We start from the raw sequence: 217,763 nt of genomic DNA, 5'->3' as shown, positions 1-217,763 counted from the left end.
CGACCGACCCCGGACACCAACCGCGAACCGTGCCCCGACTGTGGCCGAGAAACCAGGCACGCCGTCAGAGTGGAGATTCGGACGGAGAACCCCGCCTCGGCGAACGCGGCGTTCTCGCGCGAGCCGTATCGGGTCGCGGTCTGTGCGGTCTGCGACGCGGAGTCGATCCAGCGGATGAACGACGCCTAGGCGGTCGTGATCTCACACCCGTCTTCGGTGACGACGAGGGTGTGTTCGGCCTGGCTGACGAGGCAACCCTCCTCCTCTTTCAACACCGGATAGCCGTGGATGACGTCCTGCTGTTTGAGGCGACGGAGCGCCATCTCCGCGCGCGGCACGTCGAACCACCGGGCGGCGAAGGGGAGCGTCCGGTACTCCTCCGTGATGGTCTCGAGGATCTGTCGGGCCTGTCGGTTGCGCACCGAGCGTTCGCGTTCGAGCCCGTAGATCTCCTCCGTGTTCCCCTCGCTCACCTTGCCGCGGCCGTCCGTGGCGAAGGGTTCGATGGCGATGACGTCGCCGACGGCGAGTTCGGCCCCGTGTTCGACGCCGCGGTTGGGGACGCTCGGCGCCGTGTGGGCGTCCCACTGCTCGACGCCGTGTCCCGAGAGGTTGAGGACGGGCGTGTAGCCGTACCCCCGGATCACGTCCTCGATTTCGGCGCCGATCGTGCCCGTGTCGACGCCGGGGGCGACGGCGTCGACGGCGACGTCGAGTGCCTCCTCGGCGGCCTCCACGAGTTCGGGGTTGCCCGAGAGGTCGACCGTCGTCGCGGCGTCGGCGATGTAGCCGTCGACGTGGACGCCGACGTCGAGACAGACCATCTCCTCGCCGAACTCGGCGTCGTCGTCCCGGCCGGGCGTCGAGTGGCTGGCCTCCTCGTCGACGCTGATGTTGACGGGGAAGGCGGGGCCGTCGGCCAGTTCCTCGATCCGTGCCTCGGCGTGTTCCGCGACTTCGAGGTGGGTCACGCCCGGTTCGATCATCGCCGCTGCCTCGTCGAGGACGGTTCGCAGCGCGTCGCCGGCCCGACGGTACTTCTCGACGGTCTCCTCGTCGAGGGATCCAACGCTCATGGGCGACGTTGGCCCGAGTCGGGCAAAGAGGTTGCGGCACGGCCGTGCGCCATACATAGACATGGAGACGACAATTAGCGCGGTTTATGTGTGTCCGCCGACCAGTCGACGCCGATGATCGACACCGCCGGGCTGAACGCCGCGCTGGGGGACGCACACCACCGGGTCGACGCCGACGCGTGGGACGGCATCTACGTCGTGGGCGACGTCCACGGCTGTCTGGCCGAACTCGAGGGGCTGCTCGACCGCCTCGCCCCCGGGGCCGACGACCTCGTGGTCTTCGTCGGCGACCTCGTTCGCAAGGGACCGGACAGCGCGGGCGTGGTCGACCTGGTCCGGTCGCGGGACAACTTCCTGACGGTCCGCGGGAACAACGAGGAGAAACTCCTGCGCGGGGAGAAGGACATCGGCCTCGACGACGACGCCCTGGTGTGGATCGCCGACCGCCCGGTGGCCATCAGCTGGGACGGCGCCCTGGTCGTCCACGCGGGCGTCGATCCGCGCAAGCCGCTGGCCCAGCACACCGTCGACGACTTCGAGACCGTGCGCGAACTCGGCGACGGCGACTACGAGCCGCCGTTCTGGTACGACGCCTACGAGGGCTCCGAACGCGTCTTCTTCGGTCACACGCCGCTCGACGCGCCGGTCGTCCGGGAGAGCGCCGTCGGCCTCGACACCGGCTGTGTCTACGGCGGCGAACTCACCGCCTACGACCGGGGGCGCGACCGGTTCGTGAGCGTCGCGCCCGACCGCACCGTACGGGAGCGCCCCGCCAGGAAGTTCGTCACGCCGCGGTCCCCGGTCGTCCACTAGTCCTCGGCGACGCGAACCGGCATCGACTCGGCGTCGAACGCGGACCCGACGCCGTCCGCCAGGTGGTCGACCGCCCGCCGGGCGAGGGCGAGGGCGAGGGTGACGCGGGCGGCGTCCTCGCGCGCCGGTGGCGCTCGCACCGCCCGCGGGCGCACAGGGGGACCCGGCGCCACCGTGGACGACGAGGCGCATATCGGAGCGAGGGCGGGCGGACGGATCGTCCCTCGACCCCGGCCCTGCGCCGGAATAACGGCAGTTCTTTCACGCTGGTCGGAGAAACCGGCGACGACATGAGCTACGACAGAGTCGAGGTTCCCGACGACGGGCAGGCGATCACCGTCGACGAGGACACCGGCGAACTCGCCGTCCCGTCGAACCCGATCATTCCGATCATCTACGGCGACGGCATCGGGAAGGACGTCTCCCCGGCGGCCCAGCAGGTTCTCGACGCCGCCGCGGAGGCGACCGGGCGCTCGATCAACTGGATGCGGCTCTACGCCGGCGAATCCGCCCGCGAGCGGTACGACGAGAACCTGCCCGAGGAGACGGTCGAGGCCATCCGCGAACACCGCGTCGCGATCAAGGGGCCGCTCACGACGCCCGTCGGCTCCGGGTTCCGGTCGCTGAACGTCGCGCTCCGGAAGAAACTCGACCTCTACGCGAACATGCGGCCGACCTACCACCTCGACGGCGTCCCCTCGCCGGTCACCCACCCCGAGAAGATGGACATGGTCAACTTCCGGGAGAACACCGAGGACGTGTACGCCGGCATCGAGTGGGAGGCCGGCACCGAGGAGGTAGAGCAGGTCCGCGAGTTCATCGAGGAGGAGATGGGCCAGACGGGGATCATCCACGACGGTCCCGTCGGCATCGGGGTCAAGCCCATCTCCGAGTTCGGGAGCAAGCGCCTGATCCGGCAGGCCATCGACTACGCCATCGAGAACGACCGCGACTCCGTGACGCTCGTCCACAAGGGCAACATCATGAAGTTCACCGAGGCGGCGTTCCGCGACTGGGGCTACGAACTCGCCGAGGAGGAGTACGGCGAGGCCGTCATCACGGAAGACGTTCTCTGGGACGAGTACGACGGCGAGGCGCCCGAGGGGACCGTCGTCGTCAAGGACCGCATCGCGGACAACATGCTCCAGCAACTGCTCACCCGAACCGAGCAGTACGACGTGCTGGCGATGCCGAACCTCAACGGCGACTACCTCTCGGACGCCGCCGGCGCACAGATCGGTGGCCTGGGCATCGCGCCGGGCGCGAACCTCGGCGACGGGCGCGTGCTGGCCGAACCCGTCCACGGCTCCGCACCGAAGTACGCCGGTCAGGACAAGGTCAACCCCACCGCAATGATCCTCTCGGGCCGGATCATGCTCGAACAGCTGGGTTGGGAGGACGCCGCCGACCTCGTTCGCGACGCCGTCGAGGCGACCATCTCGGCGGGCGAGGTCACCTACGACCTCCACCGACAGATCGAGGGCGGCACCAAACTCGCCACCAGCGAGTACGCCGACGCCGTCGTCGGCCGGATCGAGGAACTGGCGTAGTTCCGGTTTCGACAACATCGCGGGCGTTCCTTCACTAATTTATACCCGGAGGGGGAGGTGAGAATATGAGCGAGCCACACGTGCTGTTGCTCGGCGCACCGGGAGCGGGGAAGGGGACCCAGAGCAAGCGCCTCGCCGACGCGTTCGACATCGAACACGTCACGACGGGCGACGCGCTCCGCGCGAACAAGGACATGGACATCGGCCACATGGACACGGCGTACGACACGCCGCGGGCGTACATGGAGGCGGGCGAACTCGTGCCGGACGCGGTGGTCAACGAGATCGTCAAGACCGCGCTCGACTCCGCGAACGGCTACGTCCTCGACGGCTACCCCCGGAACCTCGAGCAGGCCGAGTACCTCTCCGAGATCACCGACCTCGACGTCGCCGTCTTCCTCGACGTGAGCGAGCCGGAACTCGTCGAGCGGCTCACCGGCCGCCGGGTCTGTGACGAGTGTGGCGCCAACTACCACGTCGAGTTCAACCCCCCCGAGGAGGCGGGGGTCTGCGACGAGTGTGGCGGCGATCTGATCCAGCGCGACGACGACACCGAGGAGACCGTCCGCGAGCGACTGCGGGTGTACAGGGAGAACACCGCACCGGTCGTCGAGCACTACCGCGAGGAGGGCGTCCTCGTCGAGGTGGACGGCGAGGGCACGCCCGACGAGGTGTTCGAGGCGATCCGCGAGGAAGTCGACGCGGCGACGTAGCCGGCCGAAGCTATATTTCCCCGGCGACCGGAGCCACGCGCGTGGACACGAACACGCACCGACGGCTGTGTGGCGTCCTCGGCGTCGGCCTGCTGGCGTTGGCCGGCGGCGGGGTCGCCCTCGTCGGCGCGGCCCTCTTTCGCACGCCGACGACCGCCGTCCAGGTCGTCCTCATCGGCGCCGCCGGCCTCCTCGACGCCGTCGCCGCGTTCCGGAACCCCGTCACCGCCCGGATCGACTGGTTCCGGCTCGGCGGGCTGGCGAACGTGGCGCTGGGACTGGCACTCCCCGTCGGCGTCCTCGGGTGGGGAGGCGGGGGACGCGGAACCCTCCTGCTCGCCGTCACGGCCCTCGGCGGCCTCTCGCTCGCGGCGATCGGCGTCGACATGGCGCTCTACGCCGGCGCGCACGTCTACGAGCGGCCGCTCGACGCCGCGAACAGAGTAAAAGGTTCATAACCTGCGGGTGGCTACTCCTCCTCAATGGCACGGATCGAGCAGCGAGTGCGGGACCTCGTCTCCGACGACGCGGAGATGGAGTCGGTCGTCCGGACGGTCCTCGACCGCGCGGAGGACGGCGAGGTCAAGTGGGTCGACGTCCGCGACGAGCTATCCAGCGGGCAGTGGGGCCGCCTCATCGAGAAGGGCGTGCTGGTCGACGGGGACGCCGGCTTCCGGCTGGCCGACGCCGAGGCGACCCGCGAGGCGCTCGAAAACGGGACTGCGGGAACGTCGACCGTCTCGGCGTCCGCCACCGGCTCCGACGACGACGAGGACTCGTCGTGGTCGATGTGGGACAAGGGCGCAGCGGTCGTCAGCGTCGGGCTCATGGCCGGCTACTCGTGGCGACCGATGCGGGACATCATCGGCACCGCCATGGACGTCGCCCTCGGGCCGCTGAACGCGGCGCTCCCCTTCTACGCCGTCGTCATGATCCTCGCGGTGGTGACGGGGCTGTACTCGACGCTCCTGCAGGCGAACCTGATGGACACCGAGAAGATGGGGGAGTATCAGGAGAAGATGAAGGAGATCCAGGAGCGACGCAAGGAGGCCAAAGAGCGGGGCGACGACGAGGCCCTCGACCGCATCCAGGACGAGCAGATGGAGGCGATGGGCGACCAGATGGGCATGTTCAAAGAGCAGTTCCGCCCCATGGTGTGGATCATGTTCCTCACCATCCCCGTCTTCCTCTGGATGTACTGGAAGGTCGGCATCGGCGACCCCAGTAGCGGCCAGTTCGGGACGATGGTGTTGCCCTTCCGGGGCACCGTCGCGTGGAAGGACAAGGTCCTCGGGCCGGTGCAGGTGTGGATCATCTGGTACTTCATCTGCTCGATGGGTTTCACCCAGATCATCCGCAAGGGGCTGAACATCGACATCAGCCCGACCGGAAGCTGATCGACGCGAGCGGAAGTGAACATACTCTTTTAGGCGGCCGCTCTCAGTAGCGATATGTTACTCACCGTGTCCGGGCCGGCGGGCAGTGGAAAGAGCACCACTGCCGCCGGTCTCGCGGAGGCGCTCGACCTGGAGCACGTGAGCGGCGGCGACATCTTCCGTGAACTGGCCGCCGAGCGCGGCTACTCCCCGGTCGAGTTCAACGAACTCGCCGAGGAGGACGAACGGATCGACCGCGACCTGGATCGACGCCTGTACGAAATCGCCCGGGACCGGGACGGACTCGTCCTCGAATCCCGGCTCGCGGGGTGGCTGTCGGGCGATCACGCCGACTTCCGGCTCTGGCTCGACGCGCCGGTCGACGTCCGGGCCGCCCGCATCGCCGACCGCGAGGAGAAGCCCGTCGAGCGCGCCCGCGAAGAGACGCTCCGGCGCGAGCGCAGCGAGCAAAAGCGGTATCACGAGTACTACGACATCGACATCGAGGACCTCTCCATCTACGACCTCGCGTTGAACACCGCCCGGTGGACCGCCGGGGACGTGCTGGCGATCCTCACGGCCGCCGTCGAACGCTACGACCCCGCGGCCGACGAGGGGCGCTACCCCGTCGCCGTCGTCGACGACTTCCAGTCGTGAGCCTGCGCGACCCCCCGGGCGACCGCTCGCTCGACGACCGCCTCGCCTTCGGCGTCGTCAACCTCGACAAGCCGCCCGGTCCCTCCGCCCACCAAGTCGCTGGCTGGGTGCGCGACATGGCTGGCGTCGATCGGGCCGCCCACGCCGGGACGCTCGACCCGAAGGTGACCGGCTGTCTGCCGATCACTCTCGGCGACGCCACCCGCCTCGCGCCCGTCTTCCTGGAGGGGCGCAAGGAGTACGTGGCCGTCCTCGAACTCCACGGCCGCCCACCCGCCGACATGACCGACGTCCTCGCCGAGTTCGAGGGCGAACTCTACCAGAAACCGCCGCGCAAGAGCGCCGTCTCCCGACGGCTCCGCACCCGCCGGGTCCACAGTCTCGACCTCCTCGAAACCCGCGACCGGCAGGCGCTTCTCCGCATCGAGTGTGCCAGCGGGACCTACATCCGAAAGCTCTGTCACGACCTCGGGCTCGCCCTCGGCACCGGCGCGCACATGGGCGACCTCCGGCGGACGGCCACCGACCCCTTCGACGACCGCGACCTCGTGACCCTCCAGGACCTCGCCGACGCCCTCGCGTTCGCCGAGGAGGGCGACGAGGCACCGCTCCGCGAGGCGGTCACCCCCGCCGAACGCGTCCTCAAGGACCTGCCCGCGGTCACCGTCGCGCCCAGCGCCGCCGAACAGGTGGCGACCGGAGCGCCCGTCTACGCCCCCGGGGTGCTGGAGGCGGACGACGCCCCCGCGGACGCGCTGGTCGCCTGCTTCACCCCCGACGGCTCGGCCGTCTGCCTCGGGCGACTCGTCGGCGATCCCGACGCCGAGTCGGGCCTCGTCGTCGACCTGGAACGGGTGCTGGTGTGAGACGGAAACGACACGCTTAACCCGGATACGGTCCTCGCTCGAAACGTGGGACCGTGGGGTAGTGGTATCCTCTGCGCATGGGGTGCGTTGGACCCGTGTTCGAATCACGGCGGTCCCATCCCACTTCCGACACATCTCATGACCGAGATAGTGTCGACACCGCCGAATTAGCAGCCGGCGACGTGGTCGTCGTCGACCGCAGTATTGGAGAAATCCATGCGTTGACATACGCGACCGTCGTCGCCGTCGACGGTCGTGGTCCGCGGCTCGGCGGCCCGGACTATCCGAGTCCGACGTACGCGAACGCGCTGCGGATCGACCGCGTGACGCCGTACGAACGCCTCGTCGGTCGCGACGCCGACGGGGCGTATCATCTGCTCCGGCGTGATCCCGGCGGCCACCGCGTCCTCGACGTGATCGAGGCGCCCGGTAGTGACCCCGAGTACCAGCAGGCCATCGCCGATGACGAAGTGCTGGTGCTGTGGGTTGAGCACGTCGACGAGCGACGCGGCTGGGACAGCGTGTGCGGAGAGTACGCTCGTCTCGTCGATGGAGGTGACCGGCCGTGATCTCCGAGGAGATCGACGCCGAAGAGTTGCGGAGCCGCCAGCACGGCCCGCTCCCAACTGACGGCAAGGGTGAGTTCCGGTGCGACGTGTGTAACGCTCGCTGCACCCGGTCGTCGACGAAGGACATCGAGTACGGGCATCGGAGTCGGTGTCCGCGGCGCCCCGATCACCTCCCCTACGGTAGGCCCGACTACCACGTCGGCGCACCGGTCGCGACCGACGGAGGTGAGGATACGTGACCCTCGATGCCGCGCTCCCGGAGTGCCCGCAGTGTGGCGAGTCGATCCGGCAGGCCGAGCGGATCGGCGTCTCGGCGTTCGTCGAGCCCTGCGGGCACTTCGTCGCTGCCGACGTCCTCCAGCCCGCACACGTCGACGAGTCGCTCCAGGAGACGCTCGTCGCCGACGGAGGTGTCTGGGTTTGAGCCGCACTCAGCCCGTTGCCGCGAACAAGGCGGCCGGCGAGGACGTCGAACGCGCGGTCGCCAGCGCCGTGCCCCAGCTTGGACTCGTCCCCGACGACGTCGCGCTCGCGTACGACGCCGTCGCGACGAGTGCCGTCTTCCCGGGCGCCGACCTGCCAATGGTCGGGCTGTGTGTCGTCGAGCGCGGGACGCCCGTCGAGATCAAGAGTTGCCAGCGTCGCTACTCCCAGCGACAACGTGGCCGGTACTACCTCCGGCCCGAGCAGCACGGAGCGCTCGTCGAGACCGGCGGCGTGTACGTGTTCGCGGTTCGGGACCAGTCGGACGATCTCCTCGCGCTGAAGGTCGTGCCCGCGGTCACGGTGGGCGATCTCATCCCTTCGTGGCTCGACGGCGGTGACGGCCGGAGTGACTACGCGCAACTGGCCTGGAGTCGGCTGTTCCGTCCTGCTGCGGTCGACGGGGGTGCGTCGCCATGACCCCCTGCGACAACTGCGGGTCGCGACTCCGAGCCGGCCGCGTCCGCGTCTACATCCCTGAGCGCGACCACGGCGCCGAAGTCGCCATCGCGCTGTGTGTCGGCTGCTCGACGCGGAAGCCGTCGGACAAGCTGTACACGCCGACGGGCATCTCCGACCGCTCCCGGACGGACCTCTCGGGGCGTGGGCGCCCATGATGGGCGGGAAGACACGCGACCGCGAGCGGTTCCCCGGCGCCGTCGAAGACATCAACGAGGACCCAGGCCGATACCTGGACGTCGACCGGCTTGACGACCTGAAGTTGGCGAAGGCCCGGATACGTGGGATCGACTACATCGCCGTGCTTCGCTGCTGGGGAGCAGTCGAGAGACAACTGCTTCACGAGCGCGACGCCGTCTCCGAGCATCACTTCGAGCAGGTCATGGAGTGGCTCGACGAACGCGAAGTCGAGCTCGAGGAGATCGGCGATCGCGACGAGCGCGTCGAGGCCGGTGGACGCGAGCCCTCGCCGCCCGCGACGTGGTCGTGGCCGGATCGGGACGGCGAGTATCCGTTTACGAACACGGTCGATTCCGGTCGGTACGCGGCTGATGGGGGTGAGGAACGATGAGCTTCGAGGAATCGAACCAGGTGACAACGCTGCGGCGCCGGGAGAAACGTGCCGTCGCGACCATCGAGGTCACGTTCGACGAGAAGAGCACCTACGAGTGCCCGGTGTGTGGCGACGAGGAGCGGATCGGCATCTACGGGCGCGACTACGACGAGCCGTCCTTCCTCCCGTGTTCGGCGTGGGACTGTGACGCGCTGTTGAAGTTCGTCGACTACGGCGATCGCGAGGTGCTCGAGCCGTCCGGGCAGGTCGGTCTGGAGCAGTTCGTGGGTGGTGGTGAGGCGTGATCGAGGACCACTTCGATCCGATGAACGTCTGTCGGCGGTGTAACCAGCCGACGCCGCAGTGCATGTGTGGCCTGACGCGGCGCTGTCCGGCCTGTTCCGGCCGCGGATTCAACTGCTGGGACGATATCTGCCGTGGCCGCGGGCGCTGTATGCACGGCGACTCGTGCTCGTACTGTCACGGCGAGGGGTACGTCCGGCCCGAGGAAGTGCTGGTCATCCCCGACCAGACCGCCTTCGAGATTCGGCAGTACCTCCGCGAGCATCCCGAACTCCGGAAGGACGAGTACGCTACCGACGATGGCGATCCGCTCGGGCAGCTGTGTTATCCCGCAGCCGAGGCCTACTACCACGCGACCGACCGCGAGCACGAGATCTACTGTCTGTCCTGGAGCGACGTCGACGCCGACCTCGAGGACACCCACTGGTACCTGCGGGAGGCCGACGGCGAGCAGCGCTGGATCGATTTAAGTCTGCCGCTGATGCCGCCCGTCGACCTCCCGCCGTTCGCGGAGGGCACGCATCGCGGGTTTATCACTGGCGACGAGCCGAGTGAGCGAGCCCAGCAAGTGCTCGACGCGGTCGAGGGTGGTGAGTCGGCGTGATCGAGGCCGAACCGACACGCGACACGCCCGGTCTCGACTCGCCGTACCGGCATCTCCGCGTCGACGGCGACGAGCACGCTGACCACGTCGCGCCCGTGCCTCACGAGACGCGTGGGAACCTCGTCTTTGACGAGCATGATGACCGCCCGTACTGGGCGCTCGCGTCGCTGTTCTTTAGTTTCGAGGAAGGCTCGAAGAGCTTCGAGATCGACATCCCGCGCTGGCGCGGCGAGGGCACCCGTACCTGGAGCGTGACGTTCAGTTACCACAAGTCAGGGATGGAGCCACGTCCCTCCGACGGCGTCGACCAGCTTTACGAGTTCGACATCACCGCCCACGCTGAAGAGGAGCGGAAGCTCCCGATCCAGGTGAAGCCCCGTCTCGGCTGGGACGAGTGTCCGGAGCGGCGCCCGCAGTCGGTTCCGAACGATCTCGGCGAGGCGGTGACCGTCCATATCAACAACTCGGTGAATATCGAGTTGGACCAGATTCGCTATCTGGTGCCGCTGCTCCTCCGAGGCATCGCAGAGGGGCTTAGTCAGTCATGGGACGAGAGCTACTTCTGTGGCGACGTCCATCCGTACTCCGCGATCACGCAACACGAGCGGTACGTCCGTCCCTCGAGCGACGCCGCTGAGAAGATCACGCGCTCGGACGGAGTCTTCAAGAGCCTCTTCGAGTTGCTGGCCGACGAGGAAGGATCGAAGATCGTCTACTCCGCGGACAATCGGAAGGTCGTCGGGTGGAACCACCAACTCAAGTTCACGAAGACCGCGGTGCGGAAGGCGTTCGATCCTGGAGACCACTCGACCTCGGCCGGCGCACCCGAAGCTACCGACGCCGAGCGCCGGGAGGATGACCTCGACGCCGACCACGGCGCCTACGGGATGCAGGAGAAACTCTACGAACCTGAGCATCCTGGCGGTCGCGAAGAGGGCGACCCGCTCGCCCATCCGAAACTCGGTGCTTTGTTTAAGAAAGGACTGAACGGCGCTGAGTCTGTCGCCTGGAACCGCCGGTACGAACTGATCCAGGCGCTCGACTCCTACGTCCTCAACGTCGCGTCGTGGGCAGGGATCGCCGTCTCGCCCGGCCCGTGGTGGGTGTCGGACTGGCACTTCTCTGGAGACCGATACGCCGACCAGCGCCGTCAGATCGCGCTGATCGACGACCCGACGCCGGAGATCGAGCAGCGCCAGGAGGCGACGATCATCTCGCTGTTCCAGCAGATCGACGCTGACAGCGCTGCCGAGGAGATCATCGAGCAGGCCGCGATGACCGACGGCGGCACCAGCGTCGACGAGGTCGACCGCGAAACCGACTGGAGCCGGTCGACGATCTACCGCCACCTCTCGAAGCTCGACGAGGTCCTCCGCCTCGAGAACGGCTCGATCAAGTTCATCAGTGGGAAGGTGCGCGACGAGATCCGCGACGTCCTGGACGTCCTCAACAAGAGCGTCGATGCGGCGACCACCGCGCTCGCCCGCATCGCCGACATGGACCCGCGCGATCTCGACCGGAAGGGCAAGGCCTGGCAGAAGTGGGTGAACCGCTACGCCGCCGAGATCGAGGACGCCGTCGACGGCCAGCAACTCCGGCTGCGGAGCGCCCTCTCGATGGCGAAGGCTGATTCGCATCCGTGGGCGCCCGAAGTGATCCGGGTCGGCCGCATCGCCTGGCGTGAATCCGGGCGCCCGCTGCATCGGTTCCCGGAGAAGGTCGCGTTCGAGACGCCGTTCGGAGAAACCGTTCGCGAGAACGCCGAGCGGATGGCGCATCGCGCCGACGGGTAGCGCCCGACTGCTGAGAGGCATCACCGGCGTTCGTTCTTGTTTTCACAACTCCGCTTTCGCTCGATAGCGATTGCTGTAAGGTCTGGTTGTGTTCGGCGTGCCGTTCATACGCCGGGGTGCCGCCCCGCCGACCGCCCCGCTGCGGGTCTTGTCCCGCGGGGCGGGACAATCCCCTTCGTCTGTGTGACGAAGGTCACAGAATCCAAAATACACCGCACACCTCAAACCGCACCTGAAGCGTCGCTCGACTTGAAACAGATGAAACGGAGGTTCATCGGCGGTAGTTTTTCACGCCACTGACCACTACGCCAGCGTATGCGCTGGCGACAGGTCGTCCTCGCTGCCGCGCTGGCGGTCGGCGCCGCGTCTGCTGCCGCCCGGTTCGAGGGCGCGACGCCCACGGAGTCGCTCGCTGTCGCCCTGCTCGTCTACGTCGGCGTCCGCGTCCTGATCGGGACGTACTACCGGACTCGATACTGGTACGGGCGCTCGGGGCGCAACACACGCAAGTGCCCGCAGTGTGGTCGCCGAATCTCGCGCCGTGCCGGTGATCTCGTCACGAAGTGTTATCACACGACCCAGCAGCACCATCACAAGCCGCCTGACGAATGTGGATATATTGCTGGGTTCCCAGTCACACGTCTGTTCACGCAGTCGGTGGTTACCCGACAGGTCGTTCGGTCAGTTACGTGGGAACGACTCGGCGTGATCGCGCTGGCTGGTGTGTTGCTGTTCGCACCCGTCTCAATTTCGGCCGGCGGGACGTTGGCCGGCGGTGCTGGCGGTGCGGCTGCTGCGACCGGCGGGACAGCGACGGCGACGCCCGCGGCGACTGCGAGTGCGCGTCCGACCGCGACCGCAACCTCGACGGCGACAGCGACGCCGAACCCGCCCCCTCCTCGGCAGAAGTACGATCTGTCGGAGGTCGAAACAGTATTCATTGAGATGTTGAACACCGAACGCGAATCCCGTGGCCTCCAGCCAGTGACGCAACGTGACGTACTGACGGAGATGGGCCGGTCGCACAGCGCAGATATGGCCGAACATGACTACATCGGGCACGAGGAGCCGGATGGCTCGACGATTAAAGACCGATACCGCGAGCGAGGGTTACTGCCAGAGTGCCGGCTTCCCATCTCCGGATCTGGTCGCTACTACGCGGGCACGGAGAATGCCGCTCACTTTTGGGTGAACAAGGACGTGCGTACTGCTAATGGAACCATCCACGTTGACAGCGAGCGCGATATCGCTCAGGGGTTGTTCGTTATGTGGATGAACTCTCGTGACCATCGCGAGGCGATGCTCGTCTCGTCCGCTGACGAAGCGGGACTAGGGATATACATCGACGGCCGTGGGAAAGTGTATGCGAGCCTTGAACTCTGTTAGCCCTACAGATCGACGTTGAAGCCGAGGAACTCGTAAGGGTTGTCGACCGGATTCTCGAAGCGCTGCGGGTCGGTTTCGAAGCTGTTGGGATACTCCTTGTCATCCCAGTCCATATCCCACTCTGGTGGCCGAGTCGGCGGTTCTGTCGGTGTGGTCGGTGGTGGACTCGTCGGCGGATTCGACGGCGGGTCGTACGGTGGATTCGACGGTGGTTCGTAGGGGGGACTCGACGGTGGTTCGTAGGGGGGACTCGACGGTGGTTCGTAGGGCGGACTCGACGGCGGGTCGTACGGTGGATTGTTGATACCGCTCGTGGGGGGCGATCCGCTACCGAACCCGGTGCCACCAGACGGCGACCCAGAAGATGCCGGCGCCGACGAGGGCACGTTTGAGGGCGCAGTACTCTCGATCGGTGAGGATGGCGCGTCCGACGGCGCGACACTCTCGACTGGCGACGACACGCCGGACGGCGCGACAGACTCGACAGTCTCGCTGGGCGATGCGAACCCAGACGATGGCGCCGCTCCCGCTGGCGAGTCGGGGTCACTGCCGGGCATCGAACTGCCTGAGGCAGGGAAGCCACTCGCCGGCGGGCCAAGCGGCGTCCCGGGTTGGCCGCCGGGGCGATATCCGGGCTCGCTGTCGAGATCGTCCGAGCGAGTGCGCCGAGCCGACCGACCTGCCCGCCGACGCCCACCGCCGCCGACCATCCCGCGGTCGTCTTCGAGGAACGACGAGAATCGCCCCGTCACTCCAGCGGAGGTGTCGAGGTCGCCAGTATCCTGTCGGAACACTTGGATCGGGACCCGCTCGCCACCCACCTTCGTGACAGCAGGATCGTTGACTTCGACGAACTGCGTCGCTTCGCCTTCGTCGACGCGGCCGGCGCCGCGCCACGGGTTGTCCTTTCCCTCGCCGGAGGCAGACACGATCGCCTCTGCCTCGCCGGATTGATTGTCTGACTGCCGAACGAAAAACTCGCCCGTGTTACGGCGCTCTTGCAGGTAGTCCGTGATCTCGCCGCGGGTTCGCACATCGTCCGGCAGCGTCCGAACGTCGCCAGCAGTGGCGACGATGTTTGGCGTGTCTTCCTGTTTCACTGCATCGACGAGGCTCTGGATCGCCCCGGTGGGGTTGGGCGCCCGCACGCCGCCAGACTCAGGCGTCTCGTCAACATCAAGGAAGTTCCGGGACACAGACCCCGAGAAGAATCCGGCGTCGGGGTCGTAGTTGCGCTGTGACCGCGGTTCGAAGCGGTCGCCTTTGATCCCGCTTCGGGCAGAGAACAGCGTCTGCTCCCCTGGGTCGGCATCGAGCGCGTCCCGGATCGCCGGATCGTCGTACTCGTCGGCGAGGTTGCGAAGTTCTGCGCCCGGATCGCGCGGCTCCGTCTCTACTGGGAACGTGTCGGGGTCGGTGCTCCGTTTGCCGCCAGGGACCGCCTCCTCGCTGAAAGTCGTCAGCCGATTCTCACCGGACCGCACGTCTGGACGTTCGATGTTTTCGAACTCGACGCGACTTTCGAAGTCGAGTCCTCGGGTTGCCAACCGGCCGCGGGCGCCGACGAAGGCCCGCTTGCCGAGGGCGCCGACCGCGGGCGCACTCGCCGCGGCTACTGCCGTGCCAGTGATAAGTGAGGCCCCAACCCGCCGCGGGTTATCCCCGGCGAAGTCGGCGAACTGACGCCCGGCAGCAGCCGCCTGTCCGGCAGCGATATTCGTCCGGTCCTCAGCGTCGAGCCCTTCGGCATCCGCAGTCGTCCCGGCGGCGAACGCAGCTGTCTCGCCGATCTCTTTCGCCCCGGCGGCAATACCGAACGGGTTGACTACATCAGCGACCCCTTCGGCTGTGGCGCGGGCAGTTTCGTCTGTCCCACCCGTGATCGCCTGCTGGTCCTGGGCAGCCAGCATGGATTCGGTCGTCGCGCTGACTTCATACTCAGGTTGGAGGCTTGCCCCAATATCGCCCGCGTTTGCGGTGAGTTCCTCAGCTTCGCGGTTCAGTAGCGTTTCGAGACGTTCGGTCTCGCCAGTTGCTTGGATTCGCTCACGCGTCCCGGTTGAGAACTGATCTTGGGCTGTCAGCATCTGCCCCTCGCGCTCAGTGACCGGGACGTTAACTGGCGTATCGCCCAGATCGATCGGCGGACCAGTCGGAGCAGAGTTTGCGACGACCTCGGCGCGGCCGGTCGAGAATTGGTCTTGGGCAGACAGCCTCGTCGTCGTCTCCTGCACTAATCGCTCGTTCTCGAAGTTACCCACTTCGCGGTTCTGCGCGTCGAGTTGTCGCTGTCCGTAGCGATTCACGGCAGCGCGCTGCTCCTGTTCAAGGAACGGGATACTCGTCTGCACCTCACCATCGACGATCGTCGCCTCGACATCACTCGGCTGGACGTTTTCGCGCCCCGCGGCCGTCTCCTGGCGCGCCATCCGCTTGAGCGCCGGCTGCTCGACGCTGGCCGAGACTTGCCCATCCTCGACGCTGGTTGCGACATCCTCCGGAGAGAGGAACTCCGACTGCCCAGCGACCTCTTGCCAGGCTTCCTGCCGCGCGGCCTCCAGCCCGGCCGTCACACCGGCGCCCGTGCCCGCATCCCCGACCGACCGGCTGCCGTCGAAGGTCGCATCGGTCGGCGACCGCCCGGGCGTCCCGCCACCGCTGCCGGGCGAGGTGATCGTCCCGCCGCCCGGGCCGACGATCTCGGTGCCGCTGCCGGTCGCGACGATGTCCAACTCCTCGGCGCTGACGCCCTCGATCTCGGCGGCGATATCCTCGCGGATGGCCTGGTTCTGGTCGGCATCGGCGATGTTCTCGGGCGCGGACACGTCGGGCTGGGTCAATTGGAGCGAGCCGCCTTGCTCGATGGTCGCGGCGATCTCGGCGCCCTCGCGCTCGCTGATCGGGTTGATCTCGCTGAGTGTCTCGGGTGTCACGCCGGCCTGGAGTGCCTCGGCGGCGCCGGCGCCCGCGACCACGTCCTCGTCGACCGAGGCCGGCGTGTAGCGCTCGTCCGGGTCGTACGCCGCCTGTGCGACCGAGCCGGTGCCAGCGGACTCGTCGATACTGATTACGTCAGCGTTCCAGCCAGCGGGCACGTCGGCCTGGTAGGTGTCGCGGGTGGCGCCGACCGCACCCACGTCGACCGTCTCGACAGTCTCGCCGCCGACCTGGAGGCGCCACTCGCCGCGTTGATCCGGGACATCGACGTAGGCGGAGTACGGGTCGTCGTCGGTCCACTGGGCGTCGATCCCGGTCGCGATGCGCTCGCCATCCGGGCCGACCCACGCGATCTCGCCGGTCGGGTCGCTTCCTGGGGCACCCGGTGGACCCTCGTTCGCGATCCCGAGCCCGATGCTGACGGCCTCGGGTGACGGCGTGTCGCGCTTGGGTTGGACCTCGCCGTCAACGACTTCGAGGTCGTCCGCGCGGAAGACATCCGACTCGCGGGCGGCGAGTTCCCGCGTGGCCGCATCACCGAGTTCGACGCTGGGTTCGGGGGCGTCGAGTACTTGCTGGAGTTGCTGCTGGGTGATCTCGCCCTCGTTTTTGTCCTTGATGGCCTCCAGTTTCTCCTGCATCCCGATCTGGCGGTCGTTGTTGGCGTCGAATTGCTGAGTCGTGGCGGACAGTTCGGGTAGGTTGACGGAAACTTGTGACTCGGCGATGTCGTGTTGCTCGGCGACCTGCTCGCGGTAAGCCTCCCGAAGTTCGCGGCGCTGAGCGTCCTCGGCGACGGTGGCGGTCAGTCCGTCCTCACCCTCTGAAATCGTAAAGTCACTTGGCTTGTAAGCATCGGCTTCGCTGGCGGCCTGCTCCCGGAGTTCGCGGCGTTTGGCCTGTTCCGTGACGACTGGCTCAAGCGTGCCATCCTGCACGGTGACACGGATGTCACTCTCACTGTATCGGTCAAGCTCTGACGCAGCCTGCTCGCGGACAGCTGCTTTCGAGGGGCGCACACCGCCGTCATCGGTGACGACGTACTCCGAAGGATCGTACGGAGATTGACTGGCTGCCTGCTCACGGAGTGCTGGCTCGGCGACCTGGGCGGTCAGTCCGTCCCCGGTCTCAGTGATCTCGAAGTCTTGTGGTCCGTAGGCATCGGCTTCGCTGGCGGCCTGTTCCCGGAGTTCGCGCCGCCGCGCCTGTTCGGCGACCTGGGCGACGAGGCGGCCGTCCTGTCGAGCGACCTCGAAGTCCGAGGGTGCGTAGCGATCCGACTGGCTGGCCGCTTGCTCGCGGAGCGCTGGCTCGGCGACCTGGGCGGTCATGCCGTCCTCGCCCTCCGTGATTTGGAAGTCCGTCGGGTCGTAGGCGTCGCTCTCACTGGCGGCCTGTTCGCGGAGTTCGCGCTCGCGAGCGGCGGGTTTGACTTCAGCGTCGAGTTGCCCATCCTCGGCCGTGACACGGAGATCGCTCGGGGCGTAGCGGTCGAGGTCGCTGGCCGCCTCCTGGCGGAACTCGCTGGCTTGCTCGCGATACTGTTCGGGGAGGTCGTCCGGTTGAGCCGTGGTGCCGGCACCTGCGGAACCGTCGAACGCCGAGGATTGCGCGTCGGCGTTGTTGCTCCCTGACTGCGCGCCGCTGGCTGTCGTCGTATCGGTGGTGCTGTCGGTGCTGGTGTCGGTCGTCGATGTCGTACTCGGCTCGCTCGTCGTGGAGTTCTCCTGGGTGGTGTCGGTTGTCGTGGTGGTGTCCGTGCTGCTGGTGTTGGTCGTGTCGGTGCTACTGTCCGTCGTGGACGTTGTGTCCGTCGACGAACTGTCGGTCGTGTCGCTGGTGTCGTTCGTGCTCATGCATGATCAACTCCAGTGCTGGTTCGCTGGCGGTACCACAGGTACGCGTAGACGGTCGCCCGATGCAGGTCGACCGCCGAGGCGACCGTGTAGATCGCGAGGTTGAGGATGGCGTACGCCGAGACGGCGAGGCCGATGATACTCCCCGGCCGGCCGGCGACCGTCAGCCAGAGGCCAACGGTCAGGGCGCTCCCCACGACCAGCGGGGCGATCGCGGCGACGGCCCGCCCCAGATAGTCGTCGCCATCCCACTCGATATCGCAGGCGACCTCGTCCCAGTTGAGCCGCGCCGCGCCCCACGGCCGGGCGACCAGCGCATGCGTCAGCTCGTGAGCGACGGCGCCGGGGAGCCACGCCGAGAGCCACAGGGCCTGAGCCCACGTCGGGAGCGCGCGCCACCAGCCGGGCGTCCGGCTCATCGCTCACCCCCGAAGATCGACCGGTAGGCCACCGCCGTCGCGACGACGATAATGAGGTAGCCGCCGATGGTCGCGCCCGCCGGGGCGCCGCCGAGCAGGAGGCCCATGAAGAGCGTGAGCATCACCGCTGGCGGGACGACGCTCTCTGCCTGTTGCCAGAGCGCCATCGTGAATGGGGCGCCGATCAGCAGCCCGATGCCGGCCCGGCCAAAGCGCCAGATCAGTGGCTCGAAGACGGCTTTGAACCACTGCATGTCTTTCCAGTACTGGAACCAGTCCGGATCGGTCGCCTGGAGAAGTTGCTCGACCATGGTCAGAACTTGAACCTCCCGAGAATCTGGAGTCCGCCGATGGCCATCGTGAAATCAACCATCGCCTGGACGCTCGCGCCGATCACTGTCGGGACGCCGTAGGCGCCGAGGATCAGATGCAGGCGCGTCGTGATCGCCCACAGCTGATCCAGCGTCCGCTTCAGCGCCACCGCGACGCCGAAGAACCCGGGGTCTTGCTGGCCGATGCCCTGCACCTCGGGCTGTTGGAAGTTCTGGGTCTGTTGGTTGAGTGCCTCGGTATCGACGCCGCTGGCGCCAAGACTGATGCCGACCCCCGCACCGACCGCAAGGGCGTTAACCGTGGTCAGCGCGAGGATAAAGGCGACCATCGTCGCACCGATCCGGACTGATTGGATGCGTGTCATTGGCCTGGTCTCTGGGTTGTTTTGAGGTACCCGCCGACGGCGATCAGGGCCGCAAGCCACCACAGCGGCGGGTAGATGTTGACCGCCTGGAGTGCCATCAGCAGCCCTGCCATCACGACCGCCGACATGGCGACGTAGGCGGATTTGCGGACGCCCGCCAGCGACAAGGTGAACACGACGGAGAGCATCCCGAGCGTCCCGAGCCAGTCGCTATCCAGCGGGATGTCGATGCCGAGGTCGCCGCCACCGACCGGCCGCGTCTGACCGATGGTGTCGCCACCACGGGTGGCGTTCCACTCGACGACATACTCGGTCTCGTTGTCGAGTGGAACGCCATAGACGGCGTAGTTGCCCGGGTCTTGGACTGAGTCCTGATAGACGACGGTGCCGTTGGAGCTTCGGATCGAGACATTTAGCGACGAAGTGGCGTCGCTCTCGTCGATGTACTTCCAGGTGACCGACCGGCGTCCTTCGGTTGAGACGTTGAGGTTTGTGGTCCAGCCCTTCCCCTCGGGCGGCTCAAAGGAGAGGCCACGCACGGACAGTTGCTCGATGGCGTCGCGCGTCGGCGTGTACGAGCCGAGCATCCGCACGTCGCCATCGTTGTTGACGAGTCGGAGGCGATAGCGCTCGTTGGTCGCCAGCACCGCCGGGAAGCCGCCCGAGGAGCCGAAGGTATCCCCGAGGACGACCTGGTACTGTGTCGTGTTGCTACCGTCGCCGTTGAAGTCCTTGGTAATCGCACGCTCCACATAGAGGCGTGTCGAGGGGGCATCGAACTCGCCGCCAGTAAAGTCGTTGAGGCGGAACTCGACCTCGTTGGCGTCGGCGCTGCGCGGGAGGAGATAGATCTCCTTCTGCTCGTAAATCGAGTCGATGATGATCCGCCGGTAGTAGTAGTCATCATTCTCGTCGCTGACAGTGACGACAAAGCGCTCGTTGGCTGGGACCCCGGTCAGATTGAGCGTGCCGTCGGCGGTGGATTTCGTGACGACAGTGTCGCTCTCGCCGAAAAAGCGCACGCGGAGTTCGCCTGCGTCATCGACGACCTGGCTGGGTGCCGACTCGTTGTAGAGTGTCAGCGTGCTCGGCGTCGTGAACTCGTGGGTGAACGAGTCTTGGTTGTCGTAGCCATCAGCGGCTGTCCACTCAACGGTATTCGGGCCCGGTATCGCGGCGTAGTCGAAGGCAACAGTCCCATTGCTACTGACGGTTTGGCTGCCGATCGTGTTGCCGTCGGTGTCAGTGGCCGTCACCGTGACCGAATCGCCCTGCCGCGTCGCGAAATCCGGATCGGAGACGTTGATGCTAATGTCGCCGTCGTAGCTGTTGGTCTCGGCGCCGTCGGCTGGGTCTGCCCCGGACAGCGTCGGTGCGTCGGCCTGGAAGAGCACGACCTGAGCGTCAGTGGCACTACTGACCGAGATGGTCGCGGTGCCGCTGCTATCGCTCGTGGTCGCCCCGAGTTCGGTGCCGCTCAGTGTTGCGGCGGCGATCTCTGTGTTCGCTGGGAGCCCACGGAGCGTGACCGAGCCGCTGCCGGAGGCCGAATAGACGAAATCAGCCTGTCCGTCACCGAGTGTCGTCTCACCGGCAGTGTAGTACTCCAGCGCAGTCACGCCGCCGTCGATCGTCGTCGCGGGCGTCTCCCCTGTCCGAACCGTCAGCGCCGCCTCCGTCGTATTGATCTCGGTGAGTGAGGTTGTCGTGGCATCCAGCGAGGATGCGTCGATAGTAGCAGCCGCCGCGCCGCTGGCCTTGAAACTCGCGTTCCCGGCGGTCGTGTTCCACTGGACTGTCGAGGAGTCGACGCTGCCTGTCTCGGTGTACATCGTCGTGTCTCCAGTCAGCGTGATCGAGGGGCCGCCCGGTTCCGTGAGCACGATTCCATTGTCGTTTTGGGAGATTGGGATCGTGCCCGCAGCGGCCGTCCCGACGGCACTCGTCGATAGCAGGAGCGCGATGATGAGGACGATGCCGCGGGACGGTTTGGAGTTCATCTATCTGATTTTATTTCGTGTTTTTATTTTTGAGCTGAGTGGTCACTATACGTCACTATCGTAACTCGTTCCAATTGTTGATCGTATAAGATCCGGAATCTCCGAACGCCCGCAGCTCGTAAGAGACTCCAGCTGGAATACGATAAACTGGAGTGAGCACACGGTCCCCGGAATCAACAGACTCTGATGGGGACACCCGGAATGATCCATCGATATAGACTCCGAGATTGACAAGTGTGTTATCTGCCTCTGCTTCGGCTGATACGACAAAATAAATATCTTTGTCAGATGGGGCGTTATAAACAGTATCAAATGATCTGTCCTCGGCGCTCCAGCTATATCCCGGACTGCTATCTATCTTCTCTGTACTGACCGCATTCGCGTCGAGCTCGTCCATCCAGGCATCCCACCGATTCGACGACGAGCCGAGCACCGTGTCACCGTCGTCCCCGGGCGCCGCCACTGCTGATTGGGTCAGCGCCGTCGGGAGCGCCATGCCGCCGGCGATGAGGCCGAGCGCCGTGACGGCTTGGCGTCGCGTCAGTCCGAGCGAGAGGAAGTCGCTCACCGTCCACGAGCGCCCCTGCGCGTCGGTGGCGCCTTGGGCGAGTTGTTCCTGCTGGTCTTCGAGCTGTGCAACACGGTCGCGGAGTGCTTCGAGTTCGGTTTGGTTGTCGGTCATGAGTTAGACACCTCGGCGGAGCATGTCGTTGCGAATCGGGCTGGAGAGATACCAGCCGTCAGCGATCACCAGCAGGACCGACGGCAGGATGCCGATCCCCCACTGGTAGGCCAAGTCAACAGCCAGTGCAAGCCCGTCCATCGACTGGAGGGCGCCGCTGAAGTCGTTGGTCGCGAGTGTGAGCATCTCCTGGGCCATCTCGGGGATGGTCAGCATCCACAACACGAGCAGGATGTGGATCGACAGGAGCACGAGCGTCGCGAACGGCAGCATCGTCGTCGCGCCAGTCAGTCGGGAGGCCACGAGTGCCTCGATGCCGACCCGGAGGACGACGATCAACAGGAACCAGTTCCACGCGAGGATGACGTACTGGCGCCCGACCGCAAGCGTCGAGCCTTGCTCGGCGCTCCAGCGGTCGGTCGCGATGAGTGTATCGAGAAACTGCGAATCCAGCACACCCCACATCGCGGCGGCGATGCCGATGCTCACGGCGCCGGCAAGCACGACCCAGGCGAGCGATCCCGACCGGGCCGCCATGGCTACCTGCCTCCGGTGCCCGGCCCGAGACGGGTTAGTCCCCGGGTGAGAACGGCGAGAAAGCCGTTCCAGTAGGCGCTACTGCTGTGCATACCTGGCCTCCCGAAGCGTCCGGACTGCGCCCGCCAGTCGGTCAGTGTACCAGTACAGTAGCAGCAGAACCGGCGCGGCGGCCGCGATCCAGTGGAGCAGCCCGACCACGGTCGCCAGTGGCACCGACTGGCCAGCCACCCACAGTGGCTCGCTCGCGACTGTCGGGTGGGTGCCGAACCACTCGCCCCAGAAGACGGCGCTGGTCAGCAGCATGAGGCAGTACCCGATCATCGCTGTCGCGGCGCTCAGTCCCAAGAGGATGCCGCGGAGAGACGCCAGCGCGAACTGTCGCGGGTGGCGGCGAATCTGCTCGCGCATCTGCTCCAGGTCGGCCTTGAGCTCGTCACGGGCGCGACCGAGTCGCGGCCCAGCCAGCAACAGCAGCGACCCGAAGACGAACCCGCCGCCCCCGCCACCGGAGCCACCGCCCCCACCGCCACCGCCGAGGACGGCGCCGCCGATGATGTACAGCAGGGCGATGATGATGAGCGTCCCCAGGATCATCCCGCCGCCATGCAGCAGGCCCTTCATGTACAGCCCTTCGTTCCGGGCTTTCTCCTTGCCGTACTCCACGGCCCGGCGGATCATATTCGCGCTGATTGCGTTCGGCGCGCGCTGTTTCGCCTGGGTCAGCGAGAACGAGTAGCCCACGGCCCCAGCGGGCGGGCGCAGGTCATACGACCTGACCATCTCCTCGCCACCGTCGGCCGTCGCCTGGCCGTTCGCACCGTTGCCGGCGCCGGGCTGGTCGGCCTGGGGCTGGTCGGCCATATCGACCTCAACGACCTGCTGGGTCGTGCCGTCCTCGCGGTCGATGTTGTACTGGAACTGCCCCGCCTCGTCGAAGTCGGCGGCGAGACACGCCTCCGTGCTGAATGGGCAGGCGATCTGGCTGTGACAGCGGATCGTCGGGACGCCGTAGTAATCGACCGGATCAGCGCCCTCGCCCGCTGGCGCGAACACGAGGCCGTTGGTCGCCTCGTACCACCCATCCATCTCGGGATGCACGTCGGCGCCGAGTTCGGTCAGCTTGCCGTCCTCCCACTCGACGAGCAGGAGGGCGTCGTGGCCGCGGGCTTTCTTCCGGAGATACTTGACGTGATGCTTGCGACTGTACCGTGCGGTGCCGGGGATCAGGCCCTTGATGAACCCGAACATCAGTCATCCCCTCCGATCCCGAGCGCGCCACGGATCGAGTCCATCAGGCCGCCCCCATCGTCGTCGCTGGCCGCGCCTTCGGTTTTGACGACGCTTTTGACCTGGGTGGCGCCCTTGAAGGCCATTCCCTCGACGGATTTGGACTGCATCATCGTCCGCGTTCCCTCCTCGCCGAGCGTCGAGTCGACCTCGCGGGCCTTGTCGTCGGTCAGCACGACCTTGTCCTCGCCGTACATCTCCCGGCGGTACTGGCCCGTGCATTTCGAGGACGGGCCAGCCTTGCGCGGGTGTTCGGCTTTGACCTGCATCGCAAGCCCCTGATTGGTGATCTTGAGCCCCTCGAAGTCCTCGCGTGTGATGTTGCCGAAGACGTGATGGTGGGAGAGTTCCGGCGCCAGCATCTCCTCGAAGTTGCTGGCGTCGGCCGGCGCGGAGATGTCCGGGTCGCCCATCTCGCGGATGAACGTCTGGGGGCGCCCGCGAGCGGCCTGATCGAGCTGGGCCGACTGCGCGGCCTGCCCGATCGCGCCCTCGCGGAGTTGCTGTTCGCGTCGTTCGTCGGCGATGTCTTGTGCAGTTTGACTCATGGGTTGGGAAGGTCGTCGTCAGTATCGCGCAGTTGCTGGATCGGGTCGAGAGCCATCGCGTCCTCGTCAGCGTCGCTCATCACCGCCTGGAGATGCAGCGCCAGCCGCACCGCGTGCATCCCGGCGTTGCCGAAGCTCAGCCACGCCAGCGCCGGCGACGCGACCACGTCGGCCTGGGCCGGCTCGACGGCCAGGCTGGCGAAGCCGATGATGATCCAGACGAACACGCCCGCGCCGGCGCTGAAGCCGGCGGCGTGGTCGGTCCACGCGCCGGCGGTCAGCGCACAGCCGGCGAGAAACAGGAGGATGTACTGGGTTTCGTACATTATCGACTCAGCCCCCCTGACGACCGTCTGACGTACGCGATGCCACCGAGCGAGAGGATGCCGAGAATCCCCATCGGGACGGCGACAAACGCAAGTAACGGCAGCATCGACGAGAGGCCGCCACCAACCTCGCGCCCCGTTTCGAGGGCGGGCGGCGTCGGGTCGGCGATGCTCGCCGAGGCGTTGCGCGTCTCGCGAGTCTGCTGATAGGCAGCATCCATCGCGAGCGTCCCGGCGGCGCCGAAGACGACGAGCACGCCCAACAGCGCGAACGCGGCAGTCCATTTGCTCATATTTTGTAGGGTTCTGCGGTCATGGAAAATGCGGGAAACGGCTGTGTGAAAGCCGCTATCGGGTCATGCCGCCCGAGATGAAGCCGCCGAGGCCACTCCGCATGAAGTAGCCGACGATGGCGACCACCGGAACGGCGAGCAGCGCGACGGCGAGCAGGATGAACGCCGTCCCACCCACACTCTCGACCTGCTGGATGGACTCGCTGAACGCGCCGTCACTGGGGGCTTCGGCGACGAAGTAGCCAGCGACGATCGCCATCAGGATGAGCAGGATGATCGAGAGTCCGAGTGTGATGGCTGCCCCGATGATGTTGTTGAACTGCGATTCCTCGCGATCGACGTACTCCGACACGTAGGCGTCGGCCGTCGAGAACGCGAACTCGCCGAGGTCCGTTACCTCGCCGATCTTGTCGGTTGCAGCTGCCTTGAGCGCCGCGAGGCGCGAGGGCGTCGATGCGTCGTCGTGGTCGAGGCCGAGTCGGGCGGCGGGCTCTGCGCCCCGCGTCGCGGCCGCCATCGTCGGCGTGTCTGCCGTAACAGGCATTACCTGCGGATATATCCCCAGAATGCCATAATACGAGAGTAGTATCCTATGGCTAACCCTAGGGTATGCTACAGGGTTTTTACTAGGATAGCACCTATCGATTAGTAATGGCCCAGTCGACACGTTTCGACCGGCGCACCCAAGCGCAAGCGGCCGTGAACAGAGCAATGGCAGGTGAACTCGTCGAGCTTCGCGACTACAGTCTCAGGCGAAACAAAGGCCAATATCTGATCGGCGTCCCGCCGGAGGGCCCGGATAACCTGGCCGTAGGGAAAGGCGACGAGCTGACGCCGTACATCGACTTCGAGAACGGCTTCCTCGTGTTCGACCTCTGTGGGGGTGGGGATACCCATGGCGACGACTGAGCAACAGCAACAGGGCAACCACTCGAATATCCGGCGCGCATACCGCGAGTGTCTCGACGCCCGGCGACTGTGGCTCTCGGTTCGGAATCGCACCGCGGAGGACGTGCCGAAAGAGGCCGCTCACAGTAACCTCCACGAATCGGTGTTGGCGTGGTTCGAGGCGCTGGTGCCGTATATCTCTGAGCGCCCGGGCGAAGTCAAACAACTCTGGGAGTCGGCGCCACTCTGGCCCGAAGACCGCGCGACCAAGCGCGTGTGGGCGTGCGCGAGCGGCCACGTCCACGATCGCGAAGAGCACGATCTCAGTGGCGGCGGCCCGTGTCCCGGCTGCGGGATGCCCGTGGAGCCGACCACGCAGGGCGTGACTGACGACGAGGGGCGGCCGTTGTACGACTGGGCGTGTGGCCTCAAACGACTCTCTGCGTGGCAAAATCGGACGAAAACACAGACCGTCGAGGCCGATGGCTGGAGTGCCGAGCAGCAGACGGTCGAAGTGCCTCAGCGCCTCGGCCCGACGATCCTGATGCGGGCGGCCCGGTATCTCGACCTCGCCGCCGAGCAGTGTGGCTTGCTCGAAGAAACCGACCGTGCACTGCCGACAGGAGAACTATGAGCGACTGGAAAAATTACCGCGGGCCTGCTGGTATGGCGCCGTTGGCATATCGTGGCGGCCTTCGGAGTGATCGATACCCGCCGACTCAGGGTCCAGAGTTCCCTGATGGGTGGTCGATGAATGAATGGATTACCGATTTCGAGGAGACGCCGTTTTACGAGCAGTATGAAGACCGCGTCGAACAAGGGCGCGAACTGACAGCGATCATCAGCGACTACTACGCTGACCGGGGGACCGGTAAGACCACCCTCGCAGTCAAATTCGCCCGCGCATTTGACCGCACTGATGACGGGCTCACTCCAGACAAAGTCACGAATACGCCAGAAGAGTTCACCGACGCCTACGTTGAGAAAGAGAAAGGCGCCGGGCTCGTCTTCGACGAGGCTGAGGCAGGCGTCAACGCTCGCAAGGCGATGACGAATGTCAACCAAGAACTAAACGAAAAGGTTGCGATGGGTCGCGTCGGCGAGAAGTACAGTTTCTACACGCTACCAGATATCAATCAGATCGACAAAGAGATTCGCCAGATGGCCCACTACTGGGTCCTGATTCGGCGCCGTGGCCGTGCTCGTGTCTACAAGCTTGAGAACAATCCCTTCCAAGATGAGACCTACACTAAACCGATCTGTGACGTGACATGGGGCGCGCTTCCCGATGATGACCCTGTCTTTGCCGAACTGCACGAGCAGAAGTGGTCCAAGCTAGAGGATGAAGAAGACAAGTATGTTCCTCAGCACGAGGTCGACGAGCGAGTTGAAAAAGAACGCAAGCAAGCACGGAAGGAAGCACGGAATGAGTTCATTCGCGCCGTGGATGCACGCGGCTTACTAAACAAAAAGGAAATCGCAGAGGTCGTTGATCTTCATCGATCGACAGTGAGCAGAATCGCCTCGGGAGAGGTTACTGTGGGTGATTAACGCTATGCAAAACAAAATCACCAGACGGCGTTGTGGTTCGAAACGGTGTGCGTGCGTGCACGCTGAATCCCGACTATACATACGCGAAACACGTTGGGACAGAATCTCTGACCGAAACCAACGCGATACGTGCGGAGGTGCCTGTTGATGGCGTCACGAGCCGAACTGCTCGGCGAGATCAAGCGACTTGCCGCGATGAACGGAGCCGTGCCACGGCTTAGAGACATGAATGAGCAAGGCAGATTCAGCGAGCGACCGTACTGGGACGAGTTCGAGTCGTGGACTGCGGCAGTTGAAGCCGCGGACCTCGATGTCGACGACACTCGTGGGGCGACCTACTCTGACGACGAGCTGCTTCGCGATCTCCAAGCTGTCGCAGACGAAGACAAGTCTGTCACGCGCACAGAATATCGGCGGCGCGGGGCGTACAGCGCCGGGGCGCTTGAGGATCGGTTCGGTTCATGGAACGGAGCGCTGCGAGCAGCGGGGTTGCCAGTAAATCGCCGTAGCGCTGTTGAAGTGACCTGCGACGAATGCGGCGAGACATTCACCCGACCGAAGTGTCATCTTGAACGTGAGTGGACGACACACACCTTTTGCTCACCGGAGTGCCACGGAGAGTGGCGCGAGGGACGGATCAAAGGGCGCGAGCATCCTCAGTTCGATCCCAGTGCTCACGACGATTACAGCGAGAACTGGGGCGTCCATCGGAAGCAAGCGATCCGGAGAGATGACGAACAGTGCGTGCGCTGTGGGATGGGCCGCGATCAGCATCGCAAGCGGACTGGACGCGATTTGCACGTTCACCACATTACGCCTCGATCTGCATTCGACGAAATAGCGGACGCGAACCAGATCGACAATCTCATCACACTCTGTGCCAGCTGCCACGCGGATGTCGAACACGGCAGTGTAGAGGTGAAAGCATGACCCGTTCGGTGTCGGTCGTGCTACCGACCTTCGAGGAGCACCAGACCATCGGCGGCGTGATCGAAGCCGCACGCGAGGCTGTCGCCGACCGCGACTACGAGATCGTCGTCGTCGACGACTCCGAGACGCGGCGGACGGTCGACGCGCTCGTCGATCGCTACGGGACTGCCCAGACTCGCGTCCGCTGGATTCGTCGCCACGACGAGACCGGGCTGGCGAGTGCTGTCCTGGAGGGCTTCGAGATCGGGCTTGGCGACCGCTACGTCGTCCTCGATGCCGACGGCCAACATCCCCCGCGACGCATCCGCAACCTCCTGTATCGGCTCGACGACGGTGCGGATCTGGCGGTCTGTTCGCGCCACGTCGACGGTGGCGAGGTCGCGGGCGACTGGCCCACCCATCGCCGCGTGATCTCGATGGGTGCCGAGACGCTCGCCCAGCTGGCCGTGCCGACCGCCCGGAAACTCTCCGATCCGATGAGCGGCTACTTCGCCGTCGAGGCTGACGTGGTCGATCCCGTGCGCGAGCGGTTGCGGCCGCACGGATACAAGATCCTCCTCGAACTCGTCGCGCGCTGTCCGATCAGTCGGATCGACGAGGTTCCGTACACGTTCGCCGAGCGTGAGGAGGGTGTGTCGGGTCTCGGACCGCGAGAGTATCTAAAATATGTCAAACATCTGATACAATTGACAATCCCGGCTCGTCGAGAGAGCGTTCAGGTCGTCTCCCCGGAGGTGGAGCATGTCGACGGATGAGTTCGACCTTCCTTTCGATGAAGAAGAGATGCTTGAGGGTATTCAAGAGGAGTATCTCGAGGAGACAGGGCACGAACTGCCCGATCACGTCCTCGAAAACTACCAGACGTTCTTCGCCCTCGGCCCGTCGGCAGAGGACATTCGGCGTGTTTATCGAAACGCCGAGAAGGCGAGGGAAGGCCGTCGAGGAGCTCCCGACGATGAGTGCACAGAAAAGAGTCAGCCACTCATCAGCATCACGATCAACCTTCCGTTCGGAGGTAACGATGTCGACAGATGACCGGGGGCAGATGATGGGGCCACGCATCTCTGCGGCAGTCTCGACAGTCGTCATCCTCGTGTCGATTGTCTTGAGCCAGTTCCAATCGGAAAGTACATCCTTCCGAAAGGCCACGCGCGAGATCACAACCAACGACCCAGGCGGAACACTACTGTTACTCGCTGTCGCAGCCTTCGTCGCTGGCAGCACCGCAGTGATCTCGTGGTGGCGAGGGGGTGAGTCGAATGTCGACGGATGATGCCGACAGCCTACTCGACCGATTTCCCGAGCCCGATCTCGACGTCGAGGCACCCGACGCCTACGCGCTGCTGGCCGGCGTGTTCACGCTCCACCTCGGCGCCGAGATGAGCTACGCTCGCGAGCCCTCGATCATCTGGGGCATTGCCTCCATGTACGTCTTCGCGACGGCCCTCGTCCTGATCGGGTCCGGCGTCTCGACCGTCGACGTTCGACGCTGGGGGCGCCCACTTTCCGGCGCGGCCTTCCTCGCGATCATGAGCGCTCTCGGCGTAATCTACCTGATGATCCACGGGAGTCCGATCAACACCGACGCGCTCGACTTCGTGAACACGGCTGCCGGAACGTTGCTGTCCGGGCAGTCACCGTACATCGTGTCGATGCACTCGGGTGGTGAGTTTCCGACGCCGATGGTCGGTGGCGGGCACGTCAACCAGTACAGCTACCCGATCGGAAGCGCCGTCGTGGCGGCGCCGTTCGTCGCCATCGCCGAAGACGGCAGTCGGATCGCTGTGTTGCTGTTCACGTTCCTCGCTGGTGTGGTCCTGATCGGGTCGGCCCCGCACGAGTTGGCGCCGCTCGCACTGTTCTCGCTGCTCGTCGGCGACTTCATCACCTGGGGTGTTTCGGATCTGACCGATCCACTCTGGGTCGCGCCGCTGCTGGCGGCGATCTACTTCTGGCCCTGGAGTCGCGTCGGTCGCGACTCGCTGCGGTGGAGCGCCGTCCTGTTCGGCATCGCAATGGCGATGAAGCAACAACCCTGGTTCTGCGCCCCGTTCCTGATGCTCTGGGTCTGGCACGAGCGGGGGCGCTGGACGGCCGCGAGGTACGTCGGGACTGTCGCCGGTACGTTCGGCCTAATCCACCTTCCCGTGTTCGTGCTGGCGCCCGAGGCGGCCGTCGTCGGACTGCTGACGAACCTCTACGGCCCGAGCGGGACGCTGGTCCATCTCGGCGTTGGCCTCTCCGCGCTGACGCTGTCGGGCGCGTTCCCCATCGCGAAAGGTGCCCATACGCTGTTGATGGCGCTCGTCGGTATCGGCAGTGTCGTCGCGTACTGGACGTATTTCGACCGGCTCCGGTGGCTCGCGTGGCTGGCGTGGGCACCGCTGCTGTTTTTCAACTACCGAAGTCTCGCCAACTACTTCATCGTCTGCGCGCCCATCGCGGTGATGCTGCTGAACGGCCGCCTCGGCCGTGAGACGGAGGTGAGCACCAGTGCGTAGGGGCGTGACGATCCTCATCGCAGTCGTCGTCACGGTGCTGGTCCTCGGCAACATCGTCATGAGCGGCCACGCGGCGGCGACGCTCGACGGCGACGTGGAAGTCATCGGTCAGACCTGCGAGGACGGCGCTGTCACCGACCTGCGGCTCCACATTTCCCAAGAGTCCGCGCCGAGTCTCACCCTCACCCCGCACGTCTGGAGCTCCCGGCAGCACGTCCAGTTTACGTGGGAGCCCGCGTCGATCACCGTCTACGACGGCGGCCGGAACGTCTCCATCAGCGCGCCTGACGAGCGTGCGGTCATCGAGGGCGACCGGGCGCAGGTCTACCTCGCCGCCGGACAGCAACGCGCCATCGAGAACTTCGAGGTGCGATCATGCAACTGACCAAGCCCGCGACCTACCTCGCCGTCGGCGCGACCGGCGTCCCGATCGACATCGCCTTTACGACACTCGCCTCCATCGGCGTTGGAATCGTCGCCGCCCAAGCGGTCGGCTGGGTCGTCGCGGCGACGTGGAACTGGACGTGGAACCGGCGGAAGACGTGGGCGAGCGACGCTGAGCCGCTGCGCGAGTGGGCGCGCTATCTCGGCGTCGATGCCGGCCGCCTGGCGGTTCGGGTCGGCGTCGTCGCCGTCGTCGCCAGCGCCGTCCCAGGCATCATCGCGACCGTGCTGGGGATCACGGCCGCGGCGGCGCTGGGCTTTGTCGGCTTCGACAGGATGGTGTTTTCCGATGCGTAGGGTACTCGCCGCGGTGCTCGTGGTCGCGTTGCTGGCGCCGACCGCCGTCGCGCAGGGCGAGGACACCGCCGAGCCCCGCATCGAGTGGTCCTCGCCGTGGGAGCGCGGGCCCTACGAGGGGCCGCCCGAGGCCGAGGACGATGCCGATCCGGACTGGACGGCCGCCAACGGCACGATCGACCTGGTAGCGACGATCCACGACGAGAGTGCCATCGAGAGCGTCGAGCTCGTCCGCCGCTACGAGGGCGCCGTCAACGGTCGGGTCGAGACCGACCGCCGGACGATCTCACTGGGCGCGACCGAGCGGATCGACGAGACGATCCATCTCGGCACGCACGGCTGGACGACGCTCACGATCACCGTCCGCGACGTGGCCGGGAACACCCACGTCAGCCGGATTACGGTCGCCGTTGACGATACGGCGGCGCCGACGGCCACCCTCTCGGCGACGCCGGCCGGTGACGGCATGGTGCGGGTTCGCGGGACTGTCAGCGACGACACGCAGGTCGATACGGTGCGGCTCCACGCTGTCAGCGCGACGAAGATCGTCAACCCACGCCAGGGCAGCCTCGACATCACCGACAACAGTGTCACCATCGACACGCGCGTCCAGGCGCCGCCGAAGGGTGTCGACGGCGCCGTGACGGTTGATCTGGTGGATCGCGCCGGCAACACGCGAACGATCAAGGTGCCAGTCGGCGGCGCCGAGACGCCGACGGCCACCGCAGCGCCGACGCCGCGGCCAACGGCGACGCCTCGGGCGACGCCGACCGCCACGCCGCCGGCGACCCCCGACACGATCGCGCCGACCGCCACGGCGACGCCGATCAATCTGACCGGCCTCCCGACACAGACGCCCGAGAGTTCGGGCAGTGGGTTCGGTATCCTCGACGGGTTGAAACTCATCGCCGTGGGCATCGGCGTGCTCGCCGGCGTCGTGGTCGTGGCGAGTCAGGTCACGGGAGGGCGATACTGATGTCGCCGACGTGGATGGCGATCCGGATCGGCGCGACGCTGTTCCCGTTCGTCCTCGCCGAGATCGTGATTCTCGCGATGGTGAAGCCGTTGCTCGAAGAGGCGATCGTCGAGTACACCAACAAGACAGAGGAGGAACCATGAGCCCGCTATCGTGGCTCGTCCTCGTCCTCGGGATGGTATTCGGGTCACTCATCGTCTGTGCAGTTGCCGGCGCTGTCGCCGCGTCGGCAACGGTGCAGGGTGTCGGGAGCGATGTGACTACCACTGATGAACGTGCGCACAGCCCGCAGTACTCCACGAATCCGCCGCCTGCCATCTCTGCAATCGAGAAGATGAACCGGCGACTCCCTCGGCAGTCGCCGGTTACCCGGTGTGTCGTGCCATGGCCGCCGTTCGAGGGCGTGCGTGTCGATCTGGGAGAGAATGACACCTGACCCACTTGGAGAACGCCGGTTCGACTCCGGCGGTGGGCATCCCCGCGAGGGGAACTGATAGCCATGATCTGTCCCGATTGCGGAGCCGAACTCTCGAACCAGATTCGCGCCAGCCACCCGGACGAGGAGTACCAGTGTGAGTGTGGCGTGGCCATCAGCATCCGCCGCGACCGCGATCTGGGCCGCGACGACCTGCGGCGCTCGCTCCAGTGGGACGAGATCGACGAGCGCGTGCGCGAGTAAGGAGACACGGATCGATCTATCGACATCGTCAGCCCACTCCGGAGCAACAGCTAAGCTCGTGTGTGACGACATGTCGCAGTACCCGTTCACGTGAACGGGCGACTCAGTAGCCCCTCCTCACGGAGGATTCCATGGCGTCACTGCCTGTCGGAAACGGGGGGTTGAGTTTTGACCCTCGTGTCCGGCTTCCGATGGGGAGTCGGACGTTCAGGATAGCCCGGCGTCCTCGAAAGCCTCGTTCACGACCGCCGGCGTGGGCGCGTTCAGGTAGGGCTCGATCGCCGCGAACGAATCCCAGCCGCCGACCTGCATCACCACGCGCGGGTTGACCTGCTCGTCGACGAGGAGTCGCTGCGCGAACCGGCGCCGGAGGTCGTGGCTGGAGACGTAGCGAAAGTCGTCGTCGCCCGTCTCCTCGGCCGCGCGCTCGGCCGTCCGCTTTACCACATCGCGGACGCCGCGCTCGGTCAGCTGCACGAACGGCGCACCTCTATCGATGTCTTCGGCGTTCTGGTAGCGGTGGAGATCGCCCTCGACATCGGCCGGGAGGTAGGCATCGCGAGGCTTTCCGCCGTTCCCGGTCGTGTCCTTGCCCTCGGGGACGCGGAGCCGATAGTGCTCGCCGTCGTCGGTTCGCTTCACGTGTTTCGGCATTACTTGCGGAATCTCGAACGCCCGCAGTCCGACCCGGCCGCCGAGGCGGATGATGATGTGGTCGCGCTGACTCGCGGCGACGCGCTCCAGGTCTTCGAGTTCGGCGTCAGTCATCCACACTTTGAATTGATCCTCGGCGCCGGTCGCTTCGAGCCTCATGTAAGGTTGTTATGAGAATCATGCACTTCAAGACGGCGGGTGCGGCGTGATCGAGGCGGATAGCAGGGGCATTCGTGGGTTTCGTTTCCGACTTGTGTGAGAAGTCGTCACCCTACATTCCGCTGACCACTTTCACCGATACCTCGAAAACCCGACACCCGTCAGACGATTTGCGTGCGTCGAAATTCGGTATCACGCGTACTCTCCCGTCCGTGTTTACTTTCACCGCGTTGCAGAAAACGAATTATGTCAGTCGCGCTCGTCGCCAGTCTCGTATGGCACTGAAAGCCGATGGCAGCGCCGCCGCCGACGCGCCGGATCCAGTCGTGATCGACCGCTCCGACGACGCGGATCGGCTGCGGTACGTCTGTCCGAACGGCCACACCACGTGGGATCGGACGAACAATCACATCTGGTGTCGGATGTGTCGCCGCGCGTCCGAGCACGGCGAAGATCTCGATCCCGAGCACTACGAACTGCTCGATAAGAAGACCGACGAGACGATCCCCTGGTCGGCCGTGCGCCTGGCCGCCGACGAACCGCATCGCCACGTCAAGTAAGACCGCGACGACGACCCCATCCCAGTTCCAATGTTCCGAGTTCGCCGCCGCGGTAGGCAGTCGTATCGCCCGCTCCCAAAAATCAGTGTCGGCCTCAGCCGTCGCAGTCGTGGACGGCGATCTGGTTCGGCACGCCGACGCGCCCACAGACTGGGCACTCTTGGAGGCCAGTCGGCGTCATCGCCCGAATCGCCTCACGGGCCGCGCGGATGTGTTCCCGCGCGTCAGCGTTATCGGCTCGCGTCTCGGCCTGGGCCAGCTGCATCAGCGCGCGCTCGCGGTCAGTGGGCATCTACCTGGGGGCCGCATCTTCGCGAGCCATGCAAGTCGTGCAGATCGGCGCCTCGCCCGGCCCGCGGAGCATCACCGCCCGACAGCTTGCGCAGGTGGTGCCGTAGACGCGGGGCATCAGCGATCCCTCCCGAAAAAGTCCCACGTCGCGGCCTGCTTGCGGTCGGTCCAGCCGATTTCGTCAGCGACGAACGCCAGATAGTCGTCGAGGTGGGCGTCGCCCAGGGGCGTCACCCGCTCGCGCTCGCCAGCGTCCTCGACGCGGTGGACGGCGTTCGCGTCCCGGTCGAGGTGGTGGACGTAGCCCTCGCGGTCGCGACCGAGGTAGACGTGTTGGGGCAGCAGCTTGGTCGTGTAGTCGGTACAGTTATCGGTCGTGTCGCCCGTAGTGGGCGATGGGTTCGCTTTCGACATCGTTCGAGCGAGAACCCACGGTCGCGTGTTACAGCACGCGGCCGAGATTTCCTCGGCGTCGTGGCGTCCTCATGCTATACCACGGTCTGTAGCCACTTAGAAGTTGCGCAGTTCTGTGAAAAAATACTTAGTTCAAAGAAATATTCATGCTTCGATAGACTCTCTACCTTTGTTAGTTATCTGATAGAGCGTATCCCCACTCTCGAACTCCAAGCGTTCAACACGGCTCTCGTCAACGAGTTCTTTGAGGTAGTTTCCGAGCGTCCGCCGCTCGAACGTCGCGCCGCGCATCTTCAAATTTCGGAAGAGGACGTAGGGCGTAAGAGCCAGATCCGACTGAGCCAAGATCTGAAGCACCTGCTCTTTCCGCTCCTCTTTGCCCATGCCATCCCCGTCCGTAGCGAGAATAATAGAACCGCCGGAACTGTCATTTCCTTGAACGTCGCAAGTTGGCTGATTACGTTTCATGATTGCTTAGTACAGGGCAAACTATTTGTATCCACCGCCCAACGACTTGCGATGACGAAGGCCACTCGCGGATCCGTCGCTCGGCGATGGGTCCTCCCGCGAAAACCAAAGCGGACCCCGCTGTCGAGGCAGCGGGTCCGCGCGGGCCTTCGTGAAACAGGCACGAAAGCCATGTTCGACAATGCTACGCGGGGGCAAGAATCCCCCGACCGACAGACGACTCGACTCCTGACCGACGGCGGCGCGACGACGGACGACGGCTCGCTTTACCCCGACGTGAATCCAAACACCGGGAGCAACGCGTGGCTGATCCGACAGATCGCCGTCGACCTCGGCCTCGTGACGTACTGGAACGGCGACTGTCCGGACGCGCTGACGAACCACCACCGGCGAGTCGGGATCGGCCACATCGTCGGTGAGGGGTCGTCTGCGGTGTCACGCTTTCAGAAAAGCGACCTCGTCGCTATCGCCGCGTATCTCACGAACCGTCCGAAGCGCGGGTTCTACGATCAGACCACGAGTGAACTGCGCGCGCTGATCGCCGAGGAAGTCGGCGTCGAGTACGATCCCGACCGGTCGACGACGCCGTTCCGGAAGGACGAACTCGGCGCCGTGCTGATGGAGTGTGCTCGAATCGACTTCCGACAGGACGGTGGTCCGCAGTGAGCGACCTGATTACCGTCTGTCCGGCGTGCGACTCCCCAGCGATCAAGCCGCGCACGCCGGCGAAATTCGATTCGCCGGACCACCAGGCATCCGAGTGGTATTGTAACGACTGTCAGCATCAGTTCGACGAGCCCGTCCGTCGCGAGCGCCGCGGCGGTGGCGGGCGCAACGGACTCGCCGGCAAGCTCGTCGACGCCGACCCGGACGATCTCCGCGCCGACGGCGGCCGCGAAGAAGTGTTCGTCGTCGACACTGTCAGCGGCGAGCCCGAGGCCTTTCATCTGTTTCGGTCCTGCTGTCAGGTCCAGCAGGCCGTCCACGGCGCCGAGCGCGTCCCTCGCGAGCGCGTCGACGAGGGGTTGTCGCTGTGTCCGACCTGTCGGAAGCGCCAGGACGACTACCGCGCGCCGACGAGAGGCCTCGCGAAAGATCTCGTCGAGGCCGATGCCGGTGATCTCGTGACTGACGGTGGTGAGTCGTACTGCGCCGAGTGTCACCGTGCGGTCGCTCGCGAGGACCGCGTCGAAGTCGGCGGCGAGGTGTACCACCGGCAGTGTGCGCCCGATGAGGCAGTCGCGAACCGGCAGGTCGACGAGTTCAGCTCCGACGGCGGGGCGCCGGCGGCGACGTGTACGCACTGTGGCGTGTCCTTCCCGCCGGAGAGTGCCTGTGGGTCTGGGAAGGGCCACAATTTCGTCGCGTTCGACGGCGGGCAGCCACGTCCCGAGACGCCGTGGAAGCCCATCGACGCCGAGCGCATCAACGGCCGCTGGGTCATCCTGGTGGCGAAGTGGACGCCCGACGGCTGGACGTTCGCCGAGCGCGTCGAACGCGATCTCCCCTCGTATCTGGAGGTCCGGGATGGGCCAGGCCCGAGCGACGAGCCGGTGGCCGACGGCGGGCGCCCACGCCACGACCACATCGTCGCCGCGATTCTCGAAGGGCGCCGGCGTCCGAGCGACCGCCTCCGCGATGGCCTGCGCGCCGACGGCGGCGGGGAGCTTCCAGCCCCTGACCGTCGCGAGCAGGAGCGACGCGCCCGGCAGGCCGCTCGCTCGCTGGTCGCTTGGTGTGAGCGCGCGGGATTCGATCCTGTCCTGGTGCTCGCGTCCGAGCGCGAGAGCGTGCCGCGGGCGGATGGCGGTCGAGGGCGTATCTGGGATCATGAGGACTGCCCCCGTGATGCCTGTGACGGCGAACTCCAGCAACAGGACGACTTCAACGTGATGTGTCTCTCCTGTGAAGAGGTCTGGGGGCATCACAAGAACGACGAGGAACACTACCTCGTCTCGAAGGAGTCGAACATCGTCGCCCGGAAGCCGCGTGATGAGGTCTCGGATCACTACTGCGAGATCTGCTCGACTGAGTTCCAGACTATCGCGCGGTTGATCAAGCACGACTGCGACGACCAGGAGGACGCGCGGCTGGTGACGGATGGCGGGGCGCCGGAAGATCCTACCGAACCGTTCGGTGACGAGGACGCCGCCGCGCTCCATGCGCGAAAGACCAGCGATCACGTTCAGATCCAAGTCGTCGCGGGCGAGGAAGTGGTGTTCCACGCGAGGCCGCGCGTCGAAACCGCACTTCGAGTGTTCCGTGCGGCAGTCCAGGTGTTCGGATCTCACGGGTGGCCCGAGAAATACGGTGAGAGTAGCGATAACGGAGGTGACGCGTTCCAGTGAGCCTCGATTGGCCCGAAGAGTTCGAGCGGACGCCCGAGTCCGACCGCCGGCCGTACCCCCACGGCTTTCAGCAGTATCCCGCTCAAGACTCGGAGAGGCGTTGGGGCTGCCCGGTCACGAAGGGGGTCGCGGTCATGGTGAGCGAGCCACTCGTCGAGATCGAGGACGGTGTCGTCTGGTACTTCGAGGGCGAGGACCGGGACATGAAGGGCAAGTTCGAGGGCTCGATCACGGTGTATCCCGACTGGGTTCGGACTGGTGGGCTCGCCGTGCCGACCTGGATCCCGCGAGAACGCGTCGAGCAGGTCCACGAGCGATGAGAGAGTCAGTCGGCGGCGCACGCGAGGATCTGACGCCGATGCTCCCGCGGGACGCGCTCGAGGAGTGGCTGGACGTCGTCCGACAGAATACCGAGGGATCAACTCCCGATACCTACGAGCGCCAGGTCGGCCGGTTTATCGACTGGTGCGAGGAGCGCGGGCTCCTCAACATCAACGAGGTGACCGGCCGGCACATCAAGGCGTTCCGTGACGACCTCGTCAGCGATCTCAGCAAGACGACGCTGACGAATACGCTGCGGACCACGCGGCAGTTCCTTCAGTTCGGGGTTGCTCTGGAGGCGGTCGAGCCGGTCCTCCCGGAGGCGATGGGGCAGATCATCCCCGCACTCACGAAGGGCGAAGAGTCGAGCGACCTCCTGCTCGGCCAGGAGCGCGCCCACGCGATTATCGAGTATCTCGACGAGTATCGGAAGGCCAGCCGCGAGCACGCGCTCTTCCTGCTGCTGTGGGATACTGGGTGTCGGATTAGTGGGTTGCGGGCGCTCGACGTCGACGACTTCGATGCTGAGGCTGGGACCGTGACGTTCCGCAGCCGGCCTGACTCGGGGACGCGGCTCAAGAACGGCGCCGGGAGCGAGCGGATTAACGTCCTCGACGACGAGACGGTCGACGTCGTCGACACCTACGTCCGCCTGCATCGGCTGGATCGCGAGGACGACTACGGGCGCGATCCGTTGCTGACGACGAAATTTGGTCGGCACGCGACGACGACCGTGCGGCGGCTGACCTACGAGCTGACCCAGCCGTGTCTCCGTGGCGGCTGCCCGCACGACGAGGATCCGGAGACCTGCCAGTTCCGCGAGCATGGCCACGAGAGCAAGTGTCCGTCGAGTCTGAGCCCGCATCCCATCCGGACTGGGCGGATTACCGATCTGCGTAACCAGGGCGTGCGGATCACCCACGTCGCCGGTCGGGTCGACGCGATCCCGGAGACGATCCGGCGCTACTACGACAAGCCCGACCTCGGGCAGGACCTCGACCGGCGGCGCCGTGCGATGGAGGATTTAGGACTATGAGAAAACACGAGATCGACAGCGAGAGCGACGAACGAAGCCGCATGGCAACTTCCAATCAGGAGACGTTTCCACGGCGGTCCCATCCTTTTAAATACCGAACGCCAACATCTCTACTCTCAAGTGGGCAAAGCACCAATTTACTCCTCGAAGTAGTCTGTAATAATCCTGAAAACGGGGGGTTAGCGTGACTCCCTGCTACTGCCGTGATCCCGAGCCGGTGTTTCGCTTCGTCGGTCGGAGAATCCACGGCAGCCCCGCGTGGGAACGCCGCTGCGCTAACTGCGGTCGAACGCTTCCACCGGCTAAGGAGGCGAGCGCGTGAACTCCTATGCCGTCTCTCTATCGTCTCCCTCTCGGTCGGAACGCACCCGCCCTGCTCTCTCCCCTGACGAACTCGCCCGGCCCGACCGCTCCGCCACGATCTCGACGGCGGCCGACCACTGCAACTCCCTCACCAACCCCGCTGTGGTGGTCGAACGCTCGTCGAGGACGGGAGGACTGGCCGATGACGTGGCCCGAGTCCGTCGCCTACGTCTGCGGCATCTGCAAGGGTCACGCTATCAGTCTCGCCGGGAAGCCCTGGACGGAAGAGCGCGAGTGTCGATCCTGTTACGAACTCCCCGATCTCGACCGAGCGCCGGCCCCGTCAGCTGACGCGAGCGCCGGAACGCCGTCGACGAAGCCCGCAGTCGCCAGGGCGCGACACCGACGCTCGATCCGGCGCCGGTCGCCATCGACACCCTGCCCGTACGCGACCTCCCACGCCGTCGACGATGCGGTGCGTCGGTGGACCGGCCGACGCCGCCTCGACCGTGCCGACGCGACGGTCGCCTCGTACCGTCGTCGTCTCTCGCACTTCCTCGAGTGGTGGGACGAGCGCGGTAGAAGTGGTCGGCGAACTGACGGCGTGGGACGTCGACGAGTTCGCCATCCATCGCCCGTCCCGACTCACTCGTCGGCGAGTCGTCGGAGCGCGTTCCGCAACAGGAGGACGCCGTCGTACCGGTCGGCTTTCTCCTTCGCGAGCGCGGTCAGGAGGACCTCGTCCAGTTCCGGGGGGACGTCCGCCACCTCGCTCGGCGGCGTCGGCTCCTCGTCGAGGACCCGGCGCATGACCTTCGTGGCCGTCCCCTCGAACGGCGGTCGACCGACGAACAGGTCGTAGAACACGGATCCAAGCTGGTAGACGTCGGTCATGTCGTCGGTCGATCCGTACGCTTCGTCGAACTGTTCGGGTGCCGCGTACTGCGGGGAGAGGCCTTCGAGGCTCTTCGAGTGCTCCAACAGGTGCCGCGACAGGCCCCAGTCGGCCACCTTCGGCACGTCCCACGCGTCCTCGACGTCCCGGAACAACACGTTCGCGGGCTTGAGGTCGAGATGCGCGACGCCCCGCCGGTGGGCGAAGCGGACGCCTTTGGTGATCGCGATGGCGGTCCACAGCGCCTGGTCGAACGCCATCGCTCCGGTTCGATCCGCGAGGTCGCCCGCGTCCATGTACTCCATGGCGATCCACGGCATCGGCTCGGCGTCGTAATCGACCACGCCGACCACGTGGTCGTGGCCGTCGAGTTTGTCCCACGTCTCGGCCTCCCGCATCAGACGGTCGACGGTCTCGACGTGGAGCGTACCCCCGACGCGTGGCTCCTTCACCGCGAGTTCGTCGCCGGCGGGCGTCTCCACGAGGTACACGTCGGCGTTGCCACCCTTGCCGAGAAGCTGCCGGCGCTCTAGCTCCCCGTACGTCACGTCGAGGTCCGGTGCGTCGGGGATCGACCGCGGCGGGCGGTCCCTGACCAGTTCGACCGTCCGCTCCAGCCCCTCCCGACACCGGTCTCGAAGCGTCGCCACGGCCGCGTCCAGCGTTCCGACGTCCAGCCCGTCGACCCGGTCGGCGAGGTCGGCGAGGTCGTCGTCGACGGCCTCGAACCGGTCGATCGCCGCCTCGTACGCCCCCTCGTCGAGACGGTCGAACGCCGCCGCGACCCGGTCGCGGTGGGTGTCGAGCGTCTCGCGGGCCTCGATGCCCGCCCGACAGGTCGTCACCTCGGACCGTACCGTCCCGATCCGCTGCCGGAGGTCCGCCGCCCCGGTCCGCTCGGCGGTCGCCTCGACGGCGTCGAGAGCGCTCGCCGCCTCGTCGAGCCGCGACCGGAGTCTCGACGTCGCCGTGTCGGGGAGGTCGCTGCGGATTCGGGCCAGTCGCTCCTCGACGGCGTCGAGGCGGCCGTCCAGACGCTCGACGGCTCGCCGGTCGAGGCGACGTCTCGCCGCCCGTCGCCCGGCCCGGCACCGTCCGGCGAGGGACTCTATCTCGGCTCGCAGTTCGGCGTCCTCGTGGTCGCTCCGGTCGGCCAGGGCTTCGGTGTCGGCCGCCACGCGGTCGAACGCCGAGAGCGCCGCCAGGGGATCGCCGCTCTCGAGGCGATCCTCGGCGGTTTCGACCCGCTCGCGAAGCCGGGAGACGGCGTCCCGCGTCTCGCGTCGCGCCTCGACCGCCGACCGGAGGTCCGCGAGGTCCTCGCGCAGCGCCGTCGCCTGGTGGCGGTGGACGTCCCGACCGTGGTCGCTCGCCCGGTCCCGAACCGCCTCGATCCGTTCGATCAGTTCGTCGGCCTGCGTCTCGGCGGCCTCGATTGCCCCGTCGTCGAGGCGGTCGCGGGCCGATTCGACCCCGCGTCGCACGTCCGCCAGCTCCCGCTCCAGATCGGTCTCTCGCCCCTCGCGAGCGGCCGTCCGTACCGTCGCGGTGCGATCCCGAAGCCCCGCGATCCGCGAGGCGAGGTCGTCGAATCCGCGGTCGGCGACCCGGGAGTCGAGGGCGGCGAGGTCGTCACGCAGATCGTCGAGGTCGGCGAGCGTGGCCTCGGGATCGTCGTCGACGCGCCCCCGGAGCGCGTCGAGGCGGTCCGCGAGGCGATCGGTCTCGTCCGCGAACTGCTCGTGGGCGTCGCGTCGGTCGGCGATCCGCTCGCGCTCCGCGCGCAGGTCGTCGAGGGCGCCCTCGGCGCCCGAATCGAGCGTCTCGATCGCGGCGTCCAGCCGGTCGAGTGCGTCGTCGAAGGCCCCCGCGGCGGCGGCGGTTTCGGCCTCGTCGAGGACGTCCCCGACCCGATCCGGGGGAGGCGTTCGGGACGGCTCGGACCCGGAGCCGACGCCGGGCGGCGGGTCGACGGACAGCCCCGGTCGTGTCCGCAGCAGATCGCGGGCGAACGCCGCCGGCTCCGCACAGAGTTCGTGCGTCGACTCGGCACCGCCCTCGTGTTCGAGTCGAACCCGCGGGACGCCGTCGTCCGTCCTCCCGAAGACGACCCGGACGAGGTCGCCGGCAGTCGACTCGGTCACGTCGTAGAGGTTGTCGTCGACGGCGACGAGCCGATCCGACGTGAGGACGAGCCACGTGTTGGCCCGCACGCTTCCGAGCGTCTCGACCGCCGAGACGAACCGCTCCCCGTCGACGAGTCCGTCCTCGAGGTGGCCGCGAACCTGCGCGGGAAGCGACTCCATGGCCGTCGCGTACCCCGGCTCGTCGGAACGCTGTCGGTCGACGGCCGGAGGCGGGGACGGCGGTGGATCGTCGGGGGACGGGTCGGCCGGCGCGGAGTCGGGGTCGTCGCCGTTGCGACGGAGATACCAGAGGCCGCCGCCCGCGCCGAGGGCGCCGAGGAGGCCCGCCACCGGGAGCATCGCGTTCGCGTCGGTGGGGGCGTCGCCGAACGCATCGTCGCGGCCGCCGCCGGCGCCGGAGACGTTCCCCGACCGCGAAGTCGGCGTCGACGTCGACGTCGGCGTCGGAGTGGCCGTCTCGCCGAGGATCACGTACAGGTTCCCGTCGTTGCTTCCGACGTAGACGGTGCCGTTCGCCACCGCCGGCGACGAGTAGACGAAATCGTCGGTCTCGACTCGCCACCGTTCGGTTCCCGCCGTCGCGTCCAGCGCGTAGACGGTGTTTCCGCCCCCCACGTAGACGGTCCCGTCGACCACTGCCGGGGAGGCCCTCGACTCGCCCGTCCGGAAGCGCCAGCGCTGCTCCCCCGACTCCGCGTCCACCGCGTACACGTTGGAACCGCGACTCCCGACGTAGACGGTGCCGTTCGCCACCGCCGGCGACGACTGTACCTTGCCGTCCGTCCGGAAGTGCCACCGCTCGACCCCCGACCCCGCATCCAGCGCGTACAGGTGACCGTCGTTGCTCCCGACGTAGACGGTGCCGTCGACGACCGCCGGCGAGGACAGTAGCCTGCCGTCCGTCCGGAAGCGCCACCGCTGCTCCCCCGACTCCGCGTCCACCGCGTACACGCTGTGGTCGCTGCTCCCGACGTAGACGGTGCCGTCGACGACCGCCGGCGACGAAAACACCGTCCCGTCGGTCCCGAATCGCCACCGTTCCGTCCCCGAATCCGCAGCCAGCGCGTACACGGTACCGTCGGTACTGCCGAGATAGACTCCGCCGTCGCTCACCGCTGGCGCCGAGTCCACTCGGTCGCCGGTCCGGAACCGCCACCGCTCCTGCCCCGACTCCGCTGCCAGCGCGTACAGGTGGCCGTCACCGCTCCCGACGTAGACGGTGCCGTCGGTCACGACCGGTGGCGCATCCACCGAATCGCCCGGCTCGAAACGCCACCGCTCGGTTTCGGATCGGGCGTCCAGCGCGTACAGGGCCCCGGCGGAGGGGTTGCCGCCGACGGATCGTGACGCGAAGACGGTGCCGTCGACCACCGCCGGCGGCATCCGCACCCATCCGCCCAACTCGATGCGCCTGACCGCCGCGAACGCATCGCCGGGGCCCGTGTTCCCCGACGCGTGGCCGCTGCGCGCGTCGTCGTACCCGAGCTGTGGCCACGACTCCCCGCCCTGTCCGGTCGCGACGCCCGTCGTCCCCGAGGCGACCGTCCCGCCGACGACCGCCACGCCGACCGCCCGCAGGGCGTTCCTCCGGGTCCATCCCCTCCCCGAATCGGCCATTACCTGCGTGTGTCACACGAAGATAATAAGCGGTTCGCCGCGGGCGGCGGCTCCGTCTCCGAGCGCAATTATCATCGCTGATGCGGGCGACACAACCGCTATTAGCCGTTCGACTGAGTTCGTCCGTATGGCAGGGGCGAACGCGGGCGAGTCGGCCGGCACGACGGCGTCCGGACTCCGGCAGCGGATACACCGGGACTACGTCAGATACATCCCCAGCGGGGACAACATCCCGGAGGAGACGTGGCAGGCGCGCCACAGGGGGATCGTCCTCCTGTTGCTGGCTCACGCACCCGTCCTGTTCCTGCTCGGACGCTTCACGGGCACCGATCCGTACGTCACGGGCGCGGAGTTCACCGCCGAGCCGCTGGCGATCGTCGTGGCGGAGGTCGGCATGCTCGTCGGGCTCGGGCTGTTGGCGAGTTACTCGGGACTCGGGCGGCGGGTACGGACGGCGCTCGCGTCGGTCGGGCTGATGACCGCGTCCGCGATCGTCGTCTACTTCTCGGGCGGGTTCATCGAGGCGCACTTCCACTTTTTCGTCATGGTGGCCGTGGTCGCCATCTACGAGGACTGGGTCCCCTTCCTGCTGGGCGTCGGATACGTGGCGATCCAGCACGGTTTCTTCGGGATGATGAACCCGGCCGCGGTGTACAACCACACCGCGGCGGTCCAGAACCCGTGGGGCTGGGCGCTCGTCCACGCGGTCTACATCCTCGCGCTCTCGGGGGCGCTGATCCAGAACTGGATCTCCATCGAGCGCTCCCGCGAGGAGACGGAACGACAGATCGAGAACGTCGAGGAGAGCGAGGGCCTGATCGATGACCTGGAGGAGAAGCAGGCCGAACTCGAGGAGGCGAAAGCCGAGGCCGAGGCGCGGCAGGCGGAGGTCGAACGGCTGAACCGCGCGCTGTTGACGCAGGCCGACGACGTCGCCGCGGCGATGGACGCGGTGGCGAACGGCGACTTCACCGCCGAGTCGCCCGCGGAGACGGACATCGAGGCCATCGCGGAGATCAGCGAGGCGTTCGGGGAGATGACGACGGAGCTCTCCGCGACCGTCCTCGACCTGCGGGAGTTCGCGGCGACCGTCGAGGGGACGACCCGATCGGTCCACGACGACGCGGAGACGCTCGAGCGCACACAGCAGGAACTCGCCGGCGACGTCCGCGAGTTCGCGAACTCGCTCCGCGAGCAGGCGGGGGAACTCGAATCGACCACCGACGACCTGAGCACGCTCTCGGCCACCATCGAGGAGATAGCGGCGAACGCGGGCGAGGTGTCCGAGGAGGCCGGCAACGCGGCCGACGCCGCCGAGACGGGGACGGCGACCGCCGCCGAGGCCATCGAGGCCATCGAACACGTCGAGCGGACCGTCGATGAACTCGGGGACCTGGTCGCGTCCCTCGACAGCCGGATGGACGACGTCGCGGAGAGCACCGACCTCATCGAGGAGATCGCCGAACAGACGAACATCCTCGCGCTGAACGCCAACATCGAGGCGGCACACGCGACGACGGACGGGGAGGGGTTCGCGGTCGTCGCCGACGAGGTCAAGTCACTCGCCAGCGAGACCCGGGAACACTCCGCGGCCATCGAGCGGACGATAGCCGAGACGATCCGGGACGTCGACCGGGTGCAAGCCGAGATGGAGGAGACCAGAGCGCAGATCGAGACGGGCAAGGCGACGATGAACGAGGCCAGCGACGCGTTCGCGGCGCTGACCGAAACCGTCGCGGACGTCGACGCCTCCGTCGACGAGGTGGCCACGGCGACCGACGACGGCGCGCGGACGACCGAGGAGGTCGTCGCCGCCATCGAGCAGGTGGCGGAGCGCTCCCGGACGATAGCGGACCGGAGCGAGTCGCTCGCGGAGCGGGCGGAGACGGGCGCGACCACCGTCTCGGAGATCCGGTCGCAGCTCGACGGCCTCACCGAGCAGACGGCGACCCTGAGAGAGCGCCTCGACACCTTCACGTGCGAGACGGGCGAGGCGGCCGGGCGCTGAGTCGCCCACGCCACGGCCGTTGCCCCGCCGAACGACGGTCAGGCCGTCCGCTCGAATCGGTGACGGACGACCGTCGAGTCGTCTTCCCACTCGAAGTCGTCGTGGGCGCGCTCCAGGATCTGCCGGTAGTGATCGAGATCGCGCGCGCCCTCGGCGCGGGCGTCGGCGTCGGTCAGGTCGCCGAGGGTCCGTTCGTCGACGGCGACGACCTCGAAGGTCGTCCCGTCGAGGTCGAAGGTGTCACCCACCGCCGCGTACTCCTGCCCGCGGTGGATCCGTGTCACCTCGCCGTCGAGGGCACCCTGGCGCAGTCCGTCGTTCGGCAACAGCGTCTCGGGATCGATCTCGGCCATACCTGGAGGCGGGACCGGAGCGTGAAAACCCTTGGCAGGCCCGTCGGAACGCCCGGGACGCGAGCCACGACCGACGCGAGTCAGTCGTCGGCGTCGGGAAACACGAACCCGTCGCCGTCCGGATCGTCCGGGTCCGCGGAGACCCAGACGTCCGTCACCTCGGTCCGCTCGACCGGAACCTCCCGCCGGCTCCCCATCGCGCCGACCTCCTTGGTCGGGAACTCGCCGTCGGGGGCGGCGACCGTCAGCTCCGAGTGGGCGAACAGATACTGGGGCGTGAGACAGACGTCCCCGGAGAGTTCGCCGCGGATCACGCCGTCGCCGGTGAACGTGATCGCCCGCCGATACTCCCGTTTACACGCCGGGCACGTGCCGTCGTAGGGGCGCTCCTCGGCGTCGCCGGTCATGATTCGCTCGGTCATATCGCGTACCAGGGCGTGGCGGAAGTATATCGTTTGCGACCGCGCCGCCATCGCGGTGGCCGTCGCTCGCGGACATGGCGTCGAAAAAATGAAGCCACACCGCGTGACCGCTTTCGGCGGTCAGTCGTGATTCAGTCGTCGCGCCGGGTCGCGAGCAGCGCGGCCGCGAGCAGCGCGATGACCGCGACGATGGCACCGAAGCCGGGACCGCCGCCCTCGGTGGGCGTCGGCGTGTCAGTCGGCGTCGGCTCCGGCGTCGGTTCGGGCGTCGGTTCGGGCGTCGCCGTCGGCGTCGGTGCCGGCGTGTCCGTCGGCGTCGGTGCCGGCGTGTCCGTCGGCTCCGGCGTCGCCGTCTGCACCTGCTGGACGATCTCGACCTCGACGACGTCAGTGTTGTAGCTGTCGTCGGCCTCGAGGATGTACGAGCCGGTCTGCACGTCCTCGAGCTCCAGCGAGACCATCCAGGTGCCGTCGAAGGACCACTCCTCGGTCGTCGTCAGCGCGACCGAGTCGCCGTCCTGCGTCAGCAGTTCGACGGTGATGGAGTTGTCGTCGGGGCGCAGGTTCGTGCCACCCTCGGCGACCAGCGTGTCGTCGACACCGACCGGGTTGACACCCGAGGCTTCCATGCCTTCGGGGTAGACCGTGTCGACGGTCGTCTGCGCGTCCGCGTAGCGGAAGCGCGTCGTGACCATCCGGTCGTCGCTCGCGACTTCCTCGGTCGTCGCATCGAGGATGCGCGAGCGGACCTGCTGGCCCGTCAGACCCGAGTTGTCGTTGTCCAGCTCCGTCACGAAGGTGTCGAAGCTGGTCGTCGAGCCGACGTTCGGCGCGTCGAAGCTCCCGTCACCGAACTGGTCGTCGCGGCCGGGGATGAGGACGTGACCGCTGACCTCGCCCTCGGCGAGACCGCTCCCGCCGATCGACTCGGAGACGGTGAGGTCATCGTCGTCGAACGTGTTGTCGTCGTCGACGCTGACGGAGTGAAGCGCCACGTTCCCACGCTCACCGACGAAGAGGACGGTCGCCTGCTGCGAGCCGAAGGCCGTCCCGGAGACGTTGACCTCGTTGTCCTCGACGGCCACCTGGCCGCCGACGGTCTTGAAGCTCGCCTGCAGTTCCGTGTCGAGCACCCGCAGCGACTTCTGGGAGCTCGTGTTCGTGTTGAACTCCGAGGTCGTCAGCCGCGAAATCTCGCCGGAGCCCAGACCGATGGTGCCACCGACGCCGCCGGCGTCGATCACGCCGAGGCGGTAGGTGCCGGGCTGGGACAGTTCGTTGTTACCGGGACCGTTACCCTCCGAGAGGATGACGTCCTCCTCCTCGAAGGTGCCGTCCGCGTCGACGGTGATCGTGTCCTGGCCGTCGATCTGGAGCAGCTGGTAGTCGTTCTGTCGGCGGACGAAGAAGGCGACGTCGTCGATGCCCTCGGAGGCCGTCCCGTTCACGTCCACCTCGCTCCCGACGACGTACGTGCTGCCGGGCGACTCGATCGAGAGGTCACCCTGCTCGATGGTGAGGGTCTGGTCGTCCGTCTCGTTGTCCTCGGCAGCCTGGCCGTTCTGGTCGAACGGGACGAGGAAGCCCTGCTCGTACAGGAAGACGTCCACGTCCGAGTCGTCGAGGTACTGCGTCTCGATCTGACCGACGCCGACGCCCGTGTCGTCGTCGATGGTCACGTTCGCGTACGCGTACTCGATCGTGCCGCTGGGCGTGGTGCCCCGGGGCACGGCCGTGTTGCCGTTGTCGGTGACGACACCGACGCTGTCGGTGTCACCGACCTGACGGAAGATGCGCTGGGCGTTCTCGCCCGTGACGCCGTCGCGGAAGTCGTCGGATTCGATCAGGACCGTGTGCCGGTCGCCGGCGTCGGAGCCCTGAATCTCGAAGCGGACGTCCTCACCGCGGACGACGTCGTCCTCGTCGATCTCGAGGTTCGCGTCGTCGTCGCCGGTGACCGTGATGGTCGTCGACTGGGTCGCCTCACCGAAGCCGAGGTCGTCCGAGCCGGCGACCGAGATGGTGTACGTGCCGGTGCCCTGGTCCGAGAGGTCGAGGTCCCAACCGACTTCGTTGCTCGAGACCTGGATCTCGGTGGGTTCACCGTCGCGGACGTCGACGCCGCCCTCGACGTCGAAGTCGGCAACCGCGCCGCCCAGGATGACGTCACCGGTCACGTCGAGACCGGTGTCGTCCTCGACGGTGACTTCGAGGTCCTCGGCTTCCTCGTAGTTCCAGGCAGCGACGACGGCGAGTTCGCCGGCGCCGGAGTCGGCGTCGCCTTCACCGACCGAGCCGCCGGCGATGTCCTCGCCGTTCGTGTTGACGATCTCCAGCGTGGTGACACGCGGGGTCGTGACCGTCACGCCCGGGGCGCCCGTGGCGCCGGTGGTCGTGTAGCGACCCGTCTCCTGGGTCTGCGGGACGTCCGGGAGTTCGAGGGGCACGCCCTCGGCGTCGCCGGCCGTCTTCAGGAGTTCGTTGTTCGCGAGCGCGCCACCGAGCTGGAGGTCGGACTCGCCCTGGAAGACGGTCGCGCCGTCGAAGATGTACCCTTCGCCGTCCTCGGTGTTGAAGTCGCCGGTGCCGTCGGCGTTGAGGGCACGGCTATCGGCGCCGGGATTGGGCGAGACGAGAGCGACCGAGGTGCTCGTACTCGCGCTGGCGTTGTTCGCAGCGTCGATGTTGATCGTTCCGGACCCCGAACTCGCACCCTGGGAGTCGACGGTGACGTCGATGAACAGCGTGGCGGTGGCGTTCGTGTTGTCGGTGTTTGTGTCGTCGATCGGAACGCTGACCGTACTACCCGAGACGGTGCCCGACGAGACGGACGCACCACCCGATGCGCCGACCAGCGACTCGTTGCTCACCGACTGGGGATCGACGTTGGACACGCCCGAGTAGTCGAACTCCAGCGTGTCGCTGGTGGAGTTGTTCAGTTCGAAGTCGACCTGTACCGTATGCGTCGTGCTAGCGACACTAGTGGTAATGTCGGTAGCGGACGCGTTCTGAAGGTTCGCCGCTTCCGCGGCGGCCGTCCCGGAGAACGCGACGGTGCCAGCGAACACGCTGAACACCATCAGCGCCGCGAGTACGACCGCGCGGACTTTCTGGTTATAGTCTGTCATGTGTTGCGATTGGATTCGCTGGCAATCCGGAGGGGACCTCTTTCATGCCGGGTTCGTGGCCCGACCGGGGACGGCCAGACCACTGGTAGGGGTGTCTGGATCTGTTACTCAGATAAGGTAAATACTTTGTGTATCTAACTTATCTAATCTCACATTTTTTTCCGCGTGTCTCCCTGAAGGCAAAAATATCGGGTGTCGAGGCCTCATACGCCGGATCCGATATCCGCGTGGACGACAGCCGACCGGCGGGAGGGCGGACAGAGGTGGCGCCCGACCGGCGGGCCGTCGAGGGGCGACCACGCCCGCCGTCGCGGGCGGGGGACGTTGTCCTCAGTCGCGCCGCCGTCGGAGCCGCTCGATCCGCTCGGTCATCGGCGGATGCGACGCCAGCAGGTCGGTGACCGGTCCTTCCTCGTCGCCGTGGACGAGCAGCGGCGACAGCACGCCGTCGGGGGTCGCCGCGCGGTCGATCTTCTCCAGCGCGCTCGCCAGCGCCAGGGACCCCGTCAGCCGCGCGGCGGCGTCGTCGGCCGCGTACTCCCGGTGTCGCGAGTACGCCTGCACGACGGCGGTGAGCGCGAACAGGCACACGGCGACGAGGCTCGTCATCGCGGCGTCGGCGACGCGGACGGTGCGGCGGAACTGCACGGGGTCGTCGCCGCGGAGGAGCGCGAGCGCACGGGCGACGCCCCCGACGAGCAAGGCGAGCGGCAGGACGAGGAGCCAGACCACCCCGGTGACCGTGCGGACCAGGCTGTAGCCGAGGGTCTTGACCAGGCTGTCCCGTCCCTTCAGGTGTGCGAGTTCGTGGGCGACGATGGCCTCCAGTTCCGCGGCGGTCAGCAGCGAGAACAGCGACCGGGCGAGCACCACGTCGCCGTCGCGGGCGCCGCCGAGGGCGAGCGCGTTGGGCTGTGGCATCGGGGCGACGAGCAGGCGCGGCGGCGCGACGCCCAGGCGGTCCGCGAGGGTCTCGACCCGCCGATGGAGTTCCGGCGCCGCCGACCGCGGCAGTTCGTCGGCGTCGAGGGCGTAGCGGATCCGGGCGGTCCCCAGCCGATAGCTCGCGTAGCCGAGGGCGAGGGTCAGGGCGGCCCCGAGGACGACGGTGACGACCGGGTCGGGGCGCCGGGCCCACAGGACCAGCAGCGCCCAGTAGGTGAGCAGGGCCAGCGTCCCGTAGGCGAGGAGGGTGAGGACGGCCAGCAGCGCGAGGAGGATCTGACCGGACCGTCGCATCCCCTACTCGGAGACGGCGGTGACGGTGCCGACGCCCTTGCTTCGCCCCTCGCGGAAGACGAACCGCTGTCCCTCCTCGATCAGGTAGGGGCGGAACTTGAACTCGATCGCCGTGGTCCCGCGGTCTCCGGGGAGGAGGTGACCGCCCTCGGGTCGGAAGACGGCCGCCTCGCTGATCGTCTCCAGGTGGACGACGGGTTCGTACCCCGTCCCGATCCGGGTGGGGTGGTTGAGGACGACCACCTCGGCCTCGAACTCGCGGACGGGCGTGGGGTCGGCGTCCGCGGGCAGGAGGACCATCCCGCGCTCGATCTCGGCCTCGGCGACCCCCTTGAGCGCGATGCCGACGATGCGCCCGGCCTCGGCCCGGTCGACCCGGTGGTAATGCATCTCGATGGAGCGCACCTCCACCTCGCGGAAGGAGCCGTCGGTCATCGGCCCGAGGAGGAGGTCGTCGCCGGCCTCGACGGTCCCGGAGTTGACGGTGCCGGAGGCGACGGCGCCGACGCCGGTCACGGAGTACGTCCGGTCGATGTACATGCGGAAGTCGCCGCCGCCGCCGGTGGTCTTGGGCAGGCGCTCGAACAGGTCGTCGAGGGCGTCAAGCCCCGTACCCGCGACGGCGCTGGTCCGGAGGACCGGCACCACGTCGCCGATCTCCTCGGCGGCGGCGCTCACCCCGTGGCGCTCGATCCGGAGCGGCGTCTCCTCGACGTCGCGGAGGAGCCGTTCGACGGCGCGTTCGACCTCCTGGACGCGCTCCTCGCCCACGAGGTCCGTCTTCGTGATGGCGACCATCGTCGGCAGTTCCGTCGCGAGCAGGATGCCGAGGTGTTCCCGGGTGGTCTTGGTTGGGCCGTCGTCGGCGGCGACGGTCAGGAGGCCGTAGTCGAGTTTCTGCCCGACCAGCCCCCGGATGGTCGTCCGGAGCCACGGCTCGTGACCCACCGTGTCGACGAACGAGACCAGCCGATCCGACTCCTCGACGACGCGGGCACGGTCCGACTTCCGGTGGGGGTTGTCCATCCGCACCGGGCCGTCGCCGTCGAACCCGTACACCGCATACGAGAGGTCGGCCGAGAGGCCGCGTTCGACCTCGTGGGGCTGGACGTCGAGATACGAACGGGTGCCGCCCTCGCCGTCGTCGGCCTGTCCCGTCACCAGGGTGCCGACGAGCGTGCTCTTGCCGTGGTCGACGTGACCGGCGGTGCCGACGACGATGTGGGTGTCGTCGGTGTCGAGGATGGCCCCCTCGCGGATCGTCGCCACGCCCACCAGCCCGTTCTCGTCCTCGCGACCCACGCCCCACGTCTCCACGTCCTCGATGTGGGCGCCCGCCTCCTCGGCGAGCAGGGAGAGAACGTCCATCGACTCGGAGAACGACGCCGGTTCGATGCCGGCCACGTGGCCGTCGTCCGTGACGCCGACGACGTAGGTGGCCTCGCCGTCGCCCGACAACACCCGGTGGCGCAACTGCGCCGCCAGGCTCTCCATCCGCCCATCGACGAGGTGGACGTCCCGGGAGAGACGCTCCTTGAACTCGATTGGGCCGCCCTCCTCCTCGCCGCGCTCGAGGGCCCGGTCGAGCAGGGCCCGATCGGCGGTCATGGGGCGTGATAGGCGACGACTCGGCAAAACGCTTTCCGTCGTATGGGTATTGTTGTCACACGGTGTCCCGGAGGGGGTGCCGCGACCGGATCCCGGCGGGCCGCCGGACGGGCGGCGGGAGACGGCGACTCCGGGTCAGTCGGTGAGCGTCTCGTAGGCGCGGTTGACCCGCTTGAACGCCTCCTCGTCGCCGCCCTCGGTGTCGGGATGGACCTCCTTGACCTTCGTCCGGTAGGCGCGACGCACCGCGTCGTCGCTCGCGCCCGGATCGAGCCCCAGCGTCTCGTAGGCCTCCCGGCGGCTCTGGCCGGCGTCGGAGGCGGTACCGGCGGTCCGACGGCCACCCGACCCCTCAAACGGTCCCGACGCCCCGCCGGCCGTCGCGCCGAAGCCGCCGGGGGGTGTCCGCCGGGCCCGTCGCCGGGTGCGCTCCGCCAGTCGGCCCGTCGCGTGGGTCCACATGATGTACGTCGTCGCCGCGAAGGGCAGGGCCAGAAACAGCAGGAACAGCTGCCTGACGAAGGCGAGCACCACCAGTACCACGGTGACGCCGGCGAACACCGCCGCCAGGCCGAGCACGAGTCGATCCCGGTCCACGTCACCGAGTCGGTCGCCCACCGTTGTAAGCGTCTCGCCCGGGGCGGCCGTCGCCGAGCGCGCGACGCGGCGAAAGGTTCAGGGCGATTCGCCGACGAGGGGAAATCGATATGTCCCTCCACGTCGGCGCCGCCCTGAAGAGCGGCGGCTATCGGCTCGCCAGCCGCACCGGCGCGCTCCTCACCGTCGGCTACCTCGTCCTGTACGCCGTCTACCAGACCGGCTTCAACGTCCTGATGAACGCGCTCTACGCGCGTGCGGGCCTCGACGCCGAAATCCCCGCCCCCGTCGCCCTTCCGCTGCCGGCCGCGGCGGCCGTCGTCGCGGCCTGCCTGCTCGTGCTCACGTACCTGAGCGTCGTGGCCATCCGCACCTTCGTCGCCGGGGAGCGCGACGCCATCCCCGGCGAGTTCTGGACCGACGGGGTGGCGTGGGCCGTCGCCAACCTCCTCGTCGGCGGCCTCGTGACCACCGTCCTCCTCACGGTCGGCTTCGCACTCCTGCTCCTCCCCGGTCTGGTCCTGCTCGTCGGGCTGGTGTTCATGGCGATGTTCGTCGCCGTCGAGGGCGAGAACTTCGTCACCGCGATGCGCCGAAGCTGGGCGCTCGCCCGCGGCAACCGCTGGTCGATCCTCGGCCTCGTCCTCGTCGTCGCGGCCGTCGGCCTCGTGATCGGCGTCGCCTTCGGCGCCGTGAACGTCGCCCTCTCGCTCGCCGGCCTCGGGAGCCTGACGCCCCTGCTGGCCGCCGTCCTCGTCGCGCCGATGACGATGTACAACGTCGCGGCCGTGGCGGCGGCCTTCGACCAGCTCCGGAGCCGACCCACAGCCTGAAGCCGCGAAGCGCCGTACACCCTCGCATGAGCGTGACGACCATCTGTCAGGTGTGTGAGGCGGCGACGGCCAGTCACACCTGCGACGGCTGCGGGGCGTCGGTCTGTGCCGACCACTACGACCGGGCGACCGGACTGTGTTCGACCTGTGCCGCGCGGGCCCGCGGCGGGGGCGCCTGATTACCGGTACTCGTTGAGGCGCGCCTTGAGTCGCTTCGCCGCCTCGCCCGCGGCTCCGAAGTAGGCGGCCTCGGCGTCCCCGGACTGCGAACGGGAGCCCTGCTCACCGGCGAAGATGATCCCCCGCGAGGAGTTGACGAGGCCCACCCCGTCCGCGAGGCCGTACTCCACGGCGGCCTCGGCGTCGCCGCCCTGTGCGCCCACGCCGGGGACCAGGAAGGGGAGGTCGGGCACCTCGGCCCGCAGCGTCTCCAGTTCCTCGGGCGCCGTCGCGCCGACGACCAGCCCCACGTTTCCGTTCTCGTTCCACAGGTCCGCGAGCGCCGCCACCCGCCGGTAGACCGGTTCGCCCGAGGCGAGTTCGAGGTCCTGGAGGTCCGCGCCACCCGGGTTCGAGGTGCGACAGAGGACGAACACGCCCGCCTCCTCGCGGGAGAGGAACGGCTCCAGCGAGTCCCGACCCATGTAGGGGTTGACGGTGATCGCGTCCGCGGCGTCGAGCAGGTCCGCGTACCGCCGGGAGGTGTTGCCGATGTCGGCGCGCTTGGCGTCGAGCAGGACCGGGACGTCCTTGCCGTGCGCGTAGGCCACCGTCTCCCGCAGCGCCCGCCAGCCGTCGGCGTCCTCGTAGAACGCGGCGTTGGGCTTGTAGCAGGCGGCGTGCTCGTGGGTGGCGTCGATGATCCGGCGGTTGAACGCCCAGCGCGGCAGGTCACGGTCGGCGAGGAAGTCGGGGATCCGATCCGGGTCGGCGTCGAGGCCGACGGAGACGACGCTGTCGACGCGGTCGATCCGCTCGCGCAGGCGGTCGAAGAAGGCGGTCATGGGTGGACTGGTCGGGGCGCGGAGTTATACGGTTTATTATAACCCAGTACCGGTGGTTCGCCGAGACGATCCGGCGAACCAGCGGTAACCAGGTACAATACTCCGTATGAGGGTTATCGTCCGTCGTACACCACCGCGCCGTCGACGACGGTCAGCGACACGTCGACGGCCGCGATGTCGTCGCTCTCCCACGGCGACTCGTCGAGGGCGACCAGATCCGCGCGCTTGCCCGGTTCGACCGTCCCCAGCCTCCCCTCGTCGAACCCCGCGTAGGCGCCGCCGAGGGTGTACGCCCGCAGCGCCTCGGTCACGCCGAGCCGCTGGGACTCGGTCGGCGCGCCGACGGCGTGCGCGACGCCGGCGAGCGGATCGAGGGGCATGCAGTCGCTCCCGAACGCGAGGTGGACGCCCGCGTCCGCGAGCGCACCGAGCCGGTTCGTCCCGGTCCGCCGGTCACCGAGGCGGTCGGCGTACAGCCCCGACTCCCCCGCCCAGCGGTGGAAGTTGGGCTGGACCGAGGCGACGACGCCCAAATCCGCCATCCGGTCGATGGCCTCGTCGCTCGCGAGTTCCGCGTGTTCGATCCGGTGGCGGGCGCCGGCGGGGTCGTCGGCGTCGCCGAGGGCGGCCACCACCTCGTCGACCGCCTCGTCGCCGATGGCGTGGGCGGCGACCTGGAAGCCCGCCGCCTCCGCGTCGTCGAGCAACGCCCGGAACTCGGCGGGCGGCACGGTCCACTCGCCGCGTTCGTCCGGGGCGTCCGCGTAGGGGTCCGAGAGCCTCGCCGTCCGCCCACCGATGCTGCCGTCGGTGAACGTCTTGATCGCCCCCACCCGGACCAGGCCGTCGCCGTGGCCGGTCCGCAGCCCCGTCTCGACGAGGGCGTCGAGGTGGTCCGCCCAGTAGTTGAGGCGGACCCGCAGCGTCAACTCGTCGGCGGCGGCGAGGTCGCGGTACACCGCCGGCGCGTGCGAGCGCCGCACCATGTCGTGAACCGCCGTGACCCCCTGCTCGTTCGCGTACGCCTGCGCGGCCCGGAGGAGTGACTCGGTCCCCGACTCGTCCGGCGCGAGGGCGTCGAGGACCGCCGCCGCCCCCCGCTCGACGACCACGCCCGTCGGCTCGCCGCCCTCGCGGCGGACGCTCGATTCGGGCAGGTCGTCGCCGAACCGCTCCAGCGCGGTCGAGTCCAGCGAGACGACGTGGAGGTCCTCGCGGACGGCGACGACGGGGCCCGCGGCGTCGACGGCGTCGAGGGCAGTCCGGGTGAGGTAGTCGTGCTCCCCCCACGCGCTCTCGTCGTAGCCGAACCCGAGGACCGGGTCGCCGGCGTCGACGGCGGCGGCGCGTTCCCGGAGGGCGTCGAGCGCCTCGGCCCGGCTCTCCGCCGCCGAGAGGTCGGCGTTGACCAGCGTTCGGCCCACCACCTCTAGGTGGGTGTGGGCGTCGACGAAGCCGGGCAGGAGGACGCGACCGTCCAGGTCGACGACCCGGGTGTCGACGCCCGCGAGAAAGTCGAGTTCGTAGGCGTCGCCGACGCGGACGATCCGGCCGTCGCGGACGGCGACCGCCTCGGCCGTCTCGTCGGGGCGCGCCAGCGTGTGGACCTCCGCGTCCGTCAGGAGGAGGTCGACGGCATCGGTCATGCCGGATGGCCGCGGGCGAGTGACGTAACGCTTGTCCCTACCGCCGCAGTCTCCGGACGCCGTAGGCGATCCACTCGGCGCCGTAACAGAACACGCAGCCCCGGAACCGGGGTCGCGTGAGGTCTTCCTCCTCGGCGTCGGCGTCGGCGTCGGCGTCGGTGGTGGCGGCCATGGTCGGACGTTCGACCGGAGCGACAAACCCCCGAAGCGGTCGTGTGCGAACCGCGCGCAACCGCCTACGGCGCGTAGTAGTACTCGCCCTGTCGCTTCTGCTCCCGGTCGAGTTGGCTGTCGGGCTTGTTGATTCGGGGGCGGCCCGTCCGCTCGTCGCGCCGGAACGTGATGTCGAGGTCCGCGAGGAAGTCGTTCATGCCCGAGCGCATGTCCTGTGGCGTCGAGGCGTGACCGTGCGCGGCGGGTTCGCCGTCGAACACCATCAGGCGGTCGGCCAGCAGGTCGATCATGTAGATGTCGTGGTCGATGACCATCGCGGTGGCGTCGTGGTTCTCGGCGTAGCGCCGGATCGCGGTGGTGGCCTGCACCCGTTGCTCGACGTCGAGATGTGCGGAGGGTTCGTCCAGCACGTAGAGGTCGGCGTCCTCCGAGAGACAGGCCGCGATGGCGACCCGCTGGCGCTCCCCGCCCGAGAGGTCCGTCAACTGCTGTTCCATGATCCGCTCCAGTTGCAGGGGCTTCGCGATCTCCGTGTTCCAGAAGGAGGTGCCGAAGTCGTCGGTGATCGAGGAGAGGAAGGTGTCGACCCGCATCGGCTGATCCACCTCGACGTACTGCGGTTTGTACGCGATGTCGAGGCGGAACTCCAGGTCGCCCTCGTCGGGGTCCAGCGAGCCCGCGAACAGTTTCGCGAGCGTCGACTTGCCGATGCCGTTCGGCCCGACGACGCCCAGCACCTCGCTCTCGTAGATGGTCCCGCCGTCGACGGACAGCGAGAACTCGCCCTCGCCGTAGGATTTCGTCAGGTCGGGGTAGTCGATCAGCGGCGATCCGGTGGTCGACTGTCGGGGGGCGTGTTCCTCGAACGTGATCTCGTCGGGGCGGATGCGCATGTTCTCGTTGTCGAGGTAGCCCCGGAGGTACTCGTTGATGCCGTTGCGGACGGACTTCGGGTCGGTGACGACGCCGTACGCCCCCGGTTCGCCGTAGGCGACGTGGAGGCGATCGGCCAGCAGGTCGAGGACGGCCAGGTCGTGTTCGACCACGAGCATCGAGCGGTCCTCCTCGTCGGCGAGTTCGCGGACGAGTCGGGCCGCCGCGACGCGCTGCCCGATGTCGAGGTAGGGAGTGATCTCGTCGAGGAAGTAGAAGTCGGCGTCGCGGGCCAGCGTCGCCGCGAGGGCGACCCGCTGGAGTTCGCCGCCCGACAGCGTGTCGATGGACTGGCCCATCACCGGCCGGATCGACAGGCGGTCGACGAGTTCGTCGACGACGCCCCGTTCGTCGGTGCCCGCCAGCAACTCGCGGGTCTCGCCGTCGAACTGGTCCGGGATCCGGTCGACGTACTGGGGTTTGCGGGCGACGCGCACCTCGTCGTTCATCAGGCGTTCGAGGTAGCTCTGGAGCGCCGTCCCGCGGTAGCGGTCCAGCACCGTCTCCCACCCCGGTTCGTCGTCGTACCGACCGAGGTTGGGGACCATCTCGCCCGCGAGGGCGTGGACCGCGGTGGACTTCCCGATGCCGTTCGGGCCGAGCAGCCCGGTGACCGTCCCCGACTCGGGCACCGGGAGGCCGTACAGCGCGAAGGCGTTCTCGCCGTAGCGGTGGACCGGATCGTCGTTCAGTTCGGAGGGGAGGTTGATGATCTCGATGGCGTCGAAAGGGCACTTCTCGACGCAGATGCCGCAGGTCTCGCCGAGACAGAGCTCCTCGGAGATGCTGATCTGGTCGGGGCCGCCGTCGTAGAGGTCCGGGTCGCCGTGGCGCTCCTCCAGCGTGACGATGCACTCCTCGCCCGTCCGGTTGGGGGGACAGAAGTTCGCACACTCGTAGTTGCAGCGGTCGGGCTGACACCGGTCCAGGTCGACGACCGCGATGCTGTCGTCGGCCATGTTAGAGGGAGGCGCCGGTGGTGAGGAGGATCGCGAACGTGATGAACCAGAGCGAGAACGTCATGAACGCGATGTAGAGGTGGTCCTTGGCGCCGAAGTCGGAGACGTCGACGCCGACGGCCTTCAGCAGTGGGTACTGGCCGGCGACGGCGGCCACCAGAAAGGCGAGCGCCCGAACGTCACTCGCCGCTTCGGGGCCGGTCCCGACGACGACGCCCGCGGCGACCGCGGCGAGGAGGCCGCCGAGGCAGGCGAGCGTGGTGACGGTCACCCCACGGACGTGTCCCGTGAGTCCCGTCTGCGTTTCCGTAGCCATACGGAACCCTCCGGCACCGGGCATCAAAAGGCGTTCGATACGGGGAACCCGGCGGCGCCGTGTACCCGCGCCTCTCAGGACGTGTTCGCGTACAGCCGCGACACCTGGTCGCCCGACAGCGCGGTGCCGTAGATTCGCAGGTCCGCCAGCTTTCCAACCAGCAGGTCGTACCACGCGGGCGACTCGGTGCCGTACCAACTGCCGATGGTCTCCTGTGCCCAGTACGACGAGTTCGTCGGACTGGCGGCGTCCATCCCGTCGTCGTGGAACCGGCGAGCGCCGTCGACGTAGGCGGTCAGCGAGCCGTTGGGGACGGCGACGAACGCGACGTGGTGCCACTCGCGGGTCGACACGACGAGGTCGTCGTCGGTCCGGTCGACCGTCGCGTACCTGCTGCCGCTCTGGCCGGAGACCGTGAAGGTGAGTTCCACCGCGCCGGCGGCGTCCGCGGGACGGGCCGAGAGGTTGTACTCCGCGTCCTTCCGGAAGAGGTGGTGGATCGGGGACGTGCCGTCGGCGTCTCGGGCGCCGGTCGGGCGGTCGAAGTAGACCCAGGTCGCAACGGTTCCCGGGCCGTGGTCGGGGGAGAGAATGCTCAACTCGGCGTGTGCCCCCGAGGAGACGATGACACCGACCGACCCGTCGAACGCCGCGGCGGGGCGGCCGTCGAACTGCCCGAACGCCGCCTCGCCGCGCCGGGCCTCGGCGTGGTTGTCGCCGACGGCGTCCCGAAAGCCGCTCCGGAGGGGCCAGCGACTCGTCAACTGGTCGGTGGCTACCGAAGCCGAGACCGGGTCGGCTCCCGGGGTCGCCGTACGGGTGGCCGTCCCGCGCGGCGTCGTCGTCGCGTCGCCGCCGGTCGCCCCGTCCGTGGCGTCGGCGGACGCCGAGGACGGGTCCCCGGTCGAGCCGTCCGGGGAGGGGGCGGGTCCCGTAGCCCCGTCGTCGGTCGAGAGCCACCAACCACCGAGGCCGAGGACGCCCGCACCGAGCACCCCGAGCGCCGTGCGGCGGGTCGGGGTCGCCGACCCGGTCCCTCCGTCGTCGGGGTCGGTGGGTGCGGACGGAGCGGGACCACCCCCCGGCGCCCCCGTCCCGCTGGCCGCTCCGTCGGTCCCGGACGCGACCGCCTCGAACAGCCGGTCCAGTTCCTTCCGGAAGCCGACGACCGTCTCGTACCGGTCGGCTTTCGCCGGCGCCAGCGCCCGCAACACGGCGTCGTCGACGGCCGGGGGGAGAGCGGGGACGACCGCCGACGGCGGCTCGGGGCGACCGTGTAACCGCTCCCGCGTGACCGGGGCGTCACCCCCCTCGAACGGCGGTCGTCCCGTCAGTAGCGCGTAGACGAGCGCGCCGAGTTGGTAGACGTCGGTGTAATCGTCGGGGTCGCCGAACCGCTCGGCGTCGAACTGTTCGGGGGCGGCGTACCGCGGCGAGAACCCACCGACCGAGCCCGAGCGGTCCAGCAGGTGTTCGGCGAGCCCCCAGTCGGTCACCTTCGGGTAGTCCCACGTCCCCGGGCCGGTCTCGAACAGGAGGACGTTGGACGGCTTGACGTCCAGGTGGGCGACGCCGCGGCGGTGTCCGTGCCGGATGCCGTCGGCGACGCGGCCGCCGACCCACAGCGCCTCCGCGGGGTCGACCCCGCCGAGCCGACCGGCGAGCGTCCCGGCGCCGGCGTACTCGAGGGCGATCCACGGCACCGGCGTCGTGTCCCACGCGTGGACGGTGACGACGTTCGGATGGTCGTCGAGGGCACTCCAAGTCTCGGCCTCGTCGTGAAACGTCTCGAGGAGGTGGCTGTGGACCGTCCCGTCGAACCGCGGTTCCTTGACTGCGACCCAGTGTCGCTCGCCGTCGTGTGTGACCGACGAACGATACACGTCGGCGTCGCCGCCGCGGCCGATCCGCTCCCGGCCGTCGAGGTGGGCGTACTCGAAGTCGGGGAGTGCGGGTGCCGACACCGGTTCCGGAATCCGCGGGTCCGCGTCGGGGTCCGTCATCCGTGTCCACCCGACGTTCGTGTCCGTTCGATAATAAAAGGCGGGCGTGGCCGCCGGCACCCCGGTCGGTGAACATTTATGCCGGTGGCCCCGCTTTCCTTACACGATGGCTGGAACTGAAGAGGAGGGTCTGGACGACCTTCCCCCGAGCGCGAAACTGGTTTTCAAGGTCCTCGAATACAACGGGTCGCTGACCCAGAAGGGGATCGTCGAGGAGTCGATGCTGTCGGCCAGGACGGTCCGGTATGCGCTCGAACGGCTGGAGGACATCGGCGTCGTCGACGAGGACGTCTACTTCGCCGACGCGCGGCAGAACCTCTACCAGCTCAACGAGGCGGCGCTGTCGAAGGAGGGCGGCGAGGCCGACGCCGCCTGCGTCGAGTGCGACTAGGCCGGAACGACCGTGATCCGCCGTTTGTGGTCGATTGCGTCCTCGAGTTCGTCCGCGATGGCGCTCCCGCGTGACACCTGAATCTCCCCGCCACGGCCCACCGTCGCGGTGAAGAGGTAGTCGCCGTCGGCCCGCACCTCGACGGTCTGGCCCACCTCCGCGGCGTCGGCGGCGTCGACGACGACGTGTCTGGAGGTGACTTCGGGAGTGACGACGGTCCCCTCGCGGTCCCGGGAGCCGCCACCCGTGCCAGTGCCACCGCCCGATCCACCGCCGGACGGCCGTTCGTCGAGCGTCCGCACGTCGATGTCGATGCCGAGGCGGTCCTCGACGTCGCTGATCCGCCCGCCGCCCTTGCCGATCACGGCGGAGATGTCGTCCTCCTCGACGTAGACGACGGCCTCGTTCCCGCCCTTCAGTTCGACCTGGACGTGGCCGCGGGCGATGGAGCGAATCTCGCGTTCGACCTCCTTGCGCGCCAGGCGGGAGACCCCCGTCTCGCTTCCCTCGTCGCCGTCGAGGGGGACGGTCACGACCTGTCGGTTGAACGTGTAGATCTCGTAGGCCGGCTTGCCCGTCTCGAAGTCGGTGATCTGGATGACCGGACGGGCGAGGTCCTCGGCGGTCAGGCCCTCGGGCACCTTCACCTCGGTCTCCACGTCGTAGACGGTGTCGACGCTGCCGGCCTCGATGAACACCACCGTGTCGACGACCTGCGGGATCATGCCGAGTTCGACCCGGCCGACCAGTCGCTGGAGCGCGTCGATGGCGCGGGTGGCGTGGACGACGCCGACCATCCCGACGCCGGCGAGGCGCATATCCGCAAAGACCTCGAAGTCGTCGGTCTTTCGCACCTCGTCGTAGATGGTGTAGTCCGGACGGACCAACAGCAGGGAGTCGGCGGTCTTGGCCATGTCGCCCCCGAGCGCCGTGTACTGGGTGATGTCGGGGCCGACCTGCAGGTCGCGGGGTTTCTCCATCGTCTTGACCGCGTTGTCGTGGTCGGAGAGGAACTCCGCGACCGCCTGGGCGAACGTGGACTTGCCGGCGCCGGGCGCCCCCGAGATGAGGACCCCGCGCTGGCGCTCCAGCAGCCGATCCTTGAGGTCCTCGGCGAACTCGTAGTCCTCCAGGTCGGTCTTGACGATGGGGCGGACGGCGGTGATCTCGAAGCCGTCGGCGAAGGGCGGGCGCGCGACCGCGATGCGGTACGAGCGGTACTGGACGATGCTCATGCCGGGTTCGTCGAGTTCGACGAAGCCGTCGGGGCTGGCACGCGCCGTCTCCGCGACGTCGTGGGCGAACTCCTTCATCTCCGCCTCCGTGGTCACCTCGTCGCGGATGACCTCGTAGTGCATGTCGCCGATCTCGCCGCGCTTGGCCTTGGGCTTCGACCCCGCGCGGAGGTGGACGCTCATCGTCGTCTCGTCGAAGAAGGACTCGATCTCCAGCCCCTCGGCGTCGCGGCCGCGGGGTTCGACGTACTCCACGTCGAGGCCCTTCGCCCGACTCACCTCCGCCTGCACGACGTCGCTCGTCAGGAGCGTGGCGCCGAGGTCGGCGGCGGCGTCGCGGACGATGGCGTCGATTTCGCCCTCGTCCGCGCTCCGCTTCTGCCCGGCGTCCGGGCGGTGGCCGTGGTACTCGACGGTCACCGCGCCCTCGTCGGCCAGTTCGACCAGTCGCTGGAGCTCCTCGATGCCCTCCCAGCCGGTGTCGTGGCCCTCGTTCGCCTGCCACTCGAGTTCGCCGACGACGGCCTCGGGGACGGTGACCGTCGCCCCCTCGTAGGCCCCCGACTCGACGCGTTCGGACACGCGGCCGTCGATGACCGCGCTCGTGTCCGGTACGACGTTCATGGGCGATTTCGGGGGGCGAGACGGATAAGGGTATTCAAGCGGGGGCCGCCGAGCGGCCGGGTATAAGGCGCCGGCCGCCACACGACTCGTCCATGAGCGACGTTCCGGATCTGACGCGCCGGCTGGTCTCGATCCCCAGCCACGAGGACGAATCGGCGGCCGGCGACGCCATCGAATCCTGGCTCCGCGAGGAGACGGACGCGACCGTGGAGCGCGACGGGAGCGGCAACGTGATCGCTCGGCGCGGATCGGGCCCCCGGTCGCTCGCGCTCGTCGGCCACCACGACGTCGTGGCGCCGGCGGACGAGCAGACGAGTGACGGCGAGTACGCCATCGAGGAACGCGACGGGCGCCTGTACGGCCGCGGGACCGCGGACATGAAGGGCAGCCTCGCGGCGGCGATGGTCGCATTCCGGGACGCCGACCTCGGGTCGCCGGACGCCCCCGCCGACCCGGTCGACGAACTCGTCTTCGCCTCCTTCGTCGGCGAGGAGGAGGGCGGCGTGGGCGCCCGCGCCGCTATCGACGACGGCTTTCGCCCCGACTACGCCGTCGTCGGCGAGGGATCGACGGGCTACTCCGCGCCGGGCGTGACGGACGTCGCCGTCGCCCACAAGGGCCGACGCGGGAGCACGATCCACGCGAGCGGCGAGAGCGCCCACGCGAGCGAACCCGAAGCGGGCGAGAACGCCGTCTACCGCGCCTGCGACGCCGTCGACGTGGTGCGTGACCTCGACGTCCCCGAGACGACGGTCCTCGGGCAGGAACTGCGGGGAAGCGTCGCCGTCACCGAAATCGAGGGGGGGTCGGCGTGGAACGTGATCCCCGAGGCCTGCGAGGCGACGGTCGACGAGCGGACGGTGCCCGGCGAGCGAGTGGCCCTGGAGCGAGTGGAGTCCGTCGCGGGCGTCGAGTGGCGCGTCGATCAGGACCTCCCCCCGATGGCCTGCGACGACGCCGCCTTCGCCGAGACGGTCCTCGCGGCGGCGACGGACGCCCAGGACGGGACGCCGGAGCGGGTCGCCAAGCCCCACGCCACCGACGCGGGGTGGCTGGCGGCCGCCGGCACCACGTGCGTCGTCTGTGGCGCCGCCGAACCGGGCGAGGCCCACACGGCCACGGAGAGCGCCGACGTCGAGGTTCTGGACCGGTGCGAGCGCCTCTACCGGCGGGTCGCCGAGGCGCTGGTGGGGTGATCCACCTCGCCGACGCGCTCGCCGCGGGACGGCGCTACGCCTCGCCGTCCAGTCGCACCACGTGGTCGGCGCGCTCGCGGAAGGCCGCCAGCGTCCGGCGCTCCGCCCGCGAGACGGGATCGGAGCCGACGATTTCGTCGGCCTCCAGCGCGTTCAGGACGGCCACCTCGGCGCCGGCGCAGTAGTCGAGCAGGCGGGCCGGGTCGGCGTCGGGCGTCCCGAAGGGGATGGTGGCGTCGTTGACGAAGACGGCGCGGGGGTCCGCGGGCGCGGCGTCGAGGAGTTCGGCGGCGCGGCGGGCGTTGTCGGCGGCGAGGTCGGCCGCCTCGGCGTCGGAGTCGGCGGTCGCCCGCGGCGCGTGCGCGTCGAGGACGCCCCGCCACACGCCCGCCGGCGGGGTGACGAAGCGGTCGAGGCGGCCGCCGAGGACGCGGTCCTCGCGCTCCACCTCGGGGGCGAACTCGAGGACGACGACCCCCTCGGTCCCCTCCCGGTCGAGCCACGCGGTCAGCGCGTCGGCCGTCAGGCGGGTCTTGCCGACGTTCGAGGGGCCGACGATCAGGGTCGTCCCCGAGAGCGGGACGTCGGTCACGCGCCGAATTCGTCGCGGGCGTACTTGCCGCCGAGGCCGACCGTGGCGACGCCGAGGGCGACGGCGAAGACGAGGACGAATCCGGAGAGGGAGCCGACGCCGCCGGCGACCTGCTCGCGGACGAAGTTGGCGGCGAGCGCGCCCGTCACCAGCAGGAGCGCGACGCCGCCGGCGTTCGCGAGCGTCGAGTTGCGGTCCGGAACGGCCCCCGAGTTGAGCAGGTAGAGGACGACGGCGATGGCGAAGGGGGTTCCGACCGTCCCGAGCGCGAGGACGAGGACGAGCTGGCCGAGGACGGCGCCGCCGATGAACGCGCCGGGCGCGGAGAGGAGGGCGACGGCGACCAGGAGGCCGCGGTAGCGGTCGTCCTCGATGGTGGTCCCCCAGCCGAGTTTGTCCGCCAGCAGGAAGGGCGGGACGATGGTGTTGCCGCCGAGGGTGGAGACGGCGGCCCCCCAGAGGCCGAGCAGGAACAGCCACTCCGCGCTCGGACCGACCAGCGGGCCGAGCGCCTGGGCGGCGCCGACGGCAGAGAGGTCGCCGGAGGTGAGGACGCTGGCGGTGACGAGGAAGATGGCGAGGGAGTAGACCCCGAAGGCGACGAGCATCGACGCCCCGACGTCGAAGGTGGCGGCGTCGTAGTCGTCGCGGGTCCAGCCCCGCGAGCGCATCGTGTAGGAGTGCATCGTGATGAGGGTGATGTGGACGGCGCCGCCGAGGATGCCCGCGGCGACGAGGGCGCCGCCGGCGGGGACGCTGGGGACGAGACCGGCGACGGCCGCGCCGGCGTTGACGGGGACGACGAACAGGCTGGCGACGAAAGCGACGACCACGAGCGAGACGAGGAGTTTCGCCGCGAGTTCGAGGAACCGATACCCCCGGCCGGCGAGGCCGGCCGCGAGGACGAGCGCCCAGGCGACGCCCCAGATCCGGGCGTCGACGCCCGTGATCGTCGCGGAGACGGTGGCGACGGTCTTCATGATGACGAGTTGGGCCACGCCGGCGGCGACGACCGCATCGGCGACGAGCAGCCACGCCCAGGTCTCGCCGAGGTGGTCCTCGACGACGGCGACGATGCCCCGCTCGGTCAGGAGGCCGAGCCGCATCGCGAGATACTGGGCGAGCGCCCCGGCGCCGGCGGAGAGGACGACCACCCACAGGAGTTGGTAGCCGAACGCCGCCCCGGCGGTGACGAGGCTGGCGATGGTCGCCGGGCCGGCCGCGATGGCGCCGGCGACCCACGAGGGCCCCATCTCGGAGAGGTACCCCTCGATCCGCGCGGTGACGTCCGGCGAACGGCCCACGTCCGTGTCGGTCATGCACCCCGGTCGTCGCCTCGCCCGTATAGGTGTTACCACTCCGTGGTATCACCCGGGGACGTCACGGGGTTGATTACGTCGCGGGCCGAGGTCCGAGCATGAGCGACACGGTGCCGGCCGCCTACGACGACCTGCTCGACCGGGTGGGTCGCGTTGCGAACGTCTCGCACGCCGAGGAACTGCTCTCCTGGGACCAGCAGGTGATGATGCCCGAGGAGGGGACGCCCGCCCGGTCCAGACAGCTCTCGGCGCTCTCGGCGGTGCGCCACGACCTGCTCACCGACGACGAACTCGGCCGACTGCTCGACGAACTGGCGGCGAGCGAACTGGACGGCGACCGCCGGGCGGTCGTCCGCGAAGTGCGGCGGGAACGGGAGCGCGCCGTGTGCGTCCCCACGGCCCTGGTCGAGCGGATCTCCGCGGCGTCCTCGGAGGCGCTGACGGCGTGGCGCGAGGCGAAAGCCGAGGACGATTTCGACGCCTTCGCCCCCCATCTGTCGGAACTGATCGACCTGAAGCGGCGGTACGCGGACTGCGTCGATCCGGACCGGGATCCCTACGAGGTGCTGTTCGAGGAGTACGAACCCTGCCTGCCCCTCGATCACGCCGAGGCCGTGCTGACCTCGCTCCGGGAGGCGGTGGTGCCGCTGGTCGACGACGTTCGGGCCTCGGAGGCGGACCTCGCGACCGACGCCTTCGCGGGGGCGTTCGCGGCGGAGAAACAGGAGGAACTGATGCGTGAGACGCTGGATATCCTCGGCTACCCGTGGGAGCGGGGCCGCCTCGATTCCGCCCCGCACCCGTTCTCGACGGGGACGGCCTACGACGCCCGGATCACCACCCGCTACGACGAGGACGACCCCATCGGCGCGCTGCTCTCGACGGTCCACGAGTTCGGCCACGCGACCTACACGCTCGGCCTACCGGACGACGCCTACGGGACGCCGCTGGGCGAGGCACGGGACCTCTCGATCCACGAGTCACAGTCCCGTCTGTGGGAGAACCACGTGGGCCGGTCGCGGGCGTTCTGGGAGGGGTTCCTCCCGCGCGTGGTCGAGGCCTTCCCGGGCATCGGCGACCCGAGCGTTCGCGAGGCCTACGAGGCGGTCAACGCCGTCGACCCCGCGAACCCCATCCGCGTGGAGGCCGACGAGTTGACCTACCACCTCCACATCGCCCTCCGGTTCGAGATCGAGCGGGACCTGATCCGCGGCGACCTGGACGTGGCGGAGGTGCCCGCCGTCTGGAACGAGAAGATGGAGTCCTACCTGGGCGTGCGCCCGGAGACGGACGCCGAGGGGTGTCTGCAGGACATCCACTGGTCCCACGGCAGTTTCGGCTACTTCCCGACCTACTCGCTGGGGAGCGTGATCGCCGCGCAACTGTTCGACGCCGCCGAGCGGGAGATCGAGGGGCTCGACGGCCGGATCCGCGAGGGGGAGTTCGACCCCCTGCACGAGTGGCTGACCGATCGGATCCACCGCCACGGCAAGCGCTTCGAGACGAACGAACTCGTCCGGCGAGCGACGGGCGAGGACGTGTCGGCCGACGCCTTCGTCGACTACGCCACCGAGAAGTACGGGGAGCTGTACGGGCTGTAGCCTCGGGGCGTGTCATCACGTCACAATTACCCACACCAGTACTCCTAAGTGATGGTATGTCGTACCATGGTGTGTATGGCAGCCGGACCCAGCGAACACGACGACGAACTGTTCGACCAGTTCCTCGCGGACAACGGCCACGAGACCACACCGGTACGCTGGGAACGATCCTATAACAAGCTGCAGTGCCCGGACTGTGGGGCGCTGCACGAGGAGTCGGCCGCCGACTGTTCGGTCTGCGGGTGGGACCCGGCGTCCTGACCGGGCGGCCGAACGAGCGAGCCACGCCGTTTATCATGCCTGGGGGCGTGTACGTGGACAATGAGCGACGACGCCACGGTCACCCGTCTCTTCGGGGGCCCCGGTAGCGGGAAGACCACCGCCCTCCTCGACCGCGTCGACGACCTGCTGGAGGACGACGACGTGAGCGTCCGCGACGTCCTCGTCGTCTCGTACACGCGGGCCGCGGCCGCGGAGGTGCGGGAACGGCTCGCGGAACGCCTCGACACGTCGCCGCGGGCGCTCCAGGGCAACGTCTGTACGATGCACGCGAAGGCGTACGAACTGCTCGACCTCTCGCGTGGCGACGTGGTCGGCGAGTCCGACAAGCAGGAGTTCTGCGAGGAGTACGGCGTCGAGTACGAGGACGAGTACGGCGGCGCCGGCCGACGGACGGCCCGGTCGACGACGCTGGGCAACAAGATCATCGCGACGAGTCAGTGGCTCCAGCGCACCCAGCGCGACGTCGCCGACTGGTACGACGTCCCCTTCCAGTGGGACGTGGAGACGGTCCGCCTCCCGCCCGACGAGGACCCGAACGCCCAGGAGGGGAACAAGTACACGCCGACGTGGCCCGCCGACGACGAACGGATCGACGTGCCGGAGGTGATCCGTGCGTGGCGCTCCTACAAGGGGGAACACGACCTGGTCGGCTTCGCCGACATGCTCGAACGAGTGGCACAGCGGTCGCTGGTCCCCCACGTCGACTACCTCGTCATCGACGAGTTCCAGGACATCACCACCCTCCAGTACGAGGTGTACGAGGAGTGGAAACCCCACATGGAGGGAGTCCTCATCGCCGGCGACGACGACCAGGTCGTCTACGCGTGGCAGGGCGCCGACCCCAACATCCTGCTCGACGCGACGGTCCACGAGGACAACGTCCTCCCGAACTCCTATCGCCTCCCCTCGCGCATCCTCAACGTCGTCAACCGGGAGATCCGCCACATCGACAAGCGCCAGGAGAAGGACCTCAACCCGCGCAAGGAGGGCGGCGTCGTCGAGGGCATCCAGAGCCCCTCGATGTTCGAGGTGGTTCGGAACGTCCAGCACACCGTCGACACCACCGACGAGACGATCATGGTCCTCTTCCGTGCCCGGTATCAGATGTTCCAGTTCATCGACGACTTCCTCCCCAAGGGCGTCCCCTTCTCCGTGATGACGGACCAGCGGATGTGGACCGACCGCCTCACGCAGTACGTCCGCGCCGTCGAGAAACTCGACGACGACGACCCCATCACGGGACTGGAGGCGCGTCGCCTCGCGGACATGCTCCAGGACTCGGCGTTCGGGACGAACGACCGCGACGACCTCTACGACCACCTCGACGACGCGGAGGAGGCCGCCGACGCCGACGACGTGGCGGAACTCACGGTCGACCCGGACGTCGTGGCCGACCACGTGCCGTTCATGCCGGATCCGCCCGCCGCCGGCGACATGGTCCGCAAGGTGACGAGTTTCCAGCGGAAGGCGGTCGACGCCTACTTCGGCGGCGAGTACGCCGGCATGGACCCGAGTCGGGTCCGCGTCGGCACCATCCACTCCGCGAAGGGCCGCGAGGCCGACCACGTCTTCGTCTGTACCGACCTCACCGAGAAGGTGGTCGAACAGATGGCCGCGAGCGTCGACGACCCCACCGCCGTCGACGGCGTCGAGGAGTTCACCGCCCACACCAGCCCCGTTCCCCTGCTCACCGACAACGAGCGCCGCGTCTTCTACGTCGGCATGAGCCGTGCCCGGGAACGGCTCGTCCTCCTGGAGAACCTGATCGGCGGCGCCCCCACCCTCCCCATCAGCGTCCTCCTGCACAACGAACTCCGGGAGGAGGACGCCGAGGAGATGCTGGAGGAGGCACAGTCGACGCCGGCGCCCGAACCGGAGCCGTGAGGCCGTGAGCGACGCGGCCGACGTGCGGGGCGTCGAGCGTGCGCTCGCGGCCGGCGCCGCCGGCGTCCGCGCCGTCGCGGCCCGCCTCGACGCCGCGACGCCCGCCGAGGGGCGCCTCCGCGCCGACGGCGACGCCCTCACTCCCGGGCGACTGGAGTGCGTCGCCGACGCCGCCGTCGCCGACGCCGGCGGCGCGGATCCGGGGACGCGAGTCGAGACGCGCGACGGGACGCTCCGGCCGGGCGCCCCCGTCGTCGTCGCGCTCGAACCGACGGTCGAGGGCGTTCCCGGCCCGTGGTCGCGCACGTTCGTCGTCGACGGCGCTGGCGGGTGGGAGCGGCGCGCGGCCGTCGCCGTCGAGATGGCCCACGACGCCGTCGTCCGCGCCGCGGAACCCGGGGTTCCCGCCCGGCGGGTCGTCGACGAGGCGGTCGCGGAACTCGGCGCCTACGGCCTGGGGACGGCCGAGGTGCCCGTCGCGTGGTCGGTCGGGGAGGGGCCGGCGTTCCCGTCGGAGACGCCGCTGGCGGCGGGCGAGACGTTCGCGCTCGCGCCGGCGGCAGTCGACCCCGGCGGCGACCGCGGGCGGGTCCGGATCGGAACGTGTTACGTCGTCACCGAGTCGGGCGTCCGTGCGCTCGGCGACCTCCCCACGTCGCTGTCGCCGGGCGCGTACTGAGCCGCAGGGGTCACTCCTCCTCGTCGGGGTCTGTCACCGCGTCGCCGACGACGCGTTCGGCGACGGCGCCCGGCAGGTCGGACGGCGTGGTGAGCCGCCGCGGCAGGACGACCATCAGGACGGCGACGACGACGAGGCCGACGCCGAGGGCCGTCCGGCCGGCGAGGAGGCTCTCGACGCCGTAGACGCCGACCGGGATGGCGAAAATCAGGGTCGCCGCCAGCCCGACCGTCTCGAGGATCCCGAGTCGCATACCCGGCCGTTGACCCCGCCGCCTCAAAAGCCCGCCGTCAGTCGACCACCTCGGCCGGGAGTTCGTCCACGTCGTCGACGCTCAGCCCCGTCGTCACGAGCAGCCTGAGCCCCCGGCGGACGGACATATCAACCTCGTGAACGTCGGCGGCGGGGACGAGTGCGAGCGTCCCCGCGGTCGGGTTGGGGCTGTTGGGGAGGAAGACGGTGTGGAGGTCCTCGTTCGTCGCGCGGCGCGCGGCCCGTGGGGCCTCGTTGGTGACGAAGCCGACGGCGTAGACCCCCTCTCGGGGGAACTCGACGAGGACGACGGCGTCGTAGCCCGCCGACCGCTGTGCCAGCGACTCGCTCACCTGCCGGACGCCGAAGTAGACGGTCCGAACGAGGGGGACGAGGCGGACCGCCCGCTCGAACCCGCCGAACAGGCGCTCGCCGAGGCGGCGCGAGGCGAGGTAGCCGAGGAGGGTGATCGCCGCGGCGATGGAGAGGGCCGCGAGCAACTGGGCGACCACCTGAACGTTGCCGGTGTAGTTCGTCAGCCGCGTCGCCCGCACCAGCGGATCCAACAGCCCGGTCGTGCGGACGAAGACGAACTGGAGGACGAACACCGTCACCGCGAGGGGCGCCACCAGGAGGAGTCCGGTGACGAAACTGGCCCGGAGCCGGCCGCTGAGGCTCATGTGGGACGTGGCGAGCGGCGGAGGGATAAGCGTACCCCGCGGATCGCAACGGCTTACACCGGCGACCGCGAAGGGCCGGTATGTTCACCGGCATCGTCGAGGGGACGGGCGACGTGATCGACGTCGACGACGCCGACGGGGGACGCCGCCTCCGCGTCGGCCACGGGTTCGGCGACGACGCCCTCGCGGAGGGGCAGTCCATCAGCGTCTCCGGCGTCTGCCTCACGGTCGAGCGGTACGGCGACGGGTGGTTCGAGGCCTTCCTCGCGAGCGAGACGGTCGCGAAGACGTACCTCGGCGAGGTGGGCGTCGGCGACGCCGTCAACCTGGAGCGGGCGATGCCCGCCGACGGCCGGTTCGACGGCCACATCGTCCAGGGCCACGTCGACGGCGTGGCGACCGTCGCGGGGATCGACCGCGTCGGCGACGACTGGGCGTTCACCTTCGACCTGCCGCCGGACCTGGGACGGTACGTCGTCGAGAAGGGATCGGTCGCGCTCGACGGGATCAGCCTGACCGTCGCCGACCGGGCCGAGGACCTGATCTCGGTCGCCGTCATCCCGACGACGTACGACCTGACGACGCTCTCGGCGAAGGACCCCGGCGATCCGGTCCACGTCGAGGTCGACGTGGTGGCGAAGTACGTCGAGCGCCTGGTCGAGTGAGCGCACGCGCCGGGGGGCGGGCCGGTGACCGTCCCGGAACGGCCACACGGAACGGAAACACCGGCCTTACCCGCCGCGGGAACCGACGGGCGGCCACGACGGAGTCCACTCGTGAGCGCACAGTCCGACGAGCCCGAGGAGGGGTCGACCGAAGGGGGCCGAGCCCCCGACCACACGCCCATCTCGCAGGAGGAGACGCTCCGCGCACAGCTGGAGCTGGGCAAGGAGGAGCTGTCGCGGCCGACGCGGGGGCTGGCGCTGTCGGGGCTCTCCGCGGGCCTCGACATCGGCTTCGGGCCGCTGTTCATGACCGCCCTGATAACCGCCGGCGCGGGGGTCTGGACCGAGCCGACCCTGCGTATCGCGACCGGCGTTAGCTACGCCATCGGCTTCGTGTTCGTCGTCCTCAGCGGGACGGAGCTGTTCACCGAACACACGACGCTCGCGGTGTTGCCCGTGTTGAACGGGGAGGCGACGGTGTTCGACCTGCTACGGCTGTGGGGCGTGGTCTACGCGACGAACCTCGTCGGCGGCGCCGTCTTCGCGGCCGGGATGGTCCGCTTCGGACCGGCCTACGGGATCATCGACCCCACGGCGTTCGTTCGACTGGCCGGGCCGCTGGTCTCCCACTCCGTCCTCACGACGCTCGCCGCGGCGGTGCTCGCGGGGTGGCTGATGGCGCTGCTCTCGTGGATGGTCACGTCCGTCAAGGGGTCGAGCGCCCGGATCATCCTGGTCGTCGCCGTCACCGCCGTCATCGGGTTCGGCCACCTACCCCACTCCATCGCCGGCAACGTCGAGGTCCTTGCCGGCCTGCTCGTCTCGCCGGCCATCACGGCCGCCGACTACCTTCGGTTTCTGGCCGTCACGACCGTCGGGAACGTCCTCGGCGGGACGGTGTTCGTCTCGTTGCTGAAGTACGGCTACGTCATCGGCGGCCTCGATGGCTGAGACGGGGAGAGACGACGGTCCGGACGAGTGCCCGCGCTACGACTCGAACTCCGTCGGCTCGACGTCGAAGGCCGACTCCTCGGCGGTTTCGTCCTCGTGGACCTGGCGGTAGGTGTGGCTGTACCGCCGGATCTTCCGGAAGAGGATGAGCCCGAAGACGCCGTCGTAGATCAGGACCCAGACGAAAAACGAGGGGAGCTGTCCGAGCCCCGTGGCGAGGCCGACCAGCCCCGAGCCGATGCCGACCGTGGTGTTGTAGGTGGCGTGGATGAGCGCGGCGACGAGCAGCCCCTTGACGATGATCGGCCCGCGGTTCTCGCGGTTGAACTTCGCGAGGCCGAGGTAGTAGCCGGCGAAGGCGGAGTAGATGACGTGACCCGGCCCGGCGAGGGCGCGGATGGCGGTGATGTTGTTGCCGGCGCCGATGAGTCCGAGGCCGCTCGCCATCGTCGCCCCGTCGAGGTTCTGGGTGATGTAGAGGGCGTTCTCGATGGTGGCGAAGCCGAGGCCGGCGACGGCGCCGTAGACGGCGCCGTCGACGACGGCCTGGAACCGGTCGTCGCCGTAGGCGTAGAGCCGCACCGCGAGGAGCTTCACCGTCTCCTCGACGGGGCCGACGACGACGAAGAAAAAGAGCGCGTTGCCGAGGAAGCCGAGGCCGGCGAAGACGCCCTGCGTGTAGGTGTTGAGCACCGCCGCGAAGTTGGCGGTCAGGACGCCGAGGAGGAACGTGGCGACCAGCAGGGAGAGCGGTTCGCCGTCCGTCGCGTCCGAGCGGCGGACGTAGACGGCCAGCCCGAGCGCCGGGAGCGCCGACAGGGCCGTCAACACGCCGATCTGTGGGTCGGTCAGCGCGCTCAGGCCACCGATACCGACCAGGATGAGCAGCGCGACGCCGACGACGAAGATGCGGGTCGACGCCACGAGGACGCGATAGATGCCCGACGCGACCCCGTCGAGGAGTCCCCGCCGTTCCCAGGTGGCGATGTCGTAGAGGTCGACGTCGTCGCCGGCGCGCTCCTCGACCGGGTCCCGTCTGCGCGACATGGGACACGCCTCGGCGTCCAGCGGTTAATTTCTTGGCCTCCCGGCACTCGGGAGGCCGACGACCGCCGAGTATTTGTCCCGCCGCGCCGGAACGGGCCACATGTACGATTTCGTCGTGGTCGGCGTCGGCCCCGCCGGGGCACGGCTCGCCCGCCGGACGGCGGCAGCCGGGTACGACGTGCTGGCCCTGGAGAAGGGCACGGTCGGCACGCCGCTGGCCTGTTCGGGCCACGTCAGCACCGACGTCTGGGAGTACGTCCCCGACGGCGCGAGGGCGGACCTCCTCCAGAACCGGGTCTACGGCGCGAACTTCCGCCTCGGCGGGCCGGACTCGCGGTCCTACCCCTTCTACAAGTCCGAGGAAGTGTCGAACGTCATCGACCGCGTGGCGCTGGATCGGACGCTCGCGGACGCCGCGCGGGAGGCCGGGGCGGACGTGCGCGAGGGACACACGGTGACCGGGGTGGAGGTGGGCGAGGACCGCGCGACGGTGACCGCCCGAACCGACGGCGAGACGGTCAGCTTCGAGACGCGACTGGTCGCGGGGTGTGACGGCCCCGTCTCGCGGGTGCGCCGCGAGGCCGGGCTGCCGGAGCCGGGCGAGACGCTCCACGGCGTCCTCGCCTTCGATCCGACGCCGGATCACGGCGACTACGTCGACGTCCACCTGACGGTGCCGCGCTTTTTCGCGTGGCGCATCCCCCGCGGCGAGGCGGGCGTCGAGTACGGCCTCGCGGCACCGCCGGGCGCCGACGTGACCGAGCGGTTCGAGGCGCTGACCGACGCCTACGGCGTCGAGACGGCCCGCCGCTGTTCGGGTGGCATCCCCATCGGCCCGCCGGATCGGGTCACGGGCGAGCGCGTCCTCCTCGTCGGCGACGCCGCCGCCCAGACCAAGCCCTTCACCGGCGGCGGCATCCTCTACGGCATGACGGCCGCCGACTGCGCGGCCGAGACGGTGGAGCCGACCGACCCCTCGACGCTCGCGGACTACGAGGCGGCGTGGCGCTCGGAACTGCGGCGGGAGATCCGCCTCGGCGGCCTGATCCGGCGGGCGTACTCGCTGCCGACCCCGGTCCAGCGGCTCGGCCTGCGGGCGCTCGACGGCGAGATCGGCGTCCACATGGACCGCCCCACCTCCTTCTTCTCGGCGAGTCACCTGCGGGCGCTCGCGACGAACCTGCTGCCCGGGGGCGACCGGGAGCGCGGTCAGTCGTAGCGGGGGAGTCGCGCCGAGCGGCCGCTCCCCTCGACGAAGGGGAGGTCGGTGACGGTCGCCGCGACGTCGGTGCCGTCGACCCGGACCGCGAGGTCCGGCGCGTCGTCGGCGACCCCGTACTCGACGTACGCGAGCGCGACCGGCCGGTCGCACGACGGCGTCTCGGCGGCACGGGTGACCTCGCCGACGGCGGCGTCGCCGTCGAACACCGCCGCCCCCGACTCGGGGACGGCATCGAGCGTCAGGCCGACGAGTCGCTCGCTCGGCCGCCCCTGGTTCTCGACGCGGGAGACCACCTCCTGGCCGACGTAACAGCCCTTCTCGAAGTCGAGCGCGTTGCGCACGCCGGCGACGTTCGGAATTCGGCCGACGAGTTCCGTCTCGAAGAGCGGCGTCCCGGCCTCCAGCGTCAGGGTGTCCCAGGTGTGATAGCCGACGGGGGTGGTGGGCGACCCGCGGGTGAGCAGGGAGTCGAGGACGTCCTCGGCGGCGTCGGCGGTACAGACCACCTCGTACCCGGTTTCGCCCGTCGGGTCGTCCGCGGAGACGACGGTGACGCCGGCGTCGGCGATGGATCCGCGGACGAACGTGAGGGGGGCCTCGGTTTCGGGGACGCTCGCGCCGGCCAGGAGCGTCGCCAGCGTCTCGGTGGCTGAGGGGCCGTGGACGCCGAAGACGGCGAACGCCGAACTGGCGTCGCGGATCGACACGTCCTGGATGAACACCTTGTCGCTCCACTCGTCGGCGAGGGGGTCGGCCCGCTCCGGCGGGGTGAAACAGAGCAGGCGTTCCCCGGCGTTGTAGACGTAGCAGTCGGTCTCGATGCCGCCCTGCGGGTCCAGTAGGAGGGCGTAACAGCCCTCGCCGTCGGCGTCGGGGACGCGATTGGAGACGGCGTTGTCGACGTAGTCGACGGCGTCGGGGCCCTCGACGACGACGACGCCGTAGCCCATCTCGATGACGCCGACGCCGTTGCGGACCGCGAGGTGGGTCCGGTCGGGCCGGCCGTAGTGGGCGACGACGTCGCGCCCGCCCCGCGTCTCGAACTCGGCGCCGTAGTCGGCGTGGAGACCCCGTGTCATCGGGGAGTCGTAGGCGGGGCGGAGGAAAAAGCGCCGCGGTCAGAGACCGAGGCGGTCCCGGACGGCGTCCAGCAGGCTCCCCTCCTCTTCGGGGGCCTCGCCCGGGTCGGGGACGACCCGGTCGTCCGGGAGCACCACGGTCCGGCCGTCGCTCGACTCGACGGAGATGAGCGAGTCCTCGTTCAGTTCCGCCAGGGCGGCTTCGAGCGTGTCGATGTCCTCCTCGACGGCCGCACGGAGTTCGAAGACGGTCATGCCCTCACCCCCGCGGTCGACCAGCGCGTCGAGGATGGCCACCTCCACGTCCTCGCGGTCCCGGAACTCCCGTTTGGCCTTCATGCGCGGGACGTACGAACGCGGACGGTTTACCAGTACCGCCCCCGCCGAACGGCGTCGAGACCGTCGGACGGGCGTCTGACGGAGGCTTTTGGTGGTGCCACCGCTACCCCCACGCAATGGGACTCAGGTGCCTACTGGGACACGAATACGCGAACCGCGAGGTGGAGCGGGAGCGGGAGGAGCGCGGCGACGAGGTGGTCGTGACGTACCGCACCGTCGAGACCTGTGACCGCTGTGGCGAGCGGCGGATCGTCAGCGAGAACAAGGAGGTGCGGCCCGTGCGGAACCCGGCCGACGAGTCGGTGACGACTGGGCTGGGCGACGACGGGAGCGTGACGCCGGACCTCGGGGGCGACGCCGACGCGGAGGCGGCCGCCGCCCCCGACCCGACGCCCGACGCCGGCGCCGAGGGCGGGGTCGACGTCGAGTCGGCCGCCGAGGCCGAACCGGACGCCGTCGACGACGGCGACGAGGACGTGGACGTGGACACCCCGACCCCCGACGAGGACGTGGACGACGCCATCATCCTCGACGACGACGACGACGGGTCGGACGCCGACCGGGGACGCGGCGAGTGGCCGGACGCCGAGGGCGACGACGACGCCGGCGACGCCGACGGCGAGGGCGAGGGGCCGGAGAGCGTTCCGGACGCCGCCGACGACGGGACGACCGTCGTCAGCGGCGGCGAGGAGTGGCCCGACCCCGAGGGCGACGACGAGGGGTTCGACGCGGCGCCGAGCGACGGGGAGACGGCCGACGTCTCCTTCGGCGGGGGGCTGACCCCCGAGGAGGCCGCCGGCGGCGACGCCACGAACGGGTCGACGGCCGCGGCCGACGGGACGGCGACCGGCAAGCAGTTCGTCGCCGCCGAGGAGGTCGAACCCGTCGTCGACGACCGAACGGAGGGGGAGACGGAGTTCTTCTGCCCGAACTGCGGGCACGCCCGGTCCGCGAGCGGGTCGTCGATGCGTGCCGGTGACATCTGTCCCGACTGTCACAAGGGGTACATCGCGGAGCGCGAGGGGTCGTAACCGCCGCGGGGGGGCGTCGGCGTCGCGGTCCGGCGCGGACCCCCGCACGAGCCGAGCGCGGGAGGACGAAACTGGTAAACCGACGCCTTTCGAACGAGGGGCCATGAAGGAGTACAAGATGCGTCGCGGGGAAACCCTCGATGAGAACGCACCGGATCTCAAGGGGACCATCGAGGAGTACTTCGGGTCGGTGACGGGGACCGAGGAGTACGAGGGGAACGACCTCTACGTCGTCGGCGACCCCGACAACCCCGTGTTCGAGCGCATCGTCGCCGGGGCGGCGACATACAGCGGCAAGAAGGACAAACTCGCGGTCCACTTCGAGGAGAAACCGGCCGCGCAGGTGATCGAGGAGGGCCACGCCGACGCCGCCGAGGACGCGGTCAGCGCCAAGAACGACTTTCTGCTCGAAGTGACGGGGCGCGACGCCAAGTCCCGTCGCGACTCGATGAAACGCTCCGTCGAGGACGACCCCGACGACGTGCCCAACGCCTGAGGACGCCCGGTCCTCGATCGACTACAGCGCCTCCGGGATCCAGCCGCCGTCTACCTCCACGTTCTCGCCGCTCACGTATCCGCTGTCCGAATCGAGGAAGAAGAAGAGCACCTGCCGCAGGTCCGAAAAGGAGGCCCACCGGCCCCGCGGCGCCTCGTCGGGGAACTCGTCGGAGTTCTCGACGACGTACGGCGAGATGCAGTTGACCGTGATGCCGTCCTCGGTGGTGTCGTTGGCGAGCATCCGCGTGAACATGACGACCCCCGTCTTCGCGACGAGGTAGGGGAAGTTCTTGGGGTAGACCAGCGCGCGTTCGGTCCCCGCGTAGCCGACGTTGACGATGCGGCCGAACCCGGCGTCGCGCATCGCGGGCAGCGCCCGCTTCGAGCAGAGGTACGTGCCGTTGAAGTTCGTATCCAGCACCCGGTTCCAGGTCTCGAAGTCGATCTCCTCCCAGTGTCGGGGCGCGAAGTCCCCGACGTTGTTGACGAGGAGGTCGACGGTCCCGAGGTCCGCCTCCACGGCGTCGAACATCGCGTCCACGTCGTCGGGGTCGGTCACGTCGCCCTGCACGGTCGTCGCGGCGCCGCTGGCCTCGCGGGCCACCGCGGCCGTCGCCCGCGCCGCCTCGTCGCTGGAGTGGTAGTGAACCGCGACGGCCGCCCCCGCCTCGGCCATCGAGAGGGCGAGTTCGCGGCCGATCCCCTTCGCGCTCCCCGTCACCAGTGCGACCCGGTCTGAGAGGTCGGTCGTGAGCATACCCGAGGATCGAGTGGGAGCCACGTAGGGATGCTGGTCGGGAGCCGTGTGCCGGCGTCGGGGGCGCGGCCACGGCTCCGGGCAGTGGCGGTCGGTCACCGCGGGAACGGCGGCTTCGATTGGCATCGTGACACATTTGGCGGTCCCCGTCCATGTGACCGATGGATGGACGTCCTGATCACCCACCGGAATCAGGAGCAGACGATCAGACGATCGCTCGACAGCCTGCTCGGCCAGCTCGGCCCGAGCGATCGGCTCGTCATCGTCGATTCGAACTCCACGGACGGATCGTTCGACGTGATCGAGAAGTACTACGTCAGCGAGTCGGTGGTCATGGACTTCGAATCCGGGCTGTCGCGGGGCGAGGGGAGACAGAGCGCGTTCGAACTCGGGAGCGACGAGATCGTCGCGGCCCACATCGACCTGGACGTGACCTACAGCCCCTGTCTGTCGACGGTGGCCGAGCGCTATCGCGACCTCCGTGCGGAACGCGAACCCGGACTGCTGCTGTTTCACGGTGGGATGATCGCGGACCGAAGCGTCGTCGACGCGGCCGGGGGGTGGCGCGACCTCCAGGTACACGAGGACAAGGATCTCTGGGTCCGCATCGCCGAGCAGTTTCCGGTGTACTACCTCCCGGTGTCGATCGTCGAGGAACACGACAACTACGAGTGGCAGTCGGTCCGCTATCGGCTCCGGCGACTGTACAGCAACTACCGGGACGCGCTGCGACTGGGGATCCCCCGAGCCCGGTTGGAGCGGTCGATCCGCAACCACCTGCCGCTGACCGAGCGGTGGCGGGACCGGCGACTCCTCTCGCTCGCGGCCCGGAACGCCCGGGACGGCGCGTTCGACACCCTCGAACGGTACAGCTTCGACCCGGAGGCCCACCTGCTGCGCGAACTCCCGTTCGGGAGTCTCGTCGAGTCCGGTGCGCTGCCGCTGTCGCGTCTCGACGTCCCGCCGGAACTGGCCGAGTACCGCTCGACGTCCGCCTACCCCGGCATGACAAGTTACGCGAGCGACGGGGGCGGCGGCTCGGCGGGGGGTCACTCGCGCTGATACGCCCGATACGCCCGGAGACTCGTCCGCACGTCGCCGTGTCGGACCGTCTTCAGCAGGAAGCCCAGACAGACGACCGCCATGAGGAGATAGGCGACGGTCAGGACGATCTTGAACGGGCCGGTGAGTGCCACGGGCCACTGGACGTCGAGCAACTCGGAGCCGAACCAGAGGAACAGCGCGGCGACGACGAGCACGACGACGAAGCCGCCGAGGACCCCGTACTGTGAGTAGTAGTGGAGGTCGTAGATGTCGAACGACTCGCGCTTGCTGCGGTAACTCAGCCAGCCCTCCCAACCCAGTCCGTCCCCGTCCAGGATCTCCTCACGAGCCCGGTCCTCCAGGCCGGAGATGTAATCCCCGGCACGCATCATCCGGGTCTGTTCGATGCTCCACAGCATGAAGAAAAAGAAGGCGAGAAACGGGAGTGCGATCACGATGGCGAACTCCCGGTTCCCGATGCCGAGGCCGATCAGAAGCGAGAGGGTGGCACCACCGTATCCGAGGACGCGGACCTGATTCCGGATGGACTGTTCGATTTCGGAGCGAAGGTGCTCGTACTCCAGACGGAGCGCGTCCCATCGCAGGTCCGCCGAGGGATCGCGAGTCGCTCCCGCGTCGGCGTCGGGTCCGTCTTCCGTGGACATGGGCGCTCTAACGGCCGACGGCCGTGAAGAACCTTCGGCCGGTCGCCGCACTCACAGCGCCTCGACGAGGCTCGACGCGACCGACCGCGCCTTCTCCGCCAGCGCCTCGGACACCCGTCCGGCGTCGACGGCCGCGTCGAGTTCGTCGTCGTCGACCCGGCGCACCTCGCCGTCGGGTCCCTTCACCACGTCGACGTGGAGGTCGACGTAGCGGACGGCGTCCGGGAAACACTCCACGGGCGTGCAGACGTTGACGTAGGTGCCCTTCCGCTCGCCGTCCGCGCCGCGGTAGACGGTTGGATACCACCACCGCCCCTCGCGGACCTTGGTGGTCGCCACGTCGCCGGCCGCCCGGTCGACGCCGAGTGCGTCGTAGGTGCCGCCGGCGGTCATCTCCCGGCGGAGCGTGAGCGTGCCGTCGGCGTCGCGGTCGGTCACCGCGGCCCGGCCGAGGACGATCAGTCGGCCGTCGGGCTTGCCGTGTTCGAGGCGGACGTCGTCGCCGACGGCGGGGCCGAAGGTGTCGGTGACGGCCTCGAAGGGGAACTCGCCGTCGGCGCGGGCGCCCCCGTCGTCGGACAGCGCCTCCGCGAAGTCGACGGCCCGACTCGCGTCCCCGGAGGCCGCCTTGATCCGGTGGTGGCCGTGCATCGTCGTCGTCACGTCGCGCCGGCGGTCGTCGAGGGCGAACCTGGCCTCGCGGCCGAACCACACCCACGTCGTCGCGGCGGGGGCGGCGACGCGACGAACCGGGGCGACGGGGTCGTCGACGGGCACCGCCTCGGCGCGGTCGACCGCCCGGGAGAGCGCCGTCTCCAGCGCCCCCATGTCGGCGTCGGTCGCCGCGTCGTCCCAGCGCAGACCCCACCCCTCCGGCGGGTCGACGTCGAGGAGGTCGGTCATCCCGGCGAGTTCGCGCCCGGCGGCGTCGTCCCGGGTGTCGACGCTCACGCCGGCGGCGCCGTGGACGAGCGTCGCCGGGCCCGCGCGCACCCGCACGTCGGTGTCGAGGACGGGCCGGCGGTCGGTCCACGGCGCCGCCGACTCGTCGACCCGGACGCGGCGTTCGTCGCCGACGGCGACGTGGTCGTCGGCGTTGCCGAAGGGGAGAAAGCCCTCGCAGTCCCCGAGGTCACACACCGCGCCGCTCCCCAGGGTCTCGGTGACGCGGGCGTCGAAGACGGCGTCCCGCGGGGCGGGGGACTCCCACGCGAGGGTGTCGCGCGAGAGAGAGAGGGACTCGACGGCCGTCGCCACGGCGTCGGGGGCGCCGGTGACGCCCACGCCCTGCCGGTCGGCGGTGGTCTCGACCGCCACGTCGTGGGTCGCCGTGCCGAACTCGGCGTCGAACCGCTCGCGGATCGGATCGGAGGCGTCGACGACGGCGTGACCGGCGTCGAGGAAGCGGCGCGTGAGCGCGGTCGTGTAGATGCCGCGGATGCGGACGTTCATGCGGGACGCGGGAGCGGGCCGGCCGACGGCCGACCGGAGAGGGGTTCGGCGTACATCACACCGGCGCTTGGACCCGAGGGGTTTTGACTGCGACGGAGACGCCCGTGGCTACCGGCGCCGACCGACCGCGGCGAGGAGCGCCGAGAGCGCCGCCACGAGGGCGGTCGGGGCGCCGAAGCCGGGACCCGACGCCGCGGTGCGGGTCGCCCGCCCGGCCGTTCCGGGCGTCTCGCCGGCGGCAGCGGCGTCGGGGTCGGTCGCCGTCGGTGACGGCGTCGCTGACGGCGTCGGGGTCGGCGCCTCGGTCGGCGTCGCTGACGGCGTCGCGGCCGGGGACGCGGCTCCCGCCCCGACGCTCACCGTCCGCGCGTCGGCCGCGTCGGCCGTCTCCGCCCGGAGGGTGTACTCGCCGGCGTCGAGGCCCGAGACGTCGACGGTCGCTCGCCACCGCCCCGAGGCGTTCACCGCGGCGTCCGCGACGGCGGCGACGCTCGCCCCCTCCCGGAGGTCCAGCAGGACGAGCGTGCCGTTCTCGCGGTTCGAGGTGCCCGCGACGACGAGGTCACCGTCCCGGCGCGTCACCGTCTCGACGCACACCCGGGGGTCGGTCGCCGTGACGTTCAGGCCGACGAGCCGGTCGTCGACGCCGGCACCGCCGTAGGCGTCGCGGACGATGGCCGCGGCCTCGGCGGCCGTCTCCGACCCCGAGAGTTCGGTCCGGACGGCCGCCGCGTCGCCGCCGTCGGCGAGCGCGAAGGCGCCGTCGCGGCCGGGCGACACGACGAGGACGCGATACGTACCGGGGGTGTCGACGGCGGCGTACTCGAAGTCGAAGGCGTCGTCGTCGCCGACGGTCACGTCGCGGGGGACGACGTCGCCGCGGGGCGTGACGACGTATGCCCGGACCGTCTCGCCGGGGCCGGGCGCGCGGCCGGCGACCCGAACCTCGTCGCCGGCGTTCGTGGCGATGCGGGACCGCGAGAGCGACGCCGAGAGCGACGGCTCGGTCGTCCCGACGGCCGCTCTCCCGACGGTGTCGAAGTCGTCGAACGTCGACTCGGGGAGCCGGTCGGCCGACCCCAGGTGGGCCGATCCGGGGTCCGCGACGGCGACGACCTGGTATCGACCGGGGACGGTGAGCACCGCACGGGTGTCGAGGTCGACCGCCCAGGATCCGTCGTCGACGCGGGCCTCCGCGAGTTCGTCGGCCTCGCTGTCCTCGTACAGCGGCGCGTACGACCCGCCGACCGAGGCGTAGAGTTTCACGTCGTCGGCGCCGCGGGCCGTCCCGGAGACGGTCACCGTCTCGCCGACGGTGAGGGTGGTCCGGGCGGGCGTCACCGAGACGTCGCGGTCGTCGACGGTGAGGGGGACCGTCGCCTCGGGGTCGGCGGTGGCGTTTCGCGCCACGGCCACGTCGTGGGTGCCGTCGTCCAGCAGTTCGGTGTCGAGTTCGACCCTGGCGAACCCGGAGTCGTCGAGGCCGACGACGGCGTAGAGGGCGCCCGCCTCGGCGTCGGCGTCGACGAACGCGAGGCCCTCGGCCCCGCCGAACAGGGCCTTCGCGGTGGGGACGGTCACCGACTCGCCGTCGCGGAGCGCGGCGGCGGGCACGCGGACGTGCCGGACCGCGCCCGGCGGACCGCTCACCGTCGCCACCGTCGACTCGCCGCGGGCGACGCGCGTCCGACTCAGCGAGACCGTGCGCGCCGCCTCGCGGACCCGGACCGTCGCCGTCGCGTTCACGTGATCGAGGTCGTCGGCCCCCTCGACCCGAACCGTGTAGGTGCCGACCGCGAGGTCGGACACGTCGAGTCGAACCGTCTCGCCGTCGGTCGCCACCGTCGGATCGTCGGTGAGTTCGTCGGTGACCGCCAGTCCGTCCGCGTTCTCGACGATCACCGTCGCGTCGTCGGCCGCGGCGAAGTCGAAGTCCGGGTCGACGGTGAGCGTCTCGACGCTCGCCGGGATCGAGGAACCGGCCACCTCCGTCTCGGAGACCGTCCCGCCCGGATGGAGGTCGACGTCGGTCACGTTCGGTCGCTCGACGACGACGGCGGCGTCGCCGCCGGCCGTGAAGGCGTACTGTCCGGGGGCGAACCCGTTGCCGAGCGTCACGTCGACGGCCGTCGCGTTGGCGGCCTCCGCGGCGCCGCCCTCGGCCCCGCCGCCGACGCCGTAGAACCGCTCCGGTTCGCCCGCCGGCGCGGCGCCGTCGAGTCCCGTCAGGTCCACGTCCTCCTCGCCGAGGTAGAGGACGGCCCCCTCGGTCGTGACGCTCCGGTCGCTCGCCGTCGCCGAGGCGGTGACCGTGCCGACCGCGCCGCTCGCGTCCGTGGCGCCGTCGCCGTCGGCGTCGACCGTCGCCGTCAGGCCGTGATCGCCCGTGCGCTCGACGGCGACGCCGGAGACGGTCACGGTCACGGTCACCGCCTCGGCGTCGACGCCGGCGTCGTCGTCCCACGAGACGACCACCGCGTTCGCCCCGGCGTCGACGGCGGCGGTCACGCCCGTCGCGTTCGGCGCCGCGTCCCGGGCCGTCACCGCCGCCCCCGAGAGGTCGAGGCCGTCCGGGGCGGTCACCGTGACGTTCGCGTCAGTCGTCGCGTCGGTGGTGTTCACGCCGGTCGCGTTCACCGAGAGGTCGAGGGTAGTCGTCGCGCCGGTCGAGACGGTCGTCGGGGAGACGCCCGCCTCCCCGAGGCCGACCGCCGCACCGCTGGCCGGCGTGGCGGCGACGGCGACGAGGAGGGCGACCGAGAGCGCCGCGAGCGCGCCCCGACCGACCGCCGCGGTCATCGGCGCACCCCCGCGGCGGCGAGTAGGACGGCAGCGACCGCGAGCAGCGGGCCGAACCCGGGGGCGCTCCCGGGGGTCGGCGTCGGAGTGGGGGTCGACGCCGGCGGCTCCGTCGTCGCCGCCCGGAACTCGCCCGTCCCCGTGGGCGTGGGTTCGGCCGTCGCCGTGGCCGTCGCCGTCGGGACGGCCGTCCCGTTCGTCGCCGGTTCGGCCGGGGAGTCGGGCTCCTCGACGGCCAGCAGCAGCGTCGCGAACCCGGTCGTCCGCGCCTCGTAGACCAGGGTGTCGTTCGCGGCCGCGGCCGTGGCGTTCCCGCCCGTGGCGGCGTCCGCGGTCCCGTTCGCCGCGCCCGCGGTCACCCGCGTCGTCCGCAGCGGCACCCAGCCGGTGCCGTTCGACCGGAAGAGGGTGACGGTGTCGGGGTCGGCGCCGTCGAGTCGGCTCCGGTTCACCGCCAGCCTGAGCGTCAGGTGGTCGACGTCGCCGGCGAAGACGCCGTTGCCGGAGAGGCCGACGGTTTCGAGGGTGCGCGTCCCGTTCGGGGGCGTGACGTCGCCGCCGTGTCGCAGGCGGAGTTCGAACGTCGGGTTCACCGTCGCGAGCGTGACGTTGACCCGGCGCACCGAGGCGGTCGCGTTCGGCCGCGGGGGCACGTCGAAGCTCACTCGATCCGAGCGGCCGAGGTTCGAGGCCTGCAGGCTGAGGCTCCCGTCCGCGAGGCGTTCGGCGGTCGTGCCGCGCCGGTCGCCGAGCGACGACGTCTCGACCCGCCCCTCGATCTCCGACTCGTAGGCCTCCGGATGCAGGACCCGCACGAGGTCGAGGATGGCGTTGACGATGCGCGGGGCGGGCTGGCTGATCTCGTTGGCGTCGAGGACGACCGCGTTGCCCTCCCGGTAGGCGGTCGTGCCCTCGTAGATCCCGCCCGGTCCGGCGGGCACCGTCGCGGTGTCGTACTCGTCGCCGTTCAGGACGAACCACTCGGGGTTCGCCGCGACCACGTACTCCGCGTTGACGTCGTAGTAACCGGACGTGGTGACGCCGTTGGCGTTCAACTCGGCGCTGTCGTCCGCGACGTTGTCGCCGCCGGCCGTCTGGATCACCTCGTGGATGAAGGTCCCCTCGCCGGCGGTGAAGCCGAAGAAGGTGTAGAACACCTTCGGCCGGTCGACGTCCTCGACGGCCTCCCTGACCACGTCGAGTTGCCGTTCCATCTCGTCGGCGCGGCTGTCGGCGCTCTCGCAGTGCCCCACGAGTTCGCCCGTCAGCCGCGTCTTCTCGACGACGTCGTCGAGGTCCTCGGCCATCTCGAACTTGTACACCGTCACGCCGGCGTCGCGGAGCTGCGTCACGACGTCGCCGTCGATGGTGTTCGGCGCGAGGACGAGGTCGGGATCGAGCGCGAGCGTCTGTTCGACCGTCGCGTCGCTGTTGCCCGTCCCCACCGTCGTCTTGTCGTCGGCGCCGGGGAGGTAGGAGGCGTACGTCGAGACGCCGACGACCTCCTCCCACGCGTCGATCTCGTACATCGTCTGTGCCGCGCTGGGGTTGAGCGTCACCACCTCGTCGGGGTCCTCGCCGACCGTCACGTCGGTGCCCGTCGCGTCCGTCCGCGTGATCGGAAACGCGCAGTCCCCGGACTGCGCCGCCGCGGTGCCGACGCCCGCGGGTCCGAGCGCCGCGACCAGCACGAGCGCGACGACCACACACCGTGTCGTGTCCATGTCCCGTTCGACCGGTTTGCCAAATATAAATTTACCTAACGAAAGTGGAGTTGAGTGGGGAGGACGCGACCTCTCGTAGCGATTGACCGTCACTGCACAACGGATCGCAGTACAGCGTACGATCTGCTGTGTGGACCGTCTCAATCGCCACCTAGTCGTCGGCGACGGCGGGACCGGACCCGGGGCCGACGCCGGGCGTCGCCGACCGGGTCCACGCCGCCCACGCCATCAGGAGCATCGACGCGACGAGGGCGACGCCCCAGAGCAGGATCGTCGGCAGAAGCGCCGTGAACCCGGCGCCCTCGCCCAGCCAGATGGTCGTCGGGAGGAGCCACTGACCGGTCAGAAAGAGCCCCGTGACCGCCGTCCGGAGTCGGCCGGCGAGGGCCAGCGACTCGACGGCGAACCCGGTGACGATGGCGAGGATGGAGAGCACGCCCAGATGCGCGTGGGCGCCGATCATCCACCCCGGCGGCGCCTGCCCGCCGCTCAACAGGCCGAACTGGTGCAGGCCGACCAGCATCATCACTGCCAGTCCGAGGAAGCCGGAAGTTTTGAGTATTCGTGTCATTCGACACCAATAACCACAGAGCGGTACTTGGCTCTGTCGACGGGCTTTCGGTCCCGTGGCGAGACGTCACGGGTATGGATTCGCCGTTCACGACCGATCCGGCGGCGCGCGTGCGGCAGGTCTTCGAGAGCCACGTCGCGGCCGGCCTCCATCACGGGGCGCAACTGGCGGTGTACGACGGGGCGGACCTCGTCCTCGACTGCGCGGCCGGGACCGTCGGCCCCGACGGCCCGGAGACGACGACCGACCGCCGGCACGTGCTGTTCTCGTGTACGAAACCGTACGCCGGGGTCTGCCTCCATCACCTCGTCGAGCGGGGCCGCCTCGACTACGACGACCCCGTTCGCGACCACTGGCCCGAGTTCGCCGCGGCGGGGAGCGAGAAGGCCGCGGCGACGGTGCGACACGCCCTCAGCCACCAGGCCGGCCTGCCACGCAGTCCGCTCGACGACGACCCGACGCGCTGGACCGACTGGGACGCCGCCGTCTCGGCGATGGAGGCCCTGGACACGGCCTTCCGGCCGGGGTCGACCGCCGCCTACCACGCGCTCACCTACGGCTTCCTCGTCGGCGAACTCGTCCGCCGGGTGAGCGGGCGCCCCGTCGACGCCTACGCCCGGGAGCACGTCTTCGAGCCGCTGGGGATGGCCGACACGAGCATCGGTCTCCCGGCGGACGACCCCGACGACGTCGCGACCCTGGCCGGCTTCGAGGCGGGCGAGCGGTGTCGGGAGAGCGCGGCCGGCCTCTCCGGGACGGCCGCGGAGGCCGCCGCGCTGTTCAACCGCGAGTCGGTTCGCCGGGCGGTCGTCCCCGCGGCGACGGGCGTCGGGACGGCCCGCGACATGGCGCGCTTCTACGCCTGTCTGGCCAACGGGGGCGAACTCGACGGAGTGTGCCTGCTCGATGCCGACACCGTCGACGAGGCGACGAGCGTGCAGGCCGAGGTGGAGCGGGACGGGACGATGGGCGTGCCCCGGCGCTACGCCCTCGGCTTCGAGCGCGCGGGCACCGCGTGGGACAAGTACGGCACCGTCGCTCCCCGGGCGACGTTCGGCCACGGCGGCCTGGGCAGCATCGTCGGCTGGGGCGACCCCGAGTCGGGGCTGGCGATGGCCTACGTCACGAACGGCATCCGCGACGAGGTGGAACACGCGATGCGGGCGAACGCGATGGCCGACGCGGTGCGGACCGCGTTCGGCTCGTCCTGACTTCGTCGCCGGGGCGAACCGTTTTGCCGTCGTGCCGGCAACGTCGACGCATGGCCCCCGGAGACGGCGACCCAGACGACGCGGACGAGTCGGAGCGCCCCGCCCACGTCTACTGTCCCGAGTGCGGGACGAAGGCGTCCGCGGACTGGGCGTTCTGCAGGAACTGCGAGGCGTCGCTCGACGACGCGGCGCCGGCCGACGCGCTCACCGCGAGCGGCGACGGGGAGGTGGTGGACCTGTCGGGGGCCGTCGAGGGGGAGACGGGCTGTCCGAAGTGTGGACACACGGACGCCGACGTCGACGACATCGCGACGACCGGCGTCGGCCTCTCCCGACTCTTCGACGTCCAGAACCGGCGGTACAGGGCGGTCTCCTGCACCAGATGCGGCTACACGGAGTTCTACAAGGGGCGGAGCCCGAGCGAAGTGGTCGACCTGTTCATCGGCTGAGGTCGCCCGGGGACGCCCTCAGTCGTCGCTGGCGGCCTTCGCGGGCTTGCGCCGGTCCTCGCGCGGCCCGGCGAGGTCGACGGCGGGCAGCAAGTCGCGCAGGTAACGCCCCGTGTGGGAGTCGTCGAGGCGGGCCACCTCCTCGGGGGTGCCCGTCGCCACCACCTCGCCGCCGCCCTCGCCGCCCTCCGGGCCGAGGTCGATCACGTGGTCCGCGTTCTTCACCAAGTCGAGTTCGTGTTCGATCACGACCACCGTGTTGCCGGCGTCGGCGAGGCGGTGCAGCACCTCGATCAGCTTGCGTTCGTCCTCGGGGTGGAGGCCGGTGGTCGGCTCGTCGAGCAGGTAGAGCGTCTCGCCGGAGTCCTTCTTGCCCAGTTCCTCCGCCAGTTTGACGCGCTGGGCCTCGCCGCCCGAGAGGGTCGTCGACGGCTGGCCGAGTTGCATGTAGCCGAGGCCGACGTCCTGCAGGAGTTCGAGGCGGCGACGGATGCCCGGGTTCGCCTCGAAGAAGTCTAAGGCCTCGTCGACCTCCATGTCCAGGACGTCCGCGATGGTCGCGCCCTTGTAGGTGACGTCGAGCGTCTCGTCGTTGTAGCGGGCGCCGTCGCACTCCTCGCAGGGGACGTACACGTCCGAGAGGAAGTTCATCTCGATTTTCACCGTCCCCTGTCCCCCGCACTCCTCGCAGCGGCCGCCCTTGACGTTGAACGAGAAGCGACCCTTCTCGTAGCCGCGCTGGGTGGCGAGTTTGGTCTCCGCGAACAGTTCGCGGACGTGGTCGAAGACGCCGGTGTAGGTGGCGGGGTTCGAGCGCGGGGTGCGGCCGATGGGTGACTGGTCGATGAGCCGCACCGTCTCTACCGCGTCGTACCCCTCGATGGCGTCGTGGTCGCCGGGGTCGACCGAGGTGTTGTCGTTCATCTCGCGGGCCAGCCCCTTGTAGAGGACGTCGTGCATCAGGGTGGACTTCCCCGACCCGGAGACGCCCGTGATGGCGATAAACTGACCGAGCGGCAGGCTCACGTCCACGTCGTCGAGGTTGTGCTGGCGGGCGCCCTGGATCGCGAGTGCGCCGTCGCCGGGGTCGCGGCGCTCGTCGGGCACCGGAATCTCCCGGCGGCCGGCGAGGTAGTCGCCGGTGACCGACTCGTCGCAGTCGACCACCGTCTCGAAGTCGCCCTGGACGACCACCTCGCCGCCGCGCTTGCCCGGTCCCGGCCCCATGTCGATGATGGAGTCGGCCCGGCGCATCGTCTCCTCGTCGTGCTCGACGACCAGCAGGGTGTTGCCCAGGTCGCGGAGGCCCTCCAGCGTGTCGAGCAGGCGGTCGTTGTCCCGCTGGTGGAGGCCGATCGAAGGTTCGTCGAGGACGTACAGCACGCCGACGAGCCCCGATCCCACCTGCGTCGCGAGGCGGATGCGCTGTGACTCGCCGCCGGAGAGCGTCGACGCCTCGCGGTCGAGGGTGAGGTAGTCGAGGCCGACCTCCTCCATGAAGCCGAGGCGGGCGCGGATCTCCTTCAGGATCTCCTCGGCGATGGTTCGTTCCCGCTCCGTGAGGGTCGACTCCAGCCCCTCGAAGTGATCGAGCGCGTCCGCGATGCTCATGCGGTTGACCTCGGTGATGGCCGTGCCGTCGACGAGGACGGCCCGCGAGGCGGGCTTGAGGCGGGTGCCGTCGCAGGCGGGACAGGTGGTGACGGCCATGAACTCCTCGATGTGGTCGCGGGTGTTGTCCGAGTCCGTCTCGACGTGTCGGCGTTCGAGGTTGCCGATCACGCCCTCGAAGGGTTCTTCCTTCCGGCGGACGCCGTTTTTCGTCGTCCACTCGAAGAGCACCTCCTCGTCGGTGCCGAAGAGGAAGGCCTCCCGTACCTCCTCGTCCAGTTCCTCGAAGGGCGTATCCAGCGACACGTCGACGTGTCGCGCCATCGAGTCGAGCTGGCGGCGGTAGTACGAGCGGTTGTAGCTCCAGGGCTCGAAGACGTTCTTCAGCGGCTTGCTCGGGTCCTCCACCACGAGGTCGGGGTCGACCTCCTTCGTGTTGCCGATGCCCTCACACTCCGGACAGGCGCCGTGCGGGCTGTTGAAGGAGAAGCTCCGCGTCTCGATTTCGGGGATGTCGATGCCGCAGTGGGTGCAGGCCAGGTCCTCGGAGAACTCGACGACGAGTCGCTCCGTGGCGGCGGCCGCGTCGGCGTCCGCGTCGACGTCGGCCAGGTCGCCCGTCGACCGGGCGGTCGACCCGCCGAGTTCGGCCCCCTCGGGCGGGTCGGGGAGGATCACCTTCAGGACGCCGCCGGCCTCGTTCAGCGCCGTCTCCACCGAGTCCGTGATGCGCGGGCGGGCCTCGGGGTCGACTTTCACCCGGTCGACCACCACGTCGACGGTGTGGTCGTAGTTCTCGTCCAGGTCGGGGCGCTCAACGGTGAGGTCGTAGGGCTCGCCGTCCACCTCGACGCGGCTGTACCCCTCGCTCACCAACGCGTCGAAGCGGTCCTCGAAGGCACCCTTCTGGTCGCGGACGACCGGCGCACAGAGCTTCGCTTTCGTCCCCGTCGGGAGTTCGAGGAGGCGACGCACCATCTGCCCGGCGCTCTGTTCGCCCACCTCGCGCCCGCACTCCGGGCAGTGGGGCGTGCCGACGCGTGCGTAGAGCAGGCGGAGGTAGTCGTGGAGTTCGGTGACGGTGCCGACCGTCGATCGGGGGTTGTTGGCGGCGTTCTTCTGGTCGATGGAGATGGCGGGGGAGAGCCCCTCGACGCTCTCGACCTGCGGTTTGTCCATCTGCCCGAGGAAGTTGCGGGCGTAGGCGGAGAGGGACTCGATGTAGCGGCGCTGCCCCTCGGCGTACACCGTCTCGAAGGCGAGCGACGACTTGCCCGATCCGGAGAGCCCGGTGACGACGCTGAACTCCTCGCGGGGGATGCGGACGTCGAGGTCCTTGAGGTTGTGTTCCTCGGCCCCGCGAACCTCGATGTAGTCCTTGCTCATCTACGCGCGACTGGGGGCCGGACCGGTGAAACCCTGTCGGTTCCGGCGGTCGGCCTACAGCTTCTCGCGGCTGATCTTCACGCCCGTCGGGGTGACGATGACCTGGTCGTCCTCCTTGACGACCACGTCGCCGTCCACCTCGCGGGCGACCTGTCGGAGGTCCTCCAGCACCCGGTCGACCACGCTGTCGCTCGGGCTCATCCGCGTGATGTCCGCGATGACGAGGTCGCCGTCGTAGACGGCGTCCTTGATCGCCATGGCGTCCCGCTGTTCGCTGATCTCCGCGATGTGTACGCTCATCCCCGCCTCCGCTCGCGCCGTGTCGAAGTCGTCGAGGCTCAGTTCCACGTAGTCCTCGGTGCTGTGGGTGCCGCCCCCGCCGAGGATCTTGCTCATGATGCCCATGGTACGTACAGGAACCACCGCCTCATTAGTTCTTGCGTCAGACGCGCGGCCACGACGCCCCGTTCCGTCCGCTCTCCGGACGCTTTTCACCGCGGCGCCCGTCTCCCTCGCCGTGACCTACAGCATCTGCGTCCGGGAACGCGCGGAGGGCGGAGTCCGGTACGGCGTCGCCGCCGCCACCCGCCTCCCCGCCGTGGGGAGCGTCTGCCCGCACGTGAGCGCGCACGGCGCCGTCGCGACGGCCGGCGTCACCGACCCCGAGGCCGGGGAGCGGTGCCTGTCGGCCCTCGCGGCGGGCCGGAGCGTCGGGGACGCCATCGCCGACCGGACGGCCGCGGACGGCGCCGAGAGCCAACTCCACGGCGTCGACGCCGAGTCGACGGCCGCCCACACCGGTCCCGACTGCCGGCCGGTCGCGGGCCACCGCACCGGCGAGGGCTACACCGTCGCGGGCACGTCGCTGGAGGGGAAAGAGGTGCTCGCGGCGCTGGAGCGGGGATACCGGGAGAACGAACGCGACGCGCCGCTGGTCCGGCGGCTGCTCACCGCGCTCGCGGCGGGGGAGCGCGAGGGCGGCGACCGGCGGGGCGAGGACCTCCCGGTCGGGAGCGCGGCCGTCGTCGTCGCGACGCCCGGGACGGGAGAACCCCTCTATCACGACCTGCGGGTCGACGCCAGCGACACGCCGGTGGCCGACCTGCGCGAGACGTACCGGCGCGCGAAGCGAGGGTACGAGGCCGCGGTGGAGCGGTACGGCTGACCGAGCGGCGGCCGGCGCGAGCGCGCTACCCGGCCGCCGCCCGCTTCAGTATCTGGGGCGTGACGAGGACGTCGAGAACGGCGATGGCGTACGCGACGAGCTGGACGGTGCCGTCGAGAAAGAGGTACGCGATGGCCGCGACGGCTATGGCGCCACTCGCGCCGACGGCGTATCTCAGTACCGGGTTCGCAAGCGGGTTCTGCTGTGGCACACCCGTACGCACGGGGCGAGGGGGCTATAATCCGGGGGTGTGTCTCCGGCTCGGAAACGGGAGACGGCGGGGGGCGGCTACACCGAGAACTCGTAGAGGTCGTCGCCGACGTGGTGGACCGACTCGACGACCTTCCCCGAATCGCCGACCATCTCGCTGCCGGGTTCGAGCGCGCGACCGATCGCCAGCGCCTTGCCGTGTGTCTCCTCGACGATCACGACCAGGTCGCCGACCCCGATGTCGTCGTCGGCCTCGACGATGCCCGGCCGCATCACGTCGGCGCCGTCGCTGACGAACTGGACGGCGCCGGCGTCGACGGTGACGACCCGGCGTTCGGGCGGGTACGCGTTCGCCCCCCGGACCGTCAGGACGGGGTCGCCGTCGACGAGGAAGATCGAGGGGTCGCCGTCGACGAGGACGAGGTCGAACTCGGTGCCCACGAGGTCGACGCGCTCGTAGGTGTCGCCGTCGACCACGACGCCGAGCGCGTCCTCGATGGTCGCGGTCAACTCCCCGATCTCGTCGCTGCGCAGGTGGTGGCGGGATTTGACCTCCATACCCGTCGTGGGACCGCTCCCGTCATAAGTCGCCCGTTCCCGCCCGTCAGTCGTTCGCCACCCCGGCGTCGGTCGCGCGTCGGACGCGTAACAAACGCTAAGTGGGCGTGGTGCCTGGACTCGTTCATGTGGCGTTCCGGATCGGACGGCGGTCGGGATCGAAAGACGGTCGTCTGCATCGCGTGTGGCACCTCGCTCCTCCGATCCGAGGCCCGCGAGTACGACAAAGAGGGTGATCGCTGGAGCCGCCACGGCAAGGAGTTCGAGCACCTCTGCAAGGAGTGTTACCGGAACCTCTGTCACCAGCCCCGCGACGAACTCGAAGCACTGCTCGTCGACATCGCCGACGGCGAGGACCTCTCGCAGACCGACTTTCTCGAACGGTACTACGGGACCGTCGAGGAGCGGTACGGCTCGGCCGAGGAGCCCGAGTCCTGACCGCTCCGGCCCGACACGTCTAACTACCCGTCACGTGTAGCCCGTGGCATGACGAACGACGCGCAGGCCCAGGCCGGGACCGCCGAGGGACAGGGTCCGGTGGAGATCAGTCCGGCCGAGGCCAGACAGTTACAGGAGAAACGCGAGGAACTGTTCGAGGAGTTCGAGATTCGGGACACCTTCCCGCCCGCGGTGCTCCGCGAGGCCCGCGAGCGAACCGAGGACGTCCAACAAGAGATCCAGGACGAACTCGACGAGCGGCGGGACCTCCGGGATCTGACCGCGTGGACGACCGACCCGATCGACGCCCAGGACTTCGACGACGCCATCAGCGTCCGCGAGGAGGAGGACGGCTACCGGCTGTGGGTCCACATCGCGGACGTCACCCACTACGTCCACCCCGACTCCGCGATGTGGGAGGAGGCGGTCCAGCGGGGCAACACCGTCTATCTGCCCGCCTACACGATCCACATGCTCCCGCCGACGCTCGCGGAGACGGTCTGCTCGCTCGTCCCCGAGGAGGACCGCCTCGCTCACACCGTCGAGATGGAACTCGACGCCGAGACCCTCTCCTTCGAGACCATCGACATCTACAAGTCCGTCATCCGGAGCGACGAGCGACTCACCTACAGCGAGTGCGAGAACCGCCTCGAAGAGCCGGACGCCCCGCTCCACGAGGAGAACACCCTCGCGTTCGAACTCGCCGACCGCATGCACGAACAGCGCAAGGAGGACGGCTCGCTCGTCCTCAATCCGCGTCGGGACCGCGCTCACACCATCATCGAGGAGTGCATGCTGAAGGCCAACAAGGCGGTCACGCACGAACTGATGTGGAACCGGGGCGTCGAGGCGATGTACCGCGTCCACCCCCAGCCCACCCCCGACCAGTGGAACGACGCGCTGCGCGAGATCCAGGAACTCGACGGCGTCTCCATCCCCTCCGACAGGTGGGACGACCCGCGCAAGGCCGTCAACGGAGCGCTGGAGAACGCCCCCGACCGGATGCTCTCGAAGATCCAGCGCGCCGTGCTCAAGGTGATGCCGCGCGCGAAGTACATGAACGACCCCTTCGGCGGCCACCACGCGCTCAACTTCGACATCTACGGCCACTTCACCTCCCCCATCCGACGGCTCTCGGACCTCATCAACCACTGGATCGTCCACGAGAACGACGTGCCCGAGGACCTGATCGAACTCTGCGACCGCGCCTCGGATCGCCAGAAGGACGGCGAAACGGTCGAACGCATCTACAAGGACTTCATGGAGGAGATCGGGCTCGACCCCTACGCGGTGAACAACCGCGGCGTCGTCACCGTCGACGACGACGGCAACGTGGTGAACGAGGAGGGACTGCCGCCCGGGGAGGACTGATCCGCCGACCGGACGGAGACGACCGACCGCCGTTCGTACCGAACGGATCGTCACGTCGCCTCGTCAGCGCCGAGCCACGGCCGCAGGTCGCGGCAGCGATCCGCCGAGCGTGTCGCTCACAGCCGTCGGACGACGGAGGCGTGAGGGGGAGACATGGGGCGACGGCCCCGAAACTCACGCCAGATGACGCCTCTCGCGTACACGTGAGGCGGGCTCTCGATCGCCCCGACGGGCGTCTCGAGCCATCGGCACGTGAATCTTCACGATAATAAATGTTCGATTGGCCACGAGTGTTGCTCCCACGAGGACCGGGACGACGGTGGCGGCCGACCGGCACACGACCGCGGGCGGGAGTCCCCGCTACTCTCGCTGTGCCCAGGCGGGGGTATCCACCGTCGTCGATCCGAGTCGGGTCTGCGTGTAGGTGTACGTGACGTTGCCGCCGGTGTATCTGACGGTGGTGTCGACTTCGAGGACGCGCCCGCTCTCCGCGACGACGACGCGGCCGGAACCGGCTTCGGCCGACCCGTACGTGTGCGAGAGCGCGTTCTCGTACACGCCGGTCACGTCGTAGACGAACGCCGTGGTGCCGTTCCGCTCCACGGTTCGGTCGTGATCGAGTCGGTAGAGGAGCAACTGGGAGAGCAGTACGCGCCGGTCGACCGACTGGACCACGCGGTCGAAGCGGGCGCTGGATCGGCCGACGACCGTCTCGTTTCGCACGCTCCACCGCGAGAGCGTGCCGTCCGCGAAGAACACCTCCCGGTGGTCGTCGCTCCCGTTAAGCGACGCGTACAGCCGCTCGGTCTCCGTGTCGTAGGTCATCCCGAGGGTGGTCTCGTTGCCCGGACCCTCCTCGGAACCGACCTCCCGGGATCGGTACCGAACCGTGGCCGACGGCCCGGCGAGTACCGCCCGGTAGTGCGTGTCGAGCGCCAGCGTGGTGTTCCCGACGCCCGCGTCCGTCCACCCGGCGGGGTAGGTCGCCCGCTCCGGTTCCGGCGTGGTGGGGGTCGGCGCGGCCGTTTCCGTGGGCGTCGCCGTCACCGCCGCGGTCGGCGTGTCCGTCGGCGACGTGTCCTCGTCGGACGCGAAGCCGGCACAGCCGGCGACGACGACGAGCAACACGACGGCGACCGTTCGCAAGGTCCTTCGCTCCATACGTCGAAACGGTCGCATCGACTTATCACACTCACGTTTTCCGCGCCGCGACCGATAGCGTCGCCGCGAACACGGGCGCCTGCGCTCCGTCCCCGGCTATCCGCCGAACTTCGCCTCGAACGCCTCGTACTCCTCCACGCCGAGGAACGACGAAATCCGATCGAGGGGGACCTGATCGACGTCGTGATCCCCCTCCGCCATCATCGAGTCCATGTACGCTTGCATCGTCGCTATCGACGCCTGCAGCATGCCGGAGACGTCGGAAACCAGGGAGACGCCCGCCTCGTCGTACGCGTCGATCGGATGCCACGTGTCGAACTCGTCGTGGTCCATCTCGACTCCGAGCGCGTAGAACGGCAGGTCGACCCGCTCCGCGATCGTCGAGAGGTCCTCGAGGGGAGCGACCTCCCCGAGCATGAAGGCGTCCGCCCCCGCCTCGGCGTACCGGTTCCCCCGTCGGACGACCTCGTCGAGTCCCTCGGAGTCGTAGGCGTCCGTCCGGGCCATCACGACGAACGCGTCGTCGGTCCGGGCCTCGATGGCCGCCCGCAGTTTGTCCGCCATGGCGTCGGCGTCGATCACGTCCTTGCCCTCCAACAGCCCACACTTCTTCGGCACCGCCTGGTCCTCGATGAACACGCCGGCCGCCCCCGTTCGCTCGACCTCCGAGATGGTGTGTGGCAGGTTGACGACGCCACCGTATCCGGTGTCACCGTCGACGACGACGGGCGTGTCACCGGCCGCCCGCACCATGTTGTGAACCACGTCCCTGGTTTCTTTCAGTGAAGTGAAGTTCAGGTCCGGATAGCCGAGCAAACTCGCGGCGGTCCCGTAGCCGGACTGTTGGACCGCATCCACGTCGGCGTACTCGCAGGCGACCTTCGTGCTCAGCGAATCGTGGACGCCGGCGAGATACGCGATTTCGTCGCGTTCGATCAGTTCCCGCAGGCGTTCTCGGGGCTTGGACTCGTCCATCGTACGTCACCGAAAAGGATGTCCACTGTCGGCGACTTGAATGTAGCCCTCGGTCTGGGCGTTCGGACGGGGGCCGCTCTCGACTCGCGCGACCGAGGGTCGGGAAGTGGACGACGAGCACCGGCTCTCGCGGTGGAAGCGTTTTTCGAGGGTACTCAGACACTCATATAGTCTGAGTGTGATCGACGGAGAGCGGACGCGACGCTTTTCGTCCTTACCGACCGAGTAACATTTGGATGGACTCGTCGGGTGGGAACCTCCGCGAGTTGCCGACGGCCCGGCCGAAGGCTTATCATCGATATCGGCCCTACCTCACGGTAATGGCGAGCGCGACACGTGACCACGACGAGGCGGAGGGGATCGTCTTCCACCGCGAGGACGGCGGGAGCATCACCGCCGAAGACCTCGAAACGGGACTGGCCCGTGGCGGAGACACCCGTGCCGAGGCGCTCGCACAACTCGCCGAAGTTCTTGCACTCCACGAAGGCGACGGTGAGCGGATCGACGATCCGGACGCCTTCCTGCGGGACGAACTCGGCATCGAACCGAGCGACGAGGACCGTGACCTTCCCGACTTCCTGCAGTAGTCGAGGGTTCGGACGACGTTCTCCGGCCCTGAGATCATCGCCGTCCTGCGGAGTTTCGGGTACATCCCCGTCTCGCGGAGCGGGAGCCACGTTCGACTGCGGTACGAGAACACGGACACGGGCGAGGTTCGAAACGTCGACGTGCCGATGCACGACGAGGTGAAAATCGGGACGCTCCGCTCGATCGCCGACCAGTGCGGTGCAGAGGACTTTCAGGAGTGGTGTCGCTGGATCGACGACCACACCTGACGGCGAGATTCGACCGCGACGTTCGTCGCTCGTCGGAATAATTCGCTCAGAAACGGGGGGTGCTTGTGACCGAAACAGGGAGTAAACTGCCGAGTGAGGACCTAAACCGGGGGCTACTCGGATAACCCGAGAAATATAAGAAATTTTGATGTACTCGCCGGGAGTCCCGCGAGCGAACGCAGTGAGCGAGTGGGACTACGGCGAGTCCACGACTGAACGAACGAAGTGAGTGAGGAAGTGGACTCGCCGGGATTTGAACCCGGGGCCTCTTCCTTGCGAAGGAAGCGATCTGCCACTGATCTACGAGCCCGCAACGTAACCCAGCCGTCGGGCGTACTTGTAAGCTTCTGTTCGAACCGAAAGGGCGACGAAACGCCTTAGCGCCGTGTGGTCAGTCTTCGAGGACGATCTCGATACTGACGTCGTTCGGCACCTGGATGCGCATGAGCTGACGCAGCGCGCGTTCGTCCGCGTCGATGTCGATCAGTCGCTTGTGGACGCGCATCTCCCAGTGCTCCCAGGTGGCGGTCCCCTCGCCGTCGGGGGACTTCCGGGCGGGGACCTCCAGCGTCTTCGTGGGCAGCGGGATCGGGCCGCTGAGGTTGACGCCCGTCTTGCTCGCGATCTCGCGGACTTCGTCGCAGATGCCGTCGAGGTCCTCCGGGCTCGTGCCCGCCAGACGAACGCGTGCCTGCTGCATCTATCGTTCGTTGACCGAGAGCACTTTGCCGGCCGCGATGGTCTGGCCCATGTCGCGGATGGCGAAGCTCCCGAGTTCCGGGATCTCGGACGACGGCTCGATGCTGAGGGGCTTCTGCGGGCGAACCGTCACGACGGCGGCGTCGCCGGACTTGATGAAGTCCGGGTCCTCCTCGGCGACCTCGCCGCTGGCGGGATCGAGCTTCTGGTCGATGGACTCGATGGTACACGCGACCTGCGCCGTGTGGGCGTGGAAGACCGGCGTGTAGCCCGCGGTGATCACGGAGGGATGCTGCATGACGACGACCTGCGCCTGGAACGTCTCGGCGACCGACGGCGGGTCGTCGGCCGGGCCACAGACGTCGCCGCGGCGGATGTCGTCCTTGCCGACGCCACGGACGTTGAACCCGACGTTGTCGCCGGGGCCCGCCTCGTCGACCTCCTCGTGGTGCATCTCGATGGTCTTGACCTCGCCACCGACGTCCGAGGGCTGGAAGCTCACGTTGTCACCGGGGTGCATCATCCCGGTTTCGAGGCGGCCGACCGGGACCGTCCCGATACCGGAGATGGTGTAGACGTCCTGGATCGGGAGGCGCAGCGGCGCGTCCGTCGGCGGTTCGGCCTCGGGAAGGTCGTTGAGGGCCTCCAGCAGGGTCGGACCCTGGAACCAGTCCATGTTGCCGGACTTCTCGGCGACGTTGTCGCCCTCGAAGGCCGAGATGGGGATGAAGGAGGCGTCGTCCGTGCTGAAGCGGACCTGCTTGAGGAGCTGCTTGACCTCCTCGGTGACCTCCTTGTAGGTGTCCTCGCTGTAGTCGACGATGTCCATCTTGTTCACGCCGATGATCAGCTCGTTGATCCCCAGCGTGCGGGCCAGGAAGACGTGCTCGCGGGTCTGGGGCGCGACGCCGTCGTCGGCCGCGACGACGAGCACCGCGTTGTCGGCCTGGGAGGCCCCCGTGATCATGTTCTTCACGAAGTCACGGTGACCCGGACAGTCGACGATGGTGAAGAAGTACTCGTCGGTGTCGAACTCCTGGTGGGCGATGTCGATGGTCACGCCGCGCTCGCGCTCCTCGGCGAGGTTGTCCATGACGTAGGCGAACTCGAAGCCGCCCTTGCCCTTCTCCTCGGCTTCCTCGCGATACTGCTCGATTACGTGCTCCGGTACGGACCCCGTCTCGAACAGGAGTCGCCCGACGAGCGTGCTCTTGCCGTGGTCGACGTGGCCGATGATGGCCAGATTCTGGTGCGGTTTGTCACTCATGGTGGAATCACGCGCTAAGGCGCTTGGTGACGACTATTTTGCCCGAATGACCTAAAACCATTTCGATACACGTCACAGAAGCTCCCGGCGCCGTCTTGCGGTTTGTGACACCATACCGCACGACGGCAGGGGGAGCGGACCTCGGGGACGCGTCGGCCGACGGCTCACTCCAGTCTGCCCACGTCCGAGAGGACCGCCGTCGCCGTCTCCGGCCCGCCCGCGCCGCGACCGCTGAGGTGCAGTTGGCCGGCGTGGACCGTCTCGAACTGGACGATGTTGCGCGTGCCCGTGACCGCCAGCGCGTCGTGTTGCGGGACGAGACGCGGTCCCACGCGGACGCCGTCGGCCGTTGCCTCGCCGATCAGGCGGACCGTCCGGCCGTCCTCCGCGGCCAGGTCGAGCGCGCTCGCCGGGATCTCGCGGATGCCCTCGACAGTCGCGTCGTCGAGGCGGAACACCTGCTCGCCGTCGCTCAGGACGTTCGCCAGGATGACGAACTTCAGGGCCGCGTCCGTCCCCTCCACGTCGAACGACGGGTCGGCCTCCGCGACGCCGAGGTCCTGGGCCTCCGCGAGGACGTGTTCGTACCCAAGCCCCTCGGCGGCCATCCGCGAGAGGATGAAGTTGGCGGTGCCGTTGAGCACGCCGCGGGCGGCCGTGATCTGACTCGCCCCGAAGTCGTCGATGGTCGAGAGGATGGGGATGGCGCCCCCGACGGCCGCCTCGAACATCACCGATCCCTCGCTCTCGCGCTCCAGGGCGCGCAGGTCCGCGTAGCGCTCCGCCACGGGCCCCTTGTTCGCCAGCACGACGTGCCGGTCGCGCTCCAGGGCCGCCCGCACGTGCGAGAAACCGGGTTCGGCGTCGCCGAGCGTCGTCGGCGTCGCCTCCACGAGCACGTCGTACTCGGCGGCGAGCGCGTCCTCCGGATCGCCGTCCCCGACCACGCCCTCGCGCTCCTTGCGCTCGAAGACGACCTCGCCGTTCAGCCCCTCGGGGTCGACCGCCGACGACCGCGAGTCCGCGACCGCCGTCACGACGTGGCCGTACTCCGGGGCGAGTTCGACGACCGACCGACCGACCGCGCCCACGCCGATCACCGCGAGGCGGAGGCTCATTCGGCCACCTCCACGAGCGGTTCGATCACGTCGAACCCCTTCTCGTCGGCGATCTGTCGGACGTGGTCGAACACCTCGTTCGACCGGCCGGTGCGGGTCGCCAGTCGGAGGCGGGCGCTGGAGACGCCGTCCCGGCCCTCGGGCGCCGAGAGCGACAGGTCCGCGAGCGTCGCGTCCGTGCTCGACGCGATGCGCTGGAGCGTATCCGAGAGGTCGGTGTCGACGATGTCGCCGACGAGCAACAGCGTCAACTGCTCGCCGTAGCGCTCGGCACCCGCCTGGATGACGTTGACTCCCTCCTCGCGGAGGGCCTCGACGATGGTCTCGAACCGATCCGGCGGACACTCCACGTCCACCTCGACGGGGATGTGTCCCCGGGGCGTGAGGTTCCCCCGCTCGTGGAATATCGAGAGGAGGTTCCCGCCGTTCTCCGCGATGGGGCGGAGCGCCGACAGCAGTTCGCCCGGCTTGTCGACGAGTTCCAGCCGGATCGTATGCGTCTGCGGTCGCTCGCCGCCGTCGGTGCGTTCCTCGTCAGAATCCGTTCCGTCGGTGGTGACTGCCTCGTCCGTCTCGGACATTCAGGCCGTCACCCCCGCGGCACGCCCCGTCGACGCGATAATTGTAATCGGCGACGGGGAAGGGCCGCGGGGTAGCTCCGTGCCGACACGTCGACTGCCGGTAGTCGTGCCGCGAGGCATAGTGTACACTGTGCCGAGGGGGTATATGATTGCATCGGTCGAACCGGACGCGTCGGTCGCTCGCGCCCGGGCCGTGGCCGCGGCGCCTCAGGCCGTCGCCCGGGCCGGATCGGTCGAGCCGCGTGCCGCGGCAGTCGCGTCGACCGGCGGCTCGGCCCGCCGGTGGACCAGCCCCACGACCGTCCACTCGTCCTCGGTGTCGAAGGTCAACCGCCCGTCGGCAGCCTCAGCGATGGAGCGAGCGACCCACAGCCCCAGGCCGCTCCCGTGTTCGAGTTGGGTGATCTCCGACTCGCCGGTGACCACGTCCCGTTCGGTCCGTGGGACGCCGGGGCCGTCGTCCGCGACCCGGACGTGGACCGACTCGTCGTCGGCGGTCGCCGTGATCCGGACGCGCTCGCCGCCGTGTTCCACCGCGTTCTCGACGAGTTCGGTGAGCGCCGTCACCGCGCCGCCGTCGGCCCACATCCACAGGTCGTCCGGAACCTCGACGTCGAGTTCGGTCTCGTCGGCCCCGCGGACGTTCTCGACGGCCTCGGCGACCACCGCGTCGACGGCCAGCCGCTCGTTCGGGGCCGACCGCCGGTCCAGCGCCTCCACCATCGCCTTCGTCTTGTCGGCGAGGCCGCCGACCTCCTGACAGCGCCGGGTGAGCGTCTCCGCCATCTCCGCGAGCGACGGGTCGTCGAGTTCGTCCGCCAGCCGCTCCGACTGCCCGATGAGCACCGTCGCGTCGTTCCGGAGGTTGTGTCTGAGAACGCGGCTCAGGACGGAGAACTTCTCGCGTTCGCGAACCAGTTGCTCGGCCCGCACCCGTCTGGCGTCGTGGACGCCGATGATGACGTGGGCGGCCGCACTGATCGCGAGGACGTTCCCCGCCGCCAGGGCGTCGACCGGAGCGACGGTGCCGAGCGCCCCGCGGTAGACGCCGTGGGCCAGGAGCACGGTCCCGAGGACCACGAGCCCGAGGAAGTTCCAGACCGCGATCCGAACCGCGTTGGGCGTCGAGAAGTCGCTTCGATACAGTAACACGCCGGCGACGACCAGCCCGAGACAGACGAGCGTCCCCAGCACCGCGAGGCCGGTGCCCACGGCCGGTTGCGAGCCCACCAGGAACGGAGCCAGGTTCGGGACGAACAGCGCGATGCCCGTCAGGCTGACGACCGCAGACGCGCCCATCCGGGCGAACCGCTCCCGGCGGCGACCCGTGCCGGCCGGTCCCGATCCGAACAGTCGAACGAGCGCCCGATCGATGCGGGTGAGTACTCCTGCCATTGCCGGACGCTGGGCGTGCCGGGTGATGAAACTACCCTCCGAATTATCGTGACTGAAAGAGGATCGGGGCGGCGCCGACGTTAGATGTAGTCGACCGACGGCGGAAGCTCGAGCTTCATGCCCTTGCGCTCGCGGATCTCCTCGATCTTCTCCGGCTGGAGGTTGTCGGCGAGCACGCGGAAGCCGGCGTTCTCGGTGTTCCACGACGCGCGACCCTCGGTGGCGCTGCGGATGTCCGAGGAGAAGCCGATCATCTCCTCGACGGGCGCGATGCCCTCGATGACCATGAGGCCTCCCTCCTGGTACATGTCGTCGACGCGGCCACGGCGGCCCTGGATCTCGCCCGAGGCCGAACCCATGTGCTCCGAGGGAACGTCGATCCGGACGTTCTGGATGGGTTCGAGCAGGCGAATCTCGCCGTCGATCAGCGCGCGGTGGACGGCCTCCCGAACGGCGGGGATGACCTGTGCCGGACCGCGGTGGATGGTGTCCTCGTGGAGCTTCGCGTCGTGCAGGCGGATGAGGGCACCCGAGACGGGTTCGGCCGCCAGCGGCCCGTCGTCCAGGGCCTCCTCCAGCCCCTCGACGACGAGTTCCATCGTCTCGTTGAGGTGCTGAATCCCCTTCGTGTCGTCGATGAGGATGTTCGTCCCGTGGATGTGTTCCACGTTCTGGGAGGTGTCCTTGTCCATGCCGGCCTCCTGCAGCGCCTCGCGGCGCTCCAGTTCGGGCATGTCCATCGAGACGTTCCCCAGCTGGATCTCCTCGACGATGTCGTCGCTCAGGGGCTCGACCGTGATGTAGAACTTGTTGTGGCGGTTCGGCGAGACGCCCTCGACCTCCTGGGAGGCCTCCTGTGGCGACTCGCGGTAGACGACGATGGGTTCGCCGGTGTTGATCGGGATGCCCTGGTTGCGCTCGATGCGCTGGCCGATGACTTCGAGGTGGAGTTCACCCTGCCCGGAGATGAGGTGCTCCCCGGTCTCCTCGTTGATCTCGACCTGGATCGTCGGGTCCTCCTTGGCGACCTGCTGGAGCGTCTCGATCAGCTTCGGCAGGTCGTCCATGTTCTTCGCCTCGACGCTCTTCGTGATGACGGGCTCGGAGATGTGCTCGATGGACTCGAAGGGCGTCATCTCGACGCTCGACACCGTGGAGCCGGCGATGGCGTCCTTCAGGCCCGTGACGGCGGCGATGTTGCCGGCGGGAACGTGCTCGACCTCCTCGCGCTCGCCGCCCATGTAGATGCCGACGCTCTGGATGCGGTTCTTGCCGGCCGTCCCCGAGACGTACAGCTCCTGGCCCTTCTCGATGGTGCCGGAGAAGACGCGGCCGGCGGCGATTTCGCCGGCGTGGGGGTCGATGCCGATGTCCGTGACCATCAGGACGACGTCGCCGTCCTCGTCGACCAGCCGCATGGACTCCGCGATGTCGGAGTCGTCGTCGCCGCGCCAGATGCGCGGGATGCGACGGGGCTGGGCCTCCAGCGGGTTGGGGAAGTGCTCACACACCATGTCGAGGACGACGTCCGACAGCGGCGTCCGCTCGTGGAGTTCCTGGCGCTTGTCCGCGCGTTCGAGTTCGATGATGTCGCCGAAGTCCATGCCCGTCCGCTGCATCGAGGGCATGGAGACGCCCCACTTGTAGAGCGCGGAGCCGAAGCCGACGGTACCGTCCTCGACGGAGACGGTCCAGTCGTCGTCGAGGTCGTCCATCTCCTCGGTCATGCCGCGGATGAGTTCGTTCACGTCGTGGATGACCGCGAGGAGCCGCTCCTGCATCTCCTGGGGACCCTCCTGGAGTTCGGAGATGAGGCGGTCGACCTTGTTGATGAACAGGGTCGGCTTGACCCCCTCGCGAAGTGCCTGCCGGAGCACCGTCTCCGTCTGGGGCATCGCGCCCTCGACGGCGTCGACCACCACCAAGGCCCCGTCGACGGCGCGCATCGCGCGGGTCACGTCGCCGCCGAAGTCGACGTGGCCCGGCGTGTCGATCAGGTTGATGAGGTGGTTGTCGCCATCGTACTCGTGGGTCATCGAGACGTTCGCGGCGTCGATGGTGATGCCGCGTTCCTGCTCGTCCTCCTCCGTGTCCATCGCGAGCTGCTGGCCCGCGGTGTCCTGGGAGATCATGCCCGCGCCGGCGAGCAGGTTGTCCGTCAGCGTCGTCTTCCCGTGATCGACGTGAGCGGCGATGGCGATGTTCCGGATGTTCTCCGGTTTGTCCATCAGCCGTTCACATTCTTGTACGATCTTCTTTCGTCGGCCCATTACAGGCCCATACCGTCAGGAGGGTCAAAAGGGTAGTGTTTTGCCGGAGGCGAAACCGCCGATTTCCGGCCGCTTGCCCGCCGTGTCACGCGATACCACGGATCCGCCGAGCGCGGTCCCTCGCCGACGTTCCGGCCACCCTTCCCCGACCACAACCGTCTTACGGTCCTGACCCGTGGTAACGGTAAGCATGGACGTACGCGTAGGGGGCGGCGCACCACCCGACCCGTTTCTCGGCGCCGCCGACCTCCTGGCCACCGAACAGGACCTCGACCGACCGGTACACGTGCGCGTTCGCGACGACCCCGACGAGCGAACCTGGGCGGCCCACTACGACGACCATCACGTGCTCAACATCTCCCGGCAGGCCGCGACGAGCGCGATGGCTCGCGAACTCGCCTTGCACGAACTCGCGCACATGGCCCGGTACGAACAGGGGCACGCCTCCCACACCCAGTCGACGGACGAGGCGCTCTTTCTCGCGCTCTCCGGGCGCGACGTCGAGCGACGGAAGCTCGCACACTGCTATCAGATCGCCAACCACATGCGCGACATCTACGCCGACGACATCACCCTCTCGGTGGCGCCGGCGTCGAAGCTCGTCCAGTTCCTCGAGTCCCGGCTCGCGGCCGCCGTCGCCGACGCGCCCGGTCCGTCGCCGTCGTCCCGCCCGGACACCCGGCGCGTCTCCGTCGGCGCCGACCCCGACATCACCGCCGTCAACGCAGCCTTCGCCCTCGCCCTCGTCGAGCGCCACGGGCTGATCGACCCCGAACACCGACTGTACGACCTGGCGCGAGCGGCGGCGGCCGACGCCCCGACCGTCGGCATGGAGACGTTCAAGCGACTGTTCCGCAGCCTCGCCGACGACCCCAGCGAGAGCGACTTCCGGCGCGACCTCGTGACCGCGACCCGGGAGTACGCGCTCGGCGGCGGGCGAGCGGCCGACTGACGCCGCCAGCGCCACGAGGCCGTCGCTCCGGGACGCGGGGCACGACTACCGCTCCGCGCCGAGTCACGGTCGACGGACCCGCCCCCGAGGCTGGACGTCGGGAGAGATAGAAAAGGGAGATTACCGCGCGGCGGCGGCGACCCGCTCGGCTTCCTCTTTCTGGTTGATGGCGTAGGTGCCGACGTCGTAGTCGGCGGCGCCCGTCAACTGGTTCGCGAGCGCCTCGGCGGCGCTCGTCGGCGTCTTGTACGACCCGCGGTAGGTGCCCTCGGCGAGGAACTTCAGCGCCTGGTCGACGCGGCGCTGCGGGGCCACGTCGACGGCCTGCGGGACGGAGATGCCGCCGTACTTCAGGCGGACGGTCTCCTCGCGCGGCGCGGCGTTCTCGACGGCCGTCACGAGCACCTGCACCGGGCTCTCCTCGGTCTGCTCGTGGACGAGTTCGAAGGCGTCGCGGACGATGCGCATCGCCTGCTGCTTCTTGCCGGTGTTCTCCTCGGTCTGCATCAGGCGGTTGATCAGCCGCTCGACGATCGAGATCTCGCTTTTCTGGAACTGCTTGGAGGCGTGCCGGCCCATCGTGTGGGCGATGGGAGTCACGTTGATGTAGCGCTGCGTGCTGGGATCCTCGTACGCGATGTCGTCGGTCTCCCAGACGCCGAACAGCAGGGCGTCCGTGTCCTGATCCTCGCTGCCGGCGGGCGCGTCGGGTTCGGGGGTTTCGCTCTCGGACATTATCGGACGGGTTTCTCCGCGTTGCCGCGAACGAGTTCGATGAGCGAGACGCCGTTTACCTTCTCGACCTTGTAGTTCACGCCGGAGAGGTCGCCCATCGCGCGGCCCTTCGCGCCGCCGATGCCGGCGATGGTGACCTCGTCGTGTTCGTCGATGAAGGAGATGGCCCCGTCGCCGGGACAGAACGCCGTCACCTGCTTGCCGTTCTTGATCAGTTGGACCCGGACGCACTTCCGGATCGCGGAGTTGGGCTGTTTCGCCTCGATTCCGACCTTCTCGAGGACGATACCCCGTGCCTGCGGGGCGCCCTCGAGGGGGTCCGACTTCTTCCGGAGGCCGCGCTCGCGTCGCGCGTACTCCGAGTCGGACCACCGCCGCGTCTGGCGGTCCTTCTTGAGTTTGCGGGCCGCGTACTTGCCGTTCGCCATAGTGCAACCTCGTTGCCGACGGAGCTACTTAAGCCTCCCTTTTCGAGACGGTCGAAACGGACGGAGCGCGGTCGAACGGGGTGTGAGAGAGGATTTGAGGCGGTTTCGGTCGCTCCGGAGTCGTCGGTTCTGTGAACCGCTGAGGGCGTCGGCGGCGACCAGACGCCGTCACGTCGAACGCGTGACCGCCGTCACGTCCACGACCGTCACGTCAGTTGCACGTCGTCGAGTTCGTAATGCCGCCGGGCCAGCCGGCGGGCCGTCTCGATGTTCCGCCCGTCGCGGCCGATGGCGGCCCCGCGGTCTGCCTCGGGCACCTCCGCGTAGGCGATCCGATCGCCCTGTTCGCTGATCGTGACGTGCGTTACCGCCGCCGGCGACAGCGCGTTCGCGACGAACGCCTCCGGCGTGTCGGCGTCCTCGACGAGTTCGACCGTCCGGCCGAGGGACTCCTCGACGGCCCGCACCCGTCGCCCGTCGGGCCCGACCGCCTGCCCCATCTCGCCGGCCGCGACGAGGAAGACGACGCGGTCCTCGTCGTCGTAGACGAGGCAGTCGCGGGCGGTCGCGCCGGTTTCGTCCTCGAACCGGGCGATGAACCGACGGTCGCGGTCCGACAGGGTGACCCGCATCCGCTAGTCGTCCGAGGGCTGTGCGCTGAACGAGCCCATCCGGAGGTCCACGTCGCCGGTGCCGATGGCGACCGGTTTGCCGACGATGACGTTCTCGATGACGCCGTCCAGTCGGTCGCGCTCGCCGTGGATCGCGGCGTCGAGCAGGTGGTTCACCGTCACCTCGAAGGCGGCGCGGGCGAGGACGGACTCCTTCGACCCCGAGATGCCGTGTCGGCCGATGGACTCGATGGTGCCGCGGTTCGTCATGATGTCCGCGACCAGCATCAGGTGCCGGACGTTCACGTCGTCGAGACCCTGCTCTTCGAGCGTGTCCATCGTCTCGTCGATGATGGCCTCCCTCGCGGCCTCGACGCCGAGGTTCCGATAGATCTCGTGGATGTTGTTACAGGTGGTTCGCGAGGCGTCGACGCCCTCGATTTCGATGACGTCGCCGAAGGCCGACCCCTCGGTGTAGAGGACGAACTCCTCGCCGTCCTCCAGGCTCTCCTTGCGGATGACGACCCGGGAGACCTCCTCGATCCCCTTGAACACCACGTCGCGGAGCTCCTCGACGAGCTGGAGCAGTTCGCGGTAACTGGGTTCGGAGGGGCCGAACTCGATGAGCGTCCCCTCGCGGCGAGTCTGGACGCCCAGCGCGTCCTCGATGGTCTCGGCGATTTCGCCGGCCACCTCGTGGACGTCGTCGACGGTCGGCCACCGCTCCATCAGCGTCTCCTCGTTCAGGTCCACCTGCACCAGCATGTCCGCGACGTTCGTCGACACGTCGCCCAGCGAGAGGATCTTCGTGGACTCGATGGCCCACACCACCTCGTGAGCGCGCTCGCGGTCCGTCGCGTACTCCTCGTCGAGGTAGACCGTCATCATCGGCGTGTCCGGGGTCTTCCGGGCGTCCACCAGTTCGATCAGCCGGGGGAGCCCCTGGGTCACGTCGATCTCCGCGACCCCCGCGTAGTGGAACGTGTTCATCGTCATCTGGGTCCCGGGTTCGCCGATGGACTGGGCCGACACCGTGCCGACGGGATCGAGCGGATCGACCCGCGTGTCGACGTAGCGCGACTCGGTCGCCTGCGCGATTTCGTTCGCCTGCTCGACCGTGATCGGCCCCCGATCCTCGACGGTCTCGTAAATCTGGGTCTTGAGCCGTCGCGGCAGTTCCGTGTCCTCGACGACCGCCTCGATGTCGTCGGTGACGTGTTCGTACTCGGCCTCAGTCATCGGACTCCACCTCCATGCCCTGGGCCTTGTTCAGGCCCGGCCCCGCGTACTCCGAGAGGTTCGTCGGCGGTTCCTTGCTGCCGAGGAACCGCTCTTTCTCCGCGTCGGAGTCGAACTCCGCCTCGATCACGCGGTCCGCGATCCCCTCGACGTCGATGGGGTTCTCGTCCGTCGAGGACACCTTCACCGGACTGGTGCCGTCCTCGCCGAACTCGAACTGGACGATGGTGTCGGAGGTGTCGCGGACGGTGCCGTCGTACTGGGACTCCAGTTCCGACAGCGCGTTGATGAGACGACGCTGGAGGTAGCCGGACTTCGAGGTCCGGACCGCCGTGTCGACGAGCCCCTCGCGGCCACCCATCGCGTGGAAGAAGAACTCCCGCGGGGTGAGGCCGCCGCGGTAGGAGTTCTCGACGAAGCCGTGGGCCTCCGCGGAGAGGTCGTTGGGTTCGTAGTGGCTCAGCGTGCGGTCCTCGTAGCCGCGGTTGATCCGCTCGCCGCGAACCGCCTGCTGGCCCACACAGCCGGCCATCTGGGTCAGGTTGAGCATCGACCCACGGGCCCCCGAGCGCGCCATGATGACGGCGGGGTTGTCCTCGTCGAAGTGGTCCTCGGCGATCTCGCCCGCGCTGTCGCGGGCCTTGCCGAGCGTCTGCATGATCTTCATCTCCAGCGTCTCGTCGATGGTCCGACCGGGCAGGGATTCGAGTTCGCCCGCCTCGTAGGAGTCGATGAGGTCGTCGATCCGCTCGTAGGCGTTGCCGATGGCCTCGTCGACCATCTCGTTTGCCTCCTCCGGGATCGACTCGTCGTCGATGCCCAGCGAGAACCCGAAGTGCATGATCGCCCGCATCGCCAGCGCGGCCACCTCGTTGATGAACACGCGGGCGCGCGTCTCCGAGTACACCTTCGTGAGCGTGTCGACGATTTCGCCGCCGAACGCGCCGACCGCGTCCTCGTCGATGGTGCCCGAGACGAGCTGGCCGTCCTCGATGACGACGGTGTCGCCCGCCGAGGACGTGAACTCCAGGTTGAGGTCGTCCGGTAGGAGCTCCGAGAAGACGGTTCGGCCCGTCCAGTAGGGGTCGCCGGCCTCCTCGCCGTCGGGGGCGGGGAGTTCGTCGACGCTCGTCGCCCGGAGCAGGTCCAGGGCCTGCGTCTCCGAGAAGTGGGGGTTCTCGTGGGTCAGCAGGTAGGTCCCGCTGATGTGGTCCTGGATGGCGCCGATGATGTTCTCGCCGAACCGGGGGCTGAGGATCTGCTCCTGGACGCGCATCAGCACGCGCGCCTCCGCACGCGCCTCCTCGTTCTGGAGGGCGTGCATGTTCATCTCGTCGCCGTCGAAGTCGGCGTTGTACGGCGGGCAGACGGTGGTGTTCAGCCGGAACGTCTTGTACGGCATCACGACCACCTCGTGGGCCATGATCGACATCCGGTGGAGCGACGGCTGCCGGTTGAAGATGACGATGTCGCCGTCGACGAGGTGGCGGTTGACCTCCCACCCCTCCTCGACCTTGGTGGCGAGTTCCTCGCAGTTCTTCTCGGTCACCTTCAGCCGACGGCCGTCCGGACGGCGGACGTAGTTCGCGCCCGGATGTGCCTCGGGGCCGTTGGCGACGTACTGGCGCGCCTCCTCGACGTTGCGCTCGGTGACGTTGAGCGTCTGGGTCATCTCGCTGGCGACCCGTTCGGGGACGCCCACCTCGTTCAGCGACAGGGTGGGGTCCGGACTGATGACCGTCCGGGCCGAGAAGTTGACACGCTTGCCCGAGAGGCTCCCGCGGAAGCGACCCTCCTTGCCCTTCAGGCGCTGGCTGAGCGTCTTCAGCGGCCGGCCCGAGCGGTGCCGGGCCGGCGGCGTCCCCGAAATCTCGTTGTCGATGAACGTCGTGACGTGGTACTGGAGCAGTTCCCAGAGGTCCTCGATGATCAGTTGGGGCGCGCCCGCCTCGCGGTTCTCCATGAACCGCTGGTTGATGCGGATGATGTCCACCAGCTTGTGGGTGAGGTCGTCCTCCGATCGCTGGCCGTTGTCGAGCGTGATGGAGGGACGGGCCGTCACCGGCGGCACCGGCAGGACCGTCAGGATCATCCACTCCGGCCGCGAGCGCTCGGGGTCGATGCCGAGGACTTCGATGTCCTCGTCGGGGATGTCCTCGAACCAGTCGCGGATGTCCGAGGGCATCAGCTTGTTCATGTCCTCCTCGGTCAGGTCGACGTCGAGGGTCTTCTCCAGTTTCTTGCGGGTGTCGCTCTTGGGGCGGAACTCCCCCGCCATGATGTCGTTGATGCGCTCCAGGTCGACGCCGACGGCCTCGGCGAGGTCACGGGGGCTGGTGCCCTCGTCGCCCTCGTCGTCCGGGTCGGGCTGCATCGCCTCCGCGATGCGCTCCGAATAATCCCCGGCGAGCACGTCCTGCACCTCGTAGTAGGTGGTCGGCTTCTCGTGTTTGATGTCGTGCATCACGCCGCCGCAGTCCGGGAACGGGCAGTAGCTCTGCTTGCGGGCCTGCCGGACCGCCGCCTTCAGCACGTCGTTTGGGTCCTCGCCCAGTTCCTCGGCGCGGACCAGTTTCTCCTGGTACTCCTCGCGCTCCTCCTCGGTGAGCGCGAGGCGACCACACTCCCGACACGTCGAGCGCAGGAGCCGCCGGATGAGCTTCGTGAAGCCGACGTGGATGACGGGCGCCGCGAGTTCGATGTGGCCGAAGTGACCGTTACACGAGCCCGAGTGTTGCCCGCAGGTCCGACACTCCAGCCCGGGGTCGATGACGCCCAAGCGCGGGTCCATCAACCCCATGTCGATGGGGTAGCCGTCGTCGTCGTAGGTGTCCGCCGTGATGACCTTCGTCGCGGACATGTCGCGATACGTCTCCGGGTCCATCAACCCGAACTGAATGCCGCCGATCTCCTTTGGTGTCTGCATTGACATTGTTACACTGCGTCCTCGAGTTCCAGCCGCGGTCGAATGCCGAGCGCGATCATCTCGTCGAGGAGGAGCTTGAACGCGTAGCTCACCTCGAGTTCGTGGATGTCGTCCTCGTCGCCCGAGACGGGGTCGTACACCCGACGCTGATCCACGTCCTCGACGGCGACCATGCCCGTCTCGGCGCTGATGTAGACGCTCTCGCGGTCCGAGGAGTCGAGCAGACGCTCCTTGAGCGCCATCGCCGCCCCGTGTCCGATCAGCACCTCGCGCTCCATCTCGCCCACGCGCAGGCCGCCCTCGCGGGCGCGCCCCTCGGTGGGCTGGCGGGTGAGCACCTGCACCGGCCCGCGCGAGCGGGCGTGCAGCTTGTTGCTCACCATGTGGTAGAGCTTGTGATAGAAGATGGTGCCGACGAAGATCTCGGCCTCGATCTTCTCCCCCGTGACCCCGGAGTACATCACTTCCTTGCCGGAGGACTCGAAGCCGTGGTCTTCGAGTGCGTTCCGGAGTTCCGCCTCGTCCTCGCCCTGGAAGGCGGTGCCGTCGACGCGGCGGCCCTCGAGCGAGCCGACCTTGCCGCCGAGCATCTCCAGGACGTGGCCGACGGTCATCCGGGACGGCAGGGCGTGGGGGTTCAGCACCAGGTCGGGAACGACCCCCTCCTGGGTGAACGGCATGTCCTCCTGGGGCGCGAGGTGGCCGACGACCCCCTTCTGGCCGTGGCGGGACGCGAACTTGTCCCCGAGTTCGGGGATGCGCTCGTCACGGACCGAGACCTTCGAGAGCTTCGAGCCGTCCTCGCCCTCCATCAGCGTGACGGTGTCGACGACGCCGTCCTCGCCGGAGCGCATCGTGACGCTCGTCTCGCGGCGCTTCTGGGGACTGAGCCCGCCCATGTCGTCCGGCTCCTCGAGGAAGCGCGGGGGACTCGTCTTCCCCAGCAGGACGGAGTTCTCGTCGACCTTCGTCTCGGGGTTGACGAGGCCGTCCTCGTCGAGGTGGGTGTAGGCGTCCTCGCCGCGGGCGCCGCGGACGTCCTGACTCGGCACCTCGAAGCGGTCCTCTTGGCCGCCCGGATACCGGCGCTCCTCGCCCTCGTACGTGCGGAAGAAGTGGGAGCGAGCCAAGGCCCGGTCGACCGACCCCTTGTTCATGACGAGCGCGTCCTCGATGTTGAACCCCTCGTAGGACATGACGGCGACGACGAAGTTCTGTGCCGCCGGCCGCTCGTCGAACCCGATCTGTTCGGTGGTCTGGGTCTTGACCATCGCCAGCTGCGGGTAGTGCATCAGGTGCTGGCGCGTGTCGGGGCGGATCCGGTAGTTCGCCGCCGGCAGCCCGAGCGACTGCTTCATCATCCCCGCGCCCATCGTAATCCGGGGCGAGGCGTTGTGTTCGGGGTAGGGAATCATCCCCGCGCCGATGCCGAAGATGAGCTGCGGGTCGATCTCCAGGTGGGTGTGCTTCTCCGTCAGTTCGTCCTCGTCGACGGCGACGTAGATGTCCTCCTCCTCCTCGGCGTCGATGAACTCGACGTAGCCGCGGTCGACGAGCTGCTCGAAGTCGAGCTCGCCGTTCTCGACCGCCTCGATCTCCTCGTCCGAGAGCAGGGGTTCACCGTCCTCGACGACGATCAGCGGACGGCGGGCCCGGCCCGCGTCCGCGTTGATGATGACCTCGCGGGTGCGCTCCTTGATGGAGACGTTGACCATGTCGCTGACGTCGCCCCGCCGGCGCGCCTCCCGGATCTGATCTGCGAGCTGTTCGGGGTCGGGGTGGGTCCCGACCAGACTGCCGTTGACGTATACTTTCGCCTCGCGTGCCTGAGCCATGTTAATCCGCCATCGAGTCGACGCCTTCGATTCCGGGGATGCCCTCGACCCCCATCGACGCCAGTTCGCGCTTGAGTTCCTGTTCGTCCTCCACGTTCTGGGAGAGCTCCATCGCCTGCGCGAAGTTCTTCACCAGTCCGCAGTTCGGTCCCTCCGGCGTCTCGGAGGGGCAGATGCGACCCCACTGGGTCGCGTGCAGGTCCCGCGCCTCGAAGTGGGGCTGGGACCGGCTGAGCGGCGAGCGAAGCCGCCGCAGGTGCGACAGCACGCCCATGTAGTCCGTGCGGTCGACCAGCTGGGAGACGCCCGAGCGGCCGCCCACCCAGTTGCCCGTCGCGATGGGGTGTTCCAGCCGCTCGGTCAGCACGTCCGAGCGGACGACGGTGTTGACCGTCAGCTGCCGGTTGCGCATGTTCGCGCGTTCGAGCTGGTACTTCACGTCCCGGGCCAGCTTGTTCAGCGCCGTCCGGAACAGGTCGCGCATCAGGTCGCCGCTCACCTTCAGGCGCTTGTTCGCGTAGTGGTCCTTGTCGTCGGCCTCGCGGCGGTCCAGGGCGAGTTCGAAACACGCCTCGGCCATCCGACAGAGGTAGTACGCCTTGTTGATCCGGACCTCCTCCTCGTCGACGCCCTCCTCGTGGAGGTGCGGCAGGAGGTAGCGGTCGATCACGTAGTTGGCGCGTTTGAGCTGGTAATTTTTCCCCTGGCCGCCCGCGACCCGCTTGCCGAGCGTCTCGATGGCCTCCTCCTCGCTCTGGACCTCGGCCATCTCCAGGTTCTCCAGCATGAACTTCACGATCTCGGGGTCGTCGCTGACGCGGTGGACGATCTCCTCGTCGGACTCCAGCCCGAGCGCCCGAACCAGCGTCACGAAGTTGACGCTGCCCGAGACGGAGGGGAAGGAGACTTCGAGGATCCCCTCGCGGTTGCGCTCACACAGGACCAGCGCGCGGTAGCCGCGGCGCTGGCTGAACGTCTTGGCGACCTGAATCTCGTCGCCGTACTTCGTGTCGTACTCCGCGAGGATCTTGTTGGGTGCGAGGTCCTCGCTCGTCATCAGCACCCGCTCGGAGCCGTTGACGATGAAGTAACCACCCGGATCGACGGGGTCCTCGCCGATGTCGATCAGTTCCTCGCGGGTCAGATCCGCGATGTTGCACTTGCGGGAGCCGACCATGATCGGCATCCGACCCACCTTGGTCTCCGTGGAGTCGACGACGACTTCCTCCTCTTCCTCGCCGCCGCGGACGATGGCCATCTCCATGAACACCGGCGCGGCGTACGTGATGTTTCGCAGGCGCGCCTCCTGCGGGTAGAGGAGTTCCTCGCTCCCGTCGGCCTCCCGGACCCGCGGCGTCTCCACGCGCACGTCGCCGAGTTCGACGAACACCGGCTCCTGCCCCTCCTTGTCGCCGATGTCCGTCTCGATGCGCTCCTTCTCGTCGACGACTTCCTGCATCCCCCGGTCGAGGAAGGCGTTAAAGGAGCGGAAGTGGTGTTCGGCGAGGCGTTCCTGCGAGAAGTACTCCCGTGAAATCGTGCGTCGGCTCTCTCGATTCATTCGACCACCAGTCGGTACACTGTCGCTCGGTCCGTGGTCCGCGAGTCACGGACGATTTCGATTACGTCGCCCGGTTCGGCCGCGTCCGGCAGCGCCGGATCGCTCAGCTTGATCTTCGGCAAGTTGGTTTTGCTGACGTTGTACTCCGCCAGTACCTCGTCGACCCGGTCCGGGTCGTCGAGGACTGTGTGCTCCGGAACCAGTTTGTGTTGGCTTACGTCTACCATGGATGGGGTGGAGAAGTTATCACGAGATACTACGGCGCCCTTGTGGGGCCACGCATTTAACGCTTGTCAAAGACCGCGAAGCGGAGCTAATCGACCCGCCGGGAGGCCCCGGCGAGCGAGGATCGGTACGGGTTGGCACACGCCCTCCCGATACAAAACCGTTCCGGCGCGAATCGCGTCACGGCACCACACGGCGCCCCGAGATGGCAAGTCTTATTTCCCAGTCCCCGGTTGGTGTAGATGCGAAAGCCCGGATGGTGTAGTGGCCCATCATACGACCCTGTCACGGTCGTGACGCGGGTTCAAATCCCGCTCCGGGCGTCCTTCTGCCGACGCCGACTACGAACGAGGAGCGAAGCGACGGGTGAGTACCGGCGTCGGCGAAGACACCACAGTGGATTTGAACCAGGGAGTGAAGCGAACCCGGTGAGCGGAACGACCGTGGTTCGAATCCCGCTCCCGACTCCCGCGCCACACACGACTCGGCCCTCGACCGGCCGCGGATTCCAGTATCGAGAACGCACGCAGACGACGCGCCCCGTCCGTACGCCGGCGATCAGCACGCCGAGGAGAGGAGACGTCGAGCGAGACGTCCATCATCGGCGTCGTGATCCCCACGCTTTACGCCCCGGCGGCGCGTACGCCGACCATGGGCGACCCGGCCTGTTACCTCGACTACTGCCCCGACTGCGCGGCGCCGGTGCCCGTCGTCGAGGGGGAGTGCCCGGACTGCGGCGCGTCGCTGGATTGATCCGCGCGCTCGCTCGCACGCGGATCGGCGCCGCCGTGGGGCGTCTCGCGTCGGCGCACCTGCACGCCGTGAACCGACTCGGTGGCGTCGTCGACGACGACGGCGCCCCCGGGGGCGGTCGGCAGTCGCTCCCGAAGTGTGCCCGAGAGGTACGTCGGCGTCGCCGCGGCCAGCGCCTCCACGTCGCGCTCGGCCGTCAGTCGGTGGGCGATCAGCAGGTCGGCCTGGGAGACGGCGACCGGCGGGAGCGCGCTCGGGCGCTGCGTGGCCGCGACGAGCGAGACGCCGGGCGTCCGGCCCCGCGTCAGCACCGTCTCCAGGGCCGGGGCGGCGACGCCGTCGAAGAAGACGTGGGCCTCGTCGATCAGGAGCCAGGGCAGGCGGGCGGGACGGCGGTCGACGCAGGTCCCGTACAGTCCGAGCGCGACGGCACGGACCAGCGCCGCGGCCGCCCGGTCGTCGAGTCCCGAACAGTCGAGGACGGTCGTCGCACCCGAAAGGAGGGCGTCGGCGCCGAGGCCGTCGGCGTCGAAGACGCCCCACGAGTCGGCGAGGGCGAGGTGGTTCCGGGCTGCGCGGCGAACGCCCCCGTCGGCGGCCGCCGCCTCGACGTGGGCGGTCATGGCGGACAGGGTGGCGGCCTCCGTCGCGGCCTCCCAGAGCAGGGCGCCGACGGGGTCGGTCGCCGGGAGGTCGAACAGTGCGGGCCACGTCGAGGGCGGGAGGGTGGCGGCGGGCACCCGCGGGTCGTCGACGACGCTCGCCGGCACGCCGTCGCCGACCGCCAGGCCGTCGAACCCACCCATCGGATCGACCACCACGGGCGCGACCCCGGCCGCCCGCGCCGCGTCCTCCGCGAGGACGCCCAGCGTGTGTGACTTGCCGTACCCACGCTTGCCGACGACCAGCGCCGCATGCGGGCGGTCCAGGTCCAGCCCCACCCTCGCGCCGTCGCTCCCGTCGGCCGCGCGATAGTGTCCGAGGTGTGCGGTCGGCCCCGCCGAGTCGTCGCGTCCGAGTACGTTCACGGGAGGGGGTGGCCGCGGACTCCCACCTAAAGGTTCGTCCCGAGGTTCAAGTGCGGAGCCGAGGCCAGGCCGGCCCATGTTCGAGTCGTTCCGAGCGGACCGCCGCGCCATCGAAGGGTTGCCGATCAGGTTGGTCATCGCCCTCGTCATCGGCGTCGCCAGCCTGAGCGTCATGATGAACATGCTGACGGGCATCCAGGGGCTCTCCACGACGGAACTGGACGTGCGGCCGGAACCGGAGGTCGTGAACCCCGGCGAGCAGTCCATCGAACTGACCGTCGTGGGGGCGGACGGCTCCTCGGTCGCGGACGCGACGGTGATCGTCAAGGCCGGGAGCGCCGACCTCGATGGCGTCCGCACGGCGACCACCGGCGAGGACGGCACGGCGACCGTCTCCGCGGCGCCGACTCTCCGGTCGAATCAGGACGAGGGCACGCTGGTGATCGAGGTGAAACCCCCCGCCGGGAGCGGCTACGTCGACCGGCGGGGGAACGCGAAGGTGCTGGTGGTGCGGGGGTAGCGGGAGCCGAGGAGCCGGGGGACCGGAAGCCAGAGGAGAGGGGAACGTCGGCGCCGACCGGCGCCGCGTCAGCGACGGTGATGCCCGCGCCCGCCGTCGAGTCGCTCGTCCCAGTCGATCCAGTCCTGTTCCCATCCGGTCGGCGCGAAGTAGCCCTGGTCGGCGAACTCGCGGTCCTCGCGCTCGGTGCGGTTGCGGGTGACGCCGCCGGCCTGTTCGCCCTCGACGAGCAACGGCGCGAGGGTCGCGGGGCCGAACTCGTCGACGACGGCGTACCCCTCCGGCGACTCGTCGGGTTCGACGGCGACCAGGGTCTGGTCGGGCGTCCCCATCGGCATCACGAGGCGACCGTCGGACGCCAGTTGCTCGACCAGGGCGCGTGGGGGGCGGACGGCCGCCGCCTCGACGAGCACCCGATCGAAGGGGGCGTACTCGGGGAGCCCCTCGGCGCCGTCGCGGCGGTCCACGAGGACGCCGTCGTAGCCTGCCTGGCCGAGGTTGCGCCGGGCGTCGAGCACGAGACGGCGGGCGATGTCGACCCCGTGAACGCGTCGCTCGCCGACGAGTTCGGCCAGGAGGGCGGCCGTGTAGCCGACGCCGACGCCGACGACGAGGACGGCATCGTCCGTCTCGACGTCGAGCGCCTCCAGCAGTCTGGCGACGGTTCGGGGAGCGAGTACGTCCGTGCCGGCGTGTTCGCCGCGACGGTTGTCGTAGGGCCGGTCCTCGACGAAGACGTGCCGAGGGACGGTCCGCATGGCCGTCCCCAGGGGTTCGTCGAGGCCGCCGAGGGCATGATCGAGGCCGTCGACCATGTCCTCGCGCAACACCGCTTGGTCCATGGTCGATCCTCGGGGGCTGCGCTTAAGAAGCGTGCGCTTGCACTGTCGCCCGCGGCCGTTTCGGGACGTTCGCCGCCCGGGGAGTTCTCCTATCGACGCGCGTCGTCGGCGTCGCGCATGGACACGAACCGGACGCCGCCGTGTCGCTCCCGGTCGACGCCACCGTCGGCCCGCCGCGTCAGCCGGACGAGTTCCTGCCGGCCGCGGCCGACGGGGGCGACGATCCGGCCGCCGGGGCGTACCTGCTCGACGACGGGATGGGGGACCGACGCGGGCGCGCAGGTCAGATACGCCCCGTCGTAGGGGGCGCCCTCGGGCCAGCCCTCGTGGCCGTCGCCGACCCGCACCCGAACGTCGTAGCCGAGTCGGTCGAGTCGGTCGCGCGCCGCCCGGGCGAGTTCGGGTTCGACCTCGACGCTGAAGACGCTCCCGTCGCCGAGCACCTCGCTCGTCACCGCGGCGTGGTAGCCACAGCCGGTGCCGATCTCCAGCACGTCGTCGCCGGGGTCGGGCGCCAGCAGGTCGGTCATCGTCGCCACCATGTGCGGGGCGCTGATCGTCTGGCCCTCGCCGATCGGGAGGGGGCGGTCCCGGTAGGCCGCCTCGCGTCGATCCGGCGGGACGAACTCGTGACGGGGGACGGCGCGCATCGCCCGCTCCGTCTCGGGGCGATCGAGTCGCCCCTGCTCGATCAGGCGGTCGACGAGGGCGGCACGGGCGCTGTCGAAGTCCATCGCGTCCCGGTCACCAGGCGGACCACGCGGCCGAGGTGACGTCGCGACCGTACACCCGCTTCGTGTCCTTCGCGAACACGGTGTCGCCGTCGTGATCGAGTTTCTCGAAGCGATACTCGGGGGCGTCGTCGCGAACCTGCAGGCCGGTGATCTCGAACTCCTCGTCCCCGAACTCGGCGGTCTCCCCGACGACGAACTCGTGATCGCCGGGGACCGAGACGGTGATGCTCCGGGAGTCGTCCCGCCGCCCGTCGTTCGGGTGGACGGTCACGTTGACGCGGACGTTGTCGACGGCGCGGGTCCAGAGCGTCGCCACGTCCTCGATGGCAGCCTCCTCGACGCGCGTGTCGTCGGCGACTTCGATGGAGGTGATCCGCACCTGCATGATCGCCTCCGGCGTGTCGACGACGAACTCGTCGCCGACCTCGACGGCGTCCTCGGCGGGGGCGTCGACGGTCGTCGCGAGCGATTCGTCGCCCTGCGAGACGACCACGTCGAGTTCGGTCTCGGGTGGCGGGTCGTAGCGCTCCTTGTGGACGTGGCCACACGCCGTACAGCGGACGGTGACCTGGCCGCCGGGTTTCAACACCTCGTGAACCGTCGTCCCCGCGTCGGCACACGAGGGGCAGGCGAGGGCGACGCGGTCGCCCGCGTCGGGTCCGGGATGAGTCATGGTCGTTCGTAGCCGTCCCGGCGGTAAAAACCCGCTCCTCCGCGGACGAGCGAGGGCCGACTGAACGACGCGCGACGAGTCCGGGAGCCGGGGGCCGGCTCAGAAGACGACGCGTTCGAGCAGCCGTCTGTGGAGCGGCGGACGGCGATCGGCCCCCGGATAGACGGTGACGGTCGTACAGCCCGGACTCGGAACCATCGGCCGGTCGTCGAACAGGACGTTTCGGAGTCGGTGATCGGCGCCGGCCCGAACGAGCAGGTCGGGACGGGTGAGGTTGCCCCCGTCGGTACGCACGGGCTCGGCTCGGACGGGGACCGAGAGCAGCGACGACAACTCGGACTGGTAGTCGTCGATCGTCCGACTGTGTCTGGTGGTCCCCTCGTCGTCGGGATACCAGAGCGAGATCCGACCGTCGTTGGCCGTGGCGATAGCGTCGGCCAGCGCCACGGTGCGTGACTCGTACGGACCGCCACCCCCCGAGAGGGCGACGTCCGTCGGTGCGTCGTAGCCCACGTTGTCCACGAGAAGCACCTCGCAGGGTGCGTGTCGAACGACCCAGTCGACCGGGTCGCCGAGCAGCCGAGAGCGGAGGCGGAGCGGTTCGTGTTCCGCGAGGATCGCGTCCATGTCGTGGTGGTCGGCGAAGTTGACGATGGCGTGTTTGGTGTCGTGGCTGACGACCTCGTCGGCCTCGACCGCGACGTCGAACTCCGCGGCGAGTGCCTCGACCCGAGCCTCGAAGGAGCGGTCGGCCGGTGACTGGACGGTTGCGGCCTCGGTGAGCGGCGCCTGGTCGGGGATCTCCTCGAACCGAACGACGACCACGCGCCCGTCGTGTGGCCGCACGACGTCCGCCGCCAGGGCGACGAGGGACCGCTCTCGCTCCTCCCCGACGGCCTTCGTCAGAGCGACGAGCACCTCGTGGCCGTCGTCCGTGGCGTCGGCCTCCACGTCGGCGAGGGCGCCCCGACCCACCTGTCGACGGATCGCGTCCGTGGCGACGCCGTCCCGGCGCACACGCGGGCGGACGTACCACAGATACCAGGCGACGCTCCCCAGCGTGATGACGGCGGCGCCGGCGAGCGCGACGATCCCCATCTGCGTCAGCAGGAGGACGCCGGTAACGGCGCCGAAGAGCTGTACCCAGGGGTACAGCGGCGAGGTGAACTCGGGGTCGTACGCCGTCTCACCCTCGCGGAACGCGACGACGGCGAGGTTGATCAGCGCGAACACCATGATCTGGAAGGCGCTCGCGAGCTTCGCGATGTCGAGGATCGGGACGAACGCGATGAGCGCCAGCAACACGGCGCCGGTGAGCGTGATGGAGGTGACGGGCGTCCCGAACCGCTCGTTGACCGTCGAGAGCGACGGCGGCGCCAGCTTGTCCCGGCTCATCGCGAACGGGTACCGCGACGAGGAGAGGATCCCGGCGTTGGCCGTCGAGACGAGCGCGAGGATGGCCGCGAGGATGACGGCGATCACGCCGGCCCGGCCGAGCGTCACCTCCGCGGCGACGGCGACGGGCGTCAGCGATCCGGCGACGCTCCCGGGGTCGGTGATGCCGACGAGGACCGTGACGATGGCCACGTACAGGGCGGTCGTGAACACGAGCGAGCCGAGGATGCCGAGCGGGATGTTGCGACCCGGATCCTCGATCTCCTCGGCGACGCTCGCGACCTTGGTCACGCCGGCGTAGGAGACGAACACCAGCCCCGTCGCGGCCAGCAGTCCGCCGACGCCGGAATCGAGGAACCCGGCGAAGTTCGCCGACTGGACGCTCGGCGCGCTGCCGGCGGCGAACCAGCCGAGCGCGGCCAGCATGACGACCACGATGGCGAGCTGGAGCCGTCCCGTCTGCTTCGCGCCGACGAGGTTCACCAGGATGAGAAGCGTCGCCAGCCCCAGGGCGACCGGCTGGAGCGGGAGGTCGAACAGGAGCAGCAGGTAGGGAACCCCGCCGACGAGCGCGAGCGCCCCCTTGAACGAGAGCGAGAACCACGTGCCGACGCCCGCGATGGTGCCCAAAAGCGGCCCCATGCCGCGCTCGATGTAGATGTAGGTGCCGCCCGCCTCCGGCATCGCGGTCGCCATCTCGGATTTCGAGAGCGCGGCCGGCACCACGAGCAGCCCGGCGAGGAGATAGGCGAGGACGACCGCGGGGCCGGCGATTTCGAGCGCCAGTGCCGGCAGGATGAAGATACCGCTTCCGATCATGGCGCCGATGCTGATGGCGAGGACGGACGGTAGACCGAGGTCGCGTTCCAGCTCCTTCATGTCGCGTCGGCCTCGCTGAGTCGGGGACGAACGTCGGTCACCACGGCGTCGGCCAGCACCGTCGTCGCACAGATCGGTCGGTGACCCGCCTCGGCGACGAGGTCGAAGCGATCCGGCGTGTGGACCACGACGAAGACGTCGGCGACGTCGAAGCGGGTGCTGACGAGCTGTGCGACGAGCAGGTTCCGGCCGTCGTCCGAAGTGGCCACGACGACCGTCGACGTCTCCGACATGCCGCTATCACACAGCACGTCGACCGCCGACGGATCGCCCTGCAGCGACGGGACGTCGTCCACGTCGGCGCCGCCGACGAGGGTGACCGCGTGACCCGCGGCGCCCAGCCCTCGAGCCACCTCGACGCCGAGGTGATCGTCGCCGAGGACGTAGTAGTCCGCGTCCGTCCCGTCGGTCGACGTTTCCGTTGTTTCGTGGGGGGTCGAGCGTAGTCTCATGGGGTGAAAGCGGCGGAGCGTCGGTGCCCCCTGCCGCGTTGGTCACACGTAGATCACGGATCGACATAAATCGGCCGGTTCTATTGACGATGCGTCAAAGAGTGTCGAATAGATATTGGATGCCGTCATCAGATGACCGGACCACCGATCCCGCCGTGCCGGTCGAAACCGCGGGTGTGAGGGGCGCAAACGTAAAACGGTCGGCGACGAAACGCTGCAGTGATGAAAGACGGCGAGCTGGACTCGGTCGATCGGTCCATCCTCTACTACCTCCAGCAGGACGCCCGCCGAACGTCGTCCAGCGACATCGGGGAGAAGCTCGGGCTGTCGTCGAGCACCGTCCGGACGCGGCTCAACAAACTCGAAGAGAGCGGGATCATCCGGGGGTATCACATCGACATCGACTACGATCTGGCGGGGTATCCCCTGTACACCAAGATCATCTGCACGGCGCCGGTCACCGAGCGGGACTCGCTGGCGAACCGAGCGCGGGAGGTCCACGGCGTCACCGCGGTCAGAGAGATCATGACCGGCAAGCGGAACGTGTACGTGAACGCCATCGGGCGGACCCACGACGACCTCAACCGGATCGCGGAGGAACTCGACGGACTCGGCCTCGACATCGTCGACGAGCAGATCATCCGGGACGAGTACGTCTGTCCGTACCACGGCTTCCTCGACGGCGCCGAGGAGGCCGACGAGGAGGCCGACGAGGAACCGTCCGAGGAGTAGCGCCGGGGATCCCGCGCGACGGTCGGTCTACGACTGTTCCCGCTCGGGCCGTTCGACCGACGGGAGATCGACGACCTCTCCATCGGCGTACACCGTCGGCTCCCGGATGATCCCGTCGAGGTGGAGCGGCGCCTCGACGTCGCCGCCGATGCTCGCGTCGTCGCCGATGGCGACGTGGACGGTGCCCGCGGCCTTCTCGTCTAAGAGGACGGAGCCGACGAGTTCGGTCACGCCGACGTTGGTTCCGAGTCCCAGTTCCGCGAGGTTGGCGGCGTCGCGGCCCACCGCCTCGCGACCCGTCTCCACCTGCTCGCGGACCGCGTCGTCGGAGATGTGGGTGACGTAGCCGGCCTCCACCTCGAACCGGAGCGGCTCCTCGACCAGTCCGTGCGGCATCATCGTCCCGTCGACGACGTAGGTGCCGTTCGCCGTCTCGGGGCTGACGAACACCTCGCCGGCGGGGAGGTTCGAGAAGTCGCCGGCGTCGTGGACCATCCCGGTGTCGGTGAGCCACTCCCGGTCGCCGGGGACGACCGTGAGGTCGGTGCCAGCGTCGGTGGTGATCCGAACCTCGTCGGCGTCCGCGACCTGTGCGAGCACCTCCCGGCAGCACCGGGCGATGGCCTCGTAGTCGGCGTCGAGGCCGGCGATCATCACGTCCTCGGTGATACCCGGGAGGGTCGCCGCGCGCGCTCCGGCGTCGCAGGCGCGCTTGCGGGCGCGAGTGTGACTCAGGCTCTTGGTCGTCGGCGCGAGCACCACGTCGGCGTCGGCCATCGCCGCCGCGACGGGCGCGGGGGGTTCGGTGCCGTGCTGTTCTCCGGGTGGGTACCGCAGGAGGACGGCGTCGTCCGTCACGTCGCGGGCGGCCTCGTAGAGCGCCTCGCCGATGAGCAGTCGCTCGTCGTCGGTGACGACGACACAGGACTCCCCGGCCTCGAGGGCCATGCACTGATGGATCGCCGTCTCGGCGGCCTCGCGGAGTGCGTCGGTCATGTCTCCCCACAGGGGAGGATCGGGGTTAGCCCTTACCCTCCGATCACGGCAGGGCGCCGAACCGGGCTATCGCCCTCGGCCCCGTCCACGGGATCCTCGGCCTCGTCCACGGGATCGGTCCGGTCCTCCACGGGATCGGTCCCGCCCGGCCCCGCCCGAGGGGAAGGCGTCGAGTGCCGCCTGCGCCGCGGCCTCGGTGCAGTAGAAGGCCACGAAGCTGATGGCGTACTTCTCGTCGTTCGCGGTGTCGACGGTGAGGGTGCCGTCGACGTCCGTGAACGACTGGACCTCTAGCTCCCGACCGCTCTTGACCAGAGCGTACAGGTCACAGTACTCCGTGTCGAAGGTGACGGACGTCGGTTCGTTCGCCTCGCCGTCCGCGCTCTCGTATGCCCCCTCGGTGTAGACGATGTTGGGGTCGGTGCCGTCCTCGGGGACGAACTCCCAGCGAACGCAGTCGCCCTCGTCGTCGGTTTCGGCGCACTCGAACTCGTATTTCACGAGCAGGCCGGCGTCGTCGGGACAGTCCGTACACGTCTCCTCGCACACCTCGCTGATGAGCGCCTCGAGTTCGGTCCCGAGGGTCGACGCGTCCTCGACGGCGACGAAGTCGTCCGGGGAACTGGCGATGGAGTTCTGCAGGTAGTCGTCGAACCCGGCGACGTCCTGTCCGATGCCGACCGCGATGATGCGCCGATCGGCGTCTTTGATTCCGGTCGCGACGGCCGTCGTCTCGGAGAGTTCACCGGGCTCGCCGGCGACGCCGTTCTCGCCGCCGGTGGTCCCGCCGGTGAACTCGAACGTCCCGTAGGGGAAGGTCGTATCGTCCGCAGGGGGCGCCGAGCCGTCGCCGACGACGCCGTTCTCGTAGTTCGGGCCGCCGTCGGTGACGAGGACGACGATCTCCGTGCCGTCGCGGCCCTCCACGTCGAGGATGGCGTCGGCGAAGGCCAGCGCACCGGGAATGTGCGTCGCGTTCTCGTTGGGGGGGCTGCTCGTCGGGATGCCCGCTTCGAGCGCGGCGACGTTGCCCGCCGTCGCGAAGTCGAGAAGGTTGTTCGGACCGTACTCGAAGGCTGCGGGGGCATCGCCGAACGTGACCAGTCCGAGTTGGACGTCCTCGGGGACGACGCCGAGGAGACTGTCCACGCCGCTCTCGATGTCGCCCCACGTACCGGCGCTCCGAATCGAGCCGGAGTAGTCGAGAGCGACGACGATGTCGACCTCGCCACCACAGGTCTCGATGGCGTGTTCGTCGGCGGTTGCGACCCCGGTAACGGCGCGGAGGCCGGTGCCACCGACCGCCAGTGCGCCGGCGGCGCCGGTGGCACGGAGCACGTCGCGTCGGGAGAGCGGGTACGTTCGGATCGGTCGGGGTTGGGTTCGTTGAGTCATGGGATCGTTCTGCGACCGCCGCCAGGCGGAAAACACGGCTACCGATACCCGCGCCGTCGAGAGGTGGTCTACGGGGTGACACTACGGCCGGAGCGAACGTAAGTATGCTAACCGGACCTAATCTCGGGACGGGCGCGGGCAAACGCGTCGAAAGCCGACGGCCGGATCGCGGTAGGGAGGGCCTACCGTCCCGTGCAGTCCGTGTGGCGCGGTGACGGCCGGGAAGGGGGCTCGAAGCGACCGTGCCCGCCGCTCCGCGACCCCGCGAGACGACGAACGTCGGGTCGACGGCCACGCCATCGGAAGGCGCGTCGCGGACGCGGTCGAAGCACGACCGGATATCGCCGGGGCCGTCGAGGCCCGACCGAAGGGAGGACGGACGCACGCGCCGGGGGGATTCCTCTCAGCCGAGGAGGTACCGCAGCCAGGGGTTGTTCCGGACGGCGGCGGTGTCTTCGAGGTAGGCGTCGACGCCGAGGATCCGGCCGGCGCCGAAGGCGCCGATGCCGAACAGCAGGACGGCGTAGACGAGGTGGTCGTCGACGACCCAGCCGTGTGCCAGCGGGAGACCCGCGAGGAGGCCGCCCTGGAGCGCGGCGGCCCAGTAGAACAGCATCATGACGGCCCCCCAGAACGCGCTCCAGCGGACGAACGCCCCCACGAGGAGCGCCAGACCGGTCAGGGTCAGCCCCCACATGTTCAGCGCGTCGACGAGCGGATTTCCGGCCATGCTCGCCCAGAACCCGACCAGCGGGTTCCCCTCGGGGACGTTCAGCAGGAACCCCGCCGCGGTCCAGTCGTTGTCGGGGTTGGCGTCGAGGTGGGTGACGACTTTCGTGATGCCGCCCTGAAACAGCGTCCACCCCATGACGATGCGGAGGAGAAACAGCGAGTAGCCGACCCAGTGCTCGGAGTAGTCGAAGGTGACGGGTCGTCCCAGAATCTCGGTTTCGAGGGTATTGCGTGTCGGCATACACCCGACTCCGCTCGGGGAGTCGATAAGCGTGGGGGACCGTTTTCATCCGGTAGGAGTCGCGCCGGACGGCCGGGAGCGTGGCTCGAAACGATTATGCCGGTCGGTCGTCGACTGCGCGATATGACGAACGTCGGCGTCAACGGCTACGGAACCATCGGAAAGCGCGTCGCGGACGCGGTCGAAGCACAGCCGGACATGAACCTCGTCGGCGTCGCCAAGACCCGGCCGAACTTCGAGGCCGAGACGGCGGTGCGCAAGGGCTATCCGCTCTACGCCGCCGTCCCGGATCGCGCCGACCGCTTCGCCGAGGCGGGCCTCGAACTGGCGGGCGAGGTGGCGGAACTGGTGGCCGAGTCGGACGTGGTGGTCGACTGTACGCCCTCCGGTATCGGCGCCGAGAACGCCGCCCTCTACGACGAACACGACACCCCCGCGGTCTTCCAGGGCGGCGAGGACGCCGACGTGGCCGAGGTGAGCTTCAACGCCCGCGCCAACTACGCCGACGCCGTCGGCGCCGACTCGGCCCGAGTGGTCTCCTGTAACACCACGGGACTCTCCCGGATCCTCGCGCCCCTCCAGGAGGCCTACGGCGTCGAGAAGGCCCGGGTCACGCTGGTGCGCCGCGGGGGTGACCCGGGGCAGACCGGCCGCGGACCCATCGACGACATCCTTCCCGATCCGGTGACCATCCCGTCCCACCACGGGCCGGACGTGAACACCATCTTCCCGGATCTCGACATCGACACGCTCGGGATGAAGGTGCCGGCGACGCTGATGCACACCCACAGCGTCAACGTGACCCTGGAGTCGTCGCCGGACGCCGACGAGGTGCGCGACCTGTTCGCCGACGAGACCCGGCTGTTCCGGATCCCGGCCGGCGCCGACATCGACGGCTCGGGCAAGCTCAAGGAGTTCGCACACGACGCCGGCCGCCCCCGGGGCGACCTCTGGGAGAACTGCATCTGGTCGGAGTCGATCACCGTCGAGGGTCGCGACCTCTACCTGTTCCAGGCGATCCACCAGGAGAGCGACGTGGTTCCCGAGAACGTCGACGCCGTCCGGGCGCTCACCGGCGACGCCGACGCCGCCGAGAGCATGGCACGGACGGAGGCGGCCATGGGCGTCGGCATCGACTCCGGGCTGTGAGTCACTCGGAGACCGACTCGTACTCCATCGCGCTCTCGCACAGCACCTCGACGGCCGGAAGCGACTGGCCGGTGAGCGCCCGGACGTAGGCGCCGCCGGCGATGGAGACGTGTGAGAAGTACTCCTCGTTCAGCCCGTAGAGTTCGATCGCGCGGGAGGTGTCGCCGCCGCCGACGACCGAAAAGCAGTCCGAGGAGGCGATGGATTCGAGGATGCCGACCGTCCCGTCGGCGAAGCGCTCGTCCTCGAACACCCCGAGGGCACCCTTGACGAAGACGGCCGCCGAGTCCTCGATGACGCCGCCGTAGCGCCCGACGGTGAGCGAGCCCACGTCGAGCAGCGGCTGGTCCTTCTCGACGTCTTCGACGGGGACTTCAGCCCGCTCGCCGTCGCGTTCGTACGCCAGATCGAAGGGGAGGTGGATGCGGTCGCCCCGCTCCGCGAGGAGTTCGCGGATGCGTTCCTCGTTGTCCGCCCACTGGTGGTCGTACAGTTCGGTGCCCCCGACGTCGTAGCCGACGTCGTAGCCCGCGGCACGCAGGAAGAGTTCGCCAACGATGCCGCCGAGCAGGTAGTGGTCGACGGCCTCGTCGAGCGCGGACATCACGTCGATGACGTCCGTGGCCTTGGCGCCGCCGAGCACCATCGTCACGGGGCCGTCGAACTCCCGGTTGGCGATGCTGGTGTTGGCCTCGTACTCCGACTGCATGACGCGTCCGGCGTAGGCGGGGAGGACGAGCGGAAAGCCCACGAGCGAGGCGTGGGCGCGGTGGGCCGCCGAGTAGGCGTCGTCGACGTAGCAGTCGAACTCGGGGGCGAGCGACCGGACGAACTCGCTTTCCGCGTGTTGCTCGGGGGGCTTCTCCGGGAGTTCGTCGTCGCACATCCGGACGTTTTCGAGCATGAGTACCTCGCCGGCGTCGAGCGAGCGGACGGCCGCGATGGCCGAGTCACCGTACACGTCGTCGACGAACGCGACGGGGGTCTCCACGTACTCCGCCAGGAGTTCCGCGTGCTGGTCGAGCGAGACGAAGGAGTCCCGTCCCGGCCGGCCCTGGTGCGCCATGACGACGACACGGTGCCCGGCATCGACGAGTTCCCGAACGGTCCGGGCGTGGCGCGCGAACCGCCGGTTGTCCCTGACCATGCCGTCCTCGACCGGCGAGTTGAGGTCCAACCGGACGAGGACGCGTTTCCCGGACCCGATGTCGTCGAGCGTCTTGAACATGAGCCTCGTCGGATCGATGGCGCGACGAGTATTTCAAACGGGCGATTCCTCCCGAACGACCGTGTGACACGCTGCCGTGGGTGTCGGCGACAGAAAGTTTTTGACCGGGAGTGGCCTACGGGTGCCCATGAGAGGCGACGACCGCGACGACCCGTTCGGCGACATTTTCGACGAGATCGAACGGATGATGAACGAGATGACCGGACCCGTCGGCGACGGCTCCGGATTCAGCTCCGAGACCCACGTGGACGTCTACGAGGAAGCCGAGCAGATCCGACTCGTCGCCGACCTCCCGGGCGTGGAGAAGGAGGGCATCGAACTGAAGTGTGACGGCAAGACCCTCACCATCAGCGCCGTCTCCCCGCACCGCGAGTACGACGAACGCGTCCGCCTCCCCGCCCGCGTCGACGAACACTCCGCCTCGGCCAGTTTCAACAACGGCATCCTCGAGGTCACGGTCGACAAACTCGGCGACTCCGCCGCCATCGACGTCGAGTAACTCACTCCGACGCCGCCGTCCGCCGAATCACGGCCGCCACCCGGTCGTAGAAGTCCGGCACGTACTTCGTCGCCGCGTCGACCGTCGGCCGCGCGTTCGTCTCAGCGACGACCGCCCGGTCCTCGGTCACCAGCAGATCCACCCCCAGATACGGCACGTCGAGCGTCGCGGCCGTCCGCTCGGCCAGCCTCCGGAGGTCGTCGGACAGGTCGACGCCCGTCGCCTCGGCGCCCCGGTGGACGTTGTGTTTCCATCGTTCGGGCCCGCCACCGGCGTCCGGGAGCCGTCGCTCGACCGCGCCCGCGTACGCCCCGTCGACGACCATCACCCGGTAGTCGCGGGCGTCGGGGAGGAACTCCTGCAGGAGGAACGTCTTGTCGCCCGTGGCGCGGTAGTCGTGAACCAGGTCGAGGTAGTCGACGATGCCGGACAGCGAGTCGGGATCGGCGGCCTTCGCCACGCCCGTCCCGCGGGTCGTCGAGTTGGGTTTGACCACGACCGGCCACCCGAGGTCCGCGGCGGCGTCGACGACCGTCGCCTCGTCGACGGGACTGGAGATCATCGTCGTCTCCGGGACCGGGAGGCCCGCGGCGCCGAGCGCCGCGAGGACGCCGCCCTTGTTCCGCGAGGTCAGGACGGCCTCGCGGTCGTTCACCCAGGGGAGGTCGTGAAGCGCCGAGAGCGCGGCGCCCGCCTGGGTGCGCGAAGGGAAGACGAAGCCGGCGTCGAAGCGCCCGGCGGGGGGCGTCGAGAGGTCGACGGTCCGCCCCTCCGCGTCGAGGTGGGCGACCTCGATCCCCCTGTCGGCGAGGGGGTCACACAGCCGGTCGAAGGTCTCGGCCCGGGAAGTCACGGCGAGACGGAGCATACGCTTCGTGAGGAAGGGTGCGACAAAAGTTCGCGGGTCGGCCGTCGGGGACGCTCAGGCGACGAGCAGCTGTTCGCCCTGCTCGACGACGACGCGGCAGGGCGGCGAGATCTTGTTGTACGCGCGCCGGAAGGCGTCCTTGACCGTGGCGGCGTCCTCGGGGTTGCAGTAGCAGGTGAACACCGTCTCGTTGGCGGCGATGCGCGCGGCGGTGCCCACCGGCTTGCCGAAGGCCTGTCGCATCCCGTCGGAGACGCGGTCCGCGCCCGCGCCCGTCGCCTGCTTGTTCTCGCGGATGACGTGGTGGGGGAACTTCCGGAGCACCATCTTGTAGTTCTCCTGACCGACCTCCTTCAGGAGACGGCGGTTGGCCGACAGGCGCGAGGCCTCGAGCGCGCCGTGGCGGATCTGGCACTCCTCCTCGACTTCGAGGCTGATGTGGACCGGGTAGTCGTCGGGGCCGGTCTGGAGGTTGCCCATGTTGTGCTGTGCGATCTTGGAGCCCGGGATGCCCGTGATGTACTCGCGTCGCGTGTACGGGGGCTTGCTGATCTCCCGGTACATGGAGGCGGGTTTATCTGACATAGTTACTTGTCGTAGCCGAAGCCGAGGCGGCGAATAAAGCCTTCGATGCCGTGCGACGCCGGCAACGGGCGCCTATCCCGTACTCTTCATCCCCGCCGCGATGCCCTTGACCGTCAGCCGGAGGGTCCGCTCCTCCGAGGGCGTCCGGTCGTCGCGGGCCAGCAGTCGCGTCTGCAGCAGGTTCAGCGGGTCGACGTAGGGGTTGCGGCGGTCGAGGCTGTCTCGGAGCCAGTCCCGCCGCACCAGGTCGTCGCGGCCGGAGATCTCCAAGGCGAGTTCGGTGGCCCGTTCGTACTCCCCGCGGATCCGCGGGAAGAAGCGCTCGCGCAACTCCGCGGGCGCCAGCCCCGCGTACACCTCCGCGATCTCCATGTCCGTCCGCGCCATCGACTGCGCGGCGTTGTCGAGGGTGGTCTTGAAGAAGGGCCAGCGCTCGTACATCTTCCGGAGGGTCTCCACCGACCCGCCGTCGTCGAGGTAGGCCTCGATGCCCGTCGCCAGCCCGTACCACCCCGGGATGATACACCGCGACTGCGTCCACGAGAACACCCACGGGATGGCCCGAAGGTCCTCGACGGTACGCTCGCCGGACCGGGACGCCGGTCGCGACCCGAGGTTGAGGTCCTCGATGACCGTGATCGGCGTCGCGGTCTCGAAGTAGGGGATGAACCCGTCGGTTTCGAGGAGGTCCTGATACGCCTCCCTCGCGGCCGTCGCCATCGTCTCCATCGCCTCGGTCCAAGCGTCGGGCGTCGGCTTGACCGGACCGTCGAGCGACTGCCGGCGCGCGCGCATCTGTGCGTCCAGCATCCGTTCGAGGTTGCGCTCGGCGATCCGCGGGTTGCCGTACTTCTCCGCGATGGCCTCGCCCTGCTCGGTGAACTTGATCTCGCCGGTGACCGTCTCGACGGGCAGCGCCAACATCGCCTCGTGCATCGGGCCGCCGCCCCGGGAGATGGAGCCGCCCCGCCCGTGGAACAGGCGCATCGTGACGCCGAACTCGTCGGTGATGCGCGCGAGGCGTCGCTGGTTCCGGTAGAGGTCCCAGTTGGCCGCCAGGAAGCCGTTCTCCTTGTTCGAGTCGGAGTAGCCCAGCATGATCTCCTGGGTGTCGTCCCGACAGTCGAGCGCGGCGGCGTACGCCTCGTTCTCGAACAGCGTCCCCATGATGCGCCGGGCGCCGTCGAGGGCGCTCTCGGTCTCCAGCAGGGGCACCACGTCGAGGCCGCTGTATCCCGGCAGGTCGACCACGCCCGCCTGATCGGCGAGAAAGAGGACCTCGAGGACGTGGCTCGGCTCCTCGGTCATGCTGATGCAGTAGGTGTCGATGGCGTCGGCGCCGTACTCCCGTTGCCAGCGCCGGAGCGCCTCGAACCGCTCGCAGACGCGCTCGGCCGTGTCGCTCACGTCGCCCGGGTTCGAGAGGTCGACCACGTCGGCGTCCTGCATGATCGCCTCGGTGAGGGCCTCGATCCGCCCCTCCTCGTCGCGGCCGCGGTACTCCACGCCCTGCCCTTCCAGCAACTCGCCGACCGTCTCGGTGTGGTTCTGCTGGTGGTCGCGCAGGTCGAGGCTCGCGAGCGCGAAGCCGAACGTGTCCACCTTCCGGATCAGGGGTTCGACGTAGGCGTCGGCGATGGAGGCGGCGTCGTTCAGCCGCAGACTCTCGTCGATGGCCTCCAGGTCGTCGATCAGTTCCGCGGCCTCGGCGTAGCCGCCGGGGCGCACGTCGCCGATCCGCTCCAGCCGCTCGCGCATCAGCTTCAGCTTCTGCCGGTAGAGTTCGTGGGGATAGCGCTCCTGGGCCTCGCTCGCCACGTCGGGGAAGCGCCCGCGGTCGGCGACCAGCGACTCCTCGAAGCGCTCGCCGGGCGTGATCCAGGCGGCGTCCTGGCTGAGGATGCCCGAGAGCCGCTTCAGCTCGTCGCGGTACTTCGAGACGACGACCGAGCGCTGGCGCTCCAGGGTCTCGCTTGTCACGTCGACGGTCACGGAGGGGTTGCCGTCGCGGTCGCTCCCCGCCCACGACCGGAACTCGAAGAGTTTGGGCACGTCAACCTCCGGATACGAGTCGGCGAGCACCTCCTCCAGTTCGGCGTACACGTCGCCAACGACGTCGAAGAGCGTGTTCTCCAGATACCACTGCACGTTGCGCGCCTCGTCTTCGGGCTCCGGAGCCCGGTCGCGGACCTGCGGGGTCTGCCACAGGCTCGTCACCTCGGCCTCGAGCTGGTCCCAGGAGCTCCGGCGCTCGGCGTCGGTCAGCCGCCGCTCGTCCAGCCCCTCGAGGAGGGTCGTGATCGTCCGGAGCTTCGCCTTGATCGTCTTCCGGTGTGCCTCGGTCGGGTGCGCGGTGAAGGTGGGCTGGATGAGCACGTCGTCGAGGACCCGCTGGACCGTCTCGGCGTCGACGTCGTCCTCGACGAGCGAGGCGACCGTCGCCTGCGGGCTGTCCGACAGGCCACCCGACTGGGAACTCCGGCGGATGGCACGCACCCGCTCGCGCTCCTCGGCGAGGTTGATGAGTTCGAAGTAGGCCGTGAAGGCCCGCGCGGCCGCCCCCTCCAGTTCGGAGTCGAGCGAGCCGAGCGTCGTTCGCAGCGGTTCGCGCGACGGGAGGCTGCCGTCGCGGTAGTCGATGGCCGCAGTGCGGAGGTCTTCGACCGCCTCGAACGCCTGCGTGGAGGACTGCGCCTCCAGTACGTCGCCGAGGAGTTCGCCCAGTTCCCGGACGTCCTGTCGGACGGTTCGGTGGTGGAGATCCATTGATCGTGGGTACCGTGACCACACACATTAAACGCCGGGATGACGCAGAGCTGGCGGGCGAGCCGGCGGATGTGGATGATCGATGAGGGAGGTTTCGGCACGGTCCGCCCGATCACGCGTCGGCGTCGTCCGGCGGCCGCCCGGTCGCCGGATCGAGGGCGACGAACTCCAGGCCGTCGCGCTCCAGCAGCGTCGCCGCGCGGTCGGTGACCGAGGGCGCGACGAGGATGCCACGGATCGCCGTGCCGTCGCCGAGTTCGCGTTCGAGGGCGTCGACGTAGCGGCGGAGTTGGCCGACGGCGTCCGGCCCCACCCGCCGCCGCTTCAACTCGACGGCGACGGGCCGTCCCGCCTCGTCCTCGCCGAAGACGTCCATCGGGCCGGCGTCGGTTTCCCGCTCGGTCGCCAGGGGCTCGAACCCGGGATCGATCCGCTCGGGGTTGGCCACGACGTACTCCTTGAGGTCGGCCTCGCTGCCCTGCAGGTCGAGGTCGTCGGGATCGGTCACGTCGTAGGCGGCGAGGTGGTGGACCCAGTCGAAGCGGACGTCGAGGAGTTCCTCGGGCGACCGGCGGACGCTCCGCACCCGCAGGCGGCCGTCGCGGACGCTCGCGAAGTGATCGCAGCCCGGGGGTTGCCAGTTCACCGGCGTGCGCTGCTCGTCGGTGTGGACGAGCGCCGAGCCGTCGGGTTTGAGCAGGAGGAGGCGCTCACCCGGGCCGAGACTGCTCGACGCCCGGCCGTCGTACTCGACGGTACACCGCCCGAAGACGGTGATCAGGTCGCCGCGCCGGAACGCGTCTTCGAGGTGGGTGAGCGCATCCCGGTGGGCCGGGCGGTGGAGGGTGGTGACCGTCATCCGTTCGGCGGCCGTACGCCGTCGCCGTACAAAAGGGGCGCGTCGCCCGCTCCGCGGTCCCCCGGCATAAAAGCACAAATAGCGCCCGCCCCTCTACACGGGCGAATGGGGCTGTTCGAACTCATCGCCGCGGTCGAGGCGGAGGAGAAGACGCTGACCGTGTTCAACCCGGAGGCCGGCGTGGCGACGGCGCTCCGCGAACACTTCGCCGACCGCAACCTCACCATCGACCGGGCCGAGAGCAACGCCGGCCCCCGCAACTACGCGGTGTTGAGCCGCGACGAGGAGTTTCTCGCCGCCATCGACGTGAGCGACGTCCTCGGGCCGACGACGGGCGTCGCGCCGGACTTCACCCGCGAGACGTACGAGACGGTACTCGACGAACTCGACGAGACGCTCTTTACCTCCTACGACACCGAGCGGATGGTGGCCGCCTCGAAGGAGATCGAGGACCGGGCCTGGCGGGGCGCGGCCGGCGAACTCCACGCCGGATTCCAGACATGCGCCCGCTTCGCCTCCCAGGCCGACGTGTACGAACATCTCGCCGACCGCGGCAGCCTCGACGTCCACGTCTACGCGACCCCCGACGGCCACGACGAACTCGACGACCTCGGACAGGTGGAACTGCACCTCTCGACGGAGACGGAGATCAGCGACTCGTGGTTCGTCGCCTACGACGGCGGCGGCGTCGACGCGATGAAGTGTGCGCTGCTGGCCGAAGAGCGACTTCCGGGGTCGTTCTACGGGTTCTGGACCTACGATTCCGAAACCGTCGACGAGGTGATCGGCTACCTCCGGACCACCTACGCCCCGCCCGAGGCAGACGGCACCGCCGCAGACGGCGGCCCCGGCGGCACCTGACGGCTCACAGTCGCTCGCGCAGGTCTGCGGCGACCGCTTCGGTGGTCGACTCGCCGCCGAGGTCCGGCGTCCGGGGTGCCCCCTCGTCCGCCAACTGCGCGGCGACGGCGTCCCACAGCGCCGACGCGGCCGCCTCCTCGCCGAGGTGCTCGAACATGAGCGACCCCGAGAGCACCGTCGCCAGCGGGTTGGCGACCCCCTCGCCCACGATGTCGAAGGCGCTGCCGTGGACGGGTTCGAACATCGACGGGTGGTCGCGGCCGGGGTCGACGTTCGCGGAGGGCGCCAGGCCCATGCTTCCGGTGACGATGGCCCCGACGTCGGTGAGGATGTCGCCGAAGAGGTTCGAACAGACGATCACGTCGAACTCGTCGGGGCGGCGGATCAGGTCCATGCTCGCGGCGTCGACCAGCAACCGTTCGACCGTCACGTCGGGGTACTCCTCGCTCACCTCCGCGACGACGTCGTCCCAGAACACCATCCCGTGGGCCTGCGCGTTCGACTTGGTGACGTTCGTCAGGTGGCCCGCGCGCTCGCTGGCCGCCTCGAAGGCCGCCCGGACGATGCGCTCGGTGCTGCGACGGGTGTAGACGGCGCTCTGAACCGCCACCTCGTTCTCGAAGCCGAGATGTTCGCGCCCGCCCACGTCCGCGTACTCCCCCTCGGTGTTCTCGCGGAAGACGAGGATGTCGATGTCGCCGCCCTCGTAGCCCCGGAGCGGACTCCGCACGCCGTCGAACAGCACCGCCGGGCGCTTACAGATCGTCTGATCGAACCCTTTGCGGATCGGGAGGAGGAGCCCGTTCAGCGTGACGTGGTCGGGGACCTCGGGGTGACCGACCGAGCCGAGGAGGATGGCGTCCGAGTCGGCCAACCGGTCCAGGCCGTCATCGGGCATCATCGCGCCCGCCGACAGGTAGCGTTCGGTGCCCCAGTCGTGGCGCGTGGTTTCGACGTCGAAGCCGTGAGCGTCGGCAGCGGCGGAGAGGACCGGCAGGGCCGCGTCGACGACCGCCGGGCCGATGCCGTCGCCGGGGACGAGCGCGATGTCGTACGTCATGGCCGGTGGGTCGGGTGACGGACGGAAAAAGGTGCGATATTCGCGTCGATCGAGGGGTGTCGAGCGGGGACGGGGGACGCCACCGCCCGGGTGCGTGGATTCGACCGATCGACCGGCAGCAACCGACGGCAGCACCCCTCAGTCCAGCGGGTCGGGCGGGGAGTCGTGCCCGCCGTCCGCGCGCGCTCGGCTGAGGTACGGATCGTCGATGGGCATCTGATCGATTCGCGAGGCGAGGCTCGAAAGCTCCGATTCGAGACGCGAGTAGGCGGGCTCGGCCCGGAGCACCGACTGCGACTCCGATTCGAGCAACGCTGCCCGCTTCGAGAGTTTCTCGACGTACCTGTCGACCGTCTCGGGGAGCGCCTCGCGGCGGAGCAGCGAGTGAACGAGGTCGACGAACTCCTCGCGCGAGACGGGCTTGGTGAGGTAGGCGTCGATGTCGAGGTCGACGATCCGCACGTCCGGCGTCGCGGCCGTCACGAACGCGACCCGGGGACCGTCGGGACGGTCCTGCAGGACGTCGAGCACCTCGTCGCCGGACACGCGCGGCATGTGGCGGTCGAGGATCGCCACGTCGACGTCGCCCTCGTCACAGCGGGTCAGGGCCTCCGCCCCACAGCCCGCACTGACGACGTCGACGTCGACGCCCTCGAGCCACGTCGTGTAGAGGTCGACCAACGTGGGTTCGTCGTCGGCGACCAGGACGCGCGGCGTGTCAGCCATCAGTTTCGACCCCCGTTGCCGTTACCGCCCGAGTTGCCCGCGTCGTCCGAGTTGCCACCGGAGTTCCCGCCTCCAGCGTCGTCAGAGTTCCCGCCGGAGTTCCCGCCTCCAGCGTCGTCCGAGTTGCCACCGGAGTTCCCGCCTCCAGCGTCGTCCGAGTTGCCGCCGGAGTTCCCGCCTCCAGCGTCGTCAGAGTTCCCGCCGGAGTTCCCGCCTCCAGCGTCGTCAGAGTTGCCACCGGAGTTCCCGTTGCCTGCATCGTCAGAGTTGCCCGGGGCGTCATCCGAATTTCCGCCAGAGTTCCCGGAGTCGTCCTCGTCACCGGCATCGTCCCCGTCGTCCTCGTCATCGGCATCGTCCCCGTCGTCCTCGTCATCGGCATCGTCCCCGTCGTCCTCGTCATCGGCATCGTCCCCGTCGTCCTCGTCACCGGCATCGTCCCCGTCGTCCCCGTCACCGGCATCGTCCCCGTCGTCCTCGTCACCGGCATCGTCCCCGTCGTCCTCGTCACCGGCATCGTCCCCGTCGCCAGAGTTCCCGGGTGCGTTCCCCGAATTCCCGGGCGCATCCTCGGAGTTCCCCGGTCCGTCATCGTCGTCTGAATCGTCGTCACCGCCGCTCCCGTTTCCCGCTTCATCCTCGGGAGGACCCGCGTTCCCGCTGTTGCCGGGCGCATCGTCGTCTCGCTCACCGTCCTCCGGCGGCCCCGCGTTTCCGCTGTTTCCGGGCGAGTCGCCCTCCTCCTCCTCGTCGGCGTCCTCGCTGTCCTCCTCGTCGGCGTCCTCGCTGTCCTCCTCGTCGGCGTCCTCGCTGTCCTCCTCATCCTCCTCGTCGTCCTCGTCGTCCTCGTCACCCTGCGCGGGCGCCGGCAGTTCGTCCGGACCGCGTTCGGGGTCGAACTCCCGGTCGGGGCTCTCGCCAGCGATGTCGCGGGCGATTTCCGCCACCTCCGGTCCCCGCAGTTCGTCCGCGTCCTCCCGCAGTCGGTCGAGTTCCGTGCGGTCCACGCCGGACGATTCGAGCGCCTCGTCCGGGAGGTCACGGGAGACGTGCGTGTTCGCCTCGAGCTGTGTCTGGATGGCGCCGACCTGTGCGCTCGTCACCGCCATGCGGGCGCGATACTGGCCGGTCGAAAGCTCGCCGGACCGGTACGCCTCGCGGAGTCGTTCCTGTCGGTCGCGGAGGGTGTCGAGCCGCTCGCGGATCGTGTTGAGATCCGTCGCGACGACGGCCGCCTTCGAGGTGTTCGACTCCGCTCTGGAGACGCGCGTCGCCAGCGAGCGTTCCCCGATTTCGCCCTGGATCTCGGCGCCCTGAACGCCGATCACGCCGGCGAGCCGTTGCCCCGGAGCGATCGATTCGTTGTCGCTACCCGCTCCGGCGTCGCCGGTCGTCTGTGGCGACGGGTCGGGCGTCGCGTCGGCGGGCGTCGGTCCGAGTGCCGCCGCCGCCGGCGCCGCCACCGCCGTGACGACGAGCAGGGCGGTGACGGCGAACGCGACCACGTCGGGAACGTCTCGACTCATCTCGACCGGGGCTACGGAGGAGACACCGATAAACCGCCCCGAACCTGAAGAACCGTTAACCCGGATTAAACGGCGTTTAGGGTGAGCTTGAACCGCCGTCTCCCGGCCGATTGCGGGGAGTGTGGCGGGTCAGTCCTCCTCGGGGATCTTCAGGACATTCTCGCGGCCGAGGCGGAAACCTTCGAGCGAGTCGTCGTCCCGGAGGTCGCGGACGATCTGACTCGTCCGGGCCTCGGTCCAGTCGAACGCCTCGACGATCTCCTGCTGTTTGACCCGGCCGCCCTGCTCCCGCACGAACTGGAGCACTCGCTCCTCGTTGCTCAGGAGGTCCTCGCGCTGCGCGTCGTCCGCGTCGTCGGCCGCCGACTGGGCACCGCCGGCGTCGTCGGCACCGCCACTCCCTGCGTCCGCGCTCCCGGTGGAGTCCGCCGCGTCCGCCGCGTCGTCGCCGAACCGGTCGCGGTAGCGCCACGCGACCGCACCCACGAGGACGAACAGCAGGCCGAGACCGACCAGCGGCATCGTCCCGCTCCCGCCGTCGGACGGGTCGGTCCCCCCGTCGCCACCGGTACCACCCGCCCCGGCGACGGTCGTAGGGGTGGCCGTCGCATCGGGTTCGAGGACGATGGTCGGCTCCCCGGAGACGAAACTCGTCTCGGCGCCGCGCCAGACGACCGCGTCGGAGCGGCGCTCGTCCGGTTCCGGCGACGCTCGCGTGGTGGCGTAGTCCGACGGCCACTCGACGACGAGGCGGGTTCGGTCGTCGAGGAAGAGCCCCTCGATGGCGTCACCGACCCGGATGGTGTCGCCGTCGACGGCGGCGAAGCCGTGCCACCGGAACCGGTAGGTGATGACGCCGTACTGCGGCGGCGTCCGCGTCTCGGCGCTCACCCCGAACTCCGTCGCGGTCATCTCCCGTCCGGTCGCGTTCTCCGCGGTAGACACCGTCGATCGCATCCGTGAGGCGAACCGGTCGGAGAAGTTCGAGGGGTTCTCCTCGATCTCGGCCTGCAGCGACTCGAAGGCGGCGGTGGTGTTCTCGTCGTCGAGTCGCGTCCAGTACTGGACGGTCCAGGAAGCCGACCCGTTCCGGTCGACGGAGACGATCAGCCGAACCGAGTCGGTGTCGATCCCCTGCTGGAGGAGCGATCCCCCACTAACCTGCGCAGGCGACGAGGTCGGTGCCGACGCGACGGCACCGATCCCCGGAACGGTCGCCGCCACGAGCAACACGGCGACCGTGACGGCGACGACCCGACCGAACGAGCGCTCCCTCATCTGCGTATCCCTGCGTTTCCGCCGGTCGTAGATAGGTCTTGTCGCTTCGGTCGACGAGCCGATTCGTCCATCACCGATAAATATCAGCTCGTAATAGTCGCCACCATGGCAACGCCACTCGACACGGCACCGCGTCGTGAGTATCGGCCGACACGTGTCGCGGTCCCACGCGAGGGAGGCGCGGCGTGACGCGCCGTCGCGCCCCCGTCGCGCCGCCCGTCGCTCTCACCGTCGCCGGCAGCGACTCCGGGGGCGGCGCGGGGATCCAGGCGGACCTGAAGACCATGGAGGCTCACGGCGTCTTCGGCACCTCGGTCGTCACCGCGGTCACGGCACAGAACACCCGCGGCGTCGAGGGGAGCCACGTCCTGCCGGCCGAGGAGATCGCGGCCCAGTACGACGCCGTCGCGACCGACTTCGACCTCGGGGCGGTGAAGACCGGGATGCTCGCGACCGAACCCGTGATCGACGTCGTCGCCGACCGGATCGCCGACGCCGACGCGCCGGCCGTCGTCGACCCGGTGATGGTGGCCGCGAGCGGCGACCGGCTGCTCGATCCGTCGGCCGAGGCGGCCTACGAGTCCCTGATCGCCGAGGCGGCACTCGTCACGCCGAACGCGGACGAGGCGGCGGTGTTGACCGGGATCGAGCCGACCGATCGCGAGAGCGCACGCGAGGCCGGCGAGGAGCTGGTGGCGATGGGCGCCGACGCCGCGCTGGTGAAGGGAGGGCACGTCGGCGACGGCGACACGGTGACCGACACGCTCGTCGGCGTGCGCGCCGACGGGGAGCCGACGGTCCGGACGTTCGAACACCCACGGATCGACACCGACGCGACCCACGGGTCGGGCTGTACGCTGTCGAGCGCCGTCGCCTCGCACCTCGCGAGTGGCGAGACGCTCGACTACGCCGTCGAGGCGGCGACGGCGTTCATGGAGCGGGCGGTGCGCTACGGCCTCGACGTGGGGGGCGGCCCGGGCGCCGTCCACCACCTCGCGGCGCTCCGCGAGGCGGCCGACCGCCACCGGACGATGACCGACGTGGCCGAGGTGGTCGAGGCGTTCGTCGACCGCGACGTCTCCCGACTCGTCCCCGAGGTGGGGATGAACGTCGTCGGCGCCACCGCGTACGCCGAGCGGGTGAGCGAGACGGCCGCCGTCGAGGGGCGGATCGCGCGCACGCTCTCGGGGGTCGCCCCCAACCGCGGCGTCCGCCTCGGCGCCTCCTCGCACGTCGCGCGCTTCCTGCTCGCGGCCCGCGAGTTCGACTCCGACCTCCGCTTCGCCGTCAACTGCCGGTTCGACGAGGAGACGGCGGCGGCGGCCCGGGAGTTGGACGGCCCCGTGACGGCGTACGACCGCGACGCCGAACCCGAGGACGCGAGCGGGACGATGGGGTGGGGCGCCAGGCAGGCGTTCGGCGGCGTCGAAGGGTCGGAGACGCCCGTCGCGGTCCTCGACCGCGGCGACGTGGGCAAGGAGGCCATCGTGAAGGTGGTCGCCGAGACGCCCGAGGAGTTGGGCGAGCGCGTGTTCGCGCTGCTCGATTCGGTGGAGTCCTGAGACGGGGGATTGTCACTGCTTTCGGTGAGCCGCCGGGGCGATCCGGCGACCCGCCAGTACTGACGTACAGTAACCCGTACGAGACCCACAGCGTTTTACCCGCCGACGGCCCGGGTGTGAGTATGACTGCGGACGGCATCGTCGGGGAGTTTCTCTCCCTCAAGGGGGAAACGGACGCCGACCTGCTGGCGATGCAGTGTGGTGACTTCTACGAGTTCTTCGCCGAGGACGCCGAGTTCGTCGCCGACGAACTCGACCTGAAGGTCTCCGAGAAGTCCTCCCACGGATCGACGTACCCGATGGCCGGCGTGCCGGTCGACGACCTGACGCCCTACCTGAAGGCGCTCGTCGAGCGCGGCTACCGCGTCGCCGTCGCGGACCAGTACGAGACGGAGGACGGCCACGCCCGCGAGATTACGCGGGTCGTCACCCCCGGAACCCTGCTGGAGACGACGGACCCGACCGCGCAGTTCCTCGCGACGGTCGTCGCCGTCGACGGTCGCTACGGCCTCGCGCTCGCGGACGTGACCACCGGCGAGTTCCTCGTGACGACGACGGGGTCGGCCGCGGAGGTGGGTTCCGAACTCCACCGATTCGATCCCGTCGAGGTGGTGCCGGGGCCGACCGTCCGCGGCGACGACGACCTGCTGGACCGCATCGAGGAGCGCACGGACGCGCCGGTGACGGAGTACGACGACGCCGCGTTCGCGCCGGGGCGGGCCGAGCGTCGCCTGCGCGAGCAGTTCGGCGACGCCATCCTCGAGGGCGTCGGCCTGGAGGACCGGGCAGGGGTCGCGGCCGCCGGCGCCGTCCTCGCGTACGTCGAGGAGACGGGCGTGGGCGTCCTCGACGCGCTGACGCGCCTGAACGCCTACGACACGGGCGACCACCTCGACCTCGACGCGACGACGCAGCGCAACCTCGAACTCACGGAGACGATGCACGGCGACCGGGAGGGTTCCCTGCTCGCGACGGTCGATCACACGGTGACGAGCGCCGGTCGGCGTCGCCTCCGGGAGTGGCTCACTCGCCCCCGCCGCGACCGGGACGTCATCGACCGCCGCCTCGACAGCGTGGCGGCGCTCGCCGACGCGGCGCTGGCCCGCGACCGGGTCCGGGAGGTGCTCGGCGACGCCTACGACCTCGAACGACTCGCCGCACGGGCGACCGGCGGGAGCGCGGACGCGAGCGACCTGCTCGCGGTCCGTGACACCCTCGACGTCCTCCCCGCGCTCGCGGAGGCAGTCGCGGACGACCGCCTCGCCGACTCCCCGCTGCCGGCCGTCGTCGACCGGCCGGACCGGGAGACGGCGGCGAGCCTGCGGGCGGAACTCGACGCCGCTCTCGCCGAGGAACCGCCGGGAACGATCACCGAGGGCGGCCTCTTCCGCCGCGGCTACGACGACGAACTCGACGACCTGATCGACCGGTACGAGGAGGCCCGCGAGTGGCTCGACGGCCTCGCGGACCGCGAGAAGGAACGGACCGGCATCACCCACCTGCAGGTCGACCGCAACAAGACCGACGGCTACTACATCCAGGTGGGGAAGTCGGAAACCGACGCCGTCCCCGAGGAGTACCGGGAGATCAAGACGCTGAAGAACTCCCGGCGGTACACCACGGACGAACTCGAAGAGCGGGAACGCGAGGTGTTGCGACTGGAGGAGGCCCGCGGCGACCTGGAGTACGACCTCTTCCGCGACCTGCGCGACCGGGTGGCGAGCCACGCCGAACTCCTGCAGGGCGTGGGGCGGACGCTGGCGACGGTGGACGCGCTGGCCTCGCTGGCGACCCACGCCGCGAGCGCGGACTGGACGCGGCCCGAGGTGACGGCGCCGGGACCGCTGTCCGTCGAGGCGGGGCGGCACCCCGTCGTCGAGCGGACGACGGATTTCGTGCCCAACGACCTGCAGTTGGACCGGGAGCGTGGCTTCCTGCTGGTGACGGGGCCGAACATGAGCGGCAAGTCGACGTACATGCGGCAGGCGGCGCTGATCGTACTCCTCGCGCAGGCGGGGAGTTTCGTCCCCGCGCGCTCGGCGACGGTGGGCGTCGTCGACGGCATCTACACGCGCGTGGGCGCGCTCGACGAACTCGCGGGCGGCCGCTCGACGTTCATGGTCGAGATGCAGGAGTTGAGCAACATCCTCCACTCGGCGACCGAGGAGTCGCTGGTCGTCCTCGACGAGGTGGGACGCGGGACGGCGACGTACGACGGCATCTCCATCGCGTGGGCGGCGACGGAGTACATCCACAACGAGGTGGGGTGTAAGTGTCTCTTCGCCACCCACTACCACGAGCTGACGACGCTCGCCGATCACCTGCCGCGAGTGGAGAACGTCCACGTCGCCGTCGCGGGCGACGACGGCGACGACGAGGACATCACGTTCCTCCGGACCGTCGAGGAGGGACCGACGGACCGGAGCTACGGCGTCCACGTCGCCGACCTCGCGGGCGTCCCCGACCCGGTCGTCGACCGGTCGCGGGAGGTGCTGGACCGCCTGCGGGAGGACCGGGCCATCGAGGCCCGCGGCGCGGGGGGAGACGGCGACGGCGGGACGACCCAGGCGGTCTTCGACCTCGGATCGGGCGGGTTCCGGGACGGAAGCGGGGACGGTGGGGCCGACGACGGCGGGGGCGCGAGCGACCCCCTCGATCCGGCGACCGAGGAGGTCCTCGCGGACCTGCGGGAGACGAGCGTCGCGGAGACGTCGCCGGTCGACCTGATGGCGCGGGTCCGGGAGTGGCAGGAGCGCCTCGACGGGGCCGAAGCGGGAGCGGAACCGGAACCGGAAGAGTAGGCCGCCTAACGACACGTCTTTTTCCGCGTCCGACGAACCCGTGCGCATGACGCACGTAGCAATCGTCGGTGGCGGCCCCGCGGGACTGAGCGCGGCGCTGTTCGCGTCGAAGAACGGCCTCGACGCGACGGTGTTCGACACCGACGAGACCTGGATGCACAAGGCGCATCTGTTCAACTACCTCGGCGTCGGCTCAATCGGCGGCGACGCCTTCATGTCGGTGGCCCGCCAGCAGGTCGACGACTTCGGCGTCGACCGCCGGCAGGGCGAGGAGGTGACCGGCGTCGCGGCGGACGGCGACGGCTTCACCGTGACGACCGCGGACGACGAGTACGGGGCGGACTACCTCGTCCTCGCGACGGGCGCCGACCGGAGCCTGGCCGAGGACCTCGGCTGCGAGACGGACGAGGACGGCGTGGTCTCCGTGGGCGTCGAGATGGAGACGAGCGTCGACGACGCCTACGCCACGGGCGCGATGGTTCGGGCCGAGGAGTGGCAGGCCGTGATCTCCGCTGGCGACGGCGCCGCGGCGGCGCTGAACATCCTGACCAAGGAGAAAGGCGATCACTACCACGACTTCGACGTGCCGGCGGACGCGACCGAGGCGTTCGGCGGGATGGTCGACGACGACGCGTAGGTTGGCGTGTGGCCGAACGTACAAACCGCCGGCGTCCCAACGGTCGTCCATGTCCTCACTTGCCGACGAGCCGTGTGAAGCCTGCACGAGCGACGACGATCCGCTGACGAGCGACGAGTACGAGGCGTATCTGAACGACCTCCGGGGCGACGTGTGGGAGGTCGTCGACGACCACCACCTGCACGCCCACTACGAGTTCGAGGACTTCCGTGACGCCCTGGAGTTCACCTACGAGATCGGCGAACTCGCGGAGGAGGAGTGGCACCACCCCGACATCGCCCTCGCGTGGGGTGAGGTCAAGGTGGAGATGTGGACCCACAAGATCGACGGCCTCCACAAGACCGACTTCGTGATGGCGGCGCGGATGGACCGCATCTACGAGGGGGAGTACGAACCGGACGAGTAAGCCGAGGGCGGCGACAGGGGGAGTCCAAGCCCTTATGCGTCCGACGCCACTGGGTCGAGCATGGCGATTTCTACTGGCGATTCGGTCACCATCGCGTACACCGGCCGTCTCGACGACGGGACGGTCTTCGACACGACGGACGAATCGGTCGCCGAGGAGGCCGGCCTCCGCGAGGAACAGCCCGAGCGGGACTTCGGTCCCCTCACCGTCGAGGTCGGCGCCGGCAACCTCATCGAGGGGATGGAGGAGGGCCTGCTGGGGCTGGAGGAGGGCGACTCCGAGACGATCACGGTCCCGCCGCAGGAGGCCTACGGCGAGGCGGAGGGCGACAGCGTTCGCGAGTTCGACCCCGAGGAGTTCGAGAAGATGGTCGGCCAGAACCCCGAGGAGGGCCTGCAGGTGCGCGCCCAAGGCGGCGCGGTCGGCACCGTCGTCGACGTGAGCGAGGACACCGTGCACGTCGACTTCGAGCACCCGCTCGCGGGCGAGACGCTGACCTTCGAAATCGACGTGCTGGCCGTCGAATAGGGCCGCCGGCGGGGGCTCACGTTCGATCGAGTGGCCGGGGCGTCGCCCCACCGTGGCGTTGATGACCCCCGACGACGACGGTACGTCCCGTGAGCGAGACGCCGACCATCCACGCACTCGACGACGCGACGGTTCGCCGCATCGCCGCCGGCGAGGTGGTCGAGCGCCCGGCGAGCGTCGTGAAGGAACTGTTCGAGAACAGCCTCGACGCCGACGCCTCGCGCGTGACCGTCGCCGTCGAGGGGGGCGGCGTCGAGGCGATCCGGGTCCGCGACGACGGGGTCGGCATGACCGCGACGGACCTCGAACGCGCCGTCGAGGAGCACACGACGAGCAAGATCAGCGACGGCGACGACCTGGACCGGGTGGGGACGCTGGGCTTCCGGGGCGAGGCGCTCCACACCATCGGCGCGGTGTCGCGGCTGACGATCCGATCGCGCCCCCGCGACGGCGGGCGCGGGCACGAACTCGCCGTCGAGGGGGGCGAGGTCGGCGAGGTTGCGCCCTCCGGCTGTCCGCCCGGGACGGTCGTCGAGGTGGAGGACTTGTTCTACAACACGCCGGCCCGGCGGAAGTTCCTGAAGACCGAGGCGACGGAGTTCGACCACGTGAATCGCGTGGTGACCCAGTACGCGCTCGCCAACCCCGACGTGGCGACGACGCTCGAACACGACGGCCGCGAGGTGTTCGCCACCGAGGGGAGCGGCGACCTCGAATCGACCGTCCTCGCCGTCTACGGCCGCGAGGTGGCGTCGTCGATGATCGAGGTGGGGGAGGGATCGAAGCGCCCGTCGAGAGGCGGCGAAGCGGCCGGGACGGCCGACGACGACGCGCCCGTCGAGTCGGTCGCCGGCCTGGTGAGCCACCCCGAGACGACGCGGGCGGGTCGGGAGTACCTCTCGACGTTCGTCAACGGCCGCTACGTCACCGCGGGGACGCTCCGCGAGGCGGTCCTCGACGCCTACGGCGGGCAACTCGCGACCGACCGCTACCCCTTCGCCGTCCTCTTCGTCGAGGTACCGCCGGCGGCCGTCGACGTGAACGTCCACCCCCGGAAGATGGAGGTGCGGTTCGACGACGAGGAGGCCGTCGCCGAGGCCGTGCGGACGGCCGTCCGCGAGGCCCTGCTGGACGAGGGACTGGTCCGCTCGGGCGCCGCGCGCGGCCGGTCCGCGCCCGCGGAGACGGAGATATCGCCGTCATCGCCGGAACGGGACGTCGCGGGCGGCGAGGCGGCGCCCGACGGCGAGGAACGGTCGAAGCCGGAGCGAGGAGACGCCGCCGACGGGGACGGAGCCGCCGACGGGGACGGAGCCGCCGACGGGGACGGAGCCGCCGATCCGCTCGCCTCGGCGACCGACGAGCCGGCCGACGCGGCGGGCGGCGCGGACGAGTCGGCGTCGGAGACGACGCGGGCGTCGACGCTCGACGAGGTGTCGGCCGGTTCCGGGGCCGCCGCGAGTCCCGCCGCCGAGGCGTCGACGGCCGACGAACCGGCAGACGGGGACGTCACAGCCGACAGATCGGCGGACGGAGTCTCGACGACTGACGCCGACGAACCGGCAGAGTGGAACGCGGCGGTCGACGCCGACGGAGCGTCGGACCGGGAGGCGACCGGCGGGACGGAGGCCGCGAACCGGGAGGGGTCGCGCGGCGTCGTCGTTCCCCCGACCGATCAGCGGACCCTCGACGGTGAGCGGGCGGCGCCGGACCGCGACTTCGAGCGCCTGCCCGCGATGCGCGTGCTGGGGCAGTACGACGACACGTACCTCGTCGCGGAGACGGCCGAGGGGCTGGCGCTGATCGACCAGCACGCGGCCGACGAGCGGATCAACTACGAGCGCCTGCGCGCCGAGATGGGCGGCGAGACGCCGACGCAGGCGCTGGCCGAGCCGGTCGACATCGAACTCACGGCGCGGGAGGCGTCGCTGTTCGACACCTACCGGGACGCGCTGGCGGAACTGGGGTTTCACGCCGACCGGAGCGGCGAGCGGACCGTCGAGGTGCGGACGGTGCCGACGGTGTTCGACTCGGCGCTCGATCCGTCGCTCCTGCGGGACGTACTGACGGGATTCGCCGCGGAGTCGGCGGGCGAGACGGTCGACGCCGTGGCTGACGCCCTGCTCGCGGATCTGGCGTGTTACCCGTCGATCACGGGCAACACGTCGCTGACGGAGGGATCGGTCGTCGACCTGCTGGACGCGCTGGACGACTGCGAGAACCCCTTCGCCTGCCCGCACGGGCGGCCGGTGGTCGTCTCGTTCGACCGCGACGAGATCAGCGACCGGTTCGAGCGGGACTACCCGGGGCACGGCGGCCGACGCGCGGAGTGAGGCACACCTTTTTGCGCCGGTCGGCCGAAGTGCGCCCGTGACGGACCTGGTCACCGTCGGCGACGCGACCCTCCGGTTCTCGCCGCCACGGGGCGAGCGCATCGAGACGGCGAGCGAGTTCGCCGCGCACGTCGGCGGCCCGGAGAGCAACGTCTCCGTCGCGGCGGCGACGCTCGGCCTCGACGCCGCGTGGCTGTCGAAGCTCCCCGACACGCCGCTGGGCCGGCGGATCGTCGGCGAACTGCGCCGCCACGGCGTCCGCACGGGCGTCGTCTGGACCGACTCGGGGCGGGCGTCGACGGCGTTCGTCGAGCGCGGCGCCGCGCCCGGGGGGCGCACCGTCCCGGACCGCGAGGATGCGGCCGTCGCGACGACGACGGCCGACGACCTGCCTCTCGGGGCGGTTCGCGACGCCGAGACGCTGTTCGTCAGCGGCGCCACGCCCGCGCGCTCGGAGACGCTACTGGAGACGACGGCGACGCTTCTCTCGGTCGCGGGCGAGGCCGACACGACGCGGGCCTTCGACACGCGGTTCGGGGCGACGGGGCTGGGCCCCGACCGGGCCCGCGACCTGTACGACCACCTCCTCGACGACGTGGACGTGTTGATCGTCGACGAGACGGACGCCGAGGCGGTGTTCGACCTCGACGGCGACGTGGTGCCCGCGGCACACAGCCTCCGGACGCGGTACGACTGCGAGACGGTGGTCGTCACGCGGGCGGAGCGGGATCGTCCGACGGTCGGACTCCACGGCGAGGAGATATACGAGGTGCCGGCGTTCGAGACGGAGACGCGCGACACGGCGGGCGTCCACGACGCGTTCGTCGGCGGCTTCCTCGCCGGCCGACACCGGAGCGACGGAACGAAGGGGGCGCTGACGGAGGGTGCGGCGACGGCGGCGCTCAAGCGAACCATCGTGGGGGACGTCGTCGTCGGATCGTCGGCGGACGTCGCGGGGATCCGCGACGACCGGAAACGAAGTGACCGCTGAGAGGCAGCAACCGGCCCCGTCCCGGTCGGGGAACTCGGGTCGGGGCCGGCGCAAAGCGCCGGTCGGGTCGGGGAGACGCGTTGCGGGGACCGACGCCGCCGGCACACGGGGAGTGAGGGCGGCGTCGGCGAACGGTACTACCGGGGGACGAAACATAAATCCATCAGAGACTCAGACGCGGATTTCAGTCTCGACCGCGTCTCGACAGGTCTTTTCGGCGTCGGCGCCCAGGACCGGTATGGAAAGCGACGTCGACGCGGCCGAGGACCGGCGCATCGTCCCGGTCGCGGACGTTCCCGACCGCGGCACGTTCCGGTTCGAGGCAGTCGCGGACGGCCGACGTATCGAGGGAGTCCTGCTGCGCGACGACGGCGTGGTCGCCTACCGGAACTCCTGTCCGCACGAGCCGGACGTGAAACTCGACCGGGGGCTGGGCGCCCTGATCGACGGCGACCAGCTCGTCTGTCACGAACACGGGGCCCGCTTCGACTGCGACGACGGCTACTGCACCCGCGGCCCGCCGCGCGGCCGGACGCTCGACCCCATCGACGTGGTCGTCCGCGACGGGGCGGTGTACCTGACCGACGACCGGTTCGAGTCGGCACGGCGACTGGACTGAGCGGGCGGCGGACGGCGGCCGTGTCACGTCGTGACGGCCGGGTTATACTTTATCTCCTCGCCCGACGTAGTCCGGGCATGACGTCGAGTCGCGTGCTGACACTCCTGTTCGTCGTGCTGACGGTGACCGCCGGCTGTCTCGGCGGCGGCGCGGCCGAGGCCGTCGCCGAAGCCGAGGAGGCTTCCGGTGCCGCCGCGGGCGGCCCGGCCGAGGACGGTCCCGCGCTGACCGACCCCGAGGCCGCCCTGCGCGAGGCCGGGAGCTTCACGGTCACCTGGCGATACGCCGGGGTCGACGCGAGCGGGACCCGCTCCGAAGTCCGGTACGAGTACTACGCGGACCTGAACGCCGGGCGCTCGCTCACGGTCACGTCGTCGAGTCGCGACGGGGTGAGCGACGCCGGGTCGAGCGAGCAGTTCGTCGCCGACGGCGTCACCTACGTGCGCGCTGGACCGGCGACGGCGACGACGTACGTCGCCTACGAGGGAGGAAGCGACGCGCTCGGTAGCGCCCTCGCCCACTCGCAGGCGCGCACCTACGGCGCCACCGACGGCCTGGTCGACCGGGGGACCGAGCGGTTCGACGGCGTGACCGTCACGCGCTACGAACTCTCGGGGGCGGATTCGGCGCTGATCCGAGCCGGATCGACGACGGCCGGATCGCCCGGCGCCGCCGAGGTCACCGACTTCCGGTACGTCGTCCTCGTCGACGCGGACGGCCTCGCGCGGTACGAGTCGTGGTCGGTCGCGGGACGGACCGCCGAGGGCGAGGCCGTGAGCGGCGAGTGGGAGTACACGCTCGCGGGCGTCGGATCGACGACCGTCGAGGATCCCGAGTGGCTGGCCGCGGCCCGGACGGCGACGGGGCGCTGAGAGCGCACGCGCCGGCGCCTCGGCGCCACCCGATCGCCGCGCCTCCGATCGGACCCACCTTTATGGGGGAACCCTCACCACGGGTAGACGAACGATGGTCGAGGTCGCGTTGCAAGGGAGCGTCGGAGTGCAGCAGTCCGTGGCCGTTACGATCTGGGGACTGATCGGCGTCGTGGGACTGCTCGTCGGATACTTGCTCGGTCTCAGGTTCGGGGGCTGAGCGGATGCAGACTTCGCCTCCCGTCACGAACGCGGTCGAAACGGTGGTCGCGGCCGCCGTCCCGGCCGACGCGCCGCTACAGGTGGCACGCGTCGGGCCGGACCCGCGGACCGTCCTCCTCTACGCGATTCTCATTGGCGTCCTGAGCCTCGGCCTCGGCTTCGGGGTCGGTGCCTACCGGACGCGGCGCCGGTCAGAGGGGGCGGCTCCGGACGAACAGTCGACCTCCGCGTCGAACGCGGGCGCGGCCCAGGACGCCGCCGAGGGCGGCCCGTCCGGAACCCGAGGCGGTCCGGAAACCGGGGACCCGTCGCGTCCCCCTCACGAGCCGACGGGACGGGAGGGGAAACCGACCGCCACCGGCGAGGGGCGACCGCCCGACCGGATCCCCCGCGCGCCCGACGTGTCCGTCGACTACGCCGACCTGACCGACGAGCGACCCATCGGCGGCGGCGGGAACGCCGACGTGACGCTGGCGACGCTGCCCGCCCGGACCGGCGACGTTCCGCTGGCGATCAAGAAACCCCGGCTCTCGGGGACCCTGCACGCGGACGCGGTGGACCGTCTCCTGCGGGAGGCGGAGACGTGGGACAAACTCGACGACCACGACCACGTGGTCGGCGTCGTCGACTACGGCGCCGAACCCCTCCCCTGGATCGCCATGGAGTACATGGACGGCGGGCATCTCGGCGAGCGCGCGGGGCGGCTGGGGACGGCACAGGCGCTCTGGACCGCGCTCGCGGTCACGACCGGCGTTCGACACGCCCACCGTCGCGGCGTCGCACACCTCGACCTGAAACCCGAGAACGTCCTCTTTCGCTCCGTCGACGGCGCCTGGGACGTCCCCAAGGTGGCCGACTGGGGGCTCTCGAAACACCTGCTCGACCGTCCGGAGAGCGTCGACGGGCTGTCGCCTCACTACGCCGCACCGGAGCAGTTCGACGACGCCTACGGCCCGACCGACGACCTGACCGACGTCTACCAACTCGGCGCCGTGTTCTACGACCTGTTCACGGGCCGGCCGCCCTTCGAGGGCGACTCGACGGCAGTGATGCGCGCCGTCCTCGACGACAGTCCGCCGCCGCCGAGCGCGGTGGCCGACGTCCCCGAAGCGCTGGACGACGTCGTCATGACGGCACTCGCGAAGGACAGGGACGACCGCTACGACGACATCGTCTACCTCCGGGACGACCTGCAGGACCTCTACGACGGGATGTGAGGGCCGCCCGCCGCCAATCACGACGCGGCGCGGTCGGCGGACGCGAGGGCGGACCGCCCACGGACCGCGATCACTCCATCGGGAACCGGAGGAGCGCGCCCACGCCGTCGAACGCCTCGTCGACCCGTTCGGCGCGGTCGAGGTCCGAGGGGACGACGACGACGTCGCTTCCCGCCTCCGCCGCCCGCTCTTCGAGGGCCTGAGCGTCCTCGGGAGGGAGCGAATCGAGGAGGAGCAGCGTCTCGACCGCGTCGCGTTCCAGCGCCCGGTCGACGTCCTCGCGCCCGCCGACCGCCGGCTCGTCGCCGTCGAGCGCGTCGAAGAACCGGTCGAGCGCGTCGCGGGCGTCGGTCGCCTCGAACGCACCGGCGCCCTCCGCGGCGTCGACCAGTTCCCGGAGGCCGGTCTCGGTGGCGTACTCCACGTCGAACGGGCCGACGAGGGCGTCGGCCAGAGGCTCGGGCAGGTGATCCCCGTCGCGGAACGTCTCGACGATCACCTCGCTGCCGCCCAGCACCAGCCCCGACACGGAGGGCTCCCGGTCGACGTCCCCGGTCGCCGCGGCATCCAGGAACGCGCGCCCGGCGGCGTCACCGACGGCGTCGAAGAACTCCTTCCGGCGCTCGTCGCTCCGCCCCTCGAAGCGATCCTCGTTTCGTCCCGTCGCCGCCTGCTTGCTCGGGACGTCGCTCTCGACGGTTTCGACGACGTCGATGTCCGTGCCGTCGTACCGACCCAGGACCGCCGCCTCGCGACCGACGACCAGCAGTCCGTAGGCGTCCGTCCCCGGGACGCTGGGCGCCAGCGGGTCCGTGTCGAACTCGTTGGCGTGTTCGTAGACGGACGCCGCGACCGGATCCGGGAGGTCGTCGAACACGTAGGTGACGAGGTCGGCACCGACGACGCCGGTGTAGACGGCGAGGCCGTTCGCGGGCGTCTCGTCGTACTCGTTGAGGACACGCTTTGCCTCCTCCATCGCGCGTTTCAGCGGCCGTCGAACCTCCTCGTCGACGTCGAGGTACTCCGCCTCGGCCACCTCGGCCTCGACCCGGCGCCGCGTCTCCTCGACCGACTCCTCGGGCCGAACCGACACCGTGACCAACTGTTCGCCGTCCGCTTCCGCGTCCGATACCGCCTCGATCCGCTCGGAGAGGGAACGTTCGTCGTTCATCGTAAGAGCGTCCGACCGACGATGGTCGTGTTCCGTCTGATCCAGCGAGAGGGAATACCCTGTTGATCCCTCCGCTCCGTGGAAACCCTCCCCAGTCGTGTCCGCGGACGACCGGCTCTACCGCGCCGAGCGGAGCGAGGCGCGGTTTCACTGCTGGCGAACGAAGTGAGCCAGCAGGGGTTTTTCCCCACGTTTTTGCAAGGAGCGGTGCCCGCAGCGAACGAAGTGAGCGAGGACACCCGACGCAGCAAAAAGTGGAATGCCGCCTCCCCGATTTGAACGGGGGACAGCTCGATCTTCAGTCGAGTGCTCTCCCAGTCTGAGCTAAGGCGGCGCAGTTCCGACGAGGGGGATAACCGGCAAAAGGATTTCGAATCCCGGCGGCGGCCCGGGGGTCAGGAGACCGTCCGGCGCTCGGTGAACGTGCGGGTTCCGTCCGCCGTCCGGACGGTCGTCTCGATCCGGATCCGCCCCCCGTTCGACTCGATGCGCGCGGCGTCGACGTAGCCGACGCGGACCGTCCGCGTCCGCGTGACCGTCTCCCCCGCGTCCAGTCGACCCACGTCCGACGCCCCCTCCCAGACGAAGCTCCCGTCGGTCGTGATGACGGTCGAGACGCGCACGGAGCGGGCGGCGTCGTCGCCGCGGTTCGTCAGGGCGATGGTGACGGTCCGGCATCGCGACCCGCAGGCCGCTATCGAGCGGACCCGCATGGCGACGTCCGGTGTCGTCTCGGCGGTTCCGGTCGCCGCGGGCGTCGGGGTCGCGGTCACCGCGGCGGCGCCGTCGCCGGTCGCGTCCGGGGTGGACGTCTCGCCGGCGGATCCCACGAGGAGGGCGCCGGCGACGACGACCACCACGGCGACCAGCCCCGCCAGCGCGACGTCGCGCCGGCCCCAGGAACTGGCCGCCGACGAGGGGTCGTCGTCGCCGGCGTCCGCCTCCCCGGCCTCGGCGGGCGCGGACGGCTCTCGATCCCCCGACATGCGTCGGGAATGGCCGCCGGCGCGCATAGCTCTGGTGGCCGTTCCGGCGAGAGCCTTTTGCTCGCGACCGGGCTACACCCGCCATGGCCGAGACGTTCGTCTGTCCGATCTGTGACTACGAGTGCAAGACCCGAAACCACCTCCGCGAACACCTGCACGACCACCACCACAAAAGCGAGATCATCGACCGCTACCTGGAGGCGCGGGCGGGCGGATCGGAGCAGGCCGACAGCCGGTAGGTATCGACGTCGGCGCCGGTGCCAGCGTCGCGTTCGGCGGCGGCCGCGATGGCGTCGCCGGCGAGCGCCGCCGCATCGTCGAGCGACGCCTCGGGATCGTGGCCGGCTTCGAGGCCGCCGAGGGCGACGGCCGCGCCGCTGCCGAACGCCGCGAGCCGGTCCTCGGTGACGCTGCCGTCAGGAGCCACCGACCGGAGGGCCGGCGTCCCGTCGGCGTCGCGCGCGGCCACGAGAACGGAGGCCCCGAACGCGTCGGCGGCGTCGGCGGCGAGGCGGGCGAACGCGTCGACCCGCAGGTCGCCGCGCTCCGTGCGATACGACCGAACGTCGGCGTCGAGGCGGTCGACGAACCCCTCGACGTCGCCGCAGACGACGGCGGCGCCGACGCTCCCGAAGTCGAGGACGTGCCGCCGGGACCGGCTCCGGACGCGGCCGTCGGCCACGACGAGTCGGTCGCCGGCGAGGACGACGCCGCCCGCACAGGCGACGCCGACGACGGTGCTCATGGGAGGTTGGAGGCGACGGACGGGGGTAGGCGTGTCGGCTACCCGACGAGGTCGTCGACCAGCGACTCGGGATCGAACCGGTCGAGGTCGTCGTACCCCTGTCCCGTGCCGAGAAAGAGGACGGGCTTGCCGGTCACGTAGGCGACCGAGATGGCGGCACCGCCCTGCGAGTCGGCGTCGGCCTTGGTCAACACCGCGCCGTCGATTTCGGCCGCGTCGTCGAACTGCTGGGCGCGTTCGACGGCGTCCTGACCGGCGACGGACTCGTCGACGAACAGCGTGAGGTCGGGGTCGACCACGCGGTCGATCTTCTCGAGTTGGGCCATCAGGTCGCTGGAGGTGTGGAGTCGGCCGGCGGTGTCGCCGAGGACGACGTCGACGTCGTTGGCTTCGGCGTACTCCACGCCGTCGTAGATGACGGCCGCGGGGTCGCCGCCCTGTTCGTGGGCGATGAGTCGCTTGCCGAGCGCCTCGGCGTGTTCGCGGATCTGCTCGTTGGCGCCCGCGCGGTAGGTGTCGCCGTTGGCGAGCACCGAGGAGTGGCCCCGCTCCTCCAGATACCGGGCCATCTTGGCGATGGTGGTCGTCTTGCCGACGCCGTTGACGCCGGTGAAGACGATGGTGACCGGCTTGTCCGCCTCGGCGATGCGCTCGTCGAAGTCGAACTGGCCGACGCTGATGACCTCCAGCAGGGCGTCACGGAGGGCGTCCTCGACCAGGTCGCCCGTACTCGCCATCTGGGATTTGGTCTCGCCGACGAGGTTCGATCGGATCTGATCGAGGATGGCCTCCGCGACGCCCATCTCCACGTCGCTCTCCAGCAGCGCCATCTCCAGGTTCCAGAGGGGCTCCTCCAGATCCTCCTCCTCGAGGACGACCTTGCCGGTGGCGAAGGCCTTGGCGCGCTGGAGGCGACTCGGGGAGTCGGCGTCGGCGGGTGCGTCCCCGGCGGCCGTGTCCTCGACGCCGTCGGTCTCGGCCGACGGCTCGTCCGGGGGCTCCGGTTCGGCCGCACCCTCGGGGTCGGCCCCGCTCCCGTCCTCGGCGCTCTCCTCGACGTCGCTCCGAAAGCTGTCCAGCTTGTCTTTCAGTCCGTCGAACATCGCCCGCTACTCGTCGTCCTGCTGTTGCTGCATCTGCTGCATCTGCTGTTGCTGCATCTGCTGTTGCATCTGCTGGGCCTGCTGTTCGATCTCGTCGCTCTCGTCTTCGAGTTCGGAGATCTCGTCCTCCACGTCCTCGATGCGGTCGTCGAGCACGTCCTGTTTGCGTTCGAGGGCGTCGACGGCGTCGTCCTGCTCCTGTTCGGCCGCGTAGCCGCCGCCGAGGTCGACGATCACTTCGTCGATGTCCTGCACCTCGGCGCGGAGGTACGCGCCGCCGCCGAGGGGCACCTGCACCGTCGACCCGGAGTCGAGCGTCTCGATGGCCTCGATGGCCTCGTCGATCTCGTCCTGTCGGTCGCGGAGGTCCTCCACCTCGCCTTCGAGTTCCGCGATCTCCTCGTCGATGGCCTCGAGCTCCTGGGAGAGCTGCTGGAGTTGCTGCTGACCGCCGCCCATCATGACGCGGTCACCTCCTCGATCTCGATCTGCGTGCGCTTGAGGCCGTGCTCGCTCCCGAGTTTCGCGAGGGTGTGCTCGCGCGCGACGTTCTCGTTGGGGGCGTCTACCGCCTTGTCGAACGCCCGGTAGCCGGTTCGGTCCTGAAAGCGTCCGCTGACGACGAACTCACTCATGTACCGAAGGGTCGTGAGGAAGCGGGAAGTATCTTCCTACTGCCGCTCGATGTAGCCGAGGGTCTCCTCGATGCGGCCGAGTTCCGGACCCGTCGTGTCGGTGCCGACGACGTAGCCCGCGTCGTTGGCGACGAGGCCGGAGCCGACGAGCGGCGCGCCGTAGTTGACGGTGCCGATGTCGGCCCGCACGTCGAGACACTCCTCGATCGCCTCCAGTTCCGGTTCGCGCGACTTGGGATGACAGAGGACGCCCTCGTTGGTCGCGACGGCGGCGGTGCCGACGGTGCGCACGTCGGCAAGGTCGCCGCGCTCGACGGGCACGTCGAGCGCGGATTTGACCGTCTGGATCGCCTCCCGGCTCAGATCCGGGTGGACGTACGCGCCGTAGTCGTTCGCGAGGACGACGTTGCCGGCGGCGTTGATCCGACCGGGGAGTTCGGCCACCGGGAGCCCGGTCGCCTCCTCGATGGTCGAGATCTCGCGGTCGGTCGCGCGGCTCGTCACGAGCAGCCCGGACTCGTTCCCGACGGCGAGGGCACCGACGGTGCCGGAGCCGCCGACCGTGGTCGTCACTGGCTCGACGTCGAGTTCCGCCGCCACGTCCGCGACGGTGTCCTCGTCGGCGTCGGGACGCACGAGCAGACAGTCGTTCGTCGCCCGGGCGAACACCCCGACGTACGACGATCCGGCGAAGGAGGCGCGTAACACGTTACTCGGCGGTCTCTGCTTCGACGACCGGTTCGCCGTCCTCGACGAAGCGGGCGGCGCGAACGCGGAGCTTGCTCGGCGGGTTGTTCCGACCCTGCGCCCACACGGCCTCGTTGATGCCGGTGTCGAGGCGCACCTCGCTCTCGTCGACCTTGAAGTGCTGGGCGAGATGCTCGCGGACGAGCTTCATCGCGGCGTCGGCTCGCTCGTTCGACGGGGCCGCCCGCGCGTCGCGAAGCGGGACGGTGACCACGCGCTCCTCGAAGTCGTTGGCGCTCATCTATTCGTCCGTGTCGTTCCGGCGCCAGTTGCGACGCTTCGGGTTGCGAGTGACCTGTCGATCCGTCTTGAGCATGACCCACGCGGGGACGCGACTGTTCTGTCGCTCCAGCTTGGCGAGTCGCTTCTTCTTCGCCTTCGATTTCTTGCCCATAGTGGTTCCGTCTACCCCGTCGCCGCATAAAATCTTGTTCTTTCGGGCGTCGGCCGGACGACGCGTCAGCGGATTCGATATCGCCACATGGGATTTATCGCGTGGCGACGGACGGCCGTAGGGTGCGACGGGGCGGAGGTCCGACGACGCGAGGCCCACCTCGTGCGACGACGCGCCCGGTGCCGATCCACCCCGTCGCGATCGATCGCGGAAGCTGATAAATCTTATATCGCGATACAGAACGACGGAGCCGGCGCGGCCTCCCCGATCGTTCCGAGAACTCGTCCGAGGGGCCGGCTCCGGAGCGCTCGCCTGCCGCCGACGGATCGCCGTCTTAGGATGGGAGCGTCACGCGATCGGCGGGTGGCGGTGAGTCACGGCCGACGACGGGGGCTCTGCCGACGTCACGAGGGCCGCGTCGCCGCCGTGCCGGAACGGGAATGGGGACTTGCCGCGGGGCGTCCGGGGCGGGCGGGGATGTGCGGTCAGTCGTCCGCGACAGCGGGAGCGACCGGTTCCTCGCGGGGGACGTCGGGCTCTTCGGACCGCCGTGGGGTCCACTCCAGTTCCGCCGCGTAGTGGAACGCGCGGTGGTCCTGCGTCGGGTCGACGACCGTCAGCGAGAGCCAGCCGTTGTCCAGCAGTTCGGTCAGTTCCTCGTTGTCGGCCAGGACGTCGGTGACGCGGTCGACCGGCGCGTGGACGACCGTCGAGAGGCGGAGCGGCTGATGGTGCGGTTCGTCGTCGGCGGCCATCAGCGACTGCAGCGGGAGCCCGGTCATCAGGTCGCCCCCGTTGCCCTGGTAGACGCCGACGTTCCCGACGGGGTTCTGGGTGATTTTCGACCCGCTACCGTAGACGGCGTTGTCGACCGTCGAGAAGTAGTACTGGCTGTTGATCCACTGGGTGACGACCAGGGGACCCGTGAAGATCGCTTCGAGCGCGTCGCCGTCGGGATCGGTCGACCAGTCGTACGAGTGGAGGAACGCGCGGCCGTCGAGGTCGACGTCGCTCGTCAGTTCGCGGGGGCCGACGACGAAGCCGGCGTTGCCGGCCAGCCCCCACTCCGGACGCGTCTCGGCCCAGTCGGCAGCGCGGCGTTCCGTCTCGCCGACGGCCGCCGAGTCGTCGGCCCCCATCGCCTCGGCGCGCTCGGCGGCCGCGTTCTCGCGGGCGGTGGCGAGGTCCGCACGCAACTGGTCGAGTTCGTCGGCGTGGCTCTCGGGGACGTCGCCGTCGTACAGTTCGACCTCGTCGGTCGTCGTGTTGTGTTGCCCGGCGAGGAAGACGGTGTCCTCCGGAACGTCGTAGCCACGGTCGCGGAGGTCGGCCCTGACGGCATCGTCGTTACAGATCTTCGCGAGGACGCGGGCATTCGGGCCGCCGGGGTTGCCGGCACAGGCGCCACAGTCCAGGCTCGCGTCGTAGGGGTTGTTGGCCGTCTCGCTGGCGTGGCCCGTGAAGACGACGAGTCGACCGAACCGTTCCCACCCCATCAGGTCGAAGGCGGTGGCGGCGTACTCGACTTTCTCCTCGGTGGTCAACCCCACCGGCAGGTCGCCGGCGTAGGTGTACTGGTGGTTGACCAGCGGCTCACAGAACTCGTGGTCGTCGGGCACGGTTCCGTCAGCCGCGTCGAACAGGTCGTAGACGAACCCGGGGACGAGCGTCCGGGCCGCGAGCGAGAGGCCGTAGCCGCTTCCGGCGGTCTCGACGTAGCCGTAGGCGGTGGCGGCGTTGGCCTCCAACATCTCGATGACTTCGTCGGCGGCCGCGCGGATGCCCGACCAGCGGTCGTGGCGTGCCTGCGTGTCGTCGTCGGTCGGGACGTCGGTGATGTGGTGCTGCGGGTCGAGGATCGGTGGACAGGCATCGACCGACACGTCGGCGTCGTATCCCTGGTACTCCATGGGAATGCCGAAGAAGCCGGCGTATCCGTGGGTCTCGTAGTCGCCCGTCGCCTCAAGGTGACGGCGGATGACTTCCGAGCGGGTGTCGATACAGAAGACTAGCTGGGCGTCGGGACGGCCCGACCCGTCGCCGTCGGCCATCGACTGGCTCTCCGCGGCGACGGTCTCGACGAGGTCGTCGCGGTAGGTCGCCTCCCACGCGCGCAGAAACGCCCGAGCGAGTTCGTCGGCCGGGTGTGGGTCGGCGACGTCGTTCGAGGGCTCGATGTCGGCCTCGACGGCGTCGAGCAGTGCCAGACGCGCCGCGAGGTACCCCTCGAGCGAGATCGGATACGTCGACTGCCACGCGCCCTCGTCGGCGGCGCGCTGCTTGACGAGCCCCGTCCAGCCCGGGAGCGCGGTCAGTTGCTCCTCGAGGATGGGCACCCACTGGCCCTCCGGGTACGACGTGAGGACTGCCTCGATGGCCTCGATCGGTGCCTCGGGCAGGTCGGCAGCGACCCCCTCGTCGGGGATGTCGCCGTCGTATTCGGCCACCTCGCGGAACGCGGCGTAGAACCCCGCTTCGCGGTTCGGCATCGACCAGTGGGCGGAGCCCTCGTCCAGAAAGGCCGACAGCCACTTCGTCAGCACCCGGTCGACGCCGTCGGCGGCGGTGTCCGCGTCGCCGTCCTCGGCGTCGTCGGCGTCGGCCATGCGCTCGAGCAGCGTCTCGGGATCGGCCTCGTAGCCCGCCTCGGAGAGTTCCGTCTCGAGGATCTCCGGATCGATCTGGCCCCGTTCCAGCGCCGTTCCGAACGTCTCGGCGCTGGGGTAGCCACGGCCGCCCAGCAGGGCCGTCGCCCGCTGGACCGCCTCGCCGAACGGCCGATCCTCGAACCCGGAGAGGGGGTTGGCCGTCACGAACGAGTGGATGGGCCAGAGGGAGCCGACGGTAGTCGCCGCGTCGTCGATGCTGTCGCGGATGGCGGATTCAGTACTCATTGTAGTCCTCCGTGGACGTCAAGAGGGTGTCGGATGACGGTTGGCTCGCGTTCAGCAGTGCCACGTAGAGCCGCCGGCTGTGTTCGTGGACGCCGGTCTCGATGGCGACGTAGATGGCGACGAAGCCGACGGCGATGACGCCGTGGAGCGGGGTCAGTTCGGTCGTCGCCGTGCTGACCGTCAGGAGTCCCGCGACGCCCTCGTAGACCACGGCATAGACGACGATGGCCGGGAAGAAGGCCAGCGGCACGGCCGCGTAGCGGGCCGTCGGCGGAAGTGAGGTGTGCTGGATCGCGCTCCGGGCCGCGTGGAGCGTGGTGAACACCACGAAGAAGGTCAACAGGAGGCCGCCGTCGACGTCCGTCCCCTTCCCCGTCAGCACCGTAAACACCACGCCGCCGGCGAGCCCGGTCAACAGCGCCACGGCGACGCCGACGGCGCTCGTCGTGCGCCCCACCGTGTGCTCGGTGGTCTCGCTCGGAGTCGTGTGTTCGACCTGCTCGCCCGCGCTGAGGAACTGGTAGGCCTTGTAGAACCCGTGCAGGATGAGGTGAGTGATCGCGGCCCCGAAGAAGCCGAGGCCGGCCTGCATGATCATAAAGCCCATCTGGCCGACCGTCGAACAGCCGAGTTTCCCCTTGATGTCGGTCTGGACCGACTTCAGGAGCTTCCCGCCGCTGGCGCTCGCCGCGCCGGCGGCGACCACCGCGAGCATGAGCGTCGCGTCGACCGTGACGACCGGGGCGAAGCGGGTCAACAGGATGCCGCCCGCGTTGACGAACCCGGCGTGCATGAGCGCCGACGCCGGCGTGGGTGCGGTCATCGAGGAGAGCAGCCAGCTGTGAAACGGGATCAGGGCGGACTGGATCATCGCCGCGAGCACGAGCGCGCCGGCGGCGACCAGCCACACCGGCCCACCGAGCGTGTCGGCGGCCGCGCCGATTCCGGAGACGGTCGCCGCGCCGGTCGCCCACCACAGCGCCGCCAGTGCGACACCGAGGAGCGCGCTGCTGGCGACGAAGTATCTGCGGGCGACCGCCGCGGCCGCGCGTGCCTGGTCCCAGCCGCTAACGGTCCCGACGAGTTCCGCCATCAGCAACCCCATCGCCAGCCACAGCAGCCCGAACAGGGCGAGGTGGTCGGCCGCGACGAGCCCCATTACGACCACAGTGAAGCCGAACGTGGTGACGAAGAACTTCGTTTCGTGGGTGCTCCCGGCCATGTAGCGGCGCGAATAACTGTGGACGATACCGCTGAAGAACGTGACCACGGCCCACATCAGCACGGTCAGTCCGTCGACGGCGATCACGCCGGGGACCTCCCACCCGCCACCGATCCGGATTCGGACGACGAGGGCGGCGATACTCGCCGCGAACAGCGACCACACGAGCCACGTCAATACAGCGGGTACGGACGGCGATTCCGCCGTCGTGTCCGGGAGCGCTCCGACCGTCGGTTTCGAACTGTTTCCTGACATCGTTCGGTCCATCGTACGACCCATCCCGGCAACCGAGCCGAGATCCGAGTCCACTTCTGGTCGTGTACGCCTATCTCTAAGAACAGAATGGGCATTAAATCTATCTATGTTCACAAATCGTTCGTAATTTATCCATTATAGAACATTATGGTTTCGCCCGGCGGTGCGAACGTGGCCTCCGGTGACGGGAGCGGATCGGCGGACTCCGACCTACCGGCGCGCGTTCGTGGCCGGACGCCGCTCGGAGGCATCTCGCCGATGGCCACTCGGGACTCCGGCCGGCTCGTCGATCCGACGGGTGGTCGCCCGGCGCGGGCCGCTACTCGTCCCCCGTACGAGCCTCGGGGTCGAACTTGCCGAAGGGCGTCGTCTCGTGGGTTCGCACGAGGACCTCGTCGGCGACGGTGAGTCCCATGTCCAGGAGGGCCTGTGCGACCGACGTGATGTCGCTGTCAGACTCGCCGACGGCAGTGACGAGGAGGTTCTGTTCGCCGGTGACCAGTTCCTGGACCGAGACGACGCCGTCGATCTCCAGAATGTCGGGGATGAGGTCGCCACGTTCCGGTATTGCAGCGGTGCAGTAGAGCAACATGCGGAGCGGATAGCCCGATTTCTGATAGTCGACGCTGGCGCTGTATCCCTTGATGACGCCGTCGGATTCGAGTCGCCGGATGCGCTTGCGGACGGTACTGTCCGAGGTACCGGTCCGCTCCGCGATGTCTCCGGACGACATGTTCCGGGCGTCTTCCTGTAACGCGTACAGTATCGCCCTGTCCACGTCGTCGATGTCCTCGTCGACCATACCAGCGTGTCCGCGGGGAAGACACTTTACCTTTGTACGTCGCCCGGTCGTGCCACCGATTTGCCCCCGTTTGCCGCCCAACGGGGAGGATCAGGCGGTTCGGGGCGGTCGCGACGCGTCGGGTGGAGCCGGCGGCCTGGCGACGACGACGGCTGCGCCCCCTCGCCGAGACACGGGCGCCGGCTGTCGCGCGGTCGCTGGGACCCGCCGGTCCGCCGGCGGGGAACGCGCACGCACACCCCAGCGGACCGTCGACCCGCCTACAGCGGGTACCGCTCGACCGTCTCGTACTCGGGGCCGTCGTCGGTGAGCGTGCTCTCGGTGAGGCGCACCTCGCGCACGTCGACGCTGCCGACGGTCGGGTCCGCCTCGCGGACGACCCGCTGGACGGCGGCCTTGCCGCGCGCGTCGTCCATCCGGGCGAGGGTGACGTGGGGCGTGAACTCGTGGTCCGCGGGGTCGAAGCCGAGCCCCGTCGTCTCGCGTTCGACCGCCTCGTGGAGGCGGGTGAGTTCCGGGCCGCCCTTCCGGGCGCCGACCCAGACGACGCTGATGTACTCGAGGGAGGGGAAGACGCCGTAGCCGCCGAGGGTGAGGGTGAAGGGGTCGACGCCGGCGTCGGCGACGGCGGTCGACAGGGCGGCGTCGAGGGCGTCCAGCCGGTCGGGATCGACCTCCCCGAGGAACTTGAGCGTGACGTGGGCGTCCGCGGGGTCGACGAACCGGAGACCGCCGGCGTCGGGGAGTCGGTGCTGTGCGTCCGCGATCCCGTCGGCGAGCGGGTCGACGTCGACGCTGACGAACAGGCGCATGGTGGGGCTCGGCGCGCGCGGGACGTAAGTGCTGGCCCGTGACGCAGACCTTAACCGCGCCGACACCCAAGCGGAGACCATGGACGACGAGCGACCCCACCGCTTCTCGGAGGGGCAGGGGTTCGACGAGGAGTACGAGGAGTTCTCGCTCGACCCGCCGGAGCTAGCGGTCGACCCCGCCGAGGTCGACCCGGTGGACTCGCGGGTGCTGACCGACATGCTCGACGAGCGCAACGTCGCCAGCGACCAGGTGGACGCCGAGCGACTGGTCGACGTGGGGCTCTCATACATGGGCATCAATCGGTTCGAGGAGGCGACGGAGACGTTCGAGCGGGCGGCGCGGTTCGCGGACGACGAACTCCTCGCCCAGGAGGCGTGGGTGAACAAGGGCGCGGCCCACGCCCAACTGGAGGAGTACGACGAGGCCGTCGGCGCCTACGAGGAGGCGCTGGCCATCGACGAGGAGTCGGAACACGCCGCCTCGGCGCACACCAACCTCGCGTACGCCCTCTGGGAGTGGGGGCGAACCGAGGAGGCGCTGGAACACGCCGAGCGTGCGGTCGAGGTCGACCCCCGGTTCGCGCAGGCGTGGTACAACCGCGGCTTCTTCCTCGCGGAACGGGGCCTGCACGAGAACGCCGTCGACTGCTTCGACAACGCCATCCGCCTGGGGATGCGCAACGCCTCGGTGCTGGAGGAGAAGGCACAGGCACTGGAGGAGATCGGCGAACGCGAGGAGGCCGAGCGCGTCCAGGAACAGGCGGCGGAACTGCGCGAGGAGGCCGAGCGCGAACTGATCGAGGATCGGTAATGCTGATCCGCGAGCGCGACACCCCCGAGGGGCTCCTGGTCGCGGTCTGTGACGAGGACTGCCTCGGCGAAACCTACGACGACGGGCCGGTGTCGCTGACGGTGACCGAGGACTTCTACGGCGGCGAGGAGGGCGACGCCGACGACGTGGTGGACGCGCTGACCCGGGCGTCGGTCGCCAACCTCGTCGGCGAGCGGTGTGTGACCGTCGCCATCGAGGCGGGGCTCGTCGACGAGGAGCGCGTCCTCGACCTGAACGGTGCGCTCCACGCCCAACTGCTCTGGCTCTAGCCGGTCAGCGAACTTTCGAGGGCCGGCACGTCCGAGACGGTGCCGACGTCGACGTAGTGCGTCTCGCCCTCGCCGGCGCTCGGCCTGATCCAGATCCGGTAGGATCGGTCGGGGTCGAGGTCGAACACGACGGCGCCGGTCTTCGAGTTGCCGGCGAGCACGGTCGAGTTGAGCAGCGGCTGGACGTTGATGCGGTCGTCGTCGGAGACGAGCGGCGTCGCGTTCTCGTCGACGTACCGGATCTGCTCCTCGTTGCCGAGGATGAAGGAGTTTCGCGGGAACGTCGTCGCGTCGTCCTGCGGGTTGGTCATCTCCAACACGACGATCAGGTAGGTGCCGTCCGCCGTCGAGTTGTTCGCGCTGCCGCCGATCCGATCCGCCCGGTAGAGGTCGATGATCCGGTAGCCGATGGCGTTCTCGCCGCTGCCGACGGTGAAGGATTCGTCCAGCCCGTGTGTCGGGCCGTCGGCCGCCGGCGTCGCCGTGGCGGTCGGCTCCGCCGTCCCCGTCGCCGTCTCCGTCGGCGTCGCCGTCTCCGTCGCCGTGGCGGTCGGCTCCGCCGTCCCCGTCGCCGTCGGCGTACTCGTCGACTCGCCGCCACCGCCGCTACACCCCGCGAGCAGCCCCGTGACGAGGGCACCACACCCTGTCAAGACCCTTCGGCGTTCCATGGACGATAAAGCGACGGGAGTACTAAAGAAGGTGTCGGGGAGGTGGTGTAACCGCTCCCGGTTGCATCGGGGGTGAGACACCGAAGGGGTGTTATCCCTCCGGGTCGTACCCGTGGCCGATGGGAGTCCAGGAATCGTATCCAATCGACGTGGAGGCCATCCGGGCCGATTTCCCGATCCTCGACCGGCAGGTCGGGGGCGACGTGGAGACGCCCGGTCAGGGGCCCGACGACGACACGCCGCTTTGCTATCTGGACAACGCCGCGACGAGTCAGACGCCGGAGCAGGTGGTCGAGACGATCGGCGACTACTACCGCGGGTACAACGCCAACGTCCACCGGGGCATCCACCAGTTGAGTCAGGAGGCCAGTGTAGCCTACGAGGAGGCCCACGACACCGTCGCCGACTTCGTCGGCGCCGACGGGCGCAAGGAACTGATCTTCACGAAAAACACCACCGAGAGCGAGAACCTCGTCGCCTACGCCTGGGGGCTGGCCGAACTCGGCCCCGAGGACTCGGTCGTCCTCTCGGAGATGGAACACCACGCGTCGCTGGTGACGTGGCAACAGATCGCCAAGCGCACCGGCGCCGAGGTGCGCTACGTCCGCGTCGACGACGAGGGGTATCTGGACATGGACCACGCGGCCGACCTGATCGACGACTCGACGGCGATGGTGTCGGTCGTCCACGTCTCGAACACCCTCGGGACCGTGACTCCGGTGGCCGAACTGGCCGACGTGGCCCACGACCACGGCGCCCTGATCTTCGTCGACGGCGCCCAGTCCGCGCCCACCCGCCCCGTCGACGTGAAGGCCATGGACGCGGACTTCTTCGCCTTCTCGGGCCACAAGATGTGCGGCCCGACCGGCATCGGCGCGCTGTACGGCAAGCGTGACCTCCTGGAGTCGATGCAGCCCTACCTCTACGGCGGGGACATGATCCGCCGGGTCACCTACGAGGACGCGACCTGGGAGGACCTGCCCTGGAAGTTCGAGGCGGGCACCCCCTCCATCGCCCAGGGCATCGCCTTCGCCGCCGCCGTCGACTACCTGGAGGACGTCGGCATGGAGGCCGTCCAGGCCCACGAGGAACTGCTGGCCGAGTACGCCCACGACCGCCTGAGCGAGTTCGACGACGTGGAGATCTACGGCCCGCCGGGCGACGACCGCGGCGGACTCGTCTCGTTCAACGTCGACGGCGTCCACGCCCACGACCTCTCCAGCATCGTCAACGACCACGGCGTGGCGATCCGCGCCGGCGACCACTGCACCCAGCCGCTCCACGACAAACTGGGCATCGCCGCCTCCGCGCGGGCCTCCTTCTACATCTACAACACCCGCGAGGAGATCGACCGACTGATCGAGGCCGTCGACGAGGCCCGCGAACTGTTCGGGTAGGGCGAGGGACGGACGACCGAGCGTTTCGACGCCCGCACCGGACCGACTTTGACCGGCTCGCTCCAAGGACGCTCGATGCACAGACGCACGACGCTGGCGGCGCTCGCGTCGCTCACCGGTGTGGGACTGAGCGGCTGTCTCGGCGGGACGACGGGGGCCGGATCGACGCCGACGCCGGTCGACCTCGGCGGGACCAAGGCCGACGATCAGGGCGGCATGGTCATCGGGAGACACGGCGGCCCGAACGGACAGCTCTTCTACGCGAACGAGCGCCCGGAGGGCCACGACAACCCGGCGTGGTTCCACACGCTCACTCACGGCCTGTTCCCGTACTACTTCCGGCGGCGGAGAGAGGGGTGGGAGGCCGTCGCCATCTACGTGACGGACTACTCGCTGTTCGACTACGAACTGCTCCGCGAGGAGGGACGGACGTCCATGCCCGCACCGACCGCCCCGGACACGTTCGGGGACGGGCGGGCGGTGACGTACGTCATGGAGAGCGACGTGCGCGGCGGGATGGGGCCGGCGCTGATCCCGTTCTCGGACGACGGGGACGCGCGGGCGTTCGTCGACGACCACGGCGGGCGGACGGTGACCTTCGGCGAGATCACGCCGGAACTGATCGCGGGGTACGCGCGTCGCTAGCGGTCGGCGTCGAAAGAATGGTCGGTCGAAAGGCGGGGCGACTCGCTACGTGGGGGTGAGCGGGCTGGTGGCCGGGCTTACATCGCGCCGCCCATGCCGCCCATGCCGCCCATGCCGCCCATGCCGCCACCCATGCCGCCGCCGGGGCCGCCGGGCGCGTCGTCGCCGTCGTCGTCGCTGCCGCCGCCCTTGAGGTCGCCGGCCGCGATGACGTCGTCGATGCGGAGGATCATGACGGCCGCCTCGGTGGCGGACTCGATGGCCTGGGTCTTCACGCGGAGGGGTTCGACGACGCCCTCCTCCTCCATGTCGATGATGTCGCCCGTGTAGGCGTCCAGGCCGGCCGAGAGGTCGCCACCGTCGTGCTGGGCGCGGAGGTCGACCAGGGAGTCGATGGGGTCGAGGCCGGCGTTCTCGGCGAGCGTGCGCGGGATGACGTCGAGCGCCTCGGCGAAGGCCTCGACGGCGAGCTGTTCGCGCCCGCCCACGGAGTCGGCGTAGTCACGCAGGCCGAGAGCGAGTTCCGCCTCGGGGGCACCGCCGCCGGGCAGGACCTTGCCGTCCTCCAGCGTGGTGCGGACGACGCCGAGGGAGTCCTCGACGGCGCGCTCGACCTCGTCGACGACGTGTTCGGTGCCGCCGCGAAGGACGAGCGTGACGGACTTGGCCTCGGCCACGTCCTCGACGAAGATGCGCTCGTCGCCGCCGATGTCCTTCTGGGCGACGGAGCCGGCGAAGCCGAGGTCGTCCTCGGTGAGGTCGTCGACGGAGCCGACGACCGTGCCGCCCGTCGAGCGGGCGAGCCGCGAGAGGTCGCTGTCCTTCGCGCGGCGGACGGCGAGGATGCCCTCCTGGGCCAGGTAGTGCTGGGCCATGTCGTCGATGCCGCTGCCGACGAAGACGGCGTCGGCGCCGACCTCCTTCAGGTGGTCGACCATCTCCTTGAGCTGTTTCTCCTCCTGATCGAGGAACTGCTGGAGCTGGTCGGGGTCGGTGACGTTGACCTCGGCGTCGATTTCGGTCTCCTTGACCTCGAGCGCGCCGTCGACCAGCGCGATGTCCGCGTCCTCGACCGCGAAGGGCATGCTGTCGCTGACGCGCTCCTTGTCGACGATGACGCCCTCGATGAGTTCGGAGTTGCCGATGGAGCCGCCGACGACCTTCTCGACGGAGACGTCGTCGGTGTCGATCCCGCCCTCGTCGCGCACGGCGAGGACGGCGTCGACGACCAGGTCCGCGAGCTGGTCCTTGGCGCTCTCGGCACCCTTGCCCGTCATCGCCGTCGAGGCGATCTTGACGAGCGTCTCGCGGTCGTCGGCCGAGACGTCGATGGCGTTCTCCTCGAGGATCTCCTTTGCCTTCTCCGCGGCCCGGCGGTACCCCTGGGCCAGCGTCGTCGGGTGGATGTCCTGGTCGATGAGCTCCTCGGCCTCGTCGAGGAGTTCACCCGCGATGACGACCGCCGTCGTGGTCCCGTCGCCGACCTCGTCCTCCTGGGTCTCGGAGACCTCGACGATCATGTTCGCCGCGGGGTGGTCGATGTCCATCTCCCCGAGGATGGTGACGCCGTCGTTCGTGACGACGACGCTCCCACCGGAGTCGACGAGCATCTTGTCCATGCCTTTCGGACCGAGCGTGGTCCGTACGGCCTCCGCGACGGCCTTGCCGGCCGTGATGTTCATCGACTGGGCGTCTTTGCCCTGTGTACGCTGGGAGTCCTCGCCGAGAATGATCATCGGCTGTCCCTGCTGCATTCGCTGAGACATATTCAGTCATCGATTGATTGTGATTCTATAAAAGCGTTTCGATACGTCGTGTGCGACACCGTACCGCAGTCACGTGATTAGCGGAATCACCCGGTCGCACGAGGGTGGGGGATTATCGTTACTCGTTACCGTGGATCGAGGGGGTGACGGAGGGACAAAGAAGTGGAGAAGGGAGCGCCGGCAGAGGGACAAAGAAGTGGAGAAGGGAGCGCCGGCGGAGGGGAACGAGGGCAGCGAGCGGCTTACAGTTCGACGCCGCGGGTGAGTTCGTTGTGCTTGCGTTCGAGGAAGCCGTACACCGCGCCGTGGGGTGCGCCGTCGAGCAGCATCTCGGCGGCCCGGCGGACGGCCTGGACCTCCTCGGGCTGACCGATGATGCCCAGGGTGGTGCCGTAGATGACCACCTCGGCGCCGGTGAGTTCCTCCATCAGCTCTCGCGTGCGGCCGTTCTCGCCGATGAGGCGACCTTTCTGTCTCTGGAGGTCGTTCTTGTTTCGGGTGGCCTCCTCCACGTCGATCAGGTCGAACATCCGCATGTCGTCGTCGAGGAGGGAGAGCGCGGCGTCGGGCTTGAAACCGCGGCCGATGGCCCGGACGATGTCGGGGGCGACCATCGCGGTGACGGGGTCGCCGGTCGCGTCGATGGCGACGCTGCCGCTCTCGGAGTCGATGTCGAGGCGGACCTCGGCGCGTCGCTCGATCTCGCGCATGGTCTCGCCGCCTTCGCCGATGAGGACGCCGAGGCGGTCCTGCGGGACCTTTACGTGTTGCATATCGCTCGATACCGGTCGGAGCCGTTTAAGCGTTCTCGAACCGGATTTACGGCTCCGCGTCCACGGCCGTCACGAACTCGTGGAGGTCGTCGGGGTCGACGTCGATCCCCTGCCGGGTGAAGAAGGCGGCCACGTTCCGGCAGTCCCGCTCCAGGAAGTCCGCGGCGTTGGGGTGGTGGACCGTCACCGCCTGCCCGAGGTCGATGACGACCAGTTCCCCGTCGTGGATGATCAGGTTGTACTCCGAGAGGTCGCCGTGGACGAGGCCGGCGCCGTAGAGCCGTCGCATGTACTCCCGGACCACCTCGAAGGCCGTCTCGGGGTTCTGCACCTCGACTTCCGCCAGCCGACGGGCGCGGTCCTCGACCAGTCCCACCAGCTCCATCACCAGCACGTTCCGCTCGACGGCGATGGGTTCGGGCACCCGGACGCCCGCCGCCTTCGCTCGCCGGAGGTTGGCGAACTCCTTTTTCGTCCACGCGAGAACGACCTTCTTCTTGTCCGAGCCGATCCCCTCGAACCGAGGGTCGCCCTCCAGATACTCCCGCATCTGCTGGAAGTTCGAGGCGTTGACCCGGTAGATCTTCACCGCCACGTCCCGGTCGTCGTCGCCCAGCGCCTCGTAGACGTTCGCCTCCTTGCCGGTCGAGATGGGGCCGCCGAAGGCCTCGATGTGCCCGTCCTGGACGAGCTTGTAGATGGCCGCGAAGGTGGCGTCGTCGAACACCGACTGCTCCACCTTGAACTGGTCGGCGTCCTTCAGGCGCTTGCGGAACTCGGCGAACTCGCGGTCCCGCTTTCTGGCGATGCGATCCGCTTCGGTGTCGGAGACGTCGATTGCCTCCCACTCGTCGCCGAAGCCCTCGCCCTCGCCCTCCTCGGGGGCGAGCAGGCCGTACTCCTCGCGGTCACTCATTCACCCGGGATACGTCGTCACGCCGTAAAAGTCTCCGCTACTCGATGTGGCCTTCGCGCCGCAACTGGTCGGCTTCGGACTTCTCGTAGCGCCACGAGATGTCGGCCTTCTCGTCCTGCCAGTCCCACGGTTCGACCAGCACCACGTCGTCCTCGCGGATCCAGATGCGCTTTTGCATCCGGCCGGGGATGCGGGCGGTGCGCTCCACCCCGTCCGCACAGCGTACCTTCACCCGGTTCGCCCCGAGCATGTTCGTCACGACGGCGAACACCTCGTCGTCGTCGGGCATTCGAAGGTCCCTTCGCCCGCCGTTTTCGTTCTCGCTCATGGTCGAACGTTCGCGGTGGCGAGTGTTAAACCCGCCGACGTATCGCCGAGCGCGTCGCGGGCGATCGATCAGGCGTCGGACGCGGCGTCCCGCAGTTTCGCTCGCCCGGGCGCGATCAGTTCGTCGAGGTACGTCGCCAGCGCCCCCTTCGCGTCCGCCGGGTGCAACTCGCCGGACTCCAGGTCCGCCGCCAGCGACTCGTAGTCGTCGTAGGTCAGGTCGCCGCCGTACTGCTCGGGGCGGTCGACGACCACCGTGTCGTACCGCGGGAAGACGTGGTACTCGAAGATCTGCAGGACGGGGTTCTCCCGCTCGCGGCCCTCGTCGTCCGGATCGGGGTCCCGGGTCGGCGGACAGAAGGCGCCGTTGACCTTCTCCTCGATGTCCGCCGCGGAGTCCTCCATGGAGATGGAGACGCCCTCGCTCGCCGACATCTTCCCCACGCCGGTGTCGAGGTCGGCGATCAGCGGCGTGTGCAGGCAGGTCGGGGGGTCCTCGCCGATCTTCGGCAGGGTGTCGCGGGCGAGCATGTGGACCTTGCGCTGCTCCATCCCCCCGACCGCGAGGTCGACGTCGAGGTAGACGATGTCGAGCGCCTGCATCAGCGGGTAGACCGCCTGCGAGACGGTGACCGTGTCGCCGCTCTTGATCTCCGCCATCGCCCGCTCGGCACGGGCGATGCTCGTCTCCAGTTCGAGGGCGTGCAGGTCCAACACGTACTCGCGGTCGAACTGGAACTCGGAGCCGTAGACGAACTCGGTGCGCTCCTCGTCGAGGCCGTACGCGAGGAACTGCGCCTTCATGCGCTCGGCCGTCTCGCGGATCTCCTCGAAGGTCCCCTTGTCGTTGAGGTAGGCGTGGACGTCGGCGAGCAGGACCGTCACCTCGAAGCCGGCCTCCTGCAGATCCATCAGTTTCGTCGCGGTGAGCATGTGGCCGATGTGCAACACGCCCGAGGGCTCGTATCCGACGTACGCGCGCTTGCCCTCGGGGTCCTCGGCCAGCGCTCGCCCCTCCGCTTCCGTGACCACCTCGGTCGCGTTCCGGGTGATCCGCTCGTAGACGTCCATACACTAGACGACGGCGGCGCCGAAATATGACTTCTGATGTTCAGGACCCGGGCAGCAGGTCGCCGAGCGCCGCCCCGATGCTCATCGGCACGAACGCCACGACGGCGTTCGCGAGCGCGAGGGTCGGGGCTCCCCAGTCGACCCGGCCCCACGCGGTCAGGAGGAGGACGGCGGTCAGGAAGGAGACGCCGACGACGCCAACGAGACGCCGCGGGATCAGCCCGAAGATGGGCCGGTAGACCCGGACGTCCTGAAAGTCCGCGACGTAGATGATGCCGACGACGAGGGCGACGGCGAAGGCGAACGTGCCCCCCAGGAAGAGGGGGCGGGGGGCGAGGAAGGTGCCGACCTCCTGGGTGCCGCCCTCGACGGCCATCGGGATCCCGAACAGGAGGCTGCCCAGCAGCGCCTCCGTGAGGTCGGCGCGGTCGTACCCCCGGATCACGCGGCCGAACGGGCTCGCCGCCGCGCTAGCGACCATCGCCACCCGCATCGTCTCCCGGACCTGTTCGCGGGCGACGTCGGTCTCGACGAGGTCCTCGAGTTCCTCGAGTTCGTCGAAGAGGTCGCCCATGTCAGCCGGTTCGTCACCCGCGTCGGCCTCGCTCATGGCTCTCCCCTCTCGGCCGACCACCAAAGCCGTGGGGGCGGTCAGTCGCCGCCGCTCTCGGCCCGGTGTTCGCTGATGATCTGGTCGACCATCTCCGATTTCCGCTCCTTGGAGCGCTCGTCCGCGCGGCGCTCCCAGTCCTCGACGGCCGCCTCGACGTCGCTCTCGCGGGCGACCGCGAGTTCGTCCACCTCCTGGATCGTCACGTCCGCCGCGGGCGCGACCGGCACGTCGGCCTCGAACAGCACCTCGTCGGCGGCGTCCGAGAGGTTGCCGTCCCGGAGGACGATCCGCGGGTCCGTCGCGACGAGTCGCTCGGCGGTCGAGCGCCCGGCACCGCTCGCGTCCCGGAGGTAGACCACGTCGCCAGCCGCCAGTCCGTACGCCTCGTCGGCGTCCTCGATGGCGTCGCGGGTGAACTGCTCGATCACCTTCACGGGCACGAGGTCACGACCCTCGGAGACGTCGGCGAAGTCGGAGTGGTCGAGTTTCCAGAGCGCCTTCAGCCGCTCCAGTTTCGACTCCAGTTCGTCGGCGCGGTCGCGCTCCTGATCGCGTTCCCGTTCCAGCCGCTCGGCCTCCCGTTCCAGCCGGTTCACCTCGCGGCGCTCGCGGGCCTCGCGGCGCTCCTCGCGGCGGGCCTCGGAGAGTTCCTCCTCGTACTCCGCGATGCGCTCCTCTTTCTCCTCCAGGCTGGAGCGGAGGTCCTCGACGGTGTCCTCCAGGCGATCGACCTGCCGCTCGAGGCGCTTGATCCGGCGCTCCTCGGGCGAGAGTTCCCGGGGCTCGTGGCTCGACTCCTCCTCGTCGGCCTCCTCGTCGTCGGAGAGGTCACGGAGGACCGCCTCGACCGACGCCTCGCCGGTGACGACCCGGTCGATCACCTCGCCACGGTCGAACTGCGGGGGGACCTTCCGGGTCACCCGCTCGAACTGGTCCTCGTAGGCGTCGAAGGCGAAGAGGGCGGCCGCCAGCGCGTCGCGCTGGTGGTCGTTGTCGTAGGCGTGGTCGCGGGTGCGGTGGAGTTTCTCGTCGACCGGCAGGTCGGCGTCGGGCACCCAGCCCGCGGCGTCGAAGCTCCGGCGGAACTTCTCGACCGTCTCGGGCATCGGCTCGACGTCGGCGGCGACGACGACGGGCCGCCCGCGCTCGACAAGCCACTCGATGACCCCCGCCGTGTCCGCCGTCCGCGTCGAGAACACGTCCAGCACCTCGCCGTCGAGGGAGACCACGGCCGCGGCGGTCGTGGTCCCGGGGTCGATGCCCACGAGGACGCGGTCACGGCGCTTCACCAGCGGTTCGAACTCGATGCCGTCCCGGCGCTCGCGCTCGATCTCGACGCGCGTGTCGCCCGAGCGGGACTGCCCCACCGGGAGGTCGTCCGGCGCCGCCTCGACGGTGAAGGTGGCGTTGGCGTAGCCGCCGTACTTCTCGGTGACGTCGCGCTCGTAGTCGAGGTTGGCGTCGTCGAGCGCGTCGGCCACCTCGCGGGCGCGCTTTTTCACGTTGCCGTGGATCCGCCGGGTGTAGCGGTCCTGGCTCCACCCGCCCTTGCCCGTCGACCGGCCGCGGGACACCTTCACCGTCGTCGTGTCGGTGAAGGCCGTCACCTCGTGGCCGACGTTGGCGGCGGCGAGGCGGGCGGCCGCCTCCGCCTCCTTCATCGGCTCCTTGCCGTACGGGACGCCGTGCCGGGAGGCGACCCGCGAGAGGGGTTCCGGCCGCTCGGCGCCGGTCACCTGCACCAGCCGCGTCCCGTCGGGGAGCCACCGGAGAAAGCGCACCAGGTCGTCGCGGTCCGTCGCGAGTTCGTAGACGTTGTCCGTGGCGACGATGGCCGGCTCCTCGCGCTCGACCAGTCGCCTGAGCTTCCGGAAGGACACCACGTCGCGGTCGACGTTCTCGCCGTCGTACGCGACCACGGCGTAGGAGGGGGCGTCCCCGCGGACGTCGCCGCTCTGTACGTCGACGCCGAACACCAGCGCGTCGAGCGCACTCGTCCGGGCGTTCACGTCACGCGGTAGGACGGCGCGAAATAAATACTCCACGGCGGCGAGACGCCAACGGCGACACGAGACCGCGCACGCGACGGCTGCCCGGGTCGCCACGCGGCGATGGTCGAGGCGTTCCCGCCCTCGCGTCGGCAGGCCCTCGCGTGGTCACTCGGGGTAGGGCACGTCGACGGTCTGCCCGTCGCTCGCGACGAAACACTCCCCGTCGAAGACCTCCCGCGCCTCGCGTTCGAGGTCCTCCCACCGGCCGGCGTACCGCGAGGAGATGTGCGTGAGCGCGAGTCGGGCGACACCCGCACGGGCGCCCACCTCCGCCGCCTCGCGAGCGGTCGAGTGCCCCGTCTGGCGCGCCCGCTCGGCCTCGTCGTCGGCGAACGTCGCGTCGTGGATCAGGAGGTCGGCACCCTCGGCGACCCCGACCACCGCCTCGACCGGCCGGGTGTCGCCGGTGTAGACGAGTTTCCGGCCGGGGCGGGGGTCGCCCACCACCTGCTCGGGGTCGATCACCCGGCCGTCGTCGAGTTCGACCGACTCGCCCTCGTGCAGGCGGCCGAACTTCGGGCCGACGGGCACACCCAGTTCCTCGGCGCGCTCCCGGTCGAAGCGCCCGGGGCGGTCGTCCTCGACCAGCGCGTAGCCCATCGAGCGGGTCCGGTGGTCGGTCTCGACGGTGCGAACCGCGAAGTCGGCGGCGTCGTACGCCATCGACCCCGGCGACACCTCGTGGATGCGGACGGGGTAGCCGGGACGGTGGCCCCCGGCGTGGACGAGGCGCTCGACCTCCTCCCGGGAGCGCGGCGGGACGTGTATCGCCAGCGGGTCGGTGCGGTCGTTGAAGTCGAGCGACTGGATCAGGCCCGGAATCCCGAGGATGTGGTCGCCGTGGAGATGCGTGACGAAGATGTGGGAGACGTCGAAGCCGGTTCCGAAGCGCATCATCTGGCGCTGTGTCCCCTCGCCGCAGTCGAACAGGAAGCGCTCGCCCTCGCGGTTCACGAGGACGGCACTCGGCGCCCGCTGGGTCGTCGGGACGGCCCCGCTGGTGCCGAGAAACGTCACGCGCATCGACATACCAGCGATTGCGGGCGGCGGCGATAAACCCGTGTCGATGCGCGGCGCGGGATTTTATCTTCGTCGCGGCCGTACGCCCCGGCGTGCGCGCTCCCGACGCCGACCCGGACGCCGACGCCGACACCGATCCCCTCGTCGCCATCGCGTCGCTCGTCGTTCTCGGCCTCGGGTTCGTGGCGATGGCACTCGACGTCTCCGCGTTCTGGATGGTCTGGGTCGTCGGCTTCGCGGTGGTCGTCCCGATCGTCAGCATCCTCCGGGGGACCGACGAGTCGCGGTCCCCCGACCGATCGACGGTCGACCGCGACGACGACTCCGTGGACGCGGCGCTGGCGACGCTCCGCGAGCGGTACGCCCGTGGCGACCTCTCGGACGAGGCGTTCGAGGCGAAACTGGACGCCCTGCTGGAGACGGAGACGCCCGAAGCCGCGCGGCGGCGCCCGTCGCGGACCCCGCCGAGGGAGCGATCCGCGACGGCCGAGGAGGAGGTCGCCGACGAGACATAGGGATTCTTACCCGCCGGTCGACTAGGGCCCGGCGATGGACGCCCCGCTCTGGACGGACGCCCACGCGCCGACACTCGACGACCTGCCCCAGTCGTCGGTCCGCGACCGCCTCCGGCGGGCGGTCGACGAGCCGATGAACCTCGTCGTGCAGGGGCCGCCGGGATCGGGCAAGACCGCCGCCGTCCGCGCCCTCGCCGACGCCGCCCACGAGGACCCCGCCAACGACCTCGTGGAGATCAACGTCGCGGACTTCTTCGACCGCACGAAAAAGGAGATCCGCGAGGATCCCCGGTTCGAGCAGTTCCTGACCGGCCGCTCCCGGATGGCGAAACGCGACATGATCAACCGGGTGCTGAAGGAGTCGGCGAGTTACGCGCCCGTCTCCGGCGAGTACAAGACCGTCGTCCTCGACAACGCGGAGGCGATCCGCGAGGACTTCCAGCAGGCGCTCCGGCGGGTGATGGAGCGGTACCACCGCACCACCCAGTTCGTGATCGTCACCCGCCAGCCCTCGACGCTCATCGCGCCCGTGCGCTCGCGGTGTTTCCCGGTGCCCGTCCGTGCGCCGACGGCCGACGAGATCGAGGCCGTCGTCGGGGGGATTCTGGACGCCGAGGGCGTCGACTACGACGACGACGGCCTGGAGTTCGTGGCCGGCTACGCCGGCGGCGACCTCCGGCGGGCGGTCCTCGGCGCACAGACGACCGCCGAGTCCGCCGGCGAGGTGACGATGACGACGGTCCACGAGACGCTCGGGGACGTGGGGTACGACGACGACCTGGAGTCGATCCTCGACGCGACGGAGTCGGGCGACCTGACCGACGCCCGGAAGACGGTCGGGACGCTGCTGGACGACGAGGGGTACGACGGCCAGTCGCTGCTGGCTGACCTGCTGTCGACCGCGCGCAAGCGGTACGACGGCGAGGAACTCGCGCGCCTCCACCGCCTCGCCGGCGAGGTGGATCTGGATCTGGTGACCGGAACGGACGACCGCCTCCACCTGACGCACCTGCTGGCGACGTGGGGCCAGCGAACCGAGGGCCGGGCGTGAGGCTGGCACCCGGCGCCCGCCGGTACGCCCTCCCGCCGCTCGTCGCCGCGATACCGCTCGCCGTCGTCTCGCCGCCGCTTGGCGTCCTCGCGCTCGCTCTCGGCGGCTTCGTCGTGTGGTTCTTCCGCGACCCCGAGCGGTCGCCCCCGCCGCGGGGCGTCGTCGCCCCCGCCGACGGCCGCGTCTCCGTCGTCCGCGAGGAGGGCGACCGGATCCGCGTCGGCGTGTTCATGAACGTCACCGACGTGCACGTCCTCCGGGCGCCACGCGCGGGAACGGTGGAGTCGACCGCCCACCGCCCCGGCGCTCACCGCCCCGCGTTCAGCAAGGACTCGGATCGCAACGAGCGGGTCGACGTCACCCTCGACACCTGTGACCTGTCGATGATCGCCGGCTGGTTCGCCCGCCGCATCTACCCCTACGTCGCGACCGGCGACGAGGTGGCCCGCGGCGACCGGATCGGACACATCGCCTTCGGAAGCCGGGCCGACGTGGTGCTCCCGGCCGCCTACGACCGGGCCGATCTGCTCGTCGCCGAGGGCGACCCCGTCCGCGCCGGCGAGACGGTGATCGCGCTCCGGACCGACGAACCGTCGACCGGCTGACCACTCCCGAATCGTTTGGATAGGGTTAAATGTGCCGGCCCCTTTAGTATCAAAAGTATGTCAGACGATTCGACGCGCCGACGGTTCCTTCGCGCAGCGGGACTGACTGGTGTGGCCGCCCTGGCCGGCTGTAGCGGCAACGGCGGCGGCAACGGCGGCGACGGTGGCGGTGGCGACGGCGGCGACGGCGACGGTGGCGACGGTGGCGGCGGCGACGCCGACACCCGCCTCTCGTGGCACGCCGGCGGCACCGGTGGGACGTACTTCCCGCTCTCCAACGAGTTCAAGTCGGTCGTCGAGGCCAACACCGACTTCACGCTGAACGTCCAGTCGACGGGCGCGAGCGTGGAGAACGTCGGCAACCTCGCCAGTGGGGACGCCGACTTCGCCCTGATCCAGAACGACATCGCGTACTTCGCGAAGAACGGGACGGGCATCGAGGCGTTCCAGGACAACGCCGTCGACAACCTGATGGGCGTCGCGACGCTCTACCCCGAGACCATCACCATCGTCACGCTCGAGAGCACAGACATCACGCAGCTCTCGGATCTGTCGGGTGCGACGATCAACACCGGCGACCTCGGGTCGGGGACGCAGGTCAACGCCCTGCAGATCCTCGAAGCGGTCGGCATCACGGAGTTCAACGAGCAGAACGCCTCCTTCTCGCAGGCGGCCGATCAGCTCCGGAACGGCGACATCGACGCCGCCTTCGTCGTCGGCGGGTGGCCCGTCGGCGCCATCGAGGACCTCGCGACGACGAACGACGTGCGTCTCGTCCCCATCCAGGGCGAGAACCGGCAGGCCGTCAAGGACGCCGCCTCCTGGTTCGCGGACGACACCATCCCCGCGGGCACGTACACCGGCGTCGACAGCGCCGTCGAGACGGTGGCCGTGCAGGCGATGATCGCCACGCGCTCGGGGGTCCCCGAGGCGACCGTCGAGGAGGTCACCGCGGCCATCTTCGACAACGTCGACGAACTCACGATCAAGACGGACTTCATCAGCCGGGACTCCGCCCAGGACGGCATGTCCATCGAACTCCACCCCGGCGCGGCCGCGTACTTCGACGCGTAACGCCGGTCGCACCGCCCGTCCGTCGGAAGACGTGAGCCGATTCGACACATGAAGCGGACACACGTCGGTTTCGTCGCCCTGGTCGTCCTCGTCGCCACAGTCGGGAGCGCCGCGGCCGTCCCCGGGGGGAAGGTGCTCGTCGTCGCCGACGCCGAGACGGGCGAGGAGTACCTCACCGTCCCGGTCGAGAACGGCTCGACCGTCGGCCTCGAGTACACCCACAGCGTCGAGAAGACCCGCGTCTACGACGGCTACACCGTCCGTGGCGACCGCCTCGTCAACACCCGGATGGAGTTCGAATCGTACGGCTGGGGGCTGCCGAGCCGGGTCAACGTCACTCGGAAGAACGGGACCTTTATCTACGATCCACCGGGGAGTTACGAGCGATTCACGGTCGCGCCCGGACGGATCGCCGGCCACGAACTCCAGGTCGACGGCCGGACGTACGATCTGGTCGCACTCTCCGACGGCGAGTCGGTGACGCTCTCGATCCGCCACCGCTCCGCGCTCGCGACCGTGCTCGACCGACTATGACCGACGACTCACAGACGGACGACACGGCCGAGGGACCGGACCGGGAGGAAACCGAGGCGATCATCCAGGAGATCGAGCGCAAACGCTCCCTGGGCGGCCTCGCGGCCGTCGCCGTCGCGGCCGTCGGGATCACCTTCTCCCTGTTCCAGATGTGGCTCGCCGCCAAGGGGTTCGTCCTCTCGATCACCCTGCCGCTGATCGGCGAGATCGAGTTCGTCGCGCTCCAACTGCTCCAGATCAACGCCGTCCACGTCACCTTCGGTCTCGTCCTCGCCTTCCTCCTGTATCCGGCCAGCACCGGCGACGGACCGATCGCGTCCCGGTGTCGGCGCCTCGGCGGGGCCGTCGAGGAGCGGTTCGGCCGGGACCACCCCCTCTCGCGGGCCGTCAACGCCGTCGGTGGGGCGCTCCGGTGGGGGTTCGTCGACTCCGACCTCGACCGCGTGACGCCCGTGGACCTCGCGTTGATCCCGCTGGCGGTGCTGTCGGCGGTGTACTTCCTGACCGACTACGACGAGATCCAGCGGATGCGCGCGCTCGGCCTGGAGGCCGGCCGCCCGATCCACGAGGTGTTCACGTTCCTCGACCCCGTGGCGGGCCTGCTCGGACCGCTCACCGAGACGTCGTACGCGATGGTGCTCGGCGTGGTCGGCGTCCTCCTCGTGCTGGAGGCGACCCGCCGGGCCATCTCGCTGTATCTCATGCTCATCGTCGCGGCGTTCGTCGTCTACGCCCGCTTCGGGGTGCTCATCCCGCAAAACGCCGCCTACGTCGGCGTCCTCTCCATCCCCGAACTCTCGTGGGCGTCGATCATCCAGAACCTCTGGTACAACACCGAGAACGGGGTCTTCGGCATCCCGATCACCGTCTCCGTGCAGTTCATCTACATCTTCATCCTCTTCGGGGCGTTCCTCGAGATGTCCGGCGCCGGCCAGTGGTTCATCGACCTCGCGTACGCGGCGACGGGGACGCGCAAGGGCGGTCCCGCGAAGGCGTCCATCCTCGCCTCGGGCTTCATGGGGACCATCTCCGGGTCCTCCATCGCCAACACCGTCACCACCGGCGCCTTCACCATCCCGCTGATGAAGAAGTCGGGCTACCGGCCGGAGTTCGCGGGCGGCGTCGAGGCGTCGGCCTCCTCGGGCGGGCAGATTCTCCCGCCCGTCATGGGTGCGGCCGCGTTCCTGATCGTCCAGTACACGGCGACGCCGTTCGCTGACGTCATCGTCGCCGCGGCCATCCCCGCCATCGTCTTCTTCTTCGGCGTCTGGGTGATGGTCCACTTCGAGGCGTCGCGCCTCGGCATCGGCGGCCTCGACGCCTCGGACCTCGTCGACGTGCGCTCCCACCTCCGGAGCGGGTGGTTCTACCTCGTCCCCATCGTCCTGTTGCTCTACTACCTCATCGTCGCGCGCCTGTCGGTGGCGCGGTCGGCGTGGTTCACGCTCATCGCCATCGGCGCCCTGATCACGCTGGTCGCGGCCTACAGCGACGAGACCCGGGGCCGACTCGGAGCCGTCTTCGGCCTGCTGTTCGTCGCGACGCTCGCCTCCCACTACGTCGCCGGGGCCGGCCCGCTGGTGGCGGCCCTCGGCGGCGGGCCGGGCGGCATGTCGCTTCGGGCGGCGTTCGCCGCCACCGTCGGCCGCCTCGGCGGCATCAGCATCGTCGCCGGCGTCCTCACGCTGGCGACGCGGCCGACCCTCGACGCCACGCTGCTGGAGTTCGACGAGGCCGTCGACGACGCCGCCGAGAACACGGCGACCGCGCTCGGGCGGCCCGGCCTCTCGCGGAACGGGCTCTACCGCCTCGGGACCTTCCTCGGGAAGTCGATGGACGGCGGCGCCCGCACCGCGGTGCCGGTCGTCATCGCCGTCGCCGCCGCGGGCATCATCCCCGGCGTCATCAGCGTCTCCGGCCTCGGGCCGAACCTCGTGGCGCTCATCAAGGCCGTCGCCGGGGGGTCGCTCGTCCTCCTCCTGCTCGTGACCGCCGTCTCCTCCATCCTCCTCGGGATGGGGATGCCGACGACGGTCACCTACATCATCCTCGTCTCGCTTTTGGCGCCGGCGCTCACCGCCTTCGGCGTGCCCGAACTCGCCGCCCACCTCTACATCCTCTACTTCGGCGTCATCGCCGACATCACGCCGCCGGTGGCCGTCGCCGCCTACGCCGCCTCGGGGGTGGCGAAATCCGACGCCTTCCAGACGGGGATCGAGGCCTTCTCGCTCTCCTTGAACAAGGCCATCGTCCCCTTCGCGTTCGTCCTCACGCCGGGCATCGTCCTCCTGCGGCGCGAGCCGAACGCCGCCGAACTGGAGATCGGCGACAAGTACTCCGTCCTCGGGACCGCCGACCTGTTCGACCTCGCATACCTCGTCCCCGAGGTGATCGTCCCCGTGGCCGGGGTGTTCCTCGGCGTGGTCGCCCTCGCCGCGACGGTCATCGGCTACGTCTACACGCCGGTCGCGCGGGTCGAACGCGCGGCCTTCGCCGTCAGTTCGCTCCTCCTGATGGCGCCCGAACTCGCCGTCCGCGGCGCGCTCGACCTCGTCGGCCTGGTCGGCGTCGGGAGCGGCGGCGGCGACGAGGTGTCCGTCGCCATCGACGTCGCCCTCCGGGGCGTCGGCCTGGCGCTGTTCGCCGCGCTCGTGCTCGGGAACCGGGGGCAGGGCGACTCCGGGCTCATCACGTCCGGGACGGGCGAGGCGGAGTCCGAGCCCGAGACGGCCTGATCCGGCCGTCCCGCTACCGCGACAGCAGGTGGACGTGTCGCGTGAGCGAGCGGTGGACCCGGCGCTCGAACGTCGTCTCGACGGTCCACCCGCTCTCGACCGCCGCCTCGCGCCACGAGCGGTCGCCGACGACCACCGCACACGGGGCCACGCGCCGGGCCTCGGAGAGCGCGCCGGCCACGAGGTCGGCCAGCGAGTGGCGTTCGATCTTCGACTGTCGACCGTAGGGCGCGTCGAAGACGACGCCGTCGACGGCGTCGTCGACGAGGGGCAGGCGGGTCGCGTCGCCGCGCAGGACCTGAGCGTCGCCTCTGTACGCCCGGCAGTTCTCGCGGGCGCCCCGCACCATCTTCCGCTGGGCGTCGACGCCGACCGGCCGCGCGCCGATCAACCCCGCCTCGATCAGAGTGCCGCCGGTGCCACACATCGGATCGAGGAGGGTGTCGCCGGGGTCGACGCCGACGAGGTTGACGAGCGCCCGGGCGTCCAGCGGCGCCATGCTCCCCGGCTGGAAGAAGGGGCGGTCGGTGGGGAGGCGGTCGCCGTAGTCGCGGACGCTCTCGGCGACCAGCCACCCGACGAGGCAGGTGTCGTCGGCGAAGCACGCCCGGAGTTCGTGGTCGGGGGCGTCGAGGTCGACCGCGAAGCCGCGGTCGACGAGTGCCGACCCCAGTTCCCGCTCGGCGCGCCGGGTGTCGACGCCGGCCGTCCCCCGCACGTCGCGGGCGCGGACGGCGACCGTCCCCGTTCGATCCAGCGCCGACGCCTCGACGAGGGCGCGCGCGGCGTCGACGCTCGCCGCACACCGACCGAGCAGGCGGCTCGCGCGGTGGGTGTACGCGAGCGTCCGGAGGCGGTCGGCGTCGACGCCGCGGGCCGTCGCGAGGCCGGGGGCGACGACCTCGACGGCCGTCGCCGCACACGCCGCCTCCCGGGCCGCGAAGGCGTCGTCCTCGCCCGCGAGTTCGAGACCGTACACGCGTCCCCGTCGGCGGCCCGCGGGCATGAGGATACCGGACCCGCCGCCGATCGCTCACCGGCGTGACCTATCAGCCACTCGCACCAACCTTTTTGAACCTTAAATACGACACTTAAGTCGATACATGACCGACCCCAAGGAGACGATAAACATCGAGAACGTGGTGGCTTCTACTGGCATCGGCCAGGAACTCGACCTTCAGAGCGTCGCGATGGACCTGGAAGGGGCCGACTACGACCCCGAGCAGTTTCCCGGCCTCGTCTACCGGACGCAGAACCCGAAGTCGGCGGCGCTGATCTTCCGATCCGGCAAGATCGTCTGCACGGGCGCGAAGTCCACCGACGACGTCCACGAGAGCCTCCACATCGTCTTCGACAAACTCCGCGACCTGCGCATCGACGTCGACGAGGACCCCGACATCGTCGTCCAGAACATCGTCACGAGCGCGGACCTAGGCCGCAACCTCAACCTGAACGCCATCGCCATCGGCCTCGGTCTGGAGAACATCGAGTACGAACCCGAGCAGTTCCCGGGGCTGGTCTACCGCCTCGACGACCCCGACGTGGTCGCGCTCCTCTTCGGCTCGGGCAAACTCGTCATCACGGGCGGCAAACAGCCCGAGGACGCCGAGGAAGCCGTCGACGTCATCGTCTCCAGGCTCGAAGAGTTGGGCCTGCTGGGCTGATCCCCCCGGATGGGTCCCCTGCAGTCGGGCGTCGGGTCGGCCCCGGCCGTCGCCGTCGCCGGCACCGTCGCGCTCTTCGCGCTGTTCCTGTCGCTGACCGCCCACATCGCCGCCCGGAACGTCCTCGGGGACGTGCCGATCAGGAACGCCTTCCTCGTCGGTCCCGTCCCCGCCGCCGTCGCCGTCGTCGCCACGGCGCTCGAACTCCCCTCGATACCCGCGGTGGTCGTCGCGCTCGTCCTCGACGCCGCGCTCGTCGGGTACGTCTACGGCCTCGACCGCCGGCTGACCGCCGCCGTCACCGGGGTCCACGCCGTCGTCAGCGTCATCCTCGGGAGCGTCCTCTTCAGCCTCTACGTGCTCGTCCGGTCGGCGCCGGGGTAATCACAGCGCGCCCGCGACCCCGCGCGCGCTGCGGACGGCGAGCGTCCCGAGAGCACAGACGACCCCGAGACCGACGCCCGCCGTCGCCGTCTCGACGTTCCCGAGGAGGAGGCTCGCGGCGTACGTCGTGACCCCGAGGACGGCGCCGGTCGTGAGGAGCGAATCGACCGCGTCGAGCGGCGAGTCGAGCGCCGGAACGAGGTCGGCGGTGGCGGAGCTCATAGCGTGTGCTTCGTTCGCAACCCACACGTAATTTGTGCATATATTCATTATATTTTCTCGTTGTGATTTTAGGCCGTCGGCCGGCCCGGTCGACGGCAATCCCTATGGGGGGCCGTCACGGACGTGTGGGCGATGGGTCCCCGAACGCTGCTGTGGAACGACGCCGAGCGTCGCCCCCGGGCGCTCCTCCGGGTCGTCCTGCTGGTCGTCGTCACCGCCCTGCTGGCGATCGGAACGAGCCTCGGAGCGGGCGGCGCCCTCGGCGGGGTCCGGACGGCCCTCGAAGCGGCGTTCGGCGAGGCGGCCGCGACGGCGGCGAGCGCCGTCCTCGGCGTCGCCCTCACGGGCGGCGTCGTCTCGCTGTCGACTCTGATCGCCGGGCGGTACGTCGATCGGCGTCACCTGCGGGACTTCGGCTTCCGACTGGATCGGGACTGGTGGCTCGACTGCGGGTTCGGCCTCGCCCTCGGTGCCGGCCTGATGACGCTGCTCTTTCTCGTCTACCTCGCCGCCGGGTGGGTTCGGATCACGGGGACGGTCCAGCCGCGTGCCGGCTTCGCCGTCCGATTCCTCGGCCTCGTCGGCGTCTTCCTGCTCGTCGGGGTCTACGAGGAACTGCTCGCGCGGGGCTACCTCCTGACGAACGCGGCGGAGGGGCTGGTCGGCTGGGTCGGCGAACGCGGCGCCGTCGCCGCCGCCACCCTGGTCTCGTCGCTCGTCTTCGGCCTCGCGCACGCCACCAACCCCAACGCCACGACCCTGAGCACCGTCGCCATCGTCGTCGCGGGGGTGATGCTGGCCGCGGGCTACGTCCTGACGGGCGAACTCGCGGTGCCCGTCGGCCTCCACGTCACCTGGAACCTGTTTCAGGGCGGCGTCTACGGCTTCCCCGTCTCGGGGCTCGGCGTCGGCGCGAGCGTCGTCGTCGTCGAGACGTCGGGGCCGCGACTCCTCACCGGCGGCGCGTTCGGCCCCGAGGCGGGGCTCCTCGGCGTCGGCGCGATGGCGCTCGGGACGGCCGCCATCGCGCTCTGGGCGCGGTGGCGAACCGGGGCGCTGGCGATCCATCCGGCGGTGACGACGCCCGACCTGCGGGCCGGCGGCGAGGCCGTCGACGCGGAGCGGTGGGAGCCCCGACCCGACGAGTGACTACTCCACCAGCCGCTCGATCTCGGTGACGAGGATGTCGCTCGCGCCCAGGGCCTTGAGGTCGGTGATGACGGCGAAGACGGCGCGCTCCTCGACGACGGCGTGGACGGCCACGTCGTCGCTGCCCGCGACGTCCATGACGGTCGGCCCACCCATCCCCGGGAGTACGTCGCGCACGTCGTCGAGGCGGTCCTCGGGGACGTTCAACATGAGGTAGCGGCGGTCCTCGGCCGCGAGGACGGACTCGAAGGCGGTCACCAGTTGCCAGACCTTCTCGTCGTCGACGACGTCGGGGCGGGCGAACAGGCGCACCGAACTCGACAGCACCTCCTCGATCTCGGCGAGGCGGTTGACCCGGAGGGTCGTCCCGGTCGAGGTGATGTCGACGATGGCGTCGGCCATGTCGACGTGGGGGGTGAGTTCCGTCGCGCCCGTCACCTCGACCACCTCGGCGTCGACGCCGCGCTCGTCGAAGAAGTCGCGGGTGATCCGGGGGAACTCGGTGGCGACGGTGCCGCCCGCGAGGTCCGCGACCGTCTCGATCCGCCCGTCCTCGGGCGCCGCGACGACGAGTCGACAGCGCCCGAACTCCAGGTCCAGCAGGTCCACGAGGTCGTGACCGGACTCGCGGGCCTGATCGAGCCCCGTGATCCCCACGGCCGCGGCGCCGTCGGCGACGTACTCGGGGATGTCGGCCGCGCGGGCGAACAGCGCGGTCACGTCCGGGTCGACCGTGTCCGCGTAGAGTTTCCGGTCCGCGCCGCCTTCGAGGTGCAGGCCGGCGCGTTCCAGCAGGTCGATGGACGGGTCGTGCAGGCGGCCCTTGTTGGGAACGGCGATGCGCATTGTCAGTCATCTCTCGGCCACGGGACAACTGCCTTTCGGAGGCGAGGCCGAGCGACCGAAGGGAGCGAGGCCTCGGGGCGATGCGGCGAGCAACGCGAGCCGCGGAGCGGGGCGGAACCGAAGGGAGCGAGGCCTCGGGGCGACGCGGCTGCGAGGCCGACCCCCGTCGGCCTCGAATCGAGCGGGGCGGCGGCCCGCGCCTACCCCCCGCGAAGCGCCTCGGCCACCCGCCGACTCGCCGGCGGCGTCGTCCGCGACCGCGCTTCGACGGTCAGGTACGTCGCGACGTCGTTGCGGAGCCACGCCGCGTGGACGGTGTCGTCGACGGACCGGAGTTCCTCGTCGACCCACGTCAGCTGATCCGACAGGTCGGGCGTCGACAGCCGCGTCAGCGTCGGTTCCGCCGGGTTCTCCTCGGCCCACCGGAGCGCCTCGACGGCGGCCGTGCGCACGGCGGCCACGTCGTCGGCCGAGTCGAGGGCGAACGTCTCGCCCTCGCGAACCCGCTCGCGCAGCGAGGTGAAGGCGTTCAGAGTGACGAAGGCGGCGTGTGCCCAGGTGAGCGCCCGGGCGGGCGTCGTCTCCTCCCACCCCTCGTCGTACTCGGGGTTGATCGGGCGGAAGAGTTCATCCAGCGCCTCCGCGGCCGGCGTCTCCTCGACGTCGACGTCGACGTCGGCCCCCTCGATCCGCCAGGGCTCCTCCGGATCGACCGACGACAGGTCGGCCTGCTCGGCCTCGAACGCCTCGCGGAGTCGCCGGCGGGCGTCGACGAGTCGCGGCCGCAGATCGGTCGGGTCGTCGAGGGACGCGGTCAGCCGGTCGTAGAGGTGGGCCGCGTCGTCGACGGCGACCCGCGCTTGCTCGATTTCCTCCGCGATTTCGCCGACGCCGAGCGGGTTCCCGGGGCGGTAGCGGCGGGGGTCGCCGCCGACGTCGGGTCCCGGGTGGTCGATCCGCTGCTCGATGGCCGCGTGAACGCGCGTCGCGTCCACGGGGTCGGCGCCGACGTGCCGCCACCGCTCCCGGAACGCACGCCGGTCCTCGCGGACCGCCTCGATCTCCTCGGCGAGGTCGTCGCGCGTCAGCCCCTCGTCGACGGCACGCCACGCCGCGGCGGCGAAGCGGGCGTCGGCTCGCGCGTCCGCGAAGGCCTCAAGCCGCTCGAACGGGGTCGGCGCCGCCGTCGCCTCCGAGAGGCTCTCGGCGGCGTGTTCGCGGGCGTGGCGCACCCGCTTTCGGATGGCGCCGTTGGGAATCTCGTCGGGGCCGAGCGACGCGGGGACGGCGTCGAGGAGGCGCCGCGCCCGGCGCTCGGTCGCCGCGAGGTGATCCGAACCGACGTCGATTGGGAGTCGCCGGGGGGCGGCCGGGACCGATCCGTCGGCGAGCGCCCGGATCGCGGCCCCGTCGAGGTCGACCTCCTCCGATCCCGAGGAGAGGGGGTTCACGCCGCTACAGCCGGCGAGCGTCCCGAGGAGGGCGAGCGCCCCGCGGCGCGTCAGGCGCCCGGTCACGGCCGGCCACCACCCGAGCCGTCGGACTCGTTGCGCCGGCGACGGAGCAGTTCGTTCTCGCGTTCGCAGGTGCTGGAGCCGTAGCTCGACCCGTAACTGTTGACGTCGCTCGGGTCGAAGGCCGCGGGAATCCGGATCAGCGTCGCGATCGTGTCCTGCGCGTCGGCCTCGCAGTGGACGTGGGCGTCGCGGTAGCGCCGGGCGTAGCTCGTCTCGACGTCCGTCTCCGACCACTGGACGTAACAGAGGTTCGGCGTGAAACACTCCTCGATGGTCCACTGTTCGACGAACACCGTCTCGGCGTCGTAGTCGGTGGCGTCGAGGAACTCGCGGGCGCCGTCGGCCCCGTCGACGTCCGCGAAGGAGACGGCGTCGGCCTCCTCGGGGCTGGCGACGAACACGTGGTGGCGGTAGTGGGCTCGCTCCTCGTCGCCCTCGGGCGTCGGGCGCTCGCCCGTCCAGACGAGGGGACCGGGATCGGTGGTTCGCAGGCGGTACGACCGGGGATCGAACGCGATGTTCCCGTCCGCTTCGGACGGGTAGTTCGTGCTCGACGACGAGTCGCCGGAGCAGCCGGCGAAGCCGGCGACGAGCGCGACGGCGCCCTGGAGGGCGCGTCTGCGCGTGATGGAGGGCATCGTCGGCACTCCCCGGCCGAGTCGCATATGTCTTTCCGCCGAAGCCGGAGCCTTTTCCCGACCGGGGGCGAGGTGGGGGTATGGCAACACTCGCGATCCAGGGCGGGCGCGTCCTCCGACCGGACGCGTCGGTCGTCGAGGCGGACGTACTCGTGGACCGGGGAGCGGGCGAAATCCTGGAGGTCGATGCGAACCTCGGGGGCGACGAAACCCTCGACGCGTCGGACGGCCTCGTGATCCCGGGGCTGGTGAACGCCCACACCCACGTCGCCATGACGCTCCTTCGGGGGCACGCCGACGACAAGCCCCTCGAATCGTGGCTTCGGGAGGACATCTGGCCCGTCGAGGCGGCGCTCGACCCCGAAGACGTCGAGGCGGGGGCCGAACTCGGTCTGCTGGAGATGATCCGGTCGGGGACGACGACGTTCGCGGACATGTACTTCGAGATCGACCGCACGGCCGCGGCCGTCGAGCGGGCGGGGCTGCGGGCCGTCCTCGGTCACGGCGCCATCGCGGCGGGCAAAGCGGAGGAGGCGGCCCGGGCCGACGTCGAGGAGAGCGTCGAGATGGCCCGGAAACTCGACGGCGCCGCCGACGGGCGGATCGGGACGGCGGTGATGCCCCACAGCCTCACCACCGTCACGCCCGACCTGCTGGAACTGGCGGCCGAGGGGGCGCTCGACGCCGGGGTCCCGGTTCACTACCACGCCAACGAGACGGTCGACGAGGTGGCCCCCATCGTCGAGGAGCGGGGGGAACGACCCCTGGAGTGGGCGCGGGACCTCGGCCTCTGTACCGGGTCGGACTTCCTCGCACACGGCGTCCACCTCGACGAAGGGGAGATCGACCTGCTGGCGGAGACGGGGACGGGCGTCGTCCACTGTCCGGCCTCGAACATGAAACTCGCCTCGGGAATGGCGCCGGTCCAGCGCCTCCTCGACGCGGGCGTCTCCGTCGGCCTGGGCACCGACGGCGCCGCCTCGAACAACGACCTCGACCTGTTCGACGAGATGCGCGACGCCGCCATGCTCGGCAAACTCGCGGCCGACGACGCGAGCGCCGTCGCCGCGCCCGACGCCGTCGGGATGGCGACCGCCGGCGGCGCCGACGTCCTCGGCGTCGACGCCGGTCGGATCGAGGCGGGCGCCGCGGCCGACCTCGCGGTGGTCGCCCTCGACAGCCCGCATCTGACGCCACGGCACGACCTCGTGAGCCACCTCGCGTACGCCGCCCGGGGGTCGGACGTCCGCCACACGGTCTGTGACGGGCGGGTGGTGATGCGCGACCGCGAGGTGCTGACGCTCGACGAGGAGCGAGTGATGGCGCGGGCGAGCGAGCGGGCGGCGGCCCTGCTGGATCGGGCCGGGGTGTAGGCGTTCCCGCAACTCCGCGGGTCTCGAACCCGTCGAGCGCGCCCCCCGCTGACGCGGCGGGGCGCGTAGGCATTCCCGCAACTCCGCAGGTCTCGAACCCGTCGAGCGCGCCCCCCGCTGACGCGGCGGGGCGCGTAGGCATTCCCGCAACTCCGCAGGTCTCGAACCCGTCGAGCGCGCCCCCCGCTGACGCGGCGGGGCGCGCTCGGGCGTTCGAGACGGTAGCGTTTTGCCACGCCTCGCGCTACGAGGCGTATGACCGCTCCGACGATAGCCGAGCGACTGGACGACCCCGAGGCCGCCCGCGCCGAGGGGCGGCGGAAGATGGACTGGGCCGAGTCCCACATGCCCATCCTCGCCGAACTCCGGGAGACGTTCGCGGCCGAGGAACCGCTGTCCGGCGAGCGCATCGCGATGGCGATGCACGTCGAGGCCAAGACGGCCGTCCTCGTCGAACTCCTCGCCGTCGGGGGCGCGGAGGTGGCCATCACCGGCTGCAACCCGCTGTCGACGCAGGACGACGTGAGCGCGGCGCTGCACGCCGTCTCCGGCGTCACCTCCTACGCCGTCCACGGCGTCGACACCGACGAGTATTACGACGCCATCGAGGCCGCCGTCGGCGTCGATCCCACCATCACCGTCGACGACGGCGCCGACATGGTGACCCACGTCCACGACGAACACCCCGACCTGATTCCCCAGCTCAAGGGCGGGTGCGAGGAGACCACCACGGGCGTCCACCGCCTGCGGTCGATGGCCGACGACGGCGCCCTGCAGTACCCGATGTTCGCCGTCAACGACACGCCGATGAAGACGCTGTTCGACAACGTCCACGGCACCGGCGAGTCCGCGCTCACCAACGTCGCGATGACGACGAACCTCACCGTCGCGGGGAAGACGGTCGTGGTCGCGGGGTACGGCTACTGCGGCCGGGGCGTCGCCAAGAAGGCCGCGGGCATGAACGCCGACGTCGTCGTCACGGAGGTGGACCCCCGGCGCGCCCTCGAAGCACACATGGAGGGCTACGACGTGATGCCGATGAACGAAGCCGCGAGCGAGGGCGACCTCTTCGTGACGACGACGGGCAACCGCGACGTCATCACCCGCGAGCACTTCGAGCGGATGGGCGACGGCGCCCTGCTCGCGAACGCCGGTCACTTCGACGTCGAGATCAACCTGGAGGAACTCGACGAGATGGCCGTCTCGCGCCGGGAGGTGCGCGACGGCGTCGAGGAGTACGAACTCCCGGACGGCCGCCGGGTGAACGTCCTCGCGGAGGGGCGGCTGGTGAACCTCGCCGGGCCGCTGTCGATGGGCCACCCCGTCGAGGTGATGGACCAGAGCTTCGGCGTGCAGGCGGTCTGCGTGCGCGAACTCGCCGCCAACCCCGACGCCTACGACGCCGGCGTCCACGAGGTGCCGGACCGACTGGACCGCGAGATCGCCGAGGTGAAACTCGACGCCGAAGGCATCGCCATCGACGACCTGAGCGACGACCAGCGCGAGTACATGGACTCCTGGGACCACGGCACCTGATTCGACGCCCCGTCCGAGCGGGCAGTGACCGCCCCCGGCCGGAGCGCGGTCGGGGGACGTGTATTTTTATCGGTCGACGGAAACCTAGTGACGTTCCACGATGGTTTCGCTCCCCGAACGGCTCTCGGATATCGAACTCTCCCGTCGGGACCGGCTCATCCTCTACTACCTCACGGGGCTCTCCGTCCTCGTGCTCGTCTACACGGTCGCGTACAACGTCGCGATGTGGCGGCTGGAGGGCGTCGATCAGTCAATCTTCGCGTCGTTCGAGTTCGTCGTCCAGACGATGACGACGACCGGCTACGGCCAGGACTCGGGGCACTGGAGCCGCCCGCTGATGTTCCTGTTCGTCGCGATGATCCAGATCTCCGGCATCGGCATCGGCTTTTTCACGCTCCGCTTGATCATCATTCCTCTCTTCACCGACGCCGAGGTCAACCTCGACGACCGGCTCACCCCCAAGGAGGACCACGTCGTCGTCTGTGAGTACCGCCGCGACTCCACCGTCCTCCTCGACGAACTGGAGGAACTCGGCATCGACTACGTCCTGATATCCTCGTCCGAGGAGGACGCTCGGGAACTCTCCGCCGAGGGGTACGCGGCCATCGACGGCTCCCCGCAGGACGCGTCGGCGTTCGAGCGGGCCAGCATCGACAGCGCCCGGGCGGTCATCACGGACGCCGGGTCGGCGAACGTCAACACCATCCTGACGGTGCGGTCGATCCGGCCGGACGTCGAGATCATCGCGCTCACCGACGACAGCGACCTCCGTGACGTGTTGCTGGACGCCGGGGCGGACAGCGTGCTCTCCCCGCACGGCGTCCTGGGCCACCGCCTCGCGGAGAAGGCCGTCTCCTCGTTCAGCGCGGAACTGACGGACACGGTGGACCTGGGCGCCGACATGGAGGTGGTCGAGATACCGGTCGCCCACGGGAGCCGGCTGGTCGGGACGCGGATCCGGGACTCGCGAATCAGGGAGCGGACGGGTGCGAACGTCATCGGGGCGTGGATCGACGGCGAACTGCAGTTGCCCCCCGATCCGAACGCGGTCATCCGACCGAACACGGTGTTGCTCGTCTCGGGCGGCCACGAGGCGCTGGAGGCGTTCAGCGAGTTCACGCGGCGGCGACCCAGCCCCCGACAGCACGAGCGGATCGTCCTCGCCGGACAGGGGGAGGTCGGACGGGCCGCACGGTCGGTCGTCGAGGAGTCGGGGATCGACTTCGTGACCGTCGACATCGAGGATCGTGACGGGGTCGACGTCGTCGGCGACGCCGCCTCGCGGTCGGTCCTGCAGGAGGCCGGCATCAAGCGGGCGGACGCCATCGTCGTCGGCCTCCCCGACGACTCGGCGTCCCTCCTGGCCACGGTGCTTTCGCGGTCGATGAACCCGGACGTGGAGATACTGGTTCGGGTGAGCGACACCGACGCCACGCGGAAGGCGTTGAGCGCCGGTGCCGACTACGTCCTCTCGGTCCCGCGGGTCAGCGCCCGGATGGTCGCCCGGGAACTGCGCGGCGAGGACGTGCTCGCCCCGGCGAGTCAGGTCCGGATCGTCCGCGTCCCGGCGACGCCCTTCGCCGGGACGACGCTCGCCGAGTCGAGCATCTACGAGGAGACGGGCTGTCGCGTCATCGCCGTCGAAGACGACTCCGGACCGTCGATTACGGTCGATCCTCAGCGGGAGTTCACCGGCGAGGAGCGACTCACGATCGTCGGGTCGGACGAGGCGGTACAGCGGTTCCGCAGTCGGTTCGACGTCGCCCCGACGGAGACGGAGGCCTGATCCACACGGGCGACGGCCGCGGCGGAACCCCCCCGACGTCGCGCCACCGGTCCCGCAACTTAAGAGCCGTCGCCGCCGAGTCGACGTATGTCCGCGAACCGCAAGGGTGACCGCCGGGAGCGCGAACTCGTCAACGAACTCGACGCGGCGGGCTTCGCGGTGATGCGTGCCCCCGCGAGCGGCAGCGCGACCGAGCGCGACCTGCCCGACGTGCTGGCCGGGGACGGCGAGCGCTTCTACGCCATCGAAGCGAAATCCAGCGGCGGCGATCCAATCTACCTCTCCGGCGAGGAGGTCGAATCCCTCATCTACTTCGCCCGCAACTTCGGCGCCAACGCACGGATCGCCGTCAGGTTCGACCGCGAGGACTGGTACTTCTTCCATCCCGGCGACCTCTACGTCACCGACGGCGGCAACTACCGGGTCAAAAAGGGGACGGCGCTGGCCGAGGGGACGGACTTCGACGAACTCGTCGGCCACTCGACGCAGGCGCGCCTCGACGACCCCTAGGCGGTCGTCGCCGAAGGGCCGGCGTCCGTCGACGACGGCCCCACGTCGGCCGCGTCGGCGGGCGTCGCGTCCCGCAGTCGGCGAAGCCGCGAGGCCGGGAAGGCGTAGGTCCGCACCTCGCCGTCGCGGCGGAGGGAATCGACGTAGACGGCCCGAACGACCGGTTCGTGCGCGCCGTAGTCGGCGTTGGATGGGTAGTCGGCGACGAGTCGGCCCTCGTCGGTCGCGACGCGGTCGGCCCGCGCGCCCGCCTCGGCGACGACGAGCAGTCGGTCGCCAGTCTCGCGGTCCGCGACCACCTCGCCCGGCCGGACGGCGTGTCGCGAACAGAGCGCCGGCCCCTCGACGGTCGTGGGGACGAACGTCCGCCCGCCACAGACCGCACAGACGGCGGTTCGCTTCCCCGGCGGCGGGACGAGTCGCGCGGTCACTTCGAGGGCGACCCGACGGAGGTGTTTGCAGCGCGCCCGCCGGAGCTGGTGGTCCGGGCAGGTGCAGGCGTTGGCGTCGAGGTCGACGACGTACGTCCCGCCCTCGGTCTCGACGGCGTACCGGCCGTCGCGGAGCGGCCTGACGGCCATGGGTTCGACGCGGGCGCGCCGCGACCGACCGGCCGTGCCGGCGGCGGGGAGCGTGGTCTTCGAGCGGGTGGCTGGCAGTGACGCGGGTGTGTGTGCTGGGTGCGTCATGGTGGGGTGATCCGTCGGGGGCGGACGCCGCGGCCGCCGGATCGGGGCGGCCGTCGCGACGCCGACGCGTGATCGGCGGCGGAAGCGGGAACGGCTCTCGCCCCGTCGGTATTCCTTGGTTCTCGACGCACCTAAACCCTCGTTTCCGTGGGTTCTCTCGGCCGAATACGGTCGAATCGGTGGCGGGAAAAGCATCGAAGCTCTTTTGCCGGGGCCGGCGGATTCCCGAATATGGACCTCGAAGAGGGGATGGCTCGGAAAATCGCCATCTCCGGCGGCGCAGTGAGCGTTTTCGTCGCGCTCGTCCTCGGCATCGGCACCACCTACAACGACGGCGGCCTCGGGTCGACCGGCGGACTGGCGCTCGTCGCCAGCATCGCGGTGTTCATCCTCGTGATGGCGGCCGTGGGCATCCTTCTCGCGGACTGACGGAGCGAGTTCAGTCGGCGCCGTCGGCCGACTCGGCGTCGGCCACCGCCGCCGCGTAGTACCGTCGCGGGTGGTCGATGGTCTCGCAGCGCTCGTCCGGGTTCACGCAGTCGCCGAAGGCGTCCATCGTCGCACACGAGGGGGCCGGATACTGGCTCCCGCCGCCCCCTTCGTCCGCGAGGACCGTCGCACGGTAGGACAGGTCGCCGTCGTCGAGGACGGGCCAGCGTGCCGCGATGTCGTCGGCGTCGAGGCCCAGCGAGACGAGAAACGCGGTGGCGGCGAACGCCGAGTGGGCCGGCAGGTCGCCCTCGCCGTCGAGCAGCGCCTGCATGCACGGCGGGAACCGCTCCGGGTCGACGACGTCGACCGAGGGCAGGCGGTCGCGCTCGGCGAGGCGGTCGCGGAGCGCGGTCACGTCGTCGTCGAGCGCCTCGGCGAGGGCGTCGCCCCCGGCGCTCCCCCGCACCTCGAAGGGGAGCCCCTCAGCCACCCGCCGCCGTACGGCCTCGCGGAGCAGGCGGTGGAGTTCCGCGCGCTCGACCGGCACCGTCCCGTCCGCGAGGTCGCGGTTGACCAGTCGCCAGTCCGCCCCCCAGTCGGCGTCGGCCAGTCGGAGGTAGGCGTCGACGTCGACGCGGAAGTCGTCCGGGCCGCGCTCGCCCCCGACCCGCCGGACGGCGTCGTCGAGGTCGAACTCGTCGAGGAACGTCGACAGGTCGGCCCGGGGCGTCGAGACGCTCCGCAACTCCTCGTCGTCGGCCGCGAGGTCGGCCCGCAGGCGCTCGAACGCCGTCGTCGCCTCCGCGTTCGCGTACTTCTCGACCGCGGCGCGGACGTCGACCAGCGAGACGAGGATCCGGGCGATGGGATACGAGAGGAGTTCGTCCCGGTCGCTCCAGCGCTCGGGCGTCTCCGAGGCGACGGTGCCCGACATGAGCGCCCGCTCGACCCGTTCGCGGGCGCGGTCGACCGCCGGGTCTCCCTCGGTGACCAGCCGCGGCGGGGAGATGTCGGCCTCCTGGACCGCCGCCCGCGCCGCGCTCAGGAAGGGATACCGGGCGTAGAGCGGGTCGGGACGCATCGCCGAACGGTTGTAGAGCGGGGTGGATAAGCGCGACGGTCGGACCACACGACCTAAGTTCGCGCCGCCACTGGTGACGAAGGTGCCGACGTTCGACTACCCCTGCCCCGACTGCCGGACGACCAACAGCCTGCACGACGCCGACTGCCGGTTCGAGGGGACGCCGTGGGCCGACGTCGAGGCCGCCTACGTCGACGTGGTGGCCGTCCTCTCGGGCGGGGTCACCGACGCCGACGCCCTCCCCGAGGCGGTCGAGGAGTGGGACCCCCTGCGGCAGGCCGCCGTCCAGCGCCTCCGTCGCGACGGCCGCGTCGACGACGCCAACGACCGCCTCCGCCTCCTGCCCGCCGAGGAGTACCGCGAGGCGGTGTCGGTGCCCACCCGCGACCCGATCAAGACCGTCTACGAACGCGGGAGCGTCCCCGGCTGTCACGACAACGCCGTCTTCGCCATGATCGCGTGGTACGAGATGGTGGGGCTCTCCTGGGAGGAGACGAAGGCCAACGTCGTGGAGTGGCTGCGCGACAGCGGCGCGTGGGACCGCGGCGGATTCGAGGAGGCGAGCCCCGAGGCACTGGTCGAGAAGAAGCGACACGTCTACGAGGCGGGCTACGGCTGGAAGGAGAAGGCCACGGCCGCGAAGCGCGTCATCGAGCGGAGCCTGTAGGGCCGAAGACGTTTTCTCACGGGCGGTGTTTCGTCCCCGTATGGTCTCCGACTCGACCCTCCACGCGCTGCTCGGTGCCGTCGTCACCATCGTGTTGTCGTTCGTCCCCTTCTCGCCCGCCCTCGGCGGAGGGGTCGCCGCCTACCTGAACGAGGCCAACAGCTCCGAGGGACTCCGGATCGGCGCCCTCTCCGGGGCCTTCGCGACGGTGCCGCTCGTCCTCTTCGGCCTCGTCGCCGTCTTCTTTCTCGGATTCTTCGCCATCGGCATGAACGGCGGGGCGATGGGCATCGGCGGACTCCTCGTCGTCCTCGTCGTCGGCCTGATCGCCGCCGTCTACACCGTCGGCCTGAGCGCCCTGGGCGGATATCTGGGGGCGTATCTGGTCGGCGAGGTGTAGAACCAACGTTTTCGCCCATGGGAAACAGCAATGAGGGAGCGGTTCGGCTCAAGGACGACCTCGTGGGGGAGTTCGGCGGACCCGCCGTCGCTCGGCCACGCCGTCACGGGTACGATGGATTCGATTCTCCGGCGATACGCAACCCCGATGGTAGCGAACGCAGTTCGTCCACCGAAGCCTTTTGCCTGTGACTTCTCCCACGACTAAAGTCGTGGGCTTTCTCCTCGATTCTGTGTCACGGAGGAGCGATGGAAGGAGCTGAACGAGCTCAAGGGGGCGGGCGAGACGTACGACGACCTGCTTAGGGAACTGATCCAGGAACACCAGCGCCGACAGCTCGTCGAACGAGCGACGGAAGTCCGTGAAGCGGACGCTGACGAACTGACGGCGCTCGATGAGTTATGAGGTTCTCCTCGCGGCGGAGGCCCGTGAGTACGTCGCCGCGCTAGACGAGAAGAGCACACGCATCGTGACGGACAACCTCCGGAAATTAGCGGACGATCCGTATCCGAGACCGGATTCGGGATCCGGTGACAAGGAGAAGCTGGTGGTCGAGGGCGAGGAGCTGTATCGGCTGCATATCGGGCGAACTCACACCGCGTCCTACGACGTACTCGAAGGGAACGAGGAAGTCCGCGTGATCGAGATCGTGGACATCGACGAGGCGCACAAGCGCTATGGGTTCGATTGAACCGGTACGTGGCCCCGTTGGTCAGTTTCTCGAAATAGATGGATTCCGTTGGGAGATACGGACTCCGAGTCCGGCTATTCTCGCATTCGACACTCCGAAATAAATCCCCGCTGCGGCCAAATTCTGCCGTGTTGGTACTGCCACGGACACGATGGGAGTCCCGCGAGCGACTGACGGGAGCGAGTGGGACTACATCGTGGCCGCGAACGAGTGAAACGAGTGAGCGGGCACGATGGGATTTGAACCACGGTCGCGGCGAAGCCGCTCCCTGATTCAAATCCCACCAGGAGTTTGCACCGCCTCGCTGTCGCTCGGCGGTGCGGCACGGGCACGATGGGAGTCCCACGAGCGACTGACGGGAGCGAGTGGGACTACATCGTGGCCGCGAACGAGTGAAACGAGTGAGCGGGCACGATGGGATTTGAACCCACGACCGTCGGATGACTTCCCCCGGGGGCTCGGAGTTAGAAGTCCGACGCTCTATCCGGACTGAGCTACGTGCCCTCGTCGGCGAGAGGGCTGGGGAGTCAAAAAACCGTTCGACTCGTCGAAATCGCTCGGAGCCGCGCCGCGGAGGGTCGGCAGGCGATGCCCTCACCCGTCGAACCGGTACAGCGACGTCACGAGCGGTAGGCGGTCGAACATCGGAATCGCGAGCGGCAGACCGACGATGGTGACCGCGAGGAAGCTCGCGACGTTCGCCCAGAGCCAGCCGAACCACCAGCCCACGAAGACGAAATAGAGGGCGCGAACGGCGAGGGAGCGCTGGCCCCGGGCGGCCGAGGGGTCGCCGAGCGACCGCGGCTCCTTCAGGGTCAGCACCGTCGGAACGAGGTTGATCAGTTTGACGCCGATGGGAGCACCGACGACGGTGCCACAGAGCAGCCAGGCGACGTTGACGACGGCGGGCGTGGCCCACCAGCCGACGACGACGAACCACAGCGCGCGGGTGAGGAGGGAGCGTTGGGTCATACAGAGCCGAGGCGTGGAGCGGCGAAAAACCCCGCGTTCGTCGGGGCGACACGACAGGGTATAAGGCCACGAGGCGGGTACGGACGGTCGATGAAGGTACTCGGCACCGTGGGGCTTCCCGGCAGTGGCAAGGGCGAGGCCGCCGCGGTCGCGCGCGAGGCGGGCGTGCCGGTCGTCACGATGGGCGACGTGATCCGGCGGGCGTGTCGCGACCGGGGGGTCGACCCGGCCGAACACCACGGCGCGGTGGCACAGGCGCTCCGCGAGGAGGAGGGCGAGGCGGCCATCGCCGAGCGATCGCTCCCGCTGATCGAGGACGCCCTCGACGGCGCGGAGACGGTGCTGATCGACGGCCTGCGCTCGCCGGTCGAGGCCGAGCGCTTCGAGGAGGCGTTCGGCGACGACTTCCTCCTCGTGAGCATCGAGGCACCGTTCGAGACCCGGGCGGCCCGGCTGGCCGACCGGGGGCGCGACGACACCGACCTGGACCGCGAGTCGCTCCGCGAACGCGAGCGGCGGGAACTCGGCTTCGGCATGGGCGAGGTGATGGACCGGGCGGACGTGACCGTCGAGAACACGGGATCGCTGGCGGCGTTCCGGGAGCGGATCCGCGACCTGCTGGCCGTGGAGGCCGAGCCATGATCCACCGGATCGACGTGCGGGTGGTCGCGCCCGTCCGCGACACCGAGGTGACGGACCGGGTCGCCGACGCGGTGCGGAACCTGTTCCCGAACGCCGACATCGAGTCGGAACCGGGGCGACTGGTCGCCGAGGCCCACTCGATGGAGCGGTTCTCGGAGCGACTCCACGAACAGGAGATCCTCGACACCGCCCGCAAGCAGTTCTTCGCCCGGGCGGACGCCGACGGCTTCGCGTTCGCGCTGAAGAAGCAGGCGGCGTTCGAGGGCGTCGTCAACTTCGCCGTCGGCAACCCGGCCGAACTCGGCGACATCGAGGTGGAGGTGACGGTCCACGACCCCGACGTGGAGGCGTTCGTCGACCACGTCGCGCCGCCGACCGAGGACGGAAACCCCGTTCGGCCCGAGTGAATTCAGCTAAAAGAGATCGGTGTGGCGCGCGGCGAGTCCGGTGTACTCCCCGGTGCTGTACTCCTCGAAGATGGAGTCGGCGTCGATGGTCGTCTCGGAGAGCGGCGTCGCCGTCGCGGGCACGCCCCGGACGAACGACTCCGACGGGATGTCGTACCCCTCGGGAACGACCGTCCCGGAGGCGACGATACAGCGGTCCCCGACGGTCACCTCGGCGTTGACCGTCGTGTTGAACCCGACGAGGACGCCGTCGCCGACGACCGACTCGTTGAGGATGGCGCCGTGGCCGACCATCACCCGGTCGCCGACCGTCGAGGCGTGCAGGACGGCGTTGTCGCCGACGTGTGACTCCCGCCCGACCTCGACCGGCCCCACGTCGCCCCGGAGGACCACCCCGGGCCAGACGCTCGCGTCGGCGCCGACGCGCACGTCGCCCACGAGCGTCGCCTCGTGACTGACGCGGGCGTCCGGGTCGATGTCGGGTCGGTGCCCCTCGAACTCGTACTCGCGGCTGTCGGCCATGGGTCGGCGTACGTGTCGTGGTACCGAATAACTTGGCCTGCGGTGACACGTCACGGGCGGGACGTTTTCGGTGCGCGCGCCCAACGCGGCGCATGGAGTTCACCGTCTCGACCGACGCCCGCCTCGACGTCGTGGACGTGACCGACCGGGTCGCCGCCGCGGTTCCCGCGGACGCCGACGGCACCGTCACCGTCTTCGTCGAGCACACCACCGCGGGCGTCGCGATCAACGAGGCCGAATCCCGGCTGTTGGAGGACGTGGAGACGTTCCTGTCGGACCTGGTTCCGGACGAGGGGTGGGAGCACGACCGACTGGACGGCAACGCCGACGCGCACCTGCGGGCGCTCCTGCTCGGACCGTCGGCGACGATACCGGTCGACGGCGGGTCCCTCGCGCTCGGCCGGTGGCAGTCCGTCCTGTTCGTGGAGTGTGACGGCCCCCGCGAGCGGACGGTTCGGGTCGTCTGAGTCAGGGTGGGACGAACAGCAGAACCGAGAGGTAGAGAAGCACCACGCCGAGGACGTCGCAGGTGTTGGTGACGACGGGGATCACCACGTCGTCGGGGTCGAGTTCGAGGCGGTACGCGGCGTAGGTGGCGACGACGGTGACGACGACGGCGAGCAGCGCGAGCGAGAGGCCGCTGGCCATCGAGACGGCGAGGACGGTCCACGGCGAGAGGTCGGTCGATCCGGTGAGCGCGCTCAGCCCCCACGCACCGAGGCCGACGAGCGGGAAGATGGAGGCGGCGAGCGCGACGGTGGCGACGGCGTTGCCCGCGAGCGTCTCGTCGGCCGGCGAGAAGGAGAGCGTCCCGAGGTGGAAGGCAGTCGAGAGGCGGGCCGCGAGGACGCTCCCCAGGTTCCCAGCGGTGCCGATGGTGACGGGGACGAGGACGAGCAGCGAGGGGTGGCGGAGCAGGGTGTCCTCGAAGCTCCCCAGCACGAGCCCGCTGCCGAGTTCGACGAGGGTCAGGAGGAGGAGCACGGGGAGCATCGCCCGCGTGATGGCGCGGACGGTCCAGTCGGTCGCCACTCAGGCACCCCCGAGGACGAGCGCGACGGTTCGCACCGCGATCAGGAGAAAGAGGACGCCGAACACGTCGCCGGTGGTCGTGACGAGGGGCCCGACGAGGGTGTCGGGGTTGTGGCCCCGGCGGTAGCCGGCGAAGACGACGGTGACGACGACGGCGACGAGCGTGGCGCCCGAGAGCAGGCCGGCCACGAGGGCGATGCCGAGGAGGCGGCCGAGCGCGGCGACGGGCATCCCGAACGTCGAGAGGATGGCGAAGACGGCCGTCGCCGCGAACAGCGAGGTGAAGATGCCGTTGACGAGCGCGGCCGCCGCGGCCGCCCGGAGGCGCGGGTCGCCGGCGCGAACACGGGGTTCGATCAGCCCCTGGTGGAGGCCGGTCGCCAGGCGCGCGCCGAGCGAGCCGTAGACGTTGCCGCGGGTGGCCAACAGCGCGGGCACGAGGACGAGCAACCCCTCGACGGCACGGAGGTCGGCGCGCATCCCGCCGAGGACGACCCCGGCGAGGAGGCCGCCGACGAGGCTGGCGCCGAGCGCCGGAAGCGCCTCGCGGTAGGCCTCGACGGCGACCTCGCGGACGGTCATCGTCGGTGTCAAGGCGGGCCGGGATGAAAAGTCGGGGGGCTACCGCGTGGCCGCGAGAGCGACGGCCACGGCGGCGCCGAGAACGGCGCTCGGAGTTCGGTGTGGGAGCCGCCGGACGCGTGCGAGAGGTGTCGGAACGCGGCGTGCCGGCGGAGCCGGACACCGCGGGGGCGGAGCGTCAGCCGAACGGACCCATGCCGCCCATACCGCCCATGCCGCCACCGCCGCCGTCGCCCTGCTGGAGTTTCTTCATCATGCGCTGCATGTCGCCGTCGCCCATCCCCTGGAACTGCTTGATGGTGCGCTCCATCATCCTGTGCTGTTCCAGCAGTTCGCGGATCGACTCCTCGGGGACGCCGGCACCGCGGGAGATGCGCTCGACGCGCTCCTGACCGATGACGCGGGGGTTCTCCAGTTCCTCGTCGGTCATGGAGTCCATCGCCACGTCGAAGGTCCGCATCCGCTCCTGGGTCACGTCCATGGCGTCGTCGGGCAACTGGTCCATCAGCCCGCCACCCATACCGGGGATCATGTCCATCACCTGATCCAGCGGACCCATGTTGTTCATCGCCTCCATCTGCTTTTGCATGTCCTTCAGCGTGAAGGAACCCTCCATGATGTCCTGCGGGTCCCAGTCGTCGTCCTCCTCGCCCGTCTCGGCCATCGCCCGCTCGACGCGCTCCGAGAGCTGTTTGAGGTCGCCCATCCCCAGCAGCCGGGAGATGAAGCCGTCGGGCTCGAAGCGCTCGATGTCCTGCACCGTCTCGCCGGTGCCGAGGAAGGCGATCGAGGAGTCCGTCTCGTTGACCGCGGTGAGCGCCCCACCGCCCTTCGCCGTCCCGTCGAGTTTCGTGATGACCACGCCGTCGATGCCGACGGAGTCGTCGAACTGCCGGGCCTGCTCTTTCGCCCCCTGTCCGATGGCCGCGTCGAGGACGAGCAGCGACCGGTCGGGGTCGACCGCCGACTCGATCTCCTCGATCTCGTCGATCAGGTCGTCCTCGAGGGCGTGCCGACCCGCCGTGTCGACGATGTGGACGTCGGCGTCGGCGGTCGCGTCCAGCCCCTCGCGAGCGATTTCGACCGGATCGTCCGACTCGGGGTCGCCGTAGAACTCCACCTCGGCGCGATCCGCCATCTGCTCGGCCTGATCGTACGCGCCGGGGCGGAACGTGTCGGTCTGGATGACCGCCGGGCGGAGCCCCTTCTTCGAGAACCACCACGCCATCTTCGCGGCGGAGGTGGTCTTGCCCGAGCCCTGGAGGCCGGCCAGCAGGATCGTCTGCGGCTCCAGCGGCAGCTCCGTGGACTCGCCGATCAGGTCGACCAGTTCCTCGTAGACGATCTTCAGGACGTGATCCCGGGCGGAGGTTCCCCCGGGCGGCTCCTCCTCCAGCGCACGCGTCTCGATCGACTCCGAGAGGTCCATCACGAGGTCGACGTCCACGTCGGCCTGGAGCAAGGAGCGCTGGATCTCCTTGACGACCTCTTGGACGTCGTCCTCGTCGAGGCGGGACTTCCCCTGGAGTTTCGAGAGGGTGCCGCGGAGGGAACTCCCGAGATTGTCGAGTACCATTGGCCCTCGCTACGCGCCGGCGCCGGTAAAGGCTTTGTTCACGGCGGAGGCGGCCGCTCGCCGGCACCGGGAACGAGTATAAGTCCCCCGGGTCCCAACGCGGGGCGATGCACCGGCGCGAGTACCTCCGCGGCGCCCTCGGGGCGCTCACGGCCGCCGCGAGCGGTCTCGCCGGCTGTTCGGAGTCCGGGTCCTCGGCGGCGACGGCCACCGGGCCGGCGACGCCGGTGGCGACGGCCACCGAGTCGGCGACGCGAACCGCCACGGCGACCGAGACGGCCACGCCACGCCCCACGCCGGAGACCGGCACCCGCTCGCTCTCGCCCTACCGTTCGTGGCTGGTCGCGCCCACGCCAGCCACGCCGGGCACCTACGAGTTCACCCACCTCTCGCTGTCGGCGGTGCGGGCGGACGCCAGCGAGTCGTTCGCGGCGTCGCTGGACCGGTACTGGCGCCAGCGGACCGCGTCGTACTTCGGGGTCGAGGTGCCGGTCGACGCCATCGACGCCGTCCTCACGGTGAACCACTCCCGGGTCGCCGGCGAGTCCTACCGGGTCGCCGGCGGCTCGTTCGACCCCCGCGCGCTCCGGGAGTCGCTCGTCGCCGCGGGCTTCGACGCCGACGGCGCCGTCGACGGCGTGCAGCGCCTCGTCCGAACCGCGGAGGGGCAGGTTCGCGTGGTCGGCCTCCACCCCGACGTCCTCGTCAGCATCGGGGCCGACGCGTCGGCGACGGCGCCCCTGGCGTCGGCGCTCGACCAGCACCGACGCGGCGCCGTCCGCACCGACGAGGACGAGGCGCTGGCGGCCCTCGTCGAGGGGTTCGGCACGGCCGACTACGTCACGGGGCGGGAACTCGAACCCGCCGCGGAGGACTACCCCCTGAGTTCGGCCGTCGCGACGGGGCGACGGCTCGACGTTCGGGAGTCGACCTCGTGGGCCGAGCGGGCGTACGTCCTCCCGCCGGACGCGGCGATAGACCGGGCGGCCGTCGAGGAGGAGATCCGAACGCGCCACGCCGGCCAGCCCATCGAGGAGTTCCGCCGCGAGGGCCGCCTCGTCACCGTCGCCGGCGAGGTGGAGAACTCGCTGATCCGGCTGCTGTGAGACGGGGCGTGGCGGTCGATACCGGCGCTCGCCGGACGGTCGCGGGAGCCACGGGGGCCAGAAGGCCCTTATCCGCCTGTCGACAACGCCCACCCATGCACACCAGACGGACCGTCGTCGGGGGGCTCGGCGTCGCGCTGCTGACGGGGATCGCGGGCTGTGGGGCCCTCTCGTCGCCGGATCCGACCGTCGTCGAGACGGAGATCGATGGCGGCATCGACGCCCTGTTCGGCGAGACGGACGTCTTCGTCGTCGTGCAGAACGACGGCGCCGCCGGCGACGTCGAGGTGACGCTGGAACTCCTCGACGGCGAGGGGACCGTCCTCCTCGACGAGACGCAGACGACGAACATGGAGGCCGACGAGCGAAAGCGGGTGACGTTCTCCGTGGACGTCCCCGAGGGCACCGAGGAGGCCGAGGCGACGGCGCGGGCGGCGTGAGGGTGTCCACGGACGGAATTCGACCCGCGCCGGTCGGCCCGTCGCAAAATCCGAGTGGGCTCGGGCGGATTCGAACCTCGCCGAGACGTGCTCGCTCACTGCGTTCGCTGCGCGCGACTCGTCTGGTTCGAACCGTCCTCCCGTCGCGGATGTGCGACTCGCCGTTCGACTCGTCGCAAAATCCGAGTGGGCTCGGGCGGATTCGAACCACCGATTTCGGCCTTGTAAAGGCCGCGTCATAACCAACTAGACCACGAGCCCTCGTCGGGACACCGTTCCCCGGCCGAATAACGGTTTCTGTCTCCGGCCGCGAAACGCTTACCCCGGCGCGGCCGATTCGTCCACTATGTCCCGCCGTGCGACGCTGCTCGCCGTCGGCCTCCTCGCCCTCGTCACCGTCGCTGGCTGTGCGGGAGCGGGGGGTGGCCCGGACCCGACGGCCACGGACACGACCACCGCGACCGACGAGCGCGCGTCGACGCCGGTGTCGACGCCCGGGAGTAGCTACGAGACGACGACGGTCTACCTCGTCGACGAGAACGGCACGCGGCTGGCGGCGGTGGACGTCTGGGTGGCCGACACGTTTCCCAAACGCTACGTCGGACTGAGCGACACCACGGCGCTCGAACCCGGTCAGGGGATGCTGTTCGTCCACGACGACGAGGCGCGCCACGCCTACGTGATGCGGGACATGGACTTCCCGCTCGATATGGTGTTCGTGGCGGCGAACGGCACCGTCACGACGATCCATCACGCGCCGCTGGAGTCCGACGGCGACCTGACGGAGTACGCCGGGCGGTCGAAGTACGTCCTGGAGGTACCGATGGGTTACACGAACCGAACGGGCGTCGACGTGGGCGACCGACTGCGGATCGAGGATCGATGACCGGAGTCGACGCGCTCGCCGACCGCGAGGGGTGGCACGCCGAGGGGTTCGCGGCCCGGGTCCACTACCACGGCGAAGGGGAGCGATACGCCGTCGAGTACTACGCCCCGAGCGACTGCGTCCTCTACTGGAAGGTGAAAGGCGACGGGGAGACGGCGGTGCCGGTCGGGCGGGAGACGGTGCCCGACCCGCTCCGCGAGCGGGTCCGGGTCGACCTCGACGCCGCGGGGATCGATCCGACGGTCGAGGCGCGGTCGCTATAGCTCGGCGACCAGATCCTCGACCGCGCGGTCGATGTCCTCGATCCGCTCGGTCTGGTCGTCGACCGCCGCGGCGATCTCCTCGCCCTCGTCGACGACGCGTTCGGCGTCGTCGGTGACGTTCTCGGTCATGCTGGCGATCTCCTCGTGGCCGGCGGCCTGTTCGTCCGTCGCCTCGGCCACCTCGTCGATGCCGTCGCTCACCTCGGAGACCGAGGAGTCGATGTCGTCGAGGATGTCGAGGGCGTCGTCGGCCGCCTCGACCCCCTCCCCGACCGCGTCTCGCGTCTCGTCGAGGCTCTCGGCGGCGGTCGCGGTGGAGTCCTGGATGCCGTCGACCCGGCGTTCGATGTCGGCGGCGTGCTCCTGTGACTCCTCGGCGAGCGTCTTGACCTCGTCGGCGACGACGGCGAAGCCCTCGCCGGCCTCGCCCGCCCGCGCCGCCTCGATGTTGGCGTTCAGCGCCAGCAGGTTGGTCTGGTCCGCGATGTCGTTGATGATGTCGACGACCTCGTCGATCTCGGCGACCGCGTCCTCGACGGCGCGGACGTCCTCGACGACGTGCTCCGTCGACTCCTGGATCTGCTCCATGGCGGCGGCGACGCGCTGGACCGCCTCGTGACCCTCGCCGGTGAGGTCGGCGGCCTGTTCGCTCGCCGTCGCCACCTGCTCGGCCGACGACGCGACCTCCTCGACGGCGGCGCTCAGGTTCGATATCTCGCTTGCCACCTCCGTCATGCGCTCGTACTGTTCGGCGGTGTGGTCGGTGATCGTCCGGGTCCGGTCGGCGATCTCCTCGGAACTCCCCTGGAGTTCAGCGAGCGAGGTCTGGATCTCGCTGGCCGCCTCGTGGCCGTAGCCGGCCTGCCGGTCGATCTCCTGTGCGATGTCCTCGTGGACGTCCTGCTCGAGGTCGGCCTCGATGTCCGCGGCGTCAGACATATCATCCCGAGAGGGAGAGGCAGTGAAAACGGCTCCGCCCCCGTTATTCCGAATGATAACTGTCGGCGGCGGGTCAGCCTTTTGGCCGCTCGCCCCCCAGAGACGACGATGGACGTCCCGGCGGACGACGACCCCTTCGAGGAACAGCGAGCGCGGACGGCCAACCCGATGCGGCGGCTGTTCGCCGAGTACGGCCGGGAGCGGTCGGGCCTCTTCGCCGTCGGCGTCGTCGCCAGCATCCTCGCCCGGATGCTCGACCTGTTGCCCCCGCTCCTCCTGGGCGTCGCGGTCGACGCCATCTTCCTCGACGAGGGGCCCTTCGAACTACCGCTGGTGCCGGACGCGTGGCTCCCGACCGATCCCGAGCGGCAGTTCTGGTTCATCGTCGGCGTCGTCCTCGTTTCGTTCCTCGGGGGCGCGGCCCTCCACTGGGTGCGAAACTGGGGGTGGAACCGCTTCGCACAGCACGTCCAGCACGCCGTCCGGACCGACACCTACGACGCGATGCAGCGGCTCAACATGACGTTCTTCGCCGACAAGCAGACGGGGGAGATGATGTCGGTGCTCTCGAACGACGTGAACCGGCTGGAGCGGTTCCTCAACGACGGCCTGAACGCCGCCTTCCGGCTGGGCGTGATGGTCGTCGGCATCGCCGCGCTGTTGCTGTGGATGAACCCGCAACTCGCCGTCGTCGCCCTCCTGCCCGTGCCGCTGATCGCCGTCTTCACCTACCGCTTCGTCGACACCATCCAGCCGAAGTACGCCGAGGTGCGCTCGACGGTCGGGCAGGTGAACTCCCGGCTGGAGAACAACCTCGGCGGCATCCAGGTCATCAAGACGAGCAACACCGAGGGCTACGAGGCCGACCGGGTCGAGGAGGTGTCGGGCGACTACTTCGACGCCAACTGGGACGCCATCGAGACGCGGATCAAGTTCTTCCCCGGCCTCCGGGTGCTCGCTGGCGTCGGCTTCGCGCTCACCTTCACCGTCGGCGGCCTCTGGGTGTTCCGCGGGGAGGGGCCGTGGCTGTTCACCGGCGAACTCCGCCCCGGCCAGTTCGTCGCCTTCATCCTCTACACCCAGCGGTTCATCTGGCCCATGGCGCAGTTCGGGCAGATCATCAACATGTACCAGCGGGCGTACGCCTCCGCCGCCCGCATCTTCGGGCTGATGGACGAGAACGCCGGCATCGACGAGGCCCCCGACGCCACGGAACTCGTCGTCGACGCGGGGCGAGTCGAGTACGACGACGTGACCTTCGGCTACGACGAGGAGCCCATCCTCGACGGCGTCTCCTTCGAGGCCGCGGGCGGGGACACGCTCGCGCTGGTGGGGCCGACCGGTGCCGGGAAGTCGACGGCGCTGAAGCTCCTGCTCCGGATGTACGACGTGGACGAGGGGTCGATCAGGGTCGACGGACAGGACGTGCGCGACGTGACCCTCGCCAGCCTCCGGAGCGCCGTCGGCTACGTCAGCCAGGAGACGTTCCTCTTCTACGGCACCGTCCGCGAGAACATCACGTACGGCACCTTCGACGCCGACGACGAGGCGGTGCGGGCCGCCGCGGAGGCCGCCGAGGCCCACGAGTTCGTCTCGAACCTGCCCGACGGCTACGACACGATGGTCGGCGAGCGCGGCGTGAAGCTCTCGGGTGGCCAGCGTCAGCGCCTCGCCATCGCGCGGGCGATGCTGAAGGATCCCGACGTCCTCGTCCTCGACGAGGCGACCAGCGACGTCGACACCGAGACGGAGATGCTGATCCAGCGGTCGCTGGATCGGCTGACCGCCGACCGCACCACGTTCGTCGTCGCGCACCGCCTCTCGACGGTGAAAGACGCCGACACCATCGTCGTCCTCGACGACGGCGAGGTGGTCGAGCGCGGCACCCACGAGGAACTGCTCGGGGCCGACGGGCTCTACGCCAACCTCTGGGGCGTGCAGGCCGGGGAAATCGACGACCTTCCCGAGGAGTTCGTCGAGCGAGCGACGCGGCGGGGGGCGCGGACCGACCTCGACGACGGGGAGCTACGCGCCCCGGGGAGCGGGACGGAGTCCGACGACGACTGAGTCTCAGTCGACGATGTCGACGCCCGTGAACTCGAAGCGTGCGCCGCCGCCGTCGCCCTCGGTCACGTCGACCGTCCAGCCGTGGGCGTCGGCCACCTGCGCGACGATCCACAGCCCGAATCCGGTGCCCTCCTCGGCCGTCGAGTGGCCGGGGTCGAACACGTCGTCGCGGTGCGACTCGGGAATCCCGGGACCGTCGTCCGCGACGTAGAAGCCGTCGTCCAGATCGCCGACGGTGACGGTCGCCGCGGAGCCCTCGCCGTCCGGCGCCCCGTCGGGCGCCGTCCGACCGTCGCCCGATCCGCGGTCGGCGCCGTCGGTGACGCGTCGGTCGCTCGTCGAGCCGTGTTCCACCGCGTTCCGAACGAGGTTCTCGACGAGCTGCCGGAGTCGGCTCCGGTCCGCCCGGATCGTCCGGTCGGTGTCGGCGACGAGCGTCGCGTCGGCGGTGGGGGCGTCGGTCCAGCAGCGCTCGACGAGGGCGGCGAGGTCGACCGGCTCCGTCTCGGCGATCCGGTCGCCGCTCCGGGCGAGGGTCAGCAGATCGTCGATCAGCGTCCCCATGCGGTCGTGGGCACGGATCACGTGATCGAGGTGGTCGGTGTCGCACTCCCGTCGGGCCAGTTTCGCGCGGCTCCGGGCGACGTTCAGCGGGTTGCGGAGGTCGTGGGAGACGATGCTGGCGAACTCCGAGAGTTCGGCGGTCCGCCGTTCGAGTTCCCGCTCCCGCTCCTTGCGGTCCGTGATGTCGGTGATGAACCCCTCCAGCACGTCGTCGCCGTCGGGGGGCGACGCCACGGCCCGGCCACGCTCCCACATCCACTTCGTTCGCTCGTCCGCGGTGACGATCCGGTAGGTCACCTCGAACGTCCCGTCGGCCGCGAGCCCCTCCTGCACGGACTCCCACGTCGCCGTCTTGTCCTCGGAGTGGACGACGTCCTCGCCCCAGTTCACCGCCCCGCGCTCCAGTTCCCCGGCGGTGTAGCCGGTGAGCGTCTCGACTTCGCCCTCGACGGTCTCCATCGGCCACGCCGGGTCGTTCCGGCAGCGGTAGACGACGCCGGGGAGGTTGCTGATGAGCGTCTCCAGCCGGCGGGTCCGCTCGTCGAGCAACCGCCGGGATCGGGAGGCCTCGACGGCGTTCTCGATCCGGTTGGCGAGCAGTTCGTACCGCTCGGGGCTCGCTCCCTTCCGGAGGTAGTCGGTCACGCCGGCGGAGATGGCCTCGCTGGCTATCGTCTCCGAGCCCTTCCCGGTGAAGAGGATGACGGGGAGTGCCGTCCGCTCCTCGCGGACGGCTCTGAGGAACTCGATGCCGTTCGCCCCCGGCATGTCGTAATCGCAGACCACACAGTCGATCCGCCCGTCGGCGAGTCGGTCCAGTCCCTCCGTGGCGCTCGTCGCCGTCTCGACGGCGAGTCGGTCGTCCGCGCGCTCGAGGAAGGTCGCCGCCATCTCGACGAACTCCGGGTCGTCGTCGACGTGGAGCACGCGGATAGGTCCGGGTCGGCGGTCGTCGGCTCGGTCATCGACTGGGTCGGACACCGTTCGTCCGGGGGTCGTGTGGCCACACTCCTAATGCTACCGGCCTGCGAACGCAGGCCGCGACGACGGGCCGTTGAAGGGGCTCGCCCGCGAGGAACGGATATGCACCTCAGCGACGCGACCTGGACCGACGTGCGCGACGCCGACACCGACCTCGCCCTCCTGCCGGTCGGGAGCACCGAACAGCACGGCCCCCACGCCCCCCTCGGAACCGACGCCTACCACGCCGAGACGGTGGCCGCGGCGGGTGCGGACCGCCACGACGGCGAGGCCGTCGTCGCGCCGACGGTGCCGGTCGGCGTCGCGGAGGAACACCGCCGCTTCGACGGGACGCTCTGGGCGTCGCCCGACACCTTCCGCGACTACGTCCGTGACGTGATCGGGAGCCTCGCCCACCACGGCTTCGACCGCGTCGTCGTCGTCAACGGCCACGGCGGGAACGTCCCGGCGCTCGGCGAGGTGACGGCGAGGGTCTCCCGCCACGACGACGCCTACGCCGTCCCCTTCACGTGGTTCGAGGCGGTCGGCGACCACAGTTCCGAGATGGGCCACGGCGGGCCGCTGGAGACGGCGCTGTTGCGCGCGACCCATCCCGAACTCGTCAGGGAGGACCGGATCGCGGAGGCCCGCGAGCGGGCGAGCGAGAAGTGGGGGGACTGGGTGCCGGGAACGGGGACGAACCTCGCCCACGACTCCGACGAGTTCACCGAGAACGGGGTGGTGGGCGATCCGGGAGCCGGCGACGCCGAGCGCGGCGACGAACTGCTGGATCTGGCGGCCGACTCGCTCGCTCGGCTGTTGACGGCGGTGGCCGACCGCGACCCGCCGGCGGCCGCCGATCGGTAGTCACTCCTCGTCGGCGTCGAGGTCCTCGAGCGAGCCGCGGAGTTCCGGCACCGTGTTCGCGAGGTCGCTCGCGTCGTCGTGAGCCTCGCTGATGGTCTCGATCAGGGCCTCGAGGTCCTCGATGGCGGCCGCGAGGTCGGCGGCGTCCTCGAAGGCGTCCGCACGCTCACCCATGGTGTACCACTTCTTGGCCTGGCGAAGGTGGTCCTCGGCCTCGCCGGCGTCGAGCGCCGACCGGAGGCCGTTGAGGACGCCGAGGACGTTGTCCGCCTCGGTCTCCCAGATCTCGTCGGCGTCGGGGAGTTCCGCCCGCGCCGCCGCGAGGTGTTCCTCCACGTCCGCGCGCATCTCGTCCGCGGCCTCGCCGAACAGTTCGTCGTCGCCGAGCGTCGTCTGACTCATGTCCGGGAGTTCGCCGGCGTGTGAGTTAAACGCACGCCCGAAAGTGAAAGTGAAACGGAGGGGCTCGGCGGTGTGAGCCGCCTATTCGACCGCGACCAGCCGCATCAACGGATAGCCGTCCTCCATGACCATCTCCGTGTCGACGACGACGCCCTCGTACTCGATCCGCATTGCCACCTCCATGAACCGGCCGGTGAGTTCGACGTAGCCGTGCTCGTCGGCCGCCTCGGAGAGCGCCGCCTCGTCGATGTCGACGGTGACCGACGCGCAGAACGGCTGGTTCTCGATGGCCTCGGCCATCGCGGCCTCGAGGCTCGCGGCGCTGTCGGGGGAGACGGGCGTGCCCGCGAACTGGTGGTAGAGCGATCCGAACTTGATGCCCGCCTCGAAGCAGGCCCGCTGGGCGTCGCTGACCATGCCGGCCCGACGTGCGGGCGGTGGTAAGGCCTGTCGCCCGACGTCGAATCGGTCCTTACTTGGTCTCGGTCGTCCCAACGCCACACGAATGGACGACCCGGTGTTACTGACGGGCGCGGGCGGACGCGTCGGGCAGGCCATCCTGCACGGGATCGGCGAGGCCCACGAGTGGCGACTCCTCGACCGGGAACCCCTGTCGAGCGACCGCCTCCCGCCGGGCGTGACCGACGACGACGTCGTCGTCGCGGACGTGACGGACGCCGAGGCGATGGTCGAGGCGATGGCCGGCGTCGGCGCCGTGGTCCACCTCGCGGGCGACCCGCGGCCCGAGGCCCCCTGGAACTCCGTGCTGGAGAACAACATCGACGGCACCCAGACGGTGTTCGAGGCGGCGGTCGAGGCGGGCGTCGAGAAGGTGGCCTTCGCCTCCTCGAACCACGCCGTCTCCGCCTACGAAACCGGCGAGCGGACCCCCGAGATGTACCGCACCGACGACGACTACCTGCTCGACGGGACGGAACTCCCCCGCCCCGGCAACCTCTACGGCGTGAGCAAGGCCGCTGGCGAGACGCTGGGGCGCTACTACCATGACACGGAGGACCTCTCCGTGGTGTGTGTCCGCATCGGCAACCTCACCGAGGGACACCCGCCCCGGAACTACGAGCGCGGGCAGGCGATGTGGCTCTCACATCGGGACTGTGCCCACCTCTTCGACCGCTGCATCCGCGCCGACTACGAGTACGAAATCGTCTACGGCATCTCCGACAACGAGCGCAAGTACTACTCCATCGACCGCGCGAAGGAGGTGCTGGGCTACGACCCGCGGGACGACTCCGCGGCGTACACGCTCGCGGGCGATCCGAAGGACGATGCGTAACGAGTCACGAACGGCGGCCGAAAGCTACTCACCCCCGGAGGCGAACGAAGCCATATGGATCGACAGCAACTGATCGCCCTCGTCCTCACCGGCCTCATGCTGTTCTCGTCGCTCGCGTACGCCGTCTCGCTGGTCTGAGCGTCACTCCGTCTCGAACAGCCCAGCCACGTCGTCGAACTCCCGCTCCCGTCGCTCGACGTGTTCGGCGAGTCGCCGGTAGACCAGCCCCCGGTGCTCGGCGGCGGCGACGAACTCCAGCAGCGTCGACGTGAACAGCGTCCGCTCGCCGGCCTCGATCTCCTCGCGGGCGAACGCGGCGGCGCGGTCGACGACCGCGGGGTCGTAGTCGTACTCGTCGGCCAGCGCCCCGGCGGCCTCGACGGCCGCCTCGAAGCGCAGGTCTGCCAGTCCGGGGACCCGACCCTCGTGACGGATCGGCGGCGGACGCCGCCGCTCGGCGACCTCGGGGTCGGCCGCGAGCGTCGCGAGGGCGCGCCGGAGCGGCGCCACGTCGACGCCGCGATACGGCGATGCCAGCCCGTCGAGGTAGTCGCCGGCGCTCGCCGCGAGGCCGCTGGCCCCGCTCCAGTTGCGGGTTCGGGCGTGGTGGATCGCCGCGGTGAACTGGACGAGGCCGTGGAGGAACCGCTCGTCGTCGGTGCCGTCCGGGAGACCGAGCCACACGCCCTCCCACGGATCGTGGGCCGCGCGGTGCTCGCCGTCGTTGTAGAGCGCGATGCCGGCCCGGAGCGACGCGTCCATGCTGAGCCTTCGGCGCGGACACGGAAAAACCGCGCCGTCGCAACCCACAAGCCGCGCCGCGTGGTACCAGTACACATGAGCGAGAACGAGATCGACCTGACCGACGCCGAGCGCGAGGCGCTTCACGAGGTCGAACTGGGCGTCGAACACCTCCACCGGGCGCACGGCCACCTCGTCGCCTTCCATCACAGCACCGGGCGGGCGATGGACCACCTGGCGGTCGCCGAGGAACGACTGCGGGAGGCCGGGCACCGACGGCTCGCCGACCGCCTGCGGGACGAGTACCTCCCGCGCGGCGTCGTGCCGCCCTGCGAGGGCGACGGGGCGACGGCCGGCAGGTGGTCCTACGACATCCTCGAGAAGTTCCAGACGACGTTTCTGGAGGACGTGGTGGCGTACGGCGACGAGGTGCACGACCGACTCGCGGACGGGCGACGGCACGTCACGGAGCGCCGGCAGGAACGCGAGTGGAAGCGGCGGGCGCGGGAGGAGTGAGCGCCTCGTCGTCGTGGCGTCAGCGGAAACGTCCACTCCCGTGCGAACGCAGTAAGCACGGGGCACGTCAGGTCGCGAATAGAGCGACCGATGGTCCCGTCGGTCGACGGAGTCGGCCAGCGACGCAGTGAGCGTCCCGACGGAGTCCCACGCGAGCGAAGCGAGCGTGGGGCACGTCAGGACCGAACGAAGGAGTGACCTGACGAAGATTTGAACTCACTCACTTCGTTTCGCTCGTTCGCTGCTCAAATCTCCGTGTCCCCGGTTCTGCTGACGCGGACACCTCGCTGTCGCTCGGTGTCGTAGCGTCAGCAGAACCGTCCTGACGGAGTCCCACGCGAGCGAAGCGAGCGTGGGGCACGTCAGGACCGAACGAAGGAGTGACCTGACGAAGTCAGGTCACGACCGAAGTGAGCGTCCTGACGGAGATTTGAACTCCGGTCCCTGGCTCCGCAAGCCAAGAGGATAGTCCACTACCCTATCAGGACTCATGCATCCATACCCGCGAGTGGCTTAAGACGGTT

230 protein-coding genes and 7 tRNA genes (1 of these 237 only partly in view) are annotated in these 217,763 nt (G+C 69.4%); 110 read left to right on the top strand and 127 right to left on the bottom strand.

Annotated elements, in window-relative coordinates:
- On the top strand, window positions 1-189 hold the 3' portion of the coding sequence (locus NBT67_RS14390; protein WP_251342455.1) for a DUF7835 family putative zinc beta-ribbon protein. 12 nt of this gene lie to the left of the window's left edge; the window shows 189 of its 201 coding nt (coding positions 13-201); its start codon lies off the left edge, out of view; it ends in the stop codon at window positions 187-189.
- Here the strand turns inward: NBT67_RS14390 and map are convergent.
- Entirely contained in the window at window positions 186-1,076 is an 891-nt protein-coding gene (gene map, locus NBT67_RS14385) for a type II methionyl aminopeptidase (protein ID WP_251342454.1), read from the bottom strand. The genes NBT67_RS14390 and map overlap by 4 nt on opposite strands.
- Before the next feature lie 114 nt (window positions 1,077-1,190).
- On the opposite strand from map, the gene NBT67_RS14380 reads away from it, so the two are divergent.
- The gene (locus NBT67_RS14380; RefSeq protein ID WP_251342453.1) at window positions 1,191-1,889 is read left to right on the top strand and encodes a metallophosphoesterase family protein; all 699 of its coding nucleotides are present in this window, start codon (window positions 1,191-1,193) and stop codon (window positions 1,887-1,889) included.
- On the opposite strand, the gene NBT67_RS14375 is transcribed toward NBT67_RS14380, so the two are convergent.
- Window positions 1,886-2,029, bottom strand: a complete 144-nt coding sequence (locus NBT67_RS14375; RefSeq protein WP_251342452.1) for a hypothetical protein — start codon at window positions 2,027-2,029, stop codon at window positions 1,886-1,888. The two genes, NBT67_RS14380 and NBT67_RS14375, sit on opposite strands and share 4 nt — an antisense overlap.
- A gap of 150 nt (window positions 2,030-2,179) precedes the next feature.
- Here NBT67_RS14375 and icd point away from each other — a divergent pair, with 150 nt between their 5' ends.
- From icd to NBT67_RS14290, 17 genes are all read left to right on the top strand, one after another.
- Complete coding sequence (icd, locus tag NBT67_RS14370; RefSeq protein WP_251342451.1) at window positions 2,180-3,439, top strand: isocitrate dehydrogenase (NADP(+)); 1,260 nt, start codon at window positions 2,180-2,182, stop codon at window positions 3,437-3,439.
- Between the two features lie 65 nt (window positions 3,440-3,504).
- Window positions 3,505-4,152, top strand: a complete 648-nt coding sequence (locus tag NBT67_RS14365; protein ID WP_251342450.1) for an adenylate kinase — start codon at window positions 3,505-3,507, stop codon at window positions 4,150-4,152.
- 41 nt (window positions 4,153-4,193) lie between these two features.
- Complete coding sequence (locus NBT67_RS14360) at window positions 4,194-4,610, top strand: DUF7994 family protein (protein ID WP_251342449.1); 417 nt, start codon at window positions 4,194-4,196, stop codon at window positions 4,608-4,610.
- Window positions 4,611-4,634: 24 nt separating this feature from the next.
- Window positions 4,635-5,549, top strand: a complete 915-nt coding sequence (locus NBT67_RS14355; protein WP_251342448.1) for a DUF106 domain-containing protein — start codon at window positions 4,635-4,637, stop codon at window positions 5,547-5,549.
- A 54-nt stretch (window positions 5,550-5,603) separates the two neighbouring features.
- Complete coding sequence (gene cmk / locus NBT67_RS14350) at window positions 5,604-6,185, top strand: (d)CMP kinase (protein WP_251342447.1); 582 nt, start codon at window positions 5,604-5,606, stop codon at window positions 6,183-6,185.
- Between the two features lie 2 nt (window positions 6,186-6,187).
- On the top strand, window positions 6,188-7,051 hold the full coding sequence (locus NBT67_RS14345) for an RNA-guided pseudouridylation complex pseudouridine synthase subunit Cbf5 (protein ID WP_251344389.1): 864 nt from the start codon (window positions 6,188-6,190) through the stop codon (window positions 7,049-7,051).
- A 47-nt stretch (window positions 7,052-7,098) separates the two neighbouring features.
- Window positions 7,099-7,169 (top strand) — tRNA-Pro (locus NBT67_RS14340).
- Between the two features lie 103 nt (window positions 7,170-7,272).
- Window positions 7,273-7,620, top strand: a complete 348-nt coding sequence (locus NBT67_RS14335) for a hypothetical protein (RefSeq protein WP_251342446.1) — start codon at window positions 7,273-7,275, stop codon at window positions 7,618-7,620.
- Entirely contained in the window at window positions 7,617-7,859 is a 243-nt protein-coding gene (locus NBT67_RS14330; protein WP_251342445.1) for a hypothetical protein, read from the top strand. Before NBT67_RS14335 ends, NBT67_RS14330 begins: the two co-directional genes overlap by 4 nt.
- Window positions 7,856-8,044, top strand: a complete 189-nt coding sequence (locus tag NBT67_RS14325; RefSeq protein ID WP_251342444.1) for an FmdB family zinc ribbon protein — start codon at window positions 7,856-7,858, stop codon at window positions 8,042-8,044. The genes NBT67_RS14330 and NBT67_RS14325 overlap by 4 nt, the downstream gene beginning before the upstream one ends.
- Window positions 8,041-8,523: a PD-(D/E)XK family putative nuclease gene (locus NBT67_RS14320; protein ID WP_251342443.1), complete on the top strand. Its 483-nt coding sequence runs from the start codon at window positions 8,041-8,043 to the stop codon at window positions 8,521-8,523. Before NBT67_RS14325 ends, NBT67_RS14320 begins: the two co-directional genes overlap by 4 nt.
- Complete coding sequence (locus NBT67_RS14315; protein WP_251342442.1) at window positions 8,520-8,720, top strand: hypothetical protein; 201 nt, start codon at window positions 8,520-8,522, stop codon at window positions 8,718-8,720. The genes NBT67_RS14320 and NBT67_RS14315 overlap by 4 nt, the downstream gene beginning before the upstream one ends.
- On the top strand, window positions 8,720-9,133 hold the full coding sequence (locus NBT67_RS14310) for a hypothetical protein (protein ID WP_251342441.1): 414 nt from the start codon (window positions 8,720-8,722) through the stop codon (window positions 9,131-9,133). The genes NBT67_RS14315 and NBT67_RS14310 overlap by 1 nt, the downstream gene beginning before the upstream one ends.
- The gene (locus NBT67_RS14305; RefSeq protein WP_251342440.1) at window positions 9,130-9,420 is read left to right on the top strand and encodes a hypothetical protein; all 291 of its coding nucleotides are present in this window, start codon (window positions 9,130-9,132) and stop codon (window positions 9,418-9,420) included. Before NBT67_RS14310 ends, NBT67_RS14305 begins: the two co-directional genes overlap by 4 nt.
- Entirely contained in the window at window positions 9,417-10,022 is a 606-nt protein-coding gene (locus NBT67_RS14300) for a hypothetical protein (protein ID WP_251342439.1), read from the top strand. Before NBT67_RS14305 ends, NBT67_RS14300 begins: the two co-directional genes overlap by 4 nt.
- On the top strand, window positions 10,019-11,815 hold the full coding sequence (locus NBT67_RS14295; RefSeq protein WP_251342438.1) for a DUF7845 domain-containing protein: 1,797 nt from the start codon (window positions 10,019-10,021) through the stop codon (window positions 11,813-11,815). Before NBT67_RS14300 ends, NBT67_RS14295 begins: the two co-directional genes overlap by 4 nt.
- A gap of 315 nt (window positions 11,816-12,130) precedes the next feature.
- A complete protein-coding gene (locus NBT67_RS14290) occupies window positions 12,131-13,201 on the top strand; it encodes a CAP domain-containing protein (protein WP_251342437.1) in 1,071 nt (356 codons plus the stop codon).
- Window positions 13,202-13,203: 2 nt separating this feature from the next.
- Here NBT67_RS14290 and NBT67_RS14285 read toward each other — a convergent pair whose 3' ends face one another.
- The 12 genes from NBT67_RS14285 to NBT67_RS14230 all read right to left on the bottom strand — a co-directional run bounded on the left by NBT67_RS14285 (window position 13,204) and on the right by NBT67_RS14230 (window position 25,330).
- Window positions 13,204-17,994: a hypothetical protein gene (locus NBT67_RS14285; protein WP_251342436.1), complete on the bottom strand. Its 4,791-nt coding sequence runs from the start codon at window positions 17,992-17,994 to the stop codon at window positions 13,204-13,206.
- On the bottom strand, window positions 17,991-18,413 hold the full coding sequence (locus NBT67_RS14280) for a hypothetical protein (RefSeq protein ID WP_251342435.1): 423 nt from the start codon (window positions 18,411-18,413) through the stop codon (window positions 17,991-17,993). The genes NBT67_RS14285 and NBT67_RS14280 overlap by 4 nt, the downstream gene beginning before the upstream one ends.
- On the bottom strand, window positions 18,410-18,724 hold the full coding sequence (locus NBT67_RS14275; protein ID WP_251342434.1) for a hypothetical protein: 315 nt from the start codon (window positions 18,722-18,724) through the stop codon (window positions 18,410-18,412). The genes NBT67_RS14280 and NBT67_RS14275 overlap by 4 nt, the downstream gene beginning before the upstream one ends.
- A 2-nt stretch (window positions 18,725-18,726) precedes the next feature.
- Window positions 18,727-19,110 carry a hypothetical protein gene (locus NBT67_RS14270; RefSeq protein ID WP_251342433.1) on the bottom strand — a complete coding sequence of 128 codons (384 nt, stop codon included), beginning with the start codon at window positions 19,108-19,110 and terminating at the stop codon, window positions 18,727-18,729.
- Window positions 19,107-21,110, bottom strand: a complete 2,004-nt coding sequence (locus tag NBT67_RS14265; RefSeq protein ID WP_251342432.1) for an autotransporter outer membrane beta-barrel domain-containing protein — start codon at window positions 21,108-21,110, stop codon at window positions 19,107-19,109. The genes NBT67_RS14270 and NBT67_RS14265 overlap by 4 nt, the downstream gene beginning before the upstream one ends.
- 55 nt (window positions 21,111-21,165) lie before the next feature.
- Window positions 21,166-21,792 carry a hypothetical protein gene (locus tag NBT67_RS14260; protein ID WP_251342431.1) on the bottom strand — a complete coding sequence of 209 codons (627 nt, stop codon included), beginning with the start codon at window positions 21,790-21,792 and terminating at the stop codon, window positions 21,166-21,168.
- Between the two features lie 3 nt (window positions 21,793-21,795).
- The gene (locus NBT67_RS14255; RefSeq protein ID WP_251342430.1) at window positions 21,796-22,329 is read right to left on the bottom strand and encodes a hypothetical protein; all 534 of its coding nucleotides are present in this window, start codon (window positions 22,327-22,329) and stop codon (window positions 21,796-21,798) included.
- 78 nt (window positions 22,330-22,407) lie between these two features.
- A complete protein-coding gene (locus tag NBT67_RS14250) occupies window positions 22,408-23,580 on the bottom strand; it encodes a hypothetical protein (protein WP_251342429.1) in 1,173 nt (390 codons plus the stop codon).
- Window positions 23,580-24,167 carry a hypothetical protein gene (locus NBT67_RS14245; RefSeq protein WP_251342428.1) on the bottom strand — a complete coding sequence of 196 codons (588 nt, stop codon included), beginning with the start codon at window positions 24,165-24,167 and terminating at the stop codon, window positions 23,580-23,582. Before NBT67_RS14245 ends, NBT67_RS14250 begins: the two co-directional genes overlap by 1 nt.
- On the bottom strand, window positions 24,164-24,493 hold the full coding sequence (locus NBT67_RS14240; RefSeq protein ID WP_251342427.1) for a hypothetical protein: 330 nt from the start codon (window positions 24,491-24,493) through the stop codon (window positions 24,164-24,166). Before NBT67_RS14240 ends, NBT67_RS14245 begins: the two co-directional genes overlap by 4 nt.
- On the bottom strand, window positions 24,493-24,786 hold the full coding sequence (locus NBT67_RS14235; protein ID WP_251342426.1) for a hypothetical protein: 294 nt from the start codon (window positions 24,784-24,786) through the stop codon (window positions 24,493-24,495). Before NBT67_RS14235 ends, NBT67_RS14240 begins: the two co-directional genes overlap by 1 nt.
- Before the next feature lie 55 nt (window positions 24,787-24,841).
- Entirely contained in the window at window positions 24,842-25,330 is a 489-nt protein-coding gene (locus tag NBT67_RS14230) for a hypothetical protein (RefSeq protein ID WP_251342425.1), read from the bottom strand.
- Between the two features lie 107 nt (window positions 25,331-25,437).
- On the opposite strand from NBT67_RS14230, the gene NBT67_RS14225 reads away from it, so the two are divergent.
- From NBT67_RS14225 to NBT67_RS14165, 13 genes are all read left to right on the top strand, one after another.
- Window positions 25,438-25,695: a hypothetical protein gene (locus NBT67_RS14225; RefSeq protein ID WP_251342424.1), complete on the top strand. Its 258-nt coding sequence runs from the start codon at window positions 25,438-25,440 to the stop codon at window positions 25,693-25,695.
- Window positions 25,682-26,308 (top strand): hypothetical protein, encoded by a 627-nt coding sequence (locus NBT67_RS14220; protein WP_251342423.1) that lies wholly within the window; start codon window positions 25,682-25,684, stop codon window positions 26,306-26,308. Before NBT67_RS14225 ends, NBT67_RS14220 begins: the two co-directional genes overlap by 14 nt.
- On the top strand, window positions 26,305-27,225 hold the full coding sequence (locus NBT67_RS14215; RefSeq protein ID WP_251342422.1) for a hypothetical protein: 921 nt from the start codon (window positions 26,305-26,307) through the stop codon (window positions 27,223-27,225). Before NBT67_RS14220 ends, NBT67_RS14215 begins: the two co-directional genes overlap by 4 nt.
- A gap of 147 nt (window positions 27,226-27,372) precedes the next feature.
- Window positions 27,373-28,155 (top strand): homing endonuclease associated repeat-containing protein, encoded by a 783-nt coding sequence (locus NBT67_RS14210; protein WP_251342421.1) that lies wholly within the window; start codon window positions 27,373-27,375, stop codon window positions 28,153-28,155.
- A complete protein-coding gene (locus NBT67_RS14205) occupies window positions 28,152-28,910 on the top strand; it encodes a polyprenol monophosphomannose synthase (protein WP_251342420.1) in 759 nt (252 codons plus the stop codon). The genes NBT67_RS14210 and NBT67_RS14205 overlap by 4 nt, the downstream gene beginning before the upstream one ends.
- A complete protein-coding gene (locus tag NBT67_RS14200) occupies window positions 28,897-29,190 on the top strand; it encodes a hypothetical protein (protein WP_251342419.1) in 294 nt (97 codons plus the stop codon). The genes NBT67_RS14205 and NBT67_RS14200 overlap by 14 nt, the downstream gene beginning before the upstream one ends.
- Window positions 29,191-29,414: 224 nt before the next feature.
- Entirely contained in the window at window positions 29,415-30,656 is a 1,242-nt protein-coding gene (locus NBT67_RS14195; protein WP_251342418.1) for a hypothetical protein, read from the top strand.
- Window positions 30,649-31,041 carry a hypothetical protein gene (locus tag NBT67_RS14190; protein ID WP_251342417.1) on the top strand — a complete coding sequence of 131 codons (393 nt, stop codon included), beginning with the start codon at window positions 30,649-30,651 and terminating at the stop codon, window positions 31,039-31,041. Before NBT67_RS14195 ends, NBT67_RS14190 begins: the two co-directional genes overlap by 8 nt.
- On the top strand, window positions 31,032-31,397 hold the full coding sequence (locus tag NBT67_RS14185; RefSeq protein WP_251342416.1) for a GtrA family protein: 366 nt from the start codon (window positions 31,032-31,034) through the stop codon (window positions 31,395-31,397). Before NBT67_RS14190 ends, NBT67_RS14185 begins: the two co-directional genes overlap by 10 nt.
- Window positions 31,390-32,373: a hypothetical protein gene (locus NBT67_RS14180; RefSeq protein WP_251342415.1), complete on the top strand. Its 984-nt coding sequence runs from the start codon at window positions 31,390-31,392 to the stop codon at window positions 32,371-32,373. Before NBT67_RS14185 ends, NBT67_RS14180 begins: the two co-directional genes overlap by 8 nt.
- Complete coding sequence (locus NBT67_RS14175) at window positions 32,373-32,516, top strand: hypothetical protein (protein ID WP_251342414.1); 144 nt, start codon at window positions 32,373-32,375, stop codon at window positions 32,514-32,516. The genes NBT67_RS14180 and NBT67_RS14175 overlap by 1 nt, the downstream gene beginning before the upstream one ends.
- Window positions 32,513-32,809 (top strand): hypothetical protein, encoded by a 297-nt coding sequence (locus NBT67_RS14170; RefSeq protein ID WP_251342413.1) that lies wholly within the window; start codon window positions 32,513-32,515, stop codon window positions 32,807-32,809. Before NBT67_RS14175 ends, NBT67_RS14170 begins: the two co-directional genes overlap by 4 nt.
- A 63-nt stretch (window positions 32,810-32,872) precedes the next feature.
- The gene (locus tag NBT67_RS14165) at window positions 32,873-33,052 is read left to right on the top strand and encodes a hypothetical protein (RefSeq protein ID WP_251342412.1); all 180 of its coding nucleotides are present in this window, start codon (window positions 32,873-32,875) and stop codon (window positions 33,050-33,052) included.
- A 207-nt stretch (window positions 33,053-33,259) separates the two neighbouring features.
- Here the strand turns inward: NBT67_RS14165 and NBT67_RS14160 are convergent, their stop codons facing one another.
- Window positions 33,260-33,865, bottom strand: a complete 606-nt coding sequence (locus NBT67_RS14160; RefSeq protein ID WP_251342411.1) for a site-specific integrase — start codon at window positions 33,863-33,865, stop codon at window positions 33,260-33,262.
- 275 nt (window positions 33,866-34,140) lie between these two features.
- On the opposite strand from NBT67_RS14160, the gene NBT67_RS14155 reads away from it, so the two are divergent.
- Window positions 34,141-34,425: a hypothetical protein gene (locus tag NBT67_RS14155; protein ID WP_251342410.1), complete on the top strand. Its 285-nt coding sequence runs from the start codon at window positions 34,141-34,143 to the stop codon at window positions 34,423-34,425.
- Between the two features lie 94 nt (window positions 34,426-34,519).
- On the opposite strand, the gene NBT67_RS14150 is transcribed toward NBT67_RS14155, so the two are convergent.
- The 3 genes from NBT67_RS14150 to NBT67_RS14140 form a co-directional block, all read right to left on the bottom strand.
- Window positions 34,520-34,690 (bottom strand): hypothetical protein, encoded by a 171-nt coding sequence (locus tag NBT67_RS14150; protein ID WP_251342409.1) that lies wholly within the window; start codon window positions 34,688-34,690, stop codon window positions 34,520-34,522.
- Between the two features lie 143 nt (window positions 34,691-34,833).
- Complete coding sequence (locus NBT67_RS14145; RefSeq protein ID WP_251342408.1) at window positions 34,834-35,130, bottom strand: hypothetical protein; 297 nt, start codon at window positions 35,128-35,130, stop codon at window positions 34,834-34,836.
- Between the two features lie 144 nt (window positions 35,131-35,274).
- Window positions 35,275-35,514 (bottom strand): hypothetical protein, encoded by a 240-nt coding sequence (locus NBT67_RS14140; protein WP_251342407.1) that lies wholly within the window; start codon window positions 35,512-35,514, stop codon window positions 35,275-35,277.
- A gap of 255 nt (window positions 35,515-35,769) precedes the next feature.
- On the opposite strand from NBT67_RS14140, the gene NBT67_RS14135 reads away from it, so the two are divergent.
- Genes NBT67_RS14135 through NBT67_RS14120 form a run of 4 tightly spaced genes read left to right on the top strand, consistent with a single transcriptional unit; the run spans window position 35,770 to window position 39,303 of the window.
- Window positions 35,770-36,264 (top strand): hypothetical protein, encoded by a 495-nt coding sequence (locus NBT67_RS14135; protein WP_251342406.1) that lies wholly within the window; start codon window positions 35,770-35,772, stop codon window positions 36,262-36,264.
- The gene (locus NBT67_RS14130; protein WP_251342405.1) at window positions 36,261-37,946 is read left to right on the top strand and encodes a hypothetical protein; all 1,686 of its coding nucleotides are present in this window, start codon (window positions 36,261-36,263) and stop codon (window positions 37,944-37,946) included. Before NBT67_RS14135 ends, NBT67_RS14130 begins: the two co-directional genes overlap by 4 nt.
- Entirely contained in the window at window positions 37,943-38,266 is a 324-nt protein-coding gene (locus tag NBT67_RS14125; RefSeq protein WP_251342404.1) for a hypothetical protein, read from the top strand. Before NBT67_RS14130 ends, NBT67_RS14125 begins: the two co-directional genes overlap by 4 nt.
- A complete protein-coding gene (locus NBT67_RS14120; RefSeq protein ID WP_251342403.1) occupies window positions 38,263-39,303 on the top strand; it encodes a tyrosine-type recombinase/integrase in 1,041 nt (346 codons plus the stop codon). The genes NBT67_RS14125 and NBT67_RS14120 overlap by 4 nt, the downstream gene beginning before the upstream one ends.
- A 948-nt stretch (window positions 39,304-40,251) precedes the next feature.
- Here NBT67_RS14120 and NBT67_RS14115 read toward each other — a convergent pair.
- Window positions 40,252-44,265, bottom strand: coding sequence for an outer membrane protein assembly factor BamB family protein (locus NBT67_RS14115; protein WP_251342402.1), 4,014 nt, complete (start codon window positions 44,263-44,265; stop codon window positions 40,252-40,254).
- 127 nt (window positions 44,266-44,392) lie between these two features.
- On the opposite strand from NBT67_RS14115, the gene NBT67_RS14110 reads away from it, so the two are divergent.
- Window positions 44,393-46,273, top strand: a complete 1,881-nt coding sequence (locus NBT67_RS14110; protein WP_251342401.1) for a methyl-accepting chemotaxis protein — start codon at window positions 44,393-44,395, stop codon at window positions 46,271-46,273.
- Between the two features lie 38 nt (window positions 46,274-46,311).
- Here NBT67_RS14110 and NBT67_RS14105 read toward each other — a convergent pair whose 3' ends face one another.
- The 6 genes from NBT67_RS14105 to NBT67_RS14080 form a co-directional block, all read right to left on the bottom strand.
- Complete coding sequence (locus tag NBT67_RS14105) at window positions 46,312-46,626, bottom strand: ASCH domain-containing protein (RefSeq protein ID WP_251342400.1); 315 nt, start codon at window positions 46,624-46,626, stop codon at window positions 46,312-46,314.
- An 80-nt stretch (window positions 46,627-46,706) separates the two neighbouring features.
- Entirely contained in the window at window positions 46,707-47,048 is a 342-nt protein-coding gene (locus tag NBT67_RS14100) for a hypothetical protein (protein ID WP_251342399.1), read from the bottom strand.
- Window positions 47,049-47,179: 131 nt separating this feature from the next.
- Window positions 47,180-50,176, bottom strand: coding sequence for an HVO_2072 family ArtA-dependent S-layer glycoprotein (csg, locus tag NBT67_RS14095; protein WP_251342398.1), 2,997 nt, complete (start codon window positions 50,174-50,176; stop codon window positions 47,180-47,182).
- A 330-nt stretch (window positions 50,177-50,506) separates the two neighbouring features.
- Window positions 50,507-51,415, bottom strand: a complete 909-nt coding sequence (locus NBT67_RS14090) for a M48 family metallopeptidase (RefSeq protein WP_251342397.1) — start codon at window positions 51,413-51,415, stop codon at window positions 50,507-50,509.
- Between the two features lie 3 nt (window positions 51,416-51,418).
- A complete protein-coding gene (locus NBT67_RS14085) occupies window positions 51,419-53,023 on the bottom strand; it encodes a GTPBP1 family GTP-binding protein (protein WP_251342396.1) in 1,605 nt (534 codons plus the stop codon).
- Window positions 53,024-53,158: 135 nt separating this feature from the next.
- Window positions 53,159-53,620: a J domain-containing protein gene (locus tag NBT67_RS14080; protein WP_251342395.1), complete on the bottom strand. Its 462-nt coding sequence runs from the start codon at window positions 53,618-53,620 to the stop codon at window positions 53,159-53,161.
- A gap of 110 nt (window positions 53,621-53,730) precedes the next feature.
- Here NBT67_RS14080 and NBT67_RS14075 point away from each other — a divergent pair, with 110 nt between their 5' ends.
- Both NBT67_RS14075 and NBT67_RS14070 read left to right on the top strand, forming a co-directional pair.
- Window positions 53,731-54,453 carry a DUF7847 domain-containing protein gene (locus NBT67_RS14075; protein WP_251342394.1) on the top strand — a complete coding sequence of 241 codons (723 nt, stop codon included), beginning with the start codon at window positions 53,731-53,733 and terminating at the stop codon, window positions 54,451-54,453.
- Between the two features lie 26 nt (window positions 54,454-54,479).
- A complete protein-coding gene (locus NBT67_RS14070; protein ID WP_251342393.1) occupies window positions 54,480-54,632 on the top strand; it encodes a hypothetical protein in 153 nt (50 codons plus the stop codon).
- Here NBT67_RS14070 and pyrF read toward each other — a convergent pair whose 3' ends face one another.
- The 6 genes from pyrF to NBT67_RS14045 form a co-directional block, all read right to left on the bottom strand.
- Window positions 54,633-55,457: an orotidine-5'-phosphate decarboxylase gene (gene pyrF, locus NBT67_RS14065; protein ID WP_251342392.1), complete on the bottom strand. Its 825-nt coding sequence runs from the start codon at window positions 55,455-55,457 to the stop codon at window positions 54,633-54,635.
- Between the two features lie 113 nt (window positions 55,458-55,570).
- A complete protein-coding gene (locus NBT67_RS14060; protein ID WP_251342391.1) occupies window positions 55,571-57,103 on the bottom strand; it encodes an amidohydrolase in 1,533 nt (510 codons plus the stop codon).
- A gap of 37 nt (window positions 57,104-57,140) precedes the next feature.
- Window positions 57,141-57,275, bottom strand: coding sequence for a hypothetical protein (locus NBT67_RS18035; protein WP_256474655.1), 135 nt, complete (start codon window positions 57,273-57,275; stop codon window positions 57,141-57,143).
- A gap of 64 nt (window positions 57,276-57,339) precedes the next feature.
- Complete coding sequence (locus NBT67_RS14055) at window positions 57,340-59,169, bottom strand: ribosome biogenesis/translation initiation ATPase RLI (RefSeq protein ID WP_251342390.1); 1,830 nt, start codon at window positions 59,167-59,169, stop codon at window positions 57,340-57,342.
- Between the two features lies 1 nt (window position 59,170).
- Window positions 59,171-59,485 (bottom strand): EMC6-like membrane protein, encoded by a 315-nt coding sequence (locus NBT67_RS14050; protein WP_251342389.1) that lies wholly within the window; start codon window positions 59,483-59,485, stop codon window positions 59,171-59,173.
- 74 nt (window positions 59,486-59,559) lie between these two features.
- On the bottom strand, window positions 59,560-61,488 hold the full coding sequence (locus NBT67_RS14045; RefSeq protein ID WP_251342388.1) for a protein kinase domain-containing protein: 1,929 nt from the start codon (window positions 61,486-61,488) through the stop codon (window positions 59,560-59,562).
- 106 nt (window positions 61,489-61,594) lie between these two features.
- Between NBT67_RS14045 and NBT67_RS14040 the strand changes: the two genes are divergently transcribed.
- The gene (locus NBT67_RS14040) at window positions 61,595-61,879 is read left to right on the top strand and encodes a winged helix-turn-helix domain-containing protein (RefSeq protein WP_251342387.1); all 285 of its coding nucleotides are present in this window, start codon (window positions 61,595-61,597) and stop codon (window positions 61,877-61,879) included.
- Here the strand turns inward: NBT67_RS14040 and NBT67_RS14035 are convergent.
- Window positions 61,876-63,738 (bottom strand): PINc/VapC family ATPase, encoded by a 1,863-nt coding sequence (locus NBT67_RS14035; RefSeq protein ID WP_251342386.1) that lies wholly within the window; start codon window positions 63,736-63,738, stop codon window positions 61,876-61,878. The genes NBT67_RS14040 and NBT67_RS14035 overlap by 4 nt on opposite strands.
- 92 nt (window positions 63,739-63,830) lie before the next feature.
- Here NBT67_RS14035 and NBT67_RS14030 point away from each other — a divergent pair, with 92 nt between their 5' ends.
- Complete coding sequence (locus NBT67_RS14030) at window positions 63,831-64,934, top strand: M20 family metallopeptidase (protein ID WP_251342385.1); 1,104 nt, start codon at window positions 63,831-63,833, stop codon at window positions 64,932-64,934.
- A 34-nt stretch (window positions 64,935-64,968) separates the two neighbouring features.
- Here the strand turns inward: NBT67_RS14030 and NBT67_RS14025 are convergent, their stop codons facing one another.
- Window positions 64,969-65,526 carry a hypothetical protein gene (locus NBT67_RS14025; protein ID WP_251342384.1) on the bottom strand — a complete coding sequence of 186 codons (558 nt, stop codon included), beginning with the start codon at window positions 65,524-65,526 and terminating at the stop codon, window positions 64,969-64,971.
- Window positions 65,523-66,845, bottom strand: a complete 1,323-nt coding sequence (locus tag NBT67_RS14020) for an NRAMP family divalent metal transporter (RefSeq protein ID WP_425498884.1) — start codon at window positions 66,843-66,845, stop codon at window positions 65,523-65,525. The genes NBT67_RS14025 and NBT67_RS14020 overlap by 4 nt, the downstream gene beginning before the upstream one ends.
- A gap of 98 nt (window positions 66,846-66,943) precedes the next feature.
- On the opposite strand from NBT67_RS14020, the gene NBT67_RS14015 reads away from it, so the two are divergent.
- From NBT67_RS14015 to NBT67_RS14000, 4 genes are all read left to right on the top strand, one after another.
- Window positions 66,944-68,446, top strand: a complete 1,503-nt coding sequence (locus NBT67_RS14015) for a carboxypeptidase M32 (protein WP_251342383.1) — start codon at window positions 66,944-66,946, stop codon at window positions 68,444-68,446.
- A gap of 75 nt (window positions 68,447-68,521) precedes the next feature.
- Complete coding sequence (locus NBT67_RS14010; protein ID WP_251342382.1) at window positions 68,522-68,707, top strand: HVO_0416 family zinc finger protein; 186 nt, start codon at window positions 68,522-68,524, stop codon at window positions 68,705-68,707.
- A 60-nt stretch (window positions 68,708-68,767) separates the two neighbouring features.
- Window positions 68,768-70,612, top strand: a complete 1,845-nt coding sequence (locus tag NBT67_RS14005) for a UvrD-helicase domain-containing protein (protein ID WP_251342381.1) — start codon at window positions 68,768-68,770, stop codon at window positions 70,610-70,612.
- 4 nt (window positions 70,613-70,616) lie between these two features.
- Window positions 70,617-71,291, top strand: coding sequence for a M24 family metallopeptidase (locus NBT67_RS14000; RefSeq protein WP_251342380.1), 675 nt, complete (start codon window positions 70,617-70,619; stop codon window positions 71,289-71,291).
- Window positions 71,292-71,301: 10 nt separating this feature from the next.
- Here the strand turns inward: NBT67_RS14000 and NBT67_RS13995 are convergent, their stop codons facing one another.
- Window positions 71,302-71,544: a DUF7533 family protein gene (locus tag NBT67_RS13995; protein ID WP_251342379.1), complete on the bottom strand. Its 243-nt coding sequence runs from the start codon at window positions 71,542-71,544 to the stop codon at window positions 71,302-71,304.
- A 37-nt stretch (window positions 71,545-71,581) separates the two neighbouring features.
- Entirely contained in the window at window positions 71,582-72,223 is a 642-nt protein-coding gene (locus NBT67_RS13990) for a DUF502 domain-containing protein (protein WP_251342378.1), read from the bottom strand.
- 80 nt (window positions 72,224-72,303) lie between these two features.
- Between NBT67_RS13990 and NBT67_RS13985 the strand changes: the two genes are divergently transcribed.
- Together NBT67_RS13985 and NBT67_RS13980 are read left to right on the top strand one after the other, a co-directional pair.
- Complete coding sequence (locus NBT67_RS13985) at window positions 72,304-72,888, top strand: riboflavin synthase (protein ID WP_251342377.1); 585 nt, start codon at window positions 72,304-72,306, stop codon at window positions 72,886-72,888.
- A 111-nt stretch (window positions 72,889-72,999) separates the two neighbouring features.
- On the top strand, window positions 73,000-73,839 hold the full coding sequence (locus tag NBT67_RS13980) for a formate/nitrite transporter family protein (protein WP_251342376.1): 840 nt from the start codon (window positions 73,000-73,002) through the stop codon (window positions 73,837-73,839).
- Between the two features lie 36 nt (window positions 73,840-73,875).
- Here the strand turns inward: NBT67_RS13980 and NBT67_RS13975 are convergent, their stop codons facing one another.
- Complete coding sequence (locus NBT67_RS13975; RefSeq protein ID WP_251342375.1) at window positions 73,876-74,886, bottom strand: PrsW family intramembrane metalloprotease; 1,011 nt, start codon at window positions 74,884-74,886, stop codon at window positions 73,876-73,878.
- 100 nt (window positions 74,887-74,986) lie between these two features.
- Here NBT67_RS13975 and NBT67_RS13970 point away from each other — a divergent pair, with 100 nt between their 5' ends.
- A complete protein-coding gene (locus NBT67_RS13970; RefSeq protein WP_251342374.1) occupies window positions 74,987-76,105 on the top strand; it encodes a geranylgeranyl reductase family protein in 1,119 nt (372 codons plus the stop codon).
- Here the strand turns inward: NBT67_RS13970 and ygfZ are convergent.
- Both ygfZ and NBT67_RS13960 read right to left on the bottom strand, forming a co-directional pair.
- Window positions 76,096-77,187 (bottom strand): CAF17-like 4Fe-4S cluster assembly/insertion protein YgfZ, encoded by a 1,092-nt coding sequence (gene ygfZ, locus NBT67_RS13965; RefSeq protein ID WP_251342373.1) that lies wholly within the window; start codon window positions 77,185-77,187, stop codon window positions 76,096-76,098. The two genes, NBT67_RS13970 and ygfZ, sit on opposite strands and share 10 nt — an antisense overlap.
- A 39-nt stretch (window positions 77,188-77,226) precedes the next feature.
- Window positions 77,227-77,526, bottom strand: a complete 300-nt coding sequence (locus NBT67_RS13960) for a DUF6432 family protein (RefSeq protein WP_251342372.1) — start codon at window positions 77,524-77,526, stop codon at window positions 77,227-77,229.
- Between the two features lie 116 nt (window positions 77,527-77,642).
- Between NBT67_RS13960 and NBT67_RS13955 the strand changes: the two genes are divergently transcribed.
- Together NBT67_RS13955 and NBT67_RS13950 are read left to right on the top strand one after the other, a co-directional pair.
- Window positions 77,643-78,557, top strand: a complete 915-nt coding sequence (locus NBT67_RS13955) for a DUF7093 family protein (RefSeq protein WP_251342371.1) — start codon at window positions 77,643-77,645, stop codon at window positions 78,555-78,557.
- A gap of 103 nt (window positions 78,558-78,660) precedes the next feature.
- A complete protein-coding gene (locus NBT67_RS13950) occupies window positions 78,661-79,053 on the top strand; it encodes a DUF5611 family protein (RefSeq protein ID WP_251342370.1) in 393 nt (130 codons plus the stop codon).
- 21 nt (window positions 79,054-79,074) lie between these two features.
- On the opposite strand, the gene NBT67_RS13945 is transcribed toward NBT67_RS13950, so the two are convergent.
- Window positions 79,075-79,812: an SDR family NAD(P)-dependent oxidoreductase gene (locus NBT67_RS13945; RefSeq protein ID WP_251342369.1), complete on the bottom strand. Its 738-nt coding sequence runs from the start codon at window positions 79,810-79,812 to the stop codon at window positions 79,075-79,077.
- Window positions 79,813-79,977: 165 nt separating this feature from the next.
- Here NBT67_RS13945 and NBT67_RS13940 point away from each other — a divergent pair, with 165 nt between their 5' ends.
- Window positions 79,978-80,874, top strand: a complete 897-nt coding sequence (locus NBT67_RS13940; protein WP_251342368.1) for a glycosyltransferase family A protein — start codon at window positions 79,978-79,980, stop codon at window positions 80,872-80,874.
- Here NBT67_RS13940 and NBT67_RS13935 read toward each other — a convergent pair.
- The 5 genes from NBT67_RS13935 to NBT67_RS13915 form a co-directional block, all read right to left on the bottom strand.
- Complete coding sequence (locus tag NBT67_RS13935; RefSeq protein ID WP_251342367.1) at window positions 80,862-81,521, bottom strand: hypothetical protein; 660 nt, start codon at window positions 81,519-81,521, stop codon at window positions 80,862-80,864. The genes NBT67_RS13940 and NBT67_RS13935 overlap by 13 nt on opposite strands.
- A 51-nt stretch (window positions 81,522-81,572) precedes the next feature.
- A complete protein-coding gene (locus tag NBT67_RS13930) occupies window positions 81,573-82,973 on the bottom strand; it encodes a ribonuclease FAU-1 family protein (RefSeq protein WP_251342366.1) in 1,401 nt (466 codons plus the stop codon).
- A gap of 108 nt (window positions 82,974-83,081) precedes the next feature.
- Entirely contained in the window at window positions 83,082-85,772 is a 2,691-nt protein-coding gene (locus tag NBT67_RS18070) for a hypothetical protein (RefSeq protein WP_305881847.1), read from the bottom strand.
- The gene (locus NBT67_RS13920) at window positions 85,769-87,496 is read right to left on the bottom strand and encodes a PGF-CTERM-anchored ABC transporter substrate-binding protein (RefSeq protein ID WP_251342365.1); all 1,728 of its coding nucleotides are present in this window, start codon (window positions 87,494-87,496) and stop codon (window positions 85,769-85,771) included. Before NBT67_RS13920 ends, NBT67_RS18070 begins: the two co-directional genes overlap by 4 nt.
- Before the next feature lie 151 nt (window positions 87,497-87,647).
- On the bottom strand, window positions 87,648-88,067 hold the full coding sequence (locus NBT67_RS13915) for a DUF8059 family membrane protein (protein WP_251342364.1): 420 nt from the start codon (window positions 88,065-88,067) through the stop codon (window positions 87,648-87,650).
- Window positions 88,068-88,141: 74 nt separating this feature from the next.
- Here NBT67_RS13915 and NBT67_RS13910 point away from each other — a divergent pair, with 74 nt between their 5' ends.
- A complete protein-coding gene (locus NBT67_RS13910) occupies window positions 88,142-89,278 on the top strand; it encodes a serine hydrolase domain-containing protein (protein WP_251342363.1) in 1,137 nt (378 codons plus the stop codon).
- Between the two features lie 227 nt (window positions 89,279-89,505).
- A complete protein-coding gene (locus tag NBT67_RS18190; RefSeq protein WP_425498923.1) occupies window positions 89,506-89,727 on the top strand; it encodes a zinc ribbon domain-containing protein in 222 nt (73 codons plus the stop codon).
- A gap of 18 nt (window positions 89,728-89,745) precedes the next feature.
- On the opposite strand, the gene uvrA is transcribed toward NBT67_RS18190, so the two are convergent.
- Window positions 89,746-92,724, bottom strand: a complete 2,979-nt coding sequence (gene uvrA, locus NBT67_RS13900; RefSeq protein ID WP_251342361.1) for an excinuclease ABC subunit UvrA — start codon at window positions 92,722-92,724, stop codon at window positions 89,746-89,748.
- 54 nt (window positions 92,725-92,778) lie between these two features.
- The gene (locus tag NBT67_RS13895) at window positions 92,779-93,129 is read right to left on the bottom strand and encodes a cell division protein SepF (RefSeq protein ID WP_251342360.1); all 351 of its coding nucleotides are present in this window, start codon (window positions 93,127-93,129) and stop codon (window positions 92,779-92,781) included.
- A gap of 112 nt (window positions 93,130-93,241) precedes the next feature.
- On the opposite strand from NBT67_RS13895, the gene NBT67_RS13890 reads away from it, so the two are divergent.
- The gene (locus NBT67_RS13890; protein ID WP_251342359.1) at window positions 93,242-93,889 is read left to right on the top strand and encodes a DUF1028 domain-containing protein; all 648 of its coding nucleotides are present in this window, start codon (window positions 93,242-93,244) and stop codon (window positions 93,887-93,889) included.
- A gap of 25 nt (window positions 93,890-93,914) precedes the next feature.
- On the opposite strand, the gene NBT67_RS13885 is transcribed toward NBT67_RS13890, so the two are convergent.
- On the bottom strand, window positions 93,915-94,100 hold the full coding sequence (locus NBT67_RS13885; RefSeq protein ID WP_251342358.1) for a hypothetical protein: 186 nt from the start codon (window positions 94,098-94,100) through the stop codon (window positions 93,915-93,917).
- A gap of 77 nt (window positions 94,101-94,177) precedes the next feature.
- Window positions 94,178-94,657: an RNA-binding protein gene (locus NBT67_RS13880; RefSeq protein WP_251342357.1), complete on the bottom strand. Its 480-nt coding sequence runs from the start codon at window positions 94,655-94,657 to the stop codon at window positions 94,178-94,180.
- 126 nt (window positions 94,658-94,783) lie between these two features.
- Between NBT67_RS13880 and NBT67_RS13875 the strand changes: the two genes are divergently transcribed.
- Both NBT67_RS13875 and NBT67_RS13870 read left to right on the top strand, forming a co-directional pair.
- Complete coding sequence (locus NBT67_RS13875; protein WP_251342356.1) at window positions 94,784-95,095, top strand: beta-ketoacyl synthase chain length factor; 312 nt, start codon at window positions 94,784-94,786, stop codon at window positions 95,093-95,095.
- 48 nt (window positions 95,096-95,143) lie between these two features.
- The gene (locus tag NBT67_RS13870; protein ID WP_251342355.1) at window positions 95,144-96,466 is read left to right on the top strand and encodes a ribonuclease catalytic domain-containing protein; all 1,323 of its coding nucleotides are present in this window, start codon (window positions 95,144-95,146) and stop codon (window positions 96,464-96,466) included.
- A 360-nt stretch (window positions 96,467-96,826) separates the two neighbouring features.
- Here the strand turns inward: NBT67_RS13870 and NBT67_RS13865 are convergent, their stop codons facing one another.
- Entirely contained in the window at window positions 96,827-97,627 is an 801-nt protein-coding gene (locus NBT67_RS13865; protein WP_251342354.1) for a hypothetical protein, read from the bottom strand.
- Window positions 97,628-97,723: 96 nt separating this feature from the next.
- On the bottom strand, window positions 97,724-98,602 hold the full coding sequence (locus NBT67_RS13860; protein ID WP_251342353.1) for an isocitrate lyase/PEP mutase family protein: 879 nt from the start codon (window positions 98,600-98,602) through the stop codon (window positions 97,724-97,726).
- A 320-nt stretch (window positions 98,603-98,922) separates the two neighbouring features.
- Between NBT67_RS13860 and NBT67_RS13855 the strand changes: the two genes are divergently transcribed.
- Together NBT67_RS13855 and NBT67_RS13850 are read left to right on the top strand one after the other, a co-directional pair.
- The gene (locus tag NBT67_RS13855; protein ID WP_251342352.1) at window positions 98,923-99,189 is read left to right on the top strand and encodes a type II toxin-antitoxin system HicB family antitoxin; all 267 of its coding nucleotides are present in this window, start codon (window positions 98,923-98,925) and stop codon (window positions 99,187-99,189) included.
- A 33-nt stretch (window positions 99,190-99,222) separates the two neighbouring features.
- Complete coding sequence (locus tag NBT67_RS13850) at window positions 99,223-99,438, top strand: type II toxin-antitoxin system HicA family toxin (protein WP_251344387.1); 216 nt, start codon at window positions 99,223-99,225, stop codon at window positions 99,436-99,438.
- A 238-nt stretch (window positions 99,439-99,676) separates the two neighbouring features.
- On the opposite strand, the gene NBT67_RS13845 is transcribed toward NBT67_RS13850, so the two are convergent.
- From NBT67_RS13845 to NBT67_RS13815, 7 genes are all read right to left on the bottom strand, one after another.
- Window positions 99,677-99,748: transfer RNA gene (locus tag NBT67_RS13845), tRNA-Ala, on the bottom strand.
- 81 nt (window positions 99,749-99,829) lie between these two features.
- Window positions 99,830-100,138: a 30S ribosomal protein S10 gene (gene rpsJ, locus NBT67_RS13840; protein WP_251342351.1), complete on the bottom strand. Its 309-nt coding sequence runs from the start codon at window positions 100,136-100,138 to the stop codon at window positions 99,830-99,832.
- The gene (gene tuf / locus NBT67_RS13835; RefSeq protein ID WP_251342350.1) at window positions 100,139-101,404 is read right to left on the bottom strand and encodes a translation elongation factor EF-1 subunit alpha; all 1,266 of its coding nucleotides are present in this window, start codon (window positions 101,402-101,404) and stop codon (window positions 100,139-100,141) included. It lies immediately after the preceding gene.
- A 164-nt stretch (window positions 101,405-101,568) separates the two neighbouring features.
- A complete protein-coding gene (locus NBT67_RS13830; RefSeq protein WP_251342349.1) occupies window positions 101,569-102,522 on the bottom strand; it encodes a homoserine dehydrogenase in 954 nt (317 codons plus the stop codon).
- Complete coding sequence (locus NBT67_RS13825) at window positions 102,519-103,103, bottom strand: amino acid-binding protein (protein WP_251342348.1); 585 nt, start codon at window positions 103,101-103,103, stop codon at window positions 102,519-102,521. The genes NBT67_RS13830 and NBT67_RS13825 overlap by 4 nt, the downstream gene beginning before the upstream one ends.
- 207 nt (window positions 103,104-103,310) lie before the next feature.
- Complete coding sequence (locus tag NBT67_RS13820) at window positions 103,311-104,498, bottom strand: sensor histidine kinase (protein ID WP_251342347.1); 1,188 nt, start codon at window positions 104,496-104,498, stop codon at window positions 103,311-103,313.
- Window positions 104,499-104,578: 80 nt separating this feature from the next.
- The gene (locus NBT67_RS13815; protein ID WP_251342346.1) at window positions 104,579-106,768 is read right to left on the bottom strand and encodes an elongation factor EF-2; all 2,190 of its coding nucleotides are present in this window, start codon (window positions 106,766-106,768) and stop codon (window positions 104,579-104,581) included.
- 190 nt (window positions 106,769-106,958) lie between these two features.
- Here NBT67_RS13815 and NBT67_RS13810 point away from each other — a divergent pair, with 190 nt between their 5' ends.
- Entirely contained in the window at window positions 106,959-107,720 is a 762-nt protein-coding gene (locus tag NBT67_RS13810) for a DUF5781 family protein (RefSeq protein ID WP_251342345.1), read from the top strand.
- A gap of 120 nt (window positions 107,721-107,840) precedes the next feature.
- On the opposite strand, the gene NBT67_RS13805 is transcribed toward NBT67_RS13810, so the two are convergent.
- The 8 genes from NBT67_RS13805 to NBT67_RS13770 all read right to left on the bottom strand — a co-directional run bounded on the left by NBT67_RS13805 (window position 107,841) and on the right by NBT67_RS13770 (window position 117,282).
- Window positions 107,841-108,455, bottom strand: a complete 615-nt coding sequence (locus NBT67_RS13805) for a 30S ribosomal protein S7 (protein WP_251342344.1) — start codon at window positions 108,453-108,455, stop codon at window positions 107,841-107,843.
- Window positions 108,455-108,883 (bottom strand): 30S ribosomal protein S12, encoded by a 429-nt coding sequence (locus NBT67_RS13800; protein WP_092635289.1) that lies wholly within the window; start codon window positions 108,881-108,883, stop codon window positions 108,455-108,457. The genes NBT67_RS13805 and NBT67_RS13800 overlap by 1 nt, the downstream gene beginning before the upstream one ends.
- Before the next feature lie 206 nt (window positions 108,884-109,089).
- On the bottom strand, window positions 109,090-109,515 hold the full coding sequence (locus NBT67_RS13795) for a NusA-like transcription termination signal-binding factor (protein WP_251342343.1): 426 nt from the start codon (window positions 109,513-109,515) through the stop codon (window positions 109,090-109,092).
- A 3-nt stretch (window positions 109,516-109,518) separates the two neighbouring features.
- Entirely contained in the window at window positions 109,519-110,733 is a 1,215-nt protein-coding gene (gene rpoA2, locus NBT67_RS13790; RefSeq protein WP_251342342.1) for a DNA-directed RNA polymerase subunit A'', read from the bottom strand.
- Entirely contained in the window at window positions 110,726-113,659 is a 2,934-nt protein-coding gene (locus NBT67_RS13785) for a DNA-directed RNA polymerase subunit A' (RefSeq protein ID WP_251344386.1), read from the bottom strand. The genes rpoA2 and NBT67_RS13785 overlap by 8 nt, the downstream gene beginning before the upstream one ends.
- Before the next feature lie 8 nt (window positions 113,660-113,667).
- Entirely contained in the window at window positions 113,668-115,494 is a 1,827-nt protein-coding gene (rpoB, locus tag NBT67_RS13780; protein ID WP_251342341.1) for a DNA-directed RNA polymerase subunit B, read from the bottom strand.
- A gap of 1 nt (window position 115,495) precedes the next feature.
- Window positions 115,496-117,055: a DNA-directed RNA polymerase subunit B'' gene (locus tag NBT67_RS13775; protein ID WP_251342340.1), complete on the bottom strand. Its 1,560-nt coding sequence runs from the start codon at window positions 117,053-117,055 to the stop codon at window positions 115,496-115,498.
- Window positions 117,052-117,282, bottom strand: a complete 231-nt coding sequence (locus NBT67_RS13770) for a DNA-directed RNA polymerase subunit H (protein WP_251342339.1) — start codon at window positions 117,280-117,282, stop codon at window positions 117,052-117,054. Before NBT67_RS13770 ends, NBT67_RS13775 begins: the two co-directional genes overlap by 4 nt.
- Before the next feature lie 248 nt (window positions 117,283-117,530).
- Here NBT67_RS13770 and NBT67_RS13765 point away from each other — a divergent pair.
- Window positions 117,531-117,603 (top strand) — tRNA-Asp (locus NBT67_RS13765).
- A gap of 354 nt (window positions 117,604-117,957) precedes the next feature.
- On the opposite strand, the gene NBT67_RS13760 is transcribed toward NBT67_RS13765, so the two are convergent.
- A complete protein-coding gene (locus NBT67_RS13760; protein WP_251342338.1) occupies window positions 117,958-119,061 on the bottom strand; it encodes an ATP-binding protein in 1,104 nt (367 codons plus the stop codon).
- Between the two features lie 76 nt (window positions 119,062-119,137).
- Between NBT67_RS13760 and NBT67_RS13755 the strand changes: the two genes are divergently transcribed.
- Window positions 119,138-119,581 (top strand): DUF7382 domain-containing protein, encoded by a 444-nt coding sequence (locus tag NBT67_RS13755; protein ID WP_251342337.1) that lies wholly within the window; start codon window positions 119,138-119,140, stop codon window positions 119,579-119,581.
- Window positions 119,582-119,649: 68 nt separating this feature from the next.
- Here the strand turns inward: NBT67_RS13755 and NBT67_RS13750 are convergent, their stop codons facing one another.
- The 5 genes from NBT67_RS13750 to NBT67_RS13730 all read right to left on the bottom strand — a co-directional run bounded on the left by NBT67_RS13750 (window position 119,650) and on the right by NBT67_RS13730 (window position 124,556).
- Window positions 119,650-120,423, bottom strand: a complete 774-nt coding sequence (locus tag NBT67_RS13750; protein ID WP_251342336.1) for a protein-L-isoaspartate O-methyltransferase family protein — start codon at window positions 120,421-120,423, stop codon at window positions 119,650-119,652.
- A gap of 89 nt (window positions 120,424-120,512) precedes the next feature.
- A complete protein-coding gene (locus tag NBT67_RS13745; protein ID WP_251342335.1) occupies window positions 120,513-121,157 on the bottom strand; it encodes a protein-L-isoaspartate(D-aspartate) O-methyltransferase in 645 nt (214 codons plus the stop codon).
- A 10-nt stretch (window positions 121,158-121,167) separates the two neighbouring features.
- The gene (locus NBT67_RS13740) at window positions 121,168-121,830 is read right to left on the bottom strand and encodes an HVO_0476 family zinc finger protein (RefSeq protein WP_251342334.1); all 663 of its coding nucleotides are present in this window, start codon (window positions 121,828-121,830) and stop codon (window positions 121,168-121,170) included.
- Between the two features lie 99 nt (window positions 121,831-121,929).
- Window positions 121,930-124,104 (bottom strand): amino acid permease, encoded by a 2,175-nt coding sequence (locus NBT67_RS13735; RefSeq protein WP_251342333.1) that lies wholly within the window; start codon window positions 124,102-124,104, stop codon window positions 121,930-121,932.
- Window positions 124,101-124,556, bottom strand: a complete 456-nt coding sequence (locus tag NBT67_RS13730; protein WP_251342332.1) for an NAD-binding protein — start codon at window positions 124,554-124,556, stop codon at window positions 124,101-124,103. The genes NBT67_RS13735 and NBT67_RS13730 overlap by 4 nt, the downstream gene beginning before the upstream one ends.
- Before the next feature lie 222 nt (window positions 124,557-124,778).
- Here NBT67_RS13730 and NBT67_RS13725 point away from each other — a divergent pair, with 222 nt between their 5' ends.
- The gene (locus NBT67_RS13725; protein ID WP_251342331.1) at window positions 124,779-125,288 is read left to right on the top strand and encodes an Lrp/AsnC family transcriptional regulator; all 510 of its coding nucleotides are present in this window, start codon (window positions 124,779-124,781) and stop codon (window positions 125,286-125,288) included.
- Window positions 125,289-125,315: 27 nt separating this feature from the next.
- On the opposite strand, the gene NBT67_RS13720 is transcribed toward NBT67_RS13725, so the two are convergent.
- The 3 genes from NBT67_RS13720 to NBT67_RS13710 all read right to left on the bottom strand — a co-directional run bounded on the left by NBT67_RS13720 (window position 125,316) and on the right by NBT67_RS13710 (window position 128,652).
- A complete protein-coding gene (locus NBT67_RS13720; RefSeq protein ID WP_251342330.1) occupies window positions 125,316-126,284 on the bottom strand; it encodes an aminopeptidase in 969 nt (322 codons plus the stop codon).
- Window positions 126,285-126,350: 66 nt separating this feature from the next.
- On the bottom strand, window positions 126,351-127,679 hold the full coding sequence (locus NBT67_RS13715; RefSeq protein WP_251342329.1) for a vWA domain-containing protein: 1,329 nt from the start codon (window positions 127,677-127,679) through the stop codon (window positions 126,351-126,353).
- A gap of 403 nt (window positions 127,680-128,082) precedes the next feature.
- Complete coding sequence (locus NBT67_RS13710) at window positions 128,083-128,652, bottom strand: DoxX family membrane protein (protein ID WP_251342328.1); 570 nt, start codon at window positions 128,650-128,652, stop codon at window positions 128,083-128,085.
- Window positions 128,653-128,775: 123 nt separating this feature from the next.
- Between NBT67_RS13710 and NBT67_RS13705 the strand changes: the two genes are divergently transcribed.
- Window positions 128,776-129,801: a type II glyceraldehyde-3-phosphate dehydrogenase gene (locus tag NBT67_RS13705; protein WP_251342327.1), complete on the top strand. Its 1,026-nt coding sequence runs from the start codon at window positions 128,776-128,778 to the stop codon at window positions 129,799-129,801.
- A gap of 1 nt (window position 129,802) precedes the next feature.
- Here NBT67_RS13705 and NBT67_RS13700 read toward each other — a convergent pair whose 3' ends face one another.
- On the bottom strand, window positions 129,803-131,029 hold the full coding sequence (locus tag NBT67_RS13700) for a phosphoglycerate kinase (protein WP_251342326.1): 1,227 nt from the start codon (window positions 131,027-131,029) through the stop codon (window positions 129,803-129,805).
- A 127-nt stretch (window positions 131,030-131,156) separates the two neighbouring features.
- On the opposite strand from NBT67_RS13700, the gene NBT67_RS13695 reads away from it, so the two are divergent.
- A complete protein-coding gene (locus NBT67_RS13695; RefSeq protein WP_251342325.1) occupies window positions 131,157-131,528 on the top strand; it encodes an Hsp20/alpha crystallin family protein in 372 nt (123 codons plus the stop codon).
- 1 nt (window position 131,529) lies between these two features.
- Here the strand turns inward: NBT67_RS13695 and NBT67_RS13690 are convergent, their stop codons facing one another.
- The 4 genes from NBT67_RS13690 to nucS form a co-directional block, all read right to left on the bottom strand.
- Entirely contained in the window at window positions 131,530-132,396 is an 867-nt protein-coding gene (locus NBT67_RS13690; RefSeq protein ID WP_251342324.1) for an ATP-grasp domain-containing protein, read from the bottom strand.
- Between the two features lie 54 nt (window positions 132,397-132,450).
- Window positions 132,451-132,981, bottom strand: coding sequence for a 50S ribosomal protein L16 (locus tag NBT67_RS13685; RefSeq protein WP_251342323.1), 531 nt, complete (start codon window positions 132,979-132,981; stop codon window positions 132,451-132,453).
- A 72-nt stretch (window positions 132,982-133,053) separates the two neighbouring features.
- Window positions 133,054-135,747 (bottom strand): phosphoenolpyruvate carboxylase, encoded by a 2,694-nt coding sequence (gene ppc, locus NBT67_RS13680; RefSeq protein WP_251342322.1) that lies wholly within the window; start codon window positions 135,745-135,747, stop codon window positions 133,054-133,056.
- A gap of 112 nt (window positions 135,748-135,859) precedes the next feature.
- On the bottom strand, window positions 135,860-136,606 hold the full coding sequence (gene nucS, locus NBT67_RS13675) for an endonuclease NucS (protein WP_251342321.1): 747 nt from the start codon (window positions 136,604-136,606) through the stop codon (window positions 135,860-135,862).
- A gap of 105 nt (window positions 136,607-136,711) precedes the next feature.
- Here nucS and NBT67_RS13670 point away from each other — a divergent pair, with 105 nt between their 5' ends.
- Window positions 136,712-137,467: a DICT sensory domain-containing protein gene (locus tag NBT67_RS13670; RefSeq protein WP_251342320.1), complete on the top strand. Its 756-nt coding sequence runs from the start codon at window positions 136,712-136,714 to the stop codon at window positions 137,465-137,467.
- A 4-nt stretch (window positions 137,468-137,471) separates the two neighbouring features.
- Here the strand turns inward: NBT67_RS13670 and NBT67_RS13665 are convergent, their stop codons facing one another.
- The 4 genes from NBT67_RS13665 to NBT67_RS13650 form a co-directional block, all read right to left on the bottom strand.
- Entirely contained in the window at window positions 137,472-138,527 is a 1,056-nt protein-coding gene (locus tag NBT67_RS13665) for an isocitrate/isopropylmalate dehydrogenase family protein (protein WP_251342319.1), read from the bottom strand.
- A gap of 138 nt (window positions 138,528-138,665) precedes the next feature.
- On the bottom strand, window positions 138,666-139,253 hold the full coding sequence (locus NBT67_RS13660) for a response regulator transcription factor (RefSeq protein ID WP_251342318.1): 588 nt from the start codon (window positions 139,251-139,253) through the stop codon (window positions 138,666-138,668).
- Window positions 139,253-140,779, bottom strand: a complete 1,527-nt coding sequence (locus NBT67_RS13655; protein ID WP_251342317.1) for a hypothetical protein — start codon at window positions 140,777-140,779, stop codon at window positions 139,253-139,255. Before NBT67_RS13655 ends, NBT67_RS13660 begins: the two co-directional genes overlap by 1 nt.
- Window positions 140,780-140,908: 129 nt before the next feature.
- Window positions 140,909-142,057, bottom strand: a complete 1,149-nt coding sequence (locus tag NBT67_RS13650; protein WP_251342316.1) for a DUF7345 domain-containing protein — start codon at window positions 142,055-142,057, stop codon at window positions 140,909-140,911.
- Window positions 142,058-142,242: 185 nt separating this feature from the next.
- Between NBT67_RS13650 and thiD the strand changes: the two genes are divergently transcribed.
- The 11 genes from thiD (at window position 142,243) to NBT67_RS13600 (ending at window position 154,245) form a co-directional block, all read left to right on the top strand.
- Window positions 142,243-143,619, top strand: coding sequence for a bifunctional hydroxymethylpyrimidine kinase/phosphomethylpyrimidine kinase (gene thiD, locus NBT67_RS13645; RefSeq protein WP_251342315.1), 1,377 nt, complete (start codon window positions 142,243-142,245; stop codon window positions 143,617-143,619).
- Window positions 143,620-143,741: 122 nt separating this feature from the next.
- Window positions 143,742-146,420, top strand: a complete 2,679-nt coding sequence (gene mutS, locus NBT67_RS13640; RefSeq protein ID WP_251342314.1) for a DNA mismatch repair protein MutS — start codon at window positions 143,742-143,744, stop codon at window positions 146,418-146,420.
- A 46-nt stretch (window positions 146,421-146,466) separates the two neighbouring features.
- Window positions 146,467-147,057, top strand: a complete 591-nt coding sequence (locus tag NBT67_RS13635; protein ID WP_251342313.1) for an NAD(P)/FAD-dependent oxidoreductase — start codon at window positions 146,467-146,469, stop codon at window positions 147,055-147,057.
- Window positions 147,058-147,106: 49 nt separating this feature from the next.
- Window positions 147,107-147,463 (top strand): 4a-hydroxytetrahydrobiopterin dehydratase, encoded by a 357-nt coding sequence (locus NBT67_RS13630; RefSeq protein ID WP_251342312.1) that lies wholly within the window; start codon window positions 147,107-147,109, stop codon window positions 147,461-147,463.
- A 60-nt stretch (window positions 147,464-147,523) separates the two neighbouring features.
- The gene (locus NBT67_RS13625; RefSeq protein ID WP_251342311.1) at window positions 147,524-147,991 is read left to right on the top strand and encodes an FKBP-type peptidyl-prolyl cis-trans isomerase; all 468 of its coding nucleotides are present in this window, start codon (window positions 147,524-147,526) and stop codon (window positions 147,989-147,991) included.
- Between the two features lie 89 nt (window positions 147,992-148,080).
- On the top strand, window positions 148,081-150,324 hold the full coding sequence (gene mutL / locus NBT67_RS13620) for a DNA mismatch repair endonuclease MutL (protein ID WP_251342310.1): 2,244 nt from the start codon (window positions 148,081-148,083) through the stop codon (window positions 150,322-150,324).
- A 37-nt stretch (window positions 150,325-150,361) separates the two neighbouring features.
- Window positions 150,362-151,315: a sugar kinase gene (locus NBT67_RS13615; RefSeq protein ID WP_251342309.1), complete on the top strand. Its 954-nt coding sequence runs from the start codon at window positions 150,362-150,364 to the stop codon at window positions 151,313-151,315.
- Between the two features lie 238 nt (window positions 151,316-151,553).
- Complete coding sequence (locus NBT67_RS13610; RefSeq protein WP_251342308.1) at window positions 151,554-151,934, top strand: Rieske (2Fe-2S) protein; 381 nt, start codon at window positions 151,554-151,556, stop codon at window positions 151,932-151,934.
- A gap of 77 nt (window positions 151,935-152,011) precedes the next feature.
- On the top strand, window positions 152,012-152,806 hold the full coding sequence (locus NBT67_RS13605; RefSeq protein ID WP_251342307.1) for a DUF7537 family lipoprotein: 795 nt from the start codon (window positions 152,012-152,014) through the stop codon (window positions 152,804-152,806).
- A gap of 94 nt (window positions 152,807-152,900) precedes the next feature.
- Complete coding sequence (locus NBT67_RS18030; protein WP_256474652.1) at window positions 152,901-153,026, top strand: hypothetical protein; 126 nt, start codon at window positions 152,901-152,903, stop codon at window positions 153,024-153,026.
- A gap of 4 nt (window positions 153,027-153,030) precedes the next feature.
- Entirely contained in the window at window positions 153,031-154,245 is a 1,215-nt protein-coding gene (locus tag NBT67_RS13600) for a serine/threonine-protein kinase (RefSeq protein WP_251342306.1), read from the top strand.
- A gap of 70 nt (window positions 154,246-154,315) precedes the next feature.
- On the opposite strand, the gene NBT67_RS13595 is transcribed toward NBT67_RS13600, so the two are convergent.
- The 3 genes from NBT67_RS13595 to NBT67_RS13585 all read right to left on the bottom strand — a co-directional run bounded on the left by NBT67_RS13595 (window position 154,316) and on the right by NBT67_RS13585 (window position 156,402).
- Window positions 154,316-155,416: a baeRF10 domain-containing protein gene (locus NBT67_RS13595; RefSeq protein WP_251342305.1), complete on the bottom strand. Its 1,101-nt coding sequence runs from the start codon at window positions 155,414-155,416 to the stop codon at window positions 154,316-154,318.
- Between the two features lie 260 nt (window positions 155,417-155,676).
- Window positions 155,677-155,750 (bottom strand) — tRNA-Phe (locus NBT67_RS13590).
- Between the two features lie 61 nt (window positions 155,751-155,811).
- Window positions 155,812-156,402, bottom strand: a complete 591-nt coding sequence (locus NBT67_RS13585; RefSeq protein WP_251342304.1) for a hypothetical protein — start codon at window positions 156,400-156,402, stop codon at window positions 155,812-155,814.
- 83 nt (window positions 156,403-156,485) lie between these two features.
- Between NBT67_RS13585 and NBT67_RS13580 the strand changes: the two genes are divergently transcribed.
- Window positions 156,486-156,641, top strand: a complete 156-nt coding sequence (locus NBT67_RS13580) for a hypothetical protein (protein WP_251342303.1) — start codon at window positions 156,486-156,488, stop codon at window positions 156,639-156,641.
- Here NBT67_RS13580 and NBT67_RS13575 read toward each other — a convergent pair.
- The 11 genes from NBT67_RS13575 to thpR form a co-directional block, all read right to left on the bottom strand.
- Window positions 156,593-157,147, bottom strand: a complete 555-nt coding sequence (locus tag NBT67_RS13575) for an Ntn hydrolase family protein (protein ID WP_251342302.1) — start codon at window positions 157,145-157,147, stop codon at window positions 156,593-156,595. The two genes, NBT67_RS13580 and NBT67_RS13575, sit on opposite strands and share 49 nt — an antisense overlap.
- A gap of 38 nt (window positions 157,148-157,185) precedes the next feature.
- Entirely contained in the window at window positions 157,186-158,250 is a 1,065-nt protein-coding gene (ftsY, locus tag NBT67_RS13570; RefSeq protein ID WP_251342301.1) for a signal recognition particle-docking protein FtsY, read from the bottom strand.
- Between the two features lie 6 nt (window positions 158,251-158,256).
- Entirely contained in the window at window positions 158,257-158,709 is a 453-nt protein-coding gene (pfdA, locus tag NBT67_RS13565) for a prefoldin subunit alpha (protein WP_251342300.1), read from the bottom strand.
- Window positions 158,709-158,885: a 50S ribosomal protein L18Ae gene (gene rpl18a / locus NBT67_RS13560; protein ID WP_251342299.1), complete on the bottom strand. Its 177-nt coding sequence runs from the start codon at window positions 158,883-158,885 to the stop codon at window positions 158,709-158,711. The genes pfdA and rpl18a overlap by 1 nt, the downstream gene beginning before the upstream one ends.
- Window positions 158,886-158,921: 36 nt before the next feature.
- Window positions 158,922-159,593 (bottom strand): translation initiation factor IF-6, encoded by a 672-nt coding sequence (locus NBT67_RS13555; protein WP_251342298.1) that lies wholly within the window; start codon window positions 159,591-159,593, stop codon window positions 158,922-158,924.
- A gap of 1 nt (window position 159,594) precedes the next feature.
- On the bottom strand, window positions 159,595-159,873 hold the full coding sequence (locus NBT67_RS13550) for a 50S ribosomal protein L31e (RefSeq protein ID WP_251342297.1): 279 nt from the start codon (window positions 159,871-159,873) through the stop codon (window positions 159,595-159,597).
- Window positions 159,874-160,026, bottom strand: coding sequence for a 50S ribosomal protein L39e (locus tag NBT67_RS13545; RefSeq protein ID WP_121921429.1), 153 nt, complete (start codon window positions 160,024-160,026; stop codon window positions 159,874-159,876). It abuts the gene before it with no gap.
- A 485-nt stretch (window positions 160,027-160,511) separates the two neighbouring features.
- Complete coding sequence (locus tag NBT67_RS13540; RefSeq protein WP_251342296.1) at window positions 160,512-162,920, bottom strand: DUF2309 domain-containing protein; 2,409 nt, start codon at window positions 162,918-162,920, stop codon at window positions 160,512-160,514.
- Complete coding sequence (locus NBT67_RS13535) at window positions 162,910-164,397, bottom strand: proton-conducting transporter transmembrane domain-containing protein (protein ID WP_251342295.1); 1,488 nt, start codon at window positions 164,395-164,397, stop codon at window positions 162,910-162,912. The genes NBT67_RS13540 and NBT67_RS13535 overlap by 11 nt, the downstream gene beginning before the upstream one ends.
- Window positions 164,398-164,716: 319 nt before the next feature.
- On the bottom strand, window positions 164,717-165,199 hold the full coding sequence (locus NBT67_RS13530; protein WP_251342294.1) for an Lrp/AsnC family transcriptional regulator: 483 nt from the start codon (window positions 165,197-165,199) through the stop codon (window positions 164,717-164,719).
- Between the two features lie 260 nt (window positions 165,200-165,459).
- Window positions 165,460-166,011 (bottom strand): RNA 2',3'-cyclic phosphodiesterase, encoded by a 552-nt coding sequence (gene thpR / locus NBT67_RS13525; RefSeq protein ID WP_251342293.1) that lies wholly within the window; start codon window positions 166,009-166,011, stop codon window positions 165,460-165,462.
- Between the two features lie 79 nt (window positions 166,012-166,090).
- Here thpR and NBT67_RS13520 point away from each other — a divergent pair, with 79 nt between their 5' ends.
- Together NBT67_RS13520 and NBT67_RS13515 are read left to right on the top strand one after the other, a co-directional pair.
- The gene (locus NBT67_RS13520; protein WP_251342292.1) at window positions 166,091-166,822 is read left to right on the top strand and encodes a tetratricopeptide repeat protein; all 732 of its coding nucleotides are present in this window, start codon (window positions 166,091-166,093) and stop codon (window positions 166,820-166,822) included.
- Window positions 166,822-167,112: a DUF424 domain-containing protein gene (locus tag NBT67_RS13515; protein ID WP_251342291.1), complete on the top strand. Its 291-nt coding sequence runs from the start codon at window positions 166,822-166,824 to the stop codon at window positions 167,110-167,112. The genes NBT67_RS13520 and NBT67_RS13515 overlap by 1 nt, the downstream gene beginning before the upstream one ends.
- On the opposite strand, the gene NBT67_RS13510 is transcribed toward NBT67_RS13515, so the two are convergent.
- On the bottom strand, window positions 167,109-167,783 hold the full coding sequence (locus NBT67_RS13510; protein WP_251342290.1) for a DUF4352 domain-containing protein: 675 nt from the start codon (window positions 167,781-167,783) through the stop codon (window positions 167,109-167,111). The genes NBT67_RS13515 and NBT67_RS13510 overlap by 4 nt on opposite strands.
- A gap of 119 nt (window positions 167,784-167,902) precedes the next feature.
- Between NBT67_RS13510 and sufS the strand changes: the two genes are divergently transcribed.
- On the top strand, window positions 167,903-169,180 hold the full coding sequence (gene sufS, locus NBT67_RS13505; protein WP_251342289.1) for a bifunctional cysteine desulfurase/selenocysteine lyase SufS: 1,278 nt from the start codon (window positions 167,903-167,905) through the stop codon (window positions 169,178-169,180).
- 75 nt (window positions 169,181-169,255) lie between these two features.
- Entirely contained in the window at window positions 169,256-169,825 is a 570-nt protein-coding gene (locus tag NBT67_RS13500; protein WP_251342288.1) for a nitrous oxide reductase accessory protein NosL, read from the top strand.
- A 77-nt stretch (window positions 169,826-169,902) separates the two neighbouring features.
- On the opposite strand, the gene thsA is transcribed toward NBT67_RS13500, so the two are convergent.
- The 8 genes from thsA to rnz form a co-directional block, all read right to left on the bottom strand.
- On the bottom strand, window positions 169,903-171,561 hold the full coding sequence (gene thsA, locus NBT67_RS13495) for a thermosome subunit alpha (RefSeq protein ID WP_251344385.1): 1,659 nt from the start codon (window positions 171,559-171,561) through the stop codon (window positions 169,903-169,905).
- 272 nt (window positions 171,562-171,833) lie between these two features.
- Entirely contained in the window at window positions 171,834-172,364 is a 531-nt protein-coding gene (locus tag NBT67_RS13490; RefSeq protein WP_251342287.1) for a KH domain-containing protein, read from the bottom strand.
- Between the two features lie 46 nt (window positions 172,365-172,410).
- Window positions 172,411-173,280 carry a serine/threonine-protein kinase Rio1 gene (gene rio1, locus NBT67_RS13485; protein ID WP_251342286.1) on the bottom strand — a complete coding sequence of 290 codons (870 nt, stop codon included), beginning with the start codon at window positions 173,278-173,280 and terminating at the stop codon, window positions 172,411-172,413.
- 37 nt (window positions 173,281-173,317) lie between these two features.
- Window positions 173,318-173,608: a translation initiation factor eIF-1A gene (gene eif1A, locus NBT67_RS13480; RefSeq protein ID WP_251342285.1), complete on the bottom strand. Its 291-nt coding sequence runs from the start codon at window positions 173,606-173,608 to the stop codon at window positions 173,318-173,320.
- A 68-nt stretch (window positions 173,609-173,676) separates the two neighbouring features.
- Window positions 173,677-174,678, bottom strand: coding sequence for a tyrosine--tRNA ligase (locus NBT67_RS13475; protein WP_251342284.1), 1,002 nt, complete (start codon window positions 174,676-174,678; stop codon window positions 173,677-173,679).
- A gap of 40 nt (window positions 174,679-174,718) precedes the next feature.
- Window positions 174,719-175,288, bottom strand: coding sequence for a DUF2391 family protein (locus tag NBT67_RS13470; protein WP_251342283.1), 570 nt, complete (start codon window positions 175,286-175,288; stop codon window positions 174,719-174,721).
- A 41-nt stretch (window positions 175,289-175,329) separates the two neighbouring features.
- Window positions 175,330-177,300, bottom strand: coding sequence for a DUF460 domain-containing protein (locus NBT67_RS13465; protein ID WP_251342282.1), 1,971 nt, complete (start codon window positions 177,298-177,300; stop codon window positions 175,330-175,332).
- Between the two features lie 147 nt (window positions 177,301-177,447).
- Window positions 177,448-178,365 (bottom strand): ribonuclease Z, encoded by a 918-nt coding sequence (rnz, locus tag NBT67_RS13460; protein ID WP_251344384.1) that lies wholly within the window; start codon window positions 178,363-178,365, stop codon window positions 177,448-177,450.
- Window positions 178,366-178,454: 89 nt separating this feature from the next.
- On the opposite strand from rnz, the gene NBT67_RS13455 reads away from it, so the two are divergent.
- The 6 genes from NBT67_RS13455 to NBT67_RS13430 are packed head-to-tail and all read left to right on the top strand — an operon-like array spanning window position 178,455 to window position 184,876.
- Window positions 178,455-178,877: an SHOCT domain-containing protein gene (locus NBT67_RS13455; protein WP_251342281.1), complete on the top strand. Its 423-nt coding sequence runs from the start codon at window positions 178,455-178,457 to the stop codon at window positions 178,875-178,877.
- Between the two features lie 34 nt (window positions 178,878-178,911).
- The gene (locus tag NBT67_RS13450; protein ID WP_251342280.1) at window positions 178,912-179,928 is read left to right on the top strand and encodes an AAA family ATPase; all 1,017 of its coding nucleotides are present in this window, start codon (window positions 178,912-178,914) and stop codon (window positions 179,926-179,928) included.
- On the top strand, window positions 179,925-180,533 hold the full coding sequence (locus NBT67_RS13445; protein ID WP_251342279.1) for a protein sorting system archaetidylserine decarboxylase: 609 nt from the start codon (window positions 179,925-179,927) through the stop codon (window positions 180,531-180,533). Before NBT67_RS13450 ends, NBT67_RS13445 begins: the two co-directional genes overlap by 4 nt.
- A gap of 57 nt (window positions 180,534-180,590) precedes the next feature.
- A complete protein-coding gene (locus NBT67_RS13440; RefSeq protein ID WP_251342278.1) occupies window positions 180,591-181,607 on the top strand; it encodes a TAXI family TRAP transporter solute-binding subunit in 1,017 nt (338 codons plus the stop codon).
- 48 nt (window positions 181,608-181,655) lie between these two features.
- Complete coding sequence (locus NBT67_RS13435; protein ID WP_251342277.1) at window positions 181,656-182,141, top strand: DUF1850 domain-containing protein; 486 nt, start codon at window positions 181,656-181,658, stop codon at window positions 182,139-182,141.
- Window positions 182,138-184,876, top strand: a complete 2,739-nt coding sequence (locus NBT67_RS13430; RefSeq protein WP_251342276.1) for a TRAP transporter permease — start codon at window positions 182,138-182,140, stop codon at window positions 184,874-184,876. The genes NBT67_RS13435 and NBT67_RS13430 overlap by 4 nt, the downstream gene beginning before the upstream one ends.
- A 13-nt stretch (window positions 184,877-184,889) precedes the next feature.
- Here the strand turns inward: NBT67_RS13430 and NBT67_RS13425 are convergent, their stop codons facing one another.
- Window positions 184,890-185,855: a methyltransferase domain-containing protein gene (locus NBT67_RS13425; protein WP_425498877.1), complete on the bottom strand. Its 966-nt coding sequence runs from the start codon at window positions 185,853-185,855 to the stop codon at window positions 184,890-184,892.
- A gap of 124 nt (window positions 185,856-185,979) precedes the next feature.
- Here NBT67_RS13425 and NBT67_RS13420 point away from each other — a divergent pair, with 124 nt between their 5' ends.
- Together NBT67_RS13420 and NBT67_RS13415 are read left to right on the top strand one after the other, a co-directional pair.
- Complete coding sequence (locus NBT67_RS13420; protein WP_251342274.1) at window positions 185,980-186,540, top strand: TATA-box-binding protein; 561 nt, start codon at window positions 185,980-185,982, stop codon at window positions 186,538-186,540.
- 9 nt (window positions 186,541-186,549) lie between these two features.
- The gene (locus tag NBT67_RS13415) at window positions 186,550-186,924 is read left to right on the top strand and encodes a DUF7473 family protein (RefSeq protein ID WP_251342273.1); all 375 of its coding nucleotides are present in this window, start codon (window positions 186,550-186,552) and stop codon (window positions 186,922-186,924) included.
- Here the strand turns inward: NBT67_RS13415 and NBT67_RS13410 are convergent, their stop codons facing one another.
- Complete coding sequence (locus tag NBT67_RS13410; protein WP_251342272.1) at window positions 186,925-187,146, bottom strand: hypothetical protein; 222 nt, start codon at window positions 187,144-187,146, stop codon at window positions 186,925-186,927.
- A gap of 132 nt (window positions 187,147-187,278) precedes the next feature.
- Here NBT67_RS13410 and NBT67_RS13405 point away from each other — a divergent pair, with 132 nt between their 5' ends.
- Window positions 187,279-188,295 carry a CPBP family intramembrane glutamic endopeptidase gene (locus NBT67_RS13405; RefSeq protein ID WP_251342271.1) on the top strand — a complete coding sequence of 339 codons (1,017 nt, stop codon included), beginning with the start codon at window positions 187,279-187,281 and terminating at the stop codon, window positions 188,293-188,295.
- Here NBT67_RS13405 and hisG read toward each other — a convergent pair whose 3' ends face one another.
- The 3 genes from hisG to NBT67_RS13390 all read right to left on the bottom strand — a co-directional run bounded on the left by hisG (window position 188,296) and on the right by NBT67_RS13390 (window position 191,296).
- Window positions 188,296-189,141, bottom strand: a complete 846-nt coding sequence (gene hisG / locus NBT67_RS13400; RefSeq protein ID WP_251342270.1) for an ATP phosphoribosyltransferase — start codon at window positions 189,139-189,141, stop codon at window positions 188,296-188,298.
- Window positions 189,142-189,341: 200 nt separating this feature from the next.
- Window positions 189,342-190,658 (bottom strand): hypothetical protein, encoded by a 1,317-nt coding sequence (locus tag NBT67_RS13395; protein WP_251342269.1) that lies wholly within the window; start codon window positions 190,656-190,658, stop codon window positions 189,342-189,344.
- Window positions 190,655-191,296 (bottom strand): hypothetical protein, encoded by a 642-nt coding sequence (locus NBT67_RS13390; protein ID WP_251342268.1) that lies wholly within the window; start codon window positions 191,294-191,296, stop codon window positions 190,655-190,657. The genes NBT67_RS13395 and NBT67_RS13390 overlap by 4 nt, the downstream gene beginning before the upstream one ends.
- Before the next feature lie 80 nt (window positions 191,297-191,376).
- Here NBT67_RS13390 and NBT67_RS13385 point away from each other — a divergent pair, with 80 nt between their 5' ends.
- From NBT67_RS13385 to hjc, 4 genes are all read left to right on the top strand, one after another.
- Complete coding sequence (locus NBT67_RS13385; protein WP_251342267.1) at window positions 191,377-192,669, top strand: amidohydrolase; 1,293 nt, start codon at window positions 191,377-191,379, stop codon at window positions 192,667-192,669.
- A gap of 255 nt (window positions 192,670-192,924) precedes the next feature.
- On the top strand, window positions 192,925-194,205 hold the full coding sequence (locus NBT67_RS13380) for an adenosylhomocysteinase (protein WP_251342266.1): 1,281 nt from the start codon (window positions 192,925-192,927) through the stop codon (window positions 194,203-194,205).
- A gap of 100 nt (window positions 194,206-194,305) precedes the next feature.
- Window positions 194,306-195,991: an NAD-binding protein gene (locus tag NBT67_RS13375; protein WP_251342265.1), complete on the top strand. Its 1,686-nt coding sequence runs from the start codon at window positions 194,306-194,308 to the stop codon at window positions 195,989-195,991.
- Between the two features lie 87 nt (window positions 195,992-196,078).
- A complete protein-coding gene (hjc, locus tag NBT67_RS13370; RefSeq protein WP_251342264.1) occupies window positions 196,079-196,501 on the top strand; it encodes a Holliday junction resolvase Hjc in 423 nt (140 codons plus the stop codon).
- Here the strand turns inward: hjc and NBT67_RS13365 are convergent.
- Window positions 196,498-197,190 (bottom strand): SWIM zinc finger family protein, encoded by a 693-nt coding sequence (locus tag NBT67_RS13365; protein ID WP_251342263.1) that lies wholly within the window; start codon window positions 197,188-197,190, stop codon window positions 196,498-196,500. The two genes, hjc and NBT67_RS13365, sit on opposite strands and share 4 nt — an antisense overlap.
- 231 nt (window positions 197,191-197,421) lie before the next feature.
- Here NBT67_RS13365 and NBT67_RS13360 point away from each other — a divergent pair, with 231 nt between their 5' ends.
- Entirely contained in the window at window positions 197,422-197,619 is a 198-nt protein-coding gene (locus NBT67_RS13360) for a DUF7472 family protein (RefSeq protein ID WP_251342262.1), read from the top strand.
- A 10-nt stretch (window positions 197,620-197,629) separates the two neighbouring features.
- On the opposite strand, the gene NBT67_RS13355 is transcribed toward NBT67_RS13360, so the two are convergent.
- Window positions 197,630-198,703: a DNA primase large subunit PriL gene (locus NBT67_RS13355; protein ID WP_251342261.1), complete on the bottom strand. Its 1,074-nt coding sequence runs from the start codon at window positions 198,701-198,703 to the stop codon at window positions 197,630-197,632.
- Window positions 198,704-198,785: 82 nt separating this feature from the next.
- On the opposite strand from NBT67_RS13355, the gene NBT67_RS13350 reads away from it, so the two are divergent.
- The 3 genes from NBT67_RS13350 (at window position 198,786) to NBT67_RS13340 (ending at window position 200,461) form a co-directional block, all read left to right on the top strand.
- Window positions 198,786-199,370 (top strand): DUF7474 family protein, encoded by a 585-nt coding sequence (locus NBT67_RS13350; protein WP_251342260.1) that lies wholly within the window; start codon window positions 198,786-198,788, stop codon window positions 199,368-199,370.
- Between the two features lie 40 nt (window positions 199,371-199,410).
- The gene (locus NBT67_RS13345; RefSeq protein ID WP_251342259.1) at window positions 199,411-199,770 is read left to right on the top strand and encodes a DUF5518 domain-containing protein; all 360 of its coding nucleotides are present in this window, start codon (window positions 199,411-199,413) and stop codon (window positions 199,768-199,770) included.
- 394 nt (window positions 199,771-200,164) lie between these two features.
- Window positions 200,165-200,461 (top strand): type II toxin-antitoxin system RelE family toxin, encoded by a 297-nt coding sequence (locus NBT67_RS13340; RefSeq protein WP_251342258.1) that lies wholly within the window; start codon window positions 200,165-200,167, stop codon window positions 200,459-200,461.
- Window positions 200,462-200,867: 406 nt separating this feature from the next.
- Here the strand turns inward: NBT67_RS13340 and NBT67_RS13335 are convergent.
- A tRNA-Arg gene (locus NBT67_RS13335) sits at window positions 200,868-200,965 on the bottom strand.
- 90 nt (window positions 200,966-201,055) lie between these two features.
- Window positions 201,056-201,433 (bottom strand): YccF domain-containing protein, encoded by a 378-nt coding sequence (locus NBT67_RS13330; RefSeq protein ID WP_251342257.1) that lies wholly within the window; start codon window positions 201,431-201,433, stop codon window positions 201,056-201,058.
- Between the two features lie 90 nt (window positions 201,434-201,523).
- On the opposite strand from NBT67_RS13330, the gene NBT67_RS13325 reads away from it, so the two are divergent.
- Window positions 201,524-202,075: an AAA family ATPase gene (locus NBT67_RS13325; RefSeq protein ID WP_251342256.1), complete on the top strand. Its 552-nt coding sequence runs from the start codon at window positions 201,524-201,526 to the stop codon at window positions 202,073-202,075.
- A complete protein-coding gene (locus NBT67_RS13320; RefSeq protein ID WP_251342255.1) occupies window positions 202,072-202,482 on the top strand; it encodes an RNA-binding domain-containing protein in 411 nt (136 codons plus the stop codon). Before NBT67_RS13325 ends, NBT67_RS13320 begins: the two co-directional genes overlap by 4 nt.
- A 6-nt stretch (window positions 202,483-202,488) precedes the next feature.
- On the opposite strand, the gene NBT67_RS13315 is transcribed toward NBT67_RS13320, so the two are convergent.
- Window positions 202,489-203,004, bottom strand: coding sequence for a gamma carbonic anhydrase family protein (locus tag NBT67_RS13315; RefSeq protein WP_251342254.1), 516 nt, complete (start codon window positions 203,002-203,004; stop codon window positions 202,489-202,491).
- Between the two features lie 92 nt (window positions 203,005-203,096).
- Here NBT67_RS13315 and NBT67_RS13310 point away from each other — a divergent pair, with 92 nt between their 5' ends.
- On the top strand, window positions 203,097-203,471 hold the full coding sequence (locus tag NBT67_RS13310) for a secondary thiamine-phosphate synthase enzyme YjbQ (protein ID WP_251342253.1): 375 nt from the start codon (window positions 203,097-203,099) through the stop codon (window positions 203,469-203,471).
- Window position 203,472: 1 nt separating this feature from the next.
- Here NBT67_RS13310 and NBT67_RS13305 read toward each other — a convergent pair whose 3' ends face one another.
- The 3 genes from NBT67_RS13305 to NBT67_RS13295 all read right to left on the bottom strand — a co-directional run bounded on the left by NBT67_RS13305 (window position 203,473) and on the right by NBT67_RS13295 (window position 206,194).
- Window positions 203,473-204,036 (bottom strand): magnesium transporter, encoded by a 564-nt coding sequence (locus NBT67_RS13305; RefSeq protein WP_251342252.1) that lies wholly within the window; start codon window positions 204,034-204,036, stop codon window positions 203,473-203,475.
- Window positions 204,037-204,618, bottom strand: a complete 582-nt coding sequence (locus tag NBT67_RS13300; RefSeq protein WP_251342251.1) for a magnesium transporter — start codon at window positions 204,616-204,618, stop codon at window positions 204,037-204,039.
- 178 nt (window positions 204,619-204,796) lie between these two features.
- Window positions 204,797-206,194 (bottom strand): signal recognition particle protein Srp54, encoded by a 1,398-nt coding sequence (locus NBT67_RS13295; protein ID WP_251342250.1) that lies wholly within the window; start codon window positions 206,192-206,194, stop codon window positions 204,797-204,799.
- A 107-nt stretch (window positions 206,195-206,301) separates the two neighbouring features.
- Between NBT67_RS13295 and NBT67_RS13290 the strand changes: the two genes are divergently transcribed.
- Together NBT67_RS13290 and NBT67_RS13285 are read left to right on the top strand one after the other, a co-directional pair.
- Window positions 206,302-207,300, top strand: a complete 999-nt coding sequence (locus tag NBT67_RS13290; protein ID WP_251342249.1) for a hypothetical protein — start codon at window positions 206,302-206,304, stop codon at window positions 207,298-207,300.
- A 95-nt stretch (window positions 207,301-207,395) separates the two neighbouring features.
- A complete protein-coding gene (locus NBT67_RS13285; RefSeq protein ID WP_251342248.1) occupies window positions 207,396-207,740 on the top strand; it encodes a hypothetical protein in 345 nt (114 codons plus the stop codon).
- Between the two features lie 187 nt (window positions 207,741-207,927).
- Here the strand turns inward: NBT67_RS13285 and NBT67_RS13280 are convergent.
- Window positions 207,928-208,001, bottom strand: a tRNA-Val gene (locus NBT67_RS13280).
- An 85-nt stretch (window positions 208,002-208,086) separates the two neighbouring features.
- On the opposite strand from NBT67_RS13280, the gene NBT67_RS13275 reads away from it, so the two are divergent.
- Window positions 208,087-208,626: a DUF192 domain-containing protein gene (locus NBT67_RS13275; RefSeq protein ID WP_251342247.1), complete on the top strand. Its 540-nt coding sequence runs from the start codon at window positions 208,087-208,089 to the stop codon at window positions 208,624-208,626.
- A complete protein-coding gene (locus NBT67_RS13270) occupies window positions 208,623-208,889 on the top strand; it encodes a DUF7538 family protein (RefSeq protein WP_251342246.1) in 267 nt (88 codons plus the stop codon). Before NBT67_RS13275 ends, NBT67_RS13270 begins: the two co-directional genes overlap by 4 nt.
- On the opposite strand, the gene NBT67_RS13265 is transcribed toward NBT67_RS13270, so the two are convergent.
- On the bottom strand, window positions 208,884-209,828 hold the full coding sequence (locus tag NBT67_RS13265; RefSeq protein WP_251342245.1) for a methyl-accepting chemotaxis protein: 945 nt from the start codon (window positions 209,826-209,828) through the stop codon (window positions 208,884-208,886). The genes NBT67_RS13270 and NBT67_RS13265 overlap by 6 nt on opposite strands.
- Window positions 209,829-209,936: 108 nt before the next feature.
- On the opposite strand from NBT67_RS13265, the gene NBT67_RS13260 reads away from it, so the two are divergent.
- Complete coding sequence (locus NBT67_RS13260; RefSeq protein ID WP_251342244.1) at window positions 209,937-211,895, top strand: ABC transporter ATP-binding protein; 1,959 nt, start codon at window positions 209,937-209,939, stop codon at window positions 211,893-211,895.
- A gap of 3 nt (window positions 211,896-211,898) precedes the next feature.
- Here the strand turns inward: NBT67_RS13260 and NBT67_RS13255 are convergent, their stop codons facing one another.
- On the bottom strand, window positions 211,899-213,386 hold the full coding sequence (locus NBT67_RS13255; protein WP_343218018.1) for a sensor histidine kinase: 1,488 nt from the start codon (window positions 213,384-213,386) through the stop codon (window positions 211,899-211,901).
- A 156-nt stretch (window positions 213,387-213,542) separates the two neighbouring features.
- Between NBT67_RS13255 and NBT67_RS13250 the strand changes: the two genes are divergently transcribed.
- On the top strand, window positions 213,543-214,286 hold the full coding sequence (locus tag NBT67_RS13250) for a creatininase family protein (protein ID WP_251342243.1): 744 nt from the start codon (window positions 213,543-213,545) through the stop codon (window positions 214,284-214,286).
- Here NBT67_RS13250 and NBT67_RS13245 read toward each other — a convergent pair whose 3' ends face one another.
- Both NBT67_RS13245 and NBT67_RS13240 read right to left on the bottom strand, forming a co-directional pair.
- The gene (locus tag NBT67_RS13245; protein ID WP_251342242.1) at window positions 214,287-214,688 is read right to left on the bottom strand and encodes a DUF5790 family protein; all 402 of its coding nucleotides are present in this window, start codon (window positions 214,686-214,688) and stop codon (window positions 214,287-214,289) included.
- Between the two features lie 81 nt (window positions 214,689-214,769).
- Window positions 214,770-215,105, bottom strand: a complete 336-nt coding sequence (locus NBT67_RS13240) for a dihydroneopterin aldolase family protein (RefSeq protein WP_251342241.1) — start codon at window positions 215,103-215,105, stop codon at window positions 214,770-214,772.
- Window positions 215,106-215,193: 88 nt separating this feature from the next.
- On the opposite strand from NBT67_RS13240, the gene azf reads away from it, so the two are divergent.
- Complete coding sequence (gene azf, locus NBT67_RS13235) at window positions 215,194-215,982, top strand: NAD-dependent glucose-6-phosphate dehydrogenase Azf (RefSeq protein ID WP_251342240.1); 789 nt, start codon at window positions 215,194-215,196, stop codon at window positions 215,980-215,982.
- Between the two features lie 141 nt (window positions 215,983-216,123).
- Here azf and NBT67_RS13230 read toward each other — a convergent pair whose 3' ends face one another.
- A complete protein-coding gene (locus NBT67_RS13230) occupies window positions 216,124-216,744 on the bottom strand; it encodes a DUF309 domain-containing protein (protein WP_251342239.1) in 621 nt (206 codons plus the stop codon).
- Window positions 216,745-216,819: 75 nt separating this feature from the next.
- Between NBT67_RS13230 and NBT67_RS13225 the strand changes: the two genes are divergently transcribed.
- On the top strand, window positions 216,820-217,239 hold the full coding sequence (locus tag NBT67_RS13225) for a hypothetical protein (RefSeq protein ID WP_251342238.1): 420 nt from the start codon (window positions 216,820-216,822) through the stop codon (window positions 217,237-217,239).
- A gap of 415 nt (window positions 217,240-217,654) precedes the next feature.
- On the opposite strand, the gene NBT67_RS13220 is transcribed toward NBT67_RS13225, so the two are convergent.
- Window positions 217,655-217,727: transfer RNA gene (locus NBT67_RS13220), tRNA-Arg, on the bottom strand.
- Between the last annotated feature and the right edge of the window lie 36 nt (window positions 217,728-217,763).

The organism is Haloplanus sp. GDY1 (assembly GCF_023703775.1).
GTDB classification, from domain to species: Archaea; Halobacteriota; Halobacteria; order Halobacteriales; family Haloferacaceae; genus Haloplanus; species Haloplanus halophilus.
Note: the sequence above shows the minus strand (reverse complement) of the source record. Positions and strands in the feature narration are given on the sequence as shown.

What these genes read in the sequence shown, in the direction of transcription:
- ygfZ (WP_251342373.1), bottom strand. Translation starts at nt 77,187, where the DNA reads ATGACACGGGGTCTCCACGCCGACTACGGCGCCGAGTTCGAGACGCGG.
- NBT67_RS13935 (WP_251342367.1), bottom strand. Translation starts at nt 81,521, where the DNA reads ATGTCCACGGAAGACGGACCCGACGCCGACGCGGGAGCGACTCGCGAT.
- NBT67_RS13910 (WP_251342363.1), top strand. Translation starts at nt 88,142, where the DNA reads ATGGATTCGCCGTTCACGACCGATCCGGCGGCGCGCGTGCGGCAGGTC.
- NBT67_RS14060 (WP_251342391.1), bottom strand. Translation starts at nt 57,103, where the DNA reads ATGACCGATGCCGTCGACCTCCTCCTGACGGACGCGGAGGTCCACACG.
- NBT67_RS13810 (WP_251342345.1), top strand. Translation starts at nt 106,959, where the DNA reads ATGGACGTACGCGTAGGGGGCGGCGCACCACCCGACCCGTTTCTCGGC.
- rpoB (WP_251342341.1), bottom strand. Translation starts at nt 115,494, where the DNA reads ATGGCTCAGGCACGCGAGGCGAAAGTATACGTCAACGGCAGTCTGGTC.
- NBT67_RS13475 (WP_251342284.1), bottom strand. Translation starts at nt 174,678, where the DNA reads ATGGACGTCTACGAGCGGATCACCCGGAACGCGACCGAGGTGGTCACG.
- NBT67_RS13770 (WP_251342339.1), bottom strand. Translation starts at nt 117,282, where the DNA reads ATGGTAGACGTAAGCCAACACAAACTGGTTCCGGAGCACACAGTCCTC.
- NBT67_RS13970 (WP_251342374.1), top strand. Translation starts at nt 74,987, where the DNA reads ATGTACGATTTCGTCGTGGTCGGCGTCGGCCCCGCCGGGGCACGGCTC.
- icd (WP_251342451.1), top strand. Translation starts at nt 2,180, where the DNA reads ATGAGCTACGACAGAGTCGAGGTTCCCGACGACGGGCAGGCGATCACC.
- NBT67_RS14115 (WP_251342402.1), bottom strand. Translation starts at nt 44,265, where the DNA reads ATGGCCGATTCGGGGAGGGGATGGACCCGGAGGAACGCCCTGCGGGCG.
- NBT67_RS13365 (WP_251342263.1), bottom strand. Translation starts at nt 197,190, where the DNA reads ATGACGCACCCAGCACACACACCCGCGTCACTGCCAGCCACCCGCTCG.
- NBT67_RS18030 (WP_256474652.1), top strand. Translation starts at nt 152,901, where the DNA reads ATGGTCGAGGTCGCGTTGCAAGGGAGCGTCGGAGTGCAGCAGTCCGTG.
- NBT67_RS14175 (WP_251342414.1), top strand. Translation starts at nt 32,373, where the DNA reads ATGTCGCCGACGTGGATGGCGATCCGGATCGGCGCGACGCTGTTCCCG.
- NBT67_RS13440 (WP_251342278.1), top strand. Translation starts at nt 180,591, where the DNA reads ATGTCAGACGATTCGACGCGCCGACGGTTCCTTCGCGCAGCGGGACTG.
- cmk (WP_251342447.1), top strand. Translation starts at nt 5,604, where the DNA reads ATGTTACTCACCGTGTCCGGGCCGGCGGGCAGTGGAAAGAGCACCACT.
- NBT67_RS14170 (WP_251342413.1), top strand. Translation starts at nt 32,513, where the DNA reads ATGAGCCCGCTATCGTGGCTCGTCCTCGTCCTCGGGATGGTATTCGGG.
- NBT67_RS14120 (WP_251342403.1), top strand. Translation starts at nt 38,263, where the DNA reads ATGAGAGAGTCAGTCGGCGGCGCACGCGAGGATCTGACGCCGATGCTC.
- NBT67_RS13685 (WP_251342323.1), bottom strand. Translation starts at nt 132,981, where the DNA reads ATGTCAGATAAACCCGCCTCCATGTACCGGGAGATCAGCAAGCCCCCG.
- NBT67_RS13595 (WP_251342305.1), bottom strand. Translation starts at nt 155,416, where the DNA reads ATGAACGACGAACGTTCCCTCTCCGAGCGGATCGAGGCGGTATCGGAC.
- rpoA2 (WP_251342342.1), bottom strand. Translation starts at nt 110,733, where the DNA reads ATGACTGAGGCCGAGTACGAACACGTCACCGACGACATCGAGGCGGTC.
- NBT67_RS13740 (WP_251342334.1), bottom strand. Translation starts at nt 121,830, where the DNA reads ATGACTCATCCCGGACCCGACGCGGGCGACCGCGTCGCCCTCGCCTGC.
- NBT67_RS13995 (WP_251342379.1), bottom strand. Translation starts at nt 71,544, where the DNA reads ATGCGACTCGGGATCCTCGAGACGGTCGGGCTGGCGGCGACCCTGATT.
- NBT67_RS14310 (WP_251342441.1), top strand. Translation starts at nt 8,720, where the DNA reads ATGGGCGGGAAGACACGCGACCGCGAGCGGTTCCCCGGCGCCGTCGAA.
- ftsY (WP_251342301.1), bottom strand. Translation starts at nt 158,250, where the DNA reads ATGTTCGACGGACTGAAAGACAAGCTGGACAGCTTTCGGAGCGACGTC.
- NBT67_RS13275 (WP_251342247.1), top strand. Translation starts at nt 208,087, where the DNA reads ATGTCCCGCCGTGCGACGCTGCTCGCCGTCGGCCTCCTCGCCCTCGTC.
- NBT67_RS14225 (WP_251342424.1), top strand. Translation starts at nt 25,438, where the DNA reads ATGGCCCAGTCGACACGTTTCGACCGGCGCACCCAAGCGCAAGCGGCC.
- NBT67_RS13545 (WP_121921429.1), bottom strand. Translation starts at nt 160,026, where the DNA reads ATGGGCAAGAAATCGAAGGCGAAGAAGAAGCGACTCGCCAAGCTGGAG.
- NBT67_RS13710 (WP_251342328.1), bottom strand. Translation starts at nt 128,652, where the DNA reads ATGCCGACACGCAATACCCTCGAAACCGAGATTCTGGGACGACCCGTC.
- NBT67_RS14140 (WP_251342407.1), bottom strand. Translation starts at nt 35,514, where the DNA reads ATGGGCAAAGAGGAGCGGAAAGAGCAGGTGCTTCAGATCTTGGCTCAG.
- NBT67_RS13830 (WP_251342349.1), bottom strand. Translation starts at nt 102,522, where the DNA reads ATGAGCCTCCGCCTCGCGGTGATCGGCGTGGGCGCGGTCGGTCGGTCG.
- NBT67_RS13490 (WP_251342287.1), bottom strand. Translation starts at nt 172,364, where the DNA reads ATGCAACACGTAAAGGTCCCGCAGGACCGCCTCGGCGTCCTCATCGGC.
- NBT67_RS13660 (WP_251342318.1), bottom strand. Translation starts at nt 139,253, where the DNA reads ATGGCTGACACGCCGCGCGTCCTGGTCGCCGACGACGAACCCACGTTG.
- NBT67_RS13470 (WP_251342283.1), bottom strand. Translation starts at nt 175,288, where the DNA reads ATGAGCGAGGCCGACGCGGGTGACGAACCGGCTGACATGGGCGACCTC.
- sufS (WP_251342289.1), top strand. Translation starts at nt 167,903, where the DNA reads ATGGGAGTCCAGGAATCGTATCCAATCGACGTGGAGGCCATCCGGGCC.
- NBT67_RS13700 (WP_251342326.1), bottom strand. Translation starts at nt 131,029, where the DNA reads ATGTTCAAGACGCTCGACGACATCGGGTCCGGGAAACGCGTCCTCGTC.
- NBT67_RS13785 (WP_251344386.1), bottom strand. Translation starts at nt 113,659, where the DNA reads ATGCAGACACCAAAGGAGATCGGCGGCATTCAGTTCGGGTTGATGGAC.
- NBT67_RS13665 (WP_251342319.1), bottom strand. Translation starts at nt 138,527, where the DNA reads ATGACGTACGACATCGCGCTCGTCCCCGGCGACGGCATCGGCCCGGCG.
- hjc (WP_251342264.1), top strand. Translation starts at nt 196,079, where the DNA reads ATGTCCGCGAACCGCAAGGGTGACCGCCGGGAGCGCGAACTCGTCAAC.
- NBT67_RS13285 (WP_251342248.1), top strand. Translation starts at nt 207,396, where the DNA reads ATGCACACCAGACGGACCGTCGTCGGGGGGCTCGGCGTCGCGCTGCTG.
- NBT67_RS14355 (WP_251342448.1), top strand. Translation starts at nt 4,635, where the DNA reads ATGGCACGGATCGAGCAGCGAGTGCGGGACCTCGTCTCCGACGACGCG.
- NBT67_RS13860 (WP_251342353.1), bottom strand. Translation starts at nt 98,602, where the DNA reads ATGGACGAGTCCAAGCCCCGAGAACGCCTGCGGGAACTGATCGAACGC.
- NBT67_RS13345 (WP_251342259.1), top strand. Translation starts at nt 199,411, where the DNA reads ATGGTCTCCGACTCGACCCTCCACGCGCTGCTCGGTGCCGTCGTCACC.
- NBT67_RS13975 (WP_251342375.1), bottom strand. Translation starts at nt 74,886, where the DNA reads ATGTCGCGCAGACGGGACCCGGTCGAGGAGCGCGCCGGCGACGACGTC.
- NBT67_RS13705 (WP_251342327.1), top strand. Translation starts at nt 128,776, where the DNA reads ATGACGAACGTCGGCGTCAACGGCTACGGAACCATCGGAAAGCGCGTC.
- NBT67_RS14195 (WP_251342418.1), top strand. Translation starts at nt 29,415, where the DNA reads ATGTCGACGGATGATGCCGACAGCCTACTCGACCGATTTCCCGAGCCC.
- NBT67_RS13355 (WP_251342261.1), bottom strand. Translation starts at nt 198,703, where the DNA reads ATGCGTCCCGACCCGCTCTACGCCCGGTATCCCTTCCTGAGCGCGGCG.
- NBT67_RS13510 (WP_251342290.1), bottom strand. Translation starts at nt 167,783, where the DNA reads ATGGAACGCCGAAGGGTCTTGACAGGGTGTGGTGCCCTCGTCACGGGG.
- NBT67_RS13340 (WP_251342258.1), top strand. Translation starts at nt 200,165, where the DNA reads ATGAGTTATGAGGTTCTCCTCGCGGCGGAGGCCCGTGAGTACGTCGCC.
- NBT67_RS13520 (WP_251342292.1), top strand. Translation starts at nt 166,091, where the DNA reads ATGGACGACGAGCGACCCCACCGCTTCTCGGAGGGGCAGGGGTTCGAC.
- uvrA (WP_251342361.1), bottom strand. Translation starts at nt 92,724, where the DNA reads ATGAGCAAGGACTACATCGAGGTTCGCGGGGCCGAGGAACACAACCTC.
- NBT67_RS13985 (WP_251342377.1), top strand. Translation starts at nt 72,304, where the DNA reads ATGTTCACCGGCATCGTCGAGGGGACGGGCGACGTGATCGACGTCGAC.
- NBT67_RS13260 (WP_251342244.1), top strand. Translation starts at nt 209,937, where the DNA reads ATGGACGTCCCGGCGGACGACGACCCCTTCGAGGAACAGCGAGCGCGG.
- NBT67_RS13430 (WP_251342276.1), top strand. Translation starts at nt 182,138, where the DNA reads ATGACCGACGACTCACAGACGGACGACACGGCCGAGGGACCGGACCGG.
- NBT67_RS14160 (WP_251342411.1), bottom strand. Translation starts at nt 33,865, where the DNA reads ATGAGGCTCGAAGCGACCGGCGCCGAGGATCAATTCAAAGTGTGGATG.
- NBT67_RS14185 (WP_251342416.1), top strand. Translation starts at nt 31,032, where the DNA reads ATGCAACTGACCAAGCCCGCGACCTACCTCGCCGTCGGCGCGACCGGC.
- NBT67_RS14145 (WP_251342408.1), bottom strand. Translation starts at nt 35,130, where the DNA reads ATGTCGAAAGCGAACCCATCGCCCACTACGGGCGACACGACCGATAAC.
- NBT67_RS14210 (WP_251342421.1), top strand. Translation starts at nt 27,373, where the DNA reads ATGGCGTCACGAGCCGAACTGCTCGGCGAGATCAAGCGACTTGCCGCG.
- NBT67_RS13515 (WP_251342291.1), top strand. Translation starts at nt 166,822, where the DNA reads ATGCTGATCCGCGAGCGCGACACCCCCGAGGGGCTCCTGGTCGCGGTC.
- NBT67_RS13880 (WP_251342357.1), bottom strand. Translation starts at nt 94,657, where the DNA reads ATGGAGGTCAAATCCCGCCACCACCTGCGCAGCGACGAGATCGGGGAG.
- rio1 (WP_251342286.1), bottom strand. Translation starts at nt 173,280, where the DNA reads ATGAGTGACCGCGAGGAGTACGGCCTGCTCGCCCCCGAGGAGGGCGAG.
- NBT67_RS13945 (WP_251342369.1), bottom strand. Translation starts at nt 79,812, where the DNA reads ATGCTCACGACCGACCTCTCAGACCGGGTCGCACTGGTGACGGGGAGC.
- NBT67_RS13720 (WP_251342330.1), bottom strand. Translation starts at nt 126,284, where the DNA reads ATGACCGACGCACTCCGCGAGGCCGCCGAGACGGCGATCCATCAGTGC.
- NBT67_RS13240 (WP_251342241.1), bottom strand. Translation starts at nt 215,105, where the DNA reads ATGGTCAGCGACGCCCAGCGGGCCTGCTTCGAGGCGGGCATCAAGTTC.
- NBT67_RS14110 (WP_251342401.1), top strand. Translation starts at nt 44,393, where the DNA reads ATGGCAGGGGCGAACGCGGGCGAGTCGGCCGGCACGACGGCGTCCGGA.
- NBT67_RS13380 (WP_251342266.1), top strand. Translation starts at nt 192,925, where the DNA reads ATGACCGCTCCGACGATAGCCGAGCGACTGGACGACCCCGAGGCCGCC.
- NBT67_RS14135 (WP_251342406.1), top strand. Translation starts at nt 35,770, where the DNA reads ATGTTCGACAATGCTACGCGGGGGCAAGAATCCCCCGACCGACAGACG.
- NBT67_RS14055 (WP_251342390.1), bottom strand. Translation starts at nt 59,169, where the DNA reads ATGGCCGACGACAGCATCGCGGTCGTCGACCTGGACCGGTGTCAGCCC.
- NBT67_RS18070 (WP_305881847.1), bottom strand. Translation starts at nt 85,772, where the DNA reads ATGACCGCGGCGGTCGGTCGGGGCGCGCTCGCGGCGCTCTCGGTCGCC.
- NBT67_RS13735 (WP_251342333.1), bottom strand. Translation starts at nt 124,104, where the DNA reads ATGAAGGAGCTGGAACGCGACCTCGGTCTACCGTCCGTCCTCGCCATC.
- NBT67_RS14150 (WP_251342409.1), bottom strand. Translation starts at nt 34,690, where the DNA reads ATGCAGCTGGCCCAGGCCGAGACGCGAGCCGATAACGCTGACGCGCGG.
- NBT67_RS14315 (WP_251342442.1), top strand. Translation starts at nt 8,520, where the DNA reads ATGACCCCCTGCGACAACTGCGGGTCGCGACTCCGAGCCGGCCGCGTC.
- NBT67_RS13330 (WP_251342257.1), bottom strand. Translation starts at nt 201,433, where the DNA reads ATGACCCAACGCTCCCTCCTCACCCGCGCGCTGTGGTTCGTCGTCGTC.
- NBT67_RS14085 (WP_251342396.1), bottom strand. Translation starts at nt 53,023, where the DNA reads ATGACCGCCGATCGGGCCCTGCTCGACCGGGCCCTCGAGCGCGGCGAG.
- NBT67_RS14035 (WP_251342386.1), bottom strand. Translation starts at nt 63,738, where the DNA reads ATGAACGTCGTACCGGACACGAGCGCGGTCATCGACGGCCGCGTGTCC.
- NBT67_RS14165 (WP_251342412.1), top strand. Translation starts at nt 32,873, where the DNA reads ATGATCTGTCCCGATTGCGGAGCCGAACTCTCGAACCAGATTCGCGCC.
- tuf (WP_251342350.1), bottom strand. Translation starts at nt 101,404, where the DNA reads ATGAGTGACAAACCGCACCAGAATCTGGCCATCATCGGCCACGTCGAC.
- NBT67_RS13745 (WP_251342335.1), bottom strand. Translation starts at nt 121,157, where the DNA reads ATGGACTTCGACAGCGCCCGTGCCGCCCTCGTCGACCGCCTGATCGAG.
- NBT67_RS14205 (WP_251342420.1), top strand. Translation starts at nt 28,152, where the DNA reads ATGACCCGTTCGGTGTCGGTCGTGCTACCGACCTTCGAGGAGCACCAG.
- NBT67_RS13360 (WP_251342262.1), top strand. Translation starts at nt 197,422, where the DNA reads ATGGACCTCGAAGAGGGGATGGCTCGGAAAATCGCCATCTCCGGCGGC.
- NBT67_RS13820 (WP_251342347.1), bottom strand. Translation starts at nt 104,498, where the DNA reads ATGGCAGGAGTACTCACCCGCATCGATCGGGCGCTCGTTCGACTGTTC.
- NBT67_RS13580 (WP_251342303.1), top strand. Translation starts at nt 156,486, where the DNA reads ATGGCCGAGACGTTCGTCTGTCCGATCTGTGACTACGAGTGCAAGACC.
- NBT67_RS14030 (WP_251342385.1), top strand. Translation starts at nt 63,831, where the DNA reads ATGAGCGACGTTCCGGATCTGACGCGCCGGCTGGTCTCGATCCCCAGC.
- NBT67_RS14235 (WP_251342426.1), bottom strand. Translation starts at nt 24,786, where the DNA reads ATGAGCAAATGGACTGCCGCGTTCGCGCTGTTGGGCGTGCTCGTCGTC.
- NBT67_RS13375 (WP_251342265.1), top strand. Translation starts at nt 194,306, where the DNA reads ATGGTTTCGCTCCCCGAACGGCTCTCGGATATCGAACTCTCCCGTCGG.
- NBT67_RS13920 (WP_251342365.1), bottom strand. Translation starts at nt 87,496, where the DNA reads ATGGACACGACACGGTGTGTGGTCGTCGCGCTCGTGCTGGTCGCGGCG.
- nucS (WP_251342321.1), bottom strand. Translation starts at nt 136,606, where the DNA reads ATGACGGTCACCACCCTCCACCGCCCGGCCCACCGGGATGCGCTCACC.
- NBT67_RS13420 (WP_251342274.1), top strand. Translation starts at nt 185,980, where the DNA reads ATGACCGACCCCAAGGAGACGATAAACATCGAGAACGTGGTGGCTTCT.
- NBT67_RS13225 (WP_251342238.1), top strand. Translation starts at nt 216,820, where the DNA reads ATGAGCGAGAACGAGATCGACCTGACCGACGCCGAGCGCGAGGCGCTT.
- NBT67_RS13650 (WP_251342316.1), bottom strand. Translation starts at nt 142,057, where the DNA reads ATGAGGGAGCGCTCGTTCGGTCGGGTCGTCGCCGTCACGGTCGCCGTG.
- NBT67_RS13500 (WP_251342288.1), top strand. Translation starts at nt 169,256, where the DNA reads ATGCACAGACGCACGACGCTGGCGGCGCTCGCGTCGCTCACCGGTGTG.
- NBT67_RS13290 (WP_251342249.1), top strand. Translation starts at nt 206,302, where the DNA reads ATGCACCGGCGCGAGTACCTCCGCGGCGCCCTCGGGGCGCTCACGGCC.
- NBT67_RS13535 (WP_251342295.1), bottom strand. Translation starts at nt 164,397, where the DNA reads ATGTCAGGAAACAGTTCGAAACCGACGGTCGGAGCGCTCCCGGACACG.
- NBT67_RS13320 (WP_251342255.1), top strand. Translation starts at nt 202,072, where the DNA reads ATGATCCACCGGATCGACGTGCGGGTGGTCGCGCCCGTCCGCGACACC.
- rpsJ (WP_251342351.1), bottom strand. Translation starts at nt 100,138, where the DNA reads ATGCAGCAGGCACGCGTTCGTCTGGCGGGCACGAGCCCGGAGGACCTC.
- NBT67_RS14280 (WP_251342435.1), bottom strand. Translation starts at nt 18,413, where the DNA reads ATGAGCCGGACGCCCGGCTGGTGGCGCGCGCTCCCGACGTGGGCTCAG.
- NBT67_RS14240 (WP_251342427.1), bottom strand. Translation starts at nt 24,493, where the DNA reads ATGTACGAAACCCAGTACATCCTCCTGTTTCTCGCCGGCTGTGCGCTG.
- thsA (WP_251344385.1), bottom strand. Translation starts at nt 171,561, where the DNA reads ATGATCATTCTCGGCGAGGACTCCCAGCGTACACAGGGCAAAGACGCC.
- NBT67_RS13325 (WP_251342256.1), top strand. Translation starts at nt 201,524, where the DNA reads ATGAAGGTACTCGGCACCGTGGGGCTTCCCGGCAGTGGCAAGGGCGAG.
- NBT67_RS13695 (WP_251342325.1), top strand. Translation starts at nt 131,157, where the DNA reads ATGAGAGGCGACGACCGCGACGACCCGTTCGGCGACATTTTCGACGAG.
- pfdA (WP_251342300.1), bottom strand. Translation starts at nt 158,709, where the DNA reads ATGGGCGGCGGTCAGCAGCAACTCCAGCAGCTCTCCCAGGAGCTCGAG.
- NBT67_RS13800 (WP_092635289.1), bottom strand. Translation starts at nt 108,883, where the DNA reads ATGGCGAACGGCAAGTACGCGGCCCGCAAACTCAAGAAGGACCGCCAG.
- NBT67_RS13385 (WP_251342267.1), top strand. Translation starts at nt 191,377, where the DNA reads ATGGCAACACTCGCGATCCAGGGCGGGCGCGTCCTCCGACCGGACGCG.
- NBT67_RS14245 (WP_251342428.1), bottom strand. Translation starts at nt 24,167, where the DNA reads ATGAGTCAAACTGCACAAGACATCGCCGACGAACGACGCGAACAGCAA.
- NBT67_RS14230 (WP_251342425.1), bottom strand. Translation starts at nt 25,330, where the DNA reads ATGCCTGTTACGGCAGACACGCCGACGATGGCGGCCGCGACGCGGGGC.
- NBT67_RS14290 (WP_251342437.1), top strand. Translation starts at nt 12,131, where the DNA reads ATGCGCTGGCGACAGGTCGTCCTCGCTGCCGCGCTGGCGGTCGGCGCC.
- NBT67_RS13795 (WP_251342343.1), bottom strand. Translation starts at nt 109,515, where the DNA reads ATGCGGGTCACCCTGTCGGACCGCGACCGTCGGTTCATCGCCCGGTTC.
- map (WP_251342454.1), bottom strand. Translation starts at nt 1,076, where the DNA reads ATGAGCGTTGGATCCCTCGACGAGGAGACCGTCGAGAAGTACCGTCGG.
- NBT67_RS14090 (WP_251342397.1), bottom strand. Translation starts at nt 51,415, where the DNA reads ATGCGACGGTCCGGTCAGATCCTCCTCGCGCTGCTGGCCGTCCTCACC.
- NBT67_RS13690 (WP_251342324.1), bottom strand. Translation starts at nt 132,396, where the DNA reads ATGCTCCGTCTCGCCGTGACTTCCCGGGCCGAGACCTTCGACCGGCTG.
- NBT67_RS14045 (WP_251342388.1), bottom strand. Translation starts at nt 61,488, where the DNA reads ATGACGGACCCCGACGCGGACCCGCGGATTCCGGAACCGGTGTCGGCA.
- azf (WP_251342240.1), top strand. Translation starts at nt 215,194, where the DNA reads ATGGACGACCCGGTGTTACTGACGGGCGCGGGCGGACGCGTCGGGCAG.
- NBT67_RS13670 (WP_251342320.1), top strand. Translation starts at nt 136,712, where the DNA reads ATGGGGCTGTTCGAACTCATCGCCGCGGTCGAGGCGGAGGAGAAGACG.
- NBT67_RS14015 (WP_251342383.1), top strand. Translation starts at nt 66,944, where the DNA reads ATGAGCGACACGGTGCCGGCCGCCTACGACGACCTGCTCGACCGGGTG.
- NBT67_RS14285 (WP_251342436.1), bottom strand. Translation starts at nt 17,994, where the DNA reads ATGAGCACGAACGACACCAGCGACACGACCGACAGTTCGTCGACGGAC.
- NBT67_RS13300 (WP_251342251.1), bottom strand. Translation starts at nt 204,618, where the DNA reads ATGACCGTCCGCGAGGTCGCCGTCGAGGCCTACCGCGAGGCGCTTCCG.
- mutS (WP_251342314.1), top strand. Translation starts at nt 143,742, where the DNA reads ATGACTGCGGACGGCATCGTCGGGGAGTTTCTCTCCCTCAAGGGGGAA.
- NBT67_RS13315 (WP_251342254.1), bottom strand. Translation starts at nt 203,004, where the DNA reads ATGGCCGACAGCCGCGAGTACGAGTTCGAGGGGCACCGACCCGACATC.
- NBT67_RS13230 (WP_251342239.1), bottom strand. Translation starts at nt 216,744, where the DNA reads ATGGACGCGTCGCTCCGGGCCGGCATCGCGCTCTACAACGACGGCGAG.
- NBT67_RS13870 (WP_251342355.1), top strand. Translation starts at nt 95,144, where the DNA reads ATGACGAACGACGCGCAGGCCCAGGCCGGGACCGCCGAGGGACAGGGT.
- NBT67_RS14070 (WP_251342393.1), top strand. Translation starts at nt 54,480, where the DNA reads ATGAGCGTGACGACCATCTGTCAGGTGTGTGAGGCGGCGACGGCCAGT.
- ppc (WP_251342322.1), bottom strand. Translation starts at nt 135,747, where the DNA reads ATGGATCTCCACCACCGAACCGTCCGACAGGACGTCCGGGAACTGGGC.
- NBT67_RS13940 (WP_251342368.1), top strand. Translation starts at nt 79,978, where the DNA reads ATGGACGTCCTGATCACCCACCGGAATCAGGAGCAGACGATCAGACGA.
- NBT67_RS14275 (WP_251342434.1), bottom strand. Translation starts at nt 18,724, where the DNA reads ATGGTCGAGCAACTTCTCCAGGCGACCGATCCGGACTGGTTCCAGTAC.
- NBT67_RS13750 (WP_251342336.1), bottom strand. Translation starts at nt 120,423, where the DNA reads ATGGACCAAGCGGTGTTGCGCGAGGACATGGTCGACGGCCTCGATCAT.
- NBT67_RS13415 (WP_251342273.1), top strand. Translation starts at nt 186,550, where the DNA reads ATGGGTCCCCTGCAGTCGGGCGTCGGGTCGGCCCCGGCCGTCGCCGTC.
- NBT67_RS14220 (WP_251342423.1), top strand. Translation starts at nt 25,682, where the DNA reads ATGGCGACGACTGAGCAACAGCAACAGGGCAACCACTCGAATATCCGG.
- NBT67_RS13610 (WP_251342308.1), top strand. Translation starts at nt 151,554, where the DNA reads ATGGAAAGCGACGTCGACGCGGCCGAGGACCGGCGCATCGTCCCGGTC.
- NBT67_RS14380 (WP_251342453.1), top strand. Translation starts at nt 1,191, where the DNA reads ATGATCGACACCGCCGGGCTGAACGCCGCGCTGGGGGACGCACACCAC.
- NBT67_RS13625 (WP_251342311.1), top strand. Translation starts at nt 147,524, where the DNA reads ATGGCGATTTCTACTGGCGATTCGGTCACCATCGCGTACACCGGCCGT.
- thpR (WP_251342293.1), bottom strand. Translation starts at nt 166,011, where the DNA reads ATGCGCCTGTTCGTCAGCGTCGACGTCGACCCGCTCGCCGACGGGATC.
- rpl18a (WP_251342299.1), bottom strand. Translation starts at nt 158,885, where the DNA reads ATGAGTGAGTTCGTCGTCAGCGGACGCTTTCAGGACCGAACCGGCTAC.
- NBT67_RS13600 (WP_251342306.1), top strand. Translation starts at nt 153,031, where the DNA reads ATGCAGACTTCGCCTCCCGTCACGAACGCGGTCGAAACGGTGGTCGCG.
- NBT67_RS14050 (WP_251342389.1), bottom strand. Translation starts at nt 59,485, where the DNA reads ATGGCTACGGAAACGCAGACGGGACTCACGGGACACGTCCGTGGGGTG.
- NBT67_RS14250 (WP_251342429.1), bottom strand. Translation starts at nt 23,580, where the DNA reads ATGTTCGGGTTCATCAAGGGCCTGATCCCCGGCACCGCACGGTACAGT.
- NBT67_RS13775 (WP_251342340.1), bottom strand. Translation starts at nt 117,055, where the DNA reads ATGAATCGAGAGAGCCGACGCACGATTTCACGGGAGTACTTCTCGCAG.
- NBT67_RS13725 (WP_251342331.1), top strand. Translation starts at nt 124,779, where the DNA reads ATGAAAGACGGCGAGCTGGACTCGGTCGATCGGTCCATCCTCTACTAC.
- NBT67_RS13585 (WP_251342304.1), bottom strand. Translation starts at nt 156,402, where the DNA reads ATGTCGGGGGATCGAGAGCCGTCCGCGCCCGCCGAGGCCGGGGAGGCG.
- NBT67_RS14305 (WP_251342440.1), top strand. Translation starts at nt 9,130, where the DNA reads ATGAGCTTCGAGGAATCGAACCAGGTGACAACGCTGCGGCGCCGGGAG.
- NBT67_RS13540 (WP_251342296.1), bottom strand. Translation starts at nt 162,920, where the DNA reads ATGAGTACTGAATCCGCCATCCGCGACAGCATCGACGACGCGGCGACT.
- pyrF (WP_251342392.1), bottom strand. Translation starts at nt 55,457, where the DNA reads ATGACCGCCTTCTTCGACCGCCTGCGCGAGCGGATCGACCGCGTCGAC.
- NBT67_RS13295 (WP_251342250.1), bottom strand. Translation starts at nt 206,194, where the DNA reads ATGGTACTCGACAATCTCGGGAGTTCCCTCCGCGGCACCCTCTCGAAA.
- NBT67_RS14365 (WP_251342450.1), top strand. Translation starts at nt 3,505, where the DNA reads ATGAGCGAGCCACACGTGCTGTTGCTCGGCGCACCGGGAGCGGGGAAG.
- NBT67_RS13630 (WP_251342312.1), top strand. Translation starts at nt 147,107, where the DNA reads ATGTCCTCACTTGCCGACGAGCCGTGTGAAGCCTGCACGAGCGACGAC.
- NBT67_RS13955 (WP_251342371.1), top strand. Translation starts at nt 77,643, where the DNA reads ATGGGACTCAGGTGCCTACTGGGACACGAATACGCGAACCGCGAGGTG.
- NBT67_RS13950 (WP_251342370.1), top strand. Translation starts at nt 78,661, where the DNA reads ATGAAGGAGTACAAGATGCGTCGCGGGGAAACCCTCGATGAGAACGCA.
- NBT67_RS14270 (WP_251342433.1), bottom strand. Translation starts at nt 19,110, where the DNA reads ATGACACGCATCCAATCAGTCCGGATCGGTGCGACGATGGTCGCCTTT.
- NBT67_RS13990 (WP_251342378.1), bottom strand. Translation starts at nt 72,223, where the DNA reads ATGAGCCTCAGCGGCCGGCTCCGGGCCAGTTTCGTCACCGGACTCCTC.
- NBT67_RS14010 (WP_251342382.1), top strand. Translation starts at nt 68,522, where the DNA reads ATGGCAGCCGGACCCAGCGAACACGACGACGAACTGTTCGACCAGTTC.
- NBT67_RS13605 (WP_251342307.1), top strand. Translation starts at nt 152,012, where the DNA reads ATGACGTCGAGTCGCGTGCTGACACTCCTGTTCGTCGTGCTGACGGTG.
- NBT67_RS13575 (WP_251342302.1), bottom strand. Translation starts at nt 157,147, where the DNA reads ATGAGCACCGTCGTCGGCGTCGCCTGTGCGGGCGGCGTCGTCCTCGCC.
- NBT67_RS14040 (WP_251342387.1), top strand. Translation starts at nt 61,595, where the DNA reads ATGGCTGGAACTGAAGAGGAGGGTCTGGACGACCTTCCCCCGAGCGCG.
- NBT67_RS13825 (WP_251342348.1), bottom strand. Translation starts at nt 103,103, where the DNA reads ATGTCCGAGACGGACGAGGCAGTCACCACCGACGGAACGGATTCTGAC.
- NBT67_RS13265 (WP_251342245.1), bottom strand. Translation starts at nt 209,828, where the DNA reads ATGTCTGACGCCGCGGACATCGAGGCCGACCTCGAGCAGGACGTCCAC.
- NBT67_RS13730 (WP_251342332.1), bottom strand. Translation starts at nt 124,556, where the DNA reads ATGAGACTACGCTCGACCCCCCACGAAACAACGGAAACGTCGACCGAC.
- NBT67_RS13865 (WP_251342354.1), bottom strand. Translation starts at nt 97,627, where the DNA reads ATGGAGCGAAGGACCTTGCGAACGGTCGCCGTCGTGTTGCTCGTCGTC.
- NBT67_RS13390 (WP_251342268.1), bottom strand. Translation starts at nt 191,296, where the DNA reads ATGCCCTCCATCACGCGCAGACGCGCCCTCCAGGGCGCCGTCGCGCTC.
- NBT67_RS13310 (WP_251342253.1), top strand. Translation starts at nt 203,097, where the DNA reads ATGGAGTTCACCGTCTCGACCGACGCCCGCCTCGACGTCGTGGACGTG.
- NBT67_RS13855 (WP_251342352.1), top strand. Translation starts at nt 98,923, where the DNA reads ATGGCGAGCGCGACACGTGACCACGACGAGGCGGAGGGGATCGTCTTC.
- NBT67_RS14100 (WP_251342399.1), bottom strand. Translation starts at nt 47,048, where the DNA reads ATGACCGAGCGAATCATGACCGGCGACGCCGAGGAGCGCCCCTACGAC.
- NBT67_RS13270 (WP_251342246.1), top strand. Translation starts at nt 208,623, where the DNA reads ATGACCGGAGTCGACGCGCTCGCCGACCGCGAGGGGTGGCACGCCGAG.
- NBT67_RS14005 (WP_251342381.1), top strand. Translation starts at nt 68,768, where the DNA reads ATGAGCGACGACGCCACGGTCACCCGTCTCTTCGGGGGCCCCGGTAGC.
- NBT67_RS14255 (WP_251342430.1), bottom strand. Translation starts at nt 22,329, where the DNA reads ATGGCGGCCCGGTCGGGATCGCTCGCCTGGGTCGTGCTTGCCGGCGCC.
- NBT67_RS14215 (WP_251342422.1), top strand. Translation starts at nt 26,305, where the DNA reads ATGAGCGACTGGAAAAATTACCGCGGGCCTGCTGGTATGGCGCCGTTG.
- NBT67_RS13815 (WP_251342346.1), bottom strand. Translation starts at nt 106,768, where the DNA reads ATGGGCCGACGAAAGAAGATCGTACAAGAATGTGAACGGCTGATGGAC.
- NBT67_RS13930 (WP_251342366.1), bottom strand. Translation starts at nt 82,973, where the DNA reads ATGAACGTCCGCATCCGCGGCATCTACACGACCGCGCTCACGCGCCGC.
- NBT67_RS13715 (WP_251342329.1), bottom strand. Translation starts at nt 127,679, where the DNA reads ATGACTCAACGAACCCAACCCCGACCGATCCGAACGTACCCGCTCTCC.
- NBT67_RS13410 (WP_251342272.1), bottom strand. Translation starts at nt 187,146, where the DNA reads ATGAGCTCCGCCACCGCCGACCTCGTTCCGGCGCTCGACTCGCCGCTC.
- NBT67_RS14265 (WP_251342432.1), bottom strand. Translation starts at nt 21,110, where the DNA reads ATGAACTCCAAACCGTCCCGCGGCATCGTCCTCATCATCGCGCTCCTG.
- NBT67_RS13250 (WP_251342243.1), top strand. Translation starts at nt 213,543, where the DNA reads ATGCACCTCAGCGACGCGACCTGGACCGACGTGCGCGACGCCGACACC.
- NBT67_RS13960 (WP_251342372.1), bottom strand. Translation starts at nt 77,526, where the DNA reads ATGAAGGCCAAACGGGAGTTCCGGGACCGCGAGGACGTGGAGGTGGCC.
- NBT67_RS13435 (WP_251342277.1), top strand. Translation starts at nt 181,656, where the DNA reads ATGAAGCGGACACACGTCGGTTTCGTCGCCCTGGTCGTCCTCGTCGCC.
- NBT67_RS14260 (WP_251342431.1), bottom strand. Translation starts at nt 21,792, where the DNA reads ATGACCGACAACCAAACCGAACTCGAAGCACTCCGCGACCGTGTTGCA.
- NBT67_RS14180 (WP_251342415.1), top strand. Translation starts at nt 31,390, where the DNA reads ATGCGTAGGGTACTCGCCGCGGTGCTCGTGGTCGCGTTGCTGGCGCCG.
- NBT67_RS14200 (WP_251342419.1), top strand. Translation starts at nt 28,897, where the DNA reads ATGTCGACGGATGAGTTCGACCTTCCTTTCGATGAAGAAGAGATGCTT.
- NBT67_RS14155 (WP_251342410.1), top strand. Translation starts at nt 34,141, where the DNA reads ATGGCACTGAAAGCCGATGGCAGCGCCGCCGCCGACGCGCCGGATCCA.
- NBT67_RS13550 (WP_251342297.1), bottom strand. Translation starts at nt 159,873, where the DNA reads ATGAGCGCCAACGACTTCGAGGAGCGCGTGGTCACCGTCCCGCTTCGC.
- NBT67_RS13915 (WP_251342364.1), bottom strand. Translation starts at nt 88,067, where the DNA reads ATGACACGAATACTCAAAACTTCCGGCTTCCTCGGACTGGCAGTGATG.
- hisG (WP_251342270.1), bottom strand. Translation starts at nt 189,141, where the DNA reads ATGCGCATCGCCGTTCCCAACAAGGGCCGCCTGCACGACCCGTCCATC.
- NBT67_RS13450 (WP_251342280.1), top strand. Translation starts at nt 178,912, where the DNA reads ATGGACGCCCCGCTCTGGACGGACGCCCACGCGCCGACACTCGACGAC.
- csg (WP_251342398.1), bottom strand. Translation starts at nt 50,176, where the DNA reads ATGACAGACTATAACCAGAAAGTCCGCGCGGTCGTACTCGCGGCGCTG.
- NBT67_RS13635 (WP_251342313.1), top strand. Translation starts at nt 146,467, where the DNA reads ATGACGCACGTAGCAATCGTCGGTGGCGGCCCCGCGGGACTGAGCGCG.
- NBT67_RS14075 (WP_251342394.1), top strand. Translation starts at nt 53,731, where the DNA reads ATGTCCCTCCACGTCGGCGCCGCCCTGAAGAGCGGCGGCTATCGGCTC.
- NBT67_RS13245 (WP_251342242.1), bottom strand. Translation starts at nt 214,688, where the DNA reads ATGAGTCAGACGACGCTCGGCGACGACGAACTGTTCGGCGAGGCCGCG.
- NBT67_RS13530 (WP_251342294.1), bottom strand. Translation starts at nt 165,199, where the DNA reads ATGGTCGACGAGGACATCGACGACGTGGACAGGGCGATACTGTACGCG.
- NBT67_RS13755 (WP_251342337.1), top strand. Translation starts at nt 119,138, where the DNA reads ATGTTCGAGTCGTTCCGAGCGGACCGCCGCGCCATCGAAGGGTTGCCG.
- NBT67_RS13405 (WP_251342271.1), top strand. Translation starts at nt 187,279, where the DNA reads ATGGGTCCCCGAACGCTGCTGTGGAACGACGCCGAGCGTCGCCCCCGG.
- eif1A (WP_251342285.1), bottom strand. Translation starts at nt 173,608, where the DNA reads ATGAGCGAGAACGAAAACGGCGGGCGAAGGGACCTTCGAATGCCCGAC.
- NBT67_RS14105 (WP_251342400.1), bottom strand. Translation starts at nt 46,626, where the DNA reads ATGGCCGAGATCGATCCCGAGACGCTGTTGCCGAACGACGGACTGCGC.
- NBT67_RS13805 (WP_251342344.1), bottom strand. Translation starts at nt 108,455, where the DNA reads ATGTCCGAGAGCGAAACCCCCGAACCCGACGCGCCCGCCGGCAGCGAG.
- NBT67_RS18035 (WP_256474655.1), bottom strand. Translation starts at nt 57,275, where the DNA reads ATGGCCGCCACCACCGACGCCGACGCCGACGCCGACGCCGAGGAGGAA.
- NBT67_RS14020 (WP_425498884.1), bottom strand. Translation starts at nt 66,845, where the DNA reads ATGACCGACACGGACGTGGGCCGTTCGCCGGACGTCACCGCGCGGATC.
- NBT67_RS13655 (WP_251342317.1), bottom strand. Translation starts at nt 140,779, where the DNA reads ATGAGTCGAGACGTTCCCGACGTGGTCGCGTTCGCCGTCACCGCCCTG.
- NBT67_RS13895 (WP_251342360.1), bottom strand. Translation starts at nt 93,129, where the DNA reads ATGGGCATCATGAGCAAGATCCTCGGCGGGGGCGGCACCCACAGCACC.
- rnz (WP_251344384.1), bottom strand. Translation starts at nt 178,365, where the DNA reads ATGCGCGTGACGTTTCTCGGCACCAGCGGGGCCGTCCCGACGACCCAG.
- NBT67_RS13875 (WP_251342356.1), top strand. Translation starts at nt 94,784, where the DNA reads ATGTGGCGTTCCGGATCGGACGGCGGTCGGGATCGAAAGACGGTCGTC.